Annotated in this window: 171 protein-coding genes, 2 tRNA genes, 1 pseudogene and 1 riboswitch; of the genes and pseudogenes, 93 read left to right on the plus strand and 81 right to left on the minus strand. The window is 71.3% G+C overall.

Features of this window, described 5'->3' with window-relative positions; genetic code table 11:
* Positions 1–132: 132 nt before the first annotated feature.
* Positions 133–3,534: a WD40 repeat domain-containing serine/threonine protein kinase gene (locus tag ABZ911_RS22425; protein WP_358058858.1), complete on the minus strand. Its 3,402-nt coding sequence runs from the start codon at positions 3,532–3,534 to the stop codon at positions 133–135.
* 84 nt (positions 3,535–3,618) lie between these two features.
* Between ABZ911_RS22425 and ABZ911_RS22430 the strand changes: the two genes are divergently transcribed.
* Entirely contained in the window at positions 3,619–5,463 is a 1,845-nt protein-coding gene (locus ABZ911_RS22430; RefSeq protein WP_358058861.1) for an FUSC family protein, read from the plus strand.
* Here ABZ911_RS22430 and ABZ911_RS22435 read toward each other — a convergent pair.
* Together ABZ911_RS22435 and ABZ911_RS22440 are read right to left on the minus strand one after the other, a co-directional pair.
* Positions 5,435–5,995: a GNAT family protein gene (locus ABZ911_RS22435; RefSeq protein WP_358058864.1), complete on the minus strand. Its 561-nt coding sequence runs from the start codon at positions 5,993–5,995 to the stop codon at positions 5,435–5,437. The genes ABZ911_RS22430 and ABZ911_RS22435 overlap by 29 nt on opposite strands.
* A 12-nt stretch (positions 5,996–6,007) precedes the next feature.
* Entirely contained in the window at positions 6,008–6,139 is a 132-nt protein-coding gene (locus ABZ911_RS22440; protein WP_358058867.1) for a hypothetical protein, read from the minus strand.
* 60 nt (positions 6,140–6,199) lie between these two features.
* On the opposite strand from ABZ911_RS22440, the gene ABZ911_RS22445 reads away from it, so the two are divergent.
* Positions 6,200–6,454: a DUF6458 family protein gene (locus tag ABZ911_RS22445; RefSeq protein ID WP_358058870.1), complete on the plus strand. Its 255-nt coding sequence runs from the start codon at positions 6,200–6,202 to the stop codon at positions 6,452–6,454.
* A 45-nt stretch (positions 6,455–6,499) separates the two neighbouring features.
* On the opposite strand, the gene ABZ911_RS22450 is transcribed toward ABZ911_RS22445, so the two are convergent.
* The gene (locus ABZ911_RS22450) at positions 6,500–8,329 is read right to left on the minus strand and encodes a transketolase (RefSeq protein WP_358058873.1); all 1,830 of its coding nucleotides are present in this window, start codon (positions 8,327–8,329) and stop codon (positions 6,500–6,502) included.
* A gap of 64 nt (positions 8,330–8,393) precedes the next feature.
* Positions 8,394–8,663: a hypothetical protein gene (locus ABZ911_RS22455; RefSeq protein ID WP_358058876.1), complete on the minus strand. Its 270-nt coding sequence runs from the start codon at positions 8,661–8,663 to the stop codon at positions 8,394–8,396.
* A gap of 111 nt (positions 8,664–8,774) precedes the next feature.
* Here ABZ911_RS22455 and ABZ911_RS22460 point away from each other — a divergent pair, with 111 nt between their 5' ends.
* On the plus strand, positions 8,775–9,023 hold the full coding sequence (locus ABZ911_RS22460) for a BON domain-containing protein (protein WP_358058879.1): 249 nt from the start codon (positions 8,775–8,777) through the stop codon (positions 9,021–9,023).
* A complete protein-coding gene (locus ABZ911_RS22465; protein WP_358058882.1) occupies positions 9,016–9,756 on the plus strand; it encodes a metallophosphoesterase in 741 nt (246 codons plus the stop codon). Before ABZ911_RS22460 ends, ABZ911_RS22465 begins: the two co-directional genes overlap by 8 nt.
* A 2-nt stretch (positions 9,757–9,758) precedes the next feature.
* On the opposite strand, the gene ABZ911_RS22470 is transcribed toward ABZ911_RS22465, so the two are convergent.
* Entirely contained in the window at positions 9,759–10,256 is a 498-nt protein-coding gene (locus ABZ911_RS22470) for a DUF6328 family protein (RefSeq protein WP_358058885.1), read from the minus strand.
* Between the two features lie 62 nt (positions 10,257–10,318).
* On the opposite strand from ABZ911_RS22470, the gene ABZ911_RS22475 reads away from it, so the two are divergent.
* Positions 10,319–10,915: a hypothetical protein gene (locus tag ABZ911_RS22475; RefSeq protein WP_358058888.1), complete on the plus strand. Its 597-nt coding sequence runs from the start codon at positions 10,319–10,321 to the stop codon at positions 10,913–10,915.
* A 48-nt stretch (positions 10,916–10,963) separates the two neighbouring features.
* Here ABZ911_RS22475 and secA2 read toward each other — a convergent pair whose 3' ends face one another.
* Both secA2 and ABZ911_RS22485 read right to left on the minus strand, forming a co-directional pair.
* Entirely contained in the window at positions 10,964–13,165 is a 2,202-nt protein-coding gene (secA2, locus tag ABZ911_RS22480; RefSeq protein WP_358058891.1) for an accessory Sec system translocase SecA2, read from the minus strand.
* 122 nt (positions 13,166–13,287) lie between these two features.
* Positions 13,288–14,142, minus strand: coding sequence for an EamA family transporter (locus ABZ911_RS22485; protein ID WP_358058894.1), 855 nt, complete (start codon positions 14,140–14,142; stop codon positions 13,288–13,290).
* A gap of 193 nt (positions 14,143–14,335) precedes the next feature.
* On the opposite strand from ABZ911_RS22485, the gene ABZ911_RS22490 reads away from it, so the two are divergent.
* Together ABZ911_RS22490 and ABZ911_RS22495 are read left to right on the plus strand one after the other, a co-directional pair.
* On the plus strand, positions 14,336–14,710 hold the full coding sequence (locus ABZ911_RS22490; RefSeq protein WP_358058897.1) for a VOC family protein: 375 nt from the start codon (positions 14,336–14,338) through the stop codon (positions 14,708–14,710).
* Between the two features lie 159 nt (positions 14,711–14,869).
* The gene (locus tag ABZ911_RS22495) at positions 14,870–15,766 is read left to right on the plus strand and encodes a DMT family transporter (RefSeq protein ID WP_358058900.1); all 897 of its coding nucleotides are present in this window, start codon (positions 14,870–14,872) and stop codon (positions 15,764–15,766) included.
* On the opposite strand, the gene ABZ911_RS22500 is transcribed toward ABZ911_RS22495, so the two are convergent.
* Positions 15,669–16,655, minus strand: a complete 987-nt coding sequence (locus ABZ911_RS22500; protein ID WP_358058903.1) for an FAD-dependent monooxygenase — start codon at positions 16,653–16,655, stop codon at positions 15,669–15,671. The two genes, ABZ911_RS22495 and ABZ911_RS22500, sit on opposite strands and share 98 nt — an antisense overlap.
* 13 nt (positions 16,656–16,668) lie before the next feature.
* Here ABZ911_RS22500 and ABZ911_RS22505 point away from each other — a divergent pair, with 13 nt between their 5' ends.
* A complete protein-coding gene (locus ABZ911_RS22505) occupies positions 16,669–16,923 on the plus strand; it encodes a hypothetical protein (protein ID WP_358058906.1) in 255 nt (84 codons plus the stop codon).
* Here the strand turns inward: ABZ911_RS22505 and ABZ911_RS22510 are convergent.
* Positions 16,913–17,488 (minus strand): GNAT family protein, encoded by a 576-nt coding sequence (locus ABZ911_RS22510; RefSeq protein WP_358058909.1) that lies wholly within the window; start codon positions 17,486–17,488, stop codon positions 16,913–16,915. The genes ABZ911_RS22505 and ABZ911_RS22510 overlap by 11 nt on opposite strands.
* A gap of 105 nt (positions 17,489–17,593) precedes the next feature.
* Between ABZ911_RS22510 and ABZ911_RS22515 the strand changes: the two genes are divergently transcribed.
* From ABZ911_RS22515 to ABZ911_RS22525, 3 genes are read left to right on the plus strand one after another with little or no spacing between them, the layout of a single operon-like run.
* Positions 17,594–18,796, plus strand: a complete 1,203-nt coding sequence (locus ABZ911_RS22515) for an acyl-CoA dehydrogenase family protein (RefSeq protein ID WP_358058912.1) — start codon at positions 17,594–17,596, stop codon at positions 18,794–18,796.
* On the plus strand, positions 18,793–19,956 hold the full coding sequence (locus ABZ911_RS22520; RefSeq protein ID WP_358058915.1) for an acyl-CoA dehydrogenase family protein: 1,164 nt from the start codon (positions 18,793–18,795) through the stop codon (positions 19,954–19,956). Before ABZ911_RS22515 ends, ABZ911_RS22520 begins: the two co-directional genes overlap by 4 nt.
* Positions 19,953–21,014, plus strand: a complete 1,062-nt coding sequence (locus ABZ911_RS22525; RefSeq protein WP_358058918.1) for an acyl-CoA dehydrogenase family protein — start codon at positions 19,953–19,955, stop codon at positions 21,012–21,014. Before ABZ911_RS22520 ends, ABZ911_RS22525 begins: the two co-directional genes overlap by 4 nt.
* Here the strand turns inward: ABZ911_RS22525 and ABZ911_RS22530 are convergent.
* Positions 20,976–21,578: a TetR/AcrR family transcriptional regulator gene (locus ABZ911_RS22530; protein WP_358058921.1), complete on the minus strand. Its 603-nt coding sequence runs from the start codon at positions 21,576–21,578 to the stop codon at positions 20,976–20,978. The genes ABZ911_RS22525 and ABZ911_RS22530 overlap by 39 nt on opposite strands.
* Positions 21,579–21,757: 179 nt before the next feature.
* Here ABZ911_RS22530 and ABZ911_RS22535 point away from each other — a divergent pair, with 179 nt between their 5' ends.
* Positions 21,758–22,534, plus strand: coding sequence for a nuclease-related domain-containing protein (locus tag ABZ911_RS22535; protein ID WP_358058924.1), 777 nt, complete (start codon positions 21,758–21,760; stop codon positions 22,532–22,534).
* On the opposite strand, the gene ABZ911_RS22540 is transcribed toward ABZ911_RS22535, so the two are convergent.
* Together ABZ911_RS22540 and ABZ911_RS22545 are read right to left on the minus strand one after the other, a co-directional pair.
* Positions 22,515–23,873, minus strand: coding sequence for a VWA domain-containing protein (locus tag ABZ911_RS22540; protein WP_358058927.1), 1,359 nt, complete (start codon positions 23,871–23,873; stop codon positions 22,515–22,517). The genes ABZ911_RS22535 and ABZ911_RS22540 overlap by 20 nt on opposite strands.
* 83 nt (positions 23,874–23,956) lie before the next feature.
* Positions 23,957–24,793, minus strand: coding sequence for a MoxR family ATPase (locus tag ABZ911_RS22545; protein ID WP_358058930.1), 837 nt, complete (start codon positions 24,791–24,793; stop codon positions 23,957–23,959).
* 105 nt (positions 24,794–24,898) lie between these two features.
* Here ABZ911_RS22545 and ABZ911_RS22550 point away from each other — a divergent pair.
* Positions 24,899–24,972 (plus strand) — tRNA-Lys (locus ABZ911_RS22550).
* A gap of 234 nt (positions 24,973–25,206) precedes the next feature.
* A complete protein-coding gene (locus ABZ911_RS22555; RefSeq protein ID WP_358058933.1) occupies positions 25,207–25,662 on the plus strand; it encodes a DUF488 domain-containing protein in 456 nt (151 codons plus the stop codon).
* Here ABZ911_RS22555 and ABZ911_RS22560 read toward each other — a convergent pair.
* From ABZ911_RS22560 to ABZ911_RS22590, 7 genes are all read right to left on the minus strand, one after another.
* Positions 25,640–26,425: a hypothetical protein gene (locus tag ABZ911_RS22560; RefSeq protein ID WP_358058936.1), complete on the minus strand. Its 786-nt coding sequence runs from the start codon at positions 26,423–26,425 to the stop codon at positions 25,640–25,642. The genes ABZ911_RS22555 and ABZ911_RS22560 overlap by 23 nt on opposite strands.
* A gap of 711 nt (positions 26,426–27,136) precedes the next feature.
* Positions 27,137–27,724, minus strand: coding sequence for a hypothetical protein (locus ABZ911_RS22565; protein ID WP_358058939.1), 588 nt, complete (start codon positions 27,722–27,724; stop codon positions 27,137–27,139).
* 68 nt (positions 27,725–27,792) lie between these two features.
* Complete coding sequence (locus tag ABZ911_RS22570) at positions 27,793–27,978, minus strand: hypothetical protein (protein WP_358058942.1); 186 nt, start codon at positions 27,976–27,978, stop codon at positions 27,793–27,795.
* Positions 27,979–28,134: 156 nt separating this feature from the next.
* On the minus strand, positions 28,135–29,118 hold the full coding sequence (locus tag ABZ911_RS22575) for a DUF2804 domain-containing protein (RefSeq protein ID WP_358058945.1): 984 nt from the start codon (positions 29,116–29,118) through the stop codon (positions 28,135–28,137).
* 36 nt (positions 29,119–29,154) lie between these two features.
* A complete protein-coding gene (locus ABZ911_RS22580; protein WP_358058948.1) occupies positions 29,155–29,556 on the minus strand; it encodes a DUF4259 domain-containing protein in 402 nt (133 codons plus the stop codon).
* 56 nt (positions 29,557–29,612) lie between these two features.
* Entirely contained in the window at positions 29,613–30,587 is a 975-nt protein-coding gene (locus ABZ911_RS22585) for a M48 family metalloprotease (RefSeq protein WP_358058951.1), read from the minus strand.
* Positions 30,584–30,958 carry a BlaI/MecI/CopY family transcriptional regulator gene (locus tag ABZ911_RS22590; RefSeq protein ID WP_358058954.1) on the minus strand — a complete coding sequence of 125 codons (375 nt, stop codon included), beginning with the start codon at positions 30,956–30,958 and terminating at the stop codon, positions 30,584–30,586. Before ABZ911_RS22590 ends, ABZ911_RS22585 begins: the two co-directional genes overlap by 4 nt.
* A gap of 148 nt (positions 30,959–31,106) precedes the next feature.
* Between ABZ911_RS22590 and ABZ911_RS22595 the strand changes: the two genes are divergently transcribed.
* Together ABZ911_RS22595 and ABZ911_RS22600 are read left to right on the plus strand one after the other, a co-directional pair.
* Positions 31,107–31,445 (plus strand): hypothetical protein, encoded by a 339-nt coding sequence (locus ABZ911_RS22595; RefSeq protein WP_358058957.1) that lies wholly within the window; start codon positions 31,107–31,109, stop codon positions 31,443–31,445.
* 56 nt (positions 31,446–31,501) lie between these two features.
* On the plus strand, positions 31,502–32,101 hold the full coding sequence (locus ABZ911_RS22600; RefSeq protein WP_358058960.1) for a DUF305 domain-containing protein: 600 nt from the start codon (positions 31,502–31,504) through the stop codon (positions 32,099–32,101).
* Positions 32,102–32,140: 39 nt separating this feature from the next.
* Here ABZ911_RS22600 and ABZ911_RS22605 read toward each other — a convergent pair whose 3' ends face one another.
* Positions 32,141–32,839 (minus strand): FadR/GntR family transcriptional regulator, encoded by a 699-nt coding sequence (locus tag ABZ911_RS22605; RefSeq protein ID WP_358058963.1) that lies wholly within the window; start codon positions 32,837–32,839, stop codon positions 32,141–32,143.
* 139 nt (positions 32,840–32,978) lie between these two features.
* Between ABZ911_RS22605 and ABZ911_RS22610 the strand changes: the two genes are divergently transcribed.
* Positions 32,979–33,887 carry a dihydrodipicolinate synthase family protein gene (locus tag ABZ911_RS22610; RefSeq protein ID WP_358058966.1) on the plus strand — a complete coding sequence of 303 codons (909 nt, stop codon included), beginning with the start codon at positions 32,979–32,981 and terminating at the stop codon, positions 33,885–33,887.
* A gap of 43 nt (positions 33,888–33,930) precedes the next feature.
* On the opposite strand, the gene ABZ911_RS22615 is transcribed toward ABZ911_RS22610, so the two are convergent.
* Positions 33,931–34,683: a FadR/GntR family transcriptional regulator gene (locus ABZ911_RS22615; protein ID WP_358058969.1), complete on the minus strand. Its 753-nt coding sequence runs from the start codon at positions 34,681–34,683 to the stop codon at positions 33,931–33,933.
* A gap of 96 nt (positions 34,684–34,779) precedes the next feature.
* Between ABZ911_RS22615 and ABZ911_RS22620 the strand changes: the two genes are divergently transcribed.
* From ABZ911_RS22620 to ABZ911_RS22655, 8 genes are read left to right on the plus strand one after another with little or no spacing between them, the layout of a single operon-like run.
* Positions 34,780–36,276: an ABC transporter substrate-binding protein gene (locus ABZ911_RS22620; RefSeq protein WP_358058972.1), complete on the plus strand. Its 1,497-nt coding sequence runs from the start codon at positions 34,780–34,782 to the stop codon at positions 36,274–36,276.
* A complete protein-coding gene (locus ABZ911_RS22625) occupies positions 36,273–37,220 on the plus strand; it encodes an ABC transporter permease (RefSeq protein ID WP_358058975.1) in 948 nt (315 codons plus the stop codon). Before ABZ911_RS22620 ends, ABZ911_RS22625 begins: the two co-directional genes overlap by 4 nt.
* Entirely contained in the window at positions 37,217–38,050 is an 834-nt protein-coding gene (locus ABZ911_RS22630; RefSeq protein WP_358058978.1) for an ABC transporter permease, read from the plus strand. The genes ABZ911_RS22625 and ABZ911_RS22630 overlap by 4 nt, the downstream gene beginning before the upstream one ends.
* Positions 38,037–38,951, plus strand: a complete 915-nt coding sequence (locus ABZ911_RS22635) for an ABC transporter ATP-binding protein (protein ID WP_358058981.1) — start codon at positions 38,037–38,039, stop codon at positions 38,949–38,951. Before ABZ911_RS22630 ends, ABZ911_RS22635 begins: the two co-directional genes overlap by 14 nt.
* Positions 38,920–39,720: an ATP-binding cassette domain-containing protein gene (locus ABZ911_RS22640; RefSeq protein ID WP_358058984.1), complete on the plus strand. Its 801-nt coding sequence runs from the start codon at positions 38,920–38,922 to the stop codon at positions 39,718–39,720. The genes ABZ911_RS22635 and ABZ911_RS22640 overlap by 32 nt, the downstream gene beginning before the upstream one ends.
* Positions 39,717–40,907, plus strand: coding sequence for a M20 family metallopeptidase (locus tag ABZ911_RS22645; RefSeq protein WP_358058987.1), 1,191 nt, complete (start codon positions 39,717–39,719; stop codon positions 40,905–40,907). Before ABZ911_RS22640 ends, ABZ911_RS22645 begins: the two co-directional genes overlap by 4 nt.
* Positions 40,904–41,941, plus strand: a complete 1,038-nt coding sequence (locus ABZ911_RS22650) for a P1 family peptidase (protein ID WP_358058990.1) — start codon at positions 40,904–40,906, stop codon at positions 41,939–41,941. Before ABZ911_RS22645 ends, ABZ911_RS22650 begins: the two co-directional genes overlap by 4 nt.
* A gap of 2 nt (positions 41,942–41,943) precedes the next feature.
* Complete coding sequence (locus tag ABZ911_RS22655; protein WP_358058993.1) at positions 41,944–43,419, plus strand: aldehyde dehydrogenase family protein; 1,476 nt, start codon at positions 41,944–41,946, stop codon at positions 43,417–43,419.
* A gap of 5 nt (positions 43,420–43,424) precedes the next feature.
* Here ABZ911_RS22655 and ABZ911_RS22660 read toward each other — a convergent pair whose 3' ends face one another.
* Positions 43,425–44,192 carry an SDR family oxidoreductase gene (locus ABZ911_RS22660; RefSeq protein ID WP_358058996.1) on the minus strand — a complete coding sequence of 256 codons (768 nt, stop codon included), beginning with the start codon at positions 44,190–44,192 and terminating at the stop codon, positions 43,425–43,427.
* Positions 44,193–44,433: 241 nt separating this feature from the next.
* Here ABZ911_RS22660 and ABZ911_RS22665 point away from each other — a divergent pair, with 241 nt between their 5' ends.
* On the plus strand, positions 44,434–45,186 hold the full coding sequence (locus ABZ911_RS22665) for a class I SAM-dependent methyltransferase (RefSeq protein WP_358058999.1): 753 nt from the start codon (positions 44,434–44,436) through the stop codon (positions 45,184–45,186).
* Positions 45,187–45,202: 16 nt separating this feature from the next.
* Here ABZ911_RS22665 and ABZ911_RS22670 read toward each other — a convergent pair whose 3' ends face one another.
* On the minus strand, positions 45,203–45,787 hold the full coding sequence (locus ABZ911_RS22670) for a DUF1707 domain-containing protein (RefSeq protein ID WP_358059002.1): 585 nt from the start codon (positions 45,785–45,787) through the stop codon (positions 45,203–45,205).
* 110 nt (positions 45,788–45,897) lie between these two features.
* Between ABZ911_RS22670 and ABZ911_RS22675 the strand changes: the two genes are divergently transcribed.
* Together ABZ911_RS22675 and ABZ911_RS22680 are read left to right on the plus strand one after the other, a co-directional pair.
* On the plus strand, positions 45,898–46,101 hold the full coding sequence (locus tag ABZ911_RS22675) for a DUF5302 domain-containing protein (protein ID WP_358059005.1): 204 nt from the start codon (positions 45,898–45,900) through the stop codon (positions 46,099–46,101).
* A 209-nt stretch (positions 46,102–46,310) separates the two neighbouring features.
* Positions 46,311–46,448, plus strand: a riboswitch (cyclic di-AMP (ydaO/yuaA leader).
* A gap of 196 nt (positions 46,449–46,644) precedes the next feature.
* Complete coding sequence (locus ABZ911_RS22680; protein WP_358059008.1) at positions 46,645–47,445, plus strand: hypothetical protein; 801 nt, start codon at positions 46,645–46,647, stop codon at positions 47,443–47,445.
* 98 nt (positions 47,446–47,543) lie between these two features.
* Here the strand turns inward: ABZ911_RS22680 and ABZ911_RS22685 are convergent, their stop codons facing one another.
* The 5 genes from ABZ911_RS22685 to ABZ911_RS22705 all read right to left on the minus strand — a co-directional run bounded on the left by ABZ911_RS22685 (position 47,544) and on the right by ABZ911_RS22705 (position 50,848).
* Positions 47,544–47,915, minus strand: a complete 372-nt coding sequence (locus tag ABZ911_RS22685) for a hypothetical protein (RefSeq protein WP_358059011.1) — start codon at positions 47,913–47,915, stop codon at positions 47,544–47,546.
* Between the two features lie 13 nt (positions 47,916–47,928).
* Entirely contained in the window at positions 47,929–48,303 is a 375-nt protein-coding gene (locus tag ABZ911_RS22690) for a roadblock/LC7 domain-containing protein (protein ID WP_358059014.1), read from the minus strand.
* A gap of 38 nt (positions 48,304–48,341) precedes the next feature.
* Complete coding sequence (locus ABZ911_RS22695; RefSeq protein WP_358059017.1) at positions 48,342–49,106, minus strand: DUF4388 domain-containing protein; 765 nt, start codon at positions 49,104–49,106, stop codon at positions 48,342–48,344.
* 3 nt (positions 49,107–49,109) lie between these two features.
* Positions 49,110–49,487 carry a roadblock/LC7 domain-containing protein gene (locus ABZ911_RS22700; RefSeq protein ID WP_358059020.1) on the minus strand — a complete coding sequence of 126 codons (378 nt, stop codon included), beginning with the start codon at positions 49,485–49,487 and terminating at the stop codon, positions 49,110–49,112.
* A 161-nt stretch (positions 49,488–49,648) separates the two neighbouring features.
* Positions 49,649–50,848 carry a DUF4032 domain-containing protein gene (locus ABZ911_RS22705; protein WP_358059023.1) on the minus strand — a complete coding sequence of 400 codons (1,200 nt, stop codon included), beginning with the start codon at positions 50,846–50,848 and terminating at the stop codon, positions 49,649–49,651.
* Positions 50,849–50,893: 45 nt separating this feature from the next.
* Between ABZ911_RS22705 and ABZ911_RS22710 the strand changes: the two genes are divergently transcribed.
* Positions 50,894–52,462, plus strand: coding sequence for a DUF885 domain-containing protein (locus tag ABZ911_RS22710; RefSeq protein WP_358059026.1), 1,569 nt, complete (start codon positions 50,894–50,896; stop codon positions 52,460–52,462).
* Positions 52,463–52,524: 62 nt separating this feature from the next.
* On the opposite strand, the gene ABZ911_RS22715 is transcribed toward ABZ911_RS22710, so the two are convergent.
* Together ABZ911_RS22715 and ABZ911_RS22720 are read right to left on the minus strand one after the other, a co-directional pair.
* Positions 52,525–53,166 carry a class II aldolase/adducin family protein gene (locus ABZ911_RS22715; protein ID WP_358059029.1) on the minus strand — a complete coding sequence of 214 codons (642 nt, stop codon included), beginning with the start codon at positions 53,164–53,166 and terminating at the stop codon, positions 52,525–52,527.
* 43 nt (positions 53,167–53,209) lie between these two features.
* Positions 53,210–53,800, minus strand: coding sequence for a TetR/AcrR family transcriptional regulator (locus ABZ911_RS22720; protein WP_358059032.1), 591 nt, complete (start codon positions 53,798–53,800; stop codon positions 53,210–53,212).
* Between the two features lie 66 nt (positions 53,801–53,866).
* Here ABZ911_RS22720 and ABZ911_RS22725 point away from each other — a divergent pair, with 66 nt between their 5' ends.
* The 7 genes from ABZ911_RS22725 (at position 53,867) to ABZ911_RS22755 (ending at position 60,473) form a co-directional block, all read left to right on the plus strand.
* The gene (locus ABZ911_RS22725) at positions 53,867–54,787 is read left to right on the plus strand and encodes a PfkB family carbohydrate kinase (RefSeq protein ID WP_358059035.1); all 921 of its coding nucleotides are present in this window, start codon (positions 53,867–53,869) and stop codon (positions 54,785–54,787) included.
* A gap of 2 nt (positions 54,788–54,789) precedes the next feature.
* Entirely contained in the window at positions 54,790–56,007 is a 1,218-nt protein-coding gene (locus ABZ911_RS22730) for an aminotransferase class III-fold pyridoxal phosphate-dependent enzyme (protein WP_358059037.1), read from the plus strand.
* A gap of 266 nt (positions 56,008–56,273) precedes the next feature.
* Positions 56,274–57,722 (plus strand): N-acetylglucosamine/diacetylchitobiose ABC transporter substrate-binding protein, encoded by a 1,449-nt coding sequence (ngcE, locus tag ABZ911_RS22735; protein WP_358059040.1) that lies wholly within the window; start codon positions 56,274–56,276, stop codon positions 57,720–57,722.
* A 4-nt stretch (positions 57,723–57,726) separates the two neighbouring features.
* Positions 57,727–58,641, plus strand: coding sequence for a sugar ABC transporter permease (locus ABZ911_RS22740; RefSeq protein ID WP_358059043.1), 915 nt, complete (start codon positions 57,727–57,729; stop codon positions 58,639–58,641).
* A 1-nt stretch (position 58,642) separates the two neighbouring features.
* Positions 58,643–59,548 (plus strand): carbohydrate ABC transporter permease, encoded by a 906-nt coding sequence (locus ABZ911_RS22745; RefSeq protein WP_358059046.1) that lies wholly within the window; start codon positions 58,643–58,645, stop codon positions 59,546–59,548.
* A 9-nt stretch (positions 59,549–59,557) separates the two neighbouring features.
* Positions 59,558–59,833, plus strand: a complete 276-nt coding sequence (locus tag ABZ911_RS22750; protein ID WP_358059049.1) for a 4a-hydroxytetrahydrobiopterin dehydratase — start codon at positions 59,558–59,560, stop codon at positions 59,831–59,833.
* Between the two features lie 70 nt (positions 59,834–59,903).
* A complete protein-coding gene (locus ABZ911_RS22755; RefSeq protein WP_358059052.1) occupies positions 59,904–60,473 on the plus strand; it encodes a superoxide dismutase family protein in 570 nt (189 codons plus the stop codon).
* Between the two features lie 13 nt (positions 60,474–60,486).
* Here ABZ911_RS22755 and ABZ911_RS22760 read toward each other — a convergent pair whose 3' ends face one another.
* From ABZ911_RS22760 to ABZ911_RS22770, 3 genes are all read right to left on the minus strand, one after another.
* Complete coding sequence (locus ABZ911_RS22760) at positions 60,487–61,146, minus strand: response regulator transcription factor (protein ID WP_358059055.1); 660 nt, start codon at positions 61,144–61,146, stop codon at positions 60,487–60,489.
* Positions 61,143–62,276 carry a histidine kinase gene (locus ABZ911_RS22765; protein WP_358059058.1) on the minus strand — a complete coding sequence of 378 codons (1,134 nt, stop codon included), beginning with the start codon at positions 62,274–62,276 and terminating at the stop codon, positions 61,143–61,145. Before ABZ911_RS22765 ends, ABZ911_RS22760 begins: the two co-directional genes overlap by 4 nt.
* 130 nt (positions 62,277–62,406) lie before the next feature.
* On the minus strand, positions 62,407–63,378 hold the full coding sequence (locus ABZ911_RS22770) for a pirin family protein (protein ID WP_358059061.1): 972 nt from the start codon (positions 63,376–63,378) through the stop codon (positions 62,407–62,409).
* Positions 63,379–63,475: 97 nt separating this feature from the next.
* Between ABZ911_RS22770 and ABZ911_RS22775 the strand changes: the two genes are divergently transcribed.
* Both ABZ911_RS22775 and ABZ911_RS22780 read left to right on the plus strand, forming a co-directional pair.
* Positions 63,476–63,985 (plus strand): sigma-70 family RNA polymerase sigma factor, encoded by a 510-nt coding sequence (locus tag ABZ911_RS22775; protein ID WP_358059064.1) that lies wholly within the window; start codon positions 63,476–63,478, stop codon positions 63,983–63,985.
* Positions 63,985–65,058: a hypothetical protein gene (locus ABZ911_RS22780; RefSeq protein ID WP_358059067.1), complete on the plus strand. Its 1,074-nt coding sequence runs from the start codon at positions 63,985–63,987 to the stop codon at positions 65,056–65,058. Before ABZ911_RS22775 ends, ABZ911_RS22780 begins: the two co-directional genes overlap by 1 nt.
* Here the strand turns inward: ABZ911_RS22780 and ABZ911_RS22785 are convergent, their stop codons facing one another.
* Complete coding sequence (locus tag ABZ911_RS22785) at positions 65,059–65,697, minus strand: GntR family transcriptional regulator (protein WP_358059070.1); 639 nt, start codon at positions 65,695–65,697, stop codon at positions 65,059–65,061.
* Positions 65,698–65,808: 111 nt separating this feature from the next.
* On the opposite strand from ABZ911_RS22785, the gene ABZ911_RS22790 reads away from it, so the two are divergent.
* The 10 genes from ABZ911_RS22790 to ABZ911_RS22835 are packed head-to-tail and all read left to right on the plus strand — an operon-like array spanning position 65,809 to position 78,938.
* Complete coding sequence (locus ABZ911_RS22790; RefSeq protein ID WP_358059073.1) at positions 65,809–67,782, plus strand: beta-galactosidase; 1,974 nt, start codon at positions 65,809–65,811, stop codon at positions 67,780–67,782.
* On the plus strand, positions 67,779–69,143 hold the full coding sequence (gene gcvPA / locus ABZ911_RS22795) for an aminomethyl-transferring glycine dehydrogenase subunit GcvPA (protein ID WP_358059076.1): 1,365 nt from the start codon (positions 67,779–67,781) through the stop codon (positions 69,141–69,143). Before ABZ911_RS22790 ends, gcvPA begins: the two co-directional genes overlap by 4 nt.
* A complete protein-coding gene (gene gcvPB, locus ABZ911_RS22800; protein ID WP_358059078.1) occupies positions 69,140–70,696 on the plus strand; it encodes an aminomethyl-transferring glycine dehydrogenase subunit GcvPB in 1,557 nt (518 codons plus the stop codon). Before gcvPA ends, gcvPB begins: the two co-directional genes overlap by 4 nt.
* A complete protein-coding gene (locus ABZ911_RS22805; RefSeq protein ID WP_358059081.1) occupies positions 70,693–71,838 on the plus strand; it encodes an NAD(+)/NADH kinase in 1,146 nt (381 codons plus the stop codon). The genes gcvPB and ABZ911_RS22805 overlap by 4 nt, the downstream gene beginning before the upstream one ends.
* A complete protein-coding gene (locus tag ABZ911_RS22810; RefSeq protein ID WP_358059084.1) occupies positions 71,835–72,575 on the plus strand; it encodes an SDR family NAD(P)-dependent oxidoreductase in 741 nt (246 codons plus the stop codon). The genes ABZ911_RS22805 and ABZ911_RS22810 overlap by 4 nt, the downstream gene beginning before the upstream one ends.
* 19 nt (positions 72,576–72,594) lie before the next feature.
* Complete coding sequence (locus ABZ911_RS22815; protein WP_358059087.1) at positions 72,595–73,890, plus strand: sugar ABC transporter substrate-binding protein; 1,296 nt, start codon at positions 72,595–72,597, stop codon at positions 73,888–73,890.
* Positions 73,890–74,822, plus strand: a complete 933-nt coding sequence (locus ABZ911_RS22820) for a sugar ABC transporter permease (protein WP_358059090.1) — start codon at positions 73,890–73,892, stop codon at positions 74,820–74,822. Before ABZ911_RS22815 ends, ABZ911_RS22820 begins: the two co-directional genes overlap by 1 nt.
* An 11-nt stretch (positions 74,823–74,833) precedes the next feature.
* Positions 74,834–75,655, plus strand: coding sequence for a carbohydrate ABC transporter permease (locus ABZ911_RS22825; RefSeq protein ID WP_358059093.1), 822 nt, complete (start codon positions 74,834–74,836; stop codon positions 75,653–75,655).
* A gap of 1 nt (position 75,656) precedes the next feature.
* Positions 75,657–77,330: a glycogen debranching protein gene (locus tag ABZ911_RS22830; RefSeq protein ID WP_358059096.1), complete on the plus strand. Its 1,674-nt coding sequence runs from the start codon at positions 75,657–75,659 to the stop codon at positions 77,328–77,330.
* A gap of 39 nt (positions 77,331–77,369) precedes the next feature.
* Positions 77,370–78,938 (plus strand): MFS transporter, encoded by a 1,569-nt coding sequence (locus ABZ911_RS22835; RefSeq protein WP_358059099.1) that lies wholly within the window; start codon positions 77,370–77,372, stop codon positions 78,936–78,938.
* A gap of 41 nt (positions 78,939–78,979) precedes the next feature.
* Here ABZ911_RS22835 and ABZ911_RS22840 read toward each other — a convergent pair whose 3' ends face one another.
* Positions 78,980–79,825, minus strand: coding sequence for a fused MFS/spermidine synthase (locus ABZ911_RS22840; RefSeq protein WP_358059102.1), 846 nt, complete (start codon positions 79,823–79,825; stop codon positions 78,980–78,982).
* A gap of 52 nt (positions 79,826–79,877) precedes the next feature.
* Between ABZ911_RS22840 and ABZ911_RS22845 the strand changes: the two genes are divergently transcribed.
* From ABZ911_RS22845 to lat, 4 genes are all read left to right on the plus strand, one after another.
* The gene (locus ABZ911_RS22845; protein ID WP_358059105.1) at positions 79,878–81,425 is read left to right on the plus strand and encodes a penicillin-binding transpeptidase domain-containing protein; all 1,548 of its coding nucleotides are present in this window, start codon (positions 79,878–79,880) and stop codon (positions 81,423–81,425) included.
* A gap of 35 nt (positions 81,426–81,460) precedes the next feature.
* A complete protein-coding gene (locus tag ABZ911_RS22850) occupies positions 81,461–82,114 on the plus strand; it encodes a hemolysin III family protein (protein ID WP_358059108.1) in 654 nt (217 codons plus the stop codon).
* Between the two features lie 59 nt (positions 82,115–82,173).
* Positions 82,174–82,701 (plus strand): HdeD family acid-resistance protein, encoded by a 528-nt coding sequence (locus tag ABZ911_RS22855; protein WP_358059111.1) that lies wholly within the window; start codon positions 82,174–82,176, stop codon positions 82,699–82,701.
* A gap of 81 nt (positions 82,702–82,782) precedes the next feature.
* A complete protein-coding gene (lat, locus tag ABZ911_RS22860) occupies positions 82,783–84,051 on the plus strand; it encodes an L-lysine 6-transaminase (protein WP_358059114.1) in 1,269 nt (422 codons plus the stop codon).
* A gap of 13 nt (positions 84,052–84,064) precedes the next feature.
* Here the strand turns inward: lat and ABZ911_RS22865 are convergent.
* From ABZ911_RS22865 to ABZ911_RS22900, 8 genes and pseudogenes are all read right to left on the minus strand, one after another.
* Positions 84,065–84,259: pseudogene (locus ABZ911_RS22865) on the minus strand (helix-turn-helix transcriptional regulator); the annotation flags it as partial.
* Between the two features lie 186 nt (positions 84,260–84,445).
* Positions 84,446–84,521 (minus strand) — tRNA-His (locus ABZ911_RS22870).
* A gap of 61 nt (positions 84,522–84,582) precedes the next feature.
* Positions 84,583–85,179, minus strand: coding sequence for an oligoribonuclease (gene orn, locus ABZ911_RS22875; RefSeq protein WP_358059117.1), 597 nt, complete (start codon positions 85,177–85,179; stop codon positions 84,583–84,585).
* 68 nt (positions 85,180–85,247) lie between these two features.
* Entirely contained in the window at positions 85,248–86,288 is a 1,041-nt protein-coding gene (locus ABZ911_RS22880; RefSeq protein WP_358059120.1) for a DUF2510 domain-containing protein, read from the minus strand.
* Positions 86,289–86,326: 38 nt separating this feature from the next.
* Complete coding sequence (locus ABZ911_RS22885; RefSeq protein ID WP_358059123.1) at positions 86,327–87,709, minus strand: hypothetical protein; 1,383 nt, start codon at positions 87,707–87,709, stop codon at positions 86,327–86,329.
* Between the two features lie 30 nt (positions 87,710–87,739).
* Positions 87,740–89,404: a protein kinase gene (locus tag ABZ911_RS22890; RefSeq protein ID WP_358059126.1), complete on the minus strand. Its 1,665-nt coding sequence runs from the start codon at positions 89,402–89,404 to the stop codon at positions 87,740–87,742.
* Positions 89,405–89,497: 93 nt separating this feature from the next.
* Positions 89,498–91,759: a serine/threonine-protein kinase gene (locus tag ABZ911_RS22895; protein ID WP_358059129.1), complete on the minus strand. Its 2,262-nt coding sequence runs from the start codon at positions 91,757–91,759 to the stop codon at positions 89,498–89,500.
* A gap of 82 nt (positions 91,760–91,841) precedes the next feature.
* Positions 91,842–92,480, minus strand: a complete 639-nt coding sequence (locus tag ABZ911_RS22900) for a pyridoxamine 5'-phosphate oxidase family protein (protein ID WP_358059132.1) — start codon at positions 92,478–92,480, stop codon at positions 91,842–91,844.
* Positions 92,481–92,551: 71 nt separating this feature from the next.
* On the opposite strand from ABZ911_RS22900, the gene ABZ911_RS22905 reads away from it, so the two are divergent.
* Entirely contained in the window at positions 92,552–93,934 is a 1,383-nt protein-coding gene (locus ABZ911_RS22905; protein WP_358059135.1) for a PLP-dependent aminotransferase family protein, read from the plus strand.
* A gap of 2 nt (positions 93,935–93,936) precedes the next feature.
* Here the strand turns inward: ABZ911_RS22905 and ABZ911_RS22910 are convergent, their stop codons facing one another.
* Together ABZ911_RS22910 and ABZ911_RS22915 are read right to left on the minus strand one after the other, a co-directional pair.
* Entirely contained in the window at positions 93,937–95,052 is a 1,116-nt protein-coding gene (locus ABZ911_RS22910) for a DegT/DnrJ/EryC1/StrS family aminotransferase (RefSeq protein WP_358059138.1), read from the minus strand.
* Complete coding sequence (locus ABZ911_RS22915) at positions 95,049–96,086, minus strand: GNAT family N-acetyltransferase (RefSeq protein WP_358059141.1); 1,038 nt, start codon at positions 96,084–96,086, stop codon at positions 95,049–95,051. The genes ABZ911_RS22910 and ABZ911_RS22915 overlap by 4 nt, the downstream gene beginning before the upstream one ends.
* A 245-nt stretch (positions 96,087–96,331) precedes the next feature.
* Between ABZ911_RS22915 and ABZ911_RS22920 the strand changes: the two genes are divergently transcribed.
* From ABZ911_RS22920 to ABZ911_RS22930, 3 genes are all read left to right on the plus strand, one after another.
* Positions 96,332–97,363, plus strand: coding sequence for a phosphotransferase family protein (locus ABZ911_RS22920; RefSeq protein ID WP_358059144.1), 1,032 nt, complete (start codon positions 96,332–96,334; stop codon positions 97,361–97,363).
* Positions 97,363–98,115 (plus strand): SDR family oxidoreductase, encoded by a 753-nt coding sequence (locus ABZ911_RS22925; protein WP_358059147.1) that lies wholly within the window; start codon positions 97,363–97,365, stop codon positions 98,113–98,115. The genes ABZ911_RS22920 and ABZ911_RS22925 overlap by 1 nt, the downstream gene beginning before the upstream one ends.
* A gap of 192 nt (positions 98,116–98,307) precedes the next feature.
* A complete protein-coding gene (locus ABZ911_RS22930; RefSeq protein WP_358059150.1) occupies positions 98,308–99,609 on the plus strand; it encodes a xylan 1,4-beta-xylosidase in 1,302 nt (433 codons plus the stop codon).
* Here ABZ911_RS22930 and ABZ911_RS22935 read toward each other — a convergent pair.
* From ABZ911_RS22935 to ABZ911_RS22985, 11 genes are all read right to left on the minus strand, one after another.
* On the minus strand, positions 99,581–100,789 hold the full coding sequence (locus ABZ911_RS22935; RefSeq protein ID WP_358059153.1) for a DUF418 domain-containing protein: 1,209 nt from the start codon (positions 100,787–100,789) through the stop codon (positions 99,581–99,583). The two genes, ABZ911_RS22930 and ABZ911_RS22935, sit on opposite strands and share 29 nt — an antisense overlap.
* Before the next feature lie 59 nt (positions 100,790–100,848).
* Positions 100,849–103,749: a hypothetical protein gene (locus ABZ911_RS22940; RefSeq protein ID WP_358059155.1), complete on the minus strand. Its 2,901-nt coding sequence runs from the start codon at positions 103,747–103,749 to the stop codon at positions 100,849–100,851.
* Positions 103,750–103,781: 32 nt separating this feature from the next.
* Positions 103,782–105,104, minus strand: a complete 1,323-nt coding sequence (locus ABZ911_RS22945; protein WP_358059158.1) for a hypothetical protein — start codon at positions 105,102–105,104, stop codon at positions 103,782–103,784.
* Positions 105,097–105,900, minus strand: a complete 804-nt coding sequence (locus ABZ911_RS22950; protein ID WP_358059161.1) for a polysaccharide deacetylase family protein — start codon at positions 105,898–105,900, stop codon at positions 105,097–105,099. Before ABZ911_RS22950 ends, ABZ911_RS22945 begins: the two co-directional genes overlap by 8 nt.
* Positions 105,897–106,838: a glycosyltransferase family 2 protein gene (locus ABZ911_RS22955; RefSeq protein ID WP_358059164.1), complete on the minus strand. Its 942-nt coding sequence runs from the start codon at positions 106,836–106,838 to the stop codon at positions 105,897–105,899. The genes ABZ911_RS22950 and ABZ911_RS22955 overlap by 4 nt, the downstream gene beginning before the upstream one ends.
* Positions 106,839–106,848: 10 nt before the next feature.
* Positions 106,849–107,682 carry a glycosyltransferase family 2 protein gene (locus ABZ911_RS22960; protein ID WP_358059167.1) on the minus strand — a complete coding sequence of 278 codons (834 nt, stop codon included), beginning with the start codon at positions 107,680–107,682 and terminating at the stop codon, positions 106,849–106,851.
* 151 nt (positions 107,683–107,833) lie between these two features.
* The gene (locus ABZ911_RS22965; protein WP_358059170.1) at positions 107,834–108,961 is read right to left on the minus strand and encodes a GNAT family N-acetyltransferase; all 1,128 of its coding nucleotides are present in this window, start codon (positions 108,959–108,961) and stop codon (positions 107,834–107,836) included.
* On the minus strand, positions 108,958–109,329 hold the full coding sequence (locus tag ABZ911_RS22970; RefSeq protein WP_358059172.1) for a hypothetical protein: 372 nt from the start codon (positions 109,327–109,329) through the stop codon (positions 108,958–108,960). Before ABZ911_RS22970 ends, ABZ911_RS22965 begins: the two co-directional genes overlap by 4 nt.
* Before the next feature lie 284 nt (positions 109,330–109,613).
* The gene (locus tag ABZ911_RS22975) at positions 109,614–111,161 is read right to left on the minus strand and encodes a sigma factor-like helix-turn-helix DNA-binding protein (RefSeq protein WP_358059175.1); all 1,548 of its coding nucleotides are present in this window, start codon (positions 111,159–111,161) and stop codon (positions 109,614–109,616) included.
* A gap of 123 nt (positions 111,162–111,284) precedes the next feature.
* Positions 111,285–112,964, minus strand: coding sequence for a substrate-binding and VWA domain-containing protein (locus ABZ911_RS22980; RefSeq protein WP_358059177.1), 1,680 nt, complete (start codon positions 112,962–112,964; stop codon positions 111,285–111,287).
* Positions 112,965–113,195: 231 nt separating this feature from the next.
* Entirely contained in the window at positions 113,196–113,834 is a 639-nt protein-coding gene (locus ABZ911_RS22985) for a cation transporter (RefSeq protein ID WP_358059179.1), read from the minus strand.
* 136 nt (positions 113,835–113,970) lie between these two features.
* Here ABZ911_RS22985 and ABZ911_RS22990 point away from each other — a divergent pair, with 136 nt between their 5' ends.
* Together ABZ911_RS22990 and ABZ911_RS22995 are read left to right on the plus strand one after the other, a co-directional pair.
* Positions 113,971–114,741, plus strand: coding sequence for a DUF4184 family protein (locus ABZ911_RS22990; RefSeq protein WP_358059181.1), 771 nt, complete (start codon positions 113,971–113,973; stop codon positions 114,739–114,741).
* Positions 114,734–115,534: an RNA methyltransferase gene (locus ABZ911_RS22995; RefSeq protein ID WP_358059183.1), complete on the plus strand. Its 801-nt coding sequence runs from the start codon at positions 114,734–114,736 to the stop codon at positions 115,532–115,534. Before ABZ911_RS22990 ends, ABZ911_RS22995 begins: the two co-directional genes overlap by 8 nt.
* Positions 115,535–115,626: 92 nt before the next feature.
* Here ABZ911_RS22995 and ABZ911_RS23000 read toward each other — a convergent pair whose 3' ends face one another.
* Positions 115,627–116,412, minus strand: coding sequence for a serine hydrolase (locus tag ABZ911_RS23000; RefSeq protein WP_358059186.1), 786 nt, complete (start codon positions 116,410–116,412; stop codon positions 115,627–115,629).
* Positions 116,413–116,590: 178 nt separating this feature from the next.
* On the opposite strand from ABZ911_RS23000, the gene ABZ911_RS23005 reads away from it, so the two are divergent.
* A complete protein-coding gene (locus tag ABZ911_RS23005; protein WP_358059189.1) occupies positions 116,591–116,782 on the plus strand; it encodes a YegP family protein in 192 nt (63 codons plus the stop codon).
* Positions 116,783–116,798: 16 nt separating this feature from the next.
* Here the strand turns inward: ABZ911_RS23005 and ABZ911_RS23010 are convergent, their stop codons facing one another.
* Positions 116,799–117,308 carry a VTT domain-containing protein gene (locus tag ABZ911_RS23010; protein WP_358059192.1) on the minus strand — a complete coding sequence of 170 codons (510 nt, stop codon included), beginning with the start codon at positions 117,306–117,308 and terminating at the stop codon, positions 116,799–116,801.
* Between the two features lie 131 nt (positions 117,309–117,439).
* Here ABZ911_RS23010 and ABZ911_RS23015 point away from each other — a divergent pair, with 131 nt between their 5' ends.
* Positions 117,440–117,940 carry a hypothetical protein gene (locus ABZ911_RS23015; protein WP_358059195.1) on the plus strand — a complete coding sequence of 167 codons (501 nt, stop codon included), beginning with the start codon at positions 117,440–117,442 and terminating at the stop codon, positions 117,938–117,940.
* Here the strand turns inward: ABZ911_RS23015 and ABZ911_RS23020 are convergent.
* From ABZ911_RS23020 to ABZ911_RS23030, 3 genes are all read right to left on the minus strand, one after another.
* Positions 117,909–121,289 carry a BTAD domain-containing putative transcriptional regulator gene (locus tag ABZ911_RS23020; RefSeq protein ID WP_358059198.1) on the minus strand — a complete coding sequence of 1,127 codons (3,381 nt, stop codon included), beginning with the start codon at positions 121,287–121,289 and terminating at the stop codon, positions 117,909–117,911. The two genes, ABZ911_RS23015 and ABZ911_RS23020, sit on opposite strands and share 32 nt — an antisense overlap.
* A gap of 63 nt (positions 121,290–121,352) precedes the next feature.
* Entirely contained in the window at positions 121,353–122,426 is a 1,074-nt protein-coding gene (locus ABZ911_RS23025) for a lysylphosphatidylglycerol synthase domain-containing protein (protein WP_358059201.1), read from the minus strand.
* Positions 122,423–123,253, minus strand: a complete 831-nt coding sequence (locus tag ABZ911_RS23030) for a PIG-L family deacetylase (RefSeq protein WP_358059204.1) — start codon at positions 123,251–123,253, stop codon at positions 122,423–122,425. Before ABZ911_RS23030 ends, ABZ911_RS23025 begins: the two co-directional genes overlap by 4 nt.
* Positions 123,254–123,332: 79 nt before the next feature.
* On the opposite strand from ABZ911_RS23030, the gene ABZ911_RS23035 reads away from it, so the two are divergent.
* Positions 123,333–124,424 (plus strand): glycosyltransferase family 4 protein, encoded by a 1,092-nt coding sequence (locus tag ABZ911_RS23035; protein WP_358059207.1) that lies wholly within the window; start codon positions 123,333–123,335, stop codon positions 124,422–124,424.
* Here ABZ911_RS23035 and ABZ911_RS23040 read toward each other — a convergent pair.
* The gene (locus ABZ911_RS23040) at positions 124,421–125,872 is read right to left on the minus strand and encodes a DUF2079 domain-containing protein (protein WP_358059210.1); all 1,452 of its coding nucleotides are present in this window, start codon (positions 125,870–125,872) and stop codon (positions 124,421–124,423) included. The genes ABZ911_RS23035 and ABZ911_RS23040 overlap by 4 nt on opposite strands.
* Positions 125,873–125,960: 88 nt before the next feature.
* Complete coding sequence (locus ABZ911_RS23045; protein WP_358059213.1) at positions 125,961–126,350, minus strand: hypothetical protein; 390 nt, start codon at positions 126,348–126,350, stop codon at positions 125,961–125,963.
* A 247-nt stretch (positions 126,351–126,597) separates the two neighbouring features.
* Here ABZ911_RS23045 and ABZ911_RS23050 point away from each other — a divergent pair, with 247 nt between their 5' ends.
* Positions 126,598–127,701, plus strand: coding sequence for an aromatic ring-hydroxylating dioxygenase subunit alpha (locus tag ABZ911_RS23050; protein WP_358059216.1), 1,104 nt, complete (start codon positions 126,598–126,600; stop codon positions 127,699–127,701).
* A gap of 205 nt (positions 127,702–127,906) precedes the next feature.
* Positions 127,907–128,845, plus strand: a complete 939-nt coding sequence (locus ABZ911_RS23055) for a sensor histidine kinase (RefSeq protein WP_358059219.1) — start codon at positions 127,907–127,909, stop codon at positions 128,843–128,845.
* A gap of 19 nt (positions 128,846–128,864) precedes the next feature.
* Here ABZ911_RS23055 and ABZ911_RS23060 read toward each other — a convergent pair whose 3' ends face one another.
* Positions 128,865–129,839 (minus strand): aldo/keto reductase, encoded by a 975-nt coding sequence (locus tag ABZ911_RS23060; RefSeq protein ID WP_358059222.1) that lies wholly within the window; start codon positions 129,837–129,839, stop codon positions 128,865–128,867.
* A 229-nt stretch (positions 129,840–130,068) separates the two neighbouring features.
* Between ABZ911_RS23060 and ABZ911_RS23065 the strand changes: the two genes are divergently transcribed.
* The 7 genes from ABZ911_RS23065 to ABZ911_RS23095 all read left to right on the plus strand — a co-directional run bounded on the left by ABZ911_RS23065 (position 130,069) and on the right by ABZ911_RS23095 (position 135,417).
* The gene (locus tag ABZ911_RS23065) at positions 130,069–130,677 is read left to right on the plus strand and encodes a DUF998 domain-containing protein (RefSeq protein ID WP_358059225.1); all 609 of its coding nucleotides are present in this window, start codon (positions 130,069–130,071) and stop codon (positions 130,675–130,677) included.
* A 129-nt stretch (positions 130,678–130,806) separates the two neighbouring features.
* The gene (locus ABZ911_RS23070; RefSeq protein WP_358059228.1) at positions 130,807–131,271 is read left to right on the plus strand and encodes a universal stress protein; all 465 of its coding nucleotides are present in this window, start codon (positions 130,807–130,809) and stop codon (positions 131,269–131,271) included.
* Between the two features lie 66 nt (positions 131,272–131,337).
* Complete coding sequence (locus tag ABZ911_RS23075) at positions 131,338–132,570, plus strand: amino acid permease (protein ID WP_358059231.1); 1,233 nt, start codon at positions 131,338–131,340, stop codon at positions 132,568–132,570.
* A 179-nt stretch (positions 132,571–132,749) separates the two neighbouring features.
* Entirely contained in the window at positions 132,750–134,162 is a 1,413-nt protein-coding gene (locus ABZ911_RS23080; RefSeq protein WP_358059234.1) for a methionine--tRNA ligase, read from the plus strand.
* 99 nt (positions 134,163–134,261) lie between these two features.
* Positions 134,262–134,405: a hypothetical protein gene (locus ABZ911_RS23085; protein ID WP_358059237.1), complete on the plus strand. Its 144-nt coding sequence runs from the start codon at positions 134,262–134,264 to the stop codon at positions 134,403–134,405.
* 129 nt (positions 134,406–134,534) lie between these two features.
* Positions 134,535–134,921 carry an STAS domain-containing protein gene (locus tag ABZ911_RS23090; RefSeq protein ID WP_358059240.1) on the plus strand — a complete coding sequence of 129 codons (387 nt, stop codon included), beginning with the start codon at positions 134,535–134,537 and terminating at the stop codon, positions 134,919–134,921.
* A 118-nt stretch (positions 134,922–135,039) separates the two neighbouring features.
* Positions 135,040–135,417: a hypothetical protein gene (locus tag ABZ911_RS23095; protein WP_358059243.1), complete on the plus strand. Its 378-nt coding sequence runs from the start codon at positions 135,040–135,042 to the stop codon at positions 135,415–135,417.
* A 227-nt stretch (positions 135,418–135,644) separates the two neighbouring features.
* Here the strand turns inward: ABZ911_RS23095 and ABZ911_RS23100 are convergent, their stop codons facing one another.
* From ABZ911_RS23100 to ABZ911_RS23120, 5 genes are all read right to left on the minus strand, one after another.
* Complete coding sequence (locus ABZ911_RS23100) at positions 135,645–136,595, minus strand: hypothetical protein (RefSeq protein ID WP_358059246.1); 951 nt, start codon at positions 136,593–136,595, stop codon at positions 135,645–135,647.
* Positions 136,596–136,821: 226 nt separating this feature from the next.
* Entirely contained in the window at positions 136,822–139,317 is a 2,496-nt protein-coding gene (locus ABZ911_RS23105; protein WP_358059249.1) for a Tex family protein, read from the minus strand.
* A 48-nt stretch (positions 139,318–139,365) separates the two neighbouring features.
* Positions 139,366–139,689 carry an amidohydrolase family protein gene (locus tag ABZ911_RS23110; RefSeq protein WP_358059252.1) on the minus strand — a complete coding sequence of 108 codons (324 nt, stop codon included), beginning with the start codon at positions 139,687–139,689 and terminating at the stop codon, positions 139,366–139,368.
* Positions 139,686–140,156: a hypothetical protein gene (locus ABZ911_RS23115; RefSeq protein ID WP_358059255.1), complete on the minus strand. Its 471-nt coding sequence runs from the start codon at positions 140,154–140,156 to the stop codon at positions 139,686–139,688. The genes ABZ911_RS23110 and ABZ911_RS23115 overlap by 4 nt, the downstream gene beginning before the upstream one ends.
* Before the next feature lie 546 nt (positions 140,157–140,702).
* A complete protein-coding gene (locus ABZ911_RS23120; protein ID WP_358059258.1) occupies positions 140,703–142,493 on the minus strand; it encodes an alpha/beta hydrolase in 1,791 nt (596 codons plus the stop codon).
* A 123-nt stretch (positions 142,494–142,616) separates the two neighbouring features.
* Between ABZ911_RS23120 and ABZ911_RS23125 the strand changes: the two genes are divergently transcribed.
* From ABZ911_RS23125 to ABZ911_RS23155, 7 genes are read left to right on the plus strand one after another with little or no spacing between them, the layout of a single operon-like run.
* Positions 142,617–143,717: a DUF917 domain-containing protein gene (locus ABZ911_RS23125; protein ID WP_358059261.1), complete on the plus strand. Its 1,101-nt coding sequence runs from the start codon at positions 142,617–142,619 to the stop codon at positions 143,715–143,717.
* Positions 143,714–145,336, plus strand: a complete 1,623-nt coding sequence (locus ABZ911_RS23130) for a hydantoinase/oxoprolinase family protein (protein ID WP_358059264.1) — start codon at positions 143,714–143,716, stop codon at positions 145,334–145,336. The genes ABZ911_RS23125 and ABZ911_RS23130 overlap by 4 nt, the downstream gene beginning before the upstream one ends.
* Positions 145,337–145,386: 50 nt before the next feature.
* On the plus strand, positions 145,387–147,006 hold the full coding sequence (locus ABZ911_RS23135) for an ABC transporter substrate-binding protein (protein WP_358059267.1): 1,620 nt from the start codon (positions 145,387–145,389) through the stop codon (positions 147,004–147,006).
* Positions 147,007–147,009: 3 nt separating this feature from the next.
* Positions 147,010–148,026, plus strand: a complete 1,017-nt coding sequence (locus ABZ911_RS23140) for an ABC transporter permease (protein ID WP_358059270.1) — start codon at positions 147,010–147,012, stop codon at positions 148,024–148,026.
* Complete coding sequence (locus ABZ911_RS23145) at positions 148,023–148,877, plus strand: ABC transporter permease (RefSeq protein ID WP_358059273.1); 855 nt, start codon at positions 148,023–148,025, stop codon at positions 148,875–148,877. Before ABZ911_RS23140 ends, ABZ911_RS23145 begins: the two co-directional genes overlap by 4 nt.
* A complete protein-coding gene (locus ABZ911_RS23150; protein ID WP_358059275.1) occupies positions 148,874–149,620 on the plus strand; it encodes an ABC transporter ATP-binding protein in 747 nt (248 codons plus the stop codon). Before ABZ911_RS23145 ends, ABZ911_RS23150 begins: the two co-directional genes overlap by 4 nt.
* Positions 149,617–150,501, plus strand: coding sequence for an ABC transporter ATP-binding protein (locus ABZ911_RS23155; RefSeq protein WP_358059278.1), 885 nt, complete (start codon positions 149,617–149,619; stop codon positions 150,499–150,501). The genes ABZ911_RS23150 and ABZ911_RS23155 overlap by 4 nt, the downstream gene beginning before the upstream one ends.
* Here ABZ911_RS23155 and ABZ911_RS23160 read toward each other — a convergent pair.
* Together ABZ911_RS23160 and ABZ911_RS23165 are read right to left on the minus strand one after the other, a co-directional pair.
* Complete coding sequence (locus tag ABZ911_RS23160) at positions 150,479–150,835, minus strand: DUF742 domain-containing protein (protein ID WP_358059281.1); 357 nt, start codon at positions 150,833–150,835, stop codon at positions 150,479–150,481. The genes ABZ911_RS23155 and ABZ911_RS23160 overlap by 23 nt on opposite strands.
* Positions 150,828–152,651 carry a nitrate- and nitrite sensing domain-containing protein gene (locus ABZ911_RS23165; protein ID WP_358059284.1) on the minus strand — a complete coding sequence of 608 codons (1,824 nt, stop codon included), beginning with the start codon at positions 152,649–152,651 and terminating at the stop codon, positions 150,828–150,830. Before ABZ911_RS23165 ends, ABZ911_RS23160 begins: the two co-directional genes overlap by 8 nt.
* A gap of 223 nt (positions 152,652–152,874) precedes the next feature.
* Between ABZ911_RS23165 and ABZ911_RS23170 the strand changes: the two genes are divergently transcribed.
* The gene (locus tag ABZ911_RS23170) at positions 152,875–154,434 is read left to right on the plus strand and encodes an ABC transporter substrate-binding protein (protein WP_358059287.1); all 1,560 of its coding nucleotides are present in this window, start codon (positions 152,875–152,877) and stop codon (positions 154,432–154,434) included.
* A gap of 3 nt (positions 154,435–154,437) precedes the next feature.
* Here the strand turns inward: ABZ911_RS23170 and ABZ911_RS23175 are convergent, their stop codons facing one another.
* Positions 154,438–154,596, minus strand: a complete 159-nt coding sequence (locus ABZ911_RS23175) for a hypothetical protein (protein WP_358059358.1) — start codon at positions 154,594–154,596, stop codon at positions 154,438–154,440.
* 20 nt (positions 154,597–154,616) lie between these two features.
* On the opposite strand from ABZ911_RS23175, the gene ABZ911_RS23180 reads away from it, so the two are divergent.
* Positions 154,617–155,324, plus strand: a complete 708-nt coding sequence (locus tag ABZ911_RS23180) for a hypothetical protein (RefSeq protein WP_358059355.1) — start codon at positions 154,617–154,619, stop codon at positions 155,322–155,324.
* Here ABZ911_RS23180 and ABZ911_RS23185 read toward each other — a convergent pair.
* Entirely contained in the window at positions 155,263–155,580 is a 318-nt protein-coding gene (locus ABZ911_RS23185) for a hypothetical protein (RefSeq protein WP_358059290.1), read from the minus strand. The genes ABZ911_RS23180 and ABZ911_RS23185 overlap by 62 nt on opposite strands.
* Positions 155,581–155,837: 257 nt before the next feature.
* Here ABZ911_RS23185 and ABZ911_RS23190 point away from each other — a divergent pair, with 257 nt between their 5' ends.
* Both ABZ911_RS23190 and ABZ911_RS23195 read left to right on the plus strand, forming a co-directional pair.
* The gene (locus tag ABZ911_RS23190) at positions 155,838–158,495 is read left to right on the plus strand and encodes an AAA family ATPase (RefSeq protein WP_358059293.1); all 2,658 of its coding nucleotides are present in this window, start codon (positions 155,838–155,840) and stop codon (positions 158,493–158,495) included.
* Positions 158,496–158,568: 73 nt separating this feature from the next.
* Complete coding sequence (locus ABZ911_RS23195) at positions 158,569–159,282, plus strand: TioE family transcriptional regulator (protein WP_358059296.1); 714 nt, start codon at positions 158,569–158,571, stop codon at positions 159,280–159,282.
* Here ABZ911_RS23195 and ABZ911_RS23200 read toward each other — a convergent pair.
* Positions 159,279–161,798 carry a LuxR C-terminal-related transcriptional regulator gene (locus ABZ911_RS23200; protein WP_358059299.1) on the minus strand — a complete coding sequence of 840 codons (2,520 nt, stop codon included), beginning with the start codon at positions 161,796–161,798 and terminating at the stop codon, positions 159,279–159,281. The two genes, ABZ911_RS23195 and ABZ911_RS23200, sit on opposite strands and share 4 nt — an antisense overlap.
* Positions 161,799–161,863: 65 nt before the next feature.
* Here ABZ911_RS23200 and ABZ911_RS23205 point away from each other — a divergent pair, with 65 nt between their 5' ends.
* On the plus strand, positions 161,864–162,919 hold the full coding sequence (locus ABZ911_RS23205) for a hypothetical protein (protein ID WP_358059302.1): 1,056 nt from the start codon (positions 161,864–161,866) through the stop codon (positions 162,917–162,919).
* On the opposite strand, the gene ABZ911_RS23210 is transcribed toward ABZ911_RS23205, so the two are convergent.
* Together ABZ911_RS23210 and ABZ911_RS23215 are read right to left on the minus strand one after the other, a co-directional pair.
* Positions 162,916–163,881 (minus strand): substrate-binding domain-containing protein, encoded by a 966-nt coding sequence (locus ABZ911_RS23210; RefSeq protein WP_358059305.1) that lies wholly within the window; start codon positions 163,879–163,881, stop codon positions 162,916–162,918. The two genes, ABZ911_RS23205 and ABZ911_RS23210, sit on opposite strands and share 4 nt — an antisense overlap.
* 97 nt (positions 163,882–163,978) lie before the next feature.
* Positions 163,979–164,551 (minus strand): YetF domain-containing protein, encoded by a 573-nt coding sequence (locus ABZ911_RS23215; protein WP_358059308.1) that lies wholly within the window; start codon positions 164,549–164,551, stop codon positions 163,979–163,981.
* A gap of 137 nt (positions 164,552–164,688) precedes the next feature.
* Between ABZ911_RS23215 and ABZ911_RS23220 the strand changes: the two genes are divergently transcribed.
* Positions 164,689–164,961, plus strand: coding sequence for a hypothetical protein (locus ABZ911_RS23220; protein ID WP_358059311.1), 273 nt, complete (start codon positions 164,689–164,691; stop codon positions 164,959–164,961).
* Between the two features lie 43 nt (positions 164,962–165,004).
* Here the strand turns inward: ABZ911_RS23220 and ABZ911_RS23225 are convergent, their stop codons facing one another.
* From ABZ911_RS23225 to ABZ911_RS23235, 3 genes are all read right to left on the minus strand, one after another.
* Positions 165,005–165,316: a TraR/DksA family transcriptional regulator gene (locus ABZ911_RS23225; RefSeq protein WP_358059314.1), complete on the minus strand. Its 312-nt coding sequence runs from the start codon at positions 165,314–165,316 to the stop codon at positions 165,005–165,007.
* A 108-nt stretch (positions 165,317–165,424) separates the two neighbouring features.
* Entirely contained in the window at positions 165,425–165,796 is a 372-nt protein-coding gene (locus ABZ911_RS23230; RefSeq protein ID WP_358059317.1) for a hypothetical protein, read from the minus strand.
* A 40-nt stretch (positions 165,797–165,836) separates the two neighbouring features.
* Entirely contained in the window at positions 165,837–168,899 is a 3,063-nt protein-coding gene (locus ABZ911_RS23235; protein ID WP_358059320.1) for a chondroitinase family polysaccharide lyase, read from the minus strand.
* Positions 168,900–169,098: 199 nt separating this feature from the next.
* Between ABZ911_RS23235 and ABZ911_RS23240 the strand changes: the two genes are divergently transcribed.
* The 10 genes from ABZ911_RS23240 to ABZ911_RS23285 all read left to right on the plus strand — a co-directional run bounded on the left by ABZ911_RS23240 (position 169,099) and on the right by ABZ911_RS23285 (position 179,201).
* On the plus strand, positions 169,099–170,394 hold the full coding sequence (locus ABZ911_RS23240; protein WP_358059323.1) for an ABC transporter substrate-binding protein: 1,296 nt from the start codon (positions 169,099–169,101) through the stop codon (positions 170,392–170,394).
* Complete coding sequence (locus tag ABZ911_RS23245; protein ID WP_358059326.1) at positions 170,394–171,347, plus strand: sugar ABC transporter permease; 954 nt, start codon at positions 170,394–170,396, stop codon at positions 171,345–171,347. The genes ABZ911_RS23240 and ABZ911_RS23245 overlap by 1 nt, the downstream gene beginning before the upstream one ends.
* Positions 171,348–171,360: 13 nt before the next feature.
* Positions 171,361–172,206: a carbohydrate ABC transporter permease gene (locus ABZ911_RS23250; RefSeq protein WP_358059329.1), complete on the plus strand. Its 846-nt coding sequence runs from the start codon at positions 171,361–171,363 to the stop codon at positions 172,204–172,206.
* The gene (locus ABZ911_RS23255; RefSeq protein ID WP_358059331.1) at positions 172,203–173,312 is read left to right on the plus strand and encodes a substrate-binding domain-containing protein; all 1,110 of its coding nucleotides are present in this window, start codon (positions 172,203–172,205) and stop codon (positions 173,310–173,312) included. Before ABZ911_RS23250 ends, ABZ911_RS23255 begins: the two co-directional genes overlap by 4 nt.
* Entirely contained in the window at positions 173,305–174,303 is a 999-nt protein-coding gene (locus ABZ911_RS23260; protein WP_358059334.1) for a Gfo/Idh/MocA family oxidoreductase, read from the plus strand. Before ABZ911_RS23255 ends, ABZ911_RS23260 begins: the two co-directional genes overlap by 8 nt.
* Entirely contained in the window at positions 174,290–175,714 is a 1,425-nt protein-coding gene (locus ABZ911_RS23265) for a sulfatase-like hydrolase/transferase (RefSeq protein ID WP_358059337.1), read from the plus strand. The genes ABZ911_RS23260 and ABZ911_RS23265 overlap by 14 nt, the downstream gene beginning before the upstream one ends.
* Before the next feature lie 106 nt (positions 175,715–175,820).
* Positions 175,821–176,936 carry a DUF5685 family protein gene (locus tag ABZ911_RS23270; protein WP_358059340.1) on the plus strand — a complete coding sequence of 372 codons (1,116 nt, stop codon included), beginning with the start codon at positions 175,821–175,823 and terminating at the stop codon, positions 176,934–176,936.
* A 280-nt stretch (positions 176,937–177,216) separates the two neighbouring features.
* Positions 177,217–178,353 (plus strand): esterase-like activity of phytase family protein, encoded by a 1,137-nt coding sequence (locus ABZ911_RS23275; RefSeq protein WP_358059343.1) that lies wholly within the window; start codon positions 177,217–177,219, stop codon positions 178,351–178,353.
* Positions 178,354–178,468: 115 nt separating this feature from the next.
* On the plus strand, positions 178,469–178,792 hold the full coding sequence (locus ABZ911_RS23280; protein WP_358059346.1) for a putative quinol monooxygenase: 324 nt from the start codon (positions 178,469–178,471) through the stop codon (positions 178,790–178,792).
* A gap of 175 nt (positions 178,793–178,967) precedes the next feature.
* Positions 178,968–179,201 (plus strand): hypothetical protein, encoded by a 234-nt coding sequence (locus ABZ911_RS23285; RefSeq protein WP_358059349.1) that lies wholly within the window; start codon positions 178,968–178,970, stop codon positions 179,199–179,201.
* On the opposite strand, the gene ABZ911_RS23290 is transcribed toward ABZ911_RS23285, so the two are convergent.
* On the minus strand, positions 179,191–180,144 hold the full coding sequence (locus ABZ911_RS23290; RefSeq protein ID WP_358059352.1) for a YafY family protein: 954 nt from the start codon (positions 180,142–180,144) through the stop codon (positions 179,191–179,193). The genes ABZ911_RS23285 and ABZ911_RS23290 overlap by 11 nt on opposite strands.
* Positions 180,145–180,479 lie beyond the last annotated feature (335 nt).

Raw genomic sequence — 180,479 nt, forward strand, 5'->3', positions numbered from 1 at the left:
GTCAGAAGGGCGTCTAGGTCTGTCTTCACACACTGACCATGGACGCCCTTCGTCACGTCCGCAGTCGATCACCGAATTTCACATCAGCGATCTAGGGGGTGTCGCGGTCGGTTCCGGCCGGTGCTGTAACCGTCAGCAGACGTCCCGGTAACCCGTCTCGGGGATCAGCCGATGCCAGCCCGCCTCGTCGAGCGAGCCGCCCGCGCGGGCGCACACCGCCCGGGCCGCGAGTGCCGGCTCGACCGGGCTCTCCTGGACCGAGCCGTCCAGCAGCACGCTGCGCAGACTGCCGCCGTCCTCGCTGAAGGCGAGCCCCGCCGGATACTGCCCGATCGGCACCTGCCCGACCTCCCGCAGCGAGGACGTCTCCCAGAGCCTGATCTGCTCCCCGTCGACGGCGAGCAGCCGCCCGTCGGGGGAGAAGCGCACACTGCCGCCGCCGCCCGAACCGGCCTCGACGCTGCCGAGGCGCCGCTTCCCCCTGACGTCCCAGACCACGATCTGGCCGCTGCTCAGCCCCAGGCCGAGGGTGGCGCCGTCGGGGCTGAAGGAGACCGCCGTGACGGGTGTGCCGCCCACTCCGGCCGGGTCGCGGGTCACCGTACCCGAGGGCACCTGGGCGAGGTCGCCGCCGACGGCCAGGGTCCGGCCGTCGGGCGCGAAGGCGAGCGGGAAGCCCGCGCTCGCGACCGTGCCGATCAGGCGGCGCCCCCGTACGTCCCAGAGCTGCACGACCTTGCGCTCGGTGAGCGCGGCGGCCAGTGTCCGGCCGTCGGGCGACAGCGCCAGCGCCGCGATGTCCTTGCCCACGTCGAGCGCGGCGACCCGGCGGCGGGTGGTCACGTCCCACAGCCCGACCGGCGAGCCGGAGATCGCCAGCAGGCTCCCGTCGCCGTTGAAGGCCAGCTCGCCCGCCGCGCCGATCGCCCCCGGCGAGGTGTGGCCGGCCACGTCGTACAGCCTGGTCCGGCCTCCGGCGGCGGTCGCGGCCAGCCGCCCGTCGGGCGACAGGACCGAGGGCGCGCTGTCGTCGATCCCCTCGGTCACCGCCGAGGAGGTGGCGTCGACGACCCCCGACAGATCGAGCGAGACCACCGACCCGTAGGCGGCCAGATAGCGCAGGACCCGGCCGTCGGCGGAGAAGGCGTAGTCGCCGGTCGCGTCGCGCGGCTCGAAGGTGGCCCGGATCTTCCGGTCGGCCACCCGCCACAGCCGCACCCCGTCGTAGCCCACGTCCAGCAGGAACCGCCCGTCGGGGCTGAACAGCAGCCTGCTGGGCGCCTCGGTGTCGAGCCGCTCGTCCCTGACCTCGCCGGTGGCGGTGTCGATCAGCGTGATGCCGGTGTCGCCGCCGACGGCCAGCAGCCGCCCGTCGGCGGTGAACGCGGCTGGCGGCGCCGCGGCCTCGCCGCGCGGGCTGACCGGCGGCTCCACCTTGTGGCCGCGCACCTTCACCCGGCGGCGCAGATCCCAGAGCTCGACCTGCCCGTCCATCGCCGAGGTGGCCGCCCAGCCGCCGTCGGCGGAGACGGCGTACTCGCCGTCGGTCACCTCCAGCAGCGCCGCGCCGCCGGTCACGGCGTAGAGCCTGGTGCGGTCGCTGCCCGCGACGGCTAACACCCGCCCGCCCGCGTGCAGGCTCGGGTCGCCGTCGGGCCGGTCCGCGCCGACACGCGCGCCCGAGGCCACGTCCCAGACCCGCACCCGGCCGTCGCCCCCGGCGGCGAACGTGCCGCCGTCGTCGCTCAGCGCGGTCAGGTCGCCGCCCGCGCGCGGCAGCGTGTGCTCGGCGGCCACCCGCCCGGCCGCCACATCCCACCGCCTGACCTGGTCGCCCTTCCACCGGACCAGGCCCGCGCCGTCGTCGCCGAGCTGGTACCACGCCTCGGCGTCCGCCTCCGGGTCGGTGAACACCCGCAGCTCGGGCTGGGCCAGCGACCGCTGCAGCGCGGTACGCGCCTCGAACACCGGCGCCAGCCGCCAGGCCGCCACGCTGAGCCGCATCGCCGCCTGCGGGTCCTTGGCGCGCAGGCTGTCCGCCCGCGCCGCCACGGCCCGCGCGTTCGCCTCGGCGAGCTGCCGGGACAGATCGCCGCGCTGCCGTACGGCGACCGCCGTCGAGGCGACGGCCACGGCCAGGAGCGCGGCCAGGCAGCCGGTGACCACCCGGCGGCGGCGCACGCCGCGCCTGGCCAGCACCGCGCTGCCGTCGAGGAAGCGGCGTTCGAGCGCGTTCAGGCCGAGGTGCCGCCGCCCGGTGGCGGCCCAGCTCAGCGTGCTGTCCAGGGCGCTGCCCCGGTAGAGGTCGGCGGGCTTGCGGCCCTGCCGGTCCCAGAAGAGGGCGGCGTCGCGGAGCCTGCCGTGCAGCGGCAGGCCGTCGCGCTCGGCCGCCACCCAGCCGCGCAGCCGGGGCCAGGCGTGGAACAGCGCGGCGCTCACCGGGCCCACGGTGTTGCCCGCGGTGGCGACCAGCCGGCCCTGGGGGGTGTCGGTGGGCGGGACCGGGATGCTGTGCCGGATCAGCAGCCCGGCCTCGGTCAGCCGGGCCACCACCTCCTGGTCGTCGGCCTCGTCGGGGGCGATCGGGCGCACGCCCTGCTCGCCGAGCATGCGCAGCAGCGTGCCGGGCACCGCGGCCTGCTGGGCGGGCGTCAGGCTCGCGTAGGCGGCCTCGGCCACCTCGCCGAGCGGACGCGCACCGGTCAGGCCGGGGGGCGGCGCGATCTCCGCGGCCAGCCGGGCGCCCGCGCCGGGTTCGGCGCTGCCCAGCAGCCCGAGCAGTAACTCCTTGGCGGCGGGCCGGTCGCCGGGCGACTTGGCCAGCGCCCCGGACACCAGCGACCGGAGCGGTTCGGCCAGCGCGCCGAGGTCGGGGTCGACGGTGAGCACCCGGTGCATGACGCCGCCGAGGCTCTCGGCCTGGAACGGATCCTGCCCGGTGGCCGCGTACAGCACCACGCCGCCCCAGGCGAACACGTCGGCGGAGGGCCCGGCCCGCTCGCCGGTGAACACCTCGGGCGCCATGTACGTCGGCGTCCCGGCGACGAACCCCGTCGTCGTCAGCGACATCTCGCCGGTCCGCGCCACACCGAAGTCGATCACCCGCGGCCCGTCCGGCCCGAGCAGCACGTTCTCCGGCTTGAGATCCCGGTGGACGACGCCCGCCTCGTGCACGGCGGTCAGCGCGGTCGCCAGCGCGGTCGCCAGCCGCCGCAGCCCGTCCCCGCCGTAGACGCCGGCCCGCTCCACGGCCTCCCGCAGATTGGGCCCCTCGACGAACTCACTGACGATGTACGGCCTGGCCGCCTCCAGCCCGACCTCGACCACCTTGACTGTGCAGAAGGACGCCACCCGCCCCGCCGCCCGCGCCTCCTTGGCGAGCTGCGCGGGCATGTCACCGTGCAGCACCTTGATCGCGAACCGGTCGCCCCGGTCGTCGTAGGCGTCGTAGACCACGCCCTGCCCGCCCGTTCCGAGCCGCCCGGCCAGCCAGTAGTGGCCGAGCCGTTCGGGATCCCCGGGAAGCAGGCGCATCGTCACGCATCTTAGATGCATCTAACGGGGGATTGGTTGCGGCCCATATCTCGGCCGCTGTGCCAGCATGGCCCCGGGGGGATCGTGAACGTTTCCGCAGCGGGCTGGCTTCGCCGTGCCGTCACACCGAGCCCGGCGCCCATCTCGTGGCCCGACGTGCTCAGGGCGGCCGTCGGCATCGGTGGCGGAGCGGCCGCCGGCGTGCTCCTGGCCTCCCCCGCGACCGGTCTGCTGCTGGCGATGGGCGCGCTGGGCGCGGTCCTGCAGCGCACCGGCAAGGCCTACCGGCTGCGGCTGCTCGGCATCGTGCCGCCGCAGCTCACCGGGGCGCTCGGCCTGCTGGTCGGCCATCCGGCGCACGGCACCGGGTGGGGCGGGGTGCTCACGCTGATCGTCGTGGCCCTGGTCAGCGGGGCGATCAGCTCGCTCGGCCCGATCTCCTCCGCGTGCGGGCTGTCGCCGCTGCTCATGGCGACCATCGGGGTGGGGTTGCCGCTGCCGGTCACCGCGCCGCTGCCGTACCTAGCGGGTGGGGCCCTGGTGTTGCTGCTGGCGCTGCTCGGCTGGCCGGTCCGGCCGGCCGCGCCGGAGCGGCGGGCCGTCGCCGACGTCTACCGGGCGCTGGCCGGCTCGCTCGGCGGCGACGAGCGGGCCAGGGAACGCCTGCCGAAGCTGATCAGCATCGCGCAGGACGCCCTGGTCTCGCACCGGGCCACCAGACCGGGCCAGGACTCGGAGGTGGTCCGGCTGACCGAGGCGCTGAACGCCGCCACCCCGCTGATCGAGGCGTCCACGCTGGCCACGGTCGTCAGGCCGGAGATCGTCGCCGCGATCGACGGCCTCGCCGACGCGGTCGCCGAGGGACGGCGGGACGCGCCGCCGCCCGACCTCACCCCGGCCACCCGCGAGGAGCGCTTCCTGCTACGCGGCGTGCGGTACGCCGCGGCGGGGCTCGGCGGCCGGCGCGACGAGGTGGACCTGCTCGGGCAGCCGCCGAGCTTCCCGGAACGCTTCCGCGACACGGCCGGCGGCGTCCTCCTCTCCGGCCGCGCCTGGCGGTACGCGCTGCGGCTGGCGCTCTGCGTCGGCCTGGCCTCGGGGATCTCCGCCGCGCTCGTGCTGCCGCGCGGCTACTGGGTGACGCTGACCGTGACCTTCGTCCTCAAACCAGACTTCGGATCGGTCTTCACCCGGGCACTGCTGCGCGCGCTCGGCACCCTCGTCGGGGTCACCGTCGGCGTCGTCGTGCTGACCACGGTGCCGCTCGGCTGGCCCATGCTGACGGTCGTCGCCCTGCTCGGCGCGGTCGTGCCGATCGTCTCGGCGCGCAGCTACGCGATGCAGACCGCGGCCATCACCCCGCTGGTGATCGTGCTGATCGACTGGATCGACCGCCTGCCGCCCGACAAGCTGGCCACGACCAGGCTGCTGGACACCCTGCTCGGCTGCGCGATCGTGCTGGTCTTCGGCTACGCGCTGTGGCCGGAGAGCTGGCGGGTGCGGGTGGGGGAGCGGCTGGCGGACCTGCTCGACGACGTCGCCGGCTACCTGCTCGTGGCCTTCGGCGGCGACCCCGGCGACCGCTCGCGGCGGCGGCGGGCCGCCTACCGGCGGGCGACCGAGCTGGACGCGGTCTTCCAGCAGGCGCTCACCGAACCACCGCCGGCCAGCGCCCACGCCGCGGCGTGGTGGCCCGCCCTGGTGGCCGCCGAACGGATGCTCGGCCAGGTGACCGCCGCCTCCGTCCGGTCCAGGAGCGGCGGCGCCACGCCCGCGCCCGGCGAGGTGACCGCCCTGGCCGACGCGGTGAAGGACCTGGCGGGCGCGGCCCGCGAGCAGCACCGGCCCGGAGCCGGGAAGCTGCCCGAGGAAGGGCCGCTGGCGCCGGTGGCCGACGAGATCAGAACCGCGCGGGCCGCCCTCGGGTAGCCCAGTCCGGGCGCAGCACGGCCATCGAGATCGAGTCGTGCCACTCGCCGCCCCACCGCAGCGCGTCACGCAGCACGCCCTCCTCGACGAAGCCCAGCTTCTCGTAGACGTGCCTGGCCCGGTCGTTGAAGGCGAAGACGTCCAGGCTGATCCGGTGCAGCGGGGTGGTGGTGAAGGCGTGGTCCAGCACCAGCCGGATCGCCTCGCTGCCGAACCCCTTGCCGAACACGCGGGCCCCCAGCAGGGCGACGCGCAGGTTGCAGGACAGGTTGTCGCCGTCCAACTCGTTCAGCACGACCTCGCCGACGTACTCCTCGCCCACGCAGATCGCCAGGTCCAGGCGGTCGCTCTGCTCGCCGCGGGTGGAGTACCACCGGGTGGCCGCCTCCCGCCCCGCGGGATCGGCGTGCGAGCCGGTCAGCCGCCGCACCTCGGGATCGGCGAGCAAATCCAGCAGGCCGTCGACGTGCTCGGGCCCGACGGGACGTAGCGTCACCCGCTCGCCGACCAGCGTCGGCTTGTTCGCGAACATCCTCACTGGCTATCAGCCCCGATCACCGGCACGCAATCCCATTTCCACCAGTACGGCCCCCGCGATCCGCTCCGGCGACTCCGCGACCACGTCCGCGACCAGGTCGGCCACCTCCCGGAAGTACGGCTCGCGCGCCCGCCGCATCCGACGTGTTTGTTTTTCGACATGGGGATAGATGTTCCTTGGGGCTAAGGAGGTAATCACATGACCATCGCAGGAAGCATCATCCTCATCATGCTGGGCGCGATCCTCACCTGGGCCGTGGAGTTCGATCTCGCCGGAGTGGACATCAACGTCGTCGGCGTGATCCTCATGATCGGTGGTCTGGTCGGGCTGCTGTTCGGCATCTACCGGATGAACGTCACCAGGCGCGCCGTCGCGCCGGTGGACGAGGTCCACGACACGACCACCCGCAGAACCGTGTACGAGGAGCGCCGTTACGACGAGCCTCCCCTGTAGGTCCGGCGGAAGGAAGGGCCCCGCCGTCGAGGCGGGGCCCTTTCCTCAGCTCAGCCGCCGGACCGCCGCCACGATGGCGTCGCGGTCGATTCCGGCGGCGGCCAGTTGCTCGGCCGGGGTGGCCGAGCCCGGCAGGTCGCGGACGGCGAGTTTGACGACGCGCGGGCCGAGCTCCGACACCGAGTCCAGCACGGCGTCGCCGAGACCGCCCTCGGGCCGGTGGTCCTCGACCGTGATCAGGGTCCCCGTCGTGGTCGCCGCCTCCCGCAGCACCGCCGTGTCGACCGGCTTCACCGAGTACAGGTCCACCACGCCGATCGAGACGCCCTCGGCGGCCAGGATGTCGGCGGCGGCCAGCGCCTCGTGCACCGTGACGCCCGCGGTGACCACCGTCGCCCGGTCCTCGGGGGACTGCCGCAGCACCCGCGACCCGCCCACCTCGAAGCTCTCCCCCGGACCGTAGATCACCGGCGTCTCGCCGCGGGTCGTGCGCAGGTACACCACGCCCGGCCGGTCCGCCATCGCCGCCACCAGCGCGGCGGTCTGGTTGGCGTCGCACGGGTAGAGCACCGTGCTGCCGTGCGTCGCGCGCAGCATCGCCAGATCCTCCAGGCCCATCTGCGAGGGCCCGTCCTCGCCGATGGACACGCCCGCGTGCGAGCCGACCAGCTTGATGTCGGCCCTGCTCAGTGCGGCCATCCTGATGAAGTCGTGCGCCCGGGTGAAGAAGGCGGCGAACGTCGAGGCGTACGGCACCCAGCCGCGCACCTGCATGCCCACCGCGGCGGCCACCAGGAGCTGCTCGGCGATGTAGAACTCGAAGAACCGGTCGGGGAAGGCGTCGGCGAACACCTGGGTCTTCGTGGAGTCGGCCACCTCCCCGTCCAGCGCCACCACCTGCCCGCGGGCGGCGCCGAGCGCCCTGAGCGCCTCGCCGTACGCGCTGCGGGTGGCGACCTGGGTGCCGCTCTCGTAGCGGGGCAGTTCCAGCTCCCCGTCGGGGAAGGTGTGCGGGATCCTGTTCTGGTCGGGCAGGTTCACTTTGACGGTGAGGTCGCGCACGCCGCCCAGTTCGGCGATCGCCCGCTCCGGCTCCTTCAGCGGCTTGCCGTGCGCGCCCTCCCGGTTCTCCACCTCGTTGACGCCCTCGCCCTTGCGTGTGCGGGCCAGGATCACCGTCGGGCGCCTGCGGGTGTTGCGCGCGTCGGCGAACGCGTAGTCGATCTGCCCGGGGTCGTGCCCGTCGATCTCGATCGTGTGCCAGCCGAACGCGCCGAACCTGCGGGCGTACGCGCCGGTGTCCCAGCCGTGCCGGGTCGGCCCGCGCTGCCCCAGCCGGTTCACGTCCACGATCACGGTCAGATTGGCCAGCCCCTCCTCACCCGCGTGCTCGGCCGCCTCCCAGATGGACCCCTCGGCCAGCTCACTGTCCCCGCACAGCACCCACACGTGGTACGGCACGCGGTCCAGCCGCCGCCCCGCCAGCGCGATGCCGACTCCCACCGGCATCCCCTGGCCGAGCGAGCCCGTGGCCACGTCCACCCAGGGCAGCCGGGGGGTCGGATGCCCCTCCAGCCTGCTGCCCTTCCTCCTGAAGGTCAGCAGCTCCTCATCGGTGATCGCCCCCGCCGCCTTGTACAGCGCGTACAGCAGGGGAGAGGCGTGGCCCTTGGAGAAGATCAGATGGTCGTTGGCGGAATCGTCCGGATTGTCGAAGTCGTAGCGCAGGTGGCAGCTGAACAGCACCGCCATGAGGTCGGCGGCCGACATCGACGAGGTGGGGTGTCCCGATCCGGCGGCTGCCGAGCTGCGCACCGAGTCGACCCTGAGCTGTGCGGCGAGTTCGCACAGGGCATGCATGTCGCGTTCAGGCATCGCGCCTCCTCGTGGTTTCCCGCCGCCTACCCAGGCTGGTCCGCCTGAACCGGCCGGCCGGGGCTCAGCCCGCTTCCCCCGAGCCGCGCCACCGCTGCCGCCGTACCGCGAGCACGATCGCGACCACGGTCACCACGGCGAGCACGCCCGCCGCGACGGAGAGGACGAAGGCGCCGGCCACCATGCTGATGGCGCCGAGCGCGATCAGAAAGATCAGGATGAACGAACCGATCCTGATGTACACGATGTCGCGCGGGGTGGCAGGCACCATGGGCTGCCCGGACGCGGAGTAGGACTCGGGACGGATGTCTTCAGGACGTTCATGCTCGGCCATTACCCCCTCCTTCCGCTTAGACCCCTCCCGTACCCTGGGCTTTTGCGGCCTAACGTCGTTTGCGCGGGCTGTGGGAGGGCATGCGCCTTTTCTGATGAAGGAGGCGTATCGATGGAGGCTCCGCAATACGTCGCGGCCCGCGTCCAGCAGGCGCTCGCCGAGGACGAGAGGACCCACGAGCTCGGCGTCCGCGTCGATGTCCGAGGCGACCAGATCTTCCTGCGCGGGCAGGTTTCGGGTGACGGGCACCGGCACGCGATCGGCGAGGTAGCGGGCGAGGCCGCTCCCGGGCTGCGGGTGCACAACGAGATCACCGTCGTGGAGGTCGGCGAGCCGGGGGAGGATGAGCATCTTGACTAGCGTCCGGATCGCCGCGGCCGGCGACATCCACCTGGGCGAGGACATGCGGGGCAGCTACCGCGCCCGGATCGAGGGCATCGAGGAGCGGGCCGACGTGCTCCTGCTGGCCGGCGACCTGACCAGGCACGGGACCCTGGAGGAGGGGCGGCTGGTGGCCGACGAGTTCCGCGGCCTGCGCATTCCGGTGGTCGCCGTCCTCGGCAACCACGACTACCACTCCGACCTGCAGGAGGAGATCGCCGGCGAGCTGCGCGAGGCGGGCGTCGTCGTGCTCGACGACGGGGGGACCGTGGTCGAGTGCGACGGCCTGCGGCTCGGCGTGGTCGGCGGCAAGGGGTTCGGCGGCGGCTTCGCCGGCAAGTCCGCCAGCGAGTTCGGCGAGCGGGAGATCAAGAACTTCGTCGGGCACACCCGGCACATCGCCGAGCGCTGGCGGATCGCGCTCAAGGAGATCGACGCCGACCGTACGGTGGTGCTCTCGCACTACTCGCCGGTCAAGGAGACGCTGGAGGGCGAGCCGCCGGAGATCTACCCGTTCCTCGGCAGTTACCTGCTGGCCGAGGCGGTCGACACCGAGGGCGCGGACCTGATCCTGCACGGCCACGCGCACAAGGGCGCGGAGAAGGGCATGACTCCGGGCGGCATCCGGGTCCGCAACGTGGCCCTCCCGGTCCTGGGCCGCTCCTACGGCGTCTACTGCCTGGACGGGGAGTGCACCCCCGCGCCCCGCTAGTTCTACTCCCGCGAGGTGCTGCCGCGGGTGCGGTAGAGGTCGAGCAGGGGCTGCAGCAGCCAGAACCAGCCGCCGGTCAGTGCCACGGCGGCGCCGAAGAGGGCGGCCGGCCAGTTGTTGATCACCGTCTCGGTGACCATGGCCACCGCACTGGTCATCGCCACCAGTAGTAACATCGCCCCGGCCACGCCCAGCTCGTTCGACCGCCGCAGCATCCGCTCCTTCAGCCCGGTGCGGAAGTAGAGCCGGTGCTGCGCGGCGGGCGTGATGAAGCAGATGGAGGCCAGCGCCGAGGCCATCAGCGAGATGAAGAACAGCCACCGGCCCAGCGCGTCCACCTTCCCGAACCCCGCCTGGAAGGGCAGCGTCAGCATGAACGCGAACAGCACCTGCACCCCGGTGACCGCCACCCGCAGCCCTTGCAGTAACTCCGCCAGCTCACGGTCGACTCGCTCCTTGTGGCTCTCGCCGGGTTCGCCACTCTCACGGATCTCGCTCATAGTCAGCGCCGCTACCCGGCTGCGGAAGGTCTAGTCGTCGACCACGCGGGTAGCCCGGTCACATGGGGAGCCACAGCCACGCCGTCACCGACGCCATCCTGGAGACGCTCAAACGTGCCAGCTCCGGCCTCAAGGAGACCGGGGTGGCGTTCGCGCTGGCCGGCGGATGCGCCGCGTACGCGAGAGGCGCGGCCCCGTCCTTGCACGACGTCGACTTCGTGGTGCTGGAGAAGGACGTCCCCGCCGCCCTGGCGGCGCTCAGCGGGCTGGGCTTCGACACCGCGCGGCCACCGGAGGACTGGCTGGTCAAGGCCTACGACCAGGGCCGCCTGGTGGATCTGATCTTCCGGGTCGCCGACCGGCCGGTCACCGAGGAACTGCTGGCGCGGGCCGAGCCGCTGCAGGCGTCCGCGATGATCGTCCCCGTCCTGGAGGCCACCGACCTGGTCGTCTCGTGGCTGCTGCCGATGTCGGAGCACGCCTGCGACTACGGCTCGCTGCTGCCGCAGGTACGGGCGATGCGCGAGCAGGTGGACTGGGACCGGGTCGCCGCCGTGACCGCGCCCTCGCCGTACGCCTCGACGTTCCTCACCCTGCTCGAACGGCTGGAAGTGATCGCCAAGCCGGTGGACGGCAGCGGCGACGGCACCTGGCCGTAGAGAGGGGCCGCGGTCACGCCCATCGGCCGGTCAAGGTGCGGGCACGCGTCACCCCCGGCGCACTGCCGAGGTCACCCGCCGCAGGATCCGGTCCCACTCGGTGCCGAACGGGTTGTCCTGCACCAGATACGTCCATGTCGCCGTGGGTCGCCGCAGGTCGGGGTCGGGCGTCTCGAACGCGCCGAGTGAGCGCCGCTCGATCTCGCCCAGCAGGTTCTTGTACTCCGCGACCGCCTCGCGGTGGAACTCGTCGATCGGGCTCATCCGGCCGAGCGCCCGCAGGTGGATGCCCTCGCGCAGGTCGGTGAGGAAGGCCAGGTGCTCGGTCCAGCAGCGGTCGATCTGGAACAGCACGATCTGCCGGGCGGTCTCGTCCCTGGTCTCCTCGGGCAAATCCGCCCAGCGGTCCGCGTCCGCCTCGGCCAGCGCCACCGCCGCCGAGTCGCCGTGCAGCACCTTGTCGCGCCACTCCAGGACCAGCTCGCGCTGGCGCTCCAGCAGCCGGGTGTAGCGCCAGGTGTTGCGGTGGATCTCCAGGTTCACGCCCTCGGCGACGCGCTGGGCGTGGCCGACGAGGTAGGCGCCGCGGCGGTGCCGGACGACGCCGTCGGGGTCGGCGGCGGGTGGGCGCTCGTCAGAGACGAACTGGGTGATCAGGTCGTCCTGCATGCTGACGAAGAACACCGAGCCGCCGGGGTCGCCCTGGCGGCCCGCGCGCCCGCGGAGCTGGTCGTCCAGGCGGCTGCTGGCGTGCCGGCCCGACCCGATGACGTACAGCCCGCCCAGCTCGGCCACGCCGTCGCCGAGGCGGATGTCGGTGCCGCGGCCGGCCATCTGGGTGGAGACGGTGATCGCGTCGCGCTCGCCCGCCTTGGCGATGATGCCCGCCTCTTCGGCGTCGTTCTTGGCGTTCAGCACGACCGGCTCCAGGCCGCGCCGCTGCAGCAGCTTGGCCAGGTTCTCCGACTCGGCCACGTCGAGCGTGCCGATGAGGATGGGCCGTCCGGTGGCGTGCACCTCCTGGATCTCCTCGACCAGGGCGGCGTCCTTGTCGGGGCCGGTGGGGTAGAGCCGGTCGGACTCGTCCACCCGGATGTTGGGCCGGTTGGACGGGATCACCGCGACCTTCAGGTCGTAGAACTCGCCGAGCTGCTCGCTGACCGCGACCGCCGTCCCCGTCATGCCGCAGACCTGCGGGTAGCGCTTGATCAGGCCCTGGACCGTGATCGAGTCGAGGATCTCGCCCTTCTCGCTGGGCGCGAGCGCCTCCTTGGCCTCCACCGCCGCCTGCAGCCCGTCGGGCCAGCGCTGCAGCAGCGCCACCCGGCCGCGCGAGGGGTTGATGAGATGCACCTTGCCGTCGCGGACGATGTAGTCGACGTCGCGGGTGAGCAGCGCGTGCGCGTGCAGGGCCAGGTTGAGCTCGATCAGCGGGCCGGGCTCGTTCTCGTCGTAGAGCTCCAGGTCGAGGATCGCCTCGACGCTGTCGGCGCCCTTGGGCGTCAGGTAGACGTTGCGGGCCTGCTCGTCGATCTCGTAGTGGTAGCCGCGGACCAGCGTGCGCACCAGCGCGGCCATCTCCGGCACCGCGTCGCCGGGGTCGGCGGCGCCCGCCATCACCAGCGGCACCCGCGCCTCGTCGACCAGCACCGAGTCGGCCTCGTCGATCAGCGCCACCTCGGGCTTCGGCATGATCAGCTCGCCCGCGTCGGTCCGCAGCCGCTCGCGCAGCACGTCGAACCCGATCTCGCTGACCGGCCCGTAGGTGACGTCGCGGGAGTAGGCCTCCCGGCGCTCGTCGGGAGTGGAGTTCTGCCCGATCCAGCCCACCGTGACGCCGAGCGCCTCGTAGAACGGCGCCATCCACTCGGCGTCACGCTGGGCCAGGTAGTCGTTGACCGAGATCACGTCGACGTGCTTGCCCTGCAGCGCGTAGCCGGCCGCGGCCATCGCGCCGGACAGCGTCTTGCCCTCGCCGGTGGCCATCTCCGCCACGTGCCCGTGCAGCAGCGCCAGCGTGCCGAGCAACTGCACGTCGTACGGCCTGAGCCCGAGCGTCCGGTCGGCCGCCTCGCGCGCGATCGCGCAGAACTCGGCCAGGTCGTCCATCGTCGGCTCGGGCAGTTCGGCGAGTTCGCCCACGGCGACGGCGCGGTCGCCGGCCGCGTCGACGATCTTCTTGTACGGGTTCAGGCTCACCCCGCCTGGGCGGTCCAGCAGGTTCCTGACGAATCCGGAAATCGAGGCCACGGTTCCTCCAACGCGCGCTCCGTCGGCACCGTTCCCCCGAACCCTCGGGCCGGGCTCCGGTACGGCAAGGCGCCGCCGTACCGGACCCTATTCCATCCCCGCCTCGCCGGGGACCGGCGTGCTCAGCGGCGCTCGTGGACGGTCAGGGCGACGACCGCGCCCAGCAGTACCACGCACCCCGCCAGCGACAGCGGTGTCAGCCGCTCGCCGAACAGCAGGACGCCGAGGAGGGCCGCGCCGACCGCCTCGCCGAGCGAGATCACCGACACCGTGGTGGCCTTGAGCGCGCTCAGGCTCCGGAAGTACAGCCCGTAGGCGAGGGCGGTCGGGACCGCGCCGAGGTAGAGCAGCAGCAGCACGCTCGGCACGGTCACCTCGGGCAGGACCGGCCCGACCAGGGCGAAGGGCGCCAGGCAGAGCGCGCCCACCGCGAAACCGCCGACGGCGGTGCCGTACGGGTCGTCGTGGCGGTGCCTGGACAGCAGGGTGACTCCGGCGTACCCGGCGGCGGAGAACAGCGCGAGCCCGATTCCGGCGATTCCGGCCTGGGAGGCGCCGAAGGCGCTCTCGCCGGTCAGCAGGAGCAGGCCCGCCAGGGCGGCGGTGATGCACAGGGCGCCGGTGCGGTCGAGGCGTTCGCCGAGGAACAGGCGCGCGCCGAGGGCGGTGAACAGCGGAGTGGCGCCCATCGTGATCACGGTGGCGAGGGCGACGCCCGCGTAGGCGATGGAGCCGAAGTAGGCCGTCTGGTAGATCGCCATGCCCACGCCCACGACCACCATGTGGCGGTCGAGGCGGGTGCGGCGGACGAGGGTGAACAGGAAGGCGGCGCCGAGCAGGTAGCGCCAGAGGGAGACGCCGACGGGGCCGAGCCCCGAGCTCTGGAAGAGCAGCGACCCGGCCGCCCCGCCGGTGCCCCAGGCACCGGCCGCCAGGGAGACGTACAGCACGCCGCGCCGTACGGAAACATCCGACATCGATCTTCTCCTGAAGGGAGTGGTTGCCGTGGACCCGTATGCGGGCAGCAGCCACTCCCAGACCCCCTAGGGATCCGGAAATTTCAGGAGAAGCCGCCCGCTATCGGGCGGGCGGCGGGGAGATGATGAAGGTCGGCACGCACCCAGAATAACCTGACAGGAGATGGCAGGCTCTGGCGGCAGGATGCTCGGCATGACAACGAACGCGAAGCTCCTCGCCGTGACCATCGACTGCGCCGACCCGAAGCGGATGGCGGATTTCTGGCACCAGGTGACGGGCCTGCCCGTCCAGGTCGCCGAGGACGAGTACTCCGCCGTCGGCGACGGCACCACCAACCTCTACTTCGGCCGGGTGGCCGACCGCCGGCCGATCGAGTGGCCGAGCGACGACAAGCAGTTCCACCTGGACTTCCGGGTGCCCGACGTGGCCAAGGCGGTCGAGGAGTACCTCGAACTCGGTGCCACCAGGCCCGACTTCCAGCCGGGCGTCACCGAGGACGGCGTCGGCTGGATCGTCCTGCAGGACCCGGAGGGCCACCTGTTCTGCGTGTGCCCCGAAGCGTCCTGACCGCCGACACGCCGTCCAGGCTCCCGCCTGGGGCGCTTCCGGTGAGGATACGGCCATGATGTCGGCGTAAGCCGATTCACGTTGGTTGCCGGGGCCATAAGCTGGAGCAATGCTCTTGGAAGGAATGTTGCATCCCCTTGTGCCCACGTGTGGGCGCCCATGACCTGGATCGGGGTGCTCATAGCCCTGGCGGGGGCACTGGGATACGCGGTCGGCGCGGCGCTTCAGCAGTACGAGGCGGTGGCCGAGGGGGCCACGCTCAAACTGGTCAAACGGCCGCGCTGGTGGATCGGCGGCATCATCGGCTTCGTCGGCGCCAGCCTGCACGCGGTGGCGCTGAGCTTCGCGCCGCTGGTCGCGGTGCAGCCGATCAGTGTGGCCACGCTGGTGTTCGCGGTGCCGCTGGCGGCGTTCATGTATGGGCGCAAGCCGTACAAGGCGGAGATCTTCGGGTCGGTCGCGGTGGCGGTCGGGCTGCTGTGGCTGATGACGCTGGTGCCGAAGCACAACGTGACGCCCGAGCTGAGCAGCGGGGCGGCGATCGGGTTCGTCGCGGTGATCGGGCTGGTCGTGCTGGTCACCCACCTGGCCTCGCGCAAGGCGCAGGGCCCGGCGAAGGCGCTGCTGCTGTCCGTCGGGGCAGGGGTGGTGACCGCGAGCGTGTCGACGTTCGTCCGGGTGGTGGGCGGCAAGCTCAACGCGGGCGGCGACCTGCAGTGGGCCACGCTGCTGCACTGGTTCACCCTGGCGGTGCCGGTGCTGCTGGTCTGCGCCGTGGTGCTGCTGCAGAAGTCCTACGCGGTCGGCTACTTCGGCATCGCCTACGCGGGCGTGCAGGTCATCGACCCGATCACCTCGGTGCTGGCCGGGGCGGTGCTGCTGGGCGAGCCGCTGCCGACCTCGCCGTCGACGGCGGTGCCCGCCCTGCTGGCGGCCGCTTTGACCATCGGCGGGACGGTCACACTCGGGCGCCTGGCCCCTGACCATTCGAGGCCCGCTCCTGAGGTGTCCATCCCAGTACCGCATCCATTGAACGCAACATCAGATCGGGGCTGAGCCGCCCGGCGGCGGCCATCCCCGCGTCGCGCAGCCGTACGGCCAGCGGGTGGCGCGCCTTGGTCAGCCTGCAGATCCTCATGGACTTGCGCACGATCGACGTTGTGCGCTCCAGCCGGGCCGCGGTGTAGGCGGGCAGATCATCCGCCGTGGCGGCCACGACGATCCCGTCCTCGATCGCCTGGCAGGCGCCCTGGCCCAGGTTGGGGGTCATCGGGTGGGCCGCGTCGCCGACCAGTGCCACTCTGCCGCGGTGCATGGCGGGCAGCGGCGTGCGCAGGTGGTAGACGTCGTTGCGCAGGATGCGAGCGTTGTCGGCGGCCTCCAGCAGCGTGGGGATCGGCTCGTGCCAGCCGCCGAACCTGCGCAACAACTCGGCGCGCTCGTCGGCGTGCACGGCCCCGGCGGGGGACAGGTCGGTGGCGTAGAGGTAGACGAGGTCGTCGGCCACCGCGTGCACGCCGCACACCAGGCCCCTGCCCCACGTCTCGGCGCTGTCGACGCGCAGACCGCGGCGCGGCAGCAGGGCCCGCCACGCGGTCACCCCCGCGTAGACCGGGCCCGGATGCCCGGGGAAGAGCGTCTCGCGGGTGCGTGAGTGGATGCCGTCGGCGGCCACGATCAGGTCGGCCTCGATCTCTCCCGCGTCGGTGGTGACGACGCCCGCCTCGTGGTCGACCGCGTGCACGGTGACGCCGAGCTCGATGCCGTCGAGCCGGTCGACCAGCAGCTCGGTCAGCGTGGCGCGGAGCGTGATGACGAACGAGTCGCCGTAGCGGGCCAGCGCCCGATCCTCGGTGGTACGGGTGAGCGCGCGCCCGTCGGGCACCCGGATGGCGGCCGTCCCCCGCAGCCGGGAGAGCTTGCGGACCTCGTCGCCGAGCCCCACGGCGTCGAGCGCCTTGAGGCCGTTGGCGGCGATCGCCAGGCCCGAGCTGCGCGAGATCTACGACAAGGCGGGCAGGCGGTTCCGCGGCCCCGCCGTCGCGATGCTGGCCGCGGCCGGCTCCACCGACCCGGTACGGCACGGCCGGCAACTGGTCGCGTTCGGCGAGGGGGTCATGTTCGACGCGATCGCCGGAGCGGGCGCGATGCCGTCGCCGGAGGAGTTGCGCGAGGGCCTGCGCGAGCTGCTCGCGGGCATGCTCAGCGGCTGAGCAGCCGCGCCCGGTGCGCGGGCCACTCCTCGGCCAGGATGCCGAAGTAGACCGTGTCGCGCCAGGTGCCGTCGGGGCGTCGCCGGTGGCGGCGCAGGGTGCCCTCGTGCACGCCGCCGATCCGCTTGATCGCCTCCTGCGAGCGGAGGTTGTTGACGTCGGTCTTCAGCAGCATCCGGTTGAAGCCGAGCGGGCCGAAGCCGTGGTCCAGCAGCATGACCTTGCAGGCGGTGTTCACGCCGGTGCGCCAGTGGGCTCTGCCGTACCAGGTCCAGCCGATCTCCAGGCTCTGGTCGAAGCCCGGCACGTCGCAGTAGGCCGTCCAGCCGACCGCCCTGCCCTGGACGACGACCGCGTGCGGGGCGTGGTTGTCGTCCTCGATCACCTTGCGGGCGATCGCGGCCAGCTCGTCCTCGGTGCGCGGCGTGGCGGCCGGGAGCCAGCGCCACACCTCCTCGTCCGCGCCGCCCGCGGCGAACAGGTCGGGGACGTGGTCCAGGGTGAGTGGTTCGAGGCGGACGAGGTCGTTCTCCAGGTGGGCGGGGTCGGGGAGCTTCGCGGTCATGCGCGAACTCTAGGGCAGGGCCGACCTCGCGTTTAGGGCCACCCTGGGGGCATTGGCGGAGACCAGTTGTCGACATCCATACCGGCCGGTCGGTAGGCTCGCGACATGGACTTCGCCTTCGACTCCGTCACCGAGGACCTGCGCGCGCGCATGCTGCTTTTCATGGACGAATGCGTCTACCCGGCCGAAGCGGCCTTCGAGGAACAGGCGGCGGCGAGCGGGTGGGGGGCGCCGCCGATGCTCGCCGACCTGAAGGAGGAGGCCCGCAGGCGCGGCCTGTGGAACCTGTTCCTGCCGGGTGAGCACGGCGCGGGACTGACCAACCTGCAGTACGCGCCGCTCGCCGAGATCATGGGTCGCAGCCCCGCGATCGCGGCGACCGCCACCAACTGCGCCGCCCCCGACACCGGCAACATGGAAGTGCTGACCATGTTCGGCAGCGACTGGCAGCGCAAGGAGTGGCTGCGACCGCTGCTCGACGGCGAGATCCGCTCCGCGTTCGCGATGACCGAGCCCGACGTCGCCTCCTCCGACGCGACGAACATCGCCACCTCCATCACCAGGGACGGCGACGAGTACGTCATCAACGGCCGCAAGTGGTTCATCTCCGGCGCGATGAACCCGAACTGCAAGATCCTCATCGTGATGGGCAAGACGAACCCCGACGCGCCCAAGCACCGCCAGCAGAGCATGGTGCTCGTCCCCCGGGACACACCCGGCGTGCACATCAAGCGCGGGATGCACGTGTTCGGCTACAGCGACGCCGACCACGGCGGCCACGCCGAAGTGGTGTTCGAGGACGTGCGGATCCCAGCCGAGAACCTCATCGGCGAGGAGGGCGGCGGCTTCGCCATCGCCCAGGCCAGGCTCGGGCCCGGCCGGATCCACCACTGCATGCGGCTGATCGGCATGGCCGAGCGGGCGATCGAGCTGATGTGCCGCCGCGCGCTGGCGCGCACCGCCTTCGGCAAGCCCGTCGCCCAGCAGGGCGTTGTCCAGGACTGGATCGCCGAGTCCAGGATCCGCGTCGAGCAGCTCAGGCTGCTGGTGCTCAAGACCGCCTGGCTGATGGACACCGTCGGGAACAAGGGCGCGCACACCGAGATCCAGGCGATCAAGATCTCGACCCCGATCACCGTGGAGTGGATCCTGGACAAGGCCATCCAGGTGCACGGCGCCGGCGGCGTCTCGCAGGACTTCCCGCTGGCCGCGCTCTGGGCGGGCGCGCGCTCGCTACGCCTGGCCGACGGCCCGGACGAGGTGCACAAGCGGTCGCTGGCCTACCGCGAGCTGAAGAGGTACATGTGAACGGGACGCAGATCAAGGAGCGGGTGGCCGCCTTCCTGGCCGCCCATGACCCCGGCGGCGACCGGCTGGAGTTCCTGCGGGCCAGGTTCGACGCCGGGCTCGCCTGGGTGCACTTCCCCGAGGGCCTCGGCGGCCTCGGGGTCTCCCGCGAGCTGCAGCAGGTCGTCGAGCGGGAGCTGGCGCACACCCCGCAGCTCGACGGCGGCCGGCAGGGCATCGGCCTGGGCATGGCCGCGCCGACCATCCTCACCTTCGGCACCGAGGAGCAGAAGCGCAGGTTCCTGCGCCCGCTGTGGACGGGCGAGGAGATCTGGTGCCAGCTCTTCAGCGAGCCCGGCGCCGGCTCCGACCTGGCCACGCTGGGCACCCGGGCGGTCCGCGACGGAGACGAGTGGATCGTCGACGGGCAGAAGGTGTGGACCTCCGGCGCGCACCAGGCCCGGTGGGCCATCCTGGTCACCCGCACCGACCCCGAGGTGCCCAAGCATCGTGGCCTGACGTACTTCGTCTGCGACATGCGGGCCCCCGGCGTCGAGGTCAGGCCGCTGCGGCAGATCACCGGCGAGGCGGAGTTCAACGAGGTCTTCCTGACCGGCGTGCGGCTCGGCGACGACCTGCGCCTCGGCGAGGTGGGCGACGGCTGGCGGGTCGCGCAGACCACGCTGATGAACGAGCGGGTCGCCATCGGCGGCGCGCCCGTACGGCGCGGCGGCGGCATGATCGGCATCGTCGCCGACGCCTGGCGCGACCACCCCGAACTCCGCGACCACGACCTGCACCAGCGCCTGCTCTCACTCTGGGTGGAGGCCGAGGTCACCAGACTGTCCGGGGTACGGCTGCGCGAGCAGCTCGCCGCCGGCGAGCCCGGCCCCGAAGGCTCGGGGATGAAGCTGTCGTTCGCCAAGCTCAACCAGGCGCTGTCCGGTTTCGACGTCGAGTTCCGCCGCGACCTCGGCTACGACGACTACGCCTTCCGCCGCTCCGACTCGGTCGACTTCTACGGCCGCGGGCCCGGCTACCGCTACCTGCGGGCCAAGGGCAACTCCATCGAGGGCGGCACCTCGGAGATCCTGCGCAACATCATCTCCGAACGGGTTCTCGGCCTGCCCAGCGAGCCCCGCATCGACAAGGACGTGCCCTGGAAGGACCTGCCGCGATGACCCTGCTGTACACCGAGGTCGAGGAGGAGCTGCGGGCCGCCGTACGCGGGCTGCTGGCCGACCGGTGCCCGCCCTCGGCGGTGCTGAAGCGGATCGAGTCGCCCGAGCCCTGCGACCTGGAGCTGTGGAAGACCCTGTCCAGGGAGATCGGGGTGGCGGGCCTGCTGGTCCCCGAGGAGTACGGCGGAGCCGGGGCGTCGGCCCGCGAGGCGGCGGTCGTGCTGGAGGAGCTGGGCAGGGGAGTGGCGCCGGTGCCGTTCCTGACCAGCTCGGTGCTGGCCACCGACGCGCTCGTCCGGGTCCGGGCGGGTGAGTTGCTGACCCGGCTCTCCGGGGGTGAGATCACCGCCGCGCTGGTCGTACCGTTCGGGGCCTCGCCGTACCGGGGGCTCGACGGGACCGTCACGATCGTGGACGGGCGGCTGGGCGGGAGCGTGCGGGCGGTGGCCGGGGCCGAGGTGGCCGATGTGCTGGTGGTGCCGGTGGGCGGCGAGCTGTACGCCGTGGATCGGGGTGACGCGCGGGTCGAGGTGGGGGTCTCGTTCGACCTGACCAGGCCGGTCGCCACGGTCACCTTCGAGGACTCGCCCGCGACCGCGCTGGGCCTGTGCGATGTGCGCGAGACGCTCACGCTGGGGGCGGCGCTGCTGGCCTCCGAGCAGCTCGGTTTGGCCGAGTGGTGCCTGGAGACGACGATCGCCTACGGCAAGGAGCGGTACCAGTTCGCCCGGCCGATCGGCTCGTTCCAGGCGATCAAGCACCGCCTCGCCGACCTGTGGCTCGACGTGGTCAGGGCGCGCGCCGCCGCGCGCAACGCCGCCGACGACCCCGCGCCGCTGCCGGCCGCGGTCGCCCAGGCATGGAACGGGGAGGTGGCCGTGCGGGTGGCGGAGGAGGCCGTGCAGTTGCACGGCGGGATCGGGATGACCTGGGAGCATCCCCTGCACCTCTACCTCAAGCGTGCCAAGGCCGACGAGATCGCCCTCGGTACGCCCGGCGACCATCGGGCCGCGCTGGCCTCACTCGCCGATCTGCCCGGCCCCGAGGCTGGTCAGTAGCAGGTCGGCGAAGTGCTCGCCCACCTGGGCGCCGGACAGCGGCCCGTCCGCGTGGTACCAGGTGCCCAGGTGGTGGACCGAGCCGAAGAAGTAGTCGACGACCAGATCGGCCGGCACCTGGTCGCGGAAGACGCCCTGGCGCTGGCCCTCGGTGACCAGGTCGCGGAAGCGCTCGTGGTAGCGGCGGCGCTCGGCGCGCACGCTCTTCTGCGTCTCCGGGGCGAGCAGGTGCATCGACCTGAAGAAGATCTTGGAGTCGTCGAGGTTCTCCGCCGTGGTCTCCACGACGTCGGCCGCCGCGGCGCGCAGGCGCTCGGTCACCGAGCCCGTCCCGTCGGCGATCGCGGCCAGCCGGTCCATCTGCATGCGCAGCACCCGGCCGTAGATCTCGTGCAGCAGGTCGTCCTTGGAGTCGAAGTAGTGGTACATCGCCCCCTTGGTGACCCCGGCGGCGATCACGATCTCCTGCACCGACGTACCCTCGAAACCCCGCTCCGCGAACAGCCGGGTCGCCTCCGCGAGCAGCCGTCGCCGCACCGGCTCGCTCGCCTGATCCTGCGCCACCCGCGCCACCTTCCCCGTCTGACTTCGCCCTAAGCATACCGACTGGTCGGTCGATCGGATGGCAAGTGCCAATTTCGGGTCCTTAGGGTCCCCTTGGTTAATCTGTGGGTATCACATGACCGGCGAGGGATCTTCCGGTGGCGGATCCCAGGGTTTTCTACGTACTTCGGGAGTTTGCCGTGCCCGGTGGCTCAATCTACGTGCAGCAGGACGAGAAGTTCACGGGCTCGTCCCCCCAGTGGTACTACGAGAAGTACTGGCTCGAGGACGCCAAGATCAGGCAGCGATCGAGGGCGATCAAGGCTGCCGTGGGCTTCGTGCTCGGGGTGGCGCTCGCGATCCGCCTCGAGCTCCCCCTGCTCGGCGGCATCGTCCTGGTACTCGCGGCGGCGGGCCTCACGGCCGCCGTCGACTGGCTGCTCTGCTGGCGCGCCTTCCACGCCACCGCCGTGTGGCGCGGCAGGCGCAAGGGCGAAGTGATCACGAAACGGCTGCTGAGGCGCAGTCTCGGCAAGAACGGCTACCGCCTGCTCGACGGCCGCGCGATCAGGGGCCAGGCCTCGATCGACCACCTGGTCATCGGCCCCGCCGGCGTCTGGATCGTGGACAACGAGTCCTGGAGCCCCGACACCGAGATCGCGACCTACAACGGCCGGCTGTTCTTCGGCGAGAAGTACGGCAGCAAGGTGGCCAAGCCGCTCGTCGAGACCGCCGCCGCGTTCGCCGACCTGCTCGGCCGCGAGACCGGGATCACCCTCACCATCCAGCCGATGCTGGCCGTCCACTGCGGGAACCTGCCGCGCGAGGGGATCGTCTCCGCGGAAGGGGTGACGCTGCTCAAACCGCGCCTGGTGGCACGGGTGATCCGCAGCGCCGAGGGCCGGGTGCTGACCGACGAGCAGATCGAACTCCTGGCCCGCACCGCGGCCCGCGAACTCATGCGAGATCCTCGATGAAGGCGGTGAGCTGTGCCACGTTGCGGCACTCGCGCATCGGCACGACCGAGCCGTAGGACGTGGCCAGCGAGTCGCCGGTGTCCCACTGGGCGACGGGCTCCGGGTTGAGCCAGTGCGCGTGCCTGGCTCCGCCCGCCAGCCGCTTCAGCGTGTCCAGGGCGGGCGGCTGGTAGTTCGAGCGGGCGTCGCCCAGGATGAGCAGGCTCGTTCGGGGGCCGATGGCGTCGCCGTACCGCTCGGTGAAGCGCTCGAAGGAGTGGCCGTAGTTGGTACGGCCGAAGCGCACCATGTCGGCCTCGTTCGCCAGGCGGGTCATCGCCTCGACGACGTCCGCGCCCGGGACGAAGAACTTGGTGATCTCGTCGACCGTGTCCACGAAGCCGAACGCGCGCACCTTGGTGAACTGCTCGCGCAGCGCGTAGGTGAGCAGCAGGGTGAAGTGGGCGAAGGAGGAGACCGAGTCGCTGGTGTCGCAGAGGATGACCAGTTCGGGCTTGTGCGGGCGGGGCGGCTTGAAGTGCGTGGTGAGCGGTACGCCGCCGCTCTGCAGGGAGGCGCGCATCGTCCTGCGGAAGTCGAGGCGGCCGCGTTTGCCGTGGCGGTGCTTGATGGTCAGGCGCGCGGCCAGGCGTCTGGCCAGCGGGTGTACCTCCCGGCGCAGTCTGGCCAGGTCGGCCTTGGTGACGCGGAGGAAGTCGAGCTGGTCGAGGGGAGGGCGCACCGAGGAGCGGGCGATGCGGTCGATGCCGGAGTCCTCGGCGATCCTGCGGCGTACGTCGGCGGCGACCGCCTCCTCGAACCTCTTCGTGTTGGCGGCGACCCGCTGGCGTGCGGTCTTCTCGGCCAGGCCACCGCGTTCCCGGCCCGCGAGGACCGCTTGGAGGATGCGGGCCATCAGGGTTTCGGGGGACAGAGCGCGCATGACGCTGTAGGAGAACCAGTTCTGCCTGCCGGGGCCCGCGGGTTGCTGCCCGAATCGCTGGACCATCTCGCGGGCGAACTCCCGCATCTCGGCGTCGGTGCTCTGGGTGAGCAGCTCGGCCAGCTGCTCCCGCAGCTCATTCACCGGCGCGTCCTGTAGGGACTTTTCTCGATTTATCGTGTTATGCAGGCCGGTGGTGGATGGGGGAAACCACAGGTCGAACAGCACGTCGAAGCCCGGACGGTAAGCCGGGCGCTTGACCAGCGTCGCCGCGTACGCGGCGCGCAGCGACTCCCGCTCCGACAGGTCGATCACCCGCAGCGCGTGTACGGCGTCCAGCCCCTCGGCCAGCGAGACGGGCAGCCCCGCCTCCCGGAGCGCATGCACGAACCCCACATGCCGATCGACCAGACTCACGCGCCCTCCTCCGCCACTGGCCCGGTCACGCGACCTTCTCCGCCGCTGCCTCGCTCACGCGATCTTCTCCGTCGCTGCCTCGCTCATGACGGCAGGCCGAGTTCCTTGACCGCGCGGGCGTGGTCGGAGGCGTGCTTGAGCACCACCCCGAGCGTCCCCGCCACCGTGGCCTCGTCCAGGTCGTCCCTGCCCAGCGCGAGCAGCGTGTGCGCCCAGTCGACGGTCTCGGCGATCGACGGCGCCTTCTTCAGCTCCAGCGTCCGAAGCGTGGCCACCGTACGCGCCAGTTGCTCGGCCAGCTCGGCCCTGAGCGTCGGCACCTGGCTGAGCACGATCTCCTTCTCCCGCTCCGGCGACGGATACTCCAGATGCACGTACAGGCAGCGCCGCTTCAACGCCTCCGACAACTCCCGCGTCGCGTTCGAGGTCAGCACCACATACGGCCTGCGCGTCGCGGTGATCGTGCCCAGCTCCGGGATCGTCACCTGGAAGTCCGACAGCAACTCCAGCAGCAGCCCCTCGACCTCGACGTCCGCCTTGTCCATCTCGTCGATGAGCAGCACTGCGGGCCCCGTACTCCGGATCGCCTTCAGCAGTGGGCGCTCCAGCAGGAACTCCTCGCCGAAGATGTCGTCATCGGTGCTGCTCGCCTGGATGCGCAGCAACTGCCGCTTGTAGTTCCACTCGTACAGCGCCCTGGCCTCGTCCAGCCCCTCGTAGCACTGCAACCTGATCAGCTCGGCGCCCGTGGCCGCGGCGACCGCCTTGGCGAGCTGCGTCTTGCCCACTCCCGCGGGGCCCTCGGCCAGCAGGGGCTTGCCCAGGGCGGCGGCGAGGAAGACGGAGGTGGCGATGGCGTCGTCGGAGAGGTAGTCGACGGCGGCGAGCCGCCTGCTCACATCGGCGGGGGAATCGAACATCAATGCTCCTGTCAGGCGGCCGAACTTTATTCTACAGACACCTCCCCCTCCGAGGGGCCGCCGATTCGACCCGGTGGCTTCGTGCCGGTATATTCCTCTCTGCAAGCGCCGCTAGCTCAGTTGGTTAGAGCAGCTGACTCTTAATCAGCGGGTCCGGGGTTCGAGTCCCTGGCGGCGCACAGATGGAAACCCCAGTTCGGTACGCCGAGCTGGGGTTTCTTTGTTGGGGTAGTAGGTTTTCGCCTAATGGTCCTCGTGGTGTGGTCGTGGATGGCCGCGTCGTATCTGGGAGATCGTCGATCTTCCATGAGCGGTTGCTGTCCGTAGCTAATCGTGATGGGTTAGCGACGTTTCGGAGTCTCCCTGTGTGGAACGAGGTGACGGACACACCTACTCGTGAGAGAGTGCAAGTCATGTTGACGATCAATCAGCAGCTAGCCGTGACCGGTGTCGGATACGAGGGCTACGACCTCGACGGGTTTGTCCGCCGTCTGCGTCACGAGGGTGTCGCGTTGCTGGTTGACGTGCGCTTGACCCCGATCTCCCGCAAGCGAGGGTTCAGCAAGAGCGCTCTGCACGCTGCGCTGGCTGATGCGGGGATCGGTTATGAGCACATGCGGGAGTTGGGTAACCCGAAGTGGAATCGGGCCGGGTTCGGGGGTAGCCCGGCGGACCTAGATGCCGCGCGCGGGATCTATGCCCAGTCTCTCGATGGTGATGAGGCTCGCGACTGTTTGGAGCGGATCGCTCGGGCCGCGCGGCAGGGGAAGGTGGCGGTGATGTGTTTCGAGGCTGACGAACACCGCTGCCATCGCGATCTGGTTCTGGAGGCTGTGCGCGAGCGGTTCAGCTACGTGATCTCGGCTTAGGCCGCCGGGGGTAGACGACACCCAGCACGATGAAGCTTCTGGGGTAAGCCTGCTGGTTGCCCACGTAGAAGATCGTATCGCGGTCTGGGGCGCACATCATGTCCCAGAACTTTTCGCGGATTGCTTGAATCACGCTGGCGTCGTCGCGATCGCTGACGGTGCGCTGCAGACCGACGAGTTCCCAGTCGATGATGCCCTGACGGTGGGTGTTGCAGGCCGGGGTGTGGCAGCGGTAGCGGTACCAGGCCTTGAATCGTGGTGCCTGGAGCGCGGACCGAGGTCCGGAGCCCCATAGGGCGCATTGATCCACATAGAGGTTGATCTTCGCCTGTTCCTCGGGCGTCCAGCCTGGATGGGGTTCGATATCCAGGTCGAGGATCTCCTGCGGACGAATGGCTGCCAGCGAGCGGGCGCCTGGGTTTGCTCGGACGCCGTTGAGGAGGTCGCACATGGATTCCTCGACGTAGTCGTCGAGGTACGGCATGCGCTTTTCCCAGCTCTTGAGGTGTCCCACAACCGCGAAGCGGTCCCCGCGTGGCCGCCAGCTCTCGACACGGGGGTCGCGGTCGTTGGGTTTGGCCTCCACGGTGACGATGTCGTACTTCTTGAACTTGCTGTTGGCTTCGAGCTCGCGGTGATTGATGGGGTAGAGGCGGATCCATCCGGGGTTATCGATGTCCAGGCTGAGTCCGGCGACGCAGACGGTTTCACCGTGGGCAGCCGACGGGTTCGGCGCCGCTTTCACCGTGATCAGCACCCTCATTGGCCGGTAGTTGGGCACGCGGGGTTTCGATTGGAGCGTTCCGAGTTCGGGGCCGAACAATGAGTGTTGTGTCATCCAGGGTCCTTCATCCTGACGGCCGACCTTGCCCCCTCTTGCAGAGTAGATTGACGAGATTCTGACGTCTGCACGTTGATCGAAATTGTCCGCTCGCGGCCAGGTTGATCACGAAGGTCCCGGCGTCGCATTGGGCCACATGTACGGAGATAAGGTGCCCAGGTAGAGGCCGTGTCGACGTGGCCAAGCGTGTACGGCTGGGCGGATAGCCCGTGCCCTGCGAGCTCGGCCGCGAGTCGGGTGCCAGCGGTCGCGAGCGCGTGACCGGCGTGGTTGAGGGCGGATCCCAGCATGGTCATGGCGTGTGGGGCGATCCCTGTCCAGGTTGATGTGGTGCTCGGCGGCGAGTGTCGTCACTCGTTCGACGGCTTCCAGGGCCGCTCCATACTCTGCCATGACCGGCCTAGGATGGCAGCTAGGTGCTCCTTCCTCAGCTGTACGGCGGCTTACCCGGATATGTCCTACAGCCGCTCCTGGGCCTCAAGGTTGGCCCCGGGACGTTTTCGGAGCGTGGCGAGGGCGGGCCAATCGTGCGAGAGGTTCAGAGGCGCTTCTATCCATCCGGCTCCGTCGTGGCCAGCGAGTCAGGTTGTCTTGTCAGGCTCATCAGGCCGATGTGGTCCGCGCCTAGGGGGTTCATCTGCGCTTCAGGTGCCAGAAGGTGAGGCCGAGGGCGGTCAGGGCGGCGAGGGCTGCGCCGTACCACCACCAGGGAGGGGTGGGGTTGTAGGGCGGTTCGCCGGTGAGGGTTGGAGGGGTTGCGGGGCCGAGGGCGGTGAGGAGGGCGGGGGTGATCGGGTCTCCGGCTGGTGTGGCGCGCAAGGGGGTGCCGGACTCGATGGGGCGGTTTCCTGAGCAGAGGTCGGTGTGCAGGGGGACGCCGGGGACTGCGGACGTGGTGCTGCTTTCGCGGTCGGTGGCGAAGACCAGGTAGCGGGTGCCGGGGGTGAAGTTGTAGCCGCAGGTGGGGCTCTGGGGGTGGCTGCGGATGTTCAGGGTGGTGTTGGGTTTGCCCTTGTAGATGGCGTCGACGGTGAAGGTGAAGACGGTGGCGTCGGAGTTCACGTGCTCGACGGCGGTCGCGGTGCCGGTGAAGATCGCCGCTGCTCCCGTGGTGATCTCGGTGGGTTCGGGGACGGCGCAGGAGCAGGCGCAGGCGGTACCCGGCAGGGCGATCAGGGACATCGCGGCCAGGAGGAGGGCGGTGAGGGTGCGGCGGATCACATCCGTTCAGACGGATCCACTCGCACCACGGTTCATCGAGCGGGGGCCGCAGGCCGGAACATCGAGGGCTACGCGATCGTGCTGGCCGTGGTGCTGACCGGCTCGTCGGTCGTCAGCGTCGCCTGCGGGCCGATCATCGACCGGGTGGGGAAGACGCGATTCCTGGTGCCCGCGATCGCCGTGTACGGCACCGGCCTCGTGCTGATGGCCCTGGCCCGCGACATGATCCCGGTCATCGCCGCCGGCCTTGTCATGATGTCCGGTTTCATGCTCGTCCTCGCCCCCATCGCGGCGATCGTCCGCGACCATTCGCCACCGGACCGCGCCGGTCACGTCCAGAGGTTGTGGATGGTCTTCGCCATCCTCATCCCCATGATCGCCGGCCCCAGAACGCCTCCGGCCGGCCTGACTCACCAGCGCTGGCGGGCCTCCTCCGCCCAGCCGACCAGGCCGTCGAGGTCGATCCATGCGCCCTCGTCGGTCCTGGCCCGGCCGGAGAAGTGGCCGAAGCACTGGTGGGTCTCGCTGCCCACCACGCCCAGCTCCGTGCGGGACACCTTCTCGTGGAACGGGTGGAAGTCCACCTCCACGCCGGGGCCGGACATCCGCCAGGGCCGCATCCAGTCCCGCCGGTCGTAGCGCCAGGCCAGCTCGTCGCCGATCTTGTGCATCCGGCCGTCGACGAACAGCGCGTTCTCCGTCGAACGGGTGCCGTCCGTCCACTTGCCGCCCAGCTGGATGGCCCGCCCGGGAGCGCTGCCCGCGGCCCAGTTCCAGGTGATCGAGTACGGCCAGCGCCCCCGGCCGTGGTCGAGCACGGCGAAGGAGTCGGCCTCGTCGATGGCGTGCTCGGTCTGGCCGATCGTGAGCGTGCCGCGCACCGGCCTGCCGACGTCCTTGAGCGTGTACTGGAACCGCCTGGGCCCCCACGGCACCACCACGCCGAGCGACTCGTGCCCCTTGGGCAGCGGCACCTCGACGTCGAGCCGTACGCCGGGCGCGACGGCCAGCAGTGACGTGCCCTGGGGGCGCTGGACGATGTCGATGCGCAGGCCGGGACCCCGAGCCGAGGCGGTGCCCGTGCCGCTGCGGTCCGGCAGGACCGTGCCGCGCGCCAGCGGGACCACCACGTCCTTGCTGATCTCCACGCCGGTCGCCCGGTCGAGGACGTAGACGCCGTGCACCCCGGCGTAGTCGAGCGAGGAGGCCACCAGGCCGACGATGTGGGTGGGCGTGACGATCCCCCAGTACTCCCAGCGTTTGGTCCTGCCCCAGCCGCGCAGGTTCGCACGATGCAGCGGACGCCTGCTCCACCCGATCGCCCGGGGGTTGAGACGCCCGTCGGGCAGGCAGAGATCGACGGAGGCGGTGATCTCCCGCTCTTGGGTCGGCATAGCCAGAGGGTAGTGGCGGCCGGGCGGCCTCGGGGGCTACGGGCTCACGGCCCGCTGGTAGGGGGCCAGGGAGGTGAGCCATTCGTCGAGCGAGCCCGACTCCTCCCACAGCTCCCACAGCTCGTTGTCGTCCGCGCGGATGGCCCGCTCCAGCGTGGCGTGCGCCGCCTCGCGCAACGCGCCGGTCGGGGTGAACAGGTTGCGGCAGAGCCACCCCGAGGCGACGGCGTCGTCCTCCGCACCGCGCGACCTGGCCGCGACCAGGCAGGCCAGCGCGACGGCGCCGGACAGCTCGGGCGCCTCCAGGTAGCCGTCGGCGTCGGCTAACTCCCGCATCCCCGAGGCGAGCCCGCCGGCGAGATCCTCGGTGCCGTCGAGCACGCCCAGCGCGTCGAGCGCACCATCGTTGTCGAACGGCCCCACGCCCCACGCTCCCACGCCTACCTCCCACGTCGACCGGCTTCCGGAGAGCTTAGGGGTCACCACCGACAGTTTCAGGAGCCCAGCAGGGTGTGGCAGCAGTGGGTGACGAAGGTGGTCAGGGCGGGCAGGAACGCCACAGCCGCGGGACCGCCCAGCAGGAGGCCCACGGCGAGCAGGCCGGACAGGCGCTCGGTACGGCCCAGCGGAGCCTGCGGGTGAAGCATCCGCCGTACCCGGGTCAGTGCGGTCTGGCCGCCCGCGCCCAGGGTGAACGCCGGAGCCCGGCCCGTGGCCAGGCTGACGAGCGCGGCGGCCAGGTGGACGCGCGGGTGGCGGCGGGCGGCCACGTCGTCGGCCAGCAACTCCACCAGCCTGACCTGCTCCGCCCGTGACCGCTCGAAGAGCGGAACCCCTGGGAACGCCCGTGCCAGCGTCTCCGCTGCGGCGAGCACGAGGTGGTGCCGCCCGCGCAGGTGCGCCCGCTCGTGCGCGAGCACGGCGGCGACCTGCTCGGCGGTGAGGGAGCGCAGCGCCGCCGTGGTGATCACGGTGTGCCCGTGCCGGCCGGGCACGCAGTAGGCCAGCCGCTCGTCGTAGTCGACCACGATCGCGCCGAGGTCGCCGTCGTGCCTGCCGAGCAGCGCGAGCCCTTCGACGTGCCGCCGCCGCTCCCGCCGCGCCCCGAGCACGACCCGCCCGCCGCACCACGCCACCCGGCCCGCCACCAGCCCGGCGGCGGCCAGCCCGACCAGCCCGCCCGTCATGGAGGGGACCCCTGTGGCGAAGGGCGGGAAAGCGGGGGAGCCGGTCGTGAGGGCGGCGGCGCAGGTCAGGAAGAAGCGGGTGAGGGTGTGGCCGAGGCCGGCGGTGGGGACGGCGACGGTCAGGGCCGCGAGCAGGGCGGAGGCCACGGCGGACACTCCGGCCGCCTGCCACATGGCGATCGCCAGTCGGGGGGCGCGCTCCGCCCAGGTAGCCCTGCCCAGCAGCCGGGGAAGGGCCACGGCGGCGAGGACGGCGTACCCGGCCAGGACGGCAGCGGTCATTCGCGGCGGCCCTTGGGCGGGAACACCCGCAGCGCCGCCTCCAGGGCGGTGGCCTCCTCCGGGGTGAGGCGCTCCAGGAAGTGCACGAGCGTGGCCGCCTGGTTGCCGCTCCTGGCCAGCGATTCGCGCATCAGGTCGGCCGTGTACGCCTCCTTGGACGCCACGGTCTCGTAGACGTAGGCCCGGCCGACCGGCTTGCGCTTCAGCAGGCCCTTGGTGTGCAGCTTGTCCATGACGGTCATCACCGTGGTGTAGGCGATCTCACGGTCCGCGCGGAGGTCTTCGAGAACGTCCCTGACCGAGGCGGGGCGGTGGTAGGACCACAGCCGGTCCATGATCGTGGACTCCAGCTCGCCCAGGCCGCGCGCCATGTGAGACTCCCTTCCCGCTACCCGAACCCCTGATGCTACCGGCGGTCGTAGACGTCTCGCCAGCTCCGTCCCGGCTGATCGTCCCGGGCCGTCCGGGGCGTGATGGGCGGCTACTATCCTGGGTCGTAATGAGCCGAGGGGGTGGACGGTGAGGGCGGTCGCGAGGTGGTTGCTGCCCGTCCTGCTGGCCCTCGGCATCTACGGCATGCACACTCTCGGCCACCTCGCTCCCCATAACTCGCCGGCCGTCCACACGCAATCGCACGAAAGGCCGCTGGGTGGGGACATGCCGGGGCTTGATCCGAGCTCTGTGTGCCTGGCCGTACTAACGTCGTTGCTGGTCATGCTGCTTGTCGCGGTCAAGGCGCGCGTGCGGCGGGCGAGCCGCGCGCCCGGGGGCGGGCCTGCCGTGTGGCTCTGTGTCGCCAGGCCGCCGCCGCGGCGTACGGCGGTGCGGCTGGCGCTGGTCTCGGTGCTGCGGATGTAGGCCTGCCCGGTACGGCACGCCAGACATCAACGGAACCACACGGAGATCAGGTACTCATGTTCACGAAGCGATCCGCGCTCGCCGCCGCCATAGCGGCCAGTGCCCTGGTGCTCACCGCCTGTAGCGATGACGGAAAGTCGATGGCCGCCCACGAGGGGATGACGGCCGGCGCGTCGCCGACGTCGGCTCCGGCGTCCAGCGCGGTGTTCAACGACGCGGACGTGATGTTCGCGCAGATGATGATCCCGCATCACGAGCAGGCGGTCGAGATGGCCGACCTGGCCGCCACCCGGGCCGCCGACCCCGAGGTCAAGGAGCTCGCCGAGAAGATCAAGGAAGCCCAGGACCCGGAGATCGCCACGATGGAGAGCTGGCTCAGGGAGTGGGGCAAGCCGGTGCCGACCGGCGGGATGGGTCATGACATGCCCGGCATCATGTCCGAGGGGGACATGAAGAAGCTCGAAGCGGCCAAGGGCACCGAGTTCGACAAGCAGTTCGTGACCATGATGATCGCGCATCACGAGGGGGCGATCGACATGGCCCGTACGGAGGAGGCCAAGGGGGTCAACCCCGAGGCCAAGGCGCTGGCCAAGACGATCGTGACGACCCAGCAGGCCGAGATCGACCAGATGGAGCAGATCCTGGCCAGGTTCTGACCGGTTCGGCGCTCGGCGGCACGCGACCGCCGGGCGCCGTCACCGCAGGCGGGCCAGGCGGTGGCGCACGCCGTCGAAGTGGCGCCGGACGGCGGTGACCGCCGCCTCCTTGTCGGCGCCGGCCACCGCCCTGTAGATGTCGCGGTGGTGGCGGGCGAGGTCGGCCGGGGGCTCGTCCGGGGTGCCGAGCTGGTCGCTGACCTGGTGGTACACGTCCCAGAAGGCGCCCAGCAACTGGCCCACCAGCGGGTTACCCAGTGGCCGGTACAGCATCTCGTGGAAGAGGCGGTCGGTCTCCGGTGAGATCGCGCCCATCCGGGCCTCGTTCTCCATGCGGGACACGACCTCGGCGACGGGGGTCAGGTCGGCGTCGCCGTACAGGTCGATGAGGCGTTGGACCAGGCCGCTCTCCAGGGCCTCGCGGATCTCGACGAGGTGGCCGAGCTCGTTGCGGCCGTCCCGCAGGGTCATCCGGTTGTGGAAGGCGAGTCCGTCGACGAGCCCGCTCAGCGACATCCGCCCGACGAACATCCCGAACCCGTGGCGGATCTCCACGATGCCCACGGCCTGCAGCGCCTTCAGTGCCTCTCTGACCGAGTTGCGGCTGATGCCCAGCTCTTCCATCAGCTCGGACTCGGTGGGCAGCGGGTCACCGGTGGCGAGTCTGCGGCGCAGGATGATGTCCTTGACGGCTTCCTGCACTTCGACGGCGCGGCTCAGCCGACGGGCTGTGGTCATGCGGTTCCCCCGGGAACGTGGACAGGATCGGCAGGGCCCCCGGTCGGACATCCTATGTCGTGCGCGGATGGTTGACCGGGGCGCGGACGCCGTTTAACGTCATAGGACGTAGGACGTCCTATGTTCAGGAGGAGTGTTCGTGAGTTCACTGAACGGTGTGGTGCCCCCGGTCTGCACCCCGCTCACCCCCGGGTACGAGGTCGACGTGCCGTCGCTGGTCAGGCTGGTGGACCACCTGCTGGACGGCGGGGTGGACGGGCTGTTCGTGCTCGGCTCCACCTCCGAGGCGGCGTACCTGCCGGACGCCCATCGCCGGGTGGTGCTCGACACGGTCGTGGGGCACGTGGCGGGGCGGGTTCCGGTGCTCGCCGGGGTGATCGACATGACCACGCTGAGGGTGCTCGACCATGTCGAGGCGGCCGTCGCGGCGGGAGCCGACGGGGTGGTGGCGACCGCGCCGTTCTACGCGCGCACCCACCCCGTGGAGATCGACCGGCACTTCCGGGCCGTCGCCGACCGGGCCGGGATCCCCGTGTATGCCTACGACCTGCCCGTCTCCGTGCACACCAAGCTGACCGCCGACCTCCTCCTCAGCCTGGCCGCCGACGGCGTCCTCGCCGGGCTGAAGGACTCCAGCGGCGACGAGGGCGGCCTGCGCGAGGTGATCCTCCGGCGCGGCGCCGGATTCAGCGTGCTGACCGGCGGGGAACTGACCGTCGACACGGCCCTGTGGATGGGTGCCGACGGCGTGGTGCCCGGCCTCGGCAACGTCGACCCGCACGGCTACGCACGGCTGTTCCGCGAGGCCGCGGCGGGTGACTGGGCGGCGGCCCGAGCCGAGCAGGAACGGCTGCTGCGCCTGTACGAGATGGTGAGGGTGGGCCTGCCCCGCATGGGGGCGGGCGCCTCGGCGCTGGGCGCCTTCAAAGCGGCCCTGCACCTGCGCGGCATCATCACCCACCCGACCACCGCCCTCCCGCAGACCCCGCTGAACCCCGGCGAACGCGACAGGATCTCCGCCCACCTGGCCACGGCCGGCCTGCTGTAAGACGGCTGCCAACGAACCGGCCCCGTCGATCGCGCCCGCCGCACTATTCGAGCAGTCCCCGCAGCGCCTCGCGCTCCTCCTCGGGCACGTAGCCCACGTAGTAGTCGTACATCTTCCGCCTGGCCAGCCGGGCGGCCCGCGGTCCGTCTCCGGCCCGGACGGCTTCGAGGACCTCCTCGTGGTGCCGGATGCTCTCCAGCATCAGCGCCTCGCGGTCGTCCGAGTCGGCGATCTTGTCGGCGATCAGGTTGAGCACGATCGAGCGGACCACGTCGTTGCAGACCTGGATCAGCTTGTTGCGGCTGGCCCTGGCCACGGCGTCGTGGAAGGCGACGTCGGCCGCGCTGAAGGTGTCGTAGCCCACCTGCACGGCCGCGCGCATGGCCTCGACGGCGGCGTCCATCTCCGCCAGTTCCTCGGGTGTGTGCAGCCGCGCGGCCAGCAGGTTGGCCGAGCCGTCCAGCACCATCCTGAACTGCACCAGCTCGCCCAGCGACAGCTCGTCCACCCGGGCCAGCGTGGTCATCGACTTGTGCAGGGTGGCGGGGGAGAACGGCAGCACCTCGGCCCCGTTGGGGTCGCCGGGCCGCGAGCGCAGCAGGCCCCGGGCCTGGAGCACCCGCAGCGCCTCGCGAACCGTCGACCGGCTCACCGAGAACTGCCCCATCAGCTCGCGTTCGCTCGGCAGCCGCTCGCCCGGCCGCAGCTTCCCGCTCTCCACGGCCTGCTCGATCTGCTCGACGATACGTTCGTACGCACGCACTGTTCGTACCGGCTCGAAGCGCGGTCCGCCCATCGCGGCCCCCTTATCAGGACTCTTGACCAGAACGGTCGTGGGCTGGCAGTCTGCAGCCTACTGGTCAGACCAGTGCACTAGCCAGGAGGCTTCAGCATGAGGCGAATCGGCATCTGGGTCGCCGTCGGCGGCCTCCTTCTCAGTACGGCCGCCTGCGGAGGCGGCTCGAATGACACCGGCACGGGCGGGCAGGCCGCCAAGGCCGACTCCCTCGCGGTCGGATTCGTGGCCGAACCGGCCAACCTCGACTTCACCGCCACCGAGGGCGCCGCGATCCCCCAGGCACTGCTCGTCAACGTGTACGAGGGCCTGGTCAAGCTGACCCAGGACGGTCAGATCCAGCCCCTGCTCGCGGAGAAGTGGGAGGTCTCGGACGACCGCAAGACCTACACTTTCACCCTGCGCAAAGGCGTCACCTTCACCAACGGCGCCCCCTTCACCGCCGACGACGTGGTCTTCTCCCTTGACCGGGTCAAGAGCGACTGGAAGCTCAAGATCAAGTCGCAGCTGGACGTCATCGACAAGGTGGAGAAGAAGGACGACACCACCGCCGTCGTGACGCTGAAGCGCCCCAGCAACGGCTGGCTGTACTCGATGGCCACCCGCCTGGGCGCCATGTTCAGCCGCACCGGCGTCGCCGACCTGGCCAACAAGCCGGTCGGCACCGGCCCCTACCAGGTCTCCACCTGGAAGCGCGGCGACTCGCTGCTGCTCGCCGCCAACGACAAGTACTGGGGCACCAAGCCCGCGATCCCGCAGGTCACCCTGAAGTACTTCAAGGACGCCACCGCGATGAACAACGCGCTGCTCACCGGCGGCATCGATGTCATCTCGGCCGTCCAGGCCCCCGAGTCGCTCGGCCAGTTCAGCGACCCCAACCGCTTCCAGACGGTCGAGGGGACGACGAACGGCGAGGTGACGATGTCGATGAACAACTCGCGCCCGCCGTTCAACGACAAGAAGGTGCGCCAGGCCGTACGGCACGCCATCGACCACAAGGCGCTGCTCGACACCGCCTGGGCCGGGCGCGGCCAGCCCATCGGCAGCATGGTGCCGCCCACCGACCCCTGGTACGAGGACCGGACCGGCGACTACGCCTACGACCCGGCCAAGGCCAAGGAACTGCTCGGCGGCAAGACCTTCAACGTCAAGATGCGCATCCCCAACCTGCCCTACGCCGTGGCCTCCGCCCAGGTGGTCAAGTCGCAGCTCGCGCAGGTGGGCATCACCGCCGAGATCGAGCCGCTGGAGTTCCCGGCCCGCTGGCTGGACGTGGTGTTCAAGCAGGGCGACTACGACCTGTCCATCATCAACCACGTCGAACCCCGTGATCTCGGCATCTTCGCCGACAAGTCCTACTACTTCCGCTATGACAACCCCGAGTTCGGCAAGCTGCTCGCCGCCGCCGACGAGGGCACCGAGCAGGAGCAGAGCGACACCATCAAGCAGGCCGCCAAGCTGCTGTCGGAGGACGCGGCGGCCGACTGGCTGTTCCTGTTCCCGAACCTGATCGTCGCCAAGAAGGGCATCACCGGCCTGCCGAAGAACGCCATCGCCGAGTCCTTCGACTTCACCGGCCTCGCCAGGCAGTGATTCTCTTCCTGCTCAAGCGCGTCGCGGTGCTCCTGGTGAGCACCGCGATCGCCGGGGTGGTCGTCTTCGCCTTCATGGCGTTGCTGCCCGGCGACCCGGCCGAGGTGGCGCTGGGCGTGAACGCCACCCCCGAGGCGGTGGCCGCGCTGCGCGAGCAGTTCGGCACCGACCGGCCGCCCGTCGCGCAGTTCCTCGACTGGTTCGGCGGGCTGGCCACCGGTGACTTCGGCACCTCCTACGTCACCAGCACGCCGATCGGCCCGCAGATCGCCGACCGGCTCGGCGTCACCGCCGTGCTGGTGATCGGCGGCATGCTGATCGCCCTGGTCGTCGCGGTGCCCGCGGGCACCTTCGCCGCGGTCCACCACCGCAACCCGCTCGGCGCCGCCATCAGCGCCTTCAGCCAGGTGGGCATCGCCATCCCGGCCTTCCTCGCGGGCATCCTGCTGGTGTTCGTCTTCGCGGTCCAGGCGCAGGTGCTGCCCTCGGGCGGCTACGTGCCGATCTCGGAGGACCCGGGCGCGTGGCTGCGCGGCCTGCTGCTGCCGTGGCTGTCCCTCGGCATCGTGCAGGGCGCGGTGCTGACCCGCTACGTCCGCTCCGCCGTGCTCGACGTCATGCGCGAGGACTTCTTGCGCACCGCCCGCGCCAAGGGCAGGGGCAGACTCGGCGCCCTGTGGCGGCACGGCCTGCGCAACGCCTCCATCCCCGTGGTCACCGTCCTCGGCCTGCAACTGGCCACCCTGCTCATCGGCGCCGTCGTGGTGGAACGCATCTTCGTCATCCCCGGCCTCGGCGACCTGCTGCTCAACGGGGTGGCCGGACGCGACCTGCTGCTCGTCCAGGGTGTGGTGATGGTGCTGGTGGTGGCCGTACTCGTGATCAACTTCGTGGTGGACGCGGCTTACGCGCTGCTCGACCCGAGGCTGCGGGGTGCCCGATGAAAGGACGCGTCAACGCCGGCCTGATCGCCGGGGGCCTGCTCGTCGGGCTGGTGGTGCTGGCCGCGCTGGTGTCGTTCGTGTGGACGCCGCACGACCCCACCCTCGTCGACGCCGCCCGCAAGCTCCAGCCGCCGGGCGACGGCTACCTGCTCGGCGCCGACAAGTTCGGCCGCGACACCCTCAGCCAGCTCATGGTCGGCGCCCGCACCACGCTCTACGTGGGCATCGTCGCGGTCGGCATCGCCGCGCTGATCGGCACCCCGCTCGGCCTGATCGCCGGGATGACGCCGCGCGGCTGGCTGTCGGAGCTGATCATGCGGATCAACGACCTGGTCTTCGCCTTCCCCGCGCTGCTGCTGGCCGTGATGCTCGGCGCCGTCTACGGGGCGAGCACGCTGACCGCGATGATCGCCATCGGCGTGGCCACCGTTCCCGCGTTCGCGCGGATCGGCAGGGCGGCGACCATGCAGGTGATGGTGACCGACTACGTCCTGGCCGCACGGGCCGCCGGACGGCGCCGGAGCGCGATCGCCGTACGGCACGTGCTGCCGAACATCGGCTCGGTGCTGATCGTGCAGGCGTCGGTGTCGTTCGCCATCGCCATCCTGGCCGAGGCGGCGCTGTCGTTCCTCGGTTTCGGCACCAGGCCGCCCACCCCGTCGTGGGGGCGGATGCTGCAGGAGGCGCAGGAGCTGCTGTTCTCCACGCCGCGCCTGGCGCTGTGGCCGGGGGTGGCGATCGCGCTGGCCGTACTCGGCTTCAACCTGCTCGGTGACGGGCTGCGCGACTACCTCGACCCGAAGCTGAGGAGGGCCCATGCTGGACGTTGAGGGCCTGTCCGTCGCGGCGGGCTCGCTGGAGCTGGTGCGCGAGGTGTCGTTCTCGATCGCGCCCGGCGAGCGGGTCGGGCTGATCGGCGAGTCCGGCTCCGGCAAGTCACTGACCGCGCTGTCACTCATGGGCCTGCTCCCCGAGGGCGTCTCCGCCACCGGCCGGGCCCGCCTCGACGGCCACGACCTGGTCGGCGTACCCGAACGCGAGCTGAAGTCGCTGCGCGGCCGGGTCGCCTCCATGGTCTTCCAGGAGCCGATGACCGCGCTCAACCCGACCATGCGGGTCGGCGCGCAGGTCACCGAGGTGATGACGCTGCACGGCAGGCCCCGCGCCGCCGCCCGCGCCCGCGCCGTCGAACTCCTGGAGCGGGTACGGCTCCCGCACCCCGCCCAGATCGCCCGCTCCTACCCCCACCAGCTCTCCGGCGGTCAGCGCCAGCGGGTGATGCTCGCCATCGCCCTGGCCAACGAACCCGGCCTGCTCATCTGCGACGAGCCCACCACCGCGCTGGACGTCACCGTCCAGCAGCAGATGCTGGAACTCATCGTCGAACTGGCCCCCGCCCTGCTGTTCATCACCCACGACCTGGCCGTGGTCGCCTCGGTGTGCGAGCGGGTGCTGGTCATGTACGGCGGGCGGGTCGTCGAGAGCGGCCCGATGCGCGAGGTGTTCACCCGCCCCCGCCACCGCTACACCGAAGGGCTGCTGGCCGCCTCCCGGCTCACCCCGCGCGGCACCCGGCTGCCGACCATCAAAGGGACCGTCCCCTCGGCCGGGGAGTTCCCCGACGGGTGCGTGTTCCGGAACAGGTGCGTCCACGCCTCCGGCGAGTGCGTCACCGAGCCCGCGCTGACAGGAGACGGCCATGCCCACGCATGCTGGCACCCCGGTGATTGAGGCCACCGGCCTCACCCGCGTCTACCGCCGTCCCCGCACCTCGCTGACCAGACCCGGCGAAGCCGTGCACGCCCTGCGCGAGGTGTCCCTGACCGTCGGCGCGGGGGAGCGGTTCGGCATCGTCGGCGAGTCCGGCTCCGGCAAGTCCACGCTGCTCCGGCTGCTGTGCGCGCTGGACCGGCCGACCAGCGGCTCCATCAGGTTCGAGGGCCGGGAGATCGCCGGGCGGCCCGAGCGGGAGCTGCGGTTCCTGCGGCAGAGCCTGCAGATCGTCTTCCAGGACCCGATGAGCTCGCTGAACCCGCGCATGCGCGTCCGCGACCTCGTCGCCGAGCCGCTGGTCGCGCTCGGCACGCCGGTCGGCGACCGGGTCGGCGAGCTGCTGGAGGAGGTCGGCCTGCCCGCCTCGGCCGCCGACCGCTACCCGCACCAGTTCTCCGGCGGGCAGCGCCAGCGCATCTCCATCGCCCGCGCGCTCGCCCCGCGACCCAAGGTGCTGGTCGCCGACGAGCCGGTCAGCGCGCTCGACGTCTCGGTACGCGGCCAGATCCTCAACCTGCTCGCCGACCTGGTCGACTCGCACGGGCTCACGCTCGTCTTCGTCTCGCACGACCTGTCCGTGGTACGGCACGTCTGCGAGAGCGTCGCGGTGATGAACCAGGGCGAGATCGTGGAGACCGGGCCGGTGGACCGGATCTGGTCGGATCCGCAGCACCCGTACACGCGGACCCTGCTGCGGGCCGTACCCACACTGGAAGGACTGTTTTGACCGAGATCGATGCCGACGGTGTGGTGGAGTTCACCCAGGAACTGGTCCGCATCCCCAGCACCAACGACCCGGCCAAGGGCCGCAACGAGCTTCCGGCCGCCGAGCTGGTCGCGGCCAGGATGCGTTCGTGGGGCTGGGAGCCGCAGATCTCCTTCGCCGCCCCCGGACGGCCCAACGTGGTGGCCGTCGTCGAGGGCGGCGGCGGGGACGGGCCCACGCTGATGTTCGAGGGCCACACCGACGTGGTCACCGAGGGCGACCTTTCCACCTGGACGGTCGACCCGTTCGGCGGCGAGATCCGCGACGGGAAGCTGTGGGGGCGGGGCAGCGCGGACATGAAGTCCGGCGTGGCCGCCATGCTCTACGCCGTTCGCGCGCTGCAACTCGCCGGACCGTTCCCCGGCCGGATCAAGGTGTGCGCGCTGGCCGACGAGGAAGGGCTGATGATCGGCGCCCACCACTTCGTCTCCTCCGGCCTCGGCGCCGACGTGGACGGCGCGATCGTCGCCGAACCCGAGGCGGGGGAGATCTGCGCCGTCGCCAAGGGGGCGCTGCGGCTGCGGGTCGACTTCGCGGGCCGGATGTCGCACGGCGCGATGCCGCAGCACGGGCGCAATCCCGTCCAGGCGGCCGGCGCGCTGCTGGTCGCGCTGCGCGCCTACCAGGACGAACTGCAGGCCCTGCACCCCGCGCACGAGCACCTCGGCGAGGTGTACGTCACGCCGACCGTGGTCCAGGCGGGCGCCGAGGAGCAGGTCAACGTCATCCCCGCGACGGCGTCGGTGTACATCGACGTGCGAACCGTGCCCGGGCTCGCGCACAAGTCAGTCGCCGACCACGTCGACGGCCTGGCCACCGCCGCGGGCGCGCCCGACGGGGTGACCGCGCGGGTGGAGATCCTCGTGGACCGCCCGCCCGTGGACGTGCCCGTCGACCACCCGGTGGTCGCCGCCCTCGCCGCCGCGCACACCGCGGTCACGGGCGAGCAGCCGGTGTACGGCGGCGTGCCCGGCTCCACCGACGGCACGGTCCTGACCCACTGGGGCGGCATCCCGTCGGTGGTGTACGGCCCCGGCGGCAAGTGGATCGCCCACCAGTCCGACGAGTACGTCGAGGTCGACGAGATCGTCCGCTGCACCCGCGTCTTCGCCGAAGCCGCCCGCGTGTTCCTCGGCGGATCGTCATGAAGGCCGGTCCCACCAACTCGCTGGTGGACGTGGCCGGACTGCGGGTCGGGCACGCGCACCGCGTCGGGGACGGCTACCGGACCGGGGTGAGCGTCGTCCTGGCCCCGCCCGGCGGCATGGTCGCCGGCGTGGACGTCCGCGGCGCCGCGCCGGGCACCCGCGAGACCGAACTCCTCGATCCCCGCAACCTGGTCGAACGCATCCACGCCGTCACCCTGTCCGGCGGCAGCGCGTACGGCCTGAGCGCGGCCTGCGGCGTGATGGAACGCCTGGCCGACGCCGGGGTGGGCTTCCCCGTCGAAGGCGGAGTCGTCCCCATCGTCCCCGCCGCCGTCATCTACGACCTGGGCAGAGGCGGCCACTTCCGCGCCGTCCCCGACGGCCTCCTCGGCGCCGCCGCCTACGACGCGGCCATCGCCTCGCTTCCCGCTGCCACCGGGGGTGACGCCTTCGCGTCCGCCGCGACGCTCAGCGGGTCCGTCGGCGCGGGCGCGGGCGCGGTCGCCGGGGGTCTCGCGGGCGGCGTGGGCACGGCCAGCGCCGTCCTCCCCTCCGGCGTGACGGTCGCCGCCCTCGCCGTGGTCAACGCCGCCGGGTCCGTCCTCGACCCCTCCGGCGGCTTCCTGTCCGGCACCCGCTACGGCCTGCCCGGCGAGTTCGACCACGTCCGCGAGCCCGCCGCCGAGGACTACCAGGCGTGGCGGCCGGCGAAGGTCACCTCGTTCAACACCACGATCGGCGTCGTCGCCACCGACCTCACGCTGTCCAAGGCTCAGTGCGGCAAGCTCGCCGGAGTCGCCCACGACGGCCTCGCCCGCGCGATCCGCCCCGCCCACACCATGGTCGACGGCGACACCGTCTTCGGCCTGGCCACCTGCGCCCGGCCCGCCCCCGACGGGACCGACCTGCACGACATCCTGGCCGCCGGCGCCGACGTCTTCAGCCGGGCCGTCGCCCACGCCGTCCTGTCCGCCACCGGCCGCGAGGGGGCTCCTTCCTACCTCGACGTCTTTCCCAGCGCCAAGGAGCGATGACCATGTCCGACCCGATCGCCCCCGGCACTCCCTCACCCAACGGCTCCGGAACCTTCCCGGGGGCCTCCTGGCCGGCCGGGCTGCCGGTGGGGGCCGGGTGGGTGGAGGTGGGCGAGTTCGCCGAGGTGGTGTTCCCGTATGACGGGTCGGTCGTGGCCGCCGCGCCGCTCGGGAACGCGGAGCTGGCCGGGCGGGCGATCGAGGAGGCGCTCGCCGTGGCGCCCGCGATGGCCGCGCTGCCCTCGCACGCTCGCCGTACCGCGCTGATGGGCGCGCACGACGCGATGGCCGCGCGCCGGGCGGAGTTCGAGCGGCTGCTCGTGCTGGAGACCGGGAAGCCGCTGGTGGACTGCCGGGTCGAGGTGGCGCGGACGCTCGTCACGCTGGCCACGGCCGCCGAGGAGGTGGCCAGGCTGCACGGGGAGACCGTGCCGCTGGACCTGATGCCGGCGGGCGAGGGGCTGATCGGGTTCTGGACCAGGCGGCCGATCGGGGTCGTGGTCGGGATCACCGGGTTCAACTATCCGCTGCTGCTGGCCGCGCACAAGATCGCGCCCGCGCTGGCGGCGGGCTGCCCGATCGTGGTCAAACCGGCCCCCGCGACCCCGCTCGCCACCCTGTGGCTGGTCGACCTGCTCCGCTCCACGGGCGCGCTGCCCCCGGCGGCCGTCCAGCTCGTGACGGGTGACGTGGAGGTCGGCCGTACCCTGGTCGAGGACCGGCGGATCGGCGCGGTGTCGTTCACCGGCTCGGCCGCCGCCGGGCACGCCATCGCGCGCAACGCCGCGCCCACCAAGGTCCTGCTGGAGCTCGGCTCGAACGCCGCGCTGGTGGTCGCCGCCGACGCCGATCTGGCCGCCGCCGCCGACGCGGTGGTGCGCGGCGGCTACTACGCCTCGGGCCAGGCGTGCATCTCGGTGCAGCGGGTCGTGGTCGAGGAGCCGGTACGCGAGGAGTTCCTGGGCCTGCTGACCGCCCGGATGAGCACCGTGGCCGTCGGCGACCCCCGCTCGCCCGACACCCGCGTGGCCCCCCTGATCGACGACCGCTCGACCGCCCGGGTCCTGGACTGGGTGACCTCCTCCGGCGCGACCGTGCTCACCGGCGGCACCCGGAACGGCCGGGCGATCGCCCCCACGATCCTCACGGACATCCCCGACGGCGCCGAGGTGTGGGACGAGGAGATCTTCGGCCCCGTGGTCTGCGTACGCGCGGCGGCCTCGCTGGAGGACGCCTTCGAGACGGTCAACCGGTCCCGGTACGGCCTGCACGTCTCCGTCTTCACCAGGTCCCTGGCCACCGCCTTCGCCGCGATCGACCGCCTGGAGGCGGGCGGCGTGGTCGTCAACGAGGTCCCGGGCTTCCGCGCGGACAACATGCCGTACGGCGGGGTGAAGGACTCCGGCATCGGCCGCGAGGGCCCCCGCTTCGCCATCGACGAGCTCACCGTCACCCGCATGGCCATCATCCGCCCATAGGGGTGTCAGTTCGGAGGTTCGAAGCGGCCGTCGACCGCGGTCCAGCCGCCGTCGACGTAGAGGACGGAGCCGGTGACGAAGCTGGACGCGTCGCCCGCCAGGTAGACGACCGCTCCCGCCATCTCCTCCGGCCTGGCCCACCGCTGCAGGGCGCTCTTGGCCGCGTAGGCGTCGTACCAGGCGGGGTTGTCCTTGATCTGCCTGGTCAGCGGCGTCTCCACCACGCCGGGGGCGATCGCGTTGACCCGCACGCCGTGCGGCCCGAACTCGGCCGCCGCCGTACGCAGCAACTGCACCAGCCCGGCCTTGGTGGCGGAGTAGACGCCCTGCCCCGGCTCGGTGACCGAGGCCCTGATCGAGGCGAACCCGATGATCGACCCGCCGCCGCGCTCCACCATGCCCGCCCCGAACGCCCGTACCACGTCGAACGACGCCCGCAGGTTCAGGTCCACCACCCGCGCGAACTCTTCGGAAGTGTAGTCGAGCAGCCGCTTGCGCACATTCGTCGCCGCCGTGAACACCAGCACGTCCACCGGCCCGAGCTCCGCCGCCGCCGCGCGCACGGCCGCGGTGTCCAGCACGTCCAGCTCCCTGGCGATCCCGCCGCACTCGTCGGCGGTCGCCCGCGCGGCGGGCAGGTTCCGGTCCGCGCACACCACGGTCGCGCCCTGTGCGGCCAGCGCCAGCGCCGACTCCCTGCCGATGCCGCTCCCCGCGCCGACGACCACCGCGCGTCGCCCGTCCAGCCTGAACAACTGCTCGTAGCCCGTCATACCGAGCACCTTAGCGACTGGTCTGACCAGTGCACCAGGTCTTCAGGGGTTACGGCACGACGCGAGGGCCCAGGCAGGGGGGTGCTCTGGGCCCTCGCGGTTCTCATGAAGCAGCGCTCCTCGCCCTGTCGGGAGACGCGAGAGCACGCTAGAAGGGGCCGCTATGTTTCCGCTATCGAGAAGCAGGCGACGGCATCCGCTCAACACGGAACACAGATTCGCCCGCCCTTAGGGTGATCCCATGCTCGACTACGACCTCGAAGCCGCCGTGTACGACGAGACCCGTGGTGGGCTGCCCCGGGCCCAGGCGGCCGCCTCGGCCGTACTCGGCCTCCTCCCGACGGGCGCCCGAACCCTGCTCGACGTCGCCTGCGGCACCGGCCTGGTCACCAGGGAACTCGCCACGAACACAGGACCCGGAAGCGCGGGGTGCGGTGGTGGAGGGGTGCAGGTACTCGGGGTGGACGCGTCGGTGGGGATGGCGCGAGTCGCTGCCCGGAGGGTCGGCGTGGTGGTCGGTGACGGGCGGCGGTTGCCGGTGCGGGACGCCGCTGTGGACGCGGTCACCACGATCTGGCTGCTGCACCTGCTCCCCGACGCCCGCCCGTTGATCGCCGAAGCCGCCCGCGTCCTTCGCCCCGGAGGCGTCTACCTCACCACGGTCGACAAGGACGCCGCCCACGAGGTGGCCAGTGACATCGACGACATCCTGTCCGCCTTCCGCCGCAGGCGGCCCTCCGACGCCGCCGAACTGGTCGTCGGAGAGGCGGCACGACACGGCCTGCGGCCCGAGGGGGAGGCCGGGTTCACTGGACACGGCCAGGGCCGTACACCGGCCGCCGTCCTCAGGGCGATCGCCAGAGGCGGCTACTCCCGGCAGACGGACGCGTCGCCGGAGCAGATCGAGGAGGCGAGCCGCCGCCTCTCCGCCCTGCCAGGCCAGGACCTCCCGCGCCCCGCCCCGACCTACCGCCTGCTCGCCTTCCGGGCATGACGCCAGGAGACGGCGGCTACTTCTTCTTGCGGCGCTTGCGCTTGACGTCGACGCCGCCCCAGAAGGCCAGGCCCTTGACCGTGATGCGCGGGGAGTTCGGCGCGCCGACGCCGCTCGCCTGGTGGTCGAAACCGCCCATCAGGCCGACGCCGGTGACCTCCACGTCGGCGTCCTCGGCGACGACCACCTCGATGCCGCCCATGATGGCGAAGGCGCGGATGGTGATCTCCCGCCCACTGAAGACGGCCTCGCGCAGGTCGATCTTCCCGCCGCCCCAGAACGCGACGGCGGTCATCGCGTCGGGGGCCCGCCACACACCCGCGCGCTTGAAACCGCCCATGAACGCCACCACGATCCGGCCCACCCGGCCGCGCGCGGCGGGCGCGCGGACCACACTGGGGGCGATGTCGGGCAGGTCACGGGTGACGAGCTCAAGGTCGGCGTACGTCTTCGCGGCATAGACCTGGTCGAGGCGCTCCTGGAACTCCTCCATGCCCAGTCTGCCCTCGCCCGCGGCCGCCCGCAGAACCTCCGTCGTGTTGTCCCGGTCGAGGTCCGAGACCCGGATCTCTCGAGGGTCCCTGTCGGGAAGAGTCGCCATGCACGGAGCCTAAACGGTTTCGGGGGACGGCAGGAGGGGGAGGTGCCGGTTTCGCGCGGTGGGGGCGAGCGTGCGAAGCTGTTGGGTGTCCCCAAGACCAGGAGGTCCTCATGGCTGAAAACCCGCAGGAAGCCGAAGCCACCGAAGCTCCCGAGGACGAGTTGAAGCGGAAGTTCCGCGAGGCGCTGGAGCGCAAGAACAACCAGCACGCCGACTCGGTCGCGGGAGGCAAGGGCAAGGATCCCTCGAAGATCCACGGGACACACGGTCCCGCTTCGAGCAAGCGGTCTTTCAGGCGCAAGAGCGGCGGCTGACACGACAGATCCGAAGGGGAGGGTGCGCCGGGACGCATCCTCCGACGGGAGGGTACGGCAGGCCGTGCCCTCCCTTTTTATTGGGCGAATCCTGGGCTGACTAGGTAGATCTTCGCCCGAAATATGGGTTTGCCTTTGCGTTTGTCCGTTTTCTTGCCTACAGTCATGTGCATTACCAGCCGGTCACCTGGCCCTTCACCAGGAAGAGGCAGCCGGCGGCGCCGAATCCCGCACCAGCGGGAACCGGGGACCCACGTCCCTTGGGGTGAATCCGATCATTCAGGTCGGTAGGGCATCTCCACGCCCGAACCCGTCAGCTAACCCGGTAGGCGAGATGGAGAGGACTCAGAGCTGTGCACACCCCCGTCGCGTACCCCTTCCGCGTACCCTCCGGCGCCGGACACTGACCGCCGCCGCCCCCTGAACTTCCCCCCTTCACCGCGCACCGCGTAGCGACCGTTCGGCCATAGCCCGGCTACGCCATTCCTGACCTCTGTGTCGGCGCGGATCTCCCCTGTTCCCGCACGAAGGACTTTCGCTTTCATGACCGCTCGATTTGGCATGCGTGCCTCCGCCCTGCTCGCCGGCGCCGTCGCCACCGGAATCCTCACCATGGGGGCCGGTACGGCAGCGCACGCGGACACCGACGAGACGATCCTGCTCAAGGGATCCACCACCGCCTCCTACTTCTGGGACGACTCCTCAGGCCGCGCCGGTGACACCGGCCTGCCGGCCAGCGGCAAGCCCATGCAGAAGGGCCTCGCGGCCAGCCCGAGCTGGCCCCTGCACACCGAGGGCTACGTCGTCTACAAGGGCAAGAAGGCCAAGTTCTTCGTCGGTGACCGCGGTCCCGGCGTGCCCTCGAACAACGGCATCATGCTCGACCTCGACGCCAAGACCTTCGCCGAGCTGACCGGTGGCCGCTTCAACAGCTCCACGCTGGGCGTTGACGGCGTCGGCGGCCAGGGCCACATCGACGTGCAGTACATCATCACCAAGTGGGGCGACGGCGTCGGCAAGAAGAACCACCCGGTGGCCTTCGCCTCCGGCGCGTGGGGCCGCATGGACCGCAACCCCGCCGCCCCGCCGAAGGTCGTCGAGGCCGCGCCGAAGAAGGCCGAGCCGAAGAAGGCCGAGAGCGTCAAGGCCGCGCCGGAGAAGGTCGTGGTCGCCCCGGCGAAGGCGGACCTGCGCGGCGGCAACGCCGCCCAGGCGGCCGCCCAGACCGAGACCAAGGGCGCGGGCGACATCGGGGCCATGCTCACAGTGGCCGGCGGCCTGACCCTGCTCGGCGGCGGCCTGTACGGCAACCGCGACCGCCTGCGCAAGGCCACCTCGCGCTGAACCCCCTTGCGGCCATGCGAAACAGGAGATTCTGTTTCGCATGGCCCTGCTCGTCCGGTACGGCTCGTGCCGCCTTCCCCCGCGCGAGCCGTACCGGGTCAGACCTCCATCTTCTCCTCGATGCCGCGGAGCTGGTGGCGGGCCAGCGCCAGGTTGGCGCGGGTGCGGTCGAGGGCGAGGTAGAGGAACAGGCCCTTGCCGCTCCGGCCGGTGATCGGGCGGATGATGTGGTACTGGCTGTTCAGCGTGATGAGGATGTCCTCGATGCCGTCCTTGAGGCCGAGCGAGTCCATGGTCCGCATCTTGGCCTTGACCACCTCGGTGTTGCCCGCGGCCGCGACCTGGAGGTCGAGTTCCTTCGAGCCGCCCTGGGCGCCGAGCGCCATGCCGCTGCTGTAGTCGACGACGGCGGCGCCGAGCGCGCCGTCGATCGACATCATCTCCTTGAGGGAGACGTCCATACTGGCCATGTTTCCTCCTGAGTCAGCTCATCTGCGAAGCGATGGCGGCCAGGGTGGCCGCCGTCTTGCGGCCCTCCAGTCGCAGCAGGCCGAGGTTGGTGCCGGGGCCGGCCAGGACGGTGAGCACGATCGTGGGGCCGGCCGGGTAGAAGGCGGCGTATCCGGCGCTCCCGGAGATCAGCGTCTCCTCCAGCGTTCCCTTGCCAGCCGTGGTCGTCATGCGCCTGCTCAGCGCGAGGAGGGCGGCGGAGAGCGCGGCCGTCTGCTCGGCGCCCTCGTCCGCGACGTCGCAGGCGATGGGCAGCCCGTCGACCGTACAGGCCACGCTCCCGCTGATGTCGGGGGTGCGGTCGCGCAGGATGAGCATCTCCTTGAACACCTCTTCGCGCAGTGCCATCGTCGGCCTCCTTCCGCTTCTTCTGAGTGAGGGGAACCTCACGACAGCTCCTCCAGCGCCTTCTTCAACCGGATCAGCACGTCCAGGTCCGTCGGATCCGCCTGCGGCACCGGGGGCCGGTCCTCGGCGGGGTCGCGGACCGGCCGCGTCGGCAGCGTGGGATCGGCCGCGGTGATCAGGCCCGCCGCCGCCAGGCGCCGCACGGCCAGCAGCACCGAGTAGGCCGGGCAGCCGATCCGCCTGGCCAGCTCCAGCGGGGTGGTCTGGCCGTCGGCGTTGACCAGGAGCTGCCATTCCAGCTCGCCCAGCACCGCCCGGTGGCCGGGCAGCCGCCGTACCGCGGTCACGGGTGTGGTGTCGAAGTCGGCGGACGGCCAGATGGCGGCGAGCCGGGTGCGCCGGCGCGCGCACTCACGCACGAGCCCCGCCACCTCGAAGTACCACTGCGTGTCGAGCCAGTGGCGCTCTCCCGGACGGAACTTGGGCCTGGCGCCCTTGGCCGGGAGCAGGAAGTACGCGGCGTCGAGCACCGCGCTCAGCACGCAGAACTGCAGCTCGCCACGGCTGAGCGCGCCGTCCTCCAGGAGCGCCTGCCCGTCTCCCTCCTTCTGCGCCCGCCGCAGGGCCGCGACGGTGACCCGGCCCCGCGCGGCCAGGATGTCCTCCACCCCGGGCGTCTGCGCGCTCTCCATGTAGGTGACCCGGCCGTCGGCCAGGAAGACGGTGCCGGTACGGCCCAGGCGCAGCGACCCGGAGGCGCGCTCGCGGGCCAGCCCGGCCAGCAAGGTGTCGAAGGGCGGCATCGTTCACACCGTCAGCCGGCCGGAGATGGCCTGGAGCCGGTGCCGCGCCAGGGCCAGGTTGGCGCGTTCGAGGTCGAGCCGCAGATAGATGACCAGCGGCCCCTCGAAGACCATCTCCAGGGGTTTGAGCAGGTGGTACCCCTTGTCGGTGACGACGATCATGTCGTCGATGCGGACCGTTCCATCGGGCGAGGCCTGCGCGAGGCCGTCCATGGTCGCGCGCAGTGTCTCGCTCAGCGCCGCCGCCGACACCTCGGCGTCGAAGCCTCCGGCGCCGCCGCCCACGGCCACGGCGGTGCCGCTGGTGTGGTCGACGACAAGGGCGTCGAGGGCACCCGGGATGGCCATGACCTCGCTGAGGCAGTCGTCTAGTGCGAGCACGCGGGCAAGCCTAGGGAGTCAAGGGAACGCTCTCAGGGGTGCAATACGAGAGATATACCGCCGAGTGGAAGGAAAGGACATCCGCATAGCAGGAATGGCGAAACCGAGAATTCCTTTCATGTTCGAGCAGGTCAGGGCCGGTTGCGGGATGTTCCGCCGGGTCACTCCTCGGGCAGGAGTGCTTTCTCGTCCGGTTTGTGAATAAGCACGTTGTCGACGTACGACTTCACCGCGGCTGCCAGCCCGACATCGCCCTCGGCCGCCTCCGACAGATACCACCGGTGGTCGAGCACCTCGTGGAAGAGCTGCGCCGGCTCCAGCTTGCGGCGCATGTCCGCCGGGATGGCCTCGACCGTCGGCTGGAACACCTCGGCCAGCCAGCGGTGCGCCACGATCGCCTCGTCCTCGTGCCGCAGCCCCTTGGCCACCCGGAACCCGTCGAGGTCGTTCAGCAGCCGCCGCGCCTGGTTCTCCTCGACGTCGAGCCCGGTCAGCCGGAGCAGGCGGCGCTGGTGGTGGCCCGCGTCGACCACCTTCGGGCGGACGATCAACCGGCCGGTGCCGACCTTGCGGCGTACCATCATCTCCGCCACGTCGAAGCCGAGCAGGTTCAGCCGGCGGATGCGCTGCTCCACCCGGTGCCAGTCGACCTCCTCGATGATCTCGTCCTGGGTGATCTCCTCCCACAGCCGCTCGTAGCGGGCGACGATCTCCCCGGAGGTGTGCTCGGGATCGATCGACGGGTGCAGCAGGTCGCCGGCCTCCAGGTCGAGCAGTTCGCCGAAGATGTTCATGTGCGCGATCTCGATGTCGTGCCCGCGCTGCCCCTCGCTGATCATCGGGTGCAGCTCGCCGGTCTCCGCGTCGACCAGGTAGGCGGCGAACGCGCCCGCGTCCCGCCGGAACAGCGTGTTCGACAGCGAGCAGTCGCCCCAGTAGAAGCCGTTGAGGTGCAGCCGGACCAGCAGCACCGCCAGCGCGTCGAGCAGCCGGGTGAGCGTGTCGGGACGCAGCGTGCCGGACATGACCGCGCGGTAGGGCAGCGAGAACTGCAGGTGCCGGGTGATCAGCGCGGAGTCGAGCCCCTCGTCCCGGCCCGTCACGTACGCCACCGGCTCCACCGAGGGGGCGTCCAGCCGCGCCAGGTCCCACAGCAGCCGGTACTCCCGCCTGGCGTACCGCTCGCTGATCTCCTTGATCGCGTAGACCTTGCCCGACAGCCGCGCGAAGCGGACCACGTGCCGGGAGATGCCGCGCGGCAGATCCACCAGATGGTGCGCCGGCCACTCCGCCAGCGGCACGTCCCAGGGCAGCCGGATCAGGTCCGGATCGTCGAGCGCACCAGTCATCTGCAAGGGCACCGAGTACTCCTTTTATCGGGAAATACCACTGTATGGTCGGTTGCCGTGGACGACTTTCTCACCTGGTACTTCGCCGAGCATCCCGTCACGGCCACCCTGCTGGGCGCCGAGGGACACGATCGCACCCTGGGCGACTTCAGCGCGGCCGGCTTCCTCGCCCGCGAGCGCGCCGCCGAAGGCTGGCTCGACCGGCTGTCCGGCCTGCCGGTCTCCACACTCGACGACGAGATCGACCGCGACCTCGTGCTGTCCCACCTGCGCGGCGCCATCGCCGAGGCGACCTGGCCGGCGTGGCGGCGCGACCCGGCCGAGTACCTGTCGACGATCTTCGCCTCATTCTACGTGCCGTTCCAGCAGCGCCTGCTGGCCGAGCCCGTCCTGGTCGAGGCGGCCGTCGCGCGGCTGGCCGAGGTGCCGGGGGTGCTGGCGGCGTGCCGTACCAACCTCGAAGCCGAGCTGGCCGCGCCGCTGCTCGTGCAGCGCGGGCTCGGGCAGGCGCGCACCGGGCGCCGGTTTCTGACCGAGACCATCCCCTCGCTGGTCACCGACGAGGCGCTGCGCCGCCGGCTGGCCGCCGCGGCCGAGCCCGCCGCCGAGGCGTTCGACTCGTTCGTGACCTTCCTCGAAGGCTTCGAGTGCGGCGGCACCTGGCGGATGGGGGAGAAGCTCTACTCCACACTGCTGCGCGAGCGCGAGCTGCTCGGGTACGGCGCCGCCGAGCTGCACCAGAAGGGCCGGGACGCCTGGGCCTCGCTAGACGCGCGGATGCGCGAGGTGGCGCGGCAGGTCAACGGCACCGACGACTGGCGGGCCGCGATGGAGGCCCTCATGGACGACCATCCCGCCACCCTGGCGGAGATGCGCTCCGAGTACGAGGCCGAGACCCGGCGGGCCAGGGAGTTCGTCCGCGCGCATGACCTGGTGACCTTCGCCGAGGGCGAGGAGTGCCTGGTGCTGCCGTCGGCGGAGTACCAGCGGCCGATCCTGGCCGTCGCCCACTACCTCGCGCCGCCGCCGCTGTCCACGTCGCGGACCGGCGTGTTCTTCGTGCCGTACACACCGGACTCCTTCACCGAGGAGCAGGTACGCCAGCGGCTGCGCACCAACTCGCGCGCCGCCATGCCGTCCATCGCCGTGCACGAGGCCTACCCGGGACACCACTGGCACCTGTCGTACGTGGCGGGCAGCCCGCGGACCGCGCGCAAGGTGTTCCGCACGCCGTACTTCACCGAAGGATGGGCGCTGTACGTCGAGAAGCTGCTGCACGAGCAGGGCTACTTCGACACGCCCGCGACCGAGCTGGCGCACCTCGACTGCCGCATCTTCCGCGCCGCCCGGATGGTGGTGGACACGGCGCTGCACTGCGACGACATGTCGGTCGAGGAGGCGGAGACGTTCATGGCCACCAAGGCGTCGCTGTCGCCGGGGACGGCGCAGGGCGAGGTCAACCGGTACTGCGCGTGGCCGACGCAGGCGCCGTCGTACCTGACCGGGGCGATCGAGATCGACCGCATCCGGGAGTCCTACCAGGGGTCGTTGAAGTCGTTCCACGACACCATCGCGGGGTCCGGGGGTCTGCCGCTGGGGCTGGCGGAGAAGGCGGTCATGGGCTGAGCCCGGCCCGCGCGGAGGCGATCATGGGTTGGCCGCGCGGGTGTCGGCGCGGAGGTCGCGTTTTACCTGCGGGGGAACACCGGGGGTGTCAGCGAGCGCTCGACCACGGCGGTGAGCTGGTCGTCGGTCAGGACGGTCGGGCGGCCCACGGCGAGGCCCCTGACGTACACCTCGCACAGCCACTCCAGCAGCCTGGTCGCCTCGAACGCCTGCTCCAGCGAGGCGCCGACGGTGACGCCGCCGTGGTTGGCCATCAGCGCCGCCTGCTTGCCCGCCAGGGCGGCGCCGACGTTGGCGGCCAGCTCCGGCGTGCCGTAGGTGGCGTACTCGGCGACCTTCACCACCCCGCCCAGCAGCAGCGCGTTGTAGTGCACCGGCGGGAGTTCGGTCATGGTGGTGGCGACGATCGTGCCGAACACGGAGTGCGTGTGCACGACGGCGCGCGCGGCGGTGCTCTGGTAGATCGCCAGGTGCATGGGCGTCTCGGAGGAGGGCTGCAGGTCGCCCTCGACCAGGTAGCCGTCCACGTCCACGATCGGGCACATCTCGGGGGTGAGCCGATCCAGCGCCGCCCCCGAGGGCGTCACCGCCACCAGGTCGCCGTCCCGGACGCTGAGATTCCCCGAGGTCCCGATGACGAGCCCCAGCTCGACGGCCTTCTTCCCGTGGTCGCACACCTGCTGCCGCAATTCCGCCATTCTCATGCCCGGCAACTTAGTCGGCCGCCCGACCTAAATCCATGGGCGGTCAGCGGGTCAGGCGGTCCAGCGTGGAGAGCAGGAGGCGTTCCAGGTCGACGCGGGTGAGGCGGTCGGGGTAGAGCAGGAGGTGCAGGCTGAGGCCGTCGATCAGGGCCAGGAGATGCTCGGCGAGGTCGTCGAGGTTTTCCTCCGTGGTGATCTCGCCGGAATCGCGGGCCTCGCCGAGCAGGGCGCGGACGGCCGCGCGCAGTTCGGCCGCCTCCGAGCGCTGGACCTCGGCCAGGTGGTCGGAGGCCAGGCTGCGGCTCCAGAAGCTGACCTCCAGGCGGGTCTCCTGGGTGCGCTCGGCGTCCAGGGGCAGGTTGTCCAGCAGCACCTCGCGCAGCGCGGCCAGGCCGGAGACGCCCTGGACCCGACGGGTGAGGCGGTCGCGGATGCGCTGGTGGGACTGGCGCAGCGCGGACAGCAGGATGTCGTCCTTGTCGTCGAAGTAGTGCGCGAGCACGCCGTTGGAGTACCCGGCCTCCTTGGCGATCGCCCGGGTGGTGGCGGCGTCGATGCCGTCCCTGACGATCACCCGGCGGGCGGCGGTCAGCACCTCGCGGCGGCGCTCGTCGTGATCGACGATCTTGGGCATCAGGTCCTCCTCGGGCAGGACAGCAGCATATTGACTTTTATTTCGGACGTCTGTCTACTAAGCGCCATGACCGTCGTCACGCTTGGCGTGCACATCGTCGACATCCTCGCCAGGCCGGTGGAGCGCATCCCCGCAGGGCAGGACACGGTGCTCGTCGACCAGATCCGCCTCACCGCCGCCGGGGCCGCCGCGGGGACCGCCGTCGACCTGGTCAGGTTAGGCAACCAGGTGAGCTCGGTGGGCGCGATCGGCGACGACGAGCTGGGCGACTTCCTGCTCATGATCATGGCCAGGCACGGCGTCGACGTCTCCGGGATCGCGCGCCGTACCGGCGAGCAGACCGCCGCGTCGATCCTGCCGATCAGGCCGGACGGCGGGCGCCCCAGCTTCCACGTGCCCGGCGCGAACCTCGGCGTGACCCCCGCCGATGTGGACGCTGACCTGCTGCGCGGAGCGCGGGCGGTGCACCTGGGCGGCATGGACGTCACGTTCGGCCTCGGCGACCCCGCGTTCTTCGCGTTGCTCGACGAGATCAGGTCCGGCGGCACGATCGTCACGATGGACCTGCTGTCGGAGATGCCCGACCTGCTGGGCCTGGCCAGGGCCTTCCTGCCGCACGTGGACTACGTGCTGCCGAACGACGCGCAGGCGCTGGCGATGACCGGCGCCGCCGACGTCGAGGCCGCCGCGGCGGCGCTGCTGGCCGAGGGGCCGCGCGGCGTGGTCGTCACGCTAGGCGAGGATGGCAGCCTGGTCGCGACCACCGGGGACGTGACGCGGGTGCCCGCGCTGAAGGTGGCGGTCAGCGACACCACCGGCTGCGGCGACGCCTACTGCGCGGGATTCGTCACCGGCCTGCTGCACGGGCACGACGCGCTCACCGCCGCCCGCTGGGGCACCGCCGCCGCGGCGTGCGTGGCGACGGGACTCGGGTCCGACGCGGGCCTCACCGACCTGGAATCGACGCTCGCACTGCTGGGAGACTGACCATGACCGACGCCGAACTCCGCGAGCGCGCGCTCAAGGTCGTGCCCGGAGGCATGTACGGCCACCTGAACGCGGCGCTGTTCGCCCCCGGCTACCCGCAGTTCTTCGAGCGCGGCGAGGGCTGCCGACAGTGGGACGCCGACGGGCGCGAGTACATCGACTTCATGTGCAGCTGGGGCCCCGTGGTGCTGGGGCACCGCCACCCCCGCGTGGAGGAGGCGGCGGCCCGCCAGCGCGCCAAGGGCGACTGCCTCAACGGGCCGGGCGCGGTCATGGTGGAGCTGGCCGAACTGCTGGTGGACACGATCCCGAGCGCCGACTGGGCGATGTTCTCCAAGAACGGCACCGACGCCACCACCCAGGCGCTGATGGTGGCCCGCGCCGCGACCGGCCGGACGAAGGTGCTCATGGCGCACGGCGCCTACCACGGCGCCGACCCGTGGTGCACGCCCAGCCTGGCGGGCACCACCCCGAACGAGCGGGCCGATCTGGTCGAGTTCGCCTACAACTCGCTGGAGTCGCTCGAAGCCGCCGCGGCCACCGTCGAGGGGGACGTCGCGGCGATCATCGTGACGCCGTTCAAGCACGACTCCTTCGAGGACCAGGAGCTGGTGGAGCCCGCCTTCGCGCGCGGCGCGCGGGCGCTGGCCGACCGGCTCGGCGCGGCCCTGGTGATCGACGACGTGCGGGCGGGCTTCAGGATCGACCTGCGCGGGTCCTGGGAGCCCTACGGCGTACGGCCGGACCTGACGGCCTGGTCGAAGGCCATGGCCAACGGCTACCCGATCGCGGCGGTCACCGGCGTGGACGCGTTGCGCGGCCCGGCCCAGACCCTGTACTCGACCGGTTCGTTCTGGTTCTCGGCCGTGGCGATGGCGGCGGCCAAGGCCACCATCGAGACGCTGCGCGACGGCGCCGGGATCGCGGCCATGGAGCGGGCCGGCACGCTGCTCCGCGACGGGCTGCACGAGCAGGCCAAGGCGCACGGGTTCACGGTGAACCAGACGGGACCGGTGACGATCCCGTGGCTCAGCTTCGACGGCGACGCGGACCTGTCGACCGCGATGTACTGGAGCGACGCCTGCCTGCGCCACGGCGTGTACCTGCACCCATGGCACAACTGGTTCATGTCGGCGGCGCACACCGAGCAGGACGTGCGCCAGGCGCTGGAGGGCACCGACCGGGCCTTCGCGGAGACCCGCGGGCACCTCGGCCGCTGATTGTTAGGACGTATCGGTCGAAGCGGGTGGATACCGCCTCGTGGGCGTAGACGGTGGCCCTGCGCTCCTGCTCGAATGGTGCGGCACCGAAGGCATGGTCGATATGTCGGAAGTCTTACCTTCTATCCAGAAGAAGGCTCCAGACCAGACCAATCCAAGGTCACGTCTGTGTTGCACCCCCTTGACGGGGCTCGCCGGACGTCCGTACGTTCAGGCAAACGTTTAGGAAACTTTCCTAATTGATCCCTCATCCAGGAGTGCCCCCCATGACCCACCCGGGAGAGATCACACGGCGTCAGCTGCTCCGCCGGATCGGGCTGACCGCGCTCGTCGCCGGTCCAGGCGCCGGCCTGCTCAGCGCGTGCGCCACCGGCGCGGCCGAGAAGCCGTCCGCCGCCCCGTCCGCGGCGGCCACCGCCTCCGGCCTCGTCTCGGCGACCAACCCGTTCGGCGTCGACGCCAAGAAGCCGCTCGAAGTGGTCATCTTCAGCGGCGGCTTCGGCGACGCCTACGCCAAGGAAGTGCACGAGGCGCTGTACACCAAGGCGTTCGCCGGTGTCAGCGTCAAGCACGTCGCGACCCAGCAGATCGGCACCCAGCTCAGGCCCCGCCTGGTCAGCGGCGACGTGCCCGACGTGATCAACAACTCGGGACCCGAGGCGCTCGACCTGGCCGCGCTGGCCGCCGAGGGGCACCTGGCCGACCTGACCCCGCTCTTCGACGCGCCCTCGATCGACGACCCCGGCAAGAAGATCAGGGACATCGTCACGCCGGGTGTGCTGGAGAACGCCAAGATCGACGGCAAGGACCTCGTCCTCAACTACAACGTCTCGCACCGCGGCCTGTGGTACGACGCGAAGCTCTTCCAGGCCAAGGGCTGGATGGTGCCGAAGACCTGGGACGAGTTCAAGGCCCTCGGCGAGGAGGCGAAAAAGGAGGGCATCGCCCTGTTCGCCTACCCCGGCCAGGTCGGGCCGTACTACCAGACCTGGAACCTGCTCTACACGGCCGCGAAGATCGGCGGCAACCAGGTCCTGATCGACATCGACAACCTCGTCGACAACGCCTGGAAGGCCGACGCGATCCGGAAGTCGGTCGACGCGTGGGTGGAGATCCAGACAAAGTACGGCGACAAGTCCTACTTCGGCCTCGACCACACCCAGACCCAGATCAAGCACCTGCAGCACAAGGTGCTGTTCTACCCCACCGGGTCCTGGCTGGAGAACGAGATGGTCAAGGACAAGCCGAAGGACTTCGAGTACGCGCTCGCGCCGGTCCCGGAGGTCACCGGGATGGACCGCATGCCGTACGGGGCGATCATGATCGGGGTCGGGGAGAACTTCGTCGTGGGGGCGAAGGGCAAGAACCCGCAGGGCGGGCTGGAGTACCTGCGCATCATGCTCTCCAAGGAAGGGGCGCGCGGCTTCACCGAGAGGACCAAGAACCTCACCGTCGTCAACGGCGCCGCCGAGGGCCTCGAACTGCCCCCGGGCATGGTCAGCGCGGCCAAGCTGCAGGACGCCGTGGGCACCAACGTGATCACCGACGCCCGCTACGAGGGCTGGTACAAGGAACTGTTCGACTACTCCAACACCCAGGTGAACGCGGTGATGGCGGGCCGGATCAACACCGACGAGTTCATCGAGAACGTGCAGAAGAAGGCCGACGAGGTCAAGGCCGACTCCTCCGTCTCCAAGCAGACCCGGAACGCCTAGGTCCATGGAGCGGTTGCGCAGGTACGGTTTCATCGCCGGCTTCCTCGTGGTGCCGGTCACCCTCTACACGGTCTTCGTGATCAGTCCGTACGCCCAGGCGTTCCAGATAACGCTGACCAACTGGAAGGGAATCGCCAGGACTCCCGAGTACATCGGCCTGGAGAACTTCGTCAGGCTGTGGAACGACGACGTGTTCTGGCAGGCACTGCGCAACCACGGTGTCGTGCTGCTCGTCCTGCCACTCGTGACGATCGCCATCGCGCTCTTCTTCGCCTTCCTGATCAACCTGGGCGGCGGGCAGCGTGGTGGCGTGATGCGGGGCGTGTGGGGCTCGAAGTTCTACCGGGTGATCTTCTTCCTGCCCCAGGTGCTCGCCGTCGCCGTGGTGAGCGTGCTCTTCAAGGCGGTCTACCGGCCCGACGAGAACGGTGTGATCAACGGGGTGCTGATCAGGCTCGGCGTCGAGCCGGTCGGCTGGCTGACCGAGCCGAACCTGGCCCTCGGCTCGATCCTCGCGGTGATGGTCTGGCAGGCGGTCGGCTTCTACGTGGTGCTGTTCTCGGCCGGCATGGCCGCCATCCCGAAGGACGTCTTCGAGGCGGCGGCGCTCGACGGGGCGGGCCGGTTCCGGCTGTTCTTCAGCATCACCCTGCCCCTGCTCTGGGACACCGTCCAGGTGGGCTGGGTCTACCTCGGCATCGCGGCCTTCGACTGCTTCGCCCTGGTCAACGTGCTGTCGATGGACCGGGGCGGTCCCGACGGCGCCACCTCGGTGCTCGCCGTGGAGATCTACAAGGAGGCCTTCACCTACTCCAAGTTCGGCTACGCCTCCGCCATGGGGGTCGTGCTGTTCTTCCTGACCATCACGTTCGCGGTGATGACCCTGCGGGTCACGCGACGCGAGAAGATCGAGTTGTGAGATGGCGCTGAAGCTCGTAGACCCGCCGATCGATCCCCCGGCCGAGGCGCCCGCGCCCGCCCGGCCGGCCAGGCGGCGCCGTCCGAACGTGTTCGGCGGCCTGTCGCACCTCGCGCTGTTCGTCTGGGCGGCGCTGATCATCCTGCCGCTGCTCTGGACGTTGCTGGCCTCCTTCAAGAACAACACCGAGATCTTCGGCGACGCCCTGCAACTGCCCGCCGAACTGCGCTTCGGCAACTGGGTGCGAGCCTGGGAGAAGGCCAGCGTCGGGCGGTACATGCTGAACACCGTCATCGTGGTCTTCTTCGGCACCGCGGGGACCATGCTGTTCGGCTCGATGGCCGCCTACGTGCTGGCCCGGTACAAGTTCGTCGGCAACAGGTTCATCTTCTACCTGTTCGTCTCTGGCATGGCCTTCCCGGTGTTCCTCGCCCTGGTGCCGCTGTTCTTCGTGGTCGACCAGGTCGGCCTGCTGAACACGCACACCGGCCTGGTGCTGGTGTACATCGCCTACTCGCTGCCGTTCACCGTGTTCTTCCTGGCGGCGTTCTTCAGGACGCTCCCGACGGCCGTCGCCGAAGCGGCCATGATCGACGGAGCGTCGCACACCCGGACGTTCTTCCAGATCATGCTGCCCATGGCGAAGCCCGGCATGATCAGCATCACCGTCTTCAACGTGCTCGGGCAGTGGAACCAGTACCTGCTTCCGCTGGTCCTGCTCGCGGGCGCCAAGGACAAGTGGGTCATCACCCAGGGCATCGCCGACATCTCCACCATCGCCGGGTACGAGGCGGACTGGCCCGGCCTGTTCGCCGCGCTGAGCATTTCCATCGTCCCGGTAGTGATCGTGTACATCATCTTCCAACGCCAGATCCAGTCTGGCCTGGCCTCAGGAGCACTGAAGTAACGTGAGCCCATGGACGTGGACGCGAAACTGAGTGAAGTACCCGCCTGGCGGCGGGAAGGCGACGAGATCCGGCGCACGGTCACCGCGCCGGACTTCCCGACCGCCATCCGCATCGTCGACGAGATCGCCGAGCGGGCCGAGCAGCTCAACCATCACCCCGACATCGACATCCGGTGGCGCAAGCTGCACCTGGCGCTGACCACGCACGACAAGGGGGCGCTGACCGAGCTCGACTTCACCCTGGCGGGGCAGATCGACGAGATTGCCGCCAAACACGGAGCGTAGCTCCACTGTTACTGGCTAGAGTGGGTCGCCCCAGAGCTCGCACCGCGGGTTCGTGGTCAGGGGAGATGCCATGCGCCTGCCGGCGTTCCTGCTCGTCCTGCTCGCCGCGGGCTGCGCCCAGTCCGGCCCGGCCCTCGACGCCGCCCCGCCCTCACCCGGCGGGACGGCGTCCACACCGGCCGCCGGTGTGGTGACGATCTCCGGCAGTGGCCAGTTCACGCCGGACGGCAAGACCGCCATCGTCTACGACCGCAAGCTCGTCCCCGAAGGCGCGCAGGCCAGCGTGTCGGCCGAGTCCACGGGCGGCACCACGCTGTCCTCGGTGGTGGTCGAGGGCCTGCTGCCCAACCGGAAGTACGGCGTGCACCTGCACGTCAACCCGTGCGGCCCCAAGCCGGACGACGCGGGGCCGCACTTCCAGCACCAGGGCAAGCACGCCACTGCGGAGAACGAGGTCTGGCTCGACCTGAAGACCGACGGCTCGGGCGCGGCCAACGCCAGCTCCCGCAACGACTGGGCCCTCGACCCCGACCGCCTGCCCCGCTCCCTGGTCATCCATGCCGAGCCCACGGTCTCCACGGGTCCTTCGGCGGGCACGGCGGGCTCCCGCGCCGCCTGCCTGACCCTCTCCCCGCGCTGACCCGCCTGACCGCTCACCCGCCCGGGCGTACGAGGCCGCTCTCGTAGGCCAGGATGACGAGCTGGACCCGGTCACGGACCTCCAGCTTGGCGATCGCGCGGGTGATGTGGGTCTTGGCGGTGAGCGGGCTGATCACCAGGCGCTGGGCGATCTCGTCGTTGGACAGGCCGAGGGCGACCAGCCGTACCACTTCGCGTTCTCGTCCGGTCAGTGCCGACAGCCGTTGCCCGGCCGCGCCCGCGGCCGGGCCCGCCCCGAGGGCGAACTGCTCGACGACCCGCCGGGTCACGCCGGGAGACAGCAGCCCCTCGCCCGCCGCCACCAGCGTCACCGCCTTCCGCAGTTCGCCGGGCTCGACCTCTTTGGTGAGGAAGCCGCTGGCCCCGGCGCGCAGGGCGGCGAACACGTGGTCGTCGGTGTCGAACGTGGTCAGGATGATCACCCGGCTGTCGGTCTCCGCGAGGATGCGGCGGGTGGCGGTGATGCCGTCGGTGCCGGGCATGCGGATGTCCATCAGCACGACGTCGGGGCGGAGGCGGGCGGCCTGCCGTACCGCCTCGTCGCCGGATGCGGCCTCGCCGACGACCGTGAGGTCCCGCGAGCGCCTCAGCAGGCTACGGAAGCCCGCCCGGACGAGCGCCTGGTCGTCTGCGAGGAGCACCGTGATCGTCATGCCGTCGAGCCTGCCACAGGGATCTCGGCCCTGACCGCGTAGCCGCCCGCGGCGGGACCGGTGGTGAGCGTGCCCCCGAGAGCGCTCACCCGCTCCCGCATGCCGACCAGCCCGTGCCCGTCGGAGGCATCGGCGGCGCTCTCGCCGTCGTCGACGATCTCGACGGTGACCGCGTTCGCCCGGTAGGTGATCGTCACCTCGACCGCGGTCGCTCCGGCGTGCTTGAGCGTGTTGGTGAGCGACTCCTGGACGATGCGGTGGACGGCGACGGCGGGCGCCGCGGGCACGGCCGAGCGGTCGCCCTGCTCGCGCAGCTCCACCCTCAGCCCGGCAGCGCGGGCGTCCTCGGCGAGTGTGCCGAGCGAGGCGAGGTCCGGCTGCGGCACGGTGCCGGCGGGGGCGTCGCGCAGCACGCCGATGAGCGAGGCCAGGTCGGTCATCGCCCTGTTCCTGACCTCCTGGGCGGTGCGCAGGGCGTCGGCCGCCTCGTCGGGGGCCTCCCGCAGAGCGTCGGCGGCGACGTTGAGGTGGACGCCGACGACGGCCAGCGTGTGCGCGACGATGTCGTGGACCTCGCGGGAGACCTGCAGCCGCTCCTCGGCGGCGCGGACCCTGAGGTCGGTCTGGTTCAGCCGTCCGCGCCAGCGCAGCGCGGCAGCGTAGGCGACGCCGGCGGCCAGCAGGAGCGCCAGCAGCAGGCCCTCGCCGAGGATGTGGACGTAGAAGCGGCTCGGCGTCTTGCCGAGGACCGGCCAGAAGTCCACGGCGGCGTAGACGAGCTGGGCTCCGCCGATCGCGGCCACCCAGCGCACCAGCGGGGTGGCGGCGGCGGTGAAGTACGCGGCCGAGGCGGGCCAGATCCAGCCGCCCTCGAAGTCGTCGGTCAGGCGGTAGGCGAAGACGGCCGCGACGGACAGCAGCAGCACCGCCATCGGCCACCGCCGCCTGACCAGCAGAATCGCGCCCAGGAAGAGCGCGACCGGGATATCGGTCCGGGAGCTCATGTGCGACTCGGCCGCCGCCACGCCGGTGATGACACCGACCACGGTGCCCAGGGCCAGGGCGACGTCGAGCAGCCGGGCGGAGTGACGGACGTGGAAGGGGGTGTGCGGGCTCGCCGATTCGCCCATGCGGGGGATCCTCTCGTCGGGGGTGACGCCGCCACGCTAGGGCGACGGCGGCGGCCCCCGCGTCCTCCACTGATCGTCACTCCCGCCTGCACCGTCCGGGGTAGGAGCTACACCGGACGGTGTACGGGCGTCAGGCGTGCCCGGCGGGGATCGAGCCCAGGCGGCCCGCCTGGTAGTCCTCGAAGGCCTGCTGCAGTTCGGCCCTGGTGTTCATGACGAACGGGCCGTAGTGCGCGACCGGCTCCCCGATCGGCTCGCCGCCGAGCACGATGACCTCCAGCGTCTCCTTGGCGCTCGCGGAGATCGTGATGGTCTGGCCCGAGGTGGTCAGGCCGGGCCGGTTGCCGAAGCCGTCGAACACGGCGAGCTGACCCGAGCTGATCGGCCGCCGCTCCGGGCCGGCGGTGCCGTGGCCCGACAGGGCGTACGCCAGGGCGTTGAAGTCCTGACGCCACGGCATGGTCAGCCGCGCGCCCGGGCTGATCGTCGCGTGCAGCATCGTGATCGGCGTCTGCGTGCTGCCGGGGCCGACCTGTCCGGCCAGGTCGCCGGCGATGAGCCGGACCAGCGCGCCGCCGTCGTGGCTGCTCAGCAGTACCACGTTCGAGCGGCCGATGTCCTGGTAGGCGGGCGCGATCATCTTCTTGGCGCCGGGCAGGTTCACCCAGAGCTGGATGCCGTGGAAGAGCCCGCCCTGCTGGACGAGCCACTCCGGCGGTGCCTCCTTGTGCAGGATTCCCGCGCCTGCTGTCATCCACTGGGTGTCGCCGTCGGTGATCGTGCCGCCGCCGCCGTTGGAGTCGTGGTGGTCCATCACCCCGTCGATCATGTAGGTGACGGTCTCGAAGCCGCGGTGCGGGTGCCAGGGCGTGCCCTTGGGCTCGCCCGGCGCGTAGTCCACCTCGCCCATCTGGTCCATCATGATGAACGGGTCGAGGTAGGACGGCTTGATCGAGGCCAGCGCCTTGCGGACGGGGAAGCCCTCGCCCTCGAAGCCGCTGGGCGCGGTCTCCACGGCCAGCACCTTGCGCTCCGGCGCCGCCGCGACCGGCTCGGGGAGGCGGGGCAGGGTCAGGGTGTTCTCTACGGTCACGGCGGGCATGTCGTGCTCCTTTCTGGGCGTCTGGCCATGTAACCAAGTTTAGATTTCAACTATTCCACGGGAGCAGCGGATCGGGGAAGGTGCGCGTTCCCAGAGCATGAACGTGAAGACATCCCGGCCGCCACCCGCCCTCGCCGAGGCGCGGCTGGCGGCCTTGTACCGGGAGCGCCGGCTGGAGCTGATCCGGCTCGCGGTGCTCCTGGTCGGCGACAGGGAGACGGCCGAGGACGTGGTCCAGGACGTCTTCGCCCGGTTGCACGGCCGCGATCCCGGGGTGCTCACCCTCGCCTACGTCAGGACCTGCGTGCTCAACGGCTCCCGCTCGGTGCTCAGGCGGCGCGCCGTGGCGCTGCGCAGGACCGAGCGGGCCAGGGGGGCGGTCGAGTCGGCGGAGGCCGCCGCGCTGCTCGGGGAGTCGCGCCGGGAGGTGCTGGACGCGCTGCGCAGGTTGCCGGGGCGCCAGCGGGAGGCGCTGGTGCTGCGCTTCTACCTGGACCTGCCCGAAGCCGAGATCGCCAGGACCATGCGGGTCCGGCAGAGCACCGTCCGCTCGACCACGGCCAGAGCGCTGGCCAGGCTCAACCGGGAACTGGGAGGAAACGCCTGATGAGCGTCATCGAGGACCGGCTGCGCGACGCCATGCACGCCAGGGCGCGGGCCGTACAGGAGGAAGGGGTGGTGCCGGCGCTGCCCGCGCGGCGCCGGGCCGTGCGCTTCGGGTGGGTCGCGCCGATCGTGGTGGCGGTGGCGATCGTGGCGCTGGTGGCCGGGGTCACCGTGGCCGTGCGGGACGAGCCTCGGGAGCCGGTGGTGGTCACCCCGGCCGCCACGCCGCCGTTCTATGTCGGCGCCGTGGTGACCCTTGGCGCGGCCGGGACCGGGTCCGTGGCCGAGCGGGGGCCGCTGGGCGTCTACGACAGCGGAACGGGTCGGCGTACGGCCGAGCTGCCCGTGCTCGCTGAGAGCCGGGTCGCGGGACTCGGCGACGGACGCACGTTCTTCCTGGCCGGACGCGAGCGCGAGGCGGCCGCCATCCGCTTCTACCGGCTCACGCTGACGCCGGACGGCCGGATCGGCCGCCAGGAGGCGCTGCCGATCCCGGCGGATCCGCGCGTCAGGGGGCTGGACGCGCTGGCCGTCTCGCCCGACGGGCGCAAGCTCGCCTACAGCGTCCGCAGCACCACCGACGACGTGCGCGTCGCGGACGTGGGCAGCGGGCAGGTACGCCGCTGGCGTACGGCCAAAGCGGGGGTCAGCTACCGCATGGCGTGGTCGGGGGAGAGCCGCACGCTGGTGTTCTCCTGGTTGGACGAGCGCCCGGTGGGGAGTGAGACCAGGCTGCTCGACACCACGCGACCCGGCCGGGATCTGCTGGACGGCAAGGTGGTCGACGGGCGGTCGACGTTCCCCGCCGTCAAGCCCGGCGGATCGACCTTCGTGACCCAGCAAGGAGGCGGGAGGGGCATTCCGCACCTGGTCGAGTTCTCCACGAGCACTGGCAAGCAGGTGGGCGAGCGGGTCGTGAAGGAGTGGTTCAGCCCGACGGACTACGACGCGACGGGCCGTGTCCTGCTCGGCTTCGTCCGCGGCGGAGCGCCCGCCCGCCTGGACGGCGACCGGCCGGTCCGCATCCCGCTGTCCGGGCTGCCGAAGGGGAAGTCCTTCGAGGCCACCTGGTAGTCAGGGGATGCGCGACAGCATGCGCTCCATGCCGTTGACCCAGTTGTCGCGCAGCGCCTCCGTGGCGCCCGCCAGGTCGCCGGCGACGAGCAGCTCGGCGACGCGGCAGTGCTCGGCCGCCTCGCGTTCCAGCGGCGCGTCGTAGCCGGCCAGCAGGTGGGCGTAGCGCCGCATCCCGGCCTTCACGCTGGTGATCAGATCCAGCAGCCGCTCGTTCGACGAGCCGCTGAGCAGCAGGTCGTGCCACTCGTCGTCGTGGCGTTCTATGACCTGCTGCTCGGCCACCGGGTCGGGGAAGTCGTTGGCCAGGCGCAGCAGCTCGGGGCCGATCTCCTTGAGGTAGGCGGGGTCGGAGGTGGACAGCGCCAGCGACTCCAGCGCGGCGACGATCTCGCACAGCTCCCTGAACTCCTTGCGGCTGACCGGCGCGAACCGGAACCCCCGGCCCTGGTTGCTCTCCAGCACGCCCTCGCCGGCCAGCGTGATCAGCGCCTCACGCAAAGGTGTACGGCTGACGCCGAGCTCGGCGGCGAGCGCGGCCTCGTTGACGTCGGTGCCTGCGGCGAAGTCGCCCCTGCCGAGCCTGAGCAGAAGCTCTTCCCTGATCTGCTCGCGAAGCGGACGTCGCTCGATCGCCATGACCTCTCCTCCAGTTGATCTACGTCCGCATCTTAACTCTTGACGTGATGCAAAATACTGCACTATGAATTCTGTGCACAATATATTACTCGCGCAAGTGGAGGTTGACAGGTGCTGACCCGGGTGCCGGGGCTGCTGTTCGGCGGGGACTACAACCCTGAGCAGTGGCCGGAGGAGGTGTGGGCCGAGGACGTCCGCCTGATGGCGGAGGCCGGGGTGAACCTGGCGACGGTCGCGGTCTTCTCGTGGTCGCGCCTCGAACCGCGTCCAGGCGAGTACGACTTCGGCTGGCTGGACCGTGTGCTCGACCTGCTGCACGCGCACGGCGTCGCCGCCGACCTGGCCACCGCGACCGCGACGCCACCGCCCTGGCTGGTGCGCGACCACCCGTCGGTCATGCCGGTCACGGCCGACGGCGTCCGCCTCGACTTCGGCTCCCGCCAGGGCTACTGCCCCAGCTCCCCGCTGTTCAGGCAGCACGCGGTACGGCTGGCGCGCACCCTGGCGACCCGCTACCGCAACCACCCCGCGCTCGCGATGTGGCACATCGGCAACGAGTACGCCGACCACACCCTCGAATGCTTCTGCGATGAGTCCGCCCGACATTTCCGGAAATGGCTGGCGGAGCGGTACGAGTGCGTCGACGGGCTCAACGCCGCCTGGGGAACCTCCTGCTGGGGCCAGCACTACACCTCGCTCGACCAGGTGAACCCGCCCCGCACCGCCCCGGGCCCGATCAACCCCGCCCAGGTCCTCGACTGGCGCCGCTTCAGCAGCGACGCCCTCCTGGAGTGCTTCGCGGCGGAGAAGGCCGTGCTCAGGGAGATCACCCCCGACGTCCCCGTCACCACGAACTTCATGAGCATCCTGCACGGCCTCGACTACTGGACCTGGGCCGCCGCCGAGGACCTGGTCAGCGACGACGCCTACCCCGACCCCGCCGACCCGGACTCCCACGTCGCCGTGGCGATGAGCTACGACCTCATGCGCTCCCTCAAGCAGCGCCCCTGGCTGCTGCTGGAGTCCGCGCCCGGCGCCGTCTCCTGGCGCGAGGTCAACGCGCCCAAACCGCCCGGCCTGATGCGCCTGCACAGCCTCCAGGCGCTCGCCCACGGCTCCGACGGCGTGATGTTCTTCCAGTGGCGCCAGGCCAAGTACGGCCCCGAGAAGTTCCACTCCGCGCTGCTCCCGCACGGCGGCACCGCCACCCGCGGCTGGCAGGACACCCTCGGCCTCGGCGCCGACCTGCGCGCCCTCGCCGAGATCGCCGGGACCACGACGAAGGCCGACGTCGCGCTCGTCCTGGACTGGGAGAGCTGGTGGGGCCTGGAGGCCCCCGAGTCGATGCCCTCCAACCGCCTCAAACTCAAAAACCTCCTGCTCAGCTGGTACGCCCCCCTGCACGCCCGCGGCATCCAGGTCGACCTCGCCCCACCCGGCCGCGACCTGTCCGGATACCGCCTGGTGATCGCGCCCAACCTCTACCTCTGCACACCGGAGCACGCCGAGTCGCTCGCCGCCGTCCAGGGCGAACTCGTGGTCGGCCCGTTCAGCGGCGTCGTCGACGCGGCCGACCAGGTCCACGACGGCGGCGCCCCCGGCCCGCTCCGCGACCTGCTGGGCGTCACGGTGGACGAGTTCTGGCCCCTGTCCGACGGCGTCGTCCAGTCGGTGGTCGGCACGGGCCCGCGGGACGCCGAGATGTCCGCGCGGACGTGGGCCGAGTGGATCCGGGTCCTCGACGCCGAGGTCCTCGCGCACTACGCGGGCGGCGACCTGGACGGGCGGCCCGCGATCACCCGCAACGGGCGGACGACCTACCTGAGCTGCCTGCTCGACGACGTGCGGCCGATCCTCGACGACGTCCTCGCCAGGGCGGGCGTACGGCCGGTGGCCGACGTGCCCGACGGCGTGGAGGCCACCCGCCGGGACGGCTACCTCTTCCTGCTCAACCACACGACTTCGGCCCGCCGCGTGCACCTGCGCGGGCCGGGACGGGACCTGCTGACCGGGCGGGATCTCGACGGTGAGATCCGGCTCGAACCCCGCGACGCCGTAGTGCTGCGCCTCGAAGGAGACTCGTGACCCACCCATACATCCCGAACGCCGAACCGGGCGTGCGGGCCGAGATGCTCGCCGCGATCGGCGTGCCGAGCGTCGAGGAGTTCTATGCGGACATCCCGGCGGACCTGCGCCTCGACCGCCCGCTCGACCTGCCCGAACCGTTCGTCGCCGAGTACGACCTGGTCAGGCACATGCGCGGCCTGCTCGGCAACACCACCGACACCGTGCAGGCGCTGAGCTTCCTCGGCCACGGCTGCTACCCGCACCACGTGCCCGCGGTCTGCGACGAGGTCAACTCGCGCAGCGAGTTCCTCACCGCCTACGCGGGCGAGCCGTACGAGGACCACGGCCGCTTCCAGGCGCTGTTCGAGTACGTCAGCATGATGGGCGAGCTCCTGGAGATGGACGTCGTCAACGTCCCGACCTATGACGGGTTCCAGGCGGCGGGCACCGCGCTGCGGATGGCGGCCAGGTACACCGGCCGCGCCAAGGTGCTGGTCGGCGCGGCGATCAGCGGCGACAAGCTGAGCAAGCTGCGTGACTTCCTGGCCCCGGACATCGAGATCGTGCTGGCCGCCACGGACGACGACGGCGAGTTCGCCCGCGTGGTGGACGGCCGGATCCTGACGGCCGACGCCGCCCGGGTGCCCTTCGACGAGTCCTTCGCCGCGATCTACCTGGAGACGCCGAACGTGTACGGCGTCGTCGAGACCCGCGGCCGTGAGCTGGCCGACCTGGCGCACGCCCACGGCGCGCTGCTGGTCGTCGGCGCGGACCCGATCTCGCTGGGCGTGCTGGCCCCGCCCGCCGCCTACGGCGCCGACATCGTCTGCGGCGACATCCAGTCGCTCGGCATCCACCAGAACTACGGCGGCGGCCACGCCGGGTACATCGCCACCCACGACCACGAGCGGCTGGTCGCCGAGTTCCCGTCGCGGCTGTTCGGCATCGCGCCGACCAAGGTCCCCGGCGAGTACGGCTTCGGCGACGTCTTCTACGACCGCACCTCCTTCGCCCTGCGCGAGGAGGGCAAGGAATGGGTGGGCACCGCCGCCGCCCTGTGGGGCATCACCGCCGGCGTCTACCTGGCCCTCATGGGCCCGCAGGGCATGAAGGACCTGGGCGAGGTCGTGCTGGCCCGCACCCGCTACGCGATGGACGCGCTGGCCAAGTTCGCCGAGGTGCTGCACGCGGGCGCGGTCCACTTCCGCGAGTTCGCGATCCGGGTGCCCGACGCCCACGCGCTGCTCGCCGCGCTGCGCGCCGAGAACATCTACGGCGGCGTCCCGCTGGACGACCGCACGCTGCTGGTCTGCGTGACCGAGCGGCATTCCATCGCCGACATCGACCGCCTGGTCCAGGCCGTGAAGGAGGCGCTGTGAGCTCGCAGGCCGAACCGTTCGCCGAACTGCCGATCGCGCCGAAGCCGCCGCTGCGCCGCTTCCACCAGGCGCGCTGGGACGAGCCGATCATCTTCGAGCTGTCGAAGACCGGCCGCCGCGGGCTCGCCGTACCGGAGGCCGGGGCCGAGAAGGTGGAACTGCCGGAGAGTGTACGGCGGGCCGAGCCGCCCAGGCTGCCGGAGATGGCGCAGTTGCACGTGCTGCGGCACTACCTGCGGCTGTCGCAGGAGAACCTGGGCGTCGACCTGAACATCGACGTCGGCCAGGGCACCTGCACGATGAAGTACAGCCCCAAGGTCAACGACCAGTTCGCGAACATGATCGCGGAGCTGCATCCGCTGCAGCACGAGGACACCGTCCAGGGCGTGCTGGAGGTCTACTGGCGGCTGGAGCGGATGCTGGCGGAGATCTCCGGCATGTCGCGGGTGTCGCTGCAGCCGGGGTCGGGGTCGGCGGCCATCTACGCCAACATCGCGATGATCCGCGCCTACCACGCCGCTCGCGGCGAGGGGCACCGCGACCAGGTCATCACCACGATGTTCTCGCACCCGTCGAACGCGGCCTGCGCCAAGACGGCCGGGTACGAGGTCATCACGCTGATGCCGGACGCCGACGGCTACCCGGACATCGAGGCGCTGCGCGCCGCGGTCGGCCCGCGCACGGCCGCCCTGCTGATCACCAACCCCGAGGACACCGGGATCTTCAACCCGCGAATCCGTGAGTTCGTCGAGCTGGTGCACGGGGTGGGCGGGCTGGCCTGCTACGACCAGGCCAACGCCAACGGCATCCTGGGCATCACCCGGGCCCGCGACGCCGGGTTCGACCTGTGCCACTTCAACCTGCACAAGACCTTCTCCACGCCGCACGCCTGCGGCGGCCCCGCGGCCGGAGCGTGCGGCGTCTCGCCGGAGCTGGAGCCGTTCCTGCCGGGACCGATGGTGGACCGCACCGACGACCGCTTTACGCTGACATTTCCGGAAATGTCGGTTGGGAAGATCCGGCCGTTCCTCGGGGTCACCCCGAATGTCGTGCGGGCCTACGCGTGGATCATGGCGATGGGCGCCGAGGGGCTGCGCGAGGTGGCCGAGACGGCGGTGCTCAACAACAACTACCTGATGCACAAGGTGCTGCAGATTCCCGGTGCCTCGGCTCCGTGGGACAAGCGGCGGGTCGAGCAGGTGCGCTACTCCTGGCAGGAGCTGTCCGAGGAGACCGGCGTGCACTCCGAGGAGATCGGTGTGCGGGCGGCCGACTTCGGCGTCCACTACTGGACCAGCCACCACCCGTACGTGGTCCCCGAGCCGTTCACCCTGGAGCCGACCGAGTCGTACTCCATGGAGGACCTCGACGAGTACGCGGCCATCCTGGCGCACGTGGCCGACGAGGCGCGGGCGGATCCCGAGTTCGTCAAGGGCGCGCCGTACAACCAGACCGTGCACAAGATCGATATGACTCCGCTGGACGACCCGAAGCAGTGGGCGCCGACCTGGCGGGCGTACGTGCGCAAGCACCTGCGCGGCGAACCCCAATGAGTCCGTTCACCGTCGGGCTGGTGGTGAACCCGGTCGCCGGGCTCGGCGGGGCGGTCGGACTCAAGGGCAGCGACGGCGCCGAGGTGCAGCGGGAGGCGCTCAGCCGGGGCGCCACGCCGCAGGCGGCGAACCGGGCCGCGCACGCCGTGCGCACCCTGCTGTCTCGGCACCCGGCCACCCGGATCGTCACCGTCCCCGGCGCCATGGGTGAGCACAGCGCCCAGGCGTCCGGTGCCGTCTTCGACCTGGTAGGGCTCCCGGCGTCCCCGGTCACGACGCCCGCTGACACGCGGGCGGCCGTGATCGCGCTCAAGGATGTGGACCTGCTGCTGTTCGCCGGGGGAGACGGCACCGCGCGCGACGTGCTCGACGCCGTGCGCGGGCTCGGCGTCGGCGCGCCTCCCGTGCTGGGCGTCCCGGCCGGGGTGAAGGTCTACTCCGGGTGCTTCGCGCTCAGCCCGGCGGCGGCCGGATTCGCCGCGGCGGACTACGCGGCCTCGCCCCGACGGGCCGAGGCCGAGGTGGTGGATCTCGACGAGGAGCGCTACCGGCACGGGCGGGTCAGCCCCCGCCTGTACGGAGTGCTCGCCGTACCCGCCGACCGGGCCCGGCTGTCCGGCCGGAAGACCGGGTCCAGCAGCGCTGCCCCCGCCACCGTGGAGGGCATCGCGGGCGAAGTGGTGGCGCGGATGCGGCCCGGCGTCCGCTATGTGCTCGGCCCTGGCGCCACCACGACGGCGGTGGGTCGCGAGCTCGACCTGGTCACCACGCTGCTCGGCGTGGACGTGGTCGAGTACCAGGAGGGCAGGTCCCGCCTGGTAGCCTCCGACGTCACCGAGGCCGAGCTGTTCGCGCTGGTGAACGGCCATGAGGCGGTCGCGGTGCTGTCGGTGATCGGCGGGCAGGGCTTCGTGCTCGGCCGGGGTAACCAGCAGCTCTCGCCCCGGGTGCTGCGGGCCGTACAGAACCTGGTCGTGCTGGCCACCCAGCAGAAGCTGGCCGCGCTGAACGGCCGCCCGCTGCTCGCCGACACCGGCGAGGAGGACCTGGACCACAAGCTCGCCGGACACGTCCAGGTGATCACCGGATACCGCGAGAGCACCGTCTACCGCATCGCCGCCGCGAGTGAGGAGAACTTGTGAACACACTGACCGGAAAGGTGGCGATCGTCACCGGCGGGGCCTCGGGCATCGGCCGGGCCACCGCGCTGCTGTTCGCCGAGGAGGGCGCCCAGGTCGTCGTCGCCGACATCGACGGCGCGGGTGCCGAGGCCGTCGCCAAGGAGATCGGCGGCCTCGCCGTCCAGGCCGACGTGTCCAGCCCGGAGGACTGCCGCCGGATCGTGCGGACCGCGGTCGACGGCTTCGGCGGCCTGCACGTGCTGTTCAACAACGCCGGGATCATCCGCCGCACCACCGCCCTGGACCTGGACGTCGAGGAGTGGGACCGGGTGATGGCGGTGAACGTCCGCTCGGTGTTCCTGATGTGCAAGTACGCGATCCCCGCCATGACCGGCGGCGGCTCGATCGTGAACACCGGCTCCGGCTGGGGCCTCAAGGGCGGCGGCAACGCGATCTCCTACTGCGCGTCGAAGGCCGCCGTCGTCAACATGACCAGGGCCCTGGCCATCGACCACGCCAAGGCCGGGATCCGGGTCAACTCCGTCAATCCCGGCGACACCGACACCCCGATGCTGCGCGAAGAGGCCAAGCAGCTCAACGAGGACTGGGCGGCGTTCGAGAAGGACGCCGCCGACCGGCCGATGGGTCGCTCGGGCAGCCCCGAGGAGATCGCTCAGGCCGTGCTCTTCCTGGCGAGTGACGCCGCCAGCTACATCACCGGATCAGCGCTCGTCGTCGACGGCGGCGGGCTCGCCTAACCCCCCTCAGGAGTAAGACATGAAGCGTGCGGCAGCCGTCATCGGCCTCCTCACGATCGCTGCCACGGCGTGCAGTGGCGGCGGCGGCGCACCGGGCGTGCCCGGCTCCGGCGGAAAGGACGCCTCCGACGGCCCGGTGACCATCCGCTGGTCGGCCTGGGGATCGGCGGAGGACATGAAGCTCTACGAGCCCCTGGTCAAGGAGTTCGAGAGCAAGAACCCCAACATCAAGCTCAAGCTGGAGCCGGTGGCCAAGTACGAGGACTACCACCCCAAGCTCCTCACCCAGCTCACCAGCAAGACCGCGCCCGACGTCTTCTTCGTGGGCGACGACAACATCGGCAGGTTCGTCCAGGCCGGTGTCCTGACTCCGCTCAACGACAAACTCGCGAGCGCGGAGTCCAAGAGCAAGCCTGAGGACTTCTTCGAGGGCGTGTACGGCGGCGCCAAGAAGGACGGCCAGATCTACGGCGTCCCGAACGACGTCAACCCCGAGGTCCTCTGGTTCGACAAGAAGGCCCTCAAGGACGCCGGCATCACCGAGAACCCGGCCGAGCTCTACGCCGCGGGTCAGTGGACGATGCCCAAGTACCTGGAGATGGGTCAGCAGCTGGTCAAGGCCGGTAAGTCCGGTTCGTTGTTCTGGAACTGGTACGGCTCCACCTACAGCATGATCCACGGCTTCGGCGGCAAGGCGTGGGACGGCGGCAAGTTCACCGCCACCACCGACCCGAAGGCCCGCGAGGCGCTGCAGACCCTGACCAAGGGCTACGCCGACAAGACCTTCGTCTCCGTTGACCTGCAGCCCGCCAGCAACGGCGGCAACACTCAGTTCCTCAAGCACACGGCGGGCTTCTACGCCGGCGGACGCTGGGTGATCGACATCATCAAGAAGGGCGGCGACAAGGCCAACTACGACGTCGTCCCCTTCCCGTCGCCGGACGGCAAGCCGATGTTGGGCGCGGTGGCCGCCTCCTACCTGGCGATCAACAAGAACACCCCGCACGGCAAGGAGGCGTTCGCCTGGCTGTCCACCTTCGTCAGCAAGGACGGGCAGATCGCCCGTATGAAGGGCGGCGGCGGCGTCCCGTCGATCAAGGGCGCCGAGTCGGTCGTCCTGGACGGCTACCCCGAGCACGCGCAGACCCTGATCGACGTGCGTGACAACGGCTTCGCCAACTACCCGGAGGAGGTCGCCGTGCCAGGTCTGACCGCGGACATCAACGACCACCTCCTGAAGGTCTGGCAGGGCAAGCTGCCCTTCGACCAGGGCATGACGGAGCTGCAGAAACTCGTTGAAGGCAAGCTCGGCTAGTGGCCACACTCAGCCGCCCCAGGACCGCCCCGGCCAAGACCTCTCCCGCCAAGAAGGTCAGGAGCCGGGACGGCCTGTGGGCCGCCTTCTTCCTCGCTCCCCAGGTGGTGGGGCTGGTCGTGTTCCTGATCGTGCCGCTCGGGCTCGCCGTGGTGCTGGCGTTCATGCAGTGGGGTGGGATCGACGAGCAGAAGTGGGTCGGCTTCGACAACTTCGCCACCCAGCTGAGCGACCCGATGTTCGGGCGGGCCGTCTGGAACACCATCAAGATCGCGTTGATCACCGTGCCGGTGGGGTTGTCCCTTGCGGTGCTCATCGCGGTGGCGCTCAACAGCATCAAGGGCAGCAGCTTCTACCGGGTGCTGTACTTCATGCCGGTCGTCACCAGCTCGGTCGCGGTCGCGCTGATCTGGCAGGTCATCCTGGCCGATGGCGAGAACGGCGTGCTGAACACCTCGCTGCGGAAGTGGTTCGGCATCACCGCCCCCGACTGGCTGGGCAGCCCCGAGTGGGTGATCGTCTCCATCGCGATCGTGACGATCTGGTCCTCGCTCGGGCTCAACGTGGTCATCTTCATGGCCGGTCTGCAGACGATCCCGCCGCAGGTCTTCGAGGCGGCCAGGATCGACGGGGCGAGCGCGCTGCAGACCTTCCGCCGCGTCACGCTTCCGCTGCTGTCGCCCACGATCTTCTTCTCCACGGTCGTCGCGGTGATCAGCTCCCTGCAGGCGTTCGACCTGATCTACGTGCTGGTCGACCCGAAGGACAACGAAGGCGCGCAGACGATCGTGTTCCGGGTCTACGAGCTCGGCTTCCGCGACTTCGAGTTCGGCATGAGCAGCGCCGCCTCGATCCTGCTGCTGCTTCTCACCCTGATCGTCACCCTCATCCAGTTCGCGGCGCAGAAGCGCTTCGTCCACTACGACTCCTAGGGAAATCCGCCATGCGAACCAGGCAGGTCGCCCTGCACGTCTCGCTGACCATCGGCGGGCTCCTGATGCTGTTCCCCTTTGTCTGGATGTTCCTGACGTCCTTCAAGGGCACGCACCAGATGCTCAACGACCCGACCGCCTGGCTGCCCAGCCCCTGGCTGCCGCAGAACTACGTGGACGTGGTGACGGGAAGCAACGCCCTGGGCGCTTTCTGGAACAGCTTCTACATCGCGGTCCTGAACGTCGCCCTGACGCTGCTGACCTCGGCGATGGCCGCCTACGCCTTCGCCCGCATCAAGTTCCGGGGCTCGGGCGCGCTGTTCGTGGTCTTCCTGGCCACCCAGATGGTGCCGCCGCAGGTGACGATCGTCCCGCTCTACCTGATGCTGGCCGAGATCGGCTGGGTGGATTCGCACATGTCGCTGATCGTGCCCACGATCGCCAACCCGTTCGCCGTCTTCCTGCTGCGCCAGTTCATCCGGGCGGTTCCGGTGGAGCTGGAGGAAGCGGCCAGGATCGACGGCGCCAACCGCTGGACGATCTTCTGGGGGGTCGTGCTGCCCAACATCAAGCCGGGCCTCGGGGCGATGGGCATCATCGCTTTCCTCTCCGCCTGGAACTCTTACTTCTTCCCGCTGATCTTCCTCAACACGCCCGAACTGTTCACGGTGCCGCTGCTGCTGGCCACCTACGCCAAGCAGTACGGCGCGATCGACTACGGCCTCATCCTGGCCGCCTCCTCGATCGCGGTCGTGCCCACGCTGATCGCCTTCCTGATCGGCCAGCGGAGGATCATCAACTCGATGGCCGCGTCCGGCCTCGGAGGACGCTGAAGTGTTCACCCTCGACCTACGCGAACGCCCCTTCACCGACCGGGGCTCCCGCCTGCTGGTGATGGCGGCCGACGACGGCTCCCTGTGGATCGCCCGCGCCTCCTACGAGACCCGCCTCTCCGACACCACCGTCCTCACGGGCCTGCGCCTCTACGCGGGCACCCAAGAGCTGCCGGTACGGCGGGCGCTACCGGACCGCGTCGAGTACGCGGACGGCACCTGCCTGACCTTCGCCGACCCCGAAACCCTCGTCCTGGTGAGCGCTACCGCGGCGGCCCTGGCGGTCTCGGACGGCGAGGCCGCGTTGGCCGGTACGGTTACGGCGGTCTGGGATGGCGGGTCCTCGGTGGTGGACGGGTGCCTGGCGCTGGTCGGTGTGGGGGAGCACGACGGCGCCGAGGCGTTGCGCGAGGCCGGGGCGCGGTGGGCGGAGTGGTTCGGCCGGATGCCCGCCGTCCGGGAGGATCTGCGGGAGCGGGCCGAGATGGCCTGGTGGACGCTCGCCGTCAACCTGGTCGACATCCAGGGCCGCGAGTCGCTGATCCCCTCCAAGTACGGATATGTCGGGCTGTGGAACTGGGATTCCTACTTCCACGCCATCGCCCTGCGCCACGCCGACCCCGCCCTGGCCCGCGACCAGATCCGCATCCTGCTCGACCATCAGCGCCCCGACGGCCTCATCCCCGACGTGGTCCACGACCACGGCACCCTGTCCGAAACCACCGACCTCCCCCGCTCCGACCAACTCCGCCTGGCCCAGCACGTCGGCCAGGCGACCACCGCCTCCAGCAGCCAGGGCGCCGGTGAGCCGGTGGGCGGGGTCGTGCCGGTGACCAAGCCGCCGCTCACCGCGTGGGCCGTCTGGAAGATCCACGAGGTCGCGCCCGACCTGGACTTCCTCGCCGAGGTCTATGAGCCGCTGGTTCGCTCGCAGAACTGGTGGCTGGCGCACTCCGACCCCGACGGCGACGGCCTGGCCGAGTACCTGCACCCGTACTCCTCCGGCCTCGACGACAGCCCCATCTGGGACCACGGCCCCCGCGCCGAACCCCCCGACCTGAACTCCTACCTGGCCCTGCAGTACGACCGCCTGGCCGACATCGCCGCCGCCCTGGGCCGCGAGGAGGACGCGGCGGCCTGGCGGGTGAAGGCGCAGGAGCACACCGACCTGCTGGTCGGCCGCCGCTGGACGGGCGCCCGCTTCACCACGCTCGCCGGAGGCGAGGAAGTGGCGACCAGAACGGCCCTGGACCTCATGCCGCTGTTCACCGGCCGCCTGCCACGGGAGATCGCCGCGAAGCTGGTGGCGGACCTGCGGTCGCCGAGCTTCTGGGGCGAACGCCCGGTGCCGACGGTCGCCTTCGACGACCCGCTGTTCGACCAGGACGCGATGTGGCGCGGCCCGGTGTGGCTCAACGTGAACTACCTCCTGATCGACGGCCTGCGCCGGTCCGGATACGACGCGGACGCCGACGAGCTGACCGGGCGCACCCTGGCCATGGTCCGCGACGGCGGCGGCCTGTACGAGTACTGGAACCCGCTGACCGGCACCCGGGCGGCCCGCGCCACCTCGGGCTTCGGCTGGTCGGCCGCCCTGTTCATCGACCTGGCGGCCCGCGACGCGAATCCGGCGGGGCATGTCGAAGCGGAGGTGCCCGCTCCGACCTCCGGTTGAGAGGCGCCCGACGGGGGTGCCGCGAAACGGGAGTTCACCATGACGACCGACACCCTCGCCAGGGCCGGAAAGCGGGAGTGGGTCGGGCTGGCCGTGCTCGGCCTGCCCACACTGCTGCTGTCCCTGGACATGAGCGTGCTCTACCTGGCTCTGCCCCACCTCAGCGCCGAGCTCGGCGCCACCGGCGTCCAGCAGCTGTGGATCACCGACATCTACGGGTTCATGATCGCCGGATTCCTGGTCACCATGGGCACGGTCGGCGACCGCGTCGGCCGCCGCAAGCTGCTCCTGATCGGCGCCGTCGCCTTCGGCGTCGCCTCGGTGGTGGCCGCCCTGTCCACCAGCGCCGAGATGCTCATCGCCGCCCGCGCCCTGCTCGGCGTGGCCGGAGCGACGCTGATGCCGTCCACGCTCGCCCTGATCGGCAACATGTTCGCCGACCCCAGGCAGCGCGGGCTGGCCATCGGCGTCTGGATGAGCTGCTTCCTCGGCGGCGTCGCCGCCGGGCCGATCATCGGCGGCGCGCTGCTGGGGGCCTTCTGGTGGGGCGCGGCCTTCCTGCTGGGCGTACCGGTCATGCTGGTGCTGCTGGTGGCGGGCCCGCTGCTGCTGCCCGAGTTCCGCGCTCCCCAGGCCGGGCGGGTGGACCTGGCCAGCGTGGCACTCTCCCTGGCCGCCATCCTGCCGCTCATCTACGGCCTCAAGGAACTGGCCCAGGCGGGCCGGCAGCCGCTGCCCCTCGCCGCCATCCTGGCGGGCGTGATCTTCGCCGTCGCGTTCGTACGGCGTCAGCGGCGGCTGGCCGACCCCCTGCTGGACCTGCGCCTGTTCAGCGATCGCACGTTCAGCTCGGCGCTCGGCGTCTGGCTGCTGTTCGGCGCGGTGCAGGGCGGCAGCTACCTGTTCTTCGCGCTGTACCTGCAGGTGGTCGCCGGACTCTCGCCGATCGAGGCTGGGCTGCGGCTCGTCCCCTCGGCAATCGCCATGATCGTCGCCTCGCTGCTCGCCCCGGTCCTGGCCCGGCGGATCAGGCCGGGCAGCCTGATCGCGGCCGGACTCCTGGTCGCCGCCGGCGGCTACGTGGTGCTGACCCTGGTGGACGGCGGGGGCGGTGTCCCCATCGTGGTGGCGGGCCTGGTCGTCTCCCTGTTCGGGGTGGGCGTGGCCGGGGCGCTGGGCACGGGCCTGATCATCGGCTCGGTCCCGTCCGCCAAGACGGGCTCGGCGGCGGCCCTGTCGGAGACGAGCGGCCAGTTCGGCATCGCGCTGGGCATCGCCGTCATGGGCACCATCGGCACCGTCCTCTACCAGGGCCGGTTCGCGGCTCCCGAGGGGCTGCCCGCCGGGGTGGCGTCGGCGGCGGAGGAGAGCATCGCCGGGGCCACGATCGCGGCCCGGACCCTGCCCGGCGACGCCGCCACCCGCCTCCTCGACGCCGCCAGGGACGCCTTCAGCTCCGGGATCAGCTCGCTGGCCTGGATCAGCGCCCTCTTCTTCGTCGCCCTCGCCATCCTCGCGGCCGTCACCCTGAGGCAAGCCCCGCCGACCGGCGGGGCCGTACCCGCGGAGGAGGACGGCAGGCACGCGGACGAGGTCGCGCGGGCCTGAGCGGCGCCGCGCGGACGGTTTGGGGAAGGGGCAGCCCGCGGTCAGCCGAAGACCGCGGGTGGGGGGACCGGGGCCAGGACGGGGTCGCCGTCTCTGATCGGAGGGGCGCCGGCCACGAAGTTCGTGAGGGCGTCGCCGTACACGCATCTGGCCTGGGTCAGCCCGCCCGCGGCTCGGCGGGACAGCGGGTCGACGGGCAGGGGGGACGGTGAGGCGGCCACGATCAGGTTGCCGAATCTGCGGCCGCGCATGACGCCGGGCTCGGCCAGGAGCGCCACGTGCCGGAAGGTGCCGCGCACGGTGGCGACGAGCCGGCGCGCGAAGGCCAGCCCCTTGCCGTCGGCCGTGTTGATCAGCAGGGTGCCCGTGGGGCGGAGCACCCTGGCGATGTCGCCCATGTACTCGGCCGTGGCCAGTTCCACCGGCATGGTCGCCCCGGAGAAGGCGTCCAGGATGAACAGGTCGGTCGAGGCGTCCCAGATGCCTTCGGTGGCCTCGCGCCCGCCCTGGACGCGCACCTTGGTCTTGGGCACCGACTTGAGGTTGAGCTGTTCGCGTACCAGGTCGACGAGCAGGCCGTCGGGCTCGATCACGATCTGCCGGGAGCCCGGCCGGGTGGCGGCGACGTAGCGCGGCAGAGTGCAGGCGCCGCCGCCGACGTGTACGCAGCTCAGCGCCCCGTCGGGGATGACGTCGATCACATCGGCCATCAACCGGACATACTCGAAATCCAGAAATGTCGGATCTTCCAGGTCCACGTACGACTGGGGCACGCCATCCTTGGACAGCACCCATCCGCTGGGGCGGTCGAAATCCTTCAGCAGTTCGACCTCCCCGAAGGTGACCGGGTAGCGGCCCGGCATCGGCTCGCGCGGCCCACGTGTCACGACCGGCTCCCTTCTGGTATATCGAGGTGGAACTTGTCCCTTGGAGAACCGTATGCGTAGACGACGCCTGCTTGTGCTGGTAACCGCGCTGCTCGCGCTGGGCGGTGCCGGCACCTTCGCCTACGTGTCCGCGACCGGCGTCAAGGGCAGCGCCGGGCAGACCGCCGCAGCGTACTTCGAGGCGTGGCAGGGCGGCTACCCGGACACGATGCGCGACCTGGTGGCCGACCCGCCCGCCGACTTCGTCCAGCGCCATCTCGGCCTGAACGAGGAGCTGCGGGTGGAGAAGCTCGAACTGCGGCCGGGGGCGGTACGGAGCACCGGGGAGGAGACGGCCGAGGTGGCCTTCGCCGGGACCAGGACGATCACCGAGATGGGGCCGTGGCCGTTCCAGGGGACGTTGCGGCTGGCCGTGCGGGGGACGAAGTGGAAGGTCCTGTGGGCGCCCGAGACGCTGCATCCGGCGTTGAAGGACGGCGGGAGCGTCACGCTCGACGAGATCAAGGTGCCGGGGGTCGAGCTGGTCACCAAGTCGGGGATCAAGATGCCGTTCAACAGCGGGGCCGAGCCGTACCTGATGGAGCTCAACGAGCGGCTCGGCACGGTCAACTCCGGCTGGGCGATCAACGCCAGGACGGCGGGCGGGCAGGTTCGACGGCTCGTGGTCTACCAGCCGCCGCCCGCGCGCCAGGTGCGCACCACGCTGTCGCGCCCGGTGCAGGCCGCGGCGGCGCGCGCGCTGGACGGCGTCAGGCAGCCCGCGGCGGTCGTCGCCGTGCGGGCCAGCACGGGGGAGATCCTGGCGATCGCCGACCGGCTGGGCGGTGAGCGGGCGGCGCTGCAGACCCTCTATCCGCCGGGCTCGGCGTTCAAGGTGGTCACCGCGGCCGGGCTGCTGGCCGCCGGTCTCAGGCCGGACAGCGTCGTGCCGTGTCCCGGGGCCACCAGGCTGCCCGGCGGCATGCACGAGTTCCTCAACCCGGAGGGCAAGGACAGGGGTGACCTCCCATTCGGCACCGCCTTCACGCAGCCGTGCAACACCACCTTCGTTGAGCAGGTCGGCAGCAGGCTGAAGGCGCCCGGTCTCGCCGCGCTTGCCAAGAACTGGGGGTTCGACGGCAAGGGCCTGGCCACCGGGGTCGGCGGCCTGTGCGGCAGCGCGAGCCCGGCCGACGCCCCCGACAAGATCGGGGCCGCCGCCATGGGGACGGGGTCGGTGAAGGCCACGCCTCTGTGCATGGCCGTGGCCGCCGCCGCCGTGGACAGCGGGACCTGGCGCGCGCCGAGGCTGGTCACCGTCAAGGCCGCCAGGAAGCTCGACGGCGCGCCGCCGAAGGGCGCGGAGCTCGACGGGCGCGTCACCGAGGGGCTGCGCGCGATGATGCGCCAGGCGGTCGTCCCGGGCAGCACGGTGGGCCGCGGCCTGCCCGGCGGGGTCTCCGGCGTGACCGGCACCGCCGAGCCCGCCGACGGCGGCCGGAAACACGCTTGGTTCGTCGGCTTCCGGGGCGATGTGGCCTTCTCGGTCCTGGTCGAGAACGGCGGCTCGGGCGACACGGCGGCCCTCCCGATCGCCGCCCGATTCCTCAAGGGCCTCTAACTTACGGGAGCGTAGGTTACGCTATCGTAGGTTTTATGATGAGTGTTCCCCTGCTCTCCAAGCCTCGGCTGCGTGGCTGGTTGCACGCTGGAGCCCTGCCGGTCGCCCTCGTGGCCGGATTCGTCCTGGTAGCGCTGGGTCCCACCCTCGAGGCCAGGCTCGCCTCCGCGATCTACGCGATCACCTCCGGCCTGCTGTTCGGCATCTCCGCCACCTACCATCGCGGCACCCTCGGCCCGCGCCTGGCCGAGGTGCTGCGCCGGTTCGACCACGCGAACATCTACCTGATCATCGCCGGCACCTACACCCCCTTCGCCCTGCTCGCCCTCGACGGCGCGGCGCGGGTGGCCGTGCTGGCCGTGGTCTGGTCGGGCGCGCTGGCCGGGGTGCTGTTCCGGGTGTTCTGGATGAACGCGCCCCGCTGGCTCTACACGGTCCTCTACCTGGCGCTCGGCTGGACGGCCGTCTTCGTGCTGCCGCAACTGCTCACCGGCGCCGGCGCGGCCGCGGTCGCGCTGGTCGCCGTCGGCGGCGTCCTCTACAGCCTCGGAGCCGTCGTGTACGGCCTGCGCCGCCCCGACCCCTTCCCCCGCTGGTTCGGCTTCCACGAGATCTTCCACGCCTGCACCGTGGCCGCCTACCTGGTGCAGTACATCGCGATCTCGATGGTGGTCTACTCCCACGCTTAGCACCGACATTTGACCGCACGCTGGTGTGCCGTCGCGGGTTTCATGGGAAATCCCCCAGCATGGACCAATTGGCGGGCACCTGGTGGCTCTTCCTCATCCGGGGCATCTGCGCGATCATCTTCGGTATCCTCGCGCTGATCTGGCCGGGGATCACGCTGCTGACCCTGGTGATCTTCTTCGGCGCCTACGCGATCGTCAGCGGCGTCTTCTCGCTGTTCAGCGCCCTCCGGCACGGCGCGCAGGGCAGGGCCTGGATGATCCTGTCCGGCATCCTCGGCATCGCGGCGGGCATCATCGCCTTCGCCTGGCCCGGCATCACCACGATCGCGCTCCTCTACGTCATCGCCTTCTGGGCGATCTTCGCCGGTATCTCCGAGATCATCGCGGGCATCAAGCTCCGCAACGAGATCGAGAACGAATGGATGCTGATCGTCGGCGGCGTGTTGTCGGTCATCTTCGGTCTGCTGCTGGTCATCTGGCCGCGCTCGGGCGCGCTCGCGCTCACCTGGCTGATCGGCATCTTCGCCATCATCTACGGCGTCACGACGGTCGTGCTCGCCTTCCGGGTGAAAAACCTGGTGCGCTAGACGCCCTTGCCTGGAAAGTCTTTACATACACGATCTATACGAGGGAATGTATGTCGTAATCCGGCTCGAAGGGGAGAGGATATGGACGTACACGACCGACTCGCCCGCCATTTGCTCGTGGACGGATACCGGCTGGTGCTCGACCTCGGCCGCAGCCAGGGCTCCTGGCTCGTCGACGCCCGCACCGGCCGTCGCTATCTGGACTTCTACACGTTCTTCGCGTCGGCGCCCCTGGGGGTGAACCCGCCCTTCGACGCCGGGTTCGCCCGGCTGCTCGGCGCCGTGGCGGCCAACAAGCCCGCCAACCCCGACCTGTACACCGAGCACCTGGCCGATTTCGCCGACACCTTCAGCCGGGTGCTCGGCGACCCCGCCCTGCCTCACCTGTTCTTCGTGGAGGGTGGCGCGCTGGCCGTCGAGAACGCGCTCAAGACCGCGTTCGACTGGAAGAGCCGCCGCAACGAGGCCGCCGGCCGGTCCCGCGACCTGGGCACCCGCGTGCTGCACCTGACGAAAGCCTTCCACGGCCGCAGCGGATACACCCTCTCGCTGACCAACACCGATTCGTTGAAGACCGACCGCTTCCCCAAGTTCGACTGGCCGCGCGTCGACGTGCCCGCCATCCACTTCGGCGACGTCGAGGCGGCCGAGGAGCGGGCGCTGGCCCAGGCCCGCGCGGCGTTCGAGCGGCACCCGCACGACATCGCCTGCTTCATCGCCGAGCCCATCCAGGGCGAGGGCGGCGACAACCACATGCGGCCCGAGTTCCTGCAGGCCATGCAGCGGCTGTGCGACGAGCACGACGCGCTGTTCGTCCTGGACGAGGTGCAGACCGGCGGCGGCACCACCGGGACCCCCTGGGCCTACCAGCAGCTCGGCCTCGAACCCGACATCGTGGCCTTCGCCAAGAAGGTTCAGGTGGGCGGCATCATGGCCGGGCGCCGGGTGGACCTCGTGCCGGGCAACGTCTTCGAGGTGAGCGGCCGGATCAACTCCACCTGGGGCGGCGGCCTGGTCGACATGGTCCGCTCCCGCGGCCTGCTGGAGATCATCGAGCGGGACGGGCTGATCGGCAGGGCCGGGACGCTGGGGCAGCAGATCCTGGAGCGGCTGAACAAGATCCAGGCGGAGCGGCCCGACCTGGTGTCCAACGTACGCGGGCGGGGGCTCATGTGCGCCTTCGACCTTCCCGACGCCGAGACCCGCGACCGGACCATCCTCCGGCTGCGGGAGGGCGAGCAGGTCCTGGTCCTGCCGTGCGGTGATCGTTCCATCCGGTTGCGTCCCGCGCTGAACATCGCCGAGGAGGACCTGGACAAGGGGCTCTCGGCGATCGGGAGAGCGGTCTAGGCGGTCCGCCGGGTCACGGCGATCGGTTGAGCCACAGGCCGATCGCGGTGACCCGGGAGTCGGCGCCCAGCTTGGCGTAGATGCGGTTGACGTGGTTCTTCACGGTCTTCTCGCTGAGGAACAGGCGCTGCGCGATCTCGCCGTTGGACTGACCTGTCGCGATCAGGTCCATGACCTCGGCCTCGCGTTTGCTCAGCGACGCGGCCGCACTGTCGAATGCGGCGTCGTCGACTCTCATCCGGCCTCCGGGACAGCGAAGACGGTCAGATCGCCGAGGGCCCCCGTACTTCCGGCGTTGGCGGTAGACAGCGAGCATAACTCTCATCCCCCTCATTTGGGGACAGAGTTAGGAGAAAGCGAAACGACCGGCCCCAAAGGACCGGTCGTTCACCGCTGGGGTGAGTGACGGGACTTGAACCCGCGACATCTAGGACCACAACCTAGCGCTCTGCCAACTGAGCTACACCCACCAAGCGCACCGCCGCAGCAGCACATGAAAAGTGTAGCGGTGTTCGGGACCCATTACGCCACTCAGTTCTTGGAGACGCCTTCCGCGAGCGTCCTGGCGGTCGCCGAGTCGGGGCCCGGCTGGGCGACGAACACGGTGGCGCGATAGTAACGCAGCTCGCGGATGCTCTCGGTGATGTCGGCGAGCGCGCGGTGGCCGCCCTGCTTCTCCGGTGCGGCGAAGTAGACGCGGGGATACCAGCGGCGGGCCAGCTCCTTGATCGACGAGACGTCGATCATGCGGTAGTGCAGGTAGGCGTCCACGCTCGGCATGTCCCTGGCCAGGAACGTGCGGTCGGTGCCGATGGAGTTGCCGCACAGCGGCGCCCGCTTCGGCTCGGGGATGTGGCCCCGGATGTAGTCCAGCACGATCGACTCGGCCTCGGCCAGCGTCACACCGCCCGCGAGCTCGGGCAGCAGCCCCGAGGCGGTGTGCATCTCACGGACCACCTGCGACATCTGCTCCAGCGACTCCGGCGGTGGCTTGATGACCACGTCCACGCCTTCGTCGAGCTGATTGAGCTCGCTGTCGGTGACCACGCAGGCCACCTCGACGAGCGCGTCACGCCCCAGGTCGAGCCCGGTCATCTCGCAGTCGATCCAGACCAGCACGTCACTCATTCGATCTCCTCGCCCAGCGGCTCGGAGCGACCCGCCGGCTTGCTTGTAAGGCCAGCCTAGTGCCCTGGTCAGGACTCCTTGAGAGACTTGAGCACGTCTTCGACCGCGGAGGCGCTCAGATTGTCCGGCACCGAGATGTACACCAACGCGGGAGTCTCGTTCTGCCCCCTGTCCATCACGACCACCGCGCCGTGCTCCTTCTTCCACTTGTAGCCGTTCTTCTCCGACTCGGCGGTGAAGTCGAGCTCGTACTCCAGGAGCCACGCGTCGCGGCTGCCGATCTTGATGGCCTTGTCCTGGATGATCTTCCGCTTGTGCGGGATCGCGTAGAAGCGGGCGAAGTCGATGAAGACCGTGGCCGCGGTGGTGCGCTGCCCGGCGACGCCCGTGTAGGGGTACATCGGGGAGAGCAGACCGGTGTAGACGTTGCCGACCCAGTCGTCCTCGCCCTTGTAGTTCTCGTGGGAGGGGGCCTGGACGGCGCTCGACCACTTCTGGCCCTCGCTGCCGCCCTGGTTGAGCTCAGGCCCGGGCACCGTCCACGCCCCGCTCGGCACCTTGTACGACAGCCCGGTCGTCGGGTCGGTGATCAGGCCGTCGACGGGCTGCGGGAGCGCGCCCTGCTGCGGCGGGTCGGACGGCTCGGGCGTCTCGCTCGGCTCGGGGGTCGGCTCCTCGGTCTCCGGAACCGCCTCGGTGGGGATCGGCGGCGTGGGCAGCGCCGAGGTGTCCCCGCCCCTGTTGAGGAGGAACACCGCCGCGCCCGCGATCAGGGCGAGCACGACCAGCGCGGCGACCCCGCCGAGCACCCACGGCAGCGCCCCGCTCTTCTTCGCCGGCGGCGGGCCGAAGTTCGGCATCGGCATCTGCGCGGTCTGCCCGCCCCACGGCGGCGGGCCGCCCTGCTGGTGCGGCTGTGGCTGCTGCTGAGGCTGCCAGCCCGGGGCCTGCGGGCCGCCGGCCTGCGGGCCGCTCGTCTGCGGCGGCGGGCCTCCTTGCGGCTGCTCCAGCGGGTGCGTGGCGTCGGTCCACTGGTTGCCGTCCCACCAACGGAGCTGAGGCGAGCCGTAAGGGTCCGGGTACCAGCCGGCGGGGGTCTGCGTGGTCATGGCCGCCAGAGTAGTAAGAACCGGATTGTTGTGCATTATCAGCACTTGTAGCGAAAGCTCGCCTTGCCCTCGACGCGCGCTCCGGCGGCCACCGGTGACAGCACGCGCAGGGTCGCGGTGCCCTTGAACGTACTCTTGCCCTTGACGGTCCACTTCAGGACGACGGTCCGCTTGGTGGTGCCCGACTGCACGGTCGCGCTCTGCCTGGTCACCTCCTTGGTGTCGCTCTGCACCCACTCGTAGTCGATGGTCCCCGGCGAGCCGTTCGTGGTGAGCTTCCCGGAGATGGTCACCGTCTTGTCGCAGCCGACGGTCTTCTTCGGCGCGCTGACCTGCACGGACTGCACGACCAGCGGCGGCGTGGAGCCGAGCCGGAACCAGGCGATCAGCGCGCCCGCGAGCACCAGGGCGAAGATCGCGGTGGACACGACGGTCCTGCGCTTCCTGGCCCTGGCCACCCGCTGCGCCCGCCCCGCGCGCGGCGACGCGGGAGCCTGCTCCCGGCCCTCACGCCAGATCCGCTCCGCCGTGGACTCGGCGGCGACGGCATGCGGCGGCGTCGTCGGCGGTACGGCCCGCGGCGGCTCGGTGGCCACCCCGGTGCCGAAACGCGGCCCGACCTCGGGCACGTGCAGCAGCGTGACGATGTCCCCCTCGTCCTGGGCCGCCATCCCCTGCGTCGCCACGTCGAGCGCCGACCACCTGCGGGCGATCTCCGCCAGCACCTCCCGGCTGACCAGCCCGCCCGGCAGCGCCTCCCGCCCGCCCAGCACGGTGTCCCGCGCCGCGGCCAGCCCGTGCGTGGTGGCGGTGACGGCGGCCCGCTCCAACAGTTCGGCCGCCCTCGGCGTGCGCTTCGCCCAGTTCGCCGCCATCCCCCTGGCCAGCGCGGCCCACGCCATGACGTCCTGCGACGGCGAAGGCGTCTGCCCGCGGATCGCGTCGGCCAGCCCGCGCTCGCACAGCAGCGCGGCCCCGTCGTCGGCGATCACGATCGTGCCCGGGTGCACCGCCCCGTGCGCGAGCCCGGCCGCGTGCACGGCCAGCAGCGTCTGCGCGGTCTCCACCAGGACGGCCGCCGCGCTGGAGGCGTCCACCATCGGCGACGTCATCAGCTCCGACAGCACCGGCGTGACCTGGTGTGGGGTCAGCAGCCACAGTTCCTCACCCGTGGTCACCAGGTCGGCGATCGGCACCAGGCCCGTGAGCCCCCCCTGGGCCAGCCGCCGGTCGGTCAGGACGGTGGCCACCAGCCGGTCGCGCACTCCCGGCCGCGTGGACACCCTCGGGTCGAATCGCAGGGCCCCCGCCCTGCGGCCGTCCTTGCCGATGGCGTCGATCCAGGTGCCGAGCTCGGTGACCCTGGCGCGTTCGGTGAGCCGGAATCCGGAGATCGCGACCCTGTTCGATCGGTCGTCCATCACCCTCGCCCCCCGGTTGTGTCCCGCGATCTACCGCTTCCTCCGGTGCCGTCCGGCCACGCGGCGCTTCACCGCAAGTGTGACCGGAACCGCGCCGGACGTCACCAGGCCGACGACCAGCAGTGCGGCCGGCGCGTGCGCCAGCTCGATCCGCGGTGTCTCGGCCGGGTCCGGCGATGTGGTCATGCTGATCGTCGGGTTGTCGGTGCCCGGCTCCTCGGTGGTGGGCTCCCCGGTCGGCTCCGTCCTGGTCGGCTGGGGCCGGGTGGTGGTCGGGGCCGCGGTCGGCGCGCTGGTCGTGGGAGGCGGCGCGCTGGTGGTCATGGTGCTGCGCGGCTCGTTGTCCTTGCCGCCGTCGCGCAGCGTCACGTCAGGCGAGGGAGTCGGGGCCGGCTTCGTCTTGACCGGTTTCGGCGTGGGCGTCCTGCGCGGCCGCTTGGTGGGCTTGACGGTCGGCGTCGGGGTGGGCGGTTGCGCGGTCTGCGTGGGCGGCTGGACCGTCGGCGGTGGAGTCGTCTCCACCGTCGCGGTCGGCTCCGGGGTCTCGACCGGTTCCTCGGTCGGCTCCTCGGTGACCTCCGGCGGATCGGGCACCGACAGCGATGCCGGAGCCGTCGGCGACACCGTCGCCCGGCCGGCCAGCAGGGTGGGATCGTCGTCGCCGGAGTTCATCAGCACGACCGTGACGCCGGTGATCACCAGGATGGTGGTCAGCCCGATCGCGACCTTGACGCCCAGCTTGGTCAGCAGGGTGGACGGCTCGGGCAACTGCGTCCTGGCGAGCGTGCTGTTCGCCTCGGGGGCGAGCTCGTCGGGACGCGGGAAGAGCATGAGCAGCAGACCGGACAGCCGGGCCAGCCGCCGCCGCCCGCGCTCCTCCCAGTCCGGCCCGTACGCCCCGGCGGCCACCGACTCCAGCTCGTCGAGGAACGCCTCGGCCGACGGCGGACGATCGGCGGGCTGCTTGGACATGCCCCGCTCCAGCAGGCCCTGCAGCGGCTCGGGAACCTCCTCGATGGGCGGCGGGGCGGTCTGGTGCTGGTGGGCCAGCGCCGCCAGGTTGGGCGCGCGGAACGGGCGGGTGCCGGTGAGGCACTCGAAGAAGACCACGGTGGCGGCGTAGACGTCGGTGGACGGCGCGGCCGCCGCCCCCGACCACTGCTCGGGCGCCATGTAGTGCGGGGTGCCGGCCGCGTTGCCGCTCTCCCCGTTCCTGACCGCGATGCCGAAGTCGACCAGCTTGCTGGTGCCGTCCCCCTGCACCATGACGTTCTCGGGCTTGAAGTCGCGGTGCACGACCCCGATGGCGTGCGCGGCGGCGAGGCCCTTCAGCGCGCCCTTGAGCACGACCAGCGCCGCCTCCGGCCCGGTGGGCCCCTCCGAGCTGAGCAGGGCGCGCAGCGAGACGCCGTCGACCAGCTCCATCACGATCGCCGCGCCCTGCCCGTCCTCGACGTAGTCGATCAGGCGGGCGTTGTAGGGGCTGCGTATGGTGCCGAGCAGCCGGGCCTCGTGCCGGAACCGGGCCACGAACCCGACGTCCGCGCGGAGTGCGTCGGACAGGTACTTGATGGCCACGTCGGCGCCGTCGTGGTTGCGGCGAGCCAGCACGACGCGGCCCGCGGCACCGGCCCCGAGCTCCCTGACCTCGGTGTAACCAGGGACCCCCCACTGCCCATCCGGTGTCCCGTGCATAACGGTCTCCTCAATGTCGTCTGGGCCCCCACCCACATCAGACGGACCGTAGCCTAACTATCGTTCAATGATCGTGGTAATAAATACCGGAAATCATCTGATTTGTCCTGTCTCTTCTGCCGGTTCGGTCGGCTGGCAGTCGGATGTCCTGCCGCCCGCCGTGGCCGTGCCGTTCGCCGCCGCCGGGTCGCTGGCCGCCGTCACGCCCCACTCGGTTCCGCAGGGCGCCTCGGGCAGGGGGACGCTGACCGTGCGCGTGTAGGCGGTCTGTCCGGCGAGCGTTACCTCCTGCGTCCGGACGGTCTCGCCGGAGAGCCGGACGGCGACGCTGAGCCGTACCTCCGCGTCGTTGGCCGTGACCACCCGGACCACGGCCACCACCGCGCCCCTGGCGGTGAGCGCGGCGCGCGAGATCGTCACCTGGCGTACGGCGGGCGGGCAGGTCACGCCCGCCCGCGCGACCGCCTCCTCGCCGCCCGCGCGCACGGTGACCGACACGGTCGAGCCACACGGCCGCCGCGCGAACGCGTGGCGGAAGGTGCGCGTGTAGGAGGTCTCGCCCGACAGCTCCGCGCTCCTGGAACCCACGCCCCGGCCGTCGACCGCGAAGGCCGCCGTCAGCGCGACCGGCCCGGGACCCCCGGTCCCGACACTGATCCGCGCCTGTACGGCCCGCCCCGGCGGCTCGGCCACCGACAGCGACACCTTGAGCCCGGTCACCCCGGCCGGGCACGGCGGCACGCTCGCCGTCGCGCTCGCCGCACCCCCGGCGGCCGGCGGCGTGGTGGTGACGGTCAGCGTCACCCGCTTGCCGCACGCGCTCTCGCCGAGCCTGTGGCTGAAGGCGTGGGCGTAGGAGGTGTCCCCTCGCAGCGTGACCCGCTCGGTGTGGACGACGGCCCCGCCCACGCCGAACGAGGCGACGGCGGTGACGGGCCCGGTGCCGGTCGTCGTGACGGTGACGCGCCCCTCGGCCAGCGAGTCGGCGTTCACGGTGAGCCCGCCCACCTGCACCCCCGACACCCCGGTCACGGGCGGCGGGGTCGTCGGCGGCTGGGTCGTGGGCGGCGGCGTCGTGGGGGGCTGGGTGGTGGGCGGCGCGGTGCTGGGGGGCTGAGTGGTGGGCGGCGCGGTGGTCGGAGGAGGAGTGGTGGGCGGTCTGGTGCTGGGCGGCGCGGTGGTGGGGGGTGAGGTCGTGGGCGGGGGAGAGGTTTCGGGTGGGAGTGTGGCGTCCGGCGGTAAGCCCGCCGAGGTGCTCGCGGTGGGCGTCGGCTCCTCGCTGGGCAGCAGCCCGCCCGCTGCCGTGGTGGCCGGTGGCGTGGCCGCCACGATGTCCAGCCTGGTGCGCGGCGGCTGCTGGCTGGAGGCCAGCACGTACCCCGCCACACCCGCCGCCACCACGGCCGTGCCCGCCCCGACCAGCAGCCGCCTGGCGTTGCCCCGCATCGCGTCCAGCACAGTACGGAACAGCGTGGTCGCGCCGACCGGCGGCGGGCTCTGCGGCGTCGGCAGCAGGAAGGCCAGCAGCGCCACCAGCGCGGCCAGCCGCCGCCTGCCCCGCTCCTCCCACTCCTCGCCGTACGCCCCGGCCGCCACCCGCTCCAGCTCGGCCACGAACGCCCCCGCGCTCGCCGGCCGCTCCGCCGGATCCTTGGCCAGCCCGCGCACCAGCAGCCCGCGCACCGGCTCGGGCGCGTCCTGGACGGGGATCGGCGCGTGCAGATGCTGGTAGCCCAGCACGCTCGGCTCGGTGGAACGGTAGGGCCGGTGCCCGGTCAGGCACTCGAAGAACACCGCCGTGGCCGCGTACACATCGGTCGCGGGCGAGGCGGGCCCACCGGACCACTGCTCGGGCGCCATGTACGGCGGAGTCCCCGACGCCTCGTGCGCGACCCCCTGCCGTACGGCGATGCCGAAGTCGACGAGCTTGCTCACCCCGTCGTCGCGGACGATCACGTTCTCCGGCTTGTAGTCCCGGTGCACCAGCCCGGCCCCGTGCGCCCGCTCCAGCCCCAGTAACGACCCCTTGAGCACGACCAGCGCCGCCTCGGGCCCCGTGCTGCCGTGCTCCCGCAGCAGCGCGCGCAGCGAGACGCCGTTGACCAGCTCCATGACGATCGCCGCGCCCTCGGGCGCCTGGAGGTACTCCCAGATCCTGGCGATGTGCTCGTCGCGCAGCCCGGCCAGCAGCCTGGCCTCGTCCCGGAACCGGGCGAGCAGCTCGGGATCGCGGTCGGTCAGGTACTTGACCGCGACCCTGACCCCGGTCCCGTCGTGGACGGCCAGCACCACCCGCCCGCTTCCACCCGCACCGAGCTGCCGCACCTCGGTGTAACCGGGGGCGCTCCATTCCATGGCGCTCTCCCATCAGATGGCCCACCTGATGAGACGTGCGAACTAGTGGCCCGGTTTGCCAGGTGGTGCCTGATTCATGGAACTACCTCCTGGCGCGGATGTGAACAGGAACCTCGATGCCGTTCTGGAGCGCCGGATCGGTCTCGGGCTCGCCCCAGGTGGTGACGATGGGCAGCACCCCGGCCCAGACGGGCAGCGCGTAGTCCTCCTCCTCGTCGTTCGGCGGGCCCGTGCGGAGCTTCACCGACGCCTCCGCCAGCGACAGCGCGAGGACGGCGGTCGCCGCCAGCTCCTTCCTGGACGGCCTCCTGGTGTAGTCCCACTGGCCGGGCGCCAGGTGCTCGGTCAGCGCGCGCAGCCCTTCGAGGCGCTCGTCCTCGTCGGTGACCGTCCTGGCCGTGCCGTAGACGATCGCCGAGCGGTAGTTGAAGGAGTGGTTGAAGACCGAGCGGGCCAGCACCAGGCCGTCCACGTGGGTGACGGTCACGCACACCTCGTGCTCGCCACCCGCCCTGAGCGAGCGGGCGCCGGTCGAGCCGTGCAGGTAGAGCGTGTCCCCGATCCGCCCGTAGGCGGTGGGGACGACCATCGGGTGCCCGTCGGTCACCACGCCCAGGTGGCAGATGAGCCCCGAGTCGAGCACGTCGTACAGGTCGGCGCGGTCGGTGCTGGCGCGATGCTTCTCGCGGCCGAGGGTGGTGCGGGGTGTGGTGGAGAGCATGGTGCGAATCTATTGAGATAGTGGACGTGTCCTGTATGGCCACTAATGACGCCTTTCTGGAGACCACTTAGGTGCGCACGCTCGTCGACCTGCCCGTGACCCTGGCCAGGGGCTCGGCCATCCCGCTCTCCGTCCAGCTCGGCGACTGGCTGCGCGCGGCCATGCGCGCGGGGGCGCTGGCGGCGGGCGAGCGGCTGCCGTCCTCGCGCGGCCTGGCCGCGCAGCTCGGCGTCAGCCGTACCGTCGTGACCGAGGCCTACCAGCAGCTCTACGCCGAGGGCTGGCTGGAGGGGCGGCACGGCTCGGGCACCTTCGTGGCCCCGCTGTCCGGCGAGGCGTCACCGCGCGCCGTCCCGCCCCCACCCGCGCCCCCCGCCCCGGTACGGCTCCCCGCTCCCTCCATCGACCTGATCCCCGGCGAACCCTGGGTACGCGACTACGACCACGCGGCCTGGAAACGCGCCTGGCGCAAGGCCGCCGACCTGCCCCCCCGCGCCGACCCCGACCCCTACGGCCTGCCCCGCCTGCGCTCCCTGCTCGCCGAGCACCTGAGAAGGGGCCGGGCGGTCCCGGTCGGCCCCGAGAACATCCTGATCACCAGAAGCACGGCCAACGGCCTCGACCTGGTCGCGCTGGCCCTGCTCGGCCCCGGGGCACGGGCCGGCGTGGAGGACCCGGGCTACCGGGTGGCCCGCAACGTACTCGCGGCCAGGGGCGCGCACCTCGTGCCGTGCCCGGTCGACGAGGACGGCGTCGTCGTCGACGACCTGCCGGACGACCTCAGCCTGCTCTACACCACGCCCGCCCACCAGTACCCGCTCGGCGGGCGGCTGCCCATCCCGCGCCGGGAGCGGCTGCTGGCCTGGGCGCGGCGCACGGGGGCGATCGTCGTGGAGGACGACTACGACGCCGAGTTCCGCTACGACGTCGCCCCGCTGCCCGCCCTCTACGGCCTGGACCCCTCGCGGGTAGTCCTGCTCGGCACGCTGTCGAAGTCGCTCGCCCCGGACATCGGGGTCGGCTGGCTGGTCGGCGACCCCGGCCTGCTGGCCAGGATCGCCAGGATCAGGGACGACCTGGGCGACCGTACCAGCGGGCCCGTGCAGCAGGCCGTGTCCACCCTGATCGAGCGCGGCGACCTGGACCGGCACCTGCGCCGGATGCGCCTGGAGTACGCCAGGCGGCGGGCGGCCGTGGTGGAGGCGCTGGGCGGCGTGTGCCGGCTGCGCGGCGACACCGCGGGCCTGCACGTCATGGCCGAACTGCCCGCCGAGGCGGTCCCCCGCATCCTCGCCGAGGCCGACCGCCGCGGCGTCAGCCTCGACTCCATCGCACGCCACCACCACGGCGCCGAACGCGTGCACGGCCTGGTCATCGGGTACGGCTCCGCCTCACTCCCCGACGTCCGCAAGGGCTGCCGGATCGTCGCCGAACTGATCACCGAAGCGACCTGACGTCAGGCCGGGGTCAGCCGCTCCAGCGCCGGCAGCGCCCTGGCGGCGTAGAGCGGGTCGACGGGCAGCACGTGCCGGGCCCACCAGCGGGCGGCCTCCGGCTCGGGCGACGGCTCGGTGAAACCGGGGGCGTACTCGTCGTAGGGCGGGTCGTAGAGGTAGCCGGTCGCCACCCCGTTCCGCTCCAGCTCGGCGATCGCCTGATCGCGCTCCCGCACCAGCAGCGGCACCCGGAACAGCGGCTGCTCCACCTGCTCGCGCACGGCCGGGGCGGCACAGGGCAGCTCGGCGAGCCGGCGCACGCCCGCCACCCGCCGCGCCCGCTCGCGCGGCACCTTGGCCACCCGCCTGGACTGGTACCAGCGGGCCAGCGGGCCGCGCCTGGTGCGGTAGTCGTGCAGGTCGGCCTGGACCCACGGGTCGAAGGGCGGCAGCTCGGGGGCCTGCTTCAGGGCCAGGTCGAGGTCGGGGCCGCGCAGGGCGATCCGGTAGCCCTCGCGCTCCTCCTGCATGCCGAGCGCCCGCATCAGCCGGAGCGCGGGCCGTACCAGGTCGAGTCTGAGCGCCGCCTGGCGGGCCATCGAGCTGGCCACCGCGATCAGCTCGTTCCGCAGCACGCCGGGTTCGAGCAGCAGGTCGCGGGCGCGTTCGAGGGCGTGCAGGTCGGCGGGGTCGTCGACGGCGAGCACCCCGCCGGACCCGGCTCCCGGGTGCTTGGACAGGCTGAACACCCCGGCCTGGCCGAAGGTGCCGAGCGGCCGGCCGCCGAGCGAGGTCTCCATGGCGTGCGCCACGTCCTCGATCACGATCTTGCCGGTGAAGGCGGTCACGTCGTCGGGCAGGCCGTACAGGTTGGTGGTGAGGACCGCGTCGACCGCGCCGAGGTCGGCGCGGGCCGCGTCGATGTTGCCGTCGCGGCGCGACAGCGGCGCGATGACCGGCCGCAGGCCCGCCGCGAGCACCAGGAACAGGATCTCGTCGGCGGAGATCGGCGACATCAGCAGCCGCTGGCCCGGCGTGCACCAGTGGCGCAGCGCGAGGTAGAGGCCGAGCCGGTTGGAGGGCAGTAAGAGGCAGTGGCGGCCGGTGCGCTCGGCGATCGCCCGCACGGCGTTCACTGCTGGATCGCCGTGCGCAGCCTGCCGTACGCCTTGAGGGCGCGGTCGGCGGTCTTCAGCAGCAGCGGGCTGTTCATGACGGTGCCGCGGGCCTTACGCACCGGCACCCGGACCATCCAGTGCACGCTCGCGCCCGCGCTCATCCTGGCCACCCGCCCCTCGGCCACCGCGTACTGGCCGGTCTTCAGCTTGTCCTTGTACTCCTTCTGGCCGCGCCCCATGTCGATCACCTTGATCCCGGCCTCGGCGGCCCGCTCGGCCATCGCCAGGTGCTGGATCAGGCCGGGGGAGGACTTGGCGAAGGAGGTGTCGTAGGCGGGGAACCAGCCGACCAGCGTGTCCCGGGTGCGCAGCCCGAAGTGCCCGGCCATCGGCCTGCCGTCCACGTAGACCATGTCGAGCACGCCGGCGAAGGAGTCCGTCTGCGTCGCCAGCAGCCGCTCGACCAGCTCGACGATCCACGCCTGGGAGAACCTGTCGGTACGGCCGGTGCGGCGGTACTGGTCGGTCTTCCAGGCCAGCAGCGTGTGCAGCGGCGCCGGGTCGGTCGTGGCGTAGTCGTGGACGATCGGGCCGACGTCCCGCTGCAGCTTGCGCGACTTGGCCATCGTCGACTTGTACGTCTTGCCGGAGTTGACCTTGAGGGTCTCGGTGTAGGCGGCCCAGCCGTCGCTCAGGTCGATGATCGGCGACTCGTGCAGGGTGTGCCGCTCACTCAGCATCGGCTGCCCGGCCACGAGATGGTCGAACTCGAACACCGACAGCCCGCAGTCCCTGATCAGCCGCCGCGCGTCGAACTCCAGGTCCTTGCAGTGGACCAGGCCCTGCGCGTCGGTGAGGCCGGCGGCCACCGGTTTGCCGATCCCCAAGGAATGACGCTCGAATGGGAAGAAGCCGACAAGGTCGGCGCCGTCCTCGACGACGGCCACGCGGACGTGGTCGCGCAGTTCGCCGACCGTGAGCGTGAACTCCGGGGACAGGAAGGGGTTGTCGAAGGCTGGATCCGCTTCCTGCAGAGCCCTCCATCGGGTCACTTCCGAGTCCCCCAGCTCGCGGGGGTGAACAAGTGTGATGCGCATGGGCTCCTACTGGGGTGTGCGGTTCCCCGACTGCCGAAACGGCATGGTCCTGGTCAGGATAGGTGCTAGACCAGGATGCGACGTGGACGGCGGTGTACTGCCACAGTAAAGGATCTCATGGGCGGTTGGATCGGCGAGGTGGCAAAGTTACCGAACTGCCTACTGTCCTCGTTGACCGAGCGACGTTCTACTGTGTGTGCATGACGGTTCCCGGTATTGATCGGCCCCGGCTCGTCGAGTGGATGGCCACCCACCTGCCCGAAGCGGGGGCGCCCGAGGAGATCACGCTGATCTCCGGCGGCAGGTCCAACCTGACCTACCTCGTCCAGACCGCCGGGCGCCGCGTCGTACTGCGCCGTCCGCCCCTCGGCCACGTCCTGCCCACCGCGCACGACATGCGCCGCGAGTGGCGGGTCATCTCGGCGCTGGCCCCCACCCCCGTGCCGGTGCCCGAGCCGCTGGCCTTCTGCGCCGACGAGGACGTGATCGGCGCGCCCTTCTACCTGATGGGGCACGTCGACGGCGAGGCCGTGCGCGGCCAGGACGGCCTGGCGGGGCTCGAACCCGGGCAGGTCACCCGGCTGTCGCGGCGCCTGGCCGAGATCCTGGCCGAGATCCACGCCGTCGACTACCGCGCGGCCGGACTGGCCGACTTCGGCCGCCCCGAGGGCTACCTGGCCAGGCAGCTCGAACGCTGGTGCCAGCAGTGGGCCCGCTCCGCCGACGGCGAGCTGCCGGAGTACGACAGGCTCGTCACCAGGCTGCGCGACCGCCTGCCCGCCACCAGCGCCGCCACTCTGGTGCACGGCGACTACAGACTCGACAACACACTGGTACGGCTCACGCCCCAGCCCGAGATCCGCGCCGTCGTCGACTGGGAGATGTCCACCCTCGGCGACCCCCTCGCCGACCTCGGCCTCACGCTGACCTACTGGCACGACCCCGGCGACGCCGAGCGCGCCTCGATCCCGGTGTCCGGCGACGCCACGCTGACTCCCGGCTTCCTCGACGCCGCCGAGTTCGCCGCCCACTACGCCAAGGTCTCCGGCAGGGACATCTCCGACCTCGACTTCTACGTCGCCTTCGGCAACTTCAAGCTCGCGGTGATCGTGGAGGGTATCCACGCCAGGTTCCGGCAGGGTAAGACGGTGGGGGAGGGATTCGACACCATCGGCTCCGCCGTGCCGACGCTGATCGCCCGCGCCCACCGGACGCTCGACAGGGAGAACTGATGTCCACCGTCGCACTCATCACCGGAGCGGCCAGCGGGATCGGGGCGGCGGTCGCCAGGCGGCTGGCCTCGGGCGGCGCCCGGTGCGTGCTCGTCGACCTCGACCAGCCGGGGGTGGAACGGCTGGCCAAGGAGGTCGGCGGCGCCTGGCTCACCGCCGACGTCAGCCTCCCCGAGTCCTCCGAACAGGCCGTCGCACTGGCCGAGGAGAAGTACGGCAGGCTCGACCTGGTCCACCTCAACGCCGGGATCTCCAGCGGCGTCGACCTGGCCCACTTCGACCTGGCGCAGTACCGCAAGGCCGTCGGCGTCAACATGGACGGCGTCGTCTTCGGCGTCAACGCCGCCGTGCCGCTGCTGCGCCGCTCCGGTGGCGGGGCCATCGTGGTGACCGCGTCCCTGGCCGGGCTGGTCGCCTACGACGGCGATCCCGTCTACACCATGACCAAGCACGCCGTGGTCGGGCTCGTGCGCGGCCTGGCCGTACCGCTGGCCAGGGAGAAGATCAGGATCGGCGCGGTCTGCCCGGGGTTCACCGACACGCCGCTGACCGCCGGGATGCGCGACGCCTTCGCGGGCGCGGGGTTCCCCATGCTCACCGCCGAGGATGTGGCCGCGGCTGTCGAGTCGGCCTTCTACGCCGAGGAGCCCGGCACGCTCCTGGTCGTGCAGCCGGGCAGGCAGCCGGTTCCATACCGTTATGCGGGCGTTCCTGGGCCTGCTGGTGGGCAAAAGCCGCCGAGTCTCGGCTGATCCCCAAGGAAGAAGCAAGTCATCTGCAAGCTGGCCCTATACGGTGGGAGGAAGCCGGGCAATCGGGGGTGACTGCCCGGCCGCCGACTGTGTGGAACGCTTCAGTGGAGGAAACCGGTGATACCGACCGACGGTCGACATGCGCGCAGACGTCCATCGTGGCCTGTCGCCCTCGGGGCGGGGATCGTCGCGGTGGCTCTCGTCGTCGGCATCATGGTCTACGCCGGGAGCCGGAACACCGGTGACAAGGGGGAGACCGCGGCCGTTCCGACCGTGCCGCAGCCCGCTCCGACGCTGGAGCAGCCGCCCGCCACCGAGGCGTGGCCGCGCTGGGGCGTCACCCACACCCAGTTCAGCGCCGACAACCAGCAGCGCGAGGTCACCGACGGCGCCGCGCACGTGCTCAGCCGGGTGCCGCTGCTGCAGAACCAGCACATCATGGGCTGGGGCGCGGGCAACCCCGAGCCGAGCCCCGGCAAGTACGACTGGCGCGACCTCGACCGCCGGGTCAAGTTCATGTCCAAGTCGCAGGCGATCCCGGTGATCACACTGTGCTGCGCGCCCGACTGGATGAAGGGCGGCACGGCGGGCCGTACCGACTGGAGCAAGAACCCCACCGTCGCGCCCAAGCGGGAGCACTTCGACGACTACGCCAAACTGGCCGCCACCGTCGCCAAGCGCTACAAGACGGTCAAGCACTTCATGGTGTGGAACGAGTTCAAGGGCTTCTGGAACCCCGGCACCAACCGCTGGGACGCCGAGGCTTACACCGAGCTGTACAACAAGGTCTACGACGCGCTGAAGAAGGTCGACGAGGACATCCAGGTCGGCGGCCCGTACGTGCCGATCGAGAGCAGCAGCAGGCAGACCGGCTCGGAGCTGTCCGGCAGTTGGGGGACGGTGGACCAGCGGGCGCTGGACGCGATCGAGTACTGGATCGACAACAAGAAGGGCGGCGACTTCATCGTCGTCGACGGCGCCTCGATGACCACCGACAAGGGCAACGTGCCCGACGACTTCGGCGCGTCCGCCAAGTTCGGCGCGATCACCACCTGGCTGCGGCAGAAGAGCAACGACATGCCGGTCTGGTGGGCCGAGTGGTACGTCGAGCCGGAGAACTCCGGCTGGACCGAGGAGCGGCGCACCGCCGTGCAGGCGGCGGCGCTGATGGAGTTCGCCAAGAGCGGCGTCACGACCGCGCTGTACTGGAACCCGCAGCGGCGTGAGCTGGAGTGCCCCGGCTGCCTCTGGACGACGCGTGAGGGCCAGGAGCTGCCGATGGCGGGCCTGCTCAGCGGCTTCACCCGGTGGTTCCCCGGCGGGACCGGGCTGGAGGAGGTGACCGTGAGCGACCCGAAGGTGAAGGTGCTCGCGCAGCCCAGGCAGATGGTGATGGTCAACACCACCGACGGCGACCTGTCGGTGACCGTCGACGGCAAGCAGTTCACGCTGTCGCCCCATGAGATCAAGTGGAGTCAGCGGGGGAGCGCCTGACCGGTATGCGCCAGTAGGTCAGGGCGCGCAGCAGCCACTCCACCGGGCCGTATCGATGGCCGTGCAGCCACCAGCGGCTGTAGAGCACCTGGACGGCGAACACGGCGAGCGCGATCAGCACCTCGGCCGGTGGGCTGACCCGGTCGATCAGGCGGAAGCCGTACCCGGTGAAGATCAGTGAGCAGATCAGCGACTGGGCCAGGTAGTTCGACAGCGCCATCCGGCCGGGGAAGGCGAGCGCGCGGCCCAGTCGCGGCAGGTGCGGGAGCAGGCGCAGCAGGGTCGCGGCGTAGGCGGCGGCCAGCAGCGGCGCGGTGAGCAGGTCCACGGCCTGGCCGAGCATCTTGTGCGCGGTGCCGGAGGGGGACCAGGCGGACTGGGCGTAGATCAGGGCGCCCGCCGTGCCTGCGGTGAAGCCGATCCATTGCACCCGGCGCAACGCCCTCGCGTGGCCGGACAGGTCGCGCAGGAGCCCCAGCTTGCCGACGGCCAGGCCGAGCAGGCAGGCGGCCAGGACCGCGGGCCCCTGGAAGAGGACCCGCAGCACCACGATCACCGACAGCTTGCGCACGTGCTCGCCGACCATCGAGAACACCGAGCCCCTGAGCGCCTCGTCGGTGCCGCGGGCCTCGGCGACCCCGCCGGACACCGTGCCCGCCGTGTCCACGCCCAGCTTGGCCAGCACCGCCAGCAGCAGGAACCCGCAGGCCAGCAGTACGGTCAGGGCGATCGCCAGGAGCACCGCGGTGCGCGGCCTGATCCGGCGCAGGGCCAGCAGCGCCAGCCCGACCACGGCGTAGGTGGTGAGGATGTCGCCGGGGAAGAACAGCACGGCGTGCGCCACGCCCAGCACGAACAGCCCCGACAGCCGGCGCAGGAACATCGGCACGAAGGCCGTGCCCCTGCGCACGGAGGAGTCGAGCTGCAGGGTGAGGCTGTACCCGAACAGGAAGGAGAACAGCAGGTAGAACTTGTTCTCCAGGAACAGCGTGACGAACCAGCGCACCCCCCAGTCGAGCGAGGAGTGGAAGGCCGGCTCGGGCATCCCCGCCATCCGGTAGCCGGAGGCGAGGAAGGCGATGTTCACCGTCAGGATGCCGAGCAGGGCGAAGCCGCGTAACGCGTCGACGGCCGCGATCCGGTCGTTCTCGGTCTTGCGCAGAGTCCCCTGTTGCCACATCGGGAACATCCTCTCGCAAATCCTGAGAGTTTCCTGTGAGTTGCGCTAACTCGTGGGGCTCACGGTCCCTGGCTCAGCCCGATCGCGATGAAACGTTCGGCGATGACCAGGATCGACACCACGAACGCCGGGATCGCCACCATCAGGATGTGCCGCCTGGCCCTGGGCGCCCGGTCCCGGCCCTGCAGGCGGATCACCTCGTAGGCGAACAGCGCCAGCCAGGTCACCCCGAGCGCGGCCACCCCCAGCGGCGTCCACGGCGAGGTGGGATCGCCCACTCCGGCGTACGGCTGCGGCTCGGGCGTCTCGGTGCCCTTGACGAACTTCTTCCAGGTGTAGAGCGCCGCGTCCTCGTTGGAGTAGACCCGCTTGATGTCCTTCGAGGCGTCCAGGGCCGCCCGGAAGCGCTGCCCCCAGTCGTCCGGGTAGCCCTCGTTGAGCTGCAGGTAGCTGACCTGCGCGGTGCTCACCGCGAGGTAGGTGTTGCGCGGGCTGGACTTCAGCTTCCCGACCACGTTGGCGATTATCGTGGGGTCCTTGTGCACGAGACCCTGGAGGCTGAAGTTGACCAGCTCCAGGTCCCGCTCGCCCCAGGGCAGTGTGGGCGTGACCTCGGGGCCGATCTTGGGCACCAGGTAGATCACCCGGGCGCTGGGCTTGTCGTGGTCGTAGACGTACCGCATCGCGGCGACCTCGCCGGAGGTGACGCGCTCGAACTTCTCGTTGCCGTAGCGGGCCACCAGGAACGCCATCGCGAACACGATGGAGAAGATCGCCGCCAGGGCGATCGACACCCTCCTGGTGAGCTGCGGGTTGAACCGGACGTTGCGCTTGCGCATCGGCACGGTCTCGTCGCGGGCGTCGGCGCTGTCGGCGGGCAGGTTCGGGAAGAACGCGTAGGCGGCCAGCAGGCAGGCGCCCGGCAGCGCGAACATGTAGATCCGCAGGCCGATCTCGCCGCCGTAGCTCTGCAGGCCGAGCGCCAGCACCGGCACGGTCAGCAGGATCAGCGCCGCCCGGTCGAACACGCCGCGCCTGACCCGCCGGAACAGTCCGGCCGCGGCGAAGACGAGGATCGCGGCCAGGATGCCGAGCCGCGCCTGCAGCACCATCGCGTGCTCGGGGTCGCTGCCCGCGATCCGGTCGCCGGTGTTGCGCTGCAGGTTCTCCAGGATCCGGCCGAGGCCGCCGAACAGGGTGTCCAGGTTGTTCGCCCAGAACCCGACCGTCTGGTAGCTGATCCACGCCAGCACCATCAGGCCGAAGAAGAACGGCAGCCCCCAGGTCAGCGAGGTCCGCCTGAACAGCAGGAAGGCGGTCAGCACGCCCAGCATCATGAACGGCGTGATCTGGTGCGAGGCCGTCGCGGCGACGAACAGCGCGACCATCAGCAGCAGCATCAGCAGCTTGTCGGCCCGGAAGGTGCCGGTGATCGCCAGTTCGCCCGGCAGCATCGCGTCGAGTTTGCCCAGCAGCTTGCGCAGGCCCTTGGCCGCCACCGGCTTGGTGCGCGGCTCGACCCGCCCGAACCAGCGCAGCAGGATCGCCACGAAGGCCAGGTAGATCGCGAACGTGAAGCCCTGCGGCGAGAAGTAGTCCTGCCCGATCCACTGAACCAGCACGAACAGCAGCGCCGCGAACCAGCGCGCCCTCGTCGTGGCCACCACCTGGCGCAGGATCATCACGAACGGCAGCAGGTAGAGGAGGTTGGACAGCAGCGGCGTCCACATGAGGATGGGCGTGAGATCGGTGATCCCCGCCGCCTTCGTGACGAACGCGAACAGCGCGAAGAAGCCCGGCCAGGCCATGCGGGCGTCGATGCTCGCGGCCGTCTCACCGGTCCTGGCGATGAAGTCGACGAACCCCGCGTGCACGTACGCCGTCGGGAACCGCGGCTCGTCGGCCACGATCGCGCCCGCGCCGTGCAGCGCGAACGTGATGGCGGCGATCTGGAACAGCAGCAGGAACTTGCGGTCCGTGCTCTGCGTCACGGTGACGAAGAACGCGATGATCATGAGGGCGATGGCGGCGAACGCGCTCAGCGGCATCGCCGAGATCAGCCCGAGGCCGTCGATGTCGGCCGGGTTCACCCCGCGCAGCGGCCCGGGGGACACCCGGAGCGCGAGCACGTACATGACCAGGCCCTCAAGGACCAGCACCACGGGCAGCCAGCTCGGCGCATTCGCCAGCAGCGCGGAGACCTTCGCACCCAGCCCCCGCGCCTTGGCCTGCGGCGTCGGCTGGGGCTTGGGCTGCGGGGCGGGCTGCGGCGCGATCTGCTCCGGTGCGATCTGCTCCGGCGTCCCGACACCGGGCGCACCCGCGACCCACCGCCCAGGCGCGGCCTTCCCCTGATGGTTCGCGACCGGTACGGCCGGAGCCTCCTCAGACGGCTTTACCGGGCCGTGCGGGTCACTCTCGGATACCGGAGGAGTCATTGGGGCTACGGGGGCCTGTGCGACCTTCTGAGGCGCGTCGGGGGCCATCAGCGGCGTGCCGGGGCGAGCCTTGGCGGAAGGCAGGCGAAGCTCAACGGTCGTCTCGCTGTCGCCGCTGTCGTCTCCGGCATCGACGGTTCCGGCGGCCTCGGCGGCGGGGATCTTGGATGCGGGGGGCCGCGCGGCGGCGGCCTTCAGCACGTCGACCCTGATGGAGACGGTCCGCGACGGATCGTCGTCCTCGTCGGGCTCCTCCGCCCCGGCGTCCTCGGCCGGCCCGGCGTCTGCGGCCCGCTCGGCGTCTGCGGAGGAGGCTTCGGTCCCCTTGGGGCGGGCCTTCCCGTCGAGTGCCCGGGGCGCGGTGTCCTCGTCGGACTCCTCGCCGGGTTTGTCCGCCGCCGGCTCGTCGGGCTTGATGACGATACGCGGAATCTCGCCCGTGGCCTCGGGATCGAAGTCCGGATCGACGGGCACGTCCGTCCCCTCCCGCATGCCGGATGCGCCGGTCGTCCCCGTTGTCATGTCATCGCCTGCCGATTGCCTCACGTTGACCATCATGCGGGTCCCGGCGACCCCTGAGAGACGCTAGGCTGCCCGGTTTCGCCGAATTTAAGAACTTTACGTAGCCCGCTGGAGATCAGCAGAGCCACCAGAAGCTCGCTGAACAGAAGACCGTAGCCCACCGCGTTCACGTTCGCGAAGGGGAAGAGCACCAGGATCGACACCAGCACCAGCAGCGCCAGCCCGATCTGCACGATCGCCAGCTCCCGGGCCCGGCCCTGCGCCCTGAGCGCGCTCAGGTAGACCTCGATCAGCACCCGCGGCAGCACGGCGAGGGCCATGAGCCTGAGGAGCGTCGTGCCTTCCGCGGCGAACCCGTCACCGAAGATCGTCAGGATCAGCGGAGCGGCGACGACCGCCACCACGATGATCGGCGTGATGATCATAAGGGCTCGGCGGAGGGCGCGGCGACAGTTCTGCGCGAGCCGGGAGCGGTCGAAGGACCCCTCCACGGTGAGCGAGATCGCCATGTTCATCGCCAGCAGCTCGATCATGCAGCCCAGCGTGTGCGCCATCGAGAAGCGGCCGAACGTCGCCTCGCCCACCTGGGCGGCCACCAGCACCGGCACCAGGTAGACGATCGCCAGGATCGACAGCGTGCCGGGGAAGTCACCGGCCAGGAACCGGCCGACCTCGCGCATCCTGGGCGGCTCGGCCGTGCCCGCGGACTCCCTCACGTGCCGGGGCACCAGGATCCCGAAGATCAGGTAGTTGATCGGGACCAGCGCGATCGCCGTCGGCACGATCCACGAGGTGAAGATGCCGCTCTCCGGCAGCGCCCCCGCGAGCGCGACCAGCAGGCCCATCTTGAGCAGCCCGTAGGCGAGGCTGTTCACCGGCACCCAGGTGGCCTTGCGCAGGCCGGTGAGCACCACGTCCTGCAGGGTGAACACCGACCACACCAGGACCGAGGCGACGAAGAACAGCCCGGGGCCGAAGCCGCCGAGCACCGAGTAGATGTCGCCCCACAGGGGCAGCGTCAGCAGGAAGCCGACCGCGGCCGCGCCTCCGGTCGCCGCCGCGACGCCGTACCCGCGCAGGATGAGTTCCGGGGTGCGGCGGCCGGTGATGGGGATGTACTTGGCCAGCGCGCCCACGAAGCCGAGCGCGGTCAGCGAGGCGAACAGGCGCATCGCGCTGATCAGGGCCTGGCCGCTGCCGAACTGCTCGGGGGTGTAGTAGCGGGCGGCGAGCAACCAGTAGCCCATGCCCAGCGTCGCGGTGATGCCCGTGTTGGCCATCAGCGCGTAGCCGTTGCGGAACAACGGGTTGCTGAGGTCTCGCAGAAGCTTCTGCCAGACCGTGGGGCTAGACATTCCCGCGTACCCGCCGCAGGCCGTACCTCGTGCGCCTGACGATCGCGTAGCCCTTCGTCAGCATGCGTTCGCGCATGTAGATCAGCGGGACCGCGGTGCCTTCGACCGCGCGCCTGAACATGCTCATCGTGGTGTGCTGGGCGACCGTCAGGCGGGGGATGGCCAGCACGTCGTGCCGGTCGGCGGCGATGGTGTTGCTCACCGCGCAGGCCGCCCAGTAGCCGGCCCGGCGCACCTCGCGGCGCACCCGGGCGCTGGAGTACCCGTACGGGTAGGCCATGGTGGCGACCGGCGCGCCGATCTTCTCCTCCAGCAGGCCCTTGTTCTTACGCAGCTCCTGGCGCAGGTCGGTGTCGGACAGCTGGTCGAGCTGCGGGTGGCTGTGGCTGTGGCCGCCGATCTCGATGCCGGCCTGGGCGGCCTCGCGGGCCTGGCCCCAGGTGAGCATGTCGTCGAGCGGGCGGCCCGCCGCGTCCTTGCCCGCGTCGGACACCCAGCCGCTGGTCAGGAAGACCGTGGCGGGGAAGTTGTGACGTTCCAGGACCGGCAGCGCCTCGGTGTGGAAGTCGGCGTAGCCGTCGTCGAAGGTGACCACGACCGGCTTGTCCGGCAGCGACCGGCCGTTGTTCTTGTTGAGCGAGGCCACCATGTCCGCGACCGTCAGCGGCGTGAAGCCGTGCTCGGACAGGTAGGACAGGTGCTCGGAGAAGTCACCGGGCCGGACCGCGAGCGGCTTGGTCTCGGGGTTGGGCCGGTCGGTGACCGAGTGGTACATGAGGATCGGCACACGGATCATGAGCGCACCAGTTTCAGACGTGCGGAACCTACGACATAGCCCCAGGTGGTCCAGGCCAGGCCGACCACGATCGCACCCGCCCTGCCCAGGCCGCCCACGTCGCCGCGGAGCGCCTCGCCGACGCCGCGCAGCGCGCCGAGCGGCAGCGCCTTCAGCGCGTGCGCCCGCTCGCTGGCCAGGCCGTCCTGGGAGCCGACGCTCTGCGTGACCAGGGCCTTGGACAGCCCTTCGGCGTAGCACCTGGAGCGGAAGTAGGCGAACGTCTCGCGCTGCTTCGACACCTTGTGCCCGATCGCCGCGCCGGGCTCGAACAGCATGACCGCACCGGGTTTGCGCTGGCTCAGCCGGATGCAGAACTCGGTCTCCTCGCAGCCCAGCGGGCGGCTCTTGCGCCCCTGGACGCTGCGCCCGATCCCGCTGTGGAAGCCGCCCACCTCGGCCACCACCCCGCGCCGGAACGCGGCGTTGCCGCCCATCACGTTGCGGATGGGCGACCTGACCGAGGGCATGCCGCGGTAGCTGGCGCCGACGGTCCAGTCGAACTCGTACGGAAACCAGCGCGGCCTGCGTCCCGAGGCCCACAGCGGTTCGGTCCTGCCGCCCACGCCGACCACCGACGAGTTCTGGAAGCCCTCCTCCAAAGCCTCCAGCCAGCCGGGATCGGCGACCGCGTCATCGTCCAGATAGGCGACGATGTCCCCGGTGGCGGTGTCGGCACCGGTGTTCTTGCCGCCGGACAGGCCCTTGTCGTGCGTGTTCTCCACCACGACGGCCTGCGGGTAGGCGCGCTTGAGTTTCAGGAGCAGGTCAGGGTTGTAGTCCACGACCAGGATCAGTTCGTGGGCCGCGCGCCGCTGCCCGTCCACGGACTCGACCGCCTGCCTGATGTCCTCCCAGCGCTCCTCGGTGTAGACGCAGATGACGACTGACGTGTTCACAGGTTCACCTTCAGGCGACACCCCGGTCGACCGCGCGAGCGGTGGCGGGCTCGGGCAGGGGGGCGGCCGGCATGGTGCGGCGCTCCCGGATGATGGTCTTGAGCACCCGGATCCCGTCGCGCACGGCGTGCAGGTTGCTCTCGCCGTGGATGCGGCAGCGCTCGTGGCTCGGCACCTCGTGGATCTTCAACCCGGCCTTGGCCGCGCGTACGTTCATCAGCGTCTCGACCTCGAAGCCGTCGCAGTCGAGGTCCAGCACGTCCAGGTGGCGGGCCCAGAAGGCGTTGTAGCCGTAGCAGAGGTCGGTGTACTTGGTCTTGTAGATGGCGTTGACCAGGCCGGTCAGCACCTTGTTGCCGAACTTGCGGCTGAAGGTCAGGTCGTCGCTGCCGCCGCCGGCCGCGTAGCGCGAGCCCTTGACGAAGTCGGCGCCGGTCACCAGCGCCCCGACGAAGCTGATGATCTCGCGCCCGTCGGTGGAGCCGTCCGCGTCGATCATGACGATGATGTCGCTCGTGCAGGCCGCGAAACCGGCCGCGAGGGCGTCGCCCTTGCCCTTGCCGGTCTGCGTGACGACCTTCACGTTAGGGCGCAGGCGGCGGGCGACGGCGACCGTGTCGTCGACGGAGTTGCCGTCGACCAGCACGATCTCGTCGATCCACTGCGGCAGCGTGGCGAACACGTGGGGAAGGTTCTCCGCCTCGTTCATGGCCGGAACGACGACGCTCACCGTTGGAGAAATGGCCAGGTGGGGCGTCAGTGGCGTGAACCGCTCGATCGGCGGCATGGACCGCAGGGGTGCGACCTGGGCCTTGCCGTTGTGCTTGATGATCTCGGGACTCATGGTGAGGACAATCCTTCCGGGACCTGTCGCTGCCGAACGGACCCGGGTGCCACTCTCGGGAAGGGAAATGGCGGATGCGGGAAGCGGTGCATGAAGGGTCCAGTGAGGGTGAGGGTGACAACGGATGTAGCTGGGATGCGGGTGGGAGTGCTCAGCGCGCTCCCGAGGGTTCCTTGACTGGTGCGTTGGGCGACTCTGAGTGCAGAGTGGTGCGGACTCTGCCAAAACCCTTGAGCACTCGATCGGCCACCCTATAAAGAGACGGTCGATCGGTGACGATTGTTCGCGCCTTGTTGAAAGGTGTTCGACCGATCCAGTGAACGGCCGCCGCGGCGGACGGCCGGGAGATGCGTCCTTCGGCGACGAGCAGGGCCCCGCTCTTCAGCCAGTCCTTGTACTCCTTGCCGCCCTTGCCCATGTCGACCTGGTGCAGACCGGCCTTGGCCGCGGCCTCGGCCATCTGCAGGTGGTGCACGATGCCGGGCGAGTAGCGGGCGAACTCGGTGTCGTAGGCGGGGAACCAGCCGACCAGCGTCGTCGCGGTGCGCAGGCCGAAGTGGCCCGCGACGGGGACGTCGCCGGAGTAGAGCATGGTGAGGACGCCGGAGAAGTCGGCAGAGCGCTCGGCGTGCATGATGTCGATCAGCTCGACGATCCACGGCTGGGCGAAGCGGTCGACGCGGCCGGTCCGCCGGTACTGGTCGGACTTCCACGCCAGCAGCGTGCGCAGCACGTCGTCGGCGGCGCTGGCCCACTCGAAGCGCAGCTCACCCTGCTCCCGGCCGAGCTTGCGCTCCTTGTAGCGCACGGTCTTGAGGTTCTTCGGCGAGTTGGCCTTCACCTGCTCGATCCAGGTGTCGTACCCGGCGGTCAGGTCCATGATCGGCGCGGGCCGTACATCGGTCTCGAAGGGGGCGAAGGTGGGCTGGCCGGCGACCATGTGGTCGAAGTCGAAGACGCTCAGTTTGCAGGCGCGCAGCAGGGCCTTCGGGTTGACCTGAAAGTCCGGAATCGAAATCAAACCGTGACACGTAGTGAGGAAGCCGCCGAGGGGTTTCCCGATGCCGAAACTGTGCCGTTCGTAGGGGAAGAAACCCACGATCGAGCCGCCGTCCTCGATGACGGCCACCCGCACGTAGTCGCGCAGGCGGTCCATCGCCAGGGCGAACTCGATCGACAGAAACGGGTTGTCGAGTGACGGGTCCGCCTTCTGCAACTCGCGCCATCGGGACCTTTCGGCGATCCCGAGGTCTCCCGGCCGTACGACTGTGATGTTCACCTTGACCTGGCCCCTTGTTCGGTCTGCATGTTCTTGTTCCCCCGGTACAACACGCGCAGTACGTACATGAACCCGCCGAGCACGGCGACCGTCGCAACGCCGGCCCGGGGCGACCACGCGTCGAACAGGAGCATGGCTTGGGCAAGGAGGACGTTAAGGACGAGACTTGCCGCGGCTCCTACTGATAGTGCGGCAAGTGGGTCACGATCACGCAACAGTCCGACGACCGCCGCCCCTGGAACCACCAGGAGGAACAAGGAGATCAAAAACGGACGTAGCGGCGTCTCGATGTCGGCGAGGGCGATCACTGCCCCCGCCACGCAGGCGAGCGCGAGTGCCCCCGTGAGCACCCTCCGCTTACTGAGCATGTCCTGACTCCTGGCCTCTCGCTGGTAAAGGCATGGTTGATCGCATTATTCATGGGATCAACCCGGTCGCGGGCGCGTCAACGCCGACGCTTGGTGGCCGCACCTGGTTTACCGGGACGCAGAGATTCCGGTGTGGTCTGCGCCACACCGTCAAGAGTCCCCCGACCCGGAGTGGCCCCCAAGCAAACCAGGATGCCCTATCTTGGCATGCTCCCGCGGCCGTCCGTCCGGTTTATGTCCCTTTGTCGTTAGAATGAGTTCTTGACGGGGGATCTACCGTGGTGTTACTCCGCCAGGTCTCCAGGACCCGAACTGGTGCCCGTGCTGTCGGAGGGGGTGGGCGTCGGCTCCTCGGGCTCCTCGGGCTCCTCGCCCTCCTGGGCGACCCAGGAGACCGCGCAACTCGACCTGCCGCCGTTGGAGCGGAAGGACACCCGGCCCGTACCGCCCAGGCCGGGCTGGTCGACCGTCACCCAGACGGCCACCGAGCCGCCCGCCTTCACCGAGCCGCTGGCCGGGTAGAGGCTGAGCCCCGGCGAGGCGCTCCCGGTCCAGTGGACGGCGGCCTCGCGCGCGGAGATCTGGATCGTTCCGGCCCCGTCGACCGGCCCGGGGCAGCCCAGCGACAGGCGGGCGGTGGGCGGCGCGGGCGGGCGGCGGGAGGTCGTCGGCTCGGCGGCGGGCCTGGTGGTGGCCGCAACCGGTTGCGGGGGCTGGGTCCTGAGCCGCGGCCGCGGCTGCTCCCGGGTCGGTGTCGGGGTCGGGGCCTGGGCCGGCTCCGGCGTGGACTCCGCGAAGTCGGTCTGCAGCTCGGGCTCGGGTTCCGTCGGCTCCGCCGAGGGGACGGCCGCGGACGGCGGCGGGACCACCCGCAGCGCCGCGGGCTCGCCCTGCCCGTTGATCACGACCATCGCCCCGGTGGCGGCCAGCACGCCGACGGCCGCGATCACCACCGGCCCGAGCCTGCGCGGGCGGCGACGCGAGCGCCGCTCGACGACCATGGGGAACCCCGTCTTGTCGAAGCTGTCGCCCCGCTCCATGATCAGGGTGCGACTCTGGTCGCGCTCGGGGTTCACCGAGGTCTCGATCACCCGGCGGCGCAGCGAGATCGGCGGGAAGGCCACCGGCACCATGTCGAGCAGCCGGCCGGCCGACACGTGCCGGTGCCTGCCCTCGGTGCAGACCTCGCAGCCGCCGATGTGCCCCGACAGCCGCCGGCGCAGCATCGGGGTGAGCGGCCCCTCCCAGGAGTCGACCATCGCCGACAGGTCGGGGCAGTGCGCCCGGCCCGTCCTGGCCAGTACCACCGCGGCGGCGGCGTTCTCCAGGTGGTCGCGGGCCCGGCCGAGCCTGGTGGTCGCCTGCCGGGAGGTGAGCCCGAGCACCGCGCCCACCTCCGAGGGCGTCAGGGCGTGCCTGAGCGAGAGCTCCAGCACCTCGCGCTCGCCCCTGCTCAGCTCCGACAGCGCCGCGTGCACCAGCTCGGCCAGCTCGGGGTCCTCGGGGTCGTCGAGCATCGGCAGCGGGGTGCCCTGGGCGGGGGTGGGCCTGGCCGAGGCCTTGGCGACGCTCTGGAAGCGGGTCAGCGCGTACAGCCAGGCGCGCAGCCTGGTGCTCTCCTTGAGCCGCCCCACGCACCCCTGCGCGGTGACGAGCGCGTCGTGTACGGCCTCCCCGGCACTGTCCCGCTCACCGGTCAGCGAGCACGCGTAGTCGTGCAGCCGCTCGGCGTACGCGTCGTAGAGCCGCTCGGGGGCGTCGGGTTCGGCGCGCCGCAGCGCGTCCACCAGCTGATGATCGTCGGCACGGTCGACGGTCGGCCATCCGGGCACGGATTCCCCTCCCCGCAGGACAGAGCTTGTGAAGCAGGCCCCACGCGCGTTGGACGCCGCCTGCCCCGGCCCGGTTGTCCGGCGGGTGCCCGGCCATGCCCAGAAGGCATGACCGGTCCCGGATCAGCTGTCGTCCTCGCAGTCCGGCATGCACAGCCTGCGCGACATGCCGCGCAGGAAGAAGTCGCGCACCGCCAGGACGTCCTTGGCGATGTAGGCCTCGCCGCCGCTGGCCTTGGCCAGCGCGTCCATCTGCTTCTTGCCCTTGGGCGCGTCCGGGCCGAAGGCGATGATCAGCAGGTTGACCGGGCGCTTGGGGTCGTACTCCTTCTTGAGGTAGTTCAGTATCTGCGCGTCGGTCGTGCCGCCCGGGTCGTCGTTGCCCGCGCCGTCGGTCAGGATCAGGATCGTGTTGATCTTGTCCCGCTCGTAGCTCGCCTTCATCTGCTGGTAGGCGGCCATCAGCGTGTCGTTGAGGCCCGTGTCACCTGTCGGCTTCGCCTGGACGGTGGCGAGCTGCTGGGCCAGCGCCTCCTTGCGCAGCACGCCGTCCACGCTCTCGGCCAGCGGCCCGACCGAGACGAGCTCGCGCCAGTCCTGCTCGCCCTGCAGCAGCGTCGAGAACGCCCACACGCCGATCTCCGAGCTGGCCGGGAACAACCCCAGGCCCTCACCGGCGATCTTGCCGATGGCCTGCATGCGGTTCATGGTGGTGCCCGGCACCGGCAGGACCATCGTGCCGGACACGTCCAGCAGCGCGAGCAGGCGGGTGCCCAGGTTCAGGCGGGACCACGACTGGGCCATGCTGGCGACGGCCTTGCCGTCCGGCGGCTCCAGGGCCGCGGGCGCGGCGGCGCTGAAGCCCCGGTCCGTCGACAGCGCGGAGCCCGACTTGCCGTCGGGGGAGCGGAAGCCGTAGTCGCGCATGGTCTTCCTGGCGGACTCGGCGCCGAGCTGCTTCTGGAAGGCGGCGGCGGCCTTCACCGCGGTCGGGTCCTTGGCGGTCACCATGATCGGGTAGTCGAGGCTGAGCGTGCCCTCGACCGGGTAGAGCGGCACCACCGGCGCGTCGGGCTTCTTGGTGTTGTGCGCCCAGACGCTCTGCTCGGTGGCGACGCCCAGCGGCACCTTGCGGCCCGACTTCACGGTGAGGCTGGCCAGCAGCGCGGCCGGGTCGGCCACCACCTGCCCGGAGAGCTGCTTGAGCGCGCCGACGAGCTGCTTGTCGGTCAGGCCGGTCTTCCTGGCCGCGCCGGCGGCGGCCAGCAGCGCGCTGAGTCCGGCGGCGTTCTTCTGCGGGTCGAGCGCCAGCACCCGGATCTTGCGGCCGGGCCCGTTGGGGTTGGCCACGTTGGCCGTGTTGATCAGGCCCTGCCAGCTCGGCTGGAACGTTTTGGTCAGGGTGGTGGCCGCGCTCTTGGCGGCGGCGAGCACGATGGGGGAGCGGGCGATCGAACCGGCGGGCTCGGGCACCGCCTCCCCGCCGCTGGAACCCCGCAGCCGGTCGACCGTCAGGCTGGAGTCGGCCACCCACAGGTCGGCGGCCAGCTTGCCGTTGATCAGGCCGTTGCCCGCCTTGGACGTGCTCTCCTTGGTCACCGCCACGGTGACGCAGCGGTCGTCGAGCGGGTGCGGGTCCTGGTTGTACTTCGTGGCGATCTTGTTGATCGCCGGATGCAGGTCCGGGGTGGCGACCACGCGCAGCGTCAGCTTCTCGCCGGTGCAGGCGCGCTGCCGAGTGAAGATCACATAAGCCGCGACACCGAGGAGTACGGCCAGCGCCACGGCGCCCGCCAGCGGCACGAGGACCCTGCTCCTGCCACTGCCGCCGCGCTTTTTGCGAGGTGCCGGCTCGGGTGGATTGAAGCCATCCTCGAGCTCATCTGTGCGGTGTCGCCCCACGATGTCCTCTTCGGTGTCGAGACGTTCCGGAGAATTCGGGTCACCCTATCGGGAGATACTCCGCAGTGCTTCTGGAACGATACTCGGTGCGCTTAGTGCGTCAAAACGGCTGTTGTGGTGCAACGATCGGCTCTAGTGACAGCAGTGGTGACCCCGCCAGGCCCGCCGTCCCTCACGTACGGCGACCGCAGCCAGCGCCACCGCGACCGCGGGATCCACCCACCACCAGCCGAGCGAGCCGAGCCACAGCCCGGCCAGCACCCCGGCCGCCATCGCGGCGCAGATGAGGTTCTGGGTGCCCTCGCCCTGGGTCGACGGCGAGCCCAGCCGGGCGCCGACCCGGCGCTTGAGCGTCCCCAGCGCCGGCATGCTGACCAGGCTGATCGCGGTCACCGCGACCCCCAGCGCCGAGGGAACCGCCCGATGCCCCGCCCCGAGATCGTGCGCCACGTGCAGGACCAGATACGGGGCCAGCAACCAGAAGCTGACCGCCACCGCCCGCCGCGCCCGCTCCTCCGCATGCGGCGAGTGGGTACGCGACCCGGTGAACCGCCACACCACGATCAAGCTGGCCAGCGCCTCGACCAGGGCCGACAGCCCCCAGCCGATCAGCGCCACCGAATGCGCCCGCAGCCCCGCGAACAGCCCGAGCGAACTCTCCAGCCCGAGCCACACCAGCGTGGCCAACGACAGCAGGCGGGCCAGGCGCGCGTCTCGCCGCCATGCTGCTGACGCGGCCGGATGCACGTGAACCCGCTGGTCAGACACCATGACCCCCGCCTCCTCCGTGTCCGGCCGTCGACAGCGATCTGTACCATACCCACTACAGAGAGTAGCTCTTGCCATCTGCGGCAAAGCATGGTCAATATTGCGATGGTTCGTTCCGTCGGGGGGAAGGACGACCTGCGTGCCGTTCACGCCCAGTCACATCGCCGCGGTCCTGCCGTTCATCACCGTGCCCAGGTTGCGCCGCTGGCTGGACCCGTGGGCGCTCGCGATCGGCACCATGGTGCCCGACCTGCCGATCTTCCTGCCGTTCCTGCCGGACTACTCCGACTGGCACTCCCTGCGCGGGGTGCTCACGCTCGACCTGGTCTCCGTCGTCGTGCTGCTCGGCGTCTTCCACGCGGTCGTCAGGGAGCCGCTGATCGCGCTCCTGCCGCCGGGCCTGGCCGGTCGGGCGGCCACCCTCACTCCGTCGTACCGGATCGTGCCCGTCCTGCTCGGCGGCGTGCTCGGCTCCGCCACGCACGTGCTGTGGGACTCCTTCACGCATTCCCACGGGCCCGCGTTCTGGGGGGTGAGCTGGCTCGGGGCGAGCGTGTTCGGGGTGATCCGGCTGTTCCGGCTGCTGCAGTACGTCTCCTCGGTGGTCGGCCTGGTCCTGGTCGTCTGGTGGGCGGTCCGCGGCCTGTCCCGGCTGCCCGCCGTCCCGCCGCCGCCCTGGCTGCGCCTCCCCGCCCGGGTACGCCACGGCGTCCTGGCCGCCTGCGCCGCCGCCTCGCTGCTCGGCGCGGTGGTCTGGCCGTACCTGTACCCGCCCGCCGCCAAGTTCGGCATCGCCGGACTGATCACCAAGGTCGGGGCCGGGACGCTGGTCGGGCTCTGCCTGGTGCTCGCCTGCTACGCCACGATCTGGCAGTTCAGGCGGCTCGTGGCAGTATTCGAGGATGCCTGAGTACGTTTCCGACGCCGGCGACCCTCGCCTGGCCGATTTCACCCGGCTGCGCGAGGTGGAACTGCGCAAGAGCCTGGAGGCCGAGCAGGGCCTGTTCGTCGCCGAGGGCGAGAAGGTGATCCGGCGGGCCATCGGCGCGGGCTACCCGATCCGCTCGGTGCTGACCACGTCCCGCTGGCTGCCCGCCCTGTCCGACGTCCTCGGCGACGCCACCGTGTACGTGGTGGACGAGACCGTGATGGAGTCCGTCACCGGTTTCCAGGTCCACCGGGGCGCTCTGGCCTCCATGGAGCGCCTGGCCCTGCCTCCGGTCGAGGAGGTGCTGGCCGCCTCCACCAGGATCGTGGTCCTGGAGGACCTGGTCGACCACGGGAACGTCGGCGCGATCTTCCGCTGTGCCGCCGCCCTCGGCGTCCAGGCGGTGATCCTCTCCCCCCGCTGCGCCGACCCCCTCTACCGCAGGTCCGTCAAGGTCTCCATGGGCGCGGTCTTCTCCATCCCGTACGCCCGGATGACCAACTGGTACGACGGCCTGGCCCAACTCCGCGCCGCGGGCTTCCAGACCCTGGCCCTCACCCCCGACCAGGCCGCCACCCCCATCGACAGCGTCAAGATGGCCGAGCGCGTGGCCCTCCTGCTGGGCTCCGAGGGCGACGGCCTCTCCTCCCGCTGGTTGCACGAAGCCGACGAACCGGTCTGCATCCCGATGAGCCCGACCGCGATGGCCGCGGGCGTCGACTCCCTCAACGTGGTGGCCGCCGCCGCCATCGCCTGCCACGGCCTGATGTCCTGACGACGGCGTAGACCGGCGCCCGGCCCGCTCGATCATCTCCGCGCCTCGCCGGGCCGGTGACCGCTCTCCGGCCCGGCGGAGGTTCCTCGCGTTCAGGCGGCCGTGATCTGTTCCTCGGCGAAGTCCAGCAACTGTTCGGCGGTGCTGAAGCGGCGCGCGTCCTGGTCGCCCAGCAGGACGCCGACCACCCGCCGCCCCGCCCGCTCCCCGGCGAACACCAGGCAGTACCCCGCCGCGCTGGTGTAGCCCGTCTTGATCCCCAGCACTCCCGACGTCATGCCCAGCAGCTTGTTGGTGTTGCGCCAGGTGTGCGCCCGATGAACCGAGTTCTTGGCGACCTTGTGCACCGACTTCCCGACGACCGTCCGGAACGTCGGGTCGTCAAGCGCCTTGTCGGCGAGCACGGCCTGGTCGACGGCCGTCGAGTGCCCGCCACCGCGCGGAGTCGGCAGGCCGTCGGCGTTGGTGTAGACGGTGTCCGTCAGCCCGAGCCCCCGGGCGGCGGCGTTCATCTTGGCCACGAACCGGGCCCGGCCGGGGCCGTACCTCCTGGCCAGGGCGTTGGCGGCGTCGGCGCCCGACGGCAGCATCAGCCCGTGAAGCAGGTCCCTGACGGTCAGCTTCTCGCCCGCGCGCAGCGCCGCGCTGGTGGCCCCGTTGACGGCCGCGTACCGCACGTCCTCCTTGGTGATCGTGATCGTGTCACCCAGTTGGGCCTCCCGCAGCACCACATAGGCGGTCATCACCTTCACCAGGCTGGCCACCGGCACCCTGCGCGTCTGCCGCTTGCCGAAGTGCACCGTCCCCGCCGAGTCCACGACATAGGCCGCCCGAGCCCCCACCTCGGGCGCCCGCTCGGCGTGCGCCGGCGCGGACAACCCCGTGACAACAGCGAGTACGGCAGAGCAGGCGACTACCCGAATACCCCCTATATGCATGCCAGACATCGTGACAGGTGATCAACCGTTGATATGCGGAACTTGACCCGAAGCCGGGAAAACATCCGCTTGACAGGGGTAAATGATCGTTACCATACGCATTCCGGGGGAGAACGCCATGGCGGGCAAGTTTGTGATCACAAAGGACAGGCGAGGCGAGTTCCGCTTCAAGCTGGTCGCCGGAAACGGGCAGACGATCGCTGTGAGCGAGGGCTACACGACCAAGGCCGCCTGCGTCAACGGCGTCGAGTCGGTGCGCAGGTACGCCGCCGACGCCCCCATCGACGACACCACGCTGGCGACCGTCTGACCGGGCAGGGCCCTCGTCAGGCGACGAGGGCCCTCTTGCGCCTGCGCCGCCAGGCGAGGAACCCGCCGAGGGCCGCGACGAACGCCACCGCCGCGGCGCCGGCGGCGGCGGGGGAGTGGGCGGCCAGTTCCAGCCAGCCCCAGATCAGCGTGTACAGCCCGAACGACCACACGGGCACCCAGGTCAGGCAGCCGAGCGCGCTCGCCACGACGTACCAGGGATAGGACACGCGCAGCGCGCCCGCCACCCACGGCAGCGTGTGCCGCAGCATGGGCACCCAGAAGCACCCGTAGACGGCCAGCGCCCCCCACTTCTCCACCACCCGCTCCACCGCGCGGATGCGCTCCCGCCCGAGCTTCACGCCGATCTTGGAGTCGTAGAGCTTCTCGCCGAGCTTGTGCCCGACCCAGTAGTAGACCTGGAAGGCGCCGAACAGGGCGACGCCCCCGGCGACGACCCACAGCCAGAAGGGCAGGCCGAGCCAGAAGGCGCGAGTGGGGTCCTCGATGGCGAACGCCACGTACATCACCACCACCCTGGGACACCCATTAGGTCAGCCTTACCTTATTTGATGGCCGAACCGGGTTCCAACCCCACCCCCCGAGCTGCAAGTGGACGGCAAGCCGGGATCAACCCCTTTGGCCTACATATAGGAGCATGGGGACGAGAAGCACGGCGGTTCTGGCCAGTGGCAGCGCGAGCGCGGCGAAGTTGCTCGTCGCGGCACTCGCCTTCACCGCAGCCTATGTGGGCGTCTCGGCCTACGACACGGCCAACTCCGCTCCCGCGCCGCAGAGCCGTACCACCACGACGATCAGGTTCGCCGCCGTCACCACCGACGTCGCGCCCGAGGCCGGCTCCGTGGCGGTGAACCCGCTGACCACCTCGGGCGGCTGCGAGCGCGCCTTCCGGGCGCGCGGCGTCGTGGTCAGCCCCACCCCCGGCGACACCGTCCTGTACGGCTGGCGCCTGGCCCGCTGGAGCGCTCCAGCCCACGCCTGGAAGACCTACCTGGTCGACCACGAAGGCTTCTACGGCTCCCGCAGGACCGTCTCCTGGGAGCCCCGCGTCGTCGGCAACCCCGGCTGGTACCGCGTGGAGCTGAGCGTCGAGGGCGGCAGGACGATCAGGAGCGAGAAGTTCCTGGTGAGTTGCTGACCGCACGCTGGGCGGCCTCCACCCAGCGCGGCACGCCGACCCGCTCGGCCACCTCCAGCGCCTTGCGGTAGTGATCGTAGGCCGCCTGCGGCAGGTCGAGCCTGATCGCCAGGTCGCCCAGCGTCAGCGCCACCGGCCAGAGCGCCACCACACCCGTGCCCGCCCCGGCGATCCGGTCGGAGAACGGCTTGAGCTTGTCGTAGCAGTCGACCATCCGCTCCCGGTCGTCCAGCAGCATCCCGGCCAGCGCCCGCCAGGTCATCGCCAGCTCGTACAGGAAGTCGGGACGCACCGGCGGGCGGGTCGCAGCCACCGCCTTGGCGTCGGCCAGGTGACCCGCCGAGGCCAGCGCGAGGGCGTAGGCGTCGAGGGTCCACTTGGCACCCCGCTGGTGCGCCTCGGCCAGGATGTCGACCATCTCCGCCGCCCGGCCGGCGACCAGGTGCAGGCAGAACGCCGTGATCAGCGGCAGGTCCTGGCGCCCTTCGAGCATCCCGGCGCGCGCGGTCATCCTGGCCGCGTCCCGGTAGGCCCGCTCGGCCCCGGCGTAGTCGCCCGCGATCATCAGCCGCTGCCCGTCGTACCAGGCGCACACCGCCGCGGGCGCCGACAGGTCGTACTGCTTGGCCAGCCGCTCGGCCGCCGCCGCGTGCTCGTCGGAGGTGACGAACTCGCCGCGCGCCGCGGCCACCTCCAGCAGCACCAGGTGGGCCAGCGCCTGCACCGCCATCTGCCCGGACCGCTGCGCGACCTCCAGCAGCTCGCGCCCGATGCTCTCCCGGGTGTCGACCGCCGGGATGTCGTAGGACTGGCGCAGCCGCCCGCTCAACGCCACCGCGAGCAGCGCCGGATCACCGCTCCGCCGCGCCAGCTCCAGCGCCTCCAGCGCCGCCTGCCGCCCGCGCTCGGGCGAGGAGGAACCCTCCAGCTCCAGCGCCAGCGTGGTGAGCAGGCTCGCGCGCAGCGTCTGCTCGCCCTCGGGCAGCTCCATCAACGCCTTCTCGGTGACGTCGACGATCTCCCACGCGGTCCGGGTGAAGTCCCGCGCCATACCCTTGTGCGGTACGGCCAGCGACGCCGCCACCCGCGCGGTGATCTCCAGGTCGTCCAGCGGCCTGGCCGCCTCCATCGCGTCGCGCCGCCGCAGCCGGGCCGCGGTCATGTCGCCGCACAGCGCCAGCGCCTTGATCTGGCGCAGCATCAGCAGCAGCCGCTCCCTGGCGTCGCCGCCGGTCCGGTCGAAGGCCGCGGTGGCCTGCTCCCACAGCGTCGCCGCCTCGCGGTGCGCGAACCGCCGCTCGGCCTGCTCGGCGGCCAGCTTGGCGTAGTGGACGGCCTTGTGAGCCGTCTCCGCGGTCCCCGCGGCGAAGTAGTGGTGGGCGAGCGCCGCCACATCGGCCGCGCTGCGCTGCTCGATGACCGCCGCCACCGACGCGTGCAGCCGGGTACGGCGCAGCCGCGAGGCGTCGGAGTAGATCGTGTCCCTGACCAGGTCGTGGTCGAAGCGCAGCATCCCGGGCCCCGGCTCGGTCACCAGCCCGGCCAGCAGCGCCGCCTCGACCGCCTCCACGACGGCGTCCTCGTCACCGGCGACGTCCACCAGCACGTCCACGTCGACGTCGCGGCCGATCACCGCCGCCTGCAGCAGGATCTGCTGGGCGCCCGCGGGCAGCCGGGAGATGCGCCGCCGCAGCACGTCGCGTACACCCGAGGGCACGCCCGACAGCACCTCGGCCGCGGTCGCCCTGGCGCTGACCGCCTCGGCGTCGAGCAGGCGCACGGTCTCCCGCACGAAGAACGGGTTGCCGCCGGTGCGCTCCACGATGGAGTCGACGGCCTCCTCGTCCACCTCGCGCACGCAGGTGGCCCTGACCAGCTCGGCGACCGCCTTGGGGTCGAGACCGGACAGGCCGACCCGGACGGGGCCGAGCCTCGCCAGCGCGGCCAGCACGTCGGCCTGCCGGTCGTCCAGCTCGCTGTCGCGGCAGGTCACCACGAGCAGCACCCGGCTGGTGGCCAGCAGGCTCGGCAGCGCGCGCAGCAGCGCCAGGGTCTGGTCGTCGGCCCAGTGCAGGTCCTCCAGCGTCAGCAGCACCGGCGCCCGGCGGGCCACGCCCGCCAGGTAGCCGCCGACCGCCCGGTGCAGGCGGAAGCCGCCGGACGCCTCGTCGTCGTCGGGGTCGGGGTCGGCGTCCTCCAGCAGCGGCGCCAGGAGCTGGGCGTATTCGCCCGCGCCGTTGACGGTCACCAGGCTGCGCAGGATCTCCACCCACGCCCAGCCCGGCGGGGTGGCGCTGGAGTCGGGGCAGGCGCCCGCGGCGGTGCTCCAGCCGTCGGCGCCCAGCCTGTCCTGGAGGCGGCGCAGCAGCGTGGTCTTGCCCGCGCCCGCGTCGCCGGTGACGATCGCCACCTCGAAGCGGGCCGTCCGCGCGGCGGCGGTGACCAGCCGGCTCAGCTCGGAGTCGCGGCCGACGAACGGCTCGGGCTCCAGCGGCGGCGGCTCGACGGGCTGCACCGCCGTACGTGGCGGCCAGGTGTCGGTGACCGGCGGGTGTGAGCGCGCGGGGCGCGGCGTGACCGCCAGCTCCAGCCCGGGAGCCTGGGCCAGGATGTCGGACTCCAGCTTGCGCAGCGCGGGCCCGGGGTCGATGCCGAGCTCGTCGGCGAGGATCGCCCGCGCCCTGCGCAGCGCGGCCAGCGCGTCGCCCTGCCGGCCGCAGCGGTAGAGGCCGAGGGCGAGCAGGCGCCAGCCCTCCTCGCGCAGCGGGTGCTCGGTGGTCAGCGCCTCCAGGTCGGGCACCGTCTCGGCGGGCATGCCGAGGCGCAGCCCGGTGTCGGCGTGCCGCTCGCGGGCCACCAGGCGCAGCTCGGTCAGCCGGTTGACCTCGGCCTCGGCCCACGGCTGGTCGGCGAAGTCGGAGTACGGCGTGCCGCGCCACAGGCCGAGCGCCTTCTCCAGGCGGGCCCGCGCGGCCTGCGGGTCGTCGCCCTCCATGAGCTCGCCGGCCGAGCGGGCGAGCTGCTCGAAGCGCAGCGCGTCCACCTGGTCGGGCGTCACCCGCAGCGCGTAGCCGGAGGCGACGGTGACGAGCAGCCGGTTGGGGCCGCCGCGCGGCCTGCCGGGCTCCAGCACCCTGCGCAGTCGCGAGATGTACACCTGCAGACCCGACTGCGCGCCCTTGGCGGTGTCGTCGTCCCACAGGTCGTACAGCAGCGTGTCGACCGGCACGACCTGTCCTCTGGCCACGAGTAACCGGGCGAGGACGGCCCGCTGCCGCAACCCGCCGAGGTCGAGTTCGTCGTCGCTTTCGTACGCCTCGACTGGCCCCAGTACCCGGAACGCCACCATGTCAGCCGCCACGCTATGCGGGCTTCCGAATCACGCACAAGGTCTTTGTGTTGTTTGCGATGGTCACGGCTGGGATTTCAGGCTCTCGGGTTGGGTCGGTGCGGCGGACGAACGGCCGTTGCGCCTGCGCAGGAGGGCCCACGCGCCCAGGGCCAGTCCGCCGAAGGGGATCTCGATAGTGTAAGTCCAGAAGCCGAAGAGCAGCGCAGTGGCCGCCGCCGGAGCGGTGTCCACCCCGAAGAACACCAGGAACGCGACCGTTCCCGCCTCCATGAAGCCCGCGCCGCTCGGCGTGATCACCGCGGTGGTGAGCACCCGGGACAGGGCGAAGACCGCGATCGACTGGGCGAGGCCGGGGTAGGCGCCGGTGGCGAGCATGCAGCAGACCATGATCAGCCATTGCAGGCCCAGGAAGGCGATCATGCCGAGGGACAGGCCCGCCCACCGGGTCCTGACGATCGCGGCGGTGTCGGTGCGCAACCGCTGCAGCGCGCCGGAGGCGGCGTGCTCGTGGGGGCGGAACCTGGGCGGCGCCAGCCGTACCAGGGCGTCGAGGGCGCGGCCGAGGAGGGTGGCGGCGCGGTCCCAGTAGAGGGCGGCCACCACGACGGCCACCAGCGCCAGGATGGACAGTGCGCCGACCCAGCCGGCCTTGGCGATCGTGGGACTGGGCACCTGGCCCGCGAGCAGCAGTGCCAGGATGCCGACGGCCGGCAGGATGAACCTGAACAGGGTGTTCCACACGCCGCTGACCAGCGCCATCACCACGATCGACCGGTTGGCGAAGCCCCAGCCCCTGGCCATCGCGAAGGTCAGCGCCACCCCGGCGGCGCCGCCGAAGGGCAGCACGTTGCTGACCGCGCTGCCCGCGGCGTTGAGCGTCAGCGCCTGCGGGTGCGTCAGTCCGGGCAGCGAGTTGGTGAGCACGAAGGTGTACGCCAGCAGGCTCAGCAGCCACGCCGCCGCCATCGCCGCGATCATCCCGGGGCCGAGGGCGGAGAACTCCGCGCCGATCTGGTGCCAGGAGACGTGTTTGCCGGTCAGCGCCTGCACGAGTTGCGGCAGGTAGACGACCAGGGCGACGGCCAGTCCGAGCGACAGGACCGACAGTGTGGCCTGGACCCACTTGTTCTTCACGGGCGGTCGCTCTCCTTCGGCCCCTCCTCGAAGGGGTGCCTGAGCCGGGCGCCCGGCGCGAGGTCGCGCCTGACGTACCACTCGGTGCCGAAGACCAGGCGGTAGAGCGGGCCGGGGATCTTCAGCAGGACGGCCAGCGTGCGGTCACTCTTGCCGCCGCTCGCCTGGGAGGCGTGCGCGGCCATGCTGGCCCGCTTCTGCCTGATGTACTTGCGCACGTTGACCCGGTGGGTGATCGTCTCGCCAGCGGAGTAGGCGCTCTCGAAGGTGCGAAGGTCGAACTCGGGCGGGAAGCGGTGGAACTTGGACGCCGTGCGCAGCGCCCTGAGTAGCGGGTCGCGGTTGACCGTCGCCTCCAGGACGATCGGCGTGCCGGCGATCTCGGCCGCCCGCTTGCCCACCCGGTGCACCTGTACGTGGTCGGGATGGCCGTAGCCGCCAGCCGGGTCGTAGATCGACAACAGGTCGGCCCGCTCCTCGTCGAGGATGGCCGCCAGCGCGCGGGCCGCCTGCTCGCAGTCGGCGTCGATGAAGGCGTTGTCCGGCCGATGCTCGGCGATGCCGCCCGACGGGCTCAGCCCCGAGTCGCCGTAGTCGAGGCACTCCACCCTGGCGCAGCCGAGCAGCGCGGCCGACTTGTACAGCTCGGCCATGCGGGTCTCGCCCAGGGCCGCCCCCGGTTCGAGTTCGGCCAGTCCGCGCTCGCCCGCCGTGGCCACGACGAGCACCACGCGGTGCCCTTCCGCCGCGAGCAGCGCCATCGTGCCCGCCGTCAGCAGGGCTTCGTCGTCGGGGTGGGCATGGAAGAAGACTGCGGTACGAGGCACGAAGCCAGCCTATTTGCCCCGCATGGAGGCTGGCGCACTCATCGGGCGATCTAGGGTGGGACGGGTGAGGATCCTTCACGTGAGTGACTGTTACCTGCCGCGCCTGGGGGGCATCGAGGTGCAGGTCGCGGACCTCGTGCGGATGCAGCGGGAGGCCGGCCACGAGGTCGAGGTGGCGACGGCGACCAAGGGGGAGCCGCTGCCCGGCGTCCACCGCATCGTCGCCAGGATGCCCTTCGATCTGCCCGTGCACCCGTTCGGTGTGGGACATCTCACCCGGCTGATGACCTCCTGGCGCCCCGACGTGGTGCACGTGCACACCGGGGCGGTCTCGCCGTTCGCCTGGATGGGCGTGCGCGCCGCCGTACGGGCGGGACTGCCCGCCGTCGTCACCGTGCACAGCATGTGGGACCCGGTCACCAGGGGTCTGTACACCGCGCTGCGGCTGCTGTTCGAGTGGCACCGCTGGGGCCTGGTCGCGACCACGGTGAGCAACGCGGCCGCCCGGCCGATCCGCGCGGTCGCGGGCCGGAGGATCCCGGTGAACGTGGTCCCCAACGGCCTCGACGTGTCCGGCTGGCGGCACGTCGGCTCCGGCGCGCGCGGCCACGACGGCGAGGTGCACGTGGTGGCGGTGGGCCGCCTGGCGCCGCGCAAGCAGCCGGTGCGGCTGCTGAAGCTGCTGCGGGCGGCCCGCGCGAAGGTCCCCCCGGGCGTGCCGATGCGGGTCACGATCATCGGCGACGGCCCGGCCCGCTCCTCCATGGAGCGCTTCCTGCGCGAGCACGGCATGTCCGGCTGGGTGTCGCTGCCCGGCCGGCACACCCGCGAGGAGATCGCCAAGGTGCTCGCCTCGGCCGACGTGTTCGTCGCGCCCGCGCCGCGCGAGTCCTTCGGCATCGCCGCCCTGGAGGCCCGCGCCGCGGGCCTGCCGGTGGTCGCCCGCGCCCAGAGCGGCGTCTCCGACTTCGTCCGGCACGGCGAGGAGGGCCTGCTCGGCGCCACCTTCGACGACCTGGCCGACGCGCTGGCCACGCTGATCGCCGACGACGAGCTCCGCGAGCGGATCGCCGCCCACAACCGCGACACCGCGCCCTCGGTCGGCGCCTGGCCCGCGGTGCTGGAGGGGTTCGACCGCTGCTACGCCCAGGTCCGCGAGCGGGGAGCCTAACGGCGGTTGAGCACCACGTAGCCGTCGCGCTCGAAGACCTTCGTGTACCCGGTCGCCAGCAGGTCCGCCACGCGCTTCGCCTGGTCCTCCGCCGACCCGAAGGGGAACTCCCAGCGGTTCACGTCGGCGACCACCCAGGGCGCGTTGCGCGGCTCGTGGTCCCACAGCAGCACGGTGGCCCTGGCGGTCAGGGCCGGGCCGAGGGAGTTGACGGTCTCGACCACGACCCCGGAGGGGACCTTGGCCACCGCCTCGGCCGCCGCGATGGACCTGACCTGGTCGCCCCGGTAGAAGTCCTTGTCGAAGAGCTGGTCGAGGGCGAACCGGGGCACCAGCGTGATCGCCACCGCGAGCACCGCCGTGGCCCAGGCCAGCCGCAGCCCCCGGTCCTCGGCGCGGCCGAGCCACTTCAGCAGGCGGGCCAGGCCGTCCACCCCGGCGAGGAAGAGGATCACCACGGTGAACGCGTTGTACTGGAAGTCGGCCTGCCACCACAGCACCCGGTCCGACAGCATGCGCTCCAGCACGTGCGGCAGCGCGACCACCGAGAGCGGCGAGAGCAGGCAGAGCAGCAGCGTGGGCCAGACCATCAGGAAGAGCGTGTCGACCTTGGCCTCTTCGCTGAACGGCAGCGCCAGCGTGCCCAGTGGGTCACTCAGCATGGCCAGCAGCGCGCTCGGCACGCTGTCGCCGAGATGGCCGTAGGCCCAGAAGTCACTGGTGTCGCCGCCGGCCATGGGGATGAGCACGCCGCGCACGAGGACCGTCCAGGCGACGCCGACGGCCACGCAGACCGCGCCGCGCAGCCGGTCGCGCACCAGCACCAGGTAGACCCCGAACCCGATCACCATCAGACCCATGTCCTCCTTGACCAGCAGGAGGCCGAACATGGCGAGGAAGGCGGGCACCGGCCGACCGGCGTGGTAGCGCTCGATCATCGCGGCCGTGAGCACGGGGACGAACATCACCTCGTGCGCGTCGAACGCGGCGGCCTGCGCGATGGGCCAGGACAGGGCGTAGGCGACGGCGACGAGGTAGGCGGGCTTGGTGCCGAGCACCCGGCGGGTGAACGCCCACACGAACGGGATGGCGGCGGCGAACAGCAGCGCCTGCGCGACGATCAGGCTCGCGGGCCCGTCGTAGATCCAGTAGAACGGCGCGAGCAGCGCGTAGATGGGCGAGAAGTGGTCGGCGAGCTGAAGATACTCCAGCCCCCTGCCGTGGAAACTACCGATCGACGGCGAGTACGGCGCGGCGAACTTCGCGTAGTTGCGGACCGTCTGGTCGACGATGACCAGGTCGAAGGTGGTGGCCCGGAAGGTGCCCAGCTTGACCAGCCCGACCACGGCGTAGGCGGCGGCGGACAGCAGGGTGATCACCGTCACCCATGCGGGATGTCCCTTGAACCTGGTGAGCGCGCTCGCTGCCGTCACTCTGTTCTCCGTCACCTGCGACAGGTTAGGGGGACGAGCGGTTGGCGTGCCACGGCCGCCGCGCCGCGCTGCCCCCCACAGGCGGTGCGGCGGCCGGGGTTCGCTAGGCGCAGGCCTTGGCCATCTTGGCCGTGATCTCCTGCGACTTGGTACCGATGTCGGTGAGCGCGGCGGCCGACTTGGCGGGGTCCGCGGCGTCGATCTTGAGGCCGTCGTAGACGGCGGCGAGGTCGTTGATCGCCGACGCCAGGTCCCCGTCGTGCTTGGCGGCGATGCCCTTGAGGCCCTCGGCCATCTTCTTGTTGGCCTCCTCGAACGCCTTGAGGTCCGTCATGTTCTTGGTGGCGTTCGCGCTGTACTCCGAGACCAGCTTGGTGACCTCCGCGTTGACGTCGGCGCAGGCGGCGGCGCTGGAGGACCCGCAGGCGGAGGTGAGGCCGGCGAGCGCGAGCGCGGCGATGGTGACGGCGATGCCCCTGCTATTGAACTTCACTGTGTGCCCTTCATGAGTTTTATGACGAAGGGACATTATGGAGCAATCCTTGCGGGTAACTTTCACAACGCTTGAATCACCCGCCACAGGGTTCGGTGAAACCGTACAAGTGGGTCTTTGGCCACCTCTTCTGGACGGCTGTGTGGGGTCTCTTGACACGTTCCTGGAGCAACCCGACGATGTCGCGTATAGGGCAACGGATTGCGCAATACGCAACAAGGGGTTGGTTTTGGCCAGCACACCCAGCTTGAGGTCCACCCTTCCCGGTCGCTCCTACACCGATCCCGGCCTCTTCCTGCGCGAGCAGGAAAAGATCTTCGAGTCGCACTGGCTCTGCGCGGTCAGAACCGGCGACCTGGTCGGCCCCGGCGCCTTCAGAACCGTCCAGGCCGGCCGGGAGAGCGTGATCGTCGTCCGCGGGCGCGACGGCGCCCTGCGCGCCTTCCTCAACGTCTGCCGCCACCGCGGCGCGCGGTTATGCGTCGAGGAGAGCGGTACGGCCGGGCGCACCCTGCGCTGCGCCTACCACGCCTGGGCCTACGACCTGGACGGCCGCCTGGCCGCCGCGCCCAACCTGGTCAAGATGCCGGACGTGGACCGGGTGGAGTACGGCCTGGTCCCCGTGCGCCTGCGCGAGTGGCTCGGCTACGCCTGGATCTGCCTGGCCGCCGAGCCGCCCTCCTTCGAGGACACCGTCATGCACGCCGCCACCGAACGCCTGGGCGAACTGGCCGCCCTGGAGCGCTACGGGGCCGAGGAACTGGCGCTGGGCCGGCGGATCGTCTACGACGTGGCCGCCAACTGGAAGCTCATCGTCGAGAACTTCATGGAGTGCTACCACTGCGCCACCATCCACCCCGAGCTGACCAGCGTCCTCCCCGAGTTCGCCGGAGGCTACGCCGCGCAGTACTACGTGGGCCACGGCGCCGAGTTCGCCGACCGGGTGGCAGGTTTCACCGTCGACGGCAGCCCCGGGTTCGGCAAACTGCCCGGCGTCACCCCGGAGCAGGACAGGCGCTACTACGCGATCACCGTCAAACCGCAGGTGTTCGTCAACCTGGTCCCCGACCACGTGATCCTGCACCGGATGTTCCCGATGGCCGCCGACCGCACGATCGTCGAGTGCGACTGGCTCTACCACCCCGACGTGGTCGCCTCCGGCGCCGACCTCTCCCTGTCGGTGGAACTGTTCCACCGCGTCAACGAACAGGACTTCGCCGCCTGCGAGCGCACCCAACCGGGCATGTCCTCACGCGCCTACCGGGCGGGCGGTGTCCTGGTGCCGAGCGAACACCACATCTCGCTCTTCCACCAGTGGGTCACCGACCGCCTCGGCCGGGTCGATGACTAGAAAGGGAGGATCCTCCCTGAGGGCGTACGCAGGTCGAGAGGCAGGGGACGTCGTGGGGGCCGCGGTCGCTGGACGATCTGGAGCTTCTTCACGATCCGGCTCCTTTCCGGGGGACTGACAAGGTCTTACCCCGTCGGCCCGTGGGATATCTGCGGATCGCCGGAAGTCCCTCGCTGGCGGTAGCGTGGCTGGTGAGGAGGAGCTGATGTCGAATCCGTTCGTGCACCCTGGACTCTTCTACAAGGGCGCCGGGGAGTACCTTGCGGGCACGCTCTCCTTCATCCGCGACGGACTCGCGGCGGGGGAGCCGGTCGCGGTAGCCGTACCGGCGGTCAATCTCGCACTGATCAGCGGTGAGCTGGGTGACCAGGCGGACCGGGTGCTGCTGACGGACATGGGCGAGGCGGGTCGTAACCCCGGCCGGATCATCCCCGCCGTGCTGCGCGCCTTCGCCGACCGGCACCCCGGCGAGCGGGTGCGCATCATCGGCGAGCCCATCTGGCCGGGCCGCTCGGCCGCCGAGTACCCGGCCTGCGCGCAGCACGAGGCACTGATCAACCTGGCGTTCGCCGGGCGGCCCGTCACGATCCTGTGCCCCTACGACGCCGAGCACCTCGACCGCGTCGTGCTCGACGACGCCGTCAGGACCCACCCGGTGCTGCGCGACGCCTCGGGCGAACGGGAGAGCGAGGGCTTCGCGCCCGCCGCGGTCGTCGACGGCTACAACCAGCCGCTCGACCAGCCGCTCGACCCCGCCGTGCTGGCCTTCGACCACACCAACCTGGCCGAGGCCCGGCAGGTGGCCGCCGAGCGGGCCGGCGCGATGGGGTTCCGCGGCGCGCGGCTCGACGACATCCAGCTCGTCGTCTCCGAGCTGGGGGCCAACAGCCTCGACCACGGCGGCGGCTCGGGGCTGCTGCGGGCCTGGACCGAGGGCGGCAGGCTCGTCTTCGAGGTCAGCGACCGCGGGCACATCACCGACCCGCTGGCCGGGCGCAGCCCCGTCGACCCGCGCACCCCGGGATCGCGCGGGCTGCTCATCGTCAACCTGCTGAGCGACCTGGTACGGGTGCACACCCGCGACGGCTTCACCGCCGTGCGCACCTACTTCGACCCGCCCGGCGTCCTCACACCGGCAGGCTGACCCGCACCGCGAATTCGCCTCACCGTTCGATTGACGTCATGTCCGCATAGCGGGCGCCTCTGACCGCACCGGCGGGCACCGCCGCCTCCAGGGCCGCGAGCTGCTCGGCGGTCAGCTTGATCGACGCCGCCGCGATGTTCTCCTCCAGGTACTTCAGCCGCTTGGTGCCGGGGATCGGCACGATGTCCTCGCCCTGGGCGAGCAGCCAGGCCAGTGCGAGCTGCGCGGGCGTCACCCCGGCCCGCTCGGCGATCTCGGCGACCGCCCTGACCAGCGCGGCGTTGTGCGCGGCGTTCTCCGCGCTGGTCCTCGGCAGGTTCCGGCGGAAGTCGTCCTCGGGCAACTGGTCGGCGGGCGGGAGCGTGCCGGTGAGCAGGCCGCGGCTGATCGGCGAGTACGCCACCAGCCCCACCCCCAGGTCGCGGGCCGTGGGCAAAATGTCCTGCTCGATGTCCCTGGTGAACAGGGAGTACTCGCTCTGCAGGGCGGCGATCGGGTGGACCGCCACCGCGTCGCGCAGGGTCTTCGCGCTCACCTCTGACAGGCCCAGGTGGGCGACCTTGCCCTGCCTGACCAGCTCGGCCATCGCGCCCACCGACTCCTCGATCGGGACGTCCGGGTCGCGGCGGTGCATGTAGTAGAGGTCGATGCGCTCGACGCCGAGCCGCTGGAGGGAGGCGTCGCAGGCGCGGGCGATGTACTCGGGGCGGTTGTCGATCGAGCGCGTCCCCTCCTCGCGCCTGACGCCGAACTTGGTCGCCAGCACGACCTCGTCCCGGCGGCCGTCGATCGCCCGGCCGACCAGGCGCTCGTTGTGGCCGCTGCCGTACATGTCGGCGGTGTCGAGGAAGTTCACGCCGCGGTCGAGCGCGCGGTTGATGACGGCGATCGACTCTTTCTCGTCGGCCGCGCCGTAGAACTCGGACATGCCCATGCAGCCGAGTCCGAGCGCGGAGACGTGCGGCCCATCGTGGCCGAGAACGCGCTTGTCCATGTCTGCTCCCTTGATCGTGTCGTCCAGCGTGTCACCTGGAGCGCACTCCAGGTCAAACCGGGGGCGCAGGGGATCGACCCTGAGGAGGCCAGCACTACCAGGGGTTGTCTTCGCGCAGGTCAGCGGCGAATACCGGGGCTGGACCAACCAAGGTCGTAAGGGGTGGTTCAGGGGTTCTTCGGGCCGATCTCGGATATTCCCGAACCCGGATTTATCCGAGCTTTAAGACATGAAGGGTTTGCTCGTCAGCGGGTTCGCGGCCATCGGCACCGGAACGGGTGCCATGCTCACTTTGCACGCCGAGGCGGGGCTCGATCCGCTGCACAGCGTGATCAGTGAGTACGCCTGGGCCGCCGGCGGCTGGCTGCTGCCCGCGTCGCTCACGCTGTTCGCGATCGGCTCGGCGCTCATCGCCGGGGCGCTGCGCGCGGCGGGCGCCGACCGGCGGGCGGTGCTGCTGCTGCTGGGCTGGGGCGTGTGCATGTTCCTGATCGGCGCCTTCCCGACCGACAAGCCCGGCGTCCCGCTGTCGCTGTCCGGCGGCATCCACCGCTACGCCGCGTTCGCCGCCTTCCTCGCCATGCCGGCCGCCGGGTTCCTGCTGGCCAGGGCGCAGAGCCGGTACGCGGGCGCGGTGAAGGTCCTCAGCGGCATCGCGCTCGGCGCGCTGCTGCTGGTGGTCGTGCCGTACGTGATCAGGATGCTCGGTGTCCCGCTCAGCAACGCGGAGATCCCGGCCGGGCTCACCCAGCGGGTCGTGGTGGTGACCGAGATCGGGGTGCTCGCCCTGGCCGGACTGTCCCTGTTCAAGATGAAGTACGGCAGGCGGCTCGCCTAGCGCTCCCGCGGAGGTCTCTACGGTCATCGTCGCACTCCTCTCACCCCGCGAGCCCTACCCAGGGCTCAGGCGTGAAACGGTCGCGGCTGGATAGGGGGACGGTAAGACCTCTATCTCGGGAGTGACCCCATGACGATCCTCATCGCCTATGACGGCTCCGACGACGCCACCGCGGCCATCGCGTTCGTGGGCGGCCTGCTGAAAGGGCAGTCCGCGGTGGTGCTCAGCGTGTGGGAGCGGCTGGCGCTCGCCTCGCTCAGAGGCTCGGCCGGGATGATCATGCCGGTCGACACCACGGAGGAGGACGCCGCCATCGAGGCGTCCACCCGCGAACTCGCCGAGCAGGGCGCCCGCCTGGCCAAAGAAGCGGGACTGGAGGCGACGGCCCGGTGGGAGGCGAACTCGCTGGCCGTGTGGGCGACGATCGTGGAGATCGCCGACGACGTGAACGCCTCACTGATCGTGACCGGCACCCGGGGGCTCGGCGGAGTCAAGTCCCTCCTGCTCGGCAGCACCTCCGACCGCGTCCTGCACCACGCGGGCCGTCCCGTGCTCATCGTCCCGTCCGCCGCCGACGTGGACGCGAACTCGTAGCGCCGTTCACCTGGATGTCACCCGCATAAGGCACTGTGATGGATCGTCTGCGGCGGAAGGGGACGGGTGACCGGAGTACTTGAGCGGCGGCTGGGCACCTTCGACGCCGTCGTGGTCGGGCTGAGCGCCATGGTCGGGGCGGGGGTGTTCGCCGTCTTCGCGCCCGCCGCCGGCGCGGCGGGACGCTGGCTCCTCGCAGCCCTCGCCCTGGCCGCGGTCGTCGCCTACTGCAACGCCACCTCCTCCGCCCGGCTCGCCGCCCTGTACCCCGAGTCGGGCGGCACCTACGTGTACGGCAGGCGCAGGCTCGGCCCCTTCTGGGGATACCTGGCCGGCTGGGGCTTCGTGACAGGCAAGACCGCCTCCTGCGCGGCGATGGCCCTGACCTTCGGCACGTACGCCGCCCCGGCGCTCGCCCGCCCCCTCGCGGTCGGTGCGGTCGTCGCCCTCACCACCCTCAACCTGTACGGCGTGCGGCGCTCGGCCACGGCGGCCCGCATCACCGTGGCCGTCGTCCTCACCGTCCTGGCGACCGTCGCCACCACCGCCTTCCTCGCCCCACCGGCCGCCACCCCCGCCTCCGCCCCCGCGTCCACGGTGTGGGGGGTGCTCCAGGGGGCGGGGCTGTTGTTCTTCGCGTTCGCCGGCTACGCGCGCATCGCGACCATGGGGGAGGAGGTGCGGGAGCCCGCCCGCACGATCCCCCGGGCGATCGGGGTGGCGCTCGGCATCACGCTCGCCGTCTACCTGCTGGTCGGCCTGGCCGCGCTCGCCGTGCTCGGACCCGCGCGGCTGGCCGCGTCGGCGGCGCCGCTCGTCGACGTCGTCGAGGCGGCGGGCGCGGGCGGGCTCGGGCCCGTGGTGCGGGTGGGGGCGGCGGTCGCCGCGCTGGGGGCGTTGCTCGCGCTCATCCTCGGCGTCTCCCGCACCGCGTTCGCCATGGCGCGGGAACGGGACCTGCCCGGCGCGCTCGACGCCGTCCACCCGGTCCGGCGGGTGCCGCACCGGGCCGAACTCGCCGTCGGCGCGGCGGTGATCGCCCTCGTGCTGGTCGCGGACCTGCGCGGGGCGATCGGGTTCTCGTCGTTCGGCGTGCTCGTCTACTACGCGATCGCCAACGCCTCGGCGCTCACGCTCAACGCAGGCGAGGGCGCTCCGCCGAGGATCGTGCCGGTCGCGGGGCTGGTGCTCTGCCTGGTGCTCGCCGCCACGCTGCCCTGGGCGTCGGTGGCCGCGGGCGTGGCGGTGTTCGCGGTGGGGGCCGGGGTTTGGGGCTGGCGGCACCGGGGCGCGACGTGAAGGCGGCGCGCAGGCGAGGCCGCAAGCTGTGGCCGGGGTCGCCTGAACCCGCTAGCCTGAGCGCATGACGAAGCGGCAGACAGTGATGATGGCCCCTTAGGGGGTCCATTCGCTGCTGCCGAGGCCCTGTTACCGGGGCCTCTCGTCGTTTCGGGCGTCGGGCCCCACGAGAGGCACCGATGTACATCACGACGACGATCCCCTACGTCAACGCCCGTCCCCATCTCGGCTTCGTGCTGGAGATCGTCCAGGCCGACGTGCTGGCCAGGCACCACCGGCGGCGCGGCGAGCCGGTGCGGTTCCAGACCGGCACCGACGACAACTCGCTCAAGAACGTGCTGGCGGCCGAGGCGGCCGGGATCCCCGTCCGCGACCTGGTCGAGCGCAACGCGGCGGCGTTCGAGGCGCTGCGCGAGCCGTTCGACCTGTCGTTCGACGCCTTCGTCAGGACCAGCGGCGACGCCGCGCACCGGGCGGGCGTCGAGCGGCTGTGGCGGGCCACCGGGCACGACCTGTACCAGCGCCACTACGAGGGCCTGTACTGCGTCGGCTGCGAGCAGTTCTTCACCGAGGACCGATGTCCCGAGCACGGCGGCCCGCTGCAGCTCGTCTCGGAGGAGAACTGGTTCTTCCGCCTGTCCCGCTACCAGGACGCGCTGCGCGACCTCGTCGCCAGTGGTCGGCTGCGCGTCGAACCGGCCGCCCGCAGGAACGAGGTGCTGTCCTTCATCGACGCCGGGCTGGCCGACATCAGCGTCTCCCGCTCGCAGGAACGGGCGCGCGGCTGGGGCATCCCCGTGCCCGGCGACCCGAGCCAGGTGATCTACGTGTGGTGGGACGCGCTGGCCAACTACGTCACCTCTCTCGACGGCCCCGGCTACCGGCGGTGGTGGGTGGAGGAGCCGCGCCGTACCCACCTGATGGGCAAGGGGGTGATCAGGTTCCACGCGGTGTACTGGCCCGCGATGCTGCTGTCGGCCGGTGAGCCGCTGCCCACCGAGATCTTCGTGCACGACTACGTGACCGTCGAGGGCCGCAAGATCAGCAAATCCTCGGGCACGGCCGCCGACCCCGTCGAACTCGTGCGGCGGTACGGCGTGGACGCGGTCCGCTGGTGGCTGCTGCGCGAGGTGCCACGCGTCGGCGACACCGACTTCACCGAGGCACGGCTGGCCGCCCGCGCCGACGAGGACCTGGCCAACGGCGCCGGAAACCTGGTCAACCGGGTCGTCAGCATGGTCCACCGCTACTTCGGCGGCCAGGTCCCCGACGTGGCCGCCGAGCCGCTGGTGCCGGGCGTGGCGGAGCGGGTGCACGAGGCGCTGGAGGACTTCGACTTCCGGCGGGCCGCCTCGGCGGTGTGGGAGATCGTGGAGGAGGCCAACCGGTACGTCGAGCGGGCCAAGCCGTGGAAGCAGACGACGGCCGAGCGGGAGGTCTCGCTGGCGGTGCTGGTGGCGGCCTGCGGGGAGCTCGCCGTACAGCTGGAGGTGTTCCTGCCGACGGCCGCCGCCAGGATCGCCGCCCAGCTCGACCTGCGCGACGGACGGCTTCCGGTGGCGGCACCGCTGTTCGCCCGGGTGGCTCGTTGACGCGAGGTGGGGGCGGCCGCGCGGAGGGCGTCACCTCCGGCGTCGAACAGATCTGCCGGGCGGGCGCGGGCGCACGTCAGGATCGGGGCGCCGATCATCGTGCACACCGGTGGTTCGGCTAGGACCGGGATGTTCGTCCTCGACCTGTTCGGAAAGGAAGGTGGGGATCTGAGCGGAGTGGTCGTCGGGCACGCGGGTGATGTTGATCCGGGCGTCGACCTGGCGTTATGGCCACATTTGTGATGATGTTCTGGCCGCGTTGGGTGCGGCGGGAGTGGCTCCGGGGCAGATTGATCAGATGCTGGTGTTCAACCCGAGACGCCACTTCTCGTAAGGTGAGGGTACGAGACCGACACGGGTGGGTGGAACTGGGTGACTGCGGAGCAGGCCTTGTCGATAAGCCTGGGACTTCAAGGGCCATGTGTCATCGCGAGGCTGACCGGTGAGTTCGATTTCGGTTCCGCCGCCGAGGTGCGTGATCGCGTCACCAAAGCGCTGGACCTGACCCAGCCGCCCATGCTCGTGATCGACCTCCAGGCGGTCAGCGTGTGCGACTCCTCAGGGTTGTCCGTGCTGGTCTACCTACACAAGGCGGTGACCGCCTCGGGTGGGCGGCTGCTGCTGTCCGGCCTGCAGGGCCGCTGCAAGCACCTGTTCGCGATCACCGCCCTGGACAAGTTCTTCGACATCAGGCCGACGGCGGAGCTGGCCATCGCCGAGCTTAGCGAATCGGGGAACTCTCCGCCCTACACCGGGTAGCCACGCCGACTCGGGTCGGCTGGGTAGGTCCGGCTTGGCTGGCGCGGCTCTGCCTGAAGCGGCTTTGCCTGGCTGGGGCGGCCCGGCTGGGCCTGGCTCGGGGAAGGCGGTTCTTCGCTTGTCGACGCTCGTGATCGCCTCACCCGCCCAGGCCGACACGGTGGGCGCGGTCGAAGTGAGCAGCCGTCAGCTCATCCGCTACAAGCTGAGCTGGGGACGCTGGAAGGAAAGCTGCCGGATCAAGGCCCGGGTCACGAACATCTCCAGGACGACCGTCTTCAGCAGCCGATTCAACGTGTCACTCACGGTGAACGGCCGGAAGGTCGGTGGATGCACCGACTACCTCGGCACAATCAGGCCGGGACGGGTGAAGTACGCCTCGTGCACCGTACGGTCGGGGCGGCTGGCGAGCATGTGGTACGACTGGGAATCGGGCGATCTGTCGCGCTGGTACCGGCGGGCCAAGGCCACCGTCTACTACCGCTACTACCGTTGACCTGGACGGGGATGAGGGGTCGAGCTCCGACCCCTCGTGCCCTTCAGCCCGCAGTGATCATGAGGGCGAGGCCGATCAGCACAACAACCGGGACGAGCCAGACCACGGCCTCGGCAGCGAACTCCTTGTACATGGCGTAGATCTCCCTGGGATGGCAGCCGTGATACGTCACTGCGCAGCATAGCCGCCCCCACCTGTGTCCGGGCCTTTCGGGAGTGTTGCCCTGGTCACGTTCCAGGGGCGTCGCCGCGTGACGCCAGCAGGCCGAGACGCTTGGCCGGACCGGCCAGCGACTCGTCGGCCATCAGCGCGGGCAACTTCGGCGCGTCGGCGTCGATCCGCGCGAGGACCTCCTGCGCGCCGCCGCTGAACCGGGTCCACGCGCGCACCACCTCGGGCATGGCGGCGATCGCGTCGTCACTCAGTACGGCCTCGCGGGGGAGCCACGAGGTCAGGAACTGCGACACCCTGGCCGGACTCCACCACAGCGGGCGATCGCCGACGAACTCGGCCAGCTTGCCGAACGCCTCCTTCGCGCCTGGCAGGTCCGGCAGGTCGGGGAGGCCGGGAACGGTGTCGTCGCGGCGCACCGGGCCGGGGATCGAACGGGCCCTGGCCAGGACTAGGGAGCGTACGGGGGCGAGGGTCTCGGCGGTCGCCGCGCCGAGCACGCTGTCGGTGAGCGTGAACGCGTCCAGCACCCGCCCGGCGACCACATCGGGGGCGACTTCACGCAGGTCCAGATCGTCGAGGAAGTTCGGCTCCTCGACGAGCGCGTCCACCGCCAGGCCGCCGCTGACCTGGTCGATCGCCACGACGACGAGATGCGGTTCCTTGCCGTTCTCGTAACGGAAGGCCAGAACCGCGAGCACCTGCTCGCCGTACGGGTCGGCCTTGCCGTACCAGGCCCCCTCACACCGGACCCGGCCCATCCGACCAGCCCACTCCGGCAGCTCTCCGGCCCGGTCGGCCGTCTCTTCAGGGACGCCGAGCGCGGCGAGGGCGGCGAGCAGTAGGAGCGACTCCTGGGTGCCGTCCTTGGCCGCCCGCTCCAGAAGCGCGTCGGCCTCGTCGCCGTCGTCCGGTGACCAGGAGGCGGCGATCCTGCTCGCCCAGAGTTCGGTCCGCAGCGGAGACCGCCACCGAAGCAGATCCCGCGCCTGGGCAACAGCGGTCACGAACCGCCCCCCACTCCGTTTCGCACTCACACTCCGACCGTACCGCCCTCCACCGGAACGCCCGACGCGCACCTCATCAGGGCCACACGCGAACCGTGCACCCACACTGCCGGTCACGCTTCGACCGCAGACGGGCGCTCTATCGTGTGCCTCGCCTTCGTCTGCGGGCGTAGTGCGCCGGGTGCCTCACCCTCGGGCGGATCCGAGGGTGAGACACGGACAGGAGTCAGCGGTCGTCGTTGGCCAGGCCAGCCTTGCGGAGGGCTTCGGCCAGGGCGCCCGAAGGCCGCTCCTGGCGGCGCTGGCCACCGCCGTCACGCTGGCCACGGCTACCGCGCTGCCCAGACCCGTCACGCTGGCCCTGCCTCGCGTTTCCGCTCTGCCCGGCGTTCCCGCCCTGCCCGGCGTTCCCGCCTTGAGCGCCGCTTCCGCCCTGAGCGCCGTCGCGCTGACCTGAGCCGTCCCGCCGGCCGTTGCCGCCCCGGGCCTGACCGCCGCCTTGGCCCGCCTGGCCCCCCTGACCGCCGGACGGGCCGCGGCCGTTGCCGCGGCGGCGGTCGTCGGGGGAGGTGCCGGTGGTCGGCTCGTCGTCCAGGCGCAGGGTCAGGGAGATGCGCTTGCGAGGGATGTCCACCTCGAGCACCTTCACCCGGACGATGTCGCCCGGCTTGACCACGTCACGAGGGTCCTTCACGAACGTCCGCGACATCGCCGAGACATGGACGAGCCCGTCCTGGTGCACGCCGACGTCCACGAACGCGCCGAACGCCGCCACATTGGTGACCACGCCCTCCAGGATCATCCCGTCCTTCAGGTCGGAGAGCTTCTCCACACCCTCCTTGAACGCGGCGGTCTTGAAGGCGGGACGGGGGTCGCGTCCCGGCTTCTCCAGTTCGCGGAGGATGTCGGTGACGGTCGGCAGGCCGAAGGTGTCGTCCACGAAGTCGGCCGGCTTGATCGCGCGCAGCGCCGCCGTGTTGCCGATCAGCGTGGACAGGTCGCTCTTGGCGGTGCCCAGCATGCGCCGTACCAGCGGATAGGCCTCGGGGTGCACGCTGGAGGCGTCCAGCGGGTCGTCGCCGCCGGGGATGCGCAGGAAGCCCGCGCACTGCTCGAACGCCTTGGGCCCGAGCCGCGCCACCTCCTTCAGCGCGGTCCGCGAGCGGAACGGGCCGTTGGCGTCGCGGTGCAGCACGATGTTGTCGGCGAGCGTCGCGCCGATGCCCGACACGCGGGTCAGCAGCGGCGCCGAGGCGGTGTTGACGTCCACGCCGACCGCGTTGACGCAGTCCTCGACGACCGCGTCCAGCGAGCGGGACAGCTTCGTCTCGGCCAGGTCGTGCTGGTACTGGCCGACGCCGATCGACTTGGGGTCGATCTTCACCAGCTCGGCCAGCGGATCCTGCAGCCTGCGGGCGATCGACACCGCGCCGCGCAGCGACACGTCCAGGCCGGGAAGCTCCTGGGAGGCGTACGCCGAGGCGGAGTACACCGACGCGCCCGCCTCCGAAACGACGATCTTGGTCATCGCTGGCATGTGCTTGACCAGCTCACCGGCCAGCTTGTCGGTCTCGCGGGAGGCGGTGCCGTTGCCGATCGCGATCAGGTCGACGCCGTGCTTCTGCGCCAGCGCGCCGAGTACGGCCAGCGACTGGTCCCACTGCCGCTTGGGCTCGTGCGGGTAAATCGTCGCGGTGTCGACCACCTTGCCGGTCGCGTCGACCACCGCGACCTTCACCCCGGTACGCAGCCCCGGGTCCAGGCCCATCGTCGTCCTCGTCCCCGCGGGCGCGGCCAGCAGCAGGTCACGCAGGTTGGCGGCGAACACCCGCACCGCCTCGTCCTCAGCCGCCTGCCACAGCCGCATCCGCAGGTCGATGCCCAGGTGCACCAGCACCCGGGTACGCCACGTCCACCTGACGGTCTCCGACAGCCACTTGTCGGCGGGCCGCCCCTGGTCGGAGACGCCGAACCGGGAGGCGATGCGCAGCTCGTAGTCGGGCCCCTCCTCCGGCTCCAGCGTGACGGAGAGGATCTCCTCCTTCTCGCCCCGGAACATCGCCAGAATCCGGTGCGACGGCAACTTCGTGAACGGCTCCGCGAACTCGAAGTAGTCGGAGAACTTCGCCCCCGCCTCCTCCTTGCCCTCACGCACCTTGGCGACCAGCTGCCCGCGCGTCCACATCTGCTCGCGCAGCGCGCCGATGAGGTCGGCGTCCTCGGCGAACCGCTCGATCAGGATCGCCCGCGCGCCCTCCAGCGCCGCCCCCGCGTCCGCGACCCCCTCCACGACGAACCCCTCGGCCGTCGCGACCGGATCGAGCGTCGGGTCGGCCAGCAACCGGTCCGCCAGGGGCTCCAGGCCCAGCTCGCGGGCGATCTGCGCCTTGGTACGCCGCTTGGGCTTGTACGGCAGGTAGATGTCCTCCAGGCGGGCCTTCGAGTCGGCCGCCATGATCTGCGCCTCGAGCTCGTCGTCGAGCTTGCCCTGCGACCTGATCGACTCCAGGATCGCGGTCCGGCGCTCCTCCAGCTCACGCAGGTAGCGCAGCCGCTCCTCGAGCGTGCGCAGCTGCGCGTCGTCGAGGGTGCCGGTGACCTCCTTGCGATACCGGGCGATGAACGGCACGGTCGCGCCGCCGTCGAGCAAGTCGACGGCCGCCTGCACCTGCCCCTCGCGTACGCCCAGCTCTTCCGCGATCCGCTGGTGAATAGAGAGCACTGATCCGCCTAACGCTGTGCCGATGGTCCGCCGGTCAATTGTGCAGGGTCAGAGGACCTGTCCGTCCTTCATCACCAGGGTGCGTGGGGGACGGGTGACCGCGGCCTCGGCCGCGCGACCCACGGGCACGACCACCAGGTCGGCCCTGTCTCCCACCGCCAGGCCGTAACGTTCGAGACCCAGCGCCTGCGCTCCACCGTACGTCGCGGCGCGCAGCGCCGACTCGATGTCCTCGTCCTGGCGGAACGTGCTGCGGTAGGCGAGGTGCATGGCCCGTTCGAGCATGCCGCCGCTGCCGTATGGTCCCCACAGGTCACGGATACCGTCGTGCCCGCACGCCACCGTCACGCCCGCGTCCAGCAGTCTCTTCACCGGGGGCACGGGGAAGCTGTACACGGCCGCCGTGACCACCGCCACCCCCGCGCTGCGAGCACCTCGGCCAGCCGTCCCTGGTACGCCTCGTCGATCTGCCCCAGCACGTGGGCGTGGCTCACCATGACCTGGCCGCCCAGTCCCAGGACCGCGGTACGTTCGGCGATCAGCTCCAGCTCCCAGGCGCCGAGCGGGCAGCCGTCGTGCAGGTGGATGTCGAGGTGCGCGCCGTACCGCTCGGCCAGGGAGAAGATCAGGTCTAGGTGACGCACCGGATCGCGATCACCAACCGCCGGGTCGAGCCCGCCGACCGCGCGCACCCCGTTCCTGAGCGCCTGCTCCAGCCGCTCGGCGGTGCCCGGATTGGTGAGCAGGCCATGCTGGGGAAAGGCGACCCGCTGGACCGAGACCCACGTCTCACAGACCGCGGCCGCCTCCTGGACCGCCTCGACACCGCGCAGCCCCACCACCGTGGTCAGGTGTCGGATGGAAATTATCGGTGCAGTTTTCTGTAAGGGCTGGGGCGTGGGTCAAATGCAGGGAGAGGTGGCAGCGAGATAGAGATGGTCACCTTCGGACCAGACTAGTGCCAACGTGTAGCCATCCGGCTTTGACTTGCCGGCCAAATCAGGATGACCGTTAGCGAGGTCGCCCTCGGCGGTTATTGTGTGGCCCTGTGAAGTCCAGAATTGTGAAACCTGGTGCGAAATGTCCAGGTGCTTTGACTTTGGAATTTCGCGAAGCCAATATGCACGATTCATTGAGAGTTTTTCTGGAGTTCCGTCGGCACTATATTTACATGGGTTTGGAGTTACTGAGTACGGTATGAGTTCGAGTTTGGGTTCAGGTTCCAGGGACTGTGCAGTGCTACGAATGAGTTGCTCGATGCGATCTATCGCTTGTGATTGGCTTATATTCATATGCTCGTGGTTCCCGTCTGGTGAGCATGAGGTGAGGGTGGAGGCCAGGATGAGTGTTGTAAGAACGCCGTGAATGGACAAGGCCAACCCTTCCTATGGCTTCTGTAGCTCAGGCATGAGTAGTTGAGGTTTCATTTCATGCTTTGCGCTTACCAATGATTCGTATTGGCCATTTGTGATGCGGGCGATGTTTCGAAGTGAGGCGGAATGAAGCTCCCAGTAGTTTGAGTGGGCTGTGAAGATGTTGGTGCGGTCTACTGGGAAGTGTTGGGCGCCGAATTTGGGGGTGCCTGGGTCTTGGGTGAAGTGGCCTAGTTTGGCCACTGGGTCGTTGGGGTCTTCGCCTACCCAGACGTGGGATTCGGGGATGCCCAGGTCTCGGGCGTGAGGGACGCCTACGCCGGGGCTGCCGACGAAGATGAAGGTGTTGGCCAGGGTGCCGGGGCGGAGGAGGGCGGCTTTTCCGGATACCAGGGAGCCGTAGCTGTGGCCGAGGATCACTTCTCTGCCGGTGGTCGAGGGGGTGTGGGCGGCGCGGAGGCCGTCGGTGAAGGAGGCGAGGTGGTGGGCGCCTCGGTCGGCGGGGGCGTCGCCGGCCACCGAGATGCCGGGGGTCCAGGTGCTCTCTATCTGGGGTGGGTCGTAGCCGAGCCAGGCGATCGAGGCGATTCGCTGGTCGCCTGCTGTGGCCTGGGCCTGTTGCCACAGCACGCGTGCTCGGTCGATGTCGCCGGCGAAGCCGCTCAGTTCGGTGTTGAGGCCGGGTACGTACGTCACCGTGGTGTCCGCCTGGTCGGGGTCGCCCCAGGAGACGATGATGCGGCCGGTGCCGGTCTGGTCGAAGGCCAGCAGGTACGCCGGGGGGTGGCCGGTGGTGCCGCCGGTGGCGAGGGCGCGTTCGACCATGGCGATGTTGCGCAGTCCGCCTTCGAGCATGCGGGGGGCGCCGAGGACGTACGGCACGCTCAGCATGCGCAGGTCGGTGAGGAGGCGGTCGCGGTCCTGCGGGGTGAACGAGGTCGTGATGCGGGCCAGTTCGGCGGTGAGCCGGGCCTTCTCGGCGGCCAGGGCGTGCCGGTTGGCGCGGTCGCGGAAGGTGGCGGGCAGGCCGTTGAGCGCGCCGATGCCGGGCAGGGTGACGAGACGTTCCCGGTCCTGGTCGGTCAAGGAGTGCCACCAGGCGTTGATCCGGGCGGCCAGTGAAGGGTCGCGCAGGTCTTGGAGCCGCTTCACCGCGCCGAAGTCCCCTGCGGCGGCCAAGCACAGCAGAGCGTCGGCATCAGCGAAGCCGCCCCCGGAGTCGAATCCCGTGCCAGAGCCAGGGGTGGAGCCGCCGAACAAGGTGAAGGCGGCGATGCTGGAGGGGATCCACGGGCTGTCTGTTCGGATCTTGGTGAGGCGGCGGCGCAGGTCGGGGGCCTGGGTGGCGGCCCACTCGGCGGACTGGGCGATGGTCCAGCCGGGGGCGGCGGGCAGGGACAGGGCGGACAGTTCGGCGCGGATTCGGGCGGACGCGCCGGACAGGCGGTCGGCGGCCTGGTCGAGGGCGGTGACGAGCGCGGTCATCGCGGCCACGTCGATGCCCTGGAACGGGCCGCGGGCCGCGGTGGCGACGGTGAGATGGGTGCCGGGGAAGGCGGGGGCGGAGGCCGGTTCGCCGCGCCGGGCGCACTCCTGGGCGAGGGTGGCGAGAGCGGCGGTCAGGGCGCGCTGGAGGGAGGCGCGGTGCGCCGCGAGGGCGTCGGCGAACCGGGGCGCGCCGCCCCCGACCCAGGCCTGGGCCGCCATCAGGCGGGCGGGCGCGTCGAGGTCGGCCCTGTGCTCGGCGGCCAGCAGGGAGACTCGGCGGTACGCCTCACCGGCATCGGAACCAGCTTCAGACATGATCGCCCAAGGATCGCAGCGCCCACCCGGCCCACACGGAGAAACAGCAGTTCACGGGGGTAAGTGCGCTTTGCGACTGGCGGATTCGTCGGGCATGTGCTTTGTTGGGGCGCCATAATGGCAATGCAACAGATCTTGGCGGACGACGTCGCGGCACTCGCCCGTGGTTGTGCGGTGCTGGGCACGGGCGGCGGCGGAGACGTGCGGGCCGGTGCGCTGGCCGCGACCAGGGCGATCGGGGAGTACGGTCCCGTGCCGCTGGTGCAGCTCGCCGACCTGCCCGCCGACGCCCTCGTGGTGCCGCTGTCCGCGATCGGCGCCCCCACGGTCAGCCACGAGATGATCCACGGGGAGGACGAGCCCAGGCGGATCGCCGACGAGGTCGAGCGCCTGTTCGGCCGCCCCCCGGCCGCGGTGATGTCCTCGGAGATCGGCGGCTCGAACGGCGTGGCCCCGGTCGCCTGGGCGGCCAGGCTCGGCCTGCCGCTGCTCGACGCCGACGGTATGGGCCGGGCCTTCCCCGAGGTGCAGATGGTCTCGATGTACGTGGCGGGGCTCCCGGCCGACCTGGTGATCATGTCCGATGTGGTCGGCAACGTGGTGACGATCAGGCCGGTCGACGGGCTGTGGTCGGAGCGGCTGGCCCGCGCGGTGTGCGTGGCCTCGGGGTCGAGCGCGATGATGGCCGACTACGTGCTGACCGCGGAACAGGCCAGGGGCGCGGTGATCGAGGGCACGGTGACCAGGGCCGTCGAGATCGGGCTGGCCACGGAGCACGCCGCCGACCCGCTGGCCGCCCTGGAGAAGACGCTGGGCGCGGTCCGGCTGATCACCGGCAGGCTCAGCGACGTCGAACGGCGGACGAGCGGCGGGTTCGTCAAGGGCACGGCCGTCGTCGAGGGCACGGACGCCTGCCGGGGCCGCACGCTGACGCTGGAGATCCAGAACGAGAACCTCGTGGCGATCGAGGACGGCCGGATCCTGGCCATGGTGCCGGACCTGATCGCCGTCGTGGATTCGGAGACGGCCACCGCCGTCCAGACCGAGGCGCTCCGGTACGGCCAGCGCGTCGCGGTTCTGGCCTGGGCGTGCGACCCCCTGTGGCGTACCCCCAAGGGCCTGGAGACCGCGGGACCCCGCGCCTTCGGCTACGACCTGGACTACCGTCCGCTCGGTGAAGTCCCGGAGGGGACGGGCACCTCCTGGGAAGGCGCGGAGCGATGAGCGACCTGCGGATCGGGATCGACGTCGGCGGCACCAACACCGACGCGGTCGTCCTCGACGACTCCGATCAGGTCGTCGCCAAGGCCAAGCGTCCCACCACCCCCGACGTGACCGAGGGACTGCGCGCCGCCCTCGACGCGGTCCTGGACGAGCTGGACGCGGCCGACCACCGGGAGACGAAGGAGCACGGCTCCAGGCAGAGCCCGGCCACCCGGGACCGCGTCACCCGGGTCATGCTCGGCACCACCCACGCGACCAACGCCATCCTGGAGCGCAGGTCGCTGGGCCGGGTGGCCGTGCTCAGGCTGGGCGCGCCCGCGACCACCTCGGTCCCCCCGCTCACCGCCTGGCCGGACGACCTGCGCAAGGCCGTCTCGGCGGGTGAGGCCGTGGTGCCGGGCGGGCACTTCGTGGACGGCCGGGAGATCTCCCCGCTGGACCCGGACGCGATCAGACGGTTCCTCGCCACCACCACCGGCGTCGACGCGGTCGCCGTCACCAGCGTGTTCAGCCCGGCCGGAGCCGACCACGAGCTGCGGGCCGCGGAGATCGTCCGGCGTGAGCTGGGCGACCTGCCGGTCTCGCTCAGCCACGAGATCGGCTCGCTCGGGCTGCTGGAGCGCGAGAACGCGACGGTACTCAACGCCGCCCTGTACGGCGTGGCCCGCGACGTCACCACCGCCCTCACCACCGCCTTACGCGAACGCTCCCTCACCGCGACGCCGTACTTCGCGCAGAACGACGGCACGCTGATGACGGTGGAGCACGCCGCGCGGCTGCCGGTCTCGACGATCGGCTCGGGCCCGGCGAACTCGCTGCGCGGCGCGGCCTTCCTGTCGGGCGTACGGGACGCGATCGTGGCCGACGTCGGCGGTACGTCCACGGATCTGGGCGTGCTGGTGGGCGGCTTCCCGAGGGAGTCGGCCGCGGCGGTGGAGATCGGCGGCGTGCTCACCAACTTCCGTATGCCGGACATCCTGGCCATCGCGATCGGTGGCGGCACCGTCGTCGGCAGGGTGGGCGGCGTCCTCCAGGTCGGCCCCGCCTCGGTGGGGTACCGGATCGCCGAGGAGGCGCTGGTCTTCGGGGGCGGGACGGCGACGCTGACCGACGCGGCGGTGGCGGGCGGCAGGCTGCGGGGCACGGCGGCGGAGTGGCGCGAACGCCTGACGGCCGCCCTGCGCGCCCCTGCCGCGCTGGCCGAAACCCTCGCCGAGGCGCTGGCCAGGGCCGATGTGCTGGTCGGTGACGCGGTGGATCGGATGGCGCTGGGCCGGGCGGACCGCCCGCTGGTCGTGGTGGGCGGTGGCGCGTTCCTGCTGCCCGAGGAGATCCCGGGCGTGAGCCGCCTGATCAGGCCCCCGCACGCCGAGGTCGCCAACGCCGTGGGCGCCGCGATCGCGCTGGCGAGTGGGAGAGTCGATACGATCTTGCCTGCGGGCGAAAGCCGTACAGAAGGAATGGAAAAGGCTAAAGAGGAGGCGGCGGCGAGGGCTGTGGCGGCGGGGGCGGACCCTGCCGGAGTCGAGATCGTCGACGTGTACGAAGTGCCGCTCAGCTACCTCTCCGAGCCCGCGGTGCGGGTACACGTGAAGGCCGCCGGCCCCCTCGGCCGGTGACCTAGCAGCCGAGCCAGGCTCGGCGGTCAATACGAAAGGATTCCCCCACCATGCGCTGGCACAAGCGTCTGCTCGTCGCCGGAGTCACCGGCGCCGTGGCGCTGACCGCGTCCGCGTGCGCGGGCGGTCAGGTCCGCGGGGCGGACAAGACCCCTCGGCCGAGCGCCTCGTCAGGGTCGAGCGCGCCGGCCGCGGCGCAGGCCAACGAGGCCACCTTCGTCTACGCGCCGAACCTCGACGTGGTCACCGACTGGGACCCTGCGACCTCGTACTCGAACGAGAACATCGCGATGGCCAACATCTACGAATCGCTGACCCGCTACAACACCGAGACGAAGAAGCCCGAGCCGCGCCTGGCCACGGAGTGGAGCTCGGCCGCCGACGGCAAGGAGTGGACCTTCAAGCTCCGCCAGGGCGTGAAGTTCCATTCGGGCAAGGAGCTGAACGCGGACGCGGCCAAGGCGGCCATCGAGCGGACGATGAAGCTCAAGGGCGGCCCGGCCTACATCTGGGACTCGGTGAAGACGATCGAGGCGCCTGACGCCTCGACGCTGAAGTTCACCCTGAAGTACGCCACGCCGCTGGACCTGATCGCCTCCTCGGGCTACGCCGCCTACATCTACGACGCCGACGCCGTGGAGCAGGCCAAGGACGGAGAGGGGGACGCGGGCACCGGCCCGTACACGATCGACGCCTGGAACAAGGGCAAGGAGACGGAGCTCACGCTCAAGGCGTTCGACGACTACTGGGGCGGGTGGACGCCCGAGAAGTACAGGAAGGTGGCCTTCCGGGTCACGCCCGAGCTGACCACCGCCTGGCAGTTGCTGCAGAACGGCGAGGTGTCGTTCGTCCAGCGGCTGAACCCGCAGCTCTTCGACAAGGCGGGCGCGACCAGCGGGGTGCAGACCACGCAGACGGCGTCGTTCCAGAACCTGCTGCTGCTGTTCAACACCGGGAACGGTCCGCTGAAGGACGTCAACGTGCGCAAGGCGATCCAGCTCGCGCTCGACTACGACGGCCTGGCGGCGGCGCTGAAGGGCGCGGGCGTCAAGAGCTCGGGCCTGGTGCCGCAGGGGCTGCTCGGCTACAGCGCCGAGCAGGCTCCGGCGCAGAACCTGGAGGAGGCCGCGCGGCTGCTGTCCATGGCGGACTACGGGCCCGACCTGAACGAGCTGAAGCTCACCCTGACGTACGCCCAGGGCGACGCCGACCAGCAGCTCATGGTGACGATCCTCAGCTCGGCGCTGAAGAAGCTGAACGTCACCCTGCAGGCCAAGCCGCTGCAGTGGAACGCCCAGTGGGACCAGGGCAAGGCGAAGAAGCAGGACATCTTCGTCATGTACTGGTATCCGGACTACGCCGACGCCTACTCGTGGTTCCTCAACGTGTTCCGCAGCTCGGAGAAGCCGGAGTTCAACCTGTCGTACCTGAACAACCCGGAGATCGACAAGGCGATCGACGCGCTGCCCGAGCTGACCGCGACGGACCGGGACAAGGCCGAGCAGTCGTACGCCGACCTGCAGAAGAAGATCCTCCAGGACGAGGCCGCGGCGGCGGTGCCGTACGTGCAGACCTACCAGCGCGCGCTGTCGGCCAAGGTGGAGGGGTATGTCGACAACCCGGCCTATCCCAATGTGGTCTTCTTCTACGACCTCAAGCCCGCCGGATAGTTCGTGCCGCGTTATCTGGCCCGCCGGCTCGGCCAGGCCCTCCTGGTCGTGGCCGGCGTGGTCACTCTCACGTTCGTCATCATGCGCATGGTGCCGGGTGATCCGGCGGTGGCCTTCGCGGGGCCCAAGGCCTCGCCCGAGGAGCTGGCCGCGGCGCGAGCCCGGTTCGGGCTTGACGACTCGCTGCCCGCGCAACTCTGGAGCTACGTCAGGGACCTGGCGACGGGCGACTGGGGCACCAGCCTGCGGACCCGCCGGCCGGTGCGCGACGACCTGTTCGCGGCCTTCCCCGCCTCGCTGGAACTGGTGGGGGCGGCGCTGATCCTGGCGATCGCGGTGGGCATCCCGGTCGGCGTGCTAGCCGCCCGCTATAAGACGAAATTTCCGGACTTTGGGGTGCGGGTGGGGAGTATGCTCGCCGTCTCTGTGCCCGTGTTCTGGCTGGCCCTGGCCCTGCAAACGGTGTTCGCCAGCAACCTCGGCTGGTTCCCGGTCGCCGGGGAGTACGACGGCGCCCTCGACAGCAGCAGCCCGCTCACCCTGTGGACCAACATCACGATCGTGGACGCCCTCATCACCGGCAACTGGCCCATCCTCACCAGCACGCTCTGGCATCTCGTGCTGCCCGGACTCGTGGTCGCCGCCTACCCGGCGGGCGTCATCGCACAGATGACCCGCGCCGCGCTCATCGAGGAGGCGGGCCAGGACCACGCCAGGCTGGAGCGGGCGCTCGGCTTCGGTGAGACGTCCATTCTGACCAGGTTCGCGCTGCGGCCCGCGCTCAACCCGGTGCTGTCGCTGATCGCGCTGGTCTTCGCCTACGCGATCGTGAACGGGTTCCTGGTCGAGGCCGTCTTCAACTGGCCGGGCCTGGGCCGCTACGCCGCCGAGTCGATCCGCTCGCTGGACACCCCGGCGATCGCCGGCGTCACCCTGCTGGTGGCCGTCGTCTACGTGCTGGCCAACCTGGTCGTGGATCTGCTCCAGGGCGTGGTCGACCCGAGGGTGAGGGCCAGGTGACGACGGAGCCGGTACGGCTGCGCCGTACCCTGCCGCGGTTGCCCGACCGGTTCGCGGCGTTCGGGGCCGTGCTGCTCCTGCTGATCGTGCTGGCCGCGCTGTTCGCCCCGTGGCTGGCGCCGTACCCGCCGGACGAGCTGCGCCCGCTGGAGGCGCTGCTGCCGCCGAGCGCCGAGCACTGGTTCGGCACCGACAGCGTCGGCCGCGACGTCCTCACCAGGATCCTGTACGGCGCGCGCACCTCCCTGGTCATCGCCGTCGCGGTGCTGGCCGCCTCCGCGACCGTGGGCGTCACCCTCGGCGTCGTCGCCGGGTACGCCGGCGGCCTGGTGCGCGACGTCATCATGCGGGTCACCGACGTCTTCCTGGCCTTCCCCGCGCTGCTGCTGTCGCTGGCGCTGGCCGTGGTGCTGCAGCCGAGCGTCACCACGGTGATCGTCGCCATCGCGGTGACCTGGTGGCCCTGGTACGCCCGCCTCAGCTCCTCGGTCGCCGCCTCGGTCGCCACCAGGAGCTACGTGGACGCCGCCCGCTGCCTGGGCGTCCCGGCCCCGAAGATCGTCCTCAGGCACGTGCTGCCGAACTCGCTCACCCCCGTGCTGGTCCAGCTCTCGCTGGACGCGGGCGGGGTGATCCTCACCGCCGCGGCCCTGTCGTACCTGGGGCTCGGCGCGCAGGAGCCGGCCGCGGAGTGGGGCCTGATGGTGGAGCAGGGGCAGGACCTGTTCACCACCAACTGGTGGGTCGTCACCTTCCCGGGCCTGGCCATCCTGCTCACGGCCTTCGCCTTCAACGTGCTGGGCGAGGGGCTGCGCAACGCCCTGGACCCGAGGCGGGCGGTGATCCGATGATCGAGATCCGGGACCTCCGGGTGAGTTACGGCGAGCGGACCGTCGCCGCCGTGCCCGAGCTGGACGTGCGGGCCGGCGAGTGCGTGGCGATCGTCGGCGAGAGCGGCTCGGGCAAGTCGACCACTTTGCTGGCCGCCCTCGGCCTGACCGAGGGCGCGCGGGTCGCCGGGCGCGTCCGGGTGTGCGGCGTGGACGTGCTCGCCGCGCGACCGAAGGAACTGCGCCGCCTGCGCGGTTCCAGGGCCGCGCTGGTCATGCAGAGCCCGCAGGCCGCGCTCAGCCCCACCACCCGCCTCGGCACGCTGATGAGCCGCGCGCTCCGGCTGCACGGTGCGCGCCGGGGGAGCGCCCTGGACCGGGTGATGGCCGAGGCGGTCGAGGCGGTCATGCTCGATCCCGCCGTCCTGCGCCGCTACCCGCACGAGATCTCCGGCGGACAGGCGCAGCGCTTCGCCATCGCGCTGGCCATCGCGCTCGGCGCCGGGGTGATCCTGGCAGACGAGCCGACCAGCGCGCTGGACGTGACCGTCCAGGCCGAGGTGGTCGGCGTGCTGCGCCGGCTGCGCGCGGAACGGGACCTGGCCCTGCTGATCGTCTCGCACGACCTGGCCCTGGTCTCCACGATCGCCGACCGGGTGCTGGTGATGCGCGCGGGCGAGGTCGTCGAGAGCGGCCTCGCCGCCCAGGTGCTCACCACCCCCGCCCACCCCTACACCCGTGAACTGCTGGAGGCGCTGCCGTGACCATCCTGCGCGCCGACGGCGTCACCCTCGGCTACGGCAAGACCGCCGTCGTACACGACGTCAGCCTCGACATCACCGACGGCGGCGTCGGCCTGATCGGCGAGAGCGGCTCGGGCAAGACCACGCTCGCCCGCGCCTTCCTCGGCCTGCTGAAACCCCTGCGGGGCACGATCCGGTACGGCGGGCAGGACCTCCGCAAGGCCGACATGAGAGCCTTCCGGCGCAGCGTCCAGCCGGTCTTCCAGGCCGAGGCGCTCGACCCGCGGATGCGCGCGGGCGCCTCCATCGCCGAGGCGCTGCCCAGACGGGAGCGCGGCCGGGTGCCTGAGCTGATGCGGGAGGTCGGGCTCGATCCCGCGCTCGCGGCCCACCGCCCGCACCAGCTCTCCGGCGGGCAGCGCCAGCGGGTGGTCATCGCCAGGGCGCTGGCCGTGCGGCCGGAGCTGCTGATCCTCGACGAGCCGACCAGCGCGCTGGACGTGACCGTCCAGGCGCGGGTGCTGGACCTGCTGGCGGGGCTGGACGCGGGGCGGCTGCTCATCACGCACAACCTGGCGGTGGTGGGGCGGCTCTGCCGTACCTCGTATGTGCTGTTCGCCGGGCGGGTGGTGGAGTCGGGGCCGACCGCGGACCTGCTGACCCGGCCCGCGCACCCCTACACGGTGGCGCTGCGGGACGCGGTGCCGCGGCTGGGCGGCGAGCCGCCGCAGGCCAGGGGGCGGACCGAGGCGGCGCCGGCGGCCACCGGCTGCGCGTTCCGGCTGCGCTGCCCGCTGGCCGTGCCCGAGTGCGAGCAGGCACCCGCGCTCAGGCCGTTGAGTGGCAGGCAGGTGGCCTGCCACCGGGCGGAGTACGTCCTCACAGGGCTCGGAGCCCGTTGATCACTTCCAGCAGCACCTTCGCGTCGGGCGCGGGCGGCGGCAGCTCGACCTTCATCAGCTCCTGCGCGTGCAGGTCGCCGACGAGCACCCGGACCACGCCGATGGGCAGGTTCAGCTCGGCGGCCACGTCGACCAGCCGGGTCGGCTTGGTGCAGAGCTGCATGATGATCAGGTGTTCCGGCCCGAGGCCCGCCGGGGGCGCGAGGCCGCCGGCCGTGATGATCACGGCGATCAGGTCGATCGCCTTGCTCGCGGGGACGGTGCGCCCGCGAGTCAGCAGGTAGGCGGGGACGATCGGACCTGCGTCCTCGTCCAGCCAGCGCTCCTCACTCACTTGTCACCACCCTGATGCGGCGAACCGGCTCGGGCTCTGGTTCCTCTGGTGCTACCACGTGGTCTCGGGGAATGAGCACGATGGCGGTGGTCCCTCCATATGGCGAACCGCGCAGCGTCACGCGGATGTCGTGCCTGGCGGCCAGGCGTGCGACGACGAACAGGCCGAGCCTGTCGCTGTCGGCAAGGTCGAACTCGGGCGGGTCGGCCAGCCGTTCGTTCAGCTCGGCGAGCTCTTCCTCGCTCAGGCCGAGCCCTCTGTCCTCGACCTCGACGGCGAAGCCGTGCGCGGCGAGCTCGCCCCGCACGGTCACCGTGGTGTGCGGCGGGGAGTAGACGGTGGCGTTCTCGATGAGTTCGGCGATCAGGTGGATGACGTCTCCGACCACGGGGCCCGCCAGGAAGTGGGTGGGCATCGGGGTCACGTTGACGCGGGTGTAGTCCTCGACCTCGGCGGCGGCGCCGCGCACCACGTCGTGCAGCGGGACCGGCTTGCGCCAGCCGCGGCCGGGAGCGGCGCCGGACAGGATGATCAGGCCCTCGGCGTGGCGGCGCATGCGGGTGGTGAGGTGGTCGAGCCGGAACAGGTCGTCCAGCGCGTCGGGGTCGGTGGCCGTGCGCTGCATGCCGTCGAGCTGGATGCGCTGGCGGTGCAGCAGCGTCTGGCTGCGGCGGGCCAGGTTACGGAAGACGTGGCCGACGCCCGCGCGGAGCTGGGCCTGGCCGACGGCGGCCTCGATCGCGGTGTGCTGGACGGTGTTGAAGGCCTTGCCGACGTCCTGGATCTCGGTGGTCGTGCTGGCCACCTCCAGATCGGGCATCTCGACCTCCTCGCCCTGGCGCAGCTTCCGGACGACCTGCGGCAGCCGTACCGCGGCGACCTCCAGGGCGGTCTGGCGCAGGGCGGCCAGTTCCCTGGCCAGGACGGTGGCCATCCGCAGTGAGATCACGATGGACAGGATCACCAGCACCAGGCCGGTGCCCGCGAACACGAGCGCGCGGGTCAGCACGGCGTCGGCGACGGGCTCGGCCCGCCCGGTCAGCACGGCTCCCGCCCGCGTCTCGGCCTCCTGGAAGGAGGTGGCCTGCGCGCCGGCGACGGCCTGCCAGTCGCTGGGCGTGCGGCCCGCGATGATCTGCTCCTCCATGATCCGCAGCCGCTGGTAGGCCGGCGTGGTGATCAGGCCGACCTGGACGTCGCGCAGGGCGGGGTCGAGCTCGTCGAGGGCCTGGTCGATGATGAAGCGGCGGTTGCCGACGAGCTGGGTGAAGAGCTTGCGCTCCTCCTCGGTGGTGCGCCCGGCCGCGACCGCCTGCTCCCTGCTCAGCAGCTCCTTGGCGTAACCGAGGTTGATGACCACGCGCGACTGCTCGTAGATGGGGATGTCGTCGATCAGGGCGACGTTCTTGTGCAGGCCGAACAGCGTGTCGGAGATCGCGTTGTACGACTCGATGGCCTGGAGCCGGTCCGACAGGCCGGCGTCGATGTCGGCCCTGATGTCCTCCAGCTGAGACAGCCGGGTGATCGAGTTGGCGACCTGGGCGCGGATCGCGTCGCCGGTGTTCTTCGACCGGTCCGACAGCTCGCGGAAGCGCTCCCTGGCCTTGTCGGTGCGGGCCCGCTGGTTGTACGCCGCGGTGCGGGCCGACGGGCCGCCGCCGCGCAGCAGCCGGGCCGAGACCAGGCGCTCCTGCTGCAGCTCCACGATGAGGTCACTGGCGGGCTGGCGCAGGTTGGTCCAGAGGGTCTTGTAGGAGCGCAGCTCCAGGCTCTCGCCCGCGGTCACGAAGGTGATGGCACCCCAGAGGGCGACCATCGAGACCAGCGGTACCAAAAGGAGCCCTACGATCTTTACCCTGATCGTGATACTTCTGCCCACGGCACCTCACTCCGGTCGGTCCCGCTGTGGTGGAACCCCGGATGGGACGGAACGAGATTACCAAGTGGATCTCCAGATTTCCCGATTTTTCGGGATTTTGGGCATCGATTCGTGATCTTGCAGTAGGTTTTCGTTCAAGATCAGTCGCTGGGGGAGATGGATGAGCCGTCGTCTGGTAGCGGCCGTGCTCACGCTCCTCCTCACGGGGTGCGCCACGCCGCAGGTACGGCAGGAGCCGCGCGCCGTCGAATCCACCTTCGTCTACGTGCAGAACCTGGACGTTGTCACCGACTGGGACCCGGCCAGCTCCTACTCCAACGAGATCATCGCGCTGCAGAACGTCTACGAGTCGCTGACCGTGTACAACCCGGTCACCAGGAAGGCGAGCCCCCGCCTGGCCACCTCGTGGCGCACCTCGCCCGACGGCAAGGCCTGGACGTTCACGCTGCGCCGGGGCGTGAAGTTCCACACCGGCAGGGCGCTCGACGCGAACGCGGTCAAGGCCGCCATCGAGCGGACCATGAAGTCGGACGGCGAACCGGCCTACATCTGGGACGCGGTGGAGAGCATCAGGGCCGAGAACACGCACACGGTGACGTTCACGCTGAAGTACCCGGTGCCGCTCGACCTGATCGCCTCCTCCGGCTACGCCGCCTACATCTACGACACCGCCGCCGCGCCCGACCTGAAGAAGTGGCTCGCCGAGGGCCGGGACGCGGGCAGCGGGCCGTACACCGTGCAGAGCTGGCGCAAGGGGGAGCGCGACGAGCTGAAGCTGAAGGCCTTCGACGGCTACTGGGGCGGCTGGGACCGGCCGCACTACCGGTACATCGTCTACCGCGTCGTGCCCGACCCGGAGATCGCGTGGCGGCAGCTCCTGAACGGCGAGGCCGGTTTCGTGCAGCGGCTCAATCCTCGGCTGTTCCGCCTGGCCGAGCAGACGCCCGGCGTGCGGACCTCGCGGATGCCGTCGTTCCAGACCGCGCTGATGCTGTTCAACACCGCGAGCGGGCCGCTGGCCGACGGGCGGCTGCGCCGGGCCGTACAGAAGGCGATCGACTACCGGGGCGTGGTGGACGCGCTCAGCGGCGCGGCCACGCCGGCCACCGGGATCGTCCCCGAGGGGCTGCTCGGCCACCTGGAGGGTCGCCCGCAGCGGCAGGACCTGGAAGGCGCGGCCGACCTGCTCACCCAGGCGGGCTACGGCCCCGGCGGCAAGCCGCTACGGCTGAGCCTCACCTACGCCGAGGGCGACGACGACCAGCGGCTGCTGGTCACCAGGCTGGCCACCACGCTCAAGGACCTGAACGTCGTCCTCGACGCCAAGGCGATGCCGTGGGAGGAGCAGTGGGCCCAGGGGAAGGCGGGCGGGCAGGACATCTTCGTCATGTACTGGTTTCCCGACTACGCCGACGCCTACTCGTGGTTCCTCAACGTCTTCCGCGGCGGGCAGCCGCCGACCTTCAACCTGACCTACCTCACCGACCCGGTCACCGACAAGATGATCGACAACCTGCCCGAGCTGAGCGCCACCGACCGGCGCGCCGCCCAGCAGGCGTACACGCGGCTGCAGGCCAGGCTGATCGGCGGGCGCGCGGTGGCGTCGGTGCCGTGGGTGGTCACCTACCAGCGCGCCTACCTCGGCGGCATCCAGGGCTACCAGGACAACCCCGCCTACCCGGACGTGGTCTTCGTGCACGCCCTGCGGCCGGTGAGCTGAGCCTCAGGGCCGGTCCTGGGGCTCCTCCACGCGTTCGCGCAGCCGTTCGCGGATCTCGTCAGGGGTGTAGGCGCGGCGGCGGCGCTCCGCCCGCGCGATCACCACTCCGGTCGCGGCCACGCCCGCCACTCCGGCCAAGCCCAGTACCTTCCACCATCGCATGTGCCTACGCTAGCGGTGTGCTGACTCTCGACGAGGCCGTGAACCTGACCAGAACGGGAGATCTCTGGGTCTTCCGCGGGCGCTCGGTGCCCGACCGGGCCATCCAGACGATGACCAACAGCCCGGTCAACCATGTGGGCATGTCGATCGTCATCGACGACCTGCCGCCCATGATGTGGCACGCCGAGCTCGGCAGGTCCCTGCTCGACCTGTGGTCGGGCACCCACCAGCGCGGCGTCCAGCTCCACGACCTGCGCGAGGCGGTCACCGTCTGGGGTACCCGGTACGGCCAGCGCGGCTGGCTGCGCCAGCTCGACCCGGCGGTCACCCGGGAGATGGAGGACGCCGCGCTGCGCACGGTCGCGCGGCTCGACGGCACCCCCTTCCCCTCGACCGCGCGGCTGGCGGGCCGCTGGTTCCGCGGCCGAGTGCCGGAGCTTCGCCGCCGAGGCCGGGAGCGGACGCTGGAGAGCGCCTACTGCGCCGAGGTCGTCGCCGTCACCTACGAGGAGATGGGCCTGCTGCCCGCCGGGAAGCGTCCCAACTGGTACGACCCCGGCCGGTTCTGGAGCGGCGACGACCTGGACCTGGACGGCGACTACAAACTCGGCGGCGAGATCGCGGTCAGCGTTCCCGCCCTGGACGAAGCTGTCCAGGACGCGCCGGTCAGGACGAGCCGCAGGCGCATTCCGTGGCCTGCCAGACGGACTCGAACGCCTCCTCGGTGAGCTCGGTCAGGTCCCAGATCTCCAGCGCCTGGTCGGTGAGGAAGCCGTGCCCGTCCTCCAGATGCCGCCACCAGTAGCGGTACGTGACGCGCTCGATGTCGATCTCGATCTGCCGGATCGCCCAGTGCTCGCCCTCGCCCTCGACCGACTCGAACAGCCACACGCCGCCGTCGCCGTCGACGGCCTGCCAGTGGCGGCGGGCCGCCTCGGACTCGGCCAACTGCCTGATGAGGGGCTCGCGGACATCCTGGATCACGGCGCCCAGCTTAGGACGTGAGCGAGCGGCGCAGCCGCCAGACCCCGAGCGAGACGAGCACCGCGGCGTATCCGGCCAGCGTGGTCAGCTCGAACAGGGCGGGCTCGCCGAGCACGATGACGCGCGCGGGTCGGTGTGGCGTACATCCGCGTGGCCACGCCCAGCATGCGGGTCTCCATATGTCCGCCGGCCGTCAACGGCTGGGTGAAAGGGAGAAAATCCCGCGTATCGGGCATCCTCTTCACTACGATGTGCCGGTGTTCGTCGGGAGGCAGGCCGAGCTGGCCGCCCTGGCCGCCGCCCACGCGGGCGCGCGCGAGGCGGCCCGTGCCGTGCTGGTCACGGGTGAGGCCGGGATCGGCAAGTCGCGCCTGGTCGCGGAGTTCACCGGGCGGCTCGTCGGCACGCTCGTCGTGGAGGGCGCCGCCGATCCGGGGGCGCCGCCGTACGCGCCGTTCGTGGGGGTGCTGCGCCGGTTGGTGCGGGCGGCGGGCGCGGATGTGCTGCCCTCGGGCGGGCGGCGTGGACTGGCCCGGCTGCTGCCCGAGCTGGGCGAGGTCGAGGCAGTGCCCGACCTGGGCAGGGCCCGGCTGTACGAGGAGATCCTGGTGCTGGTCGAGCGGGCCGCGCCGCTCGTGATGGTGCTGGAGGACCTGCACTGGTCCGACCCGTGCAGCCGCGAACTGCTCGTCTTCCTGCTGCGCAACGTGCAGCGGCCCGGCGTGCTCGTCGTCGCCACCGCCCGCGAGGCGCGCGGGCTCTGGCCGCTGCTGCGCCTGCCCAACCTCCAGGTGATCGCGCCGCCCCCGCTCGGCCGCGCCGAGATCGCCGCGCAGCTCGGCGGCCTGCTCGGGCGCGAACCGGCCAAGGACACGCTCGACCACGTGGTACGGCGCAGCGAAGGCAACCCGCTGTTCGTCGAGGCGCTCGCCGGAGCGGGCGGCGGCACCTCCGCCGCGCTGCGCGAACTGCTGCTGGCCGAGGCCACCCGGCTGCCGCCGCCCAGCCGGGACGTGCTGAAGTACGCCGCGGTCGCCGGACCGCGACCCGATCACGACCTGCTGCGCCGCCTGGCCAGGCTCGACGACCAGGCCCTCGACGACGCGCTGCGGCCGGTCGTGGCCGCGCGGCTGCTGGTGGTGCGCGACGACGGCTACGCCTTCAGGCACACGCTGATCCGCGAGGCGATCTACGACGAGCTGCCGCCCGGGGAGCGGATCCGGCTGCATCGGCGGTGCGCGGAGGAGCTGGCCGACCGGCCCGAGCCGGCCACCGACCACTGGCAGGAGGCCGGGGAACTCGGCGCCGCCTTCGACGCGGCGTGGCGGGCCAGGCGGTACGAACGGGTCCTGGAGCTGTGGGACGCCGTGCAACGCCCGGCGGCGCGCGCGGGAGCCGATCGGGCCCGCGTCTACGAGCTGGCCGCCGAGACGGCGCTGCGGACGGGATCGGCCGGGCGGGCCGAGGACCTGGTCAGCCGGGCACTGGCCGCCCTCGACGCCCGCGCCGCCCCCGAGCGCGCGGCGCACCTGCTGGAACTGCGGGTGGCCGTACGCGACCAGCTCGGCGAGGACGGCCTGGACGACCTGCGCGAGGCCGTACGGCTGGCGCCCTCCTCGCCGCGCCTGGCCGCGCTGGCGGACACCCTCGCCTGGAACGGCCGGGACGCCGACGCCCGCGCCCACGCCCGCCAGGCGCTGACCGCCGACCCGCCCGTCCGAGCCCGCGCCCTGGTCACCCTGGCCACCCTGGAGGCCAGGGCGGGCGACCTGGAGTCCGCCACCGACCTGTACATCGAGGCCTCGCACACCGCCCGCAACGCCGGTGGCCCGGTGCGCTGCGCCGTGGCCGGCGACGCGTGGTGCGACGAGGTGCTGCTGGCCGCCGCCGCCAGCGAGGCGGACGTGCTGGAGGCCGCGGGCGAGCACGAGCGGGCCGTGACCGTGGCCCGCAGGGGGATCGCCGAGGCTCGCAGGATGGGGCTGGCCCGCTCGCGCGGCACGCTGCTGGCCGCCCACCTCGCTGGGCCGCTCGCCTCACTGGGCCGCTGGCCCGAGGCGCGCGAGGTGGTCGGCGGCGCGCTCGCGCTCGAACCGCCGCCCATCAACCGGGCCTGGTTGCTCCTGGTGAGCGGCGGCGTCGCGGTCGGCGAGGGCGACCTGGAGGCCGCGACCGAGGCGCTGGACGCGGCCCGCCCGCTGATGGCGCGCGGCCGGTCCAGGGGCGAGGACGCCTGCCTCGAACCCGACCTGCTCGACGCCCGCATCGCGCTCGCCGGCGGCGACCTGGACCGGGCGGCGCGGCTGACCGACCACGCGCTCGCCGCCCACGACCTGTCGCGCAGCCGCCGCCACGCCTGGCCGCTGCTGGCCCTGGCCGCCCGCGTCCACCGGGTACGGCACGCCTCCCTCGACGGCCTGCGCGTCGTGGCGACCACGCTGGCCACCACCGGCCGCCTCCAGCAAGCCCACCGCGCCACCTTCGAGGCGGAGTGCGGCGGCTCGTGGCCCGCCGCCGTGGCCGCCTGGCGCGCGGTCGGCCAACCGTACCCGCTGGCCCAGGCGCTGCTCAGGGACGCCGAGACGCACCCGCCGCTCTGCCGCTCGCGTTCGGGGGAGACGCTGCGGGAGGCGGCCGCCATCGCCGCCGACCTGGGGGCGGCGCTACTGCTGCGGGAGGCCGAGCGGCTCGCGGTCAGCGCGCGGGTGGAACTGGTGCCCGACCCCAGGCTGACTCCCAGGGAGCTGGACGTGCTGCGGTTGCTCGCCGACGGGCTCAGCAACCGGCAGATCGCCGAGCGGCTGTACATCTCGGCCAGGACCTCGGGTGTGCACGTCACCCATGTCATGGCCAAGCTGGAGGCGTCCTCCAGGATCGAGGCGGCCACCCTCGCCCGGCGGCTGCGCCTGATCTAGGCGTCATCGCAGGTAAACTTTCGCTCCTTCTGGGGGCATTCTCTGGGCGGAACTCTCAAACACTGGGGACAGCGTGAGCCGTGAGCGGCTGCGGCCGGTCGACCTGGCGCGTGGGCACGGCCTGTCCACGCAGGCGATTCGGAACTATGAAGAAGCGGGCATCCTCCCGCGATCGGAGCGCACACCCCACGGCTACCGGGTCTACACCCCTCTCCACGCCCTGGCGCTGCGCGTCTTCGCCGCGCTGGTGCCGGCGCACGGCCACCAGACCGCGACCGCGATCATGCGGGCGGTGAACCGGGACGCGGTCGTGGACGCCCTCACGCTGATCGACGAGAGCCACGCGCAGCTCCTCCAGGACCGGCAGACGCTCTCCGCCGTCGCGAAGGCGCTCCGGGACCTGGTGCCGTCGGGGCCGTCCACCCCGCCCCCGTCCGGGGTGACGTTCGTCGGGCCACTCGCCAGGCAACTGGGGATCCGGCCCGCGACCCTGCGCAAATGGGAGCGGGCCGGCCTGATCCATCCGCAGCGGGACCCCAAGACCGGATACCGCGTCTACACGCCCGCCGACGTCCGGGACGCCCGGCTGGCCCACCAGCTCAGGCGCGGCGGATACCTGCTGAACCAGATCTCCCCGCTCCTCGCACAGGTGCGGGCGGCCGGAGGAGTGGCGCCGCTGGAGGCCGCCCTGACCGAATGGCGCGACCGGCTCACCACGCGCGGCGTCGCCATGCTGACCGGCGCGGCCGAACTCCACGCCTACCTGGAGGAACGCCGCGCCGTCTAGGCGCGGATCTCCAGCAGCTCGGCGAGCGCGGCCCGGTCGCTGACGCCGGTCTTGTCGTAGACGGCGTACAGCGTGTTGGCGACGGTGCGGATCGACACCACCAGCCGCTCGGCGATCTCCCTGTTGGTCAGTCCCCGCGCGGCGAGCATGGCGACCTCGCGCTGCCGGGGCGTCAGGCCGGGCACGTCCAGGTCGACCAGCGCGGGCGTGTGGGCGCCCTGGCAGTGCCCGGCCAGCGCGGCGGCCCGGGTGCCGGCGGCCCGCGCGCCGCGCTGCAGCCCGTCGGCGCGGTACCGGCGGGCCGCGCCGGCCGCCGCCTCGGCCGCGAGCAGCAGCATGCCGAGCTCCTCGAAGCCGTGCGAGACGGCGTCGAGGTCGTGGCCGGTGCGGGCGGCGGCGTGCCGGGCGAACAGCGGGATCAGCGCGCCCTCGGCGGGTAACGCGGCCAGGCGGGCGGCGGCCAGGTCCGGGCGGCCCAGCCGTACCAGGTCGTGCAGGGCGAACGGAACGTGCCAGGGCAGGCCGCCGTCGGCGACCGCGAGCGCGGTCGCGACGGCTCCCGCGAGGTCGCCGCGCGCGGCCAGCGTCCACACCCGGCCGACCAGCACCGGCAGCGTGACGTACGGCCCGACCGCCACCTCCGCCGACCCGGCCAGGGCCAGCGCCTCCTCGGCCGCCGTCACGTCGCCGAGCAGCGCGTGCACCTGGGCCAGCTCGCCCAGCAGCAGCCCGGCCAGCGGAGACCTGGCCGGCAGGTGGGTGGCGGCGTCCTGGAGGCAGCCGAGGGCCTCGCGGACCCGGCCGCGCAGCACCAGCACGTTCGACCTGCGGGTGCCGAACTGCAGCAGGGCCCTGGACCAGGAGCCCAGCTCGCCGCCGAGCCGGTGGCCGTCGTCGGCGAGGCGTCGCGCCCGGTCCAGGTCGCCGAGCTGCAGCGCGGCCAGCACGCCCGCGTCCAGCAGCGCGGCGCTGAGGCTGGGCAGCGGGTCGGGCATCCTGGCGATCTCGGCCAGCGTACGGTCGACGACCCGCAGGCACTCGCCCGCCCGGCCCTCGGCCGCCAGCACGCCCGCCTCGGTGGCGTCGCCGGCCCGCCCCTGCCAGAGATCGGCGTGGGTGGATGGGCGCGAGCTCAGCGACCTGGCGGTGGCCAGGTCCCCGGCGAACAGCTCGATCGAGGCCCGCGCCCGCATCAGCCCTTCGAGCTCGCGCGGGCCGGTCAGCCGCTCGCGCGTGGCCGCCAGCACGGCTCTGGCCTCCTCGACCCGGCCGCACCCCCAGAACAGGTTGAACGCCCGCACGATGCCGCACTCGGCCACGGCGACCTCGTCGGGCTCCAGGCCGGTGGCGGCGGCCAAGACCGCCTCCGACTCCTCGTTGCGGTCGGCGTAGAAGAGCACACCGCCGAGCGCGATCCTGGCCGGGTACCCGCCGCCCGCGGCCACGGCCGCCCGGCCGAGCCGCTCGGCCAGTTCCAGGTCGCGCACCGACCTGGCCCGGTTGCAGGCGGCCAGCAGCGGGCCAGGGTCGCCGGGGGAGCCGCCGTCGAGCCGCCACACCGCCACCCGCAGGACGTCCTCGCGCCGCCGCAGCCCGGTCCGCTCGACGTGCTCGGCCAGCCGCCGCACCATCACGCGCGCGCGCAGCACGCCGCACCCGGCCCTGATCACCTCGCCGTACAGCGGGTGGGCCAGCCGTACCTGCAGCCGCTTGCCGTCGCGCTGTACGGTCACCAGCTGGCGGTCCTCCAGCCGCTCGACCGTGGCCGGCGAGGTCAGCCCGGCCAGCAGGTCGGCGCCGAGCGGCTCGCCGAACGCGAGGTACTCCAGCGCGCCGCGCTCGTCGCCGGTGAGCTCGCCGATCCGTCCGGCGATCGTCTCGCGCAGCGACGGCGTCATCGACAGCGGCCCGCGCCACACCCCGCCCGCGTCGGTCAGCGCCCCGGACAGCACCAGCTCGCGCAGGTAGAGGGCGTTGCCCCGGCTCACCTGCCAGAGCCTGGTGACCGCGGCCTCCTCGACCCGGCCGCCGAGCGCGGCGCCGAGCAGCGCCGCGGTCTCCTCGACTGACAGCGGGCCGAGGTCGAGGCGGGGGAGCAGGTCGTCCTTCCACAATGCCCGCACCGCGTCCGGGGACGGCGTCTCGCTGCGCACGGTCGCGATCACCCGGGCCCGGTGCAGCGTGACCAGGTGGTGGACCAGCGCGGCCGAGGCGGGATCGAGCAGGTGCGCGTCGTCGACGACCAGCACGGGGGCCTTGACGGAGGCGGCGGCCCACCCGAGCGGGTTGCCCTTGGGCGGGGCCGAGGGGAGCAGCGGGCCGAACGCGCCGAGCGGCAGCTCCGCCGCCGCGGCCGTCGCCCGCACCCATGCCACGCCCGGCAGCCTGCGTACGGCCTGCGCCACCAGCCGGCTCTTGCCCGCGCCGGGCGGTCCCACCACGACGAGGCCACCGGCCGCCGACCTGATCTCGGCGAGCTGAGCTGTGCGGCCGGCGAACGGCCACGCGCCTGCCATGCTCCGAGAGTATTTGAGTAGACCGTACTCATGCGACCCGATTCCCGACCGGACACAGTCGGTCCATGAGCACCGCGCTGACGGAGCTGGTCAGGCAGAGTCTGGGCGACCCGCTGGCGGAGATCGCCGAGCACCGCGAGGTGCCGGTCCGGCGGGGGCGGGGCATGCTGTCCACGGTCTCGCTGCGCCGCGTCACCGGCACCACGACCGGCGGCGCGAGCTGGTCGTTCTTCGTCAAGTCGATCCAGTCGGTCAGGCACCTGCCGGGCTTCGGCGATCTTCCCGCGCATCTGCGGGACGCGGTGGCGGCCGACTTCCCGTGGCGGGCCGACGCCGACGTCTACCTGTCGGGCCGTGCCCTGCCCGAGGGGCTGCGCCTGCCGCGCGTGTACCGGGTCGAGGATCTCGGCGACGACCGCCTGGTGCTGTGGCTGGAGGATGTGCGGGTGGCTGCCGGGGACTGGGACCTGGCCAGGTACGCCGCGGCGGCCGGGCTGCTCGGGGAACTGGCCGCGATGCACCCGGCCGGCGGGCGGGGGACGGACGTGGGGCTGCGCAAATTCTGCGCGGGGCCGGTGGCGAACCTGTTCCTGCCGAAGCTGGCCGATCCGGACACCTGGCGGCACCCGCTGCTGGCCCGGCACGCCGACCCGCTGCTACGGGCCGACCTGCTGGGGCTGGCGGGGCGGATCGACGCGCTGCTGGCCGTGGCCGACGGGCTGCCGCACACACTGGCCCACGGTGACGCCAGTCCGGAGAACCTGCTGGTGCCCGCCGACGGGTCGGCGCGGTTCGTGGCCATCGACTGGAGCTGGCCGTACCCGGCGGTGGTGGGGTTCGATCTCGGGCAGTTGCTGGTGGGGCGGGCGCAGAGCGGGGAGCTCGATCCGGGGGAGCTGCCCGCGGTGCACGAGACGATCGAGAGCGCCTACGCCGAGGCCGCGGGGGCGGATCCGGCGCAGGTGTCCCTCGGGTACGCCGCCTCGCTGGTGCTGCGCAGCGCGTGGACGGCGTTGCCGCTGGAGCGGCTGGAGGAGGAGCCCGGGCCCGAGTTGCACGAGCTGTTCCGCAGGCGGGCGGGGCTGGCCAGGTTCATCGCCGATCTGGGGCGCGGCCTCTAGCACTGGGGCTTGTAGAGCAGCTTCCGACCTGCGGCGGTGTCCAGGTCGGCCTTGGTCACGATGGCGGCGTCGGTCGGGATCGCCGAGGTCACCGGTTCGCCGCGGACGGCCGCGACCGCCTGCTCGACCCCTCTGGCGCCGATCTCGCCGGGAAGCTGGGCGACCAGCGCCTGCACGACGCCGTCCTTGAGCTGCTCGACCTGGGCCGCGCCCGCGTCGAAGCCGACCATCTTCACGGTGCCGAGCCGGCCGGCGGTGCGCAGCGCGGCGCCCGCGCCGGTGGCGGCGTTCAGCGTGGTGGCGAAGACCCCCGCCAGGTCGGGGTCCCTGGCCAGGGCGGCGGTCACGATCTTGGTGGCCTCGGCGACGGCGTCGTGCGAGTACCGCACGCCGAGATGGGTCATCAGGGCGTGGTTCGCCCTGATCTCCTGCTCGAATCCCCGCACCCTGGCATCGGCCGGGGCGGCGCCGGGAGCGGTGGAGACGACCAGCACCTTGCCGCTGTCGCCGATCTGCGCGGCGAGCGCCTTGGCCGCGGCCACGCCGCCCCGGTCGTTGTCGGTGCCGATCCGCGACAGCCCGATGCTCTGGTCGTCCAACGCCGCGGCCACCAATATGATCTTGATGCCGCGCTCCCGCGCCTGGGCGAGCGGGGCGGCCAGCGCCTGGGCGTGCGCGGGGGCGATGAGAATCGCGTCCGGCCCGCCGGCCACCACGGTCTCGACGAGCTTGCGCTGCGCCGCCGGATCACGCTCGCGCGGCCCCCGCACCCGCAGCTCGGCGCCCAGTTCGGCCGCCTTCCTCCGGGCGCCGCAGGCCATGCTCTCGGCGAACTCGTCCCCCGCCAGCCCCTGGACGAGCACCATCCTGATCTTCCCGCTCGCCGGAGCCGCCTGCGCCCCGCACCCGGCCACCGCCGCCAGCGTGGCCAGCGTGCCCGCGATCCCCCTCGCCCACGTCATGCCGCTATCAAGCCGAGGCGGCGTCGGCCGCGTCAACGGAGGTGAGGCCGCTGTCACCTGGCGGTGCGCACGGTGTGACCGGTCGCAGACGGGGGGTTCACGCCAGGCGGCGGTTCAGCTCGGCCAAGGTCTGCTCGATGCGGTCGAGGCGGGCGTTGAGCTGGGCGATGTCCCCGGCGGAGGCGTCCTCCTCCGCGGGCAGCAGCCGTACCACGACCTGGCCGCCGGGGCCGATGGTCATCTCCGAGACGTCGGTGACGTGGTCGCCGCCCTGGCGTTTGATCGCGACGTCCAGGTCGGCCCGGCGCAGGGCCAGCCGGCGCACCGCCCCGGGCTCGTACGCGCCGTCCCTGGCCAGGATCGTCGTGCGGCCCTCCAGGATCGAGCCGAGCCGGTCCCACGACGAGGCGGCGCGGGCCAGCAGCGAGTTGGCGGTCAGCAGGGTCACCGAGCCGACCACGGCGCCGGTCACCGAGTTGTCGGGGCCGATGATGGCGTTCTGCACCACATTGGACAGCAGCAGCATGACCACGATGTCGAACGGGCTGAGCTGGGCCAGGTCCCGCCTGCCCATCAGGCGCAGCAGGAACACCACGCTCAGGTAGACGATGACCGTCCTGATCACCTTCTCCACGAGGGGGATCCCGCTGATCAGCATGTCGTCCCACATCGCGCCCCCCTCCCGAAGCGGGGCATACCCTCCGGCTGACTTCGGAGAACGCCGGTGGGTTTTCTCTCTTTTGGGACGGGTGTCTGACATGGGAGCGAAAGGGCGGGTAGTGGATCCGGTGGAACAGGGAGGCTCACATGACGGAACGACCCGAGGAACCCGACGTCGAGCACGCGGGCGAGCGCGCCGAGCAGGCGATGCGGAAGGGGGCCGGGCACGAGGACCTCGACCCGGCCGACGCCGAGGTGCTCGGCGAGGCGGCGGCGGCGCCCGCGCCCGAGCCCGAAGGCGCCTGGCACGAGGGGCGCGGGCAGGACATCGAGGGCACGGACCCGGACGAGGGGGATCCCGAGGAGGCCAGGAAGCGCGAGCGGTTGTGGGAGTCGCGACCGCGCGAGGACGACCGGTGATCCCGCCCGCCGCTCGCCCCCCTCGTCCTCGCCGCCCGAACCGTCAGCGCATCTCGTTGCGGAGCTGGCAGGTCATGCAGAACCGGGCCAGCGGCCTGATCTTCAGCCGGTCGAACGGCACCTGCACTCCGCAGTCGAGGCACACCCCGTAGGTGCCGTCGGCCAGCCGCTCCAGGCTCTGCCCGATCTCCGCGATGACCCGGTCGGTGGCGGCTAGGTCGGCCAGGGCCGTCTGCCGGTCGGCGCCCTCGTACTCCACCTGGGCCTTGAGCTCGTCGAGCTGGGAGGTGCGCCACACCAGCTGAGCCTGGAGCTCCTGGTGGATGTTCTGGAGTTGTACGTCGCTGAGCGTCATGGTGGTGAGTCCTTTCGGAACCGCACGCGCGGCAGTACCGCGGCGGGTGCGGTGGTGTTTCGACGGCGAAGAGGGCAACAGGCTCGCCGGCCTGTGAAGGGAAGTCGGCTACGCCGTCGGCGGGCTGCGCGAACCGGACGTGCGATGCCCGGACTGCTGCGGGCTGCGGATCGCGTCACGGTCGGGCCAGGCGGACGCCAGGAGCGCGGGCGGGTTCGCCGGAGCGGCGGCCAGCGGGTGACGCGGCGGCCAGGGCTGCGGGAAGTGTTCAGGACCGCCCGGGGGCAGCGGCGGCGTCGAGGACTGGGAGACCCAGGCACCCGGCGCCCAGACGTCGATGGTCGCGTCGGAGGAGCGGTGACCGGGGTCGCTGCCGTACCAGGCGGGGGTGGAGGCGACCAGCATCAGGGCGAACAGCAGCAGGCCCGCCACCCCGAGAAGGGTGGCGGACCCGTGCGTGCTCCGCCGCGTGGTCGCCATACGGCAGACCATAACCCAGCCCCGATGAAAGGGCACATAATCACGCGGGCGTGAGGCGTACCTGCAGGGGGCGTCCGTCGACGGTCTCGAAGGTGACGATCGTGCGATCGCCGTGCGCGCGGGCGGTGCAGGGCTGCTCCCCGTCCGCGCGCCACCGGCCCGCCACGGTGACGCGCAGCAGGTGGGGGTGGCTCGCGCTGGTCAGCCACCGCCGCGACCACGGACTGTAGTGGCCGACGTAGCGCCCGCGCTCGTACTGGTCGTGGTCGATCCCGGAGTAGAGCCGCAGGTCGGGGTCGCTCACCGCGACCACCAGCGCCTCGCCGTCGCGGCGGGTGAGCAGCAGCGCCGGGGAATCGACGCGGCGGATCACCCCGTCCAGGTCGGCCGGCTCGAAGACGGCGTAGCCGGTGATCCCGGTCTGCCGGTCGGTGACGACGTGCGCGCGGGTGTCAGCCCGCTCCACCGTGTACGGCGCCCGCTCCGCCTCCGCCATCCCGGCGGCGAACGCGGCCATCCCCTCGGCGGTCGCCCCGACGACCATGGCGTACTGGTAGGCCCCCTGCCGGGGCGCGGTCCCATGCTTGATCCACGCGGTGGAGAAGTCGCCGGAGGTGGCCACCTCGGTGGCGTTGTGCCGGGAGGACTGAGGCCCGCGCGACACCCCGACCCGCTGGCCGGGCGGCAGGTAGTAGCCGATCCCCTTGTCGTCCAGCAGCCACCGCGCCCCCGTCTCGGCGGCCGGATGCGGGTACGGCAGCGCGGTCCCGTCGGCCAGCACGTCGCCCACGTGCCGGGTCTGGAACAGCGTGGTCTCGGTCTCGTTGACCGCGTCGTCGTTGGAGATGCCGGTGCCGAGCGCGACCACCCGCTCGTCGAACAGGAACACCGACTTGCGGGCCCGGTGCGAGCCCTCGTACTTGGGATGCTCGCGCAGGTCCATGGCGAACAGGCCGTGCTTGTCGTCGATGCTGCACGAACCGGCGAAACGCGAGTCGGTGAGCAGCATCTCCTCGATCGCCCCGGTGAGGTCCCCGCGAAGTTGGTCGAGCGGCTTGTGGATGGTGGTGGTGCCCGGCCGCCGGTTCCAGTCGTAGCCGTTGTGCGAGTAGCCGCTGTCCTGGTTGGTCACCGGCTCGCCGCGGTGCAGCACCTGGATCTGGCCGTAGGTGTTGTAGCGGCCGTACCAGTTCGCGCCGACGTAGATCTCGGTGCTCCACAGGTAGCGGTTGTGCCCGCGCACGCTGACCTGCCAGTCGCCCCGCCGGTGCACGTTCAGCGCGGCGTAGTTGAGCGTCCAGTTGCCGGTCGGCGATGCCTCCGCGGTGATGCCGCGCGCGGCCAGCCGGGCGGCCAGCGCCTTCTGCGCGCCGCTGGGGGAGGCGGGCAGCAGCCGCAGGAACGCCGCCGCCAGCTCCGGGTCGGGCTCCCCGGCGGCGTCGACGGCCAGCCACTGGTACGGCACGACGGACAGCCCGGTGGTGCCGATCGGGTTGCGCCCGCTGATCGAGATCGGCCAGTGGTTCTTGTTGGCGTAGACGCGCATGGTGAGCAGCGCCTTCTTCAGCCAGCCGGACGCCTCGGCGGACAGCGCGAAGGCGCCGCCGCTCATCACGTGCACGATCGGGGCCAGCCCGCCGAACCCGTCGCGGACGTAGTCGGGGAAGAAGCCGACATGGTGGAAGGCCGTCCCGTCGACCTTGAGCCCGTCCTGGATGCCGGTCGTCGGCAGCAACGACTCGCTCAGCCAGTCGCGCAGCACCCGCAGGTAGGTGACCTGTTCGGCCTCGGTGTCGCGCAGCAGCACGGCGGCCAGCATGCCGCGCGCGGTGGTGTTGTGGATGTCCATCGTGCTGCCGTGCGCCATCCGGTGCTGCCAGCCGCGGAAGATCCGGCCCAGCCCGGTCAGCCAGTCCAGGTCGGCGCGGATCTCCGCCAGCATCCCGGCCTCGCGCAGCGCCTCGCGCATCAGGTACACCGAGTCGTAGTAGCCGCGCGCGTCGTAGCCCAGGTGGTGGATGGTGCCCTGGCAGCTTCCCCTGGTCCAGCCCTGCTCGCGCAGGTGGCCGACGATCCTCAGGTACAGCGCGGCCAGCGCGGGCCGGTCGGCGGGGCTGGCCTGGTGGGCCTGGGCGACGCTCTTCATCAGGTCGGTGCAGACGCGCAGGGTGACCGGGTTGACGAACGCCTTGAGCTCGGCGGCGATCTCCACCGGGTAGATCTGCGACTGGTAGGAGTGCACCGGGCGGCCCATCAGCGCCTCGGTCTGCGCGGTGAGCGCTGCCACGTCCACCTTGACCGGCGCGATCAGGTAGCCGTCGTGGTAGCGGGTGTGCAGCGCCCGCAGCGAGGCGGTCTCCTCCGCCGTGGGCGGGGCCGAGTCCGGTTGCGCCTCGGCCAGCAGCTTGTCGAACAGGTAGAGCGCCTGCCAGTGCTGGTTGTCGTAGTCCGGGCCTTCCTTGGCGATGTCCGGCACCTGCGCGTCGCCGCACGGCGCGTCCGGCCGCAGCGGCACGTTGAGCATCAACTGGTCGAGGTGCAGGACGCCCGCCCGCTTGGGGGCCACGATGCGCAGCGTGTCCATGTCCCGGTGCGGGCGGCCGTGCATGTCGTAGGCGTAGCGCACCCACGCCGTCCGCCAGCCGGTGAAGCCGAGCCTGAACTCGAACCAGGCGTCGGTCCGCTCGCCGCGCCCGAACTCGAAGCGCACCACGTCGTCGACGGGCGTCTCGTTGTGGATCCACACCGCGAACGCGTCCACCAGCCCCTGCCAGGCCTGGTCGTCTCCCGGCCGGTAGGGGTCGGGGGCCCAGCGCAGCGGCGCCTTCACGGTGATCGTCGAGCGCCGGCCGTACTCCCAGCGCAGGGATCGGGTGCCGCACACCGCCACCTGTTCGCTGATCGCCAGCGTCGAGCCGCGCCCCGCGGTGAAGTGCGGCGGCACGGCGGACTCCAGCAGGAACACGGGTGGCTGCATGGCCATCGCCCGCTGCTCCAGGTCGCCGTCGACCACGGCTCCCGCCCGCCCGGACGGCAGCAGTACGGCTCCCGCGACTCCCGCCGCCCCCGCCATGAGCGCGGTCCTACGAGTGATCTCCGGCATGCGGCCTCCCTCGGCTCGGTTGGCCGTATCCAACGGGACGACTAAGGGATGAATAAAGAAGTAATCCCGAGCAGTTCCACGGCCAGAGGGCAGGATCGGCCCAGTTCCACGGATTCATCCCTAATTCATGGTGTTGACTCCGTAATGAACTGGCGAGCAGGATGACCGAAACCCCTCCCCCACCCTCCTGGAGTGTTCGATGAACGCATCCTTGCTGAAAATCGTGACCGCGGTGGGCGCGCTCGCCCTCGGCCTCGCGGCCTGCGGCGGCTCGTCCAAGGAGGCCGCCAACGAGCTCGTCTACTGGTCCATGTGGAAGGCCGGCGAACCCCAGGCCAAGGTGCTGGAGTCGGCGATCGCCTCGTTCACCAAGGAAACGGGAGTCAAGGTCAAGGTCGAATGGAAGGGCCGCGACGTCGCCAAGCAGCTCGCCCCGACCCTCAACACCAAGAACGTGCCCGCCGACCTGGTCGACTCCGCCGACCGGTTCGTCAAGTCCACCTTCGTCGCCACCGGGCAGGGCCGCGACCTGACCGGCGTGTACGCGCGGGAGATCCCCGGGGAGACGGGCAAGAAGGTCGGGGACGTCATCGACCAGAAGTACCGGGACTACGCCACCCAGGACGGGAAGGCGTGGCTGGTGCCGTACGAGGTGCTGGCCGAGCAGATCTGGTACGACGGCAACGCCCTCAAGGACGTGGCCGCCGCGCCGCCGCAGAGCTGGGCGGATTTCGTCGCCCTGCTGGACAAGCGCAAGGCCGCGCGCGGCGGAGGGCCGCTGGCGCTGGACGCCGACATCGCCGACTACTCCGCCTTCTGGACCTACCACGCGGTGCTGCGCGATCTCGGGCCCGGCGCGTTCGGCGCCGCCGCCACCGACAAGACGGGCGCGAAGTTCGACGACCCCGCGTTCGTGACCGCGATCCAGAAGATCGAGCAGATTGTCAAGGGCGGCTACTTCGTCAAGGGCTACGACGGCAGCAAGTTCCCCGCCATCCAGCAGAAGTGGGCCGGTGGCGACGCCGACTTCCTGCTGCTGGGCACGTTCGCGCCGAGCGAGACCAAGCCGTCGGCCAAGGAGGGCTTCGAGTACCGCTCCTTCCCCTTCCCCAAGGGCGCCACCGGGCAGCAGACCCAGGAGATCTCGCTGATCGGCTTCGCCATCCCGGCCCAGGCCCGAAACGCCGACGCGGCGGAACGCTTCATCGCCCACTTCATGAACAAGGACCGCCTGTCCAAGATCGCCTCGGAGGCGAACAACATCACCCCGCGCGCCGACATCGACGTGCCCGCCGTCCTCGCCGACGTCAAGAAGACGCTGGACACCGCCGAGACGCACGCCGCGCTCGACGGGGTGAAGATGGACCACGCCGACTGGTACACCAAGGTCTTCCAGCCGGCGAACACCGACCTGATCACCGGGAAGCTCTCCGCCGCCGAGTTCGTCGCCAAGCTCAAGAGCACCTCCGTCGACTTCTGGAAGCTCAACGCCTGATGACCGCCACCGCAGTCAGGCAGCCCAAGGCCACCGGTCCCGCGCCCGCCGCCCCCGCCGAGCGGACCAGTCCGCTCGCCCGGCGGCGGCGCCGCCTGTTCTGGCCGTTCGTCGCGCCCGCGCTCGTCCTGTACGTCGTCTTCTACATCCTGCCCACCCTCGCCACCGCCTGGATCAGCCTGAACACCTGGGCGGGCGCGGGCCCGATGGAGTTCGCCGGGATCGACAACTACCGGCGGCTGCTGCTCGACCCGATCTTCCACGACTCCTTCCTGAACACGCTGACCATCCTGTTCGTGGTCGGCGGCGCCACCTTCGCGCTCAGCTTCCTGCTGACGATCATTCTGCGCGAGATGGCGGGCCGTAAGGCGGTCCGGGCGATCATCTTCTTCCCCAACATCGTCTCCGGCGTCGTGCTGTCCATCCTGTGGGGCTTCCTGTTCCAGGCCGAAGGCGTCGTCAACCAGGCGCTGCGAGCCTTCGGCGTGGACCAGCCGCCCAACTGGCTGGGCACCGAGAACCTCTTCACCGTCATCATGATCGGCCTGGTCTGGGTGCAGACCGGCTTCTTCACCACGATCCTGATGGCCGCCGTCGACCGCATCCCCAAGGACCTGTACGAGGCCTGCGACCTGGAGGGCGCCAACGCCTGGCAGCGCTTCAGGCACGTGACCTTCCCGCTGATGTGGGACGTCGTCGGAGTCTGCGCGGTGCTCTGGAGCATCAGCGCGATCAAGATCTTCGAGTTCATCTACGCGTTCGCCGGAGCCGCCGGGCAGCTCCCCCCGACCAAGGTCTGGAACACCGCGCTGTACGCCTACGCCGAGGCCTTCTCCAGCGGCGTACCCAAGTACGGCTCCGCCGCCGCCACCGGCATGGTCATGCTCGCCCTGGTCGGCGTGCTGGTCGTGGTCCTGCGCCGGCTGTTCCGCCGCGACACGGTCCAGTTCTGAAAGCAGGCCCCCGATGAACGCACTCCGCCGGCTCCCCGGCCCCGCCAAGCTGCTCGGCTCGCCCTTCGCCTGGCTGTTCGCCCTGTTCAGCGTGGCCGTCGCGGTCTGGATGCTGCTGACCTCGCTCAAGTCCACCCGCGACATCTTCGCCGCCCCCTGGGCGCTGCCCACCGACCCCCACTGGGACAACTACTCGCGCGCCTGGACGGCCAGCGACTTCGGCGGCGCCACCGTCAACACGCTGCTGCTGACCGTCGGCACCGCCGTGGCCACCATCGCGCTGGCCGCCCCCGCCGCCTACGCCCTGAGTCGCATCCTGACCCGCTGGAACAGCGGCATCACCGCCTTCTTCGCCCTCGGCCTCGGCATCCCGTCCCAGGTCATCGTGCTGCCGCTGTACGTCATGATGAACCAGCTCTACCTGGTGGACAGCCTCACCGGCCTCTGGATCCTCTACGTCGCCACCTCGATGCCGTTCACCGTCTTCTTCCTCACCGGCTTCTTCGGCTCGCTGCCCAAGGAACTGGAGGAGGCGGCGGCTCTCGACGGGGCCACGCCCAACCGCACCTTCTGGCAGATCATGCTGCCGCTCGCGCGCAGCGGCATCATCACCGCGATGATCCTCAACATCATCCAGCACTGGGGTGAGACCCTGTTCGGGTTGATCTTCCTGCAGAGCGAGGAGAACGCCACCCTCTCGCTCGCCCTGCTCGGCTTCCTGCAACGCATGCAGTACAACGGAGCCGACTGGGGCGGCCTGTTCGCCGGAGTCTGCACGGTTGTGCTGCCCGTTCTCGCCTGCTACGTCTGGCTGGGCAGAAGGATCATCGAGGGCATGACCCTGGGATCGGTGAAATGAGGACGGACGTCGTGCACGTGGCTCGTGAGCTCAAGTTCCAGCGGCTGGCCGCCGAGCTGCGCGCGGAGATCCGCTCCGGCGTCTGGACCACCGGCGCGAAACTGCCCACCGAGCAGGAGCTCGCCCGCACCCACGAGGTCAGCCTCACCACCGTCAGGCGGGCGGTCGACGAGCTCGTCGGCGAGGGCCTGGTGATCAGGCGGCAGGGCGCGGGCACCTTCGTGGTCGAGCACGCCTCCGCCGTCAGAGGCGAGGCGGCGCTGGTCGGCGTCATCGTCCCCGACACCACGCTGTACTACCCGCGCGTCCTCGAAGGCATCGAGGAGACGCTCACCGGCGCGGGCGCCAGGCTGCTGCTGGCCTGCTCCCGCTACGAGCCGACCGAGGAGGAGGCGGCGCTGCGCCGCATGCTCGACTCCGGCGTCGACGGCCTGCTGGTCGTGCCCACCCTCATCGGCCGGGGCGATCCGGCGGCCGTGGTCGGCAGGCTCACCGCGCTGCCCGTGCCGGTCGTGCTGATGGAACGCGGCCTCGACGGCGGCGACGACCCCAGCGAGCACGTCCGCACCGACCACGAGGCCGGCGGCCACCTGGCCGTACGCCACCTCGCCGCCCTCGGCCACACCCGCCTGGCCCTGCTCACCCGGTCGGGCAACCCGACCGCCGCCCCCGTCACCAGGGGATTCACCGCCGCGGTCGCCGCGCTCGGGCTGGGCGCCGCCGAGCCGTTCGCCGCGCCGCAGAGCGAGTGGAACCCCCGCGTCGCCGACGAGCACGTGCGGCGGGTCACCGCCGACGGCGTCACCGCGGTCGTCTGCTTCGGCGACCGCGAGGCCACCTTCGTGGCCTCGGCCGCCCGGCGGCTCGGCCTCGACGTGCCCGGCGACCTGGCGATCGTCGCCTACGACGACGAGATCGCCGACCTGGCGGAGATCCCGCTCACCGCGGTCTCCCCGCCCAAGCGCCACCTCGGCCGCCAAGCGGCCGAGCTCCTGCTACGCCGCCTCCGCGAACCCGGCCTGCCCCACCACCAGGTACGGCTTCGCCCCGGCATCGTCGTGCGCCGCTCCTGCGGCGCCTCCTCGGGGGAGACCACCATTGACTGAACTCCGTCTCGGACTGGTCGGCGCGGGCGCCGTCGGCGTCCTGCACGCCGAGGCCGCGACCGCCGTGCCCGGCGTCCGGGTGAGCGCCGTCTGCGACCCGAACCTGGACGCGGCCCGCCGCCTGGCCGCCCCGCACGGCGCCCGCGTGCACGCCGCCCACCACGACCTGATCGCCTCCGGCGAGGTGGACGCGGTCCTCGTCAACACCCCGCACGCGCTGCACACCGCGATCGTCCGCGACGCGGCGGCGGCGGGCCTGCACGTGCTCGTCGAGAAGCCGATGGCCACCACGCTCGCCGACACCGACCTGATGATCGACGCCTGCGCCCGCGCCGGGGTACGCCTGGCCGTCGGCCACATCCAGCGCTTCCTGCCCGCCAAGGCCGCAGCCATGGCCGCCCTCGCCGACGGCGAGATCGGCGAACCGCTGCTGCTCTCCGACCGGCGCGGCTCCGACTACCGCCCCGGCTCGCGCCCCGCCTGGTTCCTCGACCCGGCCGTCTCCGGCGGCGGCGTTCTGATCAACATCGGCGCGCACTGCGTGGACCGGCTCCTCTGGCTGACCGGCCGCCGCGCCGAACGAGTCGAGGCCACCGTGCACGGCTCACCCATCGAGACCGACGCCCTGGTACGGCTCTCGCTCACCGGCGGCCTCACCGCCCAGATCGCGGTGACCAGCACCGGCCCACCCCCCGCGCACGACGAACTCACCGTCGTCGGCGAGCGCGGCACCCTGGTCGTCTCCGCCTCGGCCGGCGCCACCCTGCACCGCGACGGCGCCACCACCTGGCTGCACCGGACCGCCCCCGGCGACATCGCCGCCGCCTTCGCCGCCCAGCTCACCGACTTCGCGCACGCCGTACAACAGGGTGTCGAGCCCGCCGTGACCGGCGCGCACGGGCGGCACGTCGTGCAGGTCGTGCTGGCCGCCTACGCCTCGGCCGCCGAGGGCCGCCCGGTCGCCACGGAGGTGCCCGTTGGCCAGCCGTGACCCGCTCCGGCCCAATGTCCTGTTCATCCTCAGCGACGACCAGGGGCCGTGGGCGCTCGGCTGCGCGGGCAACCCCGAGATCAGCACACCCCACCTCGACGCGCTGGCCGCCGAGGGGGTGCGGTTGCCGAACTTCTTCTGCTCGTCCCCCGTCTGCTCGCCCGCCCGCGCCTCGCTGTTCAGCGGGGAGATCCCGTCGCGGCACGGCGTGCACGACTGGATCAGCCGGGGGCACGCGGGCCCGGACGGGGTGGACTTCCTGGCCGGGCGGCGGCTGTTCACCGACGACCTGCACGAGGCCGGGTACCGTCTCGGGCTCGTCGGCAAGTGGCATCTGGGGGCCAACGACCGGCCCAGGCCGGGGTTCGTGCAGTGGCTGGCGCATGAGAGCGGGGGCGGGCCGTACCGCGACGCGGTGCTCTACGACCAGGGCGTCCGGCGGGACGAGCCCGGCTACCTGACCGACGTGTTCACCGACGAGGCGTGCGCGTTCCTGCGCGCGGAGGCGGAACAGGACGCGCCGTTCTACCTGTCGCTGCACTACACCGCGCCGCACAAGCCGTGGCAGGGGCAGCATCCCGCCGAGTTCGAGGCCCTCTACGACGGGTGCGCGTTCGAGTCGTGCCCGCAGGGGGAGCCGCACCCCTGGCAGAAGTACGACTCCGCCGGGGCTCCCGTCGGCGGTGAGCCGGACACGCGGGCGGCGCTGACCGGCTACTTCGCGGCGGTGTCGGCGATGGACGCCGGGATCGGGCGGGTGCTGGCCACGCTGTCCTCGCTCGGCCTCACCTCCTCCACGCTGGTGGTCTTCACCAGCGACAACGGCTTCAACTGCGGGCATCACGGGATCTGGGGGAAGGGCAACGGGACGTTTCCACAGAACATGTACGACAGTTCGGTCAAGGTGCCGGCGATCGTCAGCCAGCCGGGGCGGGTGCCCGGAGGGCGGGTGTGCGAGTCGCTGCTGTCGGCCTACGACGTACGGCCCACGCTGCTTGACCACCTCGGCCTCGGCGGCGACGATCCCGACCTGCCCGGCCGCTCGTTCGCCGGGGTGCTCGCGGGTTCCCCCGGGGACCCGGACGCGTCGGTGGTCGTCTTCGACGAGTACGGCCCGGTCCGCATGATCAGGACCACCCGGTGGAAGTACGTGCACCGCTACCCGTACGGTCCCCACGAGCTCTACGACCTGGCCGCGGACCCGGGCGAGGAGCGCAACCTGGCCGGGACGCACGCCGTACAGGAGGAGCTGGCGGCGCGGATGGACGCCTGGTTCGCCGCCTACGCCGACCCGGCGGCCGACGGGCGGGCGCTCCCCGTGACGGGGGCGGGGCAGACCGCCCCCGGCGGGCCGGGAACGGCCTTCGAGCCGCCGCCGTTCCCGGTGGTCCCGCGCTATGGGAGCGCGTAGCCCAGCAGGTGCTCGAACGCGCCCCGGTGCGGGGCCGGGACCCCTGCAAGTGCGTGGCAAGTCAGTGCTGCCAGGCTGGCCCCCTTGTCATAGGAGAAGGGGGCATATGTTCGGCATCGTCCGTCCGTGTCGGCACGGAATGTGCGGCGGGCTGTTCAAGGAGTGGATGGCGCACCTGTGCGGGCTCTGCCTGGCGCTCAGGGATGAGCACGGGCATGCCGCCCGGCTGGTGACCAACTACGACGGGCTGCTGGTGTCCGTGCTCACCGAGGCGCAGGCCCCGGCCTCCTCCCCGCATCGCCGCGCCGCCGCCTGCGCGCTGCGCGGCTTCAAGGGCGCCGACGTCGTCGAGGCGGCCGAAGGGGTACGGCTGGCGGCGGCCGTCTCGCTGATCCTCGCCGCAGGCAAGGTCAAGGACCATGTCGAGGACGGCGACGGCGTCTACGCCCGCCGGCTGGTGGCGGCCGGCGCGGGCCGCGTGGCCACCCGCTGGTCGGCGGCCGGATCGGGTACGGCCGCCGCCCTCGGCTTCGACCCCGCCCCGCTGCTCGTCGCGGTCGAGGAGCAGACCCGGCTGGAACGCCTGCCCGATCCGGCCCTGCTGGACCTCACCGCACCCACCGAGGCCGCCGTCGCCGCCGCCTTCGGGCACACCGCCGTGCTGGCCGGCAAGCCGCACAACCGGGAGGCACTGGAGGAGATCGGCCGCTACTTCGGCCGCCTCGCCCACCTGCTCGACGCCGTCGAGGACCTGGCCGCCGACCGGGCGGCCGGAGCCTACAACCCGCTGGCCGCCTCCGGCACCGGCCTGGCCGACGCGCGGCGGCACTGCGACGACGCGCTGCACGGGCTGCGCCTGGCCGTGGCCGAACTGGACCTGGAGCGCCGCCACCTGGTCCACGCCCTGCTGGTCAAGGAGACCGCCCACGCCGTCGACCGCACCTTCGCCCAGGCGAACCGCGCTTCCGGTGAGGCCCGGCCGGACAGTCCTGAGGCGCCGCCGCGGGATCCGCGGGTGAAGCCCGACCCCGGCGGACTGCTGTCGCTGCTGTGCATGTCGGCGGCCTGCTGCACGTGCGGGCTGTACCGGCCGCCGTGGGACGAGGACCGCTACAAGTCGTGCGGCGAGCGCTGCGACGGCAGCGGCTGCGACGCCTGCGGGCAGTGCTGCGACGGCTGCTCCGGCTGCTGCGAGTGCTGCAACTGCAGTTGCGACTGCTAGCCGGCCGGATACGGCCGACGCGCCATTCCGAGACCGGTGCGCGCCTTCGGCGCCGCCGGTCTCCAGCCTCGCTCTGATGACGACACCTCTCTCGGTGTCTCCGGGTGAGGCGGCCGCCCCGATGTGACACTCGACCATCGGGGTTTGTCCTGAATTATTAGTGGCTCGCTTTTCTTGGGCACCTCCGTGACATTCTTCGCCACTCGCGATCTCATATTTCCTCCAGTCCCCCAGGGGCTCCCTTTTCGGTGAGGAGAATGGTTTGTCTATGTCGCGAAGAATGGCGGGAATTGTGGTCGCATTGGCGACCGCAGCCGGATCCGGCGCCGTCAGCGCGCAGCCCGCGGCGGCCGATCCGCTGCGGGATCTGCGCATCACCCGCTTCCTCGGCGAGCAGCAGGTGCCGCACAAACTCCAGTACGACGGCACCGTCGTCGGCGGCCTGTCTGGAATCGACCGCGATCCGGCCACCGGTACCTGGTACTTCATCTCCGACGACCGCTGGCGCTACAACCCGGCCCGCTTCTACACCGGCAACCTGGACATCAATCCGGTCACCGGAGCGTTCACCGGAGTCAGCCTGACCGGCGTGCACACCCTCCGCCGCCCGAACGGAACCCCCTACCCGGCGTACGGCCAGCCCGAATCGGCCGACCCTGAGACGATCCGCTTCGACCGGTGGACCGGCCGCCTGCTCTGGGGCCACGAGGGCGACCGCCCCGACGCCGCCCAGCCCAATATCCCCGTCACCGACATGTTCGCCCGCTGGGCCAGCAAGGACGGGTACTACCGCGGCGACCTGCCGCTGCCCCGCAACCTGCGGATGACCGCCACCGACAGCGGACCCCGGCGCAACTCCGGCTTCGAGGGGCTGACCTTCGCCCCGACCACCATCGCCGCCATCGTCGAGGGCCCCCGCTACGAGGACGGCGAGCCGGCGACCGTACGCCGCGGCGCGCCCGCCCGGATCACCGTGTGGGGACGCGACGGCCGGATCCGCGCGCAGTACGCCTACCCGATCGACCCGCTGCCCGCCGCGCCGATCCCGCCCGGCGGCGCGTCCGACAGCGGCGTCTCGGAGATCCTGGCCATCGACGACAACCGCTACCTGGCGCTGGAGCGCTCCTGGATCGAGGGCGTCAACTACCGGGTCAAGCTGTACGAGATCGACCTGCGCGGCGCGTCGAACGTGCTGCCCAGGAGCAGCCTGGCCGACGGGCGGCCGTACCAGCCCGTGACCAAGCGGCTGGTGGCCGACCTGGGCAGGTACAGCCGGCCGCCGACGCAGAACCTGGAGAGCCTCGCCTGGGGGCCGCGCCTGCGGTCCGGCGAGTGCACGCTGGTGATCGGCTCCGACGACAACTTCGACACCAGGGAGGTCACGCAGTTCCTGGCCTTCGCCGCCCGGGGCTGCTGACGCACCGGGCGCGCGCCTGCACGGGCGGGGCGGCGCGCGGCGGTTAACCTTCTTGACGACCCCGGCCGGCCTTCACGCGGCCGGGGCGTCCGCACCGTCACACAGGAGCAGCCGCATGATCTTCATCACCGCCCGGTTCCGCGTCCGGCCCGAGCACGCCGACCAGTGGCCCGAGATCACCGCCGAGTTCACCCGGGCGACCCGCGCGGAGCCCGGCTGCCTGTGGTTCGACTGGTCGCGCAGCCTCGACGACCCGACCGAGTACGTCCTGGTCGAGGCCTTCCGCGACGACGAGGCCGGCGGCGCCCACGTCCAGTCCGACCACTTCCGCGAGGCCCGGCGGACCCTTCCCCCGCACCTCGCCGAAACCCCCAGGATCATCAATGTGAACGTCCCCCAGAACGACTGGTCCCTGCTGGGGGAAATGGCCGTTGATTGACGCGCTCTCCGGCGCGAACGCCGAAGACACCGGTTCGCCTCGACGGGGAATCGGCTGTTGCTTCCCCGCTACGCGGGAGAGTCCGCTTCCCCCCCGGCCTGAAGGACTCCGTTGGCAAATACAGTGCGTTGTATACCGATCGCTTGTCGTAGTCCGATGAAATGTGACGTGCGGGTTGGGCCTAAAGACCGCCGCCTTCAAGAAGCTGTACGAGGAGCAGTACCGCGTCCTGTACCGGAGGCTCCTGGCTGGCGGCGCCGCCCTGGACCTGCTGGACGGCGCGCTCGCCTCCTGCAACTCCAACGAGCGCGCCGACACCGCCAAGGCCACCGCCGAGGCGGCCACCCTGCGCACCACCCTCAAGACCCGTACCGAAGCCCTCAGAAAGGACAGGACGATCAACGGCTAGCGGCTTTGTAGCGGTCGGCGAGGGTGGCCAGGAGGTCGCGGAGCTCAGGAGGGTCGAGGACGGTGAAGCCGACGTCGAGGGTGCCCAGGAAACCGGCCAGGTTGTGCAGGGAGTCGCCGCCGGTCTCCAGGACGCAATTCTCCTCGTCGACGCTCACCAGCAGGCCCGCCGTCGGGGGGATCCGTTCGGCGATCGTCTCGGCGGGGGCGTGCAGCCGTACCCTGGCCGGGTGTCTCCAGGCCGTCGAGCCGACGCCGCGCAGCACGTGCACGACCGCGTCGCCGCCTGGCGGCTCGCGCGGGGTGAAGCGCGGGCCGTTCGGGGTGCGGGGGCGGATGCGGTCGGCGCGGAAGGTGCGCCAGTCGTCGCGGTCGCAGTCCCAGGCCAGCAGGTACCAGCGGCGGCCGGTGAAGATGAGGCGGTGCGGTTCGGCGACCCGCTCGCCGGTCGTGCCGTCGTGGCCCTGGTACTCGAAGCGGAGCCGTTCGCGGTCGCGGATGGTGGCGGCGATCCTGGTCAGGGTCTCGGCGTCCACGGTGGGGCCGCGCCCGGCGACCGACAGGGTGGCCTCGCGCATCGCGCCGACGCGGTGACGCAGGCGGGCGGGCAGCATCTGCTGCAGCTTGGTGAGCGCGCGCAGCGAGGTCTCCTCGATGCCGGTCACGGTGCCGAGGGCGGCGGCGTGCAGGCTCACCGCCACCGCGATCGCCTCCTCGTCGTCGAGGAGCAGCGGAGGCAGGGCGCCGCCGGCGCCGAGCCGGTAGCCGCCCGCCGTACCCGTGGTGGAGTGGACCTCGTAGCCGAGGATGCGCAGGCGTTCGATGTCGTTGCGGACGGTTCTGGTGGTCACGCCGAGCCGTTCCGCCAGGTCGCCGCCGGACCAGTCGGGGCGCGCCTGCAGCAGCGACAGCAGCCGCAGCAGCCGCACCGAGGTATCCAGCATGCCTGGTATCCAACCACCGACCCACGCCGCGCCCGCCCGACGCCTGCCCCCCGAACACGAAAGCGCCCGGCCTCCTTCACGGAGACGGGCACTTTCACCTGCGAATATGTCCGCGGGTTGCCCACTCACAATCCCCCGTGAGCGGTGCTTTCGCCGCGCTTGTGCCTCATATAACGAGACCTCGGGGGAGAAAATTCCGTCACCTGTCTCCCTTGTCCGCATCCAGATGTAGTCGTACGCTCACCGAGCACCTGCAGCGTGGATGCCCCATCCTTCAGGTCGGGGAGGAAGCGCGGCGCTTCGGGTCACTGTGTTCTCCTGATTCTGTCGGTGAC

The organism is Nonomuraea sp. NPDC046570 (assembly GCF_040645915.1).
Lineage (GTDB): Bacteria > Actinomycetota > Actinomycetes > Streptosporangiales > Streptosporangiaceae > Nonomuraea.

Excerpts from the sequence above, each read along its gene's own strand:
- ABZ911_RS22425 (WP_358058858.1), bottom strand. The coding sequence starts at position 3,534 with ATGCGCCTGCTTCCCGGGGATCCCGAACGGCTCGGCCACTACTGGCTG.
- ABZ911_RS22435 (WP_358058864.1), bottom strand. The coding sequence starts at position 5,995 with ATGTTCGCGAACAAGCCGACGCTGGTCGGCGAGCGGGTGACGCTACGT.
- ABZ911_RS22440 (WP_358058867.1), bottom strand. The coding sequence starts at position 6,139 with ATGCGGCGGGCGCGCGAGCCGTACTTCCGGGAGGTGGCCGACCTGGTC.
- ABZ911_RS22445 (WP_358058870.1), top strand. The coding sequence starts at position 6,200 with ATGACCATCGCAGGAAGCATCATCCTCATCATGCTGGGCGCGATCCTC.
- ABZ911_RS22450 (WP_358058873.1), bottom strand. The coding sequence starts at position 8,329 with ATGCCTGAACGCGACATGCATGCCCTGTGCGAACTCGCCGCACAGCTC.
- ABZ911_RS22455 (WP_358058876.1), bottom strand. The coding sequence starts at position 8,663 with ATGGCCGAGCATGAACGTCCTGAAGACATCCGTCCCGAGTCCTACTCC.
- ABZ911_RS22460 (WP_358058879.1), top strand. The coding sequence starts at position 8,775 with ATGGAGGCTCCGCAATACGTCGCGGCCCGCGTCCAGCAGGCGCTCGCC.
- ABZ911_RS22470 (WP_358058885.1), bottom strand. The coding sequence starts at position 10,256 with ATGAGCGAGATCCGTGAGAGTGGCGAACCCGGCGAGAGCCACAAGGAG.
- ABZ911_RS22475 (WP_358058888.1), top strand. The coding sequence starts at position 10,319 with ATGGGGAGCCACAGCCACGCCGTCACCGACGCCATCCTGGAGACGCTC.
- ABZ911_RS22485 (WP_358058894.1), bottom strand. The coding sequence starts at position 14,142 with ATGTCGGATGTTTCCGTACGGCGCGGCGTGCTGTACGTCTCCCTGGCG.
- ABZ911_RS22490 (WP_358058897.1), top strand. The coding sequence starts at position 14,336 with ATGACAACGAACGCGAAGCTCCTCGCCGTGACCATCGACTGCGCCGAC.
- ABZ911_RS22495 (WP_358058900.1), top strand. The coding sequence starts at position 14,870 with ATGACCTGGATCGGGGTGCTCATAGCCCTGGCGGGGGCACTGGGATAC.
- ABZ911_RS22510 (WP_358058909.1), bottom strand. The coding sequence starts at position 17,488 with ATGACCGCGAAGCTCCCCGACCCCGCCCACCTGGAGAACGACCTCGTC.
- ABZ911_RS22515 (WP_358058912.1), top strand. The coding sequence starts at position 17,594 with ATGGACTTCGCCTTCGACTCCGTCACCGAGGACCTGCGCGCGCGCATG.
- ABZ911_RS22525 (WP_358058918.1), top strand. The coding sequence starts at position 19,953 with ATGACCCTGCTGTACACCGAGGTCGAGGAGGAGCTGCGGGCCGCCGTA.
- ABZ911_RS22545 (WP_358058930.1), bottom strand. The coding sequence starts at position 24,793 with ATGTTCGATTCCCCCGCCGATGTGAGCAGGCGGCTCGCCGCCGTCGAC.
- ABZ911_RS22555 (WP_358058933.1), top strand. The coding sequence starts at position 25,207 with ATGTTGACGATCAATCAGCAGCTAGCCGTGACCGGTGTCGGATACGAG.
- ABZ911_RS22560 (WP_358058936.1), bottom strand. The coding sequence starts at position 26,425 with ATGAGGGTGCTGATCACGGTGAAAGCGGCGCCGAACCCGTCGGCTGCC.
- ABZ911_RS22570 (WP_358058942.1), bottom strand. The coding sequence starts at position 27,978 with ATGACAAGGCCGGCGGCGATGACCGGGATCATGTCGCGGGCCAGGGCC.
- ABZ911_RS22575 (WP_358058945.1), bottom strand. The coding sequence starts at position 29,118 with ATGCCGACCCAAGAGCGGGAGATCACCGCCTCCGTCGATCTCTGCCTG.
- ABZ911_RS22585 (WP_358058951.1), bottom strand. The coding sequence starts at position 30,587 with ATGACCGCTGCCGTCCTGGCCGGGTACGCCGTCCTCGCCGCCGTGGCC.
- ABZ911_RS22590 (WP_358058954.1), bottom strand. The coding sequence starts at position 30,958 with ATGGCGCGCGGCCTGGGCGAGCTGGAGTCCACGATCATGGACCGGCTG.
- ABZ911_RS22600 (WP_358058960.1), top strand. The coding sequence starts at position 31,502 with ATGTTCACGAAGCGATCCGCGCTCGCCGCCGCCATAGCGGCCAGTGCC.
- ABZ911_RS22605 (WP_358058963.1), bottom strand. The coding sequence starts at position 32,839 with ATGACCACAGCCCGTCGGCTGAGCCGCGCCGTCGAAGTGCAGGAAGCC.
- ABZ911_RS22615 (WP_358058969.1), bottom strand. The coding sequence starts at position 34,683 with ATGGGCGGACCGCGCTTCGAGCCGGTACGAACAGTGCGTGCGTACGAA.
- ABZ911_RS22620 (WP_358058972.1), top strand. The coding sequence starts at position 34,780 with ATGAGGCGAATCGGCATCTGGGTCGCCGTCGGCGGCCTCCTTCTCAGT.
- ABZ911_RS22630 (WP_358058978.1), top strand. The coding sequence starts at position 37,217 with ATGAAAGGACGCGTCAACGCCGGCCTGATCGCCGGGGGCCTGCTCGTC.
- ABZ911_RS22635 (WP_358058981.1), top strand. The coding sequence starts at position 38,037 with ATGCTGGACGTTGAGGGCCTGTCCGTCGCGGCGGGCTCGCTGGAGCTG.
- ABZ911_RS22640 (WP_358058984.1), top strand. The coding sequence starts at position 38,920 with ATGCCCACGCATGCTGGCACCCCGGTGATTGAGGCCACCGGCCTCACC.
- ABZ911_RS22650 (WP_358058990.1), top strand. The coding sequence starts at position 40,904 with ATGAAGGCCGGTCCCACCAACTCGCTGGTGGACGTGGCCGGACTGCGG.
- ABZ911_RS22655 (WP_358058993.1), top strand. The coding sequence starts at position 41,944 with ATGTCCGACCCGATCGCCCCCGGCACTCCCTCACCCAACGGCTCCGGA.
- ABZ911_RS22660 (WP_358058996.1), bottom strand. The coding sequence starts at position 44,192 with ATGACGGGCTACGAGCAGTTGTTCAGGCTGGACGGGCGACGCGCGGTG.
- ABZ911_RS22665 (WP_358058999.1), top strand. The coding sequence starts at position 44,434 with ATGCTCGACTACGACCTCGAAGCCGCCGTGTACGACGAGACCCGTGGT.
- ABZ911_RS22670 (WP_358059002.1), bottom strand. The coding sequence starts at position 45,787 with ATGGCGACTCTTCCCGACAGGGACCCTCGAGAGATCCGGGTCTCGGAC.
- ABZ911_RS22675 (WP_358059005.1), top strand. The coding sequence starts at position 45,898 with ATGGCTGAAAACCCGCAGGAAGCCGAAGCCACCGAAGCTCCCGAGGAC.
- ABZ911_RS22680 (WP_358059008.1), top strand. The coding sequence starts at position 46,645 with ATGACCGCTCGATTTGGCATGCGTGCCTCCGCCCTGCTCGCCGGCGCC.
- ABZ911_RS22685 (WP_358059011.1), bottom strand. The coding sequence starts at position 47,915 with ATGGCCAGTATGGACGTCTCCCTCAAGGAGATGATGTCGATCGACGGC.
- ABZ911_RS22690 (WP_358059014.1), bottom strand. The coding sequence starts at position 48,303 with ATGGCACTGCGCGAAGAGGTGTTCAAGGAGATGCTCATCCTGCGCGAC.
- ABZ911_RS22695 (WP_358059017.1), bottom strand. The coding sequence starts at position 49,106 with ATGCCGCCCTTCGACACCTTGCTGGCCGGGCTGGCCCGCGAGCGCGCC.
- ABZ911_RS22715 (WP_358059029.1), bottom strand. The coding sequence starts at position 53,166 with ATGAGAATGGCGGAATTGCGGCAGCAGGTGTGCGACCACGGGAAGAAG.
- ABZ911_RS22720 (WP_358059032.1), bottom strand. The coding sequence starts at position 53,800 with ATGCCCAAGATCGTCGATCACGACGAGCGCCGCCGCGAGGTGCTGACC.
- ABZ911_RS22725 (WP_358059035.1), top strand. The coding sequence starts at position 53,867 with ATGACCGTCGTCACGCTTGGCGTGCACATCGTCGACATCCTCGCCAGG.
- ABZ911_RS22730 (WP_358059037.1), top strand. The coding sequence starts at position 54,790 with ATGACCGACGCCGAACTCCGCGAGCGCGCGCTCAAGGTCGTGCCCGGA.
- ngcE (WP_358059040.1), top strand. The coding sequence starts at position 56,274 with ATGACCCACCCGGGAGAGATCACACGGCGTCAGCTGCTCCGCCGGATC.
- ABZ911_RS22740 (WP_358059043.1), top strand. The coding sequence starts at position 57,727 with ATGGAGCGGTTGCGCAGGTACGGTTTCATCGCCGGCTTCCTCGTGGTG.
- ABZ911_RS22745 (WP_358059046.1), top strand. The coding sequence starts at position 58,643 with ATGGCGCTGAAGCTCGTAGACCCGCCGATCGATCCCCCGGCCGAGGCG.
- ABZ911_RS22750 (WP_358059049.1), top strand. The coding sequence starts at position 59,558 with ATGGACGTGGACGCGAAACTGAGTGAAGTACCCGCCTGGCGGCGGGAA.
- ABZ911_RS22755 (WP_358059052.1), top strand. The coding sequence starts at position 59,904 with ATGCGCCTGCCGGCGTTCCTGCTCGTCCTGCTCGCCGCGGGCTGCGCC.
- ABZ911_RS22760 (WP_358059055.1), bottom strand. The coding sequence starts at position 61,146 with ATGACGATCACGGTGCTCCTCGCAGACGACCAGGCGCTCGTCCGGGCG.
- ABZ911_RS22765 (WP_358059058.1), bottom strand. The coding sequence starts at position 62,276 with ATGGGCGAATCGGCGAGCCCGCACACCCCCTTCCACGTCCGTCACTCC.
- ABZ911_RS22770 (WP_358059061.1), bottom strand. The coding sequence starts at position 63,378 with ATGCCCGCCGTGACCGTAGAGAACACCCTGACCCTGCCCCGCCTCCCC.
- ABZ911_RS22775 (WP_358059064.1), top strand. The coding sequence starts at position 63,476 with ATGAACGTGAAGACATCCCGGCCGCCACCCGCCCTCGCCGAGGCGCGG.
- ABZ911_RS22780 (WP_358059067.1), top strand. The coding sequence starts at position 63,985 with ATGAGCGTCATCGAGGACCGGCTGCGCGACGCCATGCACGCCAGGGCG.
- ABZ911_RS22785 (WP_358059070.1), bottom strand. The coding sequence starts at position 65,697 with ATGGCGATCGAGCGACGTCCGCTTCGCGAGCAGATCAGGGAAGAGCTT.
- ABZ911_RS22805 (WP_358059081.1), top strand. The coding sequence starts at position 70,693 with ATGAGTCCGTTCACCGTCGGGCTGGTGGTGAACCCGGTCGCCGGGCTC.
- ABZ911_RS22815 (WP_358059087.1), top strand. The coding sequence starts at position 72,595 with ATGAAGCGTGCGGCAGCCGTCATCGGCCTCCTCACGATCGCTGCCACG.
- ABZ911_RS22825 (WP_358059093.1), top strand. The coding sequence starts at position 74,834 with ATGCGAACCAGGCAGGTCGCCCTGCACGTCTCGCTGACCATCGGCGGG.
- ABZ911_RS22835 (WP_358059099.1), top strand. The coding sequence starts at position 77,370 with ATGACGACCGACACCCTCGCCAGGGCCGGAAAGCGGGAGTGGGTCGGG.
- ABZ911_RS22845 (WP_358059105.1), top strand. The coding sequence starts at position 79,878 with ATGCGTAGACGACGCCTGCTTGTGCTGGTAACCGCGCTGCTCGCGCTG.
- ABZ911_RS22850 (WP_358059108.1), top strand. The coding sequence starts at position 81,461 with ATGATGAGTGTTCCCCTGCTCTCCAAGCCTCGGCTGCGTGGCTGGTTG.
- ABZ911_RS22855 (WP_358059111.1), top strand. The coding sequence starts at position 82,174 with ATGGACCAATTGGCGGGCACCTGGTGGCTCTTCCTCATCCGGGGCATC.
- lat (WP_358059114.1), top strand. The coding sequence starts at position 82,783 with ATGGACGTACACGACCGACTCGCCCGCCATTTGCTCGTGGACGGATAC.
- orn (WP_358059117.1), bottom strand. The coding sequence starts at position 85,179 with ATGAGTGACGTGCTGGTCTGGATCGACTGCGAGATGACCGGGCTCGAC.
- ABZ911_RS22880 (WP_358059120.1), bottom strand. The coding sequence starts at position 86,288 with ATGACCACGCAGACCCCCGCCGGCTGGTACCCGGACCCTTACGGCTCG.
- ABZ911_RS22885 (WP_358059123.1), bottom strand. The coding sequence starts at position 87,709 with ATGGACGACCGATCGAACAGGGTCGCGATCTCCGGATTCCGGCTCACC.
- ABZ911_RS22890 (WP_358059126.1), bottom strand. The coding sequence starts at position 89,404 with ATGCACGGGACACCGGATGGGCAGTGGGGGGTCCCTGGTTACACCGAG.
- ABZ911_RS22895 (WP_358059129.1), bottom strand. The coding sequence starts at position 91,759 with ATGGAATGGAGCGCCCCCGGTTACACCGAGGTGCGGCAGCTCGGTGCG.
- ABZ911_RS22900 (WP_358059132.1), bottom strand. The coding sequence starts at position 92,480 with ATGCTCTCCACCACACCCCGCACCACCCTCGGCCGCGAGAAGCATCGC.
- ABZ911_RS22920 (WP_358059144.1), top strand. The coding sequence starts at position 96,332 with ATGACGGTTCCCGGTATTGATCGGCCCCGGCTCGTCGAGTGGATGGCC.
- ABZ911_RS22925 (WP_358059147.1), top strand. The coding sequence starts at position 97,363 with ATGTCCACCGTCGCACTCATCACCGGAGCGGCCAGCGGGATCGGGGCG.
- ABZ911_RS22935 (WP_358059153.1), bottom strand. The coding sequence starts at position 100,789 with ATGTGGCAACAGGGGACTCTGCGCAAGACCGAGAACGACCGGATCGCG.
- ABZ911_RS22940 (WP_358059155.1), bottom strand. The coding sequence starts at position 103,749 with ATGACAACGGGGACGACCGGCGCATCCGGCATGCGGGAGGGGACGGAC.
- ABZ911_RS22945 (WP_358059158.1), bottom strand. The coding sequence starts at position 105,104 with ATGTCTAGCCCCACGGTCTGGCAGAAGCTTCTGCGAGACCTCAGCAAC.
- ABZ911_RS22950 (WP_358059161.1), bottom strand. The coding sequence starts at position 105,900 with ATGATCCGTGTGCCGATCCTCATGTACCACTCGGTCACCGACCGGCCC.
- ABZ911_RS22960 (WP_358059167.1), bottom strand. The coding sequence starts at position 107,682 with ATGAGTCCCGAGATCATCAAGCACAACGGCAAGGCCCAGGTCGCACCC.
- ABZ911_RS22970 (WP_358059172.1), bottom strand. The coding sequence starts at position 109,329 with ATGCTCAGTAAGCGGAGGGTGCTCACGGGGGCACTCGCGCTCGCCTGC.
- ABZ911_RS22985 (WP_358059179.1), bottom strand. The coding sequence starts at position 113,834 with ATGGTGTCTGACCAGCGGGTTCACGTGCATCCGGCCGCGTCAGCAGCA.
- ABZ911_RS22995 (WP_358059183.1), top strand. The coding sequence starts at position 114,734 with ATGCCTGAGTACGTTTCCGACGCCGGCGACCCTCGCCTGGCCGATTTC.
- ABZ911_RS23005 (WP_358059189.1), top strand. The coding sequence starts at position 116,591 with ATGGCGGGCAAGTTTGTGATCACAAAGGACAGGCGAGGCGAGTTCCGC.
- ABZ911_RS23010 (WP_358059192.1), bottom strand. The coding sequence starts at position 117,308 with ATGTACGTGGCGTTCGCCATCGAGGACCCCACTCGCGCCTTCTGGCTC.
- ABZ911_RS23015 (WP_358059195.1), top strand. The coding sequence starts at position 117,440 with ATGGGGACGAGAAGCACGGCGGTTCTGGCCAGTGGCAGCGCGAGCGCG.
- ABZ911_RS23020 (WP_358059198.1), bottom strand. The coding sequence starts at position 121,289 with ATGGTGGCGTTCCGGGTACTGGGGCCAGTCGAGGCGTACGAAAGCGAC.
- ABZ911_RS23055 (WP_358059219.1), top strand. The coding sequence starts at position 127,907 with ATGTCGAATCCGTTCGTGCACCCTGGACTCTTCTACAAGGGCGCCGGG.
- ABZ911_RS23060 (WP_358059222.1), bottom strand. The coding sequence starts at position 129,839 with ATGGACAAGCGCGTTCTCGGCCACGATGGGCCGCACGTCTCCGCGCTC.
- ABZ911_RS23065 (WP_358059225.1), top strand. The coding sequence starts at position 130,069 with ATGAAGGGTTTGCTCGTCAGCGGGTTCGCGGCCATCGGCACCGGAACG.
- ABZ911_RS23070 (WP_358059228.1), top strand. The coding sequence starts at position 130,807 with ATGACGATCCTCATCGCCTATGACGGCTCCGACGACGCCACCGCGGCC.
- ABZ911_RS23080 (WP_358059234.1), top strand. The coding sequence starts at position 132,750 with ATGTACATCACGACGACGATCCCCTACGTCAACGCCCGTCCCCATCTC.
- ABZ911_RS23120 (WP_358059258.1), bottom strand. The coding sequence starts at position 142,493 with ATGTCTGAAGCTGGTTCCGATGCCGGTGAGGCGTACCGCCGAGTCTCC.
- ABZ911_RS23125 (WP_358059261.1), top strand. The coding sequence starts at position 142,617 with ATGCAACAGATCTTGGCGGACGACGTCGCGGCACTCGCCCGTGGTTGT.
- ABZ911_RS23130 (WP_358059264.1), top strand. The coding sequence starts at position 143,714 with ATGAGCGACCTGCGGATCGGGATCGACGTCGGCGGCACCAACACCGAC.
- ABZ911_RS23135 (WP_358059267.1), top strand. The coding sequence starts at position 145,387 with ATGCGCTGGCACAAGCGTCTGCTCGTCGCCGGAGTCACCGGCGCCGTG.
- ABZ911_RS23150 (WP_358059275.1), top strand. The coding sequence starts at position 148,874 with ATGATCGAGATCCGGGACCTCCGGGTGAGTTACGGCGAGCGGACCGTC.
- ABZ911_RS23165 (WP_358059284.1), bottom strand. The coding sequence starts at position 152,651 with ATGGTCGCCCTCTGGGGTGCCATCACCTTCGTGACCGCGGGCGAGAGC.
- ABZ911_RS23170 (WP_358059287.1), top strand. The coding sequence starts at position 152,875 with ATGAGCCGTCGTCTGGTAGCGGCCGTGCTCACGCTCCTCCTCACGGGG.
- ABZ911_RS23175 (WP_358059358.1), bottom strand. The coding sequence starts at position 154,596 with ATGCGATGGTGGAAGGTACTGGGCTTGGCCGGAGTGGCGGGCGTGGCC.
- ABZ911_RS23200 (WP_358059299.1), bottom strand. The coding sequence starts at position 161,798 with ATGGCAGGCGCGTGGCCGTTCGCCGGCCGCACAGCTCAGCTCGCCGAG.
- ABZ911_RS23205 (WP_358059302.1), top strand. The coding sequence starts at position 161,864 with ATGAGCACCGCGCTGACGGAGCTGGTCAGGCAGAGTCTGGGCGACCCG.
- ABZ911_RS23210 (WP_358059305.1), bottom strand. The coding sequence starts at position 163,881 with ATGACGTGGGCGAGGGGGATCGCGGGCACGCTGGCCACGCTGGCGGCG.
- ABZ911_RS23215 (WP_358059308.1), bottom strand. The coding sequence starts at position 164,551 with ATGTGGGACGACATGCTGATCAGCGGGATCCCCCTCGTGGAGAAGGTG.
- ABZ911_RS23220 (WP_358059311.1), top strand. The coding sequence starts at position 164,689 with ATGACGGAACGACCCGAGGAACCCGACGTCGAGCACGCGGGCGAGCGC.
- ABZ911_RS23225 (WP_358059314.1), bottom strand. The coding sequence starts at position 165,316 with ATGACGCTCAGCGACGTACAACTCCAGAACATCCACCAGGAGCTCCAG.
- ABZ911_RS23230 (WP_358059317.1), bottom strand. The coding sequence starts at position 165,796 with ATGGCGACCACGCGGCGGAGCACGCACGGGTCCGCCACCCTTCTCGGG.
- ABZ911_RS23235 (WP_358059320.1), bottom strand. The coding sequence starts at position 168,899 with ATGCCGGAGATCACTCGTAGGACCGCGCTCATGGCGGGGGCGGCGGGA.
- ABZ911_RS23240 (WP_358059323.1), top strand. The coding sequence starts at position 169,099 with ATGAACGCATCCTTGCTGAAAATCGTGACCGCGGTGGGCGCGCTCGCC.
- ABZ911_RS23245 (WP_358059326.1), top strand. The coding sequence starts at position 170,394 with ATGACCGCCACCGCAGTCAGGCAGCCCAAGGCCACCGGTCCCGCGCCC.
- ABZ911_RS23250 (WP_358059329.1), top strand. The coding sequence starts at position 171,361 with ATGAACGCACTCCGCCGGCTCCCCGGCCCCGCCAAGCTGCTCGGCTCG.
- ABZ911_RS23255 (WP_358059331.1), top strand. The coding sequence starts at position 172,203 with ATGAGGACGGACGTCGTGCACGTGGCTCGTGAGCTCAAGTTCCAGCGG.
- ABZ911_RS23270 (WP_358059340.1), top strand. The coding sequence starts at position 175,821 with ATGTTCGGCATCGTCCGTCCGTGTCGGCACGGAATGTGCGGCGGGCTG.
- ABZ911_RS23275 (WP_358059343.1), top strand. The coding sequence starts at position 177,217 with ATGGCGGGAATTGTGGTCGCATTGGCGACCGCAGCCGGATCCGGCGCC.
- ABZ911_RS23280 (WP_358059346.1), top strand. The coding sequence starts at position 178,469 with ATGATCTTCATCACCGCCCGGTTCCGCGTCCGGCCCGAGCACGCCGAC.
- ABZ911_RS23290 (WP_358059352.1), bottom strand. The coding sequence starts at position 180,144 with ATGCTGGATACCTCGGTGCGGCTGCTGCGGCTGCTGTCGCTGCTGCAG.